Raw genomic sequence first — 230686 nt, 5'->3', positions numbered from 1 at the left:
TCAGTTCCGAGTTATACGGCTGCAGGAACTCGGCGGTCAGTTCCATGAAACGCGCGCGCGTCGCGATCATTTGTATCAGCGGGTCGGATTGCGCCAGGCCGTCATCGTTGTTCGCGTACAGCAACAGTTGCGCCCAGCGCGCTATCTGTCGCGTCCCCACGGAGAGCGTCGCCTCGCGCAGCGAACTGACCGGCCGCGCCAGACCGTGCCCGCCGCTGTTGGCGAAGCGCAGGAGCTGGATGGTCAGCTTCGGGATGCGCTTGAGTTCGCTTTCGATCTGACGGATGCCCGGGTCACGGCTCAGCAGGCCCAACAGACTCACCAGCGGTCCCCGTTCCGTGACGAGACGCCGCGACGAGAGGATTTCCGGCCGCGCGAAGTAATAGCCCTGGAACAGGTCGAAACCCAGGCGGCGGGCCAGCGCGTAATCGTCGGCCGTTTCGACCTTCTCGGCCAGCGCGGTGCACCCGGACATCTTCACCATGGCCAGGATGTCGGGAAGTTCCGAGCGCAGGCACTTCGTGAAATCGATCTTGGCGATGTCCACGTACGAGAGATTGTCGAGCGCCGCGGTGCTCGCGAGCGCCATGTCGTCGAAGGCGAGCCGGAACCCCTGCGCGCGCAATTCGCTGCAGCGCTGCAGCAGATCGTCTTCCAGCAGCACCGTCTCGAGTATCTCCAGCACGAACAGATGCGGCGGCAGCATCGAAAGTACGTCGCTGAAAAGGATATCGCGGTTGACATTGATGTAACCGATGTCGGAGCCCAGCACCGTGCCGAGCCCGAACTCGCCCAGCATCGTCGCGATCACGTGCGAGGTCGCCTGACTGTCGTCGGCAATCGTCGCGGCATTCACCGGGCTATCGCGATACAGAAGTTCGTAGCCGGCAAGCATGCCACTGCGGTCGACGATCGGCTGACGCCCAAGGTAGACGTTCGCCGCATCGCTGGCAGCGTCCGGACCAATGTTCGTCATAGGGGTTTTTCGCATGCGGTTCTTTTCTTCTTCGGCCAGAAATACGTGCGGCTCCAGCGCCAGGCTTGCTTCGTAACAGTGCAGTTCTTCCATCTCGATCACCGCGGATATTCCTCGCACACAATACCCGAACCCTATAGGGCACGGGTAGCAAAAAGCCGTGTAAACACATTAATCATTCGTTTGTTTGGTCTTATTTACCGATTTTCTCGAGTTTTTCCTAAAGCATTGAAAGACGCCGCCGTAAAACAGGTTCTCCGTCGCTTTTACCGAAATTTTGTGGCGAAAAAGCAGCAAGTAGCAAAATTTGCGGGTACTTTTTGCTCCTCGATTGATGTTTATCGGCACGAATCCGAAAAAATTTCTTCATTTTTGTTTTTGATTTTTCGTGGCGCTGCCCGTCGGGAGGCCATAGAGGATCAAGCTGGGCGGGGGATGAGAGGAGGAATCGGAAAAAATGTCAGATTTTGTCCGACATGGGGACGAGGGATGCCTTACGGAAAACCTGCCTGTCGTTCCGATATGCGGCGAATTCCAGCTTCGCGACAATGCATTCGAGGTCAGCGTCTGTACGGAGCGACCCACAACCCAGTCAACTAGCCGGCCCGTCTGAGGGGCATCTCCATGAGCATCAGCCACACCACACTTGATGAACTGCGGGAAGTCAATCTTTCCTATCTGATGCTCTGCCAACGCCTGCTGCGCGATGACCGGCCGATGGGGATGTTCAGACTGGGCGTTTCCGAACAGGTCGCGGACGTGCTGGTCAGCCTGACGCTGGCGCAGACGGTGCGGCTGGCGTCGTCCAACCAGCTGCTGTGCCGCTTCCGTTTCGACGACCACGCGATCCTGTCGACGTTGACGCATGTCTCGAAGAACGTCGAGACCGCATCGTCGCATGCCGCCATTCTGCTCGCCGGGCAGCCGGCCGAACAACTCGGTTAACATTTTCTTATATTGAGTCTGCCATGGCAAGCCGAAGCGTTGTGCTGGAAGCGCGTGAAATCACCCTGGCGATCGAACTGATCGAACTCGGTGGACGTCTGCAGGTGCTGGAAGCGGAAGTGGGCCTGAGCCGCGAGCGGCTCATCAAGCTCTACAAGGAAGTGCGGGGCGTCTCGCCGCCCAAGGGCATGCTGCCTTTTTCGACCGACTGGTTCATGACCTGGTAGCCGAACATTCATTCGTCGCTGTTCTACAATACCTACCGCTTCATGGTCGACGAAGCCAAGTGCCCGCCGATCCAGGCAACCATTCGCGCCTATCGTCTGTATCTCGAACATGTGGGCATGCAGAGCGGCGAAGCCGTGCTGGGCCTGACCCGCGCCTGGACGCTGCTGCGTTTCTTCGATAGCGGCATGCTGCAGTCGGCGCCTTGCAGCCGCTGCGGCGGTCACTTCGTGACGCATGCGCACGAGCCGCGCAACGGCATGGTGTGCGGGCTGTGCCAGCCGCCTTCGCGTGCCGGCAAGACCCGCGCGAACAGCGTGTCGAAAAACGCCGCGGCCGAAGCCATCCGCGTCGCGTCGCTGCCGGACGCGTCGGGTGCGGACGAACCGGTCGACGAAGACGCTCTCGAATCGATGGTCTAGCGAGGCCGTCGCCCTGGACGCGCGCACGACGCCCCGTAGTGTCATGACGCCAGGCCCGCACCACTGCATTTCATCGGCGCCGTTCGCGCGCCGCTGCATTTCCCCCTCTTTCCCTCGTGCGCGGCGCGGCGCCGGCCGGCGCTTTCCGCGCGGCTTCGTGCCGTGCCTCGTGCCGTGCGTTGCGTCCGGCGACGTTTCAAATATTTATCGTTTTTCCCCTTCAGAAACCGTGACCCGGACCGTTAATTCGATGGAACGACAGGAGATACGGGAATGAAGCGCGAGGCGGTCCTCATCGGTAAAGAATCGGAGTGCGGCACGTGCTGATTTTCGTGGGCTACGTCGTGGTGCTGCTGTCCGTATTCGGCGGCTATGTGATGGTGGGCGGTCACCTCGCCGCGCTGTTGCAGCCGGTCGAGTTCCTGATGATCGGTGGCGCGGGACTGGGTGCCTTTCTCGTCGGCAACAACGCGAAATCGATCCGGGCGACCGCGAAGGTTCTGCCGTCCCTGTTGCAGGCGAACCGCTACAACAAGGTGCTGTACATGGACTTGATGGCCGTGATGTACCTGTTGCTGGCGAAGGCGCGCAAGGATGGCGTGATGCGGCTCGAGGACGATATCGAGCGCCCCGAGGACAGCAACCTGTTCCGCGCGTATCCCCGCATCCTGCAGGACCCGTTGATTCTGGATTTCGTCATCGATTATTTTCGTTTGATGGTGAGCGGCAGCATGAACGCATTCGAACTGGAAAATCTGATGGACGAGGAGATCGAGACGCATCACTGCGAGGGCGAAGTGCCCGCGCATTGCCTGACCCGGGTCGCCGACGCGCTGCCGGCGTTCGGCATCGTCGCGGCGGTGATGGGCGTGGTGCACACGATGGCCTCGGCCGGGTTGCCGCCGGCGCAACTCGGCGCGCTGCTGGCGCAGGCGCTGGTCGGCACCTTCCTCGGCATCCTGCTCGCCTACGGTTTCATCGCGCCGCTCGCCTCGCTGGTGGAGCAGCGGGTGGACGAGTCCACGAAGGTATTGCAATGCATCAAGGTGGCGATCCTGGCGAATCTGAACGGTTATGCGCCGTCGGTGGCGGTTGAGTTCAGTCGCAAGGTGCTGTTCCTCAGCGAGCGGCCGACTTTCGCCGAACTCGAATCGCACGTCAAGGATGTGAAGGGGCGCTGAACGCGACCTTTCATCACACTCCAGCCGAATGGCCCCAGAGGAACCGCCCATGACCCCGAAACACGACAGACCCATCGTCATCCGCCGCGGCGGACCGGTCCGTCAGAAGCCGCACGGTGGTTCGTGGAAGCTCGCGTACGCGGATTTCATGACGGCGATGATGGCGTTCTTCCTGCTGATGTGGCTGCTGGGCGCGGTCAACCCGACGCAGTTGTCGGGTATCGCCGATTACTTCAGGCAGCCGCTGAAGACCGCCATGCTGGGCGGCGCGAAGAGCAGCGACGGGTCCACCATCCTGCCGGGCGGGGGCAGTGACCTGAGCCGCGTCGATGGCGAGCGTCGCCTGTCGCACGAGCGTCTGCAGATCGTGCCGCCGCAGACGCCGAGTCCGACGACGCCGGCAAGCAGCAAGGCCGCGCAGGACGCGCCGCAGGATCAGGCCCGGGGTCAGGACAGAGAGCGGGATGGGAAGCGGGATGGGGAGCGGGACCGCAGCGAGGACGCCCGGCTGCGCGATCTGCAGGCGCATATCGAGGACGCGCTGTCGCGCAACGCCGCGCTCAAGCCGTACCGTGCGCAGATCATGCTCGACGTGACGCGCTTCGGCCTGCGCATCCAGATCGTGGATACGCAGAACCGGCCGATGTTCGCCACGGCGAAGACCAGCGTCGAGCCGTATATGCGCGACATTCTGCGCCAGCTCGGCAATTCGCTGAATGATGTACCGAACCGTATCGTGCTGGAAGGCCATACCGACGCGCAGACCTATGCCGGCGGAGAAGCGGGATACGGCAACTGGGAGTTGTCGAGCGAGCGCGCGAATGCATCGCGACGCGAGCTGGTGGCCGGCGGCATGAGCGACGGCAAGGTGCTGCGCGTGATGGGCCTGGCTGCCACCAGTCCGTTCAATCCGGCCGATGCGTTCGATCCGCGCAACCGGCGCATCAGCATCATCGTCCTGAACCGGCGCACCGAGGCGCAGCTCGGCACGGACCATGTGCGCGCGGCGACGGTGAACGATCGTGGCGATGGCGCCCAGGCGGTATCGGACGCCGCGCTGCAAGGTCTTGCCGGAGGGCGCGATTGATGGCCCCGGAAAAAGGTTTCAAGCGAATCCAGGAAACGGCTGCCGAAAGGCCCGTCGAAGGTTAATCCACCATGAACAGTGAGAAGAAAACGATGACACCGAGCGTGCTGGCGGTCGACGATTCGGTCGCGATGCGACACATCCTTGAGGCGACGCTCAACGCGGGCGGCTATGCGACGACGCTGGCCACGGATGGCCGCGACGCGCTGGCGAAGGCGCTGGCGGCGGTCGCCGCCGAGCGTCGTTTCGATCTGATCCTGACCGATCAGAACATGCCGGGTCTGAATGGCCTCGAACTGATCCGCGCGCTGCGCGAGTTGTCGCCCTACGTCGACACGCCGATCCTGTTGCTGACGACCGAAGACAGCGACGCATTCAAAGAGGCGGCGCGTGACGCCGGCGCGAGCGGCTGGTTGCTCAAACCGCTCGATCCCGGTGTGCTCACCGACGTCCTCACGAGTGTTCGCGAGGCGATGCAAGCCTGACGCTGCCAACAAACGACGGTCGGACGATGGGTCCGACCGACAACCGAATTTTTGCCCCACCGGGATGACCCACGGTTATGTCGCTCGATATCACCCAGTTCTACGAGACTTTCTTCGACGAGGCCGACGAGCTGCTCGCCGAAATGGAGCGCCTGCTGCTTGCGCTCGATGTACAGCAGCCCGATTCGGAGCAGCTCAACGCGATTTTCCGCGCTGCGCACTCCATCAAGGGCGGTGCCGCGACGTTCGGCTTCAGCGTCCTGACGGACACCACGCACGTTCTGGAGTCCGTTCTGGATCAGGCGCGCAATGGCGAGCTGACCTTGCGCACCGACATGATCGACGTCTTCCTGGAAGCCAAGGACGTGCTGGAGAAGCAGCTCCGGGCGTATCGGGACTCGGCGGGATCGGTGGAACCGGACCGGCAACTCGGCGCGGCGCTGGCGGACAAGCTCAAGGCCGTTAGCCAGGCAACCGCGCCGATCGCCGCCGCGGCGACCGTCGCCGCGGCCACCGCGGTGACCACGGCCACGACCACCGCCGCGCCCGGCGCCGCCGCGCAGCACGAGCAGAACGCCCGCGCGGCGCAGGCGGCGCAGGACGCCCAGGATGAACGGGACGCGTTGAACGATCCCGACGGCCCGCCGAACCGCGTGGTCCGTCAGTTGCAGGAAATCGCCGGCGTCGTGCCCGCTGCCCTTGCGGCCCCTGCGGCGCCGGCCGCCGCCGCGCCGACGGGTTCCGCCCTGAAGATCAAATTGATCGACGTGAGCGAAAGCGACGCGGTCCTGCTGGTCGAGGAACTGGGCAATCTGGGCAAGGTCGTCGGGCGCGAACAGGCCGGCAATCTGCTGACGGTCTGGCTCGAAAGCGACTGCGCGCCCGATGTGATCGTCGCGGTGTGCTGCTTCGTGATCAACGAAGAGCAGATCGAAATCGTGGCCGGCGCCGGCACGCCGCCCGCCAGTGCGCAGCCGGCGGCAGCGCCCGAGGTCGCCCCGGTGGCGGCCCCCGCCAGCATGATCCCCAGTGCGGCGCAGGATGCGCCGGGCAGCGCGCTCGCGGTGCCCGCGGCGGCTGCGGCGCCCGCGCCCCAGGCGGCGCGCAATGCGCCGGTCGCGGCGGCGGCGCCTGCGGCGGGACACGAAGCCGGCTCGATCCGCGTCGGCATCGACAAGGTCGACAGCCTGATCAATCTCGTCGGCGAACTCGTCATCACGCAGGCGATGCTGGCGCAGACCGCGTCGAAGTTCGACCCCGTGCTGCACGACCGCCTGTTCAACGGCTTGTCGCTGCTCGAGCGCAATGCGCGCGACTTGCAGGAAGCGGTGATGTCGATCCGCATGATGCCGATGGACTACGTGTTCAGCCGCTTCCCGCGGCTGGTCCGGGACCTGGCATCGAAGCTCGGCAAGAAGGTCGACCTCGTCACGGTCGGCCAGGCGACGGAGCTCGACAAGAGCCTGATCGAACGCATCATCGATCCATTGACCCACCTGGTGCGCAACAGCCTCGACCACGGCATCGAAACGCCCGAAGTGCGTCAGGCGGCCGGCAAGGAAGCGGCTGGGCAACTGGTGCTGTCGGCCGAGCACCTGGGCGGCAATATCGTCATCGAAGTCTCCGACGACGGCGCCGGCCTGAACCGCGAGCGCATTCTCGCGAAGGCCATGAAGCAGGGCATGGCGGTCAGCGATGCGATGAGCGACGACGAAGTCGCGCAACTGATTTTCATGCCGGGCTTCTCGACCGCCGATCAGGTCACGGACATCTCCGGACGCGGCGTCGGCATGGATGTGGTGAAACGCAACATCCAGGACATGGGCGGCCATGTGGAAGTGCAGTCGCGCAGCGGCGCGGGCACGACGACGCGCATTCTGCTGCCGTTGACGCTCGCGATCCTCGACGGCATGTCCGTCAAGGTGGGCGCGGAGACGTTCATCGTGCCGCTGAATTCCGTGATGGAATCCCTGCAGCCGAGCAACGACGAGCTGTTCACGATTGCCGGCGGGCAGGACGACGGCCGGGTGATCCGCGTGCGCGGCGAATATCTGCCGATCGTGGCGCTGCACAAGGTGTTCGGCGTGGTGGATGCGCGTACCGATCCGACCAAGGCGATCGTCATCATCCTGCAGGCGGAAGGGCGCCGCTTCGCGCTGCTGGTCGACGAGTTGCTGGGCCAGCACCAGGTGGTCGTGAAGAATCTCGAAACCAACTACCGGAAAGTCTTCGGCATTTCGGCCGCGACGATCCTCGGCGACGGCAGCGTCGCGCTCATTATCGACGTGCCGGCTCTGAACCGTTCGAGCCGCGATGATCTGTGTGGCCTGAAGGAGGCACCTGCCGCCGCCGGCCAACCTGCACACTCCGCTTAGATTTTTACTGGACCTTTAACAACATGACTGAGCTCATCAAATCCACGCGCGGCACGGCCAACCTGTCGTTGATCGAAAACACCCAGGGCGAAGGCGCCGCCAACGAATTTCTCGCCTTCACGCTGGGCGGCGAAGAGTACGGCATCGACATCCTCAAGGTGCAGGAAATCCGCGGCTACGAAGCGGTGACCCGGATCGCCAACACGCCGGACTTCATCAAGGGCGTGATCAATCTGCGCGGCGTGATCGTGCCGATCGTGGACATGCGCATCAAGTTCGCGCTGGGTACCGTGCAATACGATCACCAGACCGTCGTGATCATCCTGAACGTCGCGCAGCGCGTCGTCGGCATGGTGGTGGATGGGGTGTCCGACGTGCTGACCCTGACGGCCGCGCAGATCAAGCCGGCGCCGGAGTTCGGTTCGGTGCTGAACACCGAATACCTCACGGGCCTGGGGACGGTCGACGAGCGCCTGCTGATCCTGATGGATATCGAGCGTCTGATGACCAGCGATGAAATGGCCCTCGTCGAGCGCCTGGCCGCCTGACGTTCCCGCACGACGCGATCTTCCGCAACCAATAAAACGATATGAACAAGTTGACGATCCGGGCGACATTGACTTCGATAGTCGCCATCTTTGTGATCATGCTGGTGGGCGGCAGCGCGGTGGGTTTCTTTGCGGTTCGATCGGGCAACGCCGCCTTGCAGCAGATGACGCAGAGCGAAGTGAAGGCGGCGCGTCTCTTGTCCGAGAGCGGCGAAGCGTTGTTGCAGGCCCATGTCGCGCTGGTGCGCGCGAATATGCTGTATGCGAGCGACGTGACGGCGGATGCGAAGACGGCGCTGGGCAGCGGTCGTGAACTGCTCGACCGTTCCAGCGCGGTCTGGGCCCAGTATGTCGCGTTGCAGACCGCCGCGCATCGCGACGGCGGTGTCGCAGCGGCGAGCCAGGCGCGCGACGCGGTGCTGGATCAGGCGTTCAAACCGGAACTGGCGGCACTCTCCAACCTCGATCTGTCGACCTACGGTCTGCTGGTCACGCAAACGATGCCTGCGCTGCTGGCCGGCTATGAACACGCGATCGATGTCCTCAAGGTGGCCCAGCAGCATCACGCCGACGCCCTGATGAGCGACGCGCGCCAGCGCCTCGTCGTCCTGAATGCAATGATCGCCGCGGCGCTCGTGATCGCGCTGTTGTTCGCCACGTACGCCCTCTGGGTGCTGCGTCGGGAAGTCATCCTGCCGCTGGGCGAGGCCGCCGGCCATTTTCATCGCATCGCCGCGGGCGACCTGTCGAACGTCGTCGTGGTGCGCTCGAAAAACGAGATCGGCACGGTGTTCGAGGCGATCAACGCGATGCAGCGCGGCATGTCCGGCACGTTGCGCTCGATACGTGAGAGCGCCGGCCTGATCGACGTCGGCGCGCGGGAAATCGCCACCGGCAACACGGACCTGTCCTCCCGCACCGAAGAACAGGCGTCTTCGTTGCAGCAAACCGCGTCGAGCATGGCGCATTTGACGGAGACGGTCCGGCAGAACACCGACAACGCCCGTCAGGCCCGGCAACTCGCGGCGAACGCGTCGGACATCGCCTCGCGCGGCGGCGAGGTGGTGGGCGAGGTGGTGACGACGATGCAGGCGATCGCCGGCAGCTCGGACAAGATCGTCGACATCATCGCCGTCATCGAGGGCATCGCGTTCCAGACGAACATCCTGGCCCTGAACGCGGCGGTGGAAGCCGCGCGGGCCGGCGAGGAAGGCCGCGGTTTCGCGGTCGTCGCCAACGAGGTGCGCAGTCTCGCGCAGCGCAGCGCCGGCGCGGCGAAGGAAATCAAGAGCCTGATCGACGACTCCGCGCAGAAGGTGCATAGCGGCTCCGCGCTGGTGTCGCGCGCCGGCGACACGATGGAGGAGATCGTGCAGGCGGTACGGCGCGTCACCGACATCATGGGCGAGATCAGCGCGGCGTCCGAGGAACAGAAGGGCGGCATCGAGCAGGTGAACCAGGCCGTCACGCAGATGGACCAGGTCACGCAGCAGAACGCGGCCCTGGTGGAGGAAGCGGCGGCGGCGGCGGCCTCGCTCGAAGTGCAGACGCATCAGTTGCGTGGCGTGCTCGACGGATACCGCCTGGACACGAACGATGGCGTCACGCACCGGGCCGCGGCGCCTGCCGTGACGACCGGCCGGGCGGCGCGCGCGTCGGCGGCGCTGTCCACCATGCCGCTGCCGTCGAAAGTGGCGTCGAAGGTGCGCACGCAGGCAACGGCGGCGCGGCACGCGGTGTCTCCGGCGGGTGCGAAGGCGATGCCCGCGGTGAAGGCGGTGACAAAGGCCGTGGCGGCACGCAAGCCGGCGCTGCCTGCCGTGCCGGGTAAGACGATGGTGACGGCGCGGCCGGTGTCGGCCAGCCGGGCGGTGACGGTAGCGGCCGGGCGGGCGATCGTGCCGGTGGCGAAGATGAAGACTGCCGCCGCCGATGGCGAGTGGGAAACGTTCTGAGCAAGGAACGTTGCAAACCGTTCCCATCCCGTTTCAAGCCGTTTCAAGCCGTTTCAAATCGTTTTGACGATGTGACGCGAGGCGCGCGGCGCGCCTCGCGCTGACGGACCAACACTCTGGTCGATTGTTTTTTCAACGTGGTTTCCGGCGTACAGGACAGTGATGCGTGCTCCCGTTATTTCATCAGCCAAAGGCAGTTCTTCGGGTCATGACGCCGAAGCAGCCCGGGACTTTCCGTTCACCGCGGAAGATTTCAGCCGGATACGTACGTTGATCTATCGCGAGGCCGGCATCTCTTTGTCCGACCAGAAGCGCGATATGGTCTACAACCGTCTCGCGCGCCGCCTGCGCGGCACCGGCATCAGGACGTTCTCGGAATATCTGGACGGACTGGAACGCAGCCAGGATCCGCAGGAGTGGGAGGCGTTCACGAACGCGTTGACCACCAATCTGACGGCGTTCTTCCGCGAGTCGCATCATTTCCCGATTTTGTCGCAGCATATCGCGGCGTTGAGCCAGCCGGCGTCGGTATGGTGCTGCGCGAGCTCGACCGGCGAGGAACCCTATTCGATCGCGATGACGCTGGCCGAACTGGGCGCGAAGCAGTCCGGCGCGCGCGTGGTGGCCAGCGACATCGACACGCAGGCGCTCGCCGCCGCATCCGAGGGCGTCTATCCGGCGGATGGCGTGAAGAACATCCCGAACGCCCAGTTGCAGCGCTTTTTCCTGCGCGGCACCGGCAGCCGGGCCGGGCGCGTGCGCGTCAACGACGCGCTGCGGGCGATGGTTTCGTTCGAACATGTGAACCTGATTTCGCCGCCCTGGCCCGCGATCCAGCGCGCCGCGCCGTTCGACGTGATCTTCTGCCGCAACGTCATGATCTATTTCGACAAGCCGACGCAGGCGAAGATTCTCGAATCGTTCGCCCCGCTGCTCAAGCCGGGCGGACTGCTGTTCGCCGGGCATTCGGAGAATTTTTCGTACATGACCAATGCGTTCCGCTTGCGCGGCCAGACGGTGTACGAGCGCGTCGCCGAGGGCGCTGGCGCCGGCAAGAGCGCGGACCGAAGTGCCGCGAGCGCGGCTGGCCGGCTGGTGGGGAGCCTGGGATGAAAGGCCTGCCGCACGCGAATCATTTCTATCAGGACACGGACTTCGGCAAGCCGGGCGTCAAGTTGCTGATGAACGAGTTCTACGTGACCTCCGAGGACATGGTGCTGAACACGGTGCTGGGTTCCTGCGTGTCGGCCTGCATACGCGACCCCGGTACCGGCATCGGCGGCATGAACCATTTCATGCTGCCGGACGAGAGCGGCGACCCGTCGCGCGATTCGTCCGACGCGATGCGCTATGGCGCCTATGCGATGGAAGTGCTGATCAACGAGTTGATCAAGGGCGGCGCGCGGCGCTCGGGCCTCGAAGCCAAGGTCTTCGGCGGCGCGGCGGTGCTCAAGCGCATGCATACGCTCAATATCGGCGAGGACAATTCGCGGTTCGTGCGGCGCTACCTCGCGCTGGAGAACATCCGCATCGTCGCCGAGGATCTGGAAGGAGAACATCCGCGCAAGGTCTGCTTCATGCCGGCCACGGGCCGGGTCATGGTGCGCAAGCTGCCCCTGGACGTGCGCGTGGCCGATCCGCAGGCGCGCAGTGCGTCGATCGCGCTGGAGCAGCGGGAACGGGCGATGGCGGAGCAGATGCGCTCGCTCGGCGCACGGCACGCGGAACGGGCGTCGGGAACCGTCGAAGTGTTCGGCCGGGGCGACGCCCAGACGCGCAACGCCGCCGTGCTGGCCCGTCCGGCCGCCGTGGCGCCGCGAGTCGAACTGTTCATACGGCGCCCCGCGGCGCCGGGTGCCAAGCCTTCGGGCAAACCGGGTACCGCCGCGCCGGCCGCGGCGAAGCCCTTTCACGAGACGATGTGATGTCGACCCCCAAGATTCGCGTACTGTGCATCGATGATTCGGCACTGGTCCGCAGTTTGATGACGGAAATCATTTCCAGCCAGCCCGACATGATGGTGTGCGCGACCGCGCCCGATCCGTTGGTCGCGCGCGAACTGATCAAGCAGCACAACCCGGATGTGCTGACGCTCGATGTCGAAATGCCGCGCATGGACGGTCTCGACTTCCTCGAACGCCTGATGCGGCTGCGGCCGATGCCGGTGGTCATGGTGTCGTCCCTGACCGAACGCGGCTCGGAAATCACGATGCGGGCGCTCGAACTGGGCGCGGTGGATTTCGTCTCGAAGCCGAAGGTCGGCATCCGCGACGGTCTGCTCGATTACACGAACATCATCGCCGACAAGATCCGCGCCGCGGCCCGCGCGAAGATCCGTCCGCTCGCGGCCCGGCCTGCGGCCAGTGGCGCGGCCCCGGGCGCCGCCGGCGTGGCGCCGTTGCGCAACACGCTGGTGTCCACCGAAAAACTGATCGCGATCGGCGCGTCCACGGGCGGCACCGAAGCCATCAAGGAAGTCCTGCTGCCGCTGCCTCCGGATTCCCCGGCGGTGCTGATCACCCAGCACATGCCGGCGGGTTTCACGCGGTCGTTCGCCAAACGTCTGGATTCGTTGTGCCGGATTTCCGTCAAGGAGGCGGAGCACGGCGAACGTCTGCTGCCGGGCCATGCGTATATCGCGCCGGGCGACCATCATCTGCTGCTCTCGCGCAGCGGGGCGAACTACATCGCGGTGTTGAGCGACGCGGAACCGGTGAACCGGCATCGCCCCTCGGTCGACGTGCTGTTCAATTCGGTGGCCAGCTGCGCCGGGAAGAACGCGATCGGCGTGATCCTGACGGGCATGGGCCGCGACGGCGCGGTGGGGCTCGGGGCGATGCGCCGGGCCGGTGCCTATACGTTCGCGCAGGACGAGGCCAGTTGCGTCGTCTATGGGATGCCGCGCGAGGCGGTGGCGCTCGGCGCGGCCTGCGAGGTGGTCGGCGTGATGGCGATGGCCGAGCATGTGATGGGAAAACTCATGTCGATGGGCGAACGTGCACATCGGGTGTAAAGATTCCGACTGGCGGGCCGTTAGACACAGTAGTGGATGTACAAGCGGTCGCGCCGGACCCGATACCGGAGGCGATACCGAATTCAAGACCGGATTTCAGGACACAGAGAAAGAAACATGGACAGCTCGATGAAGATACTGGTGGTGGACGACTTTCCGACGATCCGGCGGATTGTCCGGAACCTGCTCAAGGAGTTGGGATTCACCAATGTCGACGAGGCGGAAGACGGGGCGATGGGACTGGCGAAGCTGAAGGGCGGTTCCTACGAATTCGTCATATCGGACTGGAACATGCCGAACATGGACGGCCTGCAGATGCTGCAGGCGATCCGCGCCGATGCCGCGTTGTCGCACCTGCCGGTATTGATGGTGACGGCCGAGGCGAAGAAGGAAAACATCATCGCCGCCGCGGCGGCGGGCGCCAGCGGGTATGTCGTGAAGCCCTTCACTGCGGCCACGCTCGATGAAAAGATCTCGAAGATTCGGGAAAAGATGGCCAAGGCAGGGGCGTGACATGACACATATCGATTCGAGCGTAGATCTGGACGAGCTGTTTGGCGCGCCGCCAGCGAAAGGCGAGGTCATGGCGCCGGCCGCGCCGGCCCCGGCGGCGGAGCCCGCGAAGGCGCCCGCCGCGTCGGTGGCCGCGTCGGTGGCCGTGATGGCGGCGCCCGTCGCGCATGTGGACGATGCGTCCGGGCACGATGGTGCCGCGGGCGCGGAATCGTCCGACGCCGCGGAACGCATGACCGCGCGCATCGGCGGGCTGATGCGCATGCTGCGCGACAGCATGCGCGAACTGGGCCTGGACAAGCAGGTCGAGCAGGCCGCGGAAGTCATCCCGGACGCCCGCGACCGTCTGCGCTACATCGCGACGATGACCGAGCAGGCGGCGGAACGCGCGCTGAATGCGACCGATGTCGCCATGCCGCTCGCCGACCAGCTCGGCAAGGACGCCGGCGCCCTCGACCGCCGCTGGCAGGAATGGTACGACGCGCCGCAGGATACGCAGGTGGCGCGCGCGCTGGTGGTCGAGACGCGCGGTTTCCTGCAACTGGTGCCGGCGCAATCCACGGCCATCAACCAGCAGTTGATGGAAATCATGCTCGCGCAGGATTTCCAGGATCTGACGGGGCAGGTGATCAAGAAGGTGATGGACATGGTCCATCACATCGAACAACAACTGCTGGCAGTGCTGCTGGAGAACATCTCGCCGGAACGCCGCGCGGAACTGATCTCGATGGTGGGCGGCGGGCCGAAGCCGGAAGGTCCGGGTTCGCTGCTCAACGGTCCGCAGGTCAATACCGAGGGCCGTACGGACATCGTCACCGACCAGACGCAGGTCGACGATCTGCTGACGGAACTCGGCTTCTAGGTGCGCCTCGCCGGCGGCTCCCGGCCACCGGCAGCCCACCGCCCGCGGCCGGCGACGGCCCGGCGCCATTGCTTCCGGGCGTTCGCGGGCGTCCGCTTGTTGCACCAACGCGACATTCCAGGCGGCGCGCGTCCGATTGCGCGGTCCGTCAGCCGTCATCGGCGGGCATTCTCCGCCCGCCGGACGGCCCATTCCCCCGCCCTGGCGGGGCGTGCCGCCCATTTCCGGCAAGCGCGCCCGCATGTTGTCGCCCGATCGGGCGATATAACCCCTTTTTTCCTCCCTTATCCAACGATGGTCGGTAGACGATACCGACAATAATCCATTTCGTCGGGTCGTACCTTTCTTCCGGAAAGCGACGTCACCCCGAGTGGAGAATTCCCAAAGTGGCTGAGGATAGCGATCTCGAAAAGACAGAATCTGCCTCTCCCCGGCGCCTGGAACAGGCGCGCGAGGATGGGCAGATTGCGCGTTCGCGCGAACTGTCGACGTTCGCTATGCTCGCGGTGGGGTTTGGTGGCGTGTATGTGCTCGGCGGTTCCCTGTTCGGGCAATTTCTGCAGATCTTCCGTCACGCGCTGACGTTCGACCACGTGATCGGTTTCGACGCGTCGATCGCCATGAAGCGCGCCGGCGAATCCGGCGTGCTGGCCGCCACCGCGGTCGGCCCCCTGCTGATCGCGCTGTCCCTCGTCGCGCTGGTGTCGCCGCTGGCGCTGGGCGGCTGGCTGCTGACCACCAAGCCGCTGATGCCGAACTTCGGCCGTCTCAACCCGATCTCGGGCATCGCCAAGATGTTCTCGATGCAGAGCCTGGCGCAGCTGGGCATGGGCATCGCCAAGTGCGTGCTGGTCGGCGTGGTGGCCACCGAGGTCGCGCTGCACTACAAGACGCAGGTCATCGGCCTGCTGGTCGAGCCGGTCGGCGTCGCCTTGCCGCATGCGGCGCAGATGATCGGCATGGTATGCGCCGCCACGGTCGGCTCGATGCTGCTGCTGGTGCTCGCCGACGTGCCGTACCAGCTCTGGCAGCACGCCAAGAAACTGCGCATGACCAAGGAAGAGGTCAAGCGCGAGTACAAGGAAAACGAAGGCGATCCGCACATCAAGGGCAAGATCCGCCAGCAGCAGCGCGAGATGTCGCGCCGCCGGATGATGTCGCAGGTCGCAACGGCGGACGTCATCATCACCAACCCGACGCACTTCGCCGTCGCGCTGCGCTACGCCGACGACCAGATGCGCGCGCCGGTCGTCGTCGCCAAGGGCGCCGACCACGTCGCGGCCCGGATCCGCGAACTCGCGGCCGAGCACCGCGTGCCGGTCCTCGAAGCGCCGCCGCTGGCACGGGCGCTGTACCATCATGTCGAATTGAATCGCGAAATCCCCGGCGGCCTGTACGGCGCCGTCGCGGAAGTGCTGGCCTGGGTGTTCCAGCTGCGCCGCTGGAACGCCGCCGGCGGCGACCGTCCGGAAGCGCCGCGCGATGTCGCGGTGCCGGCCGACCTCGCCGTCTCGCTCGAAACCTTGAACCGCGCTGGCGCACAGGATGACGTCACCGATGTCACCGCATCGGCTGACGCCGCCGAGGCCACCGTGCGCCTGAACGGGCCGCGTGCCGGCACCGACGCGGGAGACGCAGCATGAGCTCGCGCCTGGGTACCATGCTCGGCATGCCCGGTCTGGGCAGCACGGCCAACATGCGCGGCCTGTCGGGCCCGATCCTGATCATCATGATCCTCGGGATGATGATCCTGCCGCTGCCGGCGTTCATCCTGGATCTGCTGTTCACCTTCAACATCGCGCTGTCGGTGATGGTGCTGCTGGTCAGCCTCTACACCCAGAAGCCGCTCGATTTCTCCGCCTTCCCGAGCGTTCTGCTGTTCTCGACGCTGCTGCGCCTGTCGCTGAACGTCGCCTCCACGCGCATCGTGCTGATGGAAGGCCATACCGGCCCGGACGCGGCCGGCAAGGTGATCGAATCGTTCGGTCATTTCCTGGTGGGCGGCAACTACGCGGTCGGCATCGTCGTGTTCGTCATCCTCGTCATCATCAACTTCATGGTGATCACGAAGGGCGCGGGGCGTATCGCCGAAGTGTCGGCGCGCTTCACGCTCGACGCGATGCCGGGCAAGCAGATGGCCATCGACGCCGATCTGAACGCCGGCCTCATCAACGAAACCGATGCCCGCAAGCGCCGCATCGCGGTCGCCCAGGAAGCCGAGTTCTACGGCTCGATGGACGGTGCGTCCAAGTTCGTGCGCGGCGATGCGGTCGCGGGCCTGCTGATCCTGGTCATCAACATCGTCGGCGGCCTGATCATCGGCGTCGTGCAGCACGACATGGCGGTGGGCGCGGCGGCCACCAACTACACGCTGCTGACCATCGGCGACGGTCTGGTCGGCCAGATCCCGGCGCTGGTGATCTCGACCGCGGCCGGCGTCATCGTCTCGCGCGTGGCCACCGAGGAAGACGTCGGCACGCAGATCACCGGGCAACTCTTCGATAACCCGAAAGTACTGGCGATCACCGGCGGCATCATCGGCGGCATGGGACTGATCCCGGGCATGCCGCACTTCGCCTTCCTGTTGCTGGGCGGCGGACTGATCTTCCTGGCGCGCCGCATCACGCAGAAGGCCGTCGCGAAAGCCGCCGCCGCCGCCGCGCCGAAGCCCCTGCTCGAAGCGCCGGTGTCCGCCGATTCGGCCGAAGCCAGCTGGGACGACGTGCAGCTGGTCGACCCGCTCGGTCTGGAAATCGGCTATCGCCTGATTCCGCTGGTGGATGCCTCGCAGGAAGGCGAACTGCTCAAGCGCATCAAGGGCATCCGCAAGAAGTTCGCGCAGGAGATCGGTTTCCTGGCGCCGGTGGTGCATATCCGCGACAACCTCGAACTGCGCCCGAACGCGTACCGCATCGCCCTCAACGGCGTCGAAGTGGGCGTGGGCGATGCGTTCCCGGGGCAGTGGCTGGCGATCAACCCGGGCCAGGTCAGCGGGCCGCTGCAAGGTTCGCCGACGCGCGACCCGGCCTTCGGCCTGCCGGCGGTGTGGATCGACATCGGCATGCGCGAGCAGGCGCAACTGCTGGGTTACACGGTGGTGGACGCGGGCACGGTGGTCGCCACGCACCTGAACCACGTCGTCACCTCGCACGCCGCCGAACTGCTGAGCCGTCAGGAAGTGCAGCAGTTGCTCGACCGCATCGGCCGCGACGCGCCGAAGCTGATCGAGGACCTGGTGCCGAAGGTGATCTCGCTGACGTCGCTGCAGAAGGTACTGCAGGCGCTGCTGGACGAAGGCGTGCCGATCCGCGACATGCGCACCATTCTCGACGTGCTCGCCGAGCACGCGCCGAAGATCAACGACCCGTACGAACTGACCGCGTTGACGCGCCTGGCCCTGGGCCGCGCGATCACGCAGCAGGTCGCGCCGGGCACTACCGAGATGTCGGTCATGGGACTCGACCCGATGCTCGAGCGCGTGCTGTCGCAGGCGCTCGCCAACGGCAGCCAGGGCGGTCTCGAACCGGGTCTCGCGGCCACCCTGCTGCAGCAGACGCAGCAGGCGATCGAACATCAGCAGAACCAGGGTTTCCCGCCGGTCCTGCTGGTTCAGCACGGTTTGCGCGCGTTGTTGGCGCGCTTCCTGAGACGCAGCATGCCGCAATTGAAGGTCCTGAGCTATGCGGAAGTTCCTGATACCCGCACCGTCAGAGTCACGACCACCATCGGAGGTCAGATTTGAAAGTCCGTAAATTCTTCGCGCCGTCATCTCGAGAGGCGTTGCGCCTGGTTCGCGAGGCATTGGGCGCCGATGCCGTGGTGCTGTCGAACCGCGTGGTCGACGGTGGAGTGGAACTGGTCGCGCTGACCGAGGAAACGTTGACGGATATCGTCGACGAGCGTCAGGCACCGGCAGCGATGCCTGCGGCCCACGCGTCGGCGCCGGCCGCCGAAGCGCGCGTCGTGCCGTCGTGGCGTGACGCCGTGCCCGCGCGGGCCGCCCGTCCGGCGCCGTCGTTTCCGCAGACGCAGCCGCCAGCGGGACGTCGTGATCGCACGATCGCGCCTCCCGGCGTGCTCGCCGCGGCGAATATCGGCGAGGACGGCGCCTCGGCGCTGGCGTATGTGCATCGCGGCAACCCGGCGCCGCAGGCGCGCGCGAACGTGGCGCCGGCCTACCGGACGGCGCCCGCGGCACCTGCGCCCTCGCCGTATGACGACGTCGCCGCCTACGATGCGGATGACGAAGGCGACGATGTCTACGGAAATGGCGCAGCGCACGACCGCGACGACGGCCACTACCGCGCGCACGCCGGCGCGGCGGTGAATCCGCGCGATGTGCAGGAAGAAACGGGCGCCGTCTGGACGCCGTCGGCGCTGGCCGCGCCGCGCCAGGCGCCGGGTGCGGCGTCGCTGGCGTCTGCGGCGGCCGCGCCGATTGCCGCCCCCGCCGCGGTGCCGGTGACCGTGCCCCCGGCGGCCGGCATGCGCGCGAACGGCGCGAGCGCCTCTATCGCGGCCAGCCGTCTTGCCGCGGCGAACGTGCCGGCCGCCCCGGCCGCCCCGGCCCCCGCGGCGCCCCCCGCATCGGCGCGTTCGATCTTCGCCCGCATGTTCTCGCGGCCGTCGTTCCGCGAGCGCGTCGCGAACGCCGACGATCAGGCAGCGATCCCGGCGCGCCGCGAGCAGGCCACGGCTCCGGCGCTCTCGCAGGCCGACGAAGCGTCGGTGCTGGGTCTGGTGCGCGCCGAGCGCCGCGAGTCGCCGCAGAACGCCGGCGTGCTGGGCCTGGGCCGCGCCGAGCGCACGGACGATGACGCTTTCGTCGCGGCGCCGCGCGAAGCGCGCCGCGAGAGCGGCATGACGCCGTCGGCGGCCGCCGCCCGCGGACTCGGTTCGGCGACCGGCCCGATCGTCACGCGCCCGAGCGTCGCTCAGGAAGAACAGATGCTGGCCCGCGTCGCCGCCACGGCACCCGTGGCCCCCGTCGTCGCCACGCCCCCGGCGGCGCCGGCGCCCGTGATCGAGCCGGTGATCGAGCACGTCGTGGCGCCGGTCGCCGCGCCCGTCGTTCCGGTTGCCGCGATGGCGCCGGAAGTGGCGGTGCCGGTCGCGCCGATCGTGCCGGAAGTGGTCGCGCCGATCGTGCCGGAAGCGCTGTCGGCAGTCCAGACCGCCGCGCCGGCCGTGGCGCCCGCCACGATCCCCGCGCCGCAGGTCGTATCGCCCACCGCCCCCCTCGCCGTCGCGTCGCCGGATTCGGTGGACGCGCAGCGCAGCGTCGAATCGCGTACTGGAGCCGCCGACGTGGAAAACACCGCACCGAGTTTTGCCCCCTCGTCGTACGGCTCGCAAACGCGCGTCCGGACGAATGCCGGCATGACCCCCATGGGTCTGACGCTGCCCTTCGTCGGTGCCGCCAGTGCCCCGGCACCGGTCGTGGCGGCCGCGCCGGTCGAAGTGGTGGCGCCGGTGGCGCCGGTTGCCGCGGCGGCCCCGGTCGAAGTGGCCGCCCCGGTTGCAGTCACCGCACCGGTCGAAACGGTCGCGCCGGACGCCCCCGCGTTCACGGCCGCCGAAGTCCCCGCGCTCGACCTGTCGAGCGCGCCGATTCCGGCGGAAGTGGAAAAGGCCGTGACGCAGCCCGCGACGCCGGCACCCAGCAGCCCGCGCGCCGTTGCCGGTGAAGTGCTCTCCGAAATGCGCACGCTGTGCGGCACGCTCGGCGAGCAGCTCGCGGCGCTGGGCGAAGTCGAGCGCGAGCGCCGCGACCCGACGCGCATCGCGATGACGCGCACGTTGCTGGCCTGCGGCTTCTCCGCGCAACTGGTGCGCCTGCTGCTCGCGAAAATGCCGTCGGTCGACAACGCGGAACAGGGCATGTCCTGGGTCAAGGCCACCTTCGAGCGCAACCTGCCGGTGCTGGACAACGAGGATTCGCTGATGGAGCAAGGCGGCGTGTTCGCGCTGATGGGCCCGACCGGCGTGGGCAAGACGACCACCACCGCGAAGCTCGCCGCACGCGCGGTCATGCGCCACGGCGCCGATCGCGTCGCGCTGCTGACCACGGACTCCTACCGGATCGGCGCGCATGAGCAACTGCGCATCTACGGCCGGATCCTCGGCGTCGCGGTGCATGCCGTCAAGGACGCCGCCGATCTGTCGCTGGTGCTCTCCGAACTGCGCAACAAGCACATGGTCCTGATCGACACGATCGGCATGAGCCAGCGCGACCGGGCCGTATCCGAGCAGGTCTCGATGCTGTGCCGCACGCATCTGCCGGTGAAGCGCCTGCTGCTGCTCAACGCCACCAGCCATGGCGACACGCTGAACGAAGTGGTGCGTGCCTACGGTGCGCACGGCGAGGCGAACGGCGAAAGCCTGAGCGGCTGCATCATCACGAAGGTCGACGAATCGAACGGCATCGGCGCGGCGCTCGACACGGTGATGCGCCACCGCCTGCCGGTGCATTACGTGTCCAACGGCCAGAAGGTGCCGGAAGACCTGCGCGTCGCACGTCGCGGTTTCCTGATCGAGAACGCCTTCAGCGAACGGCAACAGGCTTCGCCCTTCCAGCCCGACGAAGACGATATCGCGCTGATGTTCGGCGCCGACGCGCACATCGCGTCATCCGCCATGACCGCTCAATCCGGTGGGGTGCATTTTGGATAAGTTCGTGACCGACCAGGCGGAAGGACTGCGCCGTTTGCTGGCCCGGCGGCCGTTGCGGGTCGTGGCGATGCTGGGCGCGAAGCAGGGCGCGGGCGCCACCACCGCGGTGATCAATCTCGCGGCGGCACTCTGCCACCATGGCAAGCGCGCGCTGGTGATCGACGAGCACGCGGTGCCCGCCGCGGGCCAGTCGACCCTGGCCGATGTCGTCGCCGGCCGGGTATCGCTCGAAAGCGCCTTCTCTTCGCTCGACGAAAGCCATGGCGCGGCGGTGCTGGCGGCCCCGCGCGGATCGCTCGCACGCGTTCCGGGCGAGGAACAACTGGCCGCGCTCGACGGCGGGGCGGATCTGGTGCTGATCGACGCACGCGTCGACGAGGACGGCGCCTTCTCGCCACTGGCCGCGCTGGCGCACGATCTGGTCGTCGTGATGGATGCGGATGCGGCATCGTTGACCAGCGCGTACGCATTGATCAAACGGTTGCACCTGTCGCATGCGAACAAGCAGTTCCGCCTGCTGTTCAACCGTGTCGCGCAGCCGAGCGATGCGCAGAACGTCTATCAGAATCTTTCCGGTGTGGCGACGCGCTACCTGGGCGTATCGCTGACGCCCGCCGGTGTGATCTCGCGCGATCGGGAGCGTATCGCCCGCGCGGCGTCGCTGGGCGTGAGCGTGGTGTCGGCCTTTCCGGCGGCGCCGGCGGCGATCGACTACCGGCGCATCGCTGCGGACATGCTGCACTGGCCCTGGCGGCCGATCGCCGCGCGCGCCGCGGCCGCGGAATCGGTCACCGACCGGCTGGGCCTGCGCCCGTCCGCGATGACGGATGCCGACCCCCGGATGGCGGGCAACCGGAATCGTGAATTGAGCCGTGAACTGCTTCATGAAGCGGGTGATGAGATGGAACGTCAAAAGAGCAAGGGCACCGTGTTCCCTTTATATGAAAAAGCCTTGTCGCGACAAGGCTATCCCGCGCACGCCGTCTGAGAGGACCCCACGATGTACACAGCAGACGGAAAGATGACGCAAAAAGACCTGGCCACCCGTTACGCGCCGCTGGTGCGCCGCATCGCCCTGCATATCGTGGCGAAGCTGCCGTCGAGCGTCGAGCTCGACGACCTGATCCAGGCGGGAATGATCGGCCTGCTCGACGCGGCCAACCGCTACAAGGGCGAGTTGGGCGCGCAGTTCGAGACCTATGCGAGCCAGCGGATTCGCGGCGCGATCCTCGACCAGTTGCGCGACAACGACTGGCTGCCGCGCAGTCTGCGGCGCTCGTCGCGCCAGGTGGAGCGGGCGGTGCATGAAGTCGAGCAGCGCGTCGGGCGCTCGCCGAGCGAATCGGAGATCGCCGCGCACCTCGAATTGCCGCTGGGCGAATACCAGGACATGCTGCAGGAACTGCATGGCAGCCAGTTGTTCTACTACGAGGACTTCGAACGCGAAGGCGGCGACGAGTCCTTCCTGGACCGCCATTGCGTCGATCGCTCGGACCCGCTGGCGTCGTTGATGGAAGGCGCTTTTCGGGAGGCCTTGATCGGCGCGATCGACCGCCTGCCGGAACGCGAGAAGCTGCTGCTGAGCCTGTATTACGAACAGGGCCTGAACCTGCGCGAAATCGGTGCGGTGATGGACGTCAGCGAATCGCGGGTCTGCCAGCTGCACAGTCAGGCCGTGACGCGTCTGCGCGCGAAGCTGCGCGAGTTCGTCCCCACGCCGGCGTGATCATGTGGCGCGGCCGAACGTTTCGAGACAGAAATCGACGAAGCTGCGCAGTTTGGGCCCCTTGAAACGGTCCGCCGGGTATACCAGGTGCATCGGCCGCGTGGGCAGGCGATAGGCGTCCATCAGCGCCACGAGCCGGCCGTGCGCCAGGTCCTCCGCGACCAGCGCGTTGGGCAGCATGGCCACGCCCAGCCCGCTCAATGCCGCGCGCCGTAATGCCTGCGCGTTGTTGACGCTCACGCGACCGCTTACGTCCACGCACCGTTCTTCGCCTGCCGGACCCTGCATCCGCCATTGCCGCTCGGTCCAGCGCCATTCGGTCCCGGCCGGATAGGTAAACGCAAGACAATCGTGCGTGGCGAGATCGAGCGGACCGGCCGGCGCGCCGCGTCGCGTCAGATAGGCCGGGGCCGCGCATATGGTCAGCCCGTAGTCCATCAGCGGACGCGCCACCAGGCTGGATGTCGCCAGCGTTCCCAGACGGATCGCGGCATCGAAGCCTTCCTCCACCAGGTCGACGATCCGGTCCGTCAGCACGACGTCCAGCCGGATCGCAGGGTGGCGCGACAGGTAGTCGTCGAGGCGCGACATCAGGTATTCGGCGCCGAAGGCGGGCGGTGCGGTGATACGCAGCGTGCCCTGCGGCGTGGCGTGCGTCGTCTCCGCCATGCGCTCGGCGTCGTTCACGAGTCCCAGAATCTCCACGCAGCGCTGGTAGTAGGCGGCGCCGAATTCCGTGAGCCCCTGACGTCGCGTGGTGCGACGCAACAGGCTGACACCGAGACGTTTTTCGAGCCAGCGCAGGTGATTGCCGACCATCGTGGTCGAGATGTCGCTCCGCTCCGCGGCCGCGGTCATGCTGCCGCTGTCGACCACGCGCACGAACACGGTCATCGCCTCGTATAGATCCATTGTGAACTCCCGGTGCAAGGTCCTTCCAGTGCGTCGCCGTTTATCCCGGCGAGCTTGTCAAAGATACTGGAATCCTCATCAAAGGAGAGAGAAATGGATAACGCGACAATGGATCTGGTGGAAGCGAAACGGCAGGGGAACCCCGGGGTGACGTCACCCCTGATGCGCACCTACGCGCCGCTGCCGGTGACGTTCGTCCGGGGCGAAGGCGCGCGGCTGTGGGACGCCGCCGGGCGTGAGTATCTGGACGCGGTCGCGGGCGTCGGCGTCAACGCGGTCGGCCATGCCCACCCCCGCGTCATCGAAGCGATTCGCGAACAGGCGGGTCTCGTGCTGCATACGTCGAATCTCTACGAGCAGGTCTGGCAGCAGCGTCTCGCCGAACGCCTGACCACGTTGTCCGGCATGCGGGCGGCCTTTTTCGCGAACTCCGGCGCCGAGGCGAACGAGGCCGCGCTCAAGCTCGCGCGTCTGCACGCGGCCCGGCGCGGGATCGCCCAGCCGCTCGTCGTGGTCATGGAAAACGCCTTTCACGGACGCACGTTCGCGACTCTGTCGGCCAGCGACAGCCCCGCCGTGCAGGCCGGTTTCGCGCCGCTGGTCGACGGCTTCCTGCGCGTGCCGTTCGGCGACATCGACGCGTTGCGCACGCGCACCGCAACGTGTGCGGACCGGGTCGTCGCGGTTCTGGTCGAACCGGTACAGGGCGAAGGCGGGGTGCAGATTCCGCCCGACGGTTATCTCCGGGCGCTGCGCGCGGTATGCGACCGGCACGACTGGCTGTTGATGCTCGACGAGGTGCAGACCGGCCTCGGGCGCACCGGCAAGTGGTTCGCGTTTCAGCATGAGGGGATCGTTCCGGACGTGCTGACCCTGGCGAAGGCGCTGGGCGGCGGCATGCCGATCGGCGCCTGTCTTGCCGCCGGGGCGGCGGCGGAGTTGTTTGCGCCAGGCAGCCACGGCTCGACGTTCGGCGGCAATCCGCTCGCGTGCCGGGTGGCCTGCACGGTGCTCGACATCATCGAGGACGCGGCGCTGGTGGACAACGCGGCGCGGCAGGGGGCGGCGCTGCTCGCGGGTCTGCGTGCGGCGTTGGCCGATGTCGACGGCGTGGAGGACATCCGCGGCAAAGGCCTGATGATCGGCATCGACATGACGGCACCGTGCGCGTATCTGCCGGTCGCCGCCTTGCGGACGCAGGGCCTGCTGATCAACGTGACGCGTGCCCGCACGGTCCGGCTGCTGCCGCCGCTCCTTCTCGACAATGGACAAACCCGGCGCGTCGTGCGGGCGCTTCGTTCGATGCTGGTCGACACGCGCTAGGAAAGAGTCCGCGCCGCGCCGCTAACCCATGCTGCGGCGGCTCAACGCGAAATTGCGCAGCGCGAGCTTCGACTCGATCGGCAACTGGGCGAATTCCAGTCCGTATTCGTAGCCGGTCTGTTTGTCGTTGTCGTCCAGCAGCGGCTTCACGTTGCGAACCGTGCTGGCCGCCTCGATGCAGATCGTGGACGAATGCATGTCGAGATAGAACCTGACCGAGATCGTGTCGCCCAGGGTCGCGATCGCGGTCGGGGTGGCCAGGGCCATGCCCAGATCGCTGAGGTCGTTGGCGAGGCCGAGTCCGCTTGCCGCGGGTCCGTCGGGGCGGGGCGCGCCTGAAAAAATCGCGGGAATGCGAATCTTGATGCGCTCGGCCCGGCGCTCGCGCAGACGCCGGATGATGCGGGGCTTCGACAAAATGACATAGGGCGTCGGCGAAGGGCAGACGGCCTCGACATTGCACACGAACAGATAGACGGCCCGTGCCGAAACGGCCACCACTTCGACGATATCGCGGGGCTCCAGCGCGAGGCGGCCGGCGCTGGACGCAGGCACGGTGATGAAGATCAACTCGCCCGGCGTGATGCCGATCACCCGGCTGGCATACGGCGACATTGCACTGCCGATGCCGCTTTTCACGCCCAGCCGGGAGCCGATCGCCAAACCCATATTGGTCAGCGTGAGGTCCTGCGCGCCTGCATTTTCTTCGTATCTTTCCTGGACCTGCGCAAAGCCCTGTGTCACCACCTCGCGCTGCGGCTCGAATTTCTCGAACAGGAAGTCGCGATCGGCGGCATTCGGCAGGACCGCGCCCACGTCCAGCAGCAGGCTTCCATCGATATGCACTATTCGCCACGCCAGCGGACGACCCACCGGTACGTCGGCAGGTTCCAAAGGTCCCGACTGCTCGACGATCTCCGGCGTGTCGTCGACGGGCGCCTGGGCGTCGTCGCTTTCGTCGCTTTCGTCTCTTTCCAGCCCCTCGAGTTCGGGGCAATCGGCGAAAGAGCGGGGTCGAACCGGTTTCTTCGCCAGGAGCACGGGTTCCCTGAGCGGGCGGACCGTGACGATTTCGAGATTGTTGCCGCCGAGGGAAGACCCGGCGGACGGATTGATGGACAGTACCTTCACAGCCGACACTCTCAGGAAGATGTCAGATTACCGGAGTTCCGGAATGGCGCGCGTGCGTCGGGCGGGGATCGTCCCCCCGTGACGCGCAACCCAGGGCTGGCGCCAAGGCGCCGCACGCTTCAACCGGCGTTCAGAAACGCCCGTCCGCGCCGTAGACCGCCGGCGCCTTGCCGTGTGCGCCGCGGATCGCGTCGAGCGCGCTCTTGTTATAGGTCATGCGCGTGCGCACCAGCCGGCCATTGGTTTCGTTGGTGCGCCGCGCCGTCTTCGCAAGTGCGACGACGTTGGACCAGCGTGCGCCCACCTCGGGAGAACGGGCGACCGTGTCCGCCATGTCGGCCAGCCGGTTGCCGCTCAGCCAGGCGCTGCGCGCCCTGCCCAGCGTCTGCAGTCGCCCGTACAGTTCGCTCTTGCGCGCGACGATCGCCGGCAACGCGCTGACGTCGGCACTGCGCGACAGCGTGTGCTGCTCTTCGTCGAGCGCGACGACGAACGCTTCGAGCGTGCCGCATTCGTCGTCGAGCAGGGTGAGCAGCGCGGGAAAGTCGGGCGGCGGCGCGGAAATCGTTGCGGAAGTCGTCATGGCAGGGCGTGGATTTGGAGATTAGAAGAGTTCCTGCGCCGAACTGAGCATGCCGTCGGCGATCCGCGCGGGGTCGACGTTGTACGAACCGTCGGCGATCGACGCCCGCAGCGCCGCGACGCGCGCCATGTCGATATCGCCGCTCGGGTCGCTCGCCGAGGCCCGCAGTTGCGAGGAAAACGGCGATAGATGCACGTTGCCGCTGCCCGACATGCCGGACAGTGGCGAGGAAACAACGGTGGCGGCGGCCCAGGAGCTGCCGTTCGCCGGATTGCTGCCCGACAGCATGGTGCCCGTGAGCGTATTGCCTTGCGTGCCGGCAGAGGAGGCGCCGGCCTTCTGCATCGCAGAGGCCGGGAGATTCGGTATGGAAGAGTTGTCAAGTTTCACAGCATTTCCCCAGGGGATGTACTTCCTTTAACGGCGGCCCTGGGTCGAACTTTAACAAATATCGCATCTTTTACCGACGCACCAGCGGCGGCGCCGGCCACGTGGGCCGGTGAAGGGGGCGGAGGGCGCCGTTACATGGACACCTCGACGGACGTATCCGCTTGCGCGATGCCGCTGATGACGGTGCCGGACGCGGTGCGTACCCGCACCGACTGGCCGACCGCGGCGTTCGCCAGCGCGCTGCCTTCCGACGACACCGCGAAGCCGTCGCCGCGGGCGACGACCCGCACCTGCTGGCCGTAGCGGATCGCCAGCGCTGCGTGCACCATGTCCGAGCGCAGCGGAAAACCGGCGGTGACGGCGTTGTTGGTGATGGCGCCCACTACCTGGCTCGGGTTCGTGACGAGGGTGGCCGGCAGCGCCGTCAGGTCGCCATGACGCGGTTCGAGATCCTGCGCGCCGATCGTGTCGCCGACGTTCAGGGTGCGCGCGGCGACGAAGTAATCGCCGATCACGCCGATGCGCGCCTGCAGATAGATCGTCCAGGGCCGCTCGCCATTGCAGCGCACGCCGACCATCGCGCGTCCCCAGAGCCGTACGCCCGGCGGCACGAAGGGTTCGAGCGCGCCGCAGGTCGTCAGCCCGCGCGGCGCGGCCGACACCAGGCTGATCGTGACCTTGCCCGGCAGACCCTCGGTCTGCTGCACCAGGAAACTCAACGCCGCGTCCTTCACCAGTTCGAAATTCTGTCCGCCGTCGGCCAGCAGCCCGCCGGGCTCCGCCCCCACGCCGGCGCCATTCGCGGCCAGGGCCGGCTGCATGCCGAGGCACGGCAGTGCCACGAGCAGCACCGGCGCCAGCGAGCACGCCACGATCCGCCGTGCCGCCCGCATGCCACGATGTGCCAGCCCATGCAGCGAGCGCAGGGCGTTCGCCGCCCTGTGCGTCGTGCGATCGGCCCGGGGGGCGATCGTGCTGTCGGTCCGAACCACGGCCATGGGGAACTCCGGTTTTTCCAATAGAACGCATTCTAGGCAGCGCCCGTCGCATTGCATCGGGCGAATTGAACGACCAACACCCTCTTGTTTCCTCATTTGCCGATTCGGCTCGCGCGTAGCATCTCATCCATGGCTGGAAAGGCTTACCCAGCGTGCATGTGCAACGGAGCGGGCGATGGACAAACTCGATGCGGAATTCAATTTCGGACGGCAGGCGCTGGATCTGCGCGCGTACCGGCAGCAACTGGCGTCCGAAAACATCGCGAACGTCGACACGCCGAACTACAAGGCGCGCGACGTCGATTTCGCCAGCTCGCTGAACCGCGCGCTCGGCAGTCAGGGCGCCGCGGGCGGGACGACGCTCTCCAGCGCGGATGCGCGCGGCGGCAGCAGTTACGTGGGCGGCAGTCTGCCGATGACGGCGACGCATGCGGGACATCTCGCGGGCGTCGCCGGCTCCGCCGCCGCCGCGATGGCGTCGGGCGCCGTGTACGGCACGCCGCAGTATCGCGTCCCGAACCAGCCCAGCCTCGACGGCAACACCGTCGAACTCGATTCGGAGCGCGTCAACTTCGCCGACAACGCGCTGCATTACGAAACCGGGCTGACGGTCATCAATCAGCAGGTCAAGACGATGCTCGCGGCGGTATCGGGCGGTTCCTGAGAACGGGCCGGCGACGCAGCCCGGTTCCGGGCCGGTGGTATCGCCGTGACGATGCAGGACGTACTAATGGAGAAGGAGCGGTGCGATGTCTTCGATGATGAGTATCTTCCAGGTGGCCGGTTCGGCGATGAACGCCGAATCCCAGCGTCTGAACACGACCGCCAGCAACCTGGCGAACGTCGACAGCGTCGCCGGTCCGGACGGCAAGCCCTACGTGGCGAAGCAGGTGGTGTTCGCCGTCGCGCCGCTCAACGCGCGGCAGCCGGGGGGAACGGGGCAGGTGGGGCCGTCGGCGATCGGCGGCGTCAAGGTGACCGGCGTCATCGACGACCCGTCGCCGATGAAGATGGTGTACGACCCGACCAACCAGGCGGCGAACGGCGACGGCTACGTGACGATGCCGAACGTGGACCCGGTGCGCGAGATGGTCAACATGATCTCGGCGTCGAAGTCCTACCAGGCCAACGTCGAATCGATGAACACGGCGAAGAGTCTGATGCTCAAGACGCTGACCCTCGGACAATGAAGTTTAGGAGCTTGACGGATGGACACGATCAGCAGCAGTAGTGCGGTGACGAACAGCGCGGTGCCCAAGGCGGTGCTCAATGCCGTCAACGGCCGGTCCGCCGGCCGCAGCGCCGAGGATCAGGCCGGCGCCGCCGCCGCGGCCGGCGCGGTCGCCGCCGCCGGCGCGCCGGGCGCCGCCCCCGAGGCGGGTGCCGCGGGCCTGGGCGAAGCGCTGGGCGGCGCGGCGGGCGCGTTGTCGAAGTCGACCGGCGCGCCGGGCTCGACGAAGAGCGCGGCCGACATGCAGTCGACCTTCATGAAGCTGCTGACCACGGAAATGAAGAACCAGGACCCGACGAACCCGATGGACAGCTCGCAGATGACCTCGCAGCTGGCGCAGATCAATACGGTGTCGGGCATCGCCGGACTGAACACGACGCTCAGCTCGCTGGCCACGCAACTGAACGCGACGCAGCAGGTCTCGGCCAGCGCGCTGATCGGCAAGAGCGTGCTGGCGAACGGCAACGGCATCCAGGTGGCCGCGGGCAAGGCGAGCGCCTTCGGCATGCAATTGACGGCGCCCGCCTCGGCGGTAAAGGTCACGGTCGTCGACGCGGGCGGCCATCCGGTGCGCTCGATGGCGCTGGAGTCGAAGGAAACCGGCATGACGCCATTGAGCTGGGACGGCAAGGACGATACCGGCAAGACCGTGGCGGACGGCTCGTACACCTTCAAGGTCTCGGCGTCGAACGGGGCGGACCCGGTCAGCGCGACGGCGCTGTCCCAGTCGAAGGTCAACAGCATCGTGCAGCAGCCGAACGGCACCGCCGGTCTCATGCTCGGCAACGGCGCAACGACGAGTCTGTCCAGCGTCGCGCAAATTCTCTAACGTCTTTCACGTTCGTCAGGAAACACCACCATGGCATATTCCCAGGCACTGAGCGGTCTGTCGGCCGCGTCGAGCGATCTCGACGTGATCGGCAACAATATTTCGAACGCCAACACCGTCGGCTACAAGCAAAGCGGCGCACAGTTCGCCGCCCTGTACGCGACGGCGATGCATACCAGCATGAACAACGGTCCCGGCATCGGCACCAGCGTGTCGAAGATCACCGAAAAATTCACGCAGGGTACCATCAGCGAAACCGGCCAGACGCTCGACATGGCGATCAACGGCAACGGTTTCTTCCAGACGGCGAACGCCGCGGGCGCGAAGAGCTATACGCGCAACGGCCAGTTCTCGCTCGACGCGGGCGGCAAGATCGTCAACGCGCAGGGCCTGAACCTGATGGGCTATGCGGCGGATGCGAAGGGCGTGCTGAATACGTCCGCGCCGGTGCCTTTGTCGATTCCGAGCGGCTCGATTCCGCCGTCGATGTCGACCAAGGTCAACAGCGAGGCCAACCTGAACGCCAGCAGCAAGCCGCCCGCGGAAAAGCCGTTCAACGCGAGCAACACCGCGACGTACAACAATGCGACCACCGCGCAGATCTTCGATTCGCTCGGCAACGCGCACACGCTGAACATGTATTACGTCAAGGAGCCGGCCACCAACGGCCAGCCGTCGAGCTGGAACGTCTATGGCAGCATGGACGGCGCGCCGGTGGGCTATTCCGCGGGCTCCGCCCCCAAGACGATCGCGCAATTGTCGTTCGACCAGAGCGGCAAGGTGGTCGGCAACGGCCTGTCGAACATCACGCTGTCGATGCCCAAGGGCGCGACCGCGTCGCAGCCGATCAAGCTCGACCTGTCGAAGACCACCCAGTTCGGCAGCGATTTCGCCGCCACCTCGGTGACCAGCGACGGCTGCTCGGCGGGGTCGCTGTCGTCGTTCTCGATCGACAATTCCGGCAAGCTGATGGGCACCTACTCGAACGGGCAGAGCGCGACGCTCGGCCAGGTGTCGCTGGCGAGCTTCGCCAACGAGGGCGGCCTGGTGAACCTGGGCAACAACGTCTTCGCCGAAAGCGCGTCGTCCGGGCAGCCGCAGGTGGGCGTGGCGGGCACCGGTGCGCTGGGCAATCTGAAGTCGGGTGCGACCGAAGCCTCGAACGTCGATCTGACGTCGTCGCTGGTCGACCTGATCACGGCGCAGCGGTACTACCAGGCGAACGCGCAGACCATCAAGACGCAGCAGTCGGTCGACCAGACCCTGATGAATCTGTGACGCGTCCGTGACGTTTTGCAGGCCCCTGAATCCATCACATAGGGCGCGCGGCGCGCGCCCGAGCGGAGCGGCGAAGAGGACATGGACAAGCTGATCTATACGGCGATGAGCGGGGCCTCACAGGCGCTCGATCAACAGGCGAGCATCGCCAACAACCTGGCCAACGCCTCGACGGCGGGCTTTCGCGCGCAGTTGTCGTCGTACCGCTCGGTGCCGCTGGAAACCGCGACGAGCGGCGGCGCCACCACGCGGACCTTCGCGCTGACCAGCAACCCGGGCACGGATTTCACTCCGGGTCCGATCGACCGCACCGGCAATCCGCTGGACGTCGCGATCCAGGGCGACGGCTGGATCGCGGTGCAGACCACCAACGGCGACGAAGCCTATACCCGCGCCGGCAATCTGCACGTGGACCAGAGCGGTCAGCTGGTGAACGGTCAGGGGCAGCAGATCATGGGCAAGGGCGGCCCGATCGCGATTCCGCCGGGCGCGAAGCTCGATATCGCGAACGACGGCACGATTTCGTCGTTCAGCGGCGCCGGCAACACGGCGACGGTGGTCGACACGATCAAGCTGGTGAAGCCGTCGAACGTCGCGTTGAAGCGCGGCGACGACGGCCTGTTCCGGACCGCGGACGGCAGCGCGCTGAGCGCCGACGCGACCGTGCAGGTCGCCCCCGGTTCGCTCGAGGGCAGCAATGTGAATACCGTGCAGGCGATGGTGGCCATGATCGATAACGCGAGAAGCTTCCAGATGCACATGAAGATGCTCGACATGGCGTCGACGAATGAACAGTCGGCGAACCAACTGCTGAATTTCAGCGGCTGAAGTTAGGTATCGGACGCGCGGCGTCCCCGCAACATCCGATGCAAGCAGTCCCGCAACAAGCCGGCGCCAGACGCCGCCAAGATTCGACACCGTATCACTCGCGACCACCACGACGCCATGAATCGCTCTCTGTATATCGCCGCCACCGGCATGAATGCCCAGCAGTCGCAGATGGACACCATCTCGAACAACCTGGCCAACGTCAACACGACCGGCTTCAAGGGTTCGCGTGCGGTGTTCAGCGACCTGCTCTATCAGACGGTGCGCCAGCCGGGCGCCGCGTCCAGCCAGGACACGACGTTGCCGTCCGGCCTGCAAATGGGTACCGGCGTGCACCAGGTGGCCAGCGAGCGCCTATACACGCAGGGCAACATGCAGCAAACCGGCAACTCGAAGGACATCGCGATCAATGGCCAGGGTTTCTTCCAGGTGCAGATGCCGGACGGCACGACGGCGTACACCCGCGACGGCTCCTTCCAGACCAACCAGAACGGCCAGCTGGTGACCGCCGCGGGCTACCCGGTGCTGCCGGCGGTGACGATTCCGCAGAATTCGACGTCGTTCACGGTGTCCAACGACGGCGTGGTGTCGGTGACGCAGCAGGGTTCGGCGGCGACGGTCCAGGTCGGCCAGGTGCAGCTCGCGCAATTCATCAATCCGACCGGGCTGGAAGCGTTGGGCAACAATCTGTTCGCCGAGACGCAGTCCTCGGGCGCGGTCAACACCACCGCCCCGGGCGTGAACGGCGCGGGAACGCTGAACCAGGGCTATGTGGAGGCGTCGAACGTCAACGTCGTGGAGGAGCTGGTCAACATGATCCAGACGCAGCGCGCCTACGAGATCAACAGCAAGGCGGTGCAGACGTCGGATCAGATGCTGCAGACGCTCAGCCAGTTGAGCGTCTGATTCCGGCATGAGCAATCACGTGTCCACGTCCACCGTTCCCTCCCGGCGCGCGCGCGGCGCGCGCCCGTCCGTCCTGGCGCGCCTCGTGCGGCGCTCGCTGCCCGTGCGTCTGGCGCGGCTGCTGGTGCACGGCCTGCCCACTTCCGTGTCCGGCTCGGTCTGGGCGGGGTCGCTGATCGCGGCCGCGCTGCTGCTGGTCCTCTCGACGGTGCCCGCGCATGCCGAGCGCGTGCGCGATCTGGCCTCGATCCAGGGCGTGCGCGACAATCCGCTGATCGGCTATGGCCTGATCGTCGGCCTCGACGGTACGGGCGACCAGACCACGCAGACGCCGTTCACCGTGCAAAGCTTGTCGAGCATGCTGTCGCAACTCGGCGTCACGCTGCCGAGCGGCAGCGGCATGCAGCTGAAAAACGTCGCCGCGGTGATGGTGACCGCCGCCTTGCCGTCCTTCGTGCGTCCGGGGCAGGCGATCGACATCACCGTCTCCTCGCTCGGCAACGCGAAGAGCCTGCGCGGCGGCACCTTGCTGATGACGCCGCTCAAGGGCGCGGACGGCCAGGTCTACGCGATCGCCCAGGGCAATCTGCTGATCGGCGGCGCCGGCGCCAGCGCGAACGGCAGTTCGGTGCAGATCAATCATCTGTCGGTGGGGCGGATCAGCGGTGGCGCGATCGTCGAGCGCGCCGTGCCGACCAATCTCGCGGCCGACGGCATCGTGCGGCTCGAGCTCAACGATACGAGCTTCGACAACGTCATGCGCATCACCAACGCCGTGAACACGCGCTTCGGGCAAGGCACGGCGAGCGCGCTCGACGGGCGCACCGTCGCGCTGCGTCCGCCGCTCGACCCCAACCAGCAGGTCGCCTTCCTGGCCGGCATCGAGGATGTCGACGTCACGCCGCAGATCGGCAACGCGAAGGTGGTGCTCAACGCCCGCACGGGTTCGATCGTGATGAACCGGATGGTGACGTTGCAGGTCTGCGCCGTCGCGCACGGCAACCTGTCGGTGATCGTCAACACCACGCCCTCGGTCAGCCAGCCAAATGCGTTGAGCAGCGGCGGCACGACCACCACCACGCAACAGTCGACCATCCAGGTCAAGCAGGAACCGGGCGCGTTGCGGGTGATCGGCCCGGGTGCCTCGCTGGCCGAGGTGGTCAAGGGATTGAACGCATTGGGCGCGACGCCGGGCGATCTGATGTCGATTTTGCAGGCGATGAAAGCGGCGGGCGCGCTCAACGCGGATTTGGAGATTATCTGATGAACGATATGAAAACGGCGGGCATGGGCGGCATGGGCGGGGCTGCCTCGGACCTGACGCAGCGTTTCTCGCTCGACACCCAGGGGTTCGACGCCTTGCGGCGCACCGCGCGGGACGACCCGAACGCCGCGGCGAAAACGGTCGCCAAGCAGATCGACGCGTCCTTCCTGCAGATGATGCTCAAGAGCATGCGCGACGCGACGCCGTCCGAAGGCGTGCTCGACAGCCAGGACGGCAAGACCTATACCTCGATGCTCGACGGTCAACTGTCGCAGCAGCTCTCGGGCAAGGGCATGGGCCTGGCCGACAGCCTGTTGAAGCAACTCGGCGGCGCGGATCGCCTCGGCGGCCATGGCGGCGCGGGAGCGGGCGGCCTGGCGGGTGCGGCGGGTGCGGCGGGTGCGGCGGACGCCGGACGCGGCGGCATCGGCGGTGCGTCGGCGAACGCGGCCGCCGACGGGTCCACGGGCGGCACGGGAGACGGCCTGGGAAACGTATTGGGCGGAATGGGAAAGCGAGCGGGTGACATCGCCGGCAACGCCGCGAACGGCCTGGATGGCCGCGCGCAGGCATATGGCGATGTCTCCGGCACGGCTTCTCTGCGTTCCGCCAATCCTTATTCGTTGAGCGCCGTGGCACCGCTGCGCGGCAACAGCAAGTCCGACCACGTCAACGCCTTTATCGAAAAACTGTCGCCGGCGGCCCAGGCCGCCAGCCGGGCGACCGGCATTCCGGCGCATTTCATTCTGTCGCAGGTCGCGCTCGAATCCGGCTGGGGCAAGAGCGAGATCCGCGGCGCGGGCGGCAGCCACAGCCATAACGTGCTGGGCGTGAAGGCGGGAAGCGACTGGAACGGCCCGACCGTGACGGCGACCACCACCGAATACGTCCACGGCCAGCCGCACCGGGTCCAGGAGACCTTCCGTTCGTACGGCTCGTACCAGGAAGCGCTCGAGGATTACGCGAAGGTCCTGAAGGGCAACAGCCGGTATCAGCCGGCGCTGCGCGCCTCCAATACCGCGAGCGGTTTCGCGAACGGCATGCAGAAGGCGGGTTACGCCACCGACCCGCACTATGCGAAGAAACTCCTGGCCATCATCAAGCAGATGGTTTGACTCAAGTTATCGCCGGTCCTGCCGTTATCACCGATAACGTCGGTGTATAGGCCCCAGGGGTGAGAAGGATCGAGCGATGAGCAATTCACTTTTCAATGTCGGACTGAGCGGTCTCAACTCCGCCCAGTACGGGCTGACGACCACGGGACACAACATCGGCAATGCGTCGACGCCGGGTTACAACCGCGAGTCGGTGATCCTCAAGCCGGCGTCGGGCCAGTTCACGTCGAGCGGCTATATCGGCACCGGCGTGCAGACCGATACGATCAAGCGCGCGTACAGCGCGTCGCTGAGCGCGTCGCTGAACGCCGCGCAGTCCACCGGCGCGGCGCTGGGCACCTTCACGACCGAGGCGAAATCGCTCAACGCGGTGGTGGGCGACCCGTCGGGCGGCATCGCGACCAACCTCACCGGCTTTTTCTCCGCCGCGCAGAGCCTGTCGGCGAACCCGTCGGATACCGCGGCGCGCACGTCGATGATGGGGGCGGCGAACGCGTTGACCGAACAGATCAACGCCGCCACCGGGCAGATGGACGCGGCCCGCGGCAACGTCAACACGCAAATCGCCGCCACGGTCGAGGACATCAACACCGCCGCGAAGACGATCGCCACGCTGAACAAGCAGATTACCGCGGCCGGAGCGGCGGGGCAGCCGCCGAATTCCCTCCTCGACGCGCGCGACAAGCAGGTCAGCGATCTGAGCAATCTCGTCAACGTCAAGGTCATGACGCAGCCCGACGGTTCCTACAATGTCATCACGGGGACCGGCCAGCCGCTGGTCATCGGCTCGCAGACCTTCGACCTCGCGGCCAAGCCGTCGCCGGCGGACCCATCGGAATTGACCATCGCCTACGACGGCGCCGGGCATGGCAATCCGGACGCCGCGCCCGGCTATCTCGCCGAAGGGGCGATCACCGGCGGCAAGCTCGGCGGTCTGCTGCGTTTCCGCTCGGAAATGCTCGACCCCGCGCAGAGTCGGCTCGGCACGATCGCCGCGGCCTTCGCCGGGGGCGTCAACAAGCAGAACGCGGCCGGGCTCGACCTGACCGGCAAGCCGGGCGGCAAGCTTTTCGAGCTGGGGACCCCGGAGGTCTCCGCCGCCCGGGAAAACACCGGCAGCGGAGCGGTCACCGCGCGTTTCGCCGACACCGCCGCGCTGACCGGCGACCGCTACGAGCTGTCGTTCGACGGACAGCAATACAGCGTGAACAACCAGACGACCGGCGCCAGGACGGCCGTCACCAAATGGCCGGCGACGGTCGACGGCGTGGAGTACGACCTGCGCGGCAAAATGGCGGCCGGCGACCGGTTCGGCTCGACCCCCACGCGCGGCGTCGGCGCCGCGCTGGCGATGGCCACCACGCAGGGCAGCGCGATCGCCGCGGCGACGCCGCTGGTGGCCGGATCGGCGGCGGGCAACGCCGGCACCGGCACGGTGGCGGTGAGCGACATCGATGCCGCGTACGCGAGCCATCCGCTGAACGCCACCGTGACGCTGAAGTATGCGAACGCACCCGCGGCGGCGGGCGCCGCCGGCGCCAACGGCGCGAGCGCGGGCGGCCCCGCGTTGCGGGGTTTTCCGGCCGACCAGGATGTCACGATCACGACGCCGGCCGGCGGCAGCAAGACCTATGCGGCGCCCGCCGACGGCGTGCCTTTCGTGCCGGGCGCCACCGTCAAGTTCGGCGGTGTGTCGTTGACGCTGGGCGGCGCGCCGAAAGTGGGCGACACGTTCAGCGTCGCGCACAACGGCGCGCTCAGCGGCGACGGCAGCAACGCGCTGAAGCTGGGCAATCTGCAGAACGCGAAGCTGGTCGCCTCGGGCACGCTGACGCAGGGGTACGCGGACTATATCGATCAGGTCGGCACGCAGGCCTCGCAGGCGACGGTGGCCAGCGCCACGCAGACGACGCTGATCGGCCAGCTCACGGCGCAACAGCAATCGGTGTCCGGCGTGAACCTCGACGAGGAAGCCGCCAATCTGATGCAGTACCAGCAGATGTACCAAGCCAACAGCAAGGTGATCCAGACGGCCGGCACGCTGTTCGATACGATCCTCGAGCTGGTCAAATAAGAGACAAGGCCATGCGCATCGCGACCAGCACGCTCTACAACACCAATGTCGACACCATCGGCGGCCAGCAGGCGTCGCTCGTCGACCTGCAGGGTCAGCTTTCCACCGGCAAGCGCATCAACACGGCGGCCGACGATCCGCGCGGCGCGGCGCAGACGGTGCGCTTGAGCCAGTCGAACAACAAGCTCACGCAGTACACCGGCAATCTGTCGGCCGCGAAAACCGCGCTGCAACTGGAGGACAGCACGCTGGGCAACGTCACGACGTTGATCCAGCAGGCGCAGTCGCTGGTGGTCTCGGTCGGCAACGCCACGCTCGACTACAACGCCGGTTCGGCGCTGGCGACCAAGATCGAATCGATCCGCGACCAGATGCTCGAGGCGGCCAACGCTACCGACGGGCAGGGCAACCATGTCTTCGGCGGTTTCGAGACCGCGAGCGCGCCGTTTTCGCTCGACGCGCAGGGGCAGGGGGTCTACACCGGCAGCCCGGGGCAGCGCAGCGTGCAGGTCAGCGACGGCCGGACGATGCCGGTGGGCGACGTCGGCAGCAAGCTGTTTCAGGGGGTGTCGGCGGGTGCGGCGCGGGTCGTCGCGGCGGCGGCGGGCAACACGGGTTCGGCGGTGCATGGCGCGACATCGACGGTGGACTCGCACGATCCCGCCTTCGGCGACAGCTTCGCCATCGCCTTCAAGGTCGCCGGCAATGGCGCCACCACGTATTCGGTTCACGACACGACGTCGAACACCGAGGTGCTCAAGGATCAGCCGTACAAGGAAGGCACCGGCATCAGGTTCGCCGGCCAGAGCGTCACGGTCTCCGGCGCGCCGGCGAATGGCGACGCGATCACCGTCGGCTCCGCGCAATCGGCGGGCACGGACCTGTTCCGCACCTTGACGGATGTCGCCAACGCGGTGCGGGCCGGGCAGCCCGGCTCGGTCGGCAACGCGAAGATCACGAATGCGATGACGACCGCCGAGATCAAGCTCGGCAATTCGCTGGACAACATTCTGACCGCGCAGGCGTCGGTGGGCGCGCGCGAGCAGGAGGCGGACACGCTGAGCGGCCAGCACACCGATACCGGGTTGCGGTATCAGTCGCAATTGTCCGATATCACCGGCTCGGATTTCGTCTCGGCGTACAGCCAGTTCTCGCAGGTGCAGAACTCGCTGCAGGCGGCGGAAAAGACCTTCATGCAGGTGCAGAACCTGTCGTTGTTCGATCAGATCAAGTAAGGTCCGGGCACGTTGCCGAATCTCGCGGGACGGCCCGACGCGTGATCGAGGCAATGACGCTGTCCTGAAGCCTCGCGGCAGGCATTGCTTTGGCGATGCGCGCCGCGAGGCTTTTCGTCGTGCGGCGCCGCGCGCGCTTTCCCTGTATCAGACCAGTCTACTGTCTGTCCGAGACTGACATCCACATAATCCGTCCTCGAAACACCCGGCATGGCATGCCGAAACATTCATATGTTTTGCATACCTAAATTAAATATTTCGATTGCCGCGAAAAGGCGATGGCAGCCGAGGGGCGGGCGCATTTTCGAGGCATACGAGACAAAAGGACGTCACGGTCATGATTCGTCACAAAAATGGTATGAGGAAAGCAGTCGACGCCGCATCGCACGGACGAAAAAGCGGTGTTCCGGTCGCGCTGATGTCGTTGCTGGCGGCATCGGCGTTTGCCGCGAATCCCGCCCATGCGGCGGAGGGTCTGTCGCTGAACGACCATCTGGTCGATCGTGTGGGAAGCGCGGAGGAAGCGCAGGCGATTCTGGAAAAAATCAATGCGACCCATGCGTCCCACAGCGACGCGGACCGGCTGACCGGCGCGCTGGTCGCCGCGGAGAAGAATGCCGAGGATATCGGATTGATCGCCGCGCTCGTCAAGGAAGCCGATATCGAGAAGCGGTTCCAGGGAGTCGACGCGAGTGCGCGCGAACAAGGCGCGCAGCTTGACGGTTTGCATGCGAAGCTCGTCAATCTTCAGGAAGACACGGACTCCTTCATGAGCGATTCCATCATCCAGCACGTGCAGGGCGCCTCCAGTGCCGAAGGCGCACTCGCACTGGGCGACCGGGCGAATGCCGCCGGCGCGGGCAGCACCACGCTGGGTGTCGATGCGCACGCGAAGGCGGCGAACTCGGTGGCGCTTGGCGCGGGTTCCGTGGCGGATCGCGAGAACACCGTCTCCGTCGGCAGTCAGGACGTGCAGCGCACGGTCTCGAACGTGGCGGCCGGCGTGGCAGCCCACGATGCGGTCAACGTGCAGCAATTGAACACCCATCTCACGCAGTCGAAGCAGGAGTCCGTCGCGGCGGCCAAGCGGTATACCGATCAGCAAGTCGGCGAGATCCGCGGCGATATCGGTCAGATCCGCGGCGAGATGCGCCAGATGGACCGCGCGTTCCGCAAGGGCATCGCTTCGGTGGCCGCGTTGCAGATGACCACGCCGTATGCGCCGGGCCGTGTCGCGGTGAATGCCGGCACCGCGATGTATCGCGGTCAGGCCGCGGCCGCCGTCGGCGTGTCGTATTGGAACACGGCCGGCGACTTCAACGTCAACGCGGGTGTGTCCACGGCCGGTGGCAACAGCACCGTCGTGCGCGCGGGCGTCGGCTACCTGTTCTGATGCGCGGGTGTGTCCTCCGCGCTCCGCGGGGGACGCCAGGGCCCCGTGACGCTTGCCCCGTCACGGGGCTTTTGCCGTCGGGAAGGCGGCCATGTCAGACCGATGCCGGCGGCCGCTTGATCGCCGCGGAGGTGGCGCGGCGTGTTTTCACCACCGGTAATCCACGCCGGCGAACACTTGCCGTCCATAACCGAACGCACACCATTCACCGTAATAACACGACGCCACGTAGCGCCTGTTGAACAGGTTCTGCGCATTCACGTAGATGTCCGACCCCTTGAGTTTCGGCCAGGCGCGGCCCAGGTCGTAGCGCATCGTCGCGTCCGCCAGGAAGAAGCTCCGCACCTTGAAGCTGTTGTCGGTGCTGTACGTGGTCCCGGTGTAGCGCCCGCCCGCGCCGATCGACAAGCCCGCCAACGGCATGCCGTCGAAACGATAATTCGCCCAGACGGATGCCTGGTTCTCGGGTACGGCGGGCAGGAATTTGCCTTGCAGCCCCGTGTTGTCGCGCGTGTATCTGGTATTCGTGTACGCGTACGCGGCGGTGACGTCGAGCGCACGCGTCGGGCTTACCTTGGCGGACAACTCGACGCCGCGCGAACGGGCCTGACCCGATTGCGCCTGGTAATTCGGGTTGTTGGCGTCGGTGGTCAGCAAGTTGTTGCGCGTGAGATCGAAGAGCGCGGCGGTGAACAGGGCGCTCGTGTTCTTCGGTTGGTACTTGACGCCCACTTCGTACTGATGCGCGCGTTCCGGATCGAACGGCTTGCCGCTCGCATCGGTGCCCGCCTGCGGGACGAAGGACTGCGTGACGCTGACATACGGCGCGATGCCCGAATCGAATACATAGGTCAGCCCGGCCCGCCCGGTGAAGGCGCGATCCGACTGGTTCGACGTCGTCCCGAACGCCTCGGCGGTGGTATGGGTCGTCGCCCAATCCTCGCGGCCGCCGAGCGTCAGGAGGACCTTGCCGAAATGCATCTGGTCCTGTAGATAGACGCCATATTGCGACGCCCGAATCCGCGTCATCGCGAGGTCGGGCGGCGTGATCGCCTGCGCGTTGTCCGGTGCGAAGAGATCCAGCGATGGCGCGGTGCCAAAGCCTACGTTGTACCCGCTGCCGACATGTTGATAATCGAAGCCGGCGAGCAGGGTGTGATCGAGCGGACCGGTGGCGAAGTTGCCTTCGATCGAATTGTCGATGCTGTAGGTGTTCATCGTATCGTTCGATTCGGCGGTGCCGCGGTCGAGCGTGCGCATGTCGGCCTCCAGCCCGGAATCGTAGACGCTTTCGTACTCCTGTCCCAGATGCAGCCAGCGCGCGTTGGAGCGCACGGTCCAGGTGGGCGTCAGGCGTTTCTCGAATTGCCAGCCCAGCGATGTCTGCGTGCGTTGGAACTTCTCGAAATTGACGTCGCCGTCGTAGAAGTTGCCGGGCAGCTTGCCGAACGGATTATTGAGAACGGTGCCGTACGGCGGCACGGCGCCATACGAGGTGCTGCGCGGATCGCGCTGGTAGAGCGCGAGCAGCGTGAGCGTCGTATCGCGGTCGGGCCGCCACGTGAAGGACGGCGCGATCGCCAGGCGTTCGTTGCGGGTGGTGGCGACCTGTCCGTCCTCGGTGCGGGCGATGCCGGTAACGCGATACAGATAACGGGGATCGTCGCCGATCGGTCCCGAGAAATCGAATTTGGCTTGTTTGTGCCCGTAATTGCCGAATTCGATGCCGATCTCGTGCTGGGGTTCGACGGTGGGCAGCCGGCTTTCCTGGTTGAGGATGCCGCCCGCCGAAGCCTGCCCGTACAGGACGGAGACGGGTCCGCGCAATACCTCGATGCGCTCCATCAGATACGGGTCGATCTGCGGCGTGCCGTAATAATTGTTGGTCAACAGTTTCAGGCCGTTCCAATACGTATCCGCCGAAAAGCCGCGTACGGTCAATAGATCGTAGCGGGTGGCGATGCCGCCCCGCGTTTCGGGCGTCACGCCGGCTTCGTAGCGCACGGCCGCGTTGAGCGTCTGCGCGTTTTGCTGATCCATTTGCTCGCGCGTGACCACGGAAACGGATTGCGGTGTTTCGAGCAGCGACGTCTTTGTTTTCGTCGCGCCGAGACTGTCGCGCGCGACCACGCCCTTCACCGTTCCATAAGGCCCGCCATCGCTTTGCCCGGTCACCGTGACCGCGGACAGGGCGCCCACCGTGCTCGGCGTGCTGCTGGAGGCGCGGCTTTGCCGGGTCGACGCGGTGTCGCCGGCACGCTCGTCGGCCGACGTATCCGTAGCCGCCGCCGCGTGGGCGGGCGGACCCGCGATGAAGCTGGAAAACGTCATCACCCCCGCGGAGAGCAACGCGGCGCGAACGGTGCGCGGCCCCCGGCGAGCGCAGCGGGGCGACCGCGCGGTGGCGGCGAACGTGGCGTGCGGCGTGGTGGAAGGGAAGGGGGGATGTTATGCCATGGCGCGTTCTCTTGAGCAAACAAATGAATTCCGCTTCGGAGAAGGCCCATGCCATCGCAATACCGGAATCTCAGGCCGAATCTCAGGCCAATAAGGACTGCGAATCGATAGGGGGCGCCGGTTCGCCGAACGGGGAAACCGGGTCGATCCAGGGGAACGGAATCATGGCGGGCGGCTCGCCCGCAAGGGAGTTCCAGGCGGATCCTTCTCCAGACGCTGTAATTTTATAATACGAATGGTAACGATTCGTATTTATACAGTAATTCAATTGTAATGACCAGCGCTTCCGGCTGCATGCTCGACCCGGAAGCGCTCCGCTGCATGGCAGTGCGCTACACCGCGATCATGTCCCGCACCCCATTCGCGGCCATGTCCCCGCCCGCGCCCCGTGCGACGATCTCGCCGCGCTGCATCACCCAGTAGTGATCCGCCAATGCCTGGGCGAACTCGTAGTACTGCTCGACCAGCAGTATCGTCATGCCGAATTCGTCGACCAGACGCCGCAGGGTACGGCCGATCTCGGTGATGATCGACGGCTGGATGCCTTCGGTCGGTTCGTCGAGGATGAGCAGTCGCGGCTCGCCCATCAGCGCGCGGCCGATCGCCAGCTGCTGTTGCTGGCCGCCGGAGAGATCGCCGCCGCGCCGGTGCTTCATGTCGGCGAGCACGGGGAACAGCGCATAGATGCGCTCCGGTACCGCGGCGGGGATCTTGCGCGATGCCGCGCCGATCAGCAGGTTTTCCTCCACCGTGAGCCGCGGGAAAATATCGCGCCCCTGCGGCACGTAGCCCAGGCCGCGCGCGACCCGCGCCGGAGTGGACAGGCGCTCGAGCGATGCGCCGCGCCAGCGGATCGTACCGGTGCGTACCGGCGTCACGCCCATCAGGCAGCGCAGCAGGGTCGACTTGCCCACGCCGTTGCGCCCGAGCAGGACGGTGAGCCGGCCTTCCGGCACCGTCATCGCGACGTCGCGCAGGATGTGGCTGCCGCCGTAATATTGGTTCAGCGATTCGACTTCGAGCATGCTGTTTTCTCTTGTTTGCCGGACGCCATGCGTGACTTCAACGCCCGAGATACGATTCGATCACGCGTTCGTCGCGCTTCACCTGGTCCAGCGTGCCTTCGGCGAGCACGGCGCCTTCGGCCATGACGGTGACCCGGCCGGTCTCGCCCGCCAGCGCGGCGACGAAATCCATGTCGTGCTCGACCACCATCATCGAGCACTGGCCGCGCAGGCTGTTGAGCAGGCGCGCGAGTTCCATCGTTTCGTCGTCGGTGATGCCGGCGGCGGGTTCGTCGAGCAGCAGCAGTTGCGGCTGCTGCATGAGCAGCATGCCGATCTCCAGCCGTTGTTTCTGACCGTGCGAGAGCTCGCCCGCGAGACGGTAGGCGGCGTCCTCCAGACGGATGGTTTCCAGCACCTCCTCGATGCGCGCCTGCGCCGGGGCGTCGAGCCGGGCCCGCAGCGCGGCGAACCAGCGTTTGTCCGATTTCATCGCCAGTTCCAGATTCTCCCAGACCGGATGCTGCTCGAAGACGGTGGGTTTCTGGAATTTGCGGCCGACGCCGGCGCGCGCGATCGCCGCTTCGTCGAGCCGGCGCAGGTCGAGCGTCTGGCCGAGGAATACCTTGCCGGACTGCGCGCGGGTCTTGCCGGTGATGACGTCCATCATCGTCGTCTTGCCCGCGCCGTTGGGGCCGATCATGCAACGCAGTTCGCCCGCGTCGATCGACAGCGACAAGGCGTTGAGCGCGCGAAAGCCGTCGAAGCTGACGGTGACGTCTTCGAGATAGAGGATCGGACCGTGCGAAACGTCGATGGCGTCGGGACGCACCACATGCCCGAGTCCCGACGTCAAATGCTGGCCGGCGCCGCTGGCGACGCCAGGCGCGGGGGAGGCGGCCCCGGCGGCCGCGGCCCGGGGGGATTTCAGCGGATTCATGAGGTCCTCCGGCGACGCCGCGCGAGCAGGCCGACGATGCCTTGCGGCAGCAACAGGGGCACGACGACGAAGATCGCGCCGAGAAAGAACAGCCAGTACTCGGGGAAATAGTTCGTGAAGACGCTCTTCGCGCCGTTCACCGCGAGCGCGCCGACGATCGGGCCGATCAGCGTACCGCGGCCGCCCACGGCCACCCAGATCGCCATCTCGATCGAGTTGCCGGGCGACATCTCGCTGGGGTTGATGATGCCGACCTGCGGCACGTACAGCGCGCCGGCGATGCCGCACAGCACCGCCGACACCGTCCAGACGAAGAGCTTATAGCCGAGCGGGCTGTAGCCCAGGAACATGAGGCGCGACTCGCCGTCGCGAATCGCGGTGACCACGCGTCCCAGGCGCGAGGTGACGATCACGCGCAACAGCAGGAAGGCGAGCACCAGCACCGCGAAGGTCAGCACGAAGAGGGTGACGCGCGTCTGGTCGCTGGCGATCGGAAACCCCGCGATGCGCTTGAAGTCGGTGAAACCATTGTTGCCGCCGAAGCCGGTCTCGTTGCGGAAGAACAGCAGCATCGCCGCGTACGTCAGCGCCTGCGTGATGATCGACAGGTACACGCCCTTGACCCGCGAGCGGAACGTGAAGAAGCCGAACACCCAGGCGATCACCGCTGGTGCCACGATCATCACCACGAGCGCGAACAACAGATGCTGGGTGCCGGTCCAGTACCAGGGCAGCGTGTGCCAGTCGAGAAACACCATGAAATCGGGCAGGTCGCTGCCGTACTTGCCCTCGTGCCCGATCTGGCGCATCAGGTACATGCCGATCGCGTAGCCGCCCAGGGCGAAGAACAGCCCGTGGCCGAGGCTGAGGATGCCGCAGTAGCCCCAGACCAGATCCAGCGCAAGCGCGGCGATCGCATAGCACATCAGCTTGCCGGCCAGCGTGATCGCATAGATCGACAGATGCCAGGTGCTGTCGGCGGGAAGCGCCAGCGCGCTCAGCGGCACCAGTACGCCGATGATGACGATCAGCGCGAGCAGACCGACCCAGGCGCGCGGCGACAGAAGCGCCGGCCGGGGCGGCAGGCCGAGCCGGAAGCGCCCGGCGGCCGCGCCCGGCGCGCGGGCGGCGTGCGGGACGCCCGGACCGGGAAGGGGAGGAATCGAGGAAAGTGACATTCAGTGCTCCGCGCTGCGGCCCTTCAGGGCGAACAGCCCCTGGGGACGTTTCTGGATGAAGAGGACGACGAGCAGCAGCACGACGATCTTCGCGAGCACGGCGCCCCAGAAGGGTTCGATCGCCTTGCTGATCACGCCCAGGCCGAACGCGCCGATCACGGTGCCGGCGAGCTGCCCAACGCCGCCCAGCACCACGGACATGAAGGAGTCGATGATGTAGCTCTGCCCGAGGTCCGGGCCGACGTTGCCGATCTGCGCGAGCGCGCAGCCGCCCAGCCCGGCGATGCCGGCGCCGAAGGCGAACGCATAGCTGTCCACGCGCCCGGTGCGTACCCCCACGCAGGCCGCCATCCGGCGGTTCTGCGTGACCGCGCGGATGAACAGGCCCAGGCGGGTGCGGTTCAGCACGCCCCAGGCGAGCACGATCACGGCGACGGAAAAGGCCAGGATGGACAGCCGGTTGTACGGCAGCGTCAAGCCGGGCAGGACGGCGATGCCGCCGCTCATCCACGACGGGTTCTCGACCTGCACGTTCTGCGCGCCGAACAGCATGCGCGTCGCCTGGATCAACAGCAGGCTCACGCCGAAGGTGGTCAGCAGCGTTTCCAGCGGGCGGCCGTACAGATGGCGGATGATCAGGCGTTCGATGACGATGCCCACCAGCGCGGCGGCCAGGAAGGCGGCGGGGATGGCCGCGAGCGGATACCAGTCGAAGGCGCCCGGCAGATGTTGGCGAAACAGGTTCTGCACGATCCAGGTCGCGTAGGCGCCGATCATCAGGAATTCGCCGTGCGCCATGTTGATCACGCCGATCAGCCCATAGGTGATGGCCAGCCCGAGCGCGGCGAGCAGCAGCACGCTGCCCAGGCTCAGCCCGGCGAACAGCGTGCCGACGATTTCGTTGCGGCGTTGTATCGCGGCGAGCGCCTGGATGCCTTGCGCGGCGGCGGCGCGCACGCGGGGGTCGGTGTCGGCGTAGACGCCGCTGGCATCGCGCAGCGTCAGGGGCCGCAGCAGTTCGAGACTGCTGATGCGCCCGGTGGCGGTGATCAGCCCGACCGCCTTGAGGCGGCGCGCCGGATCGGCGTCGTGCAACGCGGTCAGCGCCCACAAGGTTTCCAGGCGCGCGCGCAGTGCGGGATCCTTTTCGCGGGCCAGCGCCGTGTCGATCCGGGGGGCGGCGGCGGGATCGGGGCTGCGCAGCAGCGCGTCGATGGCGGCGCCGCGCACGGTCTTGTCGGGAGAGTCGATGCCGTTCGCGGAGGCGGCCGCGGCCACCTGCCGCCGCAGCACGTTCGACAGGGTCAGCGGCTGGGCCTGCGCGGCGACATCGGCGGCCACGGGCCGATCGTTCAGCGCGTCGTGGTAGGTGTCGCCATGGGCGATGAGGACGACGCCGGCGCTGGTGCCGGTACTGGCGACCGAAACGGTGTCGTCGGCGAGCGCCTGCAGCAGCCGCGCGGCGGCCGTGTCGCCGGTGGCGGCCTGGGCGGCGATCGTCTGGATCGCCTGCGCTTTCGCGTCGAAATCGTCGCTGGCGAGCGGGGCGAGGTCGGCGCGGGTCAACGCCTGCGCGGCGCGCGTGCCGCCGCACAGCAGAACGGCGCTCAGCAGCAGGATGGGTAGAAAAAGCGGCGACTTCATGGGCGGTTCTCCGCGAGGGTCAGGGGCAAACACGCCGGGATGCGCCGCGGCGAAACGCACCGCGGCGACGCACGCCGCCACGGGAGAGGCGATGGCGCGCGGATCTGGCTGACGCGAGACGCGACGCCGCCCGCACGAAACGCGGCGGCGTCACCCGCGTCAGACGAAGCGGCGCAGCAGATCGGCGACCGGCGTGGCCTGGGCGACCACATCCGGCTTGTGCTCGTTGCCCGGGATATACGGGCTCCAGGGCTGCGCGCGGATCGTCGTCTTGGTGCGCCAGACGACGTTGAACTGCCCGTCCGCGCGGACCTCGCCGATCATCACCGGCTTGTGCAGATGGTGATTGCCGTCCATTTCCAGCGTGAAGCCCGAGGGCGCGGCGAACGTCTGGCCGATCATCGCCGGGCGCACCTTGTCGACCGAGGTGCTGCGCGCCTTCTCCACCGCCTGCTTCCACATATGGATGCCGACATAGGTGGCTTCCATCGGGTCGTTCGTCACGCGCTTCGTGCCGCCCGGCAGATTGTTTTTCTGCACCCACGCCGCCCACTGCTTCTTGAACTTGTCGTTGGTCGGGTTTTTCAGCGACATGAAGTAGTTCCACGCGGCGAGGTTGCCCACCAGCGGGCGCGTGTCGATGCCGCGCAGTTCCTCCTCGCCCACCGAGAAGGCCACCACCGGCACGTCCGTCGCCTTCAGGCCCTGGTTGCCCAGTTCCTTGTAAAAGGGCACGTTCGAATCGCCGTTCACGGTCGAGATCACGCAGGTCTTGCCGCCCTGCGCGAAGGTCTTGATGTTGGCGACGATGGTCTGGTAGTCGCTATGCCCGAACGGCGTGTAGACCTCCTGGATGTCGCTGTCCTGCACGCCCTTCGAATGCAGGAAGGAACGCAGGATCTTGTTCGTCGTGCGCGGGTAGACGTAATCGGTACCCAGCAGGAAGAACCGCTTCGCACCGCCGCCTTCCGCGCTCATCAGGTATTCGGTCGCCGGCAAGGCCTGCTGGTTCGGCGCCGCGCCCGTGTAGAACACGTTGCGCGACATTTCCTCGCCTTCGTACTGCACGGGATAGAACAGCAGGCCGTTCAGTTCCTCGAACACCGGCAGCACCGATTTGCGCGACACCGACGTCCAGCAGCCGAAGGTCACCGCGCACTTGTCCTGCGAGATCAGCTGGCGCGCCTTTTCCGCGAACAGCGGCCAGTTCGACGCCGGGTCGACGACCACCGGCTGCAGCTGGCGCCCAAGCACGCCGCCGCTCTTGTTGATCTCGTCGATCGTCATCAGGGCGACGTCCTTGAGCGACGTCTCGGAAATCGCCATCGTGCCCGACAGCGAGTGCAGGACGCCGACCTTGATCGGTCCCGTGTCCGCCCCCTGCGCGAGCGCCGCCGGAATCCTGCCCGCCACGCTCGCGGCCCCCGCCGCCGTTGCCATCTTCAAAAACGCGCGCTTGTCCATAGTTGTCCTTATTGCCCATCCAAGTGGTTGATCGTTTCGGTCGAAAACGAGGGTCGTGCCGCCTCCTGCGGGCCGCTGCCGCCGGCCCCTCCTGCGTGCTGCCTGCTGCGGTGCTGCGTCAGTCGTGCCGGTTCTGGTCTCCTTTCGCATCGGCGTAACGGTCGCGGGCCATCTGCAAGGTGTACAGCGTGATGCGCTTGACTTCGGCCTGGCTCCGGGCGATGTGCTCGCAGATCAACGCCTGCGCGGTGGCCGCGTCGTCATGCCCGATCGCGTCGAGAATCGCCGCATGTTCGCGATAGGTTGCGTCGATGCGCAACGGCTTGGTGAAATCCAGGCGCCGGATGATGCGGATACGCTCGGTGACCTCCTGATGGATGCGCATCATTTCGTTGTTGCCGACCGCGGCGATCAGGCTGGCGTGGAACGCCTCGTCGAGCGCGGCCACCCGATGCGTCCGGCCCGCCCGCGCGTCGTCCGCGTCCGCGTCCGCGGCGCAGGCGTGCGGCGGCGCCGACCAGATCGCGCGCACCGCGTCGAGCCGCGGACTCAGCCCGTCGGCGACGATCCGGCGAATCGCCGAGGTTTCCATCATGACGCGCACCTCGTACAGGTCCTCGAAGAATTTGAAGTCGAATTCCCGCACCTGCCAGCCGCTGCGGAAGTTCACGTCGACGTAGCCTTCGCGCTGCAGCCAGAACAGGGCCTGGCGCACCGGCGTGCGGCTGACCTGCATCCGCGCGGCGATGTCGCCCTCGCTGAAGCGGTCGCCCGGCAGCAGCCGGAAGTCGAAGATGTCGGCCTTCAACTGCGCGTAGATCTGCGCCGCGAGATTGTTCGCGCTGCGCGACGCACGCGCCGGCTGCTGGATGCCGAGTCGGGCGATGTCGCTCATGCGCGCGCCGGATCGATACCCGGAACCGCGTCGGCCGCGAGCGGGCGCAGGGACACCAGGGGCTCGCCGACGTTGACGGTCGTGCCTTGCCGGCAATGCACCGCGCCCACCACGCCGTCGCGCGGCGCGACGATGGGAAACTCCATCTTCATCGCCTCGACGATCAATAGCGTGTCGCCGCTCTTTACCTGCGCGCCGGCATCGACCAGCAGCTTCCAGACATTGCCCGCGATGTCGGAGGCGACGGGGTCGCCGTCGGCGCCGTCCGCCGCCTGCTTGCCCGCGCCATCCGCCGATGCCGCACCGGCGCCCGGGGCGGATGCCGAGGCGGCCTCGGCATCCGCCTCGGCCGCCCAGTGCGCGACCTCGACCGCATAGGCCGCCGCCTGCCTGGCGCGAAACTCCGCCATGTCCGGCGCGATGCGCGCCAGGAACGCGTTGTACTCGCCGAGATCGAAAATCTCCTCCTCGATGCGCACGGTCGCGCGGCCGGCGCGGAAATCGTCGCGCAGCCGATCGAGTTCCGCCTCGGTGACCGAGTAGAAGCGCACCTGGTCGAAGAAGCGCAGCAGCCAGGGTTTGCCGTCGACGAAAGCCGCGTTCTTCAGGAACTTGTTCCAGATCGGCACCGTGCGGCCGACCAGTTGATAGCCGCCGGGCGAATCCATGCCGTAGATGCACATGTAGACGCCGCCGATACCCACCGTGCCCTCGGCGGTGTAGGTGCGCGCCGGGTTGTATTTGGACGTCAGCAGCCGGTGCCGGGGATCGACGGGCACGGCGCACGGCGCACCCAGATAGACGTCGCCCAGCCCCAGCACCATGTAGCTCGTCTCGAAGATCGTGTCGCGCACCACATCGTTCGAATCGAGACCGTTGATGCGGCGGATGAATTCGGTGTTGCGCGGCAGCCAGGGCGCGGTATCGCGCACCGATTGACGGTAACGGGCGACCGCGTCGAGCGTCGCCGAATCTTCGTAGGCCATCGGCAGATGCACGACGCGGCTCGGCACGCGCATCGTTTCGATGCCGCTCAGCGCGGCGTCGGCGTGCGCCAGCGCCTCCACCAGCGCCCGCTGCGCGATGATCCGGCTGTCGTAGCGCACCTGCACCGAGCGCACGCCCGGCGACAGCTCCAGCACGCCTTCGATGCGGGCGGCCTGCAGCGCTTCCATCAATGCGTGGATGCGAAAGCGCAGGTTCAGGTCGAGGATGTTCTCGCCGTATTCCACCAGGATGTATTTGTCGCCCGCCTGGCGGAACACCGCCTTGGGCCGCGCGGCGGTGGCATCGAACCGGTGCAGGATCGGCGTGCCGCGCACCGTGTCCGCATGGCTCGGGACGCCGGCCGTCGGGCTGGCGATCGTCGTCACCGGCGTGGTCAGCACCGCCACCACTTCGGCGGGCGCGTCGTCCCATTGTTCGATCCACGCGTCCTGTGCTTTTTCGAGGACGAGCGCCTGTGCGAAATCGATGCACCGGAAGCGGATGCGGTCGCCCGGGCGGACCTGGCCGACTTTCCAGAGTTCGGCCTTGGCGATCGTCGCCGCGCAGACGAAGCCGCCCAGGCTCGGGCCGTCGCGCGTCAGGATCACGGGCATGTCGCCGGTGAAGTTGATGCTGCCGATCGCGTATTCGCAGTCGTGGATGTTCGACGGGTGCAGGCCCGCTTCGCCGCCGTCGGAGCGGGCCCACTCGGGCTTCGGGCCGTTGAGGCGGATGCCCAGGCGGTTGGAGTTGTAGTGGACTTCCCACGCGGTCGAGAAAAACAGATCGATCGAGGCGGGCGTGAAGAAGTCGGGTGCGCCGTGCGGGCCGTACAGCACGCCGATGTCCCATTCGCGGCCATAGGCCGGGATCATCGCGTGCGGCAGGGCGGCCGGGACGCAGACGGCGGGGGTCGGCATGCTTGCGGGCGCGTCCGCCGACGCCAGCGTCGACGGTGCGACCGTCAGCAGATCGCGTGCGCGCAGCGTGCGGCCCGCATGGCCGCCGAACTGGCCGAGCGCGAAGGTGGCGCGGCTGCCGAGATAGAGCGGCAGGTCGAATCCATGCCGCACGGCGAGATAGGTACGGCAGCCGTTGGTGGTCTTGCCCAGGCGCAGCGTCTGCCCGGCGCGCACCGGCAGCGGCGTCCAGAACGCGGCCGGCGCGCCGTCGAGCGTGGCATCCGAGGCCGCGCCGGTCAACGCCACCACCGCGTCGCAGTGAAAACGCAGCGTCGGACCGAGCACCGTGGCCTCGATGCCGGCGGCGTCGGCGGGGTTGCCGACGATGCGGTTGCCCAGCCGGAAGGCCCAGTCGTCCATCGGCCCCGATGGCGGCACGCCGATGTCCCAGTAGCCGACGCGTCCCGGATAATCCTGGACCGTCGAGTAGGTGCCGCCTTCGACGATCTCGATCACGTTCGGGCGGTAGACGAAGCCGTCCAGCGCCTTGGTCGACACCTGGCCGCTCTGGAACGCCTCGCCGGCCACCACTTGCCGCAGGTAGTCGAGATTCGTCGCGATGCCGGACAACCGCGTCTGCGCCAGCGCGCGGGTCATCGCCGCGATCGCCGCGTCGCGGTCCGCGGCGTGCACGATCAGCTTGGCGAGCATCGGGTCGTAGTTCGGCGAGACCTCGGTGCCGGTCTCGATCCAGCCGTCGACGCGCACGTCGTCGGGGAAGGCGACTTCGGTGAGCGTGCCGGGACTGGGCGCGAACTGGTGCAGCGGGTCCTCGGCGTAGAGGCGCACCTCGATCGCCGCGCCTTGCGAGACGATGCCGGCGTCTTCCTGCGCCAGGCAGGCCGGCGGCTCGCCCGCGGCGGTGCGCACCATCCATTCGACCAGATCGATGCCGGTCACGGCCTCGGTGATCGCGTGCTCGACCTGAAGACGGGCGTTGACCTCGAGGAAATAGAAGGCGTCCTGCGCGGCGTCGTAGATGAATTCCACGGTGCCGGCCGAACGGTAGGACACCGAGCGGCCCAGTTCACGGGCGGCCGCCAGCAGACGTGTCCGCGTGGCGGCGGGCAGATGCGGTGCGGGTGTTTCCTCGACGACTTTCTGGTTGCGGCGCTGCAGCGAGCAGTCGCGCTCGCCCAGCGCGACGACGCCGCCCTGGCCGTTGCCGAAGATCTGCACCTCGACGTGGCGGGCGTCGGCGACGAAGCGCTCGACGAAGACGCCTGCGTTCGCGAAAAAGGCCTGCCCCAGGCGTTGTACCGATTCGAACGCGGCGCGCAGTTCGGCGGCGTCGTTGCAGCGCGTGAGGCCGATGCCGCCGCCGCCCGCGGTGCTTTTGAGCATGACGGGATAACCGATGCCGGCGGCGGCGGCGAGCGCCGCGTCGGCATCGCTCAGGAGTCCTGAGCCGGGCGTGAGCGGTACCCCGGCCGCCGCGGCGAGTTCGCGTGCCGCGTGTTTCAGGCCGAACTGATCCATCTGCTCCGGCGTCGGGCCGATGAAGGCCAGCCCGGCAGCCTCGCAGCGCCGCGCGAAATCGGCATTCTCCGACAGAAAGCCATAGCCGGGGATGATCGCCTGCGCGCCGCTTTCGCGGGCCGCGGCGATGATCGCGTCGGCGCGCAGATAACTGTCCGCGGCGGATTGCCCGCCCAGACCGATGGCGACATCGGCGGCGCGCACGTGCGGGCTGTTGCGGTCGGCATCGGAATACACCGCGACGCAGCGGATGCCGAGTCGTTTGAGGGTGCGAGCGATGCGGCAGGCGATTTCGCCGCGGTTGGCGATCAGGACGGTATCGAACATGGCGCGGGCTGGGTCAAAGGGGTTTCGGGGCGCCGGGGGCGGCAGCGGCGGCGGTGGCACGGGCGGCGCGATCGGTGATATACGCGCGCCAGCCGCCGAACGCGGTGACGTCGGTCGCGGCCGGGAGGTCGGCGGGTTCGCAGATGAAGCCCTTGACCTGGCGGCCGTCGGCGAGCGTCAGCGTGCCGATGCCCAGGGGCGCGGGCACGCCGGCGACGAAGCCGCCGAATGCCGTGCCGGGCACGTCCCACAGCTCGACGACGATGGGGGCGCCGGTTTCGGCGGGCGCGACGCGCAACAGGCCCGGCTTGGGCGGCGTCGTGTTGGCGAGCGCGAACAACCGGTAGTGCGCGGCGGTCGTGGTTTCCTCGACGAAGCGTGCGTCGCGGCTGGTGAGTTCGTGGTTCAGCGGCATGCCGCGCAGGTGCGCACCGACCACGGCGACGCGGATCGTGGCGCGCGCCTCCTCGGCCGCGAGGCGCGCCTGCTCGAAAGCCGATTGCGTGTCGGTGGCAGGCAGGGGCAGGCCGGTTGCACCCCGCGGCAGACCGGTGCCGGCGTGGAAACGGGCGGCGTAGTGCGCGAGCGCGCCCTCGCGCCAGGTGCCGCCGATGAGCGTGATGCCGAACGGCAGCCCGTCGGGGCGCAGACTCGCCGGCACGGAGACCGCGCTCCAGTCCAGCAGATTCACATAGTTCGTATACGTGCCCAGACGGCTGTTCAGCAGAATCGGCTCGGCCTGCATCGCCGCGATCGTATAGTGCGTCGGCGCCGTGGGTACCACCAGCGCGTCGACACTACCGAGCAGGGCGTCGGCCTGCCGTTTCAGGTCCGCGAGGCGGTACACGCCGTCGAAGGCGTCGGCGGCGCTGAACTGGCGGGCCTTGAAGATCACTTCGCGCACGACGGGATCGATCGCGTCCGGATGCGACTCGGCGAATTGCCGGATCGCCGCGTAGCGTTCCGCCACCCAGGGGCCGTCATAGAGCAGCGCGCTGACCTGTTCGAGAATCGCGAAATCGAGCGGCACGAGTTGCGCGCCGCTGGCTTCGAGGGCGGCCAGAGCCTGCCGGAACGCGTCCGCGGCGAGGGCGTCGCCGAAGAATTCCGGTGCGTCGGGAATGCCCAGGCGGGGGCGCTCGGGCAGCCGCGCGGCCAGCACCGGCATGGGCGCCGCGCGCGACAGGCCGTCCTCGGCATCGAAGCCGGCCGCGATGGCGTACACCTCGGCGGCATCTTCCATCGACGTCGCGAAGATGCTGACGCAGTCCAGCGTCCGGCAGGCGGGCACGACGCCGCGCCCGCTCAGCGCGCCGCGCGTGGGCTTGAGTCCGACGATGTTGTTCAGGCCGGCGGGCACGCGGCCGGAACCCGCCGTGTCGGTGCCCAGCGAAAAGGGCACCAGGCCACGCGCCACCACCGTGGCGGAACCGGAACTCGAACCGCCGGACACATAGGCCGGGTCGAAGGTATTGACCGGCACGCCGTAGGGCGTGCGCGTGCCGTTGAGACCGGTGGCGAATTGGTCGAGGTTGGTTTTGCCGACGACTATCGCGCCCGCGTCGCTCAGGCGCTGGATCAGCGTGGCGTCGCGCGACGGCGCGTACGCGAACGCCGGGCAACCGGCGGTCGTCGTCAAACCCATGACGTCGATATTGTCCTTCGCGGCGAAGGGCACGCCATAGAGGGGGAGGACGGACGGCGCGCGTCCCGCCAGCCGCTCGTCCAGACGCGCAAGCTGCGCATCCAGCGCGGCCTCGTCGATGAGCGAGATCCAGGAGGAATCGTTCTCGGGCAGGCTGGCGAGCAGCGCGCGCAGCAGATCCCGCGGTTGCGCGCCGTTTGCATAGGCCGCGCGCCAGTCGTGGAGCGTCCATCCGTGCATGCGTGTTTCCTCTTGTGTACAAGTGCGTATCCCAACGTAATACAAGTTGTGTGCCAGGCGAGGGCGCGTGTGTGGGCCCGACGGCGCATGGGCGACGATCGTGCCGCCCGCCGGGCGCGCGGCCGTCGGCGGTGCATGTCGCCCTGTTCGGGGGCGTCGCGCCCCGTAGCAGTGCGCATGGCGATGATTCATCGCGCCGGCGGCGTCGCGTGCTCGCGTCGACGGGGGCGAAGCGCCGGAAAATGACCTGACCTGCGCGCGGTTATCGTGAGCATTCCTGAATCAAAGCGGACTAACGCTGCCGACGATGGCCGTCGCGCGCGCTGCGCTCAACCTTCGAGTCTCTCTATGCCGCTTGCTACCGTGCATCGCAACGTCTCTCCGCCTGGCGTTTCGGCTCGGGCCGAAGGGGGGCGGGCGCGGCGCGCGACCCTGCCCACCGCCCGCCGGGTCGGGGGGAGCGCCGCACCCGTCTGGCTGGCGGGGGTCGTGATCGCGATGGGCTGGCCGGCACCCGGCGTCGCGCAGGTCGGGAATGCGCCGCTCTCGGGCCTGCCGCTTGCTGCGCCGCTGGCGGCGCCGCCGCCCAGCGTCGCGCCGCGGGAGGGGCCGGCGGTGCCGGTGCCGGAGTCGACGCCCGTGGCGCCGATCGTGGCGCCGATCGTGGCGCCGATCGTGGCGCCGATCGTGGCGCCACCCGTTGCGCCGCCCGTTGCGTCGATCGTGGTGCCGCCCGTTGCGCCGATCGTGGTGCCGGCGCCTGACGCTGTGCCGCCATTGCCTTCGTCGCGGGTGCCCACCACGCCGGTGCCCTCGTCGCAGACCGCCTCGCCGGGGCCTGCATGGCCGCCGGGCGAGGTGTCGGCGGTGGGAGGCGGCAGTCCCATCTGGACGCCGGGCGGTCCCGTGGAGGGGCCGGCGGCCGCCCTGGCCGTCGCGCTTCCCGTCATGCCGCCCGTCGCCCTGCCCGTCGCCCTGCCCGTCGCGCCGATAGCGGTCCCGGCGCCCGACGCCGTGCTGGCGCTGCCCTCGTCACGGGTTCCCACCACGCCGATGCCGCCGGCGGATGCCGTTTCGCCGCGGCTCGCCTGGCCGTCGGGCAGGACGCCGTCCGCGGCTGGAGACGGCGGCCGCATCTGGATCTCCGGCAGTGACGCCGTCGTGGTGGCCGGGGAACTGGACGTCGGCGCGGCACCCCGGGCGATTCCGGGTCGGATCCTGATCGAGTCGAGCGATCTCGCGGTGACCACGCTTCCTGGACCCGCGGCGATCGCCGCTCGGGCGGCCATCGCGATGACGGGCGCGATCGATGCGACGACGCTATCGCGCGCGCTGGAGACCGGCGACGTGACGATCATCGCGCACGCGCGGGCCACCGAGGGGCGCGGCAACATCACAGTGCGCGCGCCGGTCGGCTGGCGTGCGGATACGGCCCTGACGCTGCGCGCCGCCGGCACGGTGGATTTTCACAACGCCGTGACCGCGCTGGGCCACGCCGCGTCGGTGCATATCGGCACGCGCGCCGGCACCTATCCGCGCTTCCACGGCGGCCTCGTGTCGTTCTACGGCGCCGGGGCGGCTTTGTCGATCAACGACAAATCGTACTCGCTGCTGCAACACCCGGAAGAGCTGCGCGACATCGGCGACCGCCCGGGAGCGTATTTCGCGCTGGCGGGCGGTATGGATCTGCGCGGCGTGGCCTTCCACGCCATCGGTCCGGAATTCGGCGCCCGGCTCAGGCACTTCGAGGGGTTGGGACATCGGATCACCGCCGCGCGCATCGTCGAACCCGGCGGTCGCGGTGTCGGTCTGTTCAGCCGCCTGGATAACGGTGCCGTGGTTTCCAATCTGAACGTGCACCAGGCACTGGTCTCGGGAGCGGGCGACGTGGGTACGATCGCCGGCGAGATGCATGGGCAAAGCCGGCTTATCCGCGTGCAGGTGACCGATTCGGTCGCGATATCGACCTCGCGCGTCGTCGATACGCCGCAGGCGACCGGCGGCCTCGTGGGCGTGCTCGGCGAGCAGGCGCATATCGTCGCGTCGTCGGTGTCGGGCATGCGCGTGGAAGGCTATCGGGACGTCGGCGGCATCGCGGGGCGGATGGAAGGCGATGCCCATGCGCTGCAGGTCAATGCCGATGGCATCCTGCGGGGCGGCTGGAACACGGGCGGCGTGGCCGGCGCGCTCGCGCAGCGCGCCCGGATCGTCGACGGGCACTGGAACGGCAGCATATCGAGCGTACTGGGCGAAAGCCGGCATGGCGCGGGGGGGGTGGTGGGCCGGCAAAGCGGGGGGCTCGTCGACGGCGCGAGCGCAGCGGGCCGGGTGACGGGCATGCACTGCGTCGGCGGCGCCGTTGGCGAGATGACGGGCCATGCGACCCTGCGCGGCGTCACCGTGAGCAATCATGTCCAGGGACAGGATCGCATCGGCGGCCTGGTGGGCGCGACGCGACCGGGCAGCAAGGTGATCGATAGCGTCATGTCGGGCGTGGTCGTGGGAGAGCGCCTGGTAGGCACGCTGGTGGGAGACCTCTCCGGCGGCGTGTTGCTGCGCTCCCGCGCGGACGCGCCGAGGCCTGGCGGGGAGGCGCCTCTCGTGGGCCGTCTGGGGGCGAACCCCGTCGCGCAGGCCACGTTGTTGCGTCCCGGGGCGGCCGTCGAGGCGGCGCGGCGGGAAGTGTCGGGCGACTTCAGCGCACTGGATGGCGCGTTCCCCGACGCGCCGAGGCGGTCTTTGACGCAGAGTGTTCTCGCGTTGCTGACGCAACCCCGCGAACGAGCGATCAATGCCCTGTATTCGCCGCGCTTGCAGGGCGTCGAAGCGGCGCCGGCGGCCTTCGCGCCGGAAAGTGGTTCGCTACAGGATCTGCGCGCGGATCTGCGCGGCCCATGGTTGGCGCGCGGGGCGGACGTTGCCTCGGTGGCGCGCCTGCGGTCGATCCCGGTGATCGACCGGTCCCGGTTCATGAATACGCGGGTCGCGCCGCTCCCGCGCGCGGTGCCGCATGCCAGCGCGGTGGTGAGCCGGGGCGAGACCCCGACGCTCGGCGCGGTGCCCGTTCCCCACACCGCGCCGGCCTGGTACCCGGCGCCGGTCGCGAACGCGGCGTCGGTGCGCAGGGCGGCGGCGGGCGTGGTGCTGGCGTCGAGCACCGCGTCCCTCCCCGACGTTGCGCCGGTCGCGGACGAGGCGCCGATTCCGGGCGCGGTGTCGGCGAGTGCCGTGCCGCAGGCGAACGAGGTGCCGGCACGAAGTGCGGCGCCGCTGCCCGACGCGGACCCCGCCCCGCATGCGGCGCCGCATTCCGGTGTCCTGCCGAGCTTGGTCGCGCCGCCGCCGGACATCCATCCCTGGCGCGCGACGGCGTCTGTGCGCCCGCTTTCCGCGACGCGTGCCTTGCCTGCGATTCGCTGCATCGACCATTGGCCCAGGCCCGCGCCGCTTCACCCGAACGCGACGACCATGGCAGCGGCGCGGCGCACGGCCGATGCCACGAGAGCGGTTCCAGCGCCGGCGCGTCACGGGGTCACGATATCGCGGTCGGCCGAGGCGCCCGTGCGTCGCATCGCCGACACCGCGAGGCCGGGGCCGACGTCCGCGCGTCTCGCGCTCGACACGCCCAGGCCCGCTGCGGCACCGATACGTGGCAGGGTGGACTCACCCAGGCCGGCCGCGGCACCGATACGTGCCAGGGCGGGTTCGCCCAGGCCGGTCGAGGCACCGATACGCGTAACGGTGGACGCGGCCGGATCGGCCGAGATGCCGGCGCGGCGCGTGATCGACGCATCGAGGTCCACGGAGACGCCGGGGCGTCGTCTGAGCCATGCCCTGACGGGATTCGGGCGCGGGGCGTCCGGCATGGCGCCGGCGTCGCCGCCTGCGGTGGCCCTGCCGCCCCTGCATCGCGGCAGCGGGCCGTTTCCCTGACGCCGGGTGTGCCGGCGCGACCGTCGTCAGTGATGATAGCCCTGCTGGATCCGGTCCAGCGTATCCTGGCCGAGGTCGAACAGATGCATCAGAAAGGGCGTCGCGTTCGGCAGCACCAGATCGATCACCAGAAAGCCGGTGATCAGCGTGATCGCGAAGCCCACCTGGTAAATGCCGATCTGCGGCGCGGCGCGGTTCAGGATGCCGAGCGCGAGATTCGCGATCAACAGCGCCGCCACCACGGGCAGCGACAGCATCAGGCCGGCCCAGAACACCAGCGTGCCCCAGTCCGCCAGCAGATGCCAGTGCGCGCCGTCGACCAGCAGCCCGGGGCGATCGGCGACGATCGGCATCGTCTGGAACGTTCCCGCGAGCGTGGCGATCAGGCGCAGGTGACCGTCGACCGCGAGGAACACCAGCGTCGCGATGATCTGCAGAAAGCGCGCGAGCGCGAGCGTCGAGCCGTCCGAACCCGGCGCGATGAGCTGCGCGAACGACAGCCCCATCTGCAGGCCCGCGAACTCGCCGGCGCTCTCGACCGCGGCGAACACGACCCGCATCGTCAGGCCCATCGACGCGCCGATCAGCATCTGTTCGCCGAGCAGCCAGAGCCCCGCGCCGCTGCCGACATTGACGGCGGGCAGGGCGCCGAGGGTGGGTGCCACCAGCACCGACAACAGCGCCGCGAGGCCGACCTTGACGCGCGCCGGAATGGCGCGCTCGCTCAGCACGGGGGCGGTGGTGATCAGGGCGAGGAAGCGGGCGAAGGGCCAGACGAACAGGCCAAGCCAGGTTTCGAGCTGGGCGGAGGTGAGCGAGAGCATCGGCGGCGGGCGTTCAGGACGGCGCCGGCATCAGCCGATCATGCCCGGGATCCCGTTGAGCATCTGGCGCATGTAGTCGAGCATCAGGTTCAACATCCACGGCCCGGCGACGATCAGCGCGACGAAGACGGCGATCAGCTTGGGGATGAACGACAGCGTCGATTCGTTGATCTGGGTGGCGGCCTGGAACAGGCTCACCACCAGGCCCACGGCGAGCGCGACCAGCAGCAGCGGGGCCGAGAGCATCAGCGCGACCTGCATCGCCTGGTGCGCGATCGTCATGACGGTTTCCGGAGTCATCGAATGGCGTCCTACGTCAGAAAGCTTTGCGCGAGCGAACCGATCAGCAGTTGCCAGCCATCGGCGAGCACGAACAGCATCAGTTTGAACGGCAGCGAAATAGTGGCGGGCGAGACCATCATCATGCCCATCGACATCAGCACGCTGGCCACTACCAGATCGATGATCAGGAAAGGGATGAAGATCGTGAAGCCGATCTGGAAGCCGGTCTTGATCTCGCTGGTGGCGAAGGCGGGCAGCAACAGGCGCAGCGGCACGTCCTCGGGGCCGTTCATCGGCGGCGCCTTGGCGATCTTCGCGAACAGGGCGAGATCGGATTCGCGCGTCTGGCGCAGCATGAAATGCTTGAAGGGTTCGACGCCGCGCTGCAACGCGTCGTCGAAGCCGATGCGGTTTTCCGAGAAAGGCTTGTAGGCGTCCTGGTAGGCCGTGTTCAGCACCGGCGACATCACGAAGAAGGTGACGAACAGGGCGAGCCCCACCAGCACCTGGTTCGGCGGCGTCGACGCGGTGCCGATCGCCTGGCGCAGCAGCGACAGCACGATGATGATCCGCGTGAAGCTGGTCATCATCAGCAGCATGGCCGGCAGGAACGACAGCATCGTCAGCGTCAGCAGCGTCTGCACCGACAGCGAATAGGTCGTGCCGCCGTTCGGGCCGGCGGCGGTGTTCAGCGCGGGCAGCGCCGCCGTCTGCGCCCAGGTGTCGGGGGCGAGCAGCAGCAGCGTCGCGCCGAGCAGGATGCCGAGCGCCGCCAGCGGCGCCGCGCGTGACGGCTGCGGCCGTCGTGCCGGGGACGATGCGGCGCGGGCGCGCACGATGGAATACGGAAGCGGCAGCATCGTCAATCCTTGCCCGGCACGTTGAATTTGGCGCGTAACTGCCGCGCGAACGCGGCCTGGAACGACGGCGTCGCGCCGGCCGGCGCGGCCGCGTCCACGGTACCCTGCGCGGGCAGGGTGTGCAGCGAGCGGACATTGCCCGGCGCCACGCCCAACACCAGCCAGGTATCCGCGACCTCCACCACCACGACGCGCTCGCGGGTGCCGAGCGAGGCGCTGCCCACCACCTTGACCAGACCGCCCTGGCGCGTCGGCTTGATGCCCAGGCGCCGCGCCAGCCAGCCGCAGGCGAACACCGCGCCGATCACCACGATCAGGCCGAAAACGGCCTGGAAGATGCCGCCGACGCCGAGCGCCGGCACGGCGCTGCCGAGAACCGGCACGGCCGACGCCGCATGCGCGAAGGTGGCCGTGCTCATCGGTTCAGTTTCCGGATGCGTTCGGACGGCGTGATCACGTCGGTGAGCCGGATGCCGAATTTGTCGTTGACCACCACCACTTCGCCCTGGGCGATCAGGCAGCCGTTGACCAGCACGTCCATCGGTTCGCCGGCCAGGCCGTCGAGTTCGACGACGGAGCCCTGCGCGAGCTGCAGCAGGCTCTTGATCGCGATCTTGGTGCGGCCGAGTTCCACCGTCAGCTGGACCGGGATGTCGAGGATCATCTCGATGTCGTTCGGCTTGTCGTTGCCGTTGCCGCCGACCAGCGGCTGGAACACGCCGCCGCCCGAGGGTTTCAGCGGCGCGCTTTCCTGCTCGGCGAGCGCGCTGGCCCAGTCGTCCATACCGTCGATGCTTTCACTCATTTCCGCTCTCTTGGCCGTCCCGGGCCGAATCGCTGGCGCGGACCATCCGCGCCACACGCAATGCATACTGGCCGTTGAAGATGCCGTACGTGCATTCCATCACCGGCACGCCGTCGACCTTCGCGACCACTTCCTCCGGCATGTCGAACGGAATCACGTCGCCGACGCGCATCTCCAGAAGCTGGCGAAAGTTGCTGCGGATCTCCGCGAGATTGACGCAGATGTCGACGTCCGCCGACTGCACCTGCTGGGACAGCAGGCGCACCCAGCGCTTGTCGACCTCGAGCGCCTCGCCCTGCAAGGGGCTGCTGAGCAGGTCGCGCAGCGGCTCGATCATCGAGTAGGGGGTGCAGATGTGCAACTGACCGCCGCCGGCGCCGAACTCGATCGTGAAGGTGGTGGTGACCACCACCTCGTTCGGCGTCGCGACGTTCGCGAACTGGGTGTGCAGCTCGGCGCGCACGTACTGGAATTCGACCGGGTAGACCGGCTTCCACGACGCGCCGTAGTGTTCCAGCACCAGGTTCAGGATCTTGAGGATGATGCGTTGTTCGGTGGGTGTGAAATCGCGCCCTTCCACCCGCATGTGAAACCGGCCGTCGCCGCCGAACAGGGTGTCGACGATATGGAAGATCAGCTGCGGGTCGCAGATGAACAGCGCCGTGCCGCGCAACGGCTTGATGTGCACCAGATTCAGATTGGTGGGCACCGGCAGGTTGCGCATGAACTCGCCGTATTTCTGCACCTTGACCGGGCCGACCGAGATTTCGGCGCTGCGACGCATGAAGTTGAACAGGCCGCCGCGCAACAGCCGCGCGAAGCGCTCGTTGATGATTTCGAGCGTCGGCATCCGGCCGCGGACGATGCGTTCCTGCGTCGCGATGTCGTAGTCGCGGATGCCCGCGCTGTCGACGCCGACGGGCGCGGCGTCGGTCTCGCCGTTGACGCCCTTGAGTAGCGCGTCGACTTCCTCTTGTGAGAGAAACTCTTCGGTCGACATGCCGTTACTGGATCACGAAGTCGGTGAACAGGACGCCATTGACTTTCGCGTGGCTGCCGTCCTTGACGAAGGGTTGCTCGACCGTCTTCATGATTTCGTCCGACAGTTTGTTCTTGCCCGCCACCGTCGACAGATCCTCCGCGTGCTTGGACGACAGCAACAGCAGGATGCGGCTGCGGATCTCGGGAAGATAGGTGGTCAGGTTCTTCGTCGCTTCCTCGTCTTCCACCTTCAGCGTCAGGCCGAGATGCAGATAGTGGGCGTCGCCGTCGTCGGTCGCCAGATTGACCGTGAAGGCGTCAAGCGGGAAGAACACCGGCGGCAAAACCTTCGCGGGCGCGCTGCCGTGGCTCGCCGATTTGAAGAAGTAGAAGGCGGCGCCGCCGCCGCCCAGCAACAGCACGATGATGACCACCAGCAAAATCAGCAGGAGCGGACTCTTCTTGCCTTCCGCCTTCTCCGCCTTGCCGCCCGCGCCCTTGGCTGCAGCTGCACTCATTTTCAAGATCCTCGTATCGCCTGGGTTGTGCCGGGTAACGCCTTTTCCTAAGGCTGAATCATGCCCGAGGCACGCGCCGACGATCGATGGAACAGACAGGACAATGGTCGCCAGTTCAAGGCTTTGGGCGCAGAACCCCGGCGCCCCGTGCCGATGCCGTGTCGGCCCGCCCGAAGCGCGTCGGGGCGGGGGCGGGAGGACGTCGCTATCATCCGCCGCGGCGCTGCATCGACGCGTGGCGGATGAGCCGTCGTCGCATGCCGGGTCGCCGCGCTCTCCCCTTCTCCTCGACGACACGCACATGACGCCACCATTTCGCAGGGCCGCGATTATCCGTCACATCGCCGGCCGCATCGCCACCATGGGTTTGCTGCTCGGCTGCGCCGCCGCCCGGGCCCAGGACGCGGCGTTGCTCGCACCCGACACGCTGGCGTCGCCGGCCTACGACGACGACACGACGATCGAGATGGTCGAGCCGCCGCGCGCGGCAACCACGGCGCCGCGCCTGGACGGTGCGTCTGACGCCACGCGCATCCGGATCGATGCGGTGGACCTGGACGAGGGGCCGCAGGCAAGCGACGCGCGCACCGCCGCGACCTTGCGCGCGGCGGTGGCGCACTTTCGCGCCACGCTGCTTGCCGCGCCGCTGCCGCAGAGCGCGATCCTCGATGCGGCGGAAACGCTGGAGGCGGCCTATGCACGCGCGGGTTTCGTGCTGGTGCGGGTGGTGGTGCCCGAGCAGGCGCTCGACGCGGGCGCGCGCCTGCGCGTGATCGTCGTGGACGCGTATCTCATGGCCGTGGATACGAGCGCGGTGCCGCAGGCGGTGCGGGCGCACGTGGCGGCGGTTCTCGCGCCCCTGGTAGGCCGCCGGGGGGTGCGCTACGCCGAAATCGAGCGGCAACTGCTGCTGGCGGGCGATGCCTCGGGCGTGACGTTGCAGTCGCAACTGGTCGCGGGCGCGCTCTCGGAGTCGAGCATGCTGGTGGTGGCGGCGCAGTACCGTCCGGTGACGGCGGCCATCAGTGCGGACACGCACGCGAGCACGGCGATCGGTGGCTGGAGCGCCGGTCTCGAACTCGACCTGCATTCCCTCGCGCATCGTGGCGAAACCGTCTATTTCCGTGCGCGCGGGTACCCCGGGCCGCATCGACACGGCATTCTCGGCGCCGAACCGCGCAACCGACTGCTCGCCGGCGGCATCGTGATGCCCCTCGGCAATCACGGCCTGAGCGCGGGTTTCGAGGCGATCGCGGTGCGTGCCGCCCCGCAGACGAACGCGCCGTATGGCTTCCTCAGCGAATACGACCGCTACTCGATGCGGTTGCGCTACGCGCTGCGTCGTTCGCAGGAAAGCAATATCGGGCTGGAGGCGGCGTTCGACCTGCAACGCGACCACACCGACCTGCGCTACGCGGGCCGGCGCATCGTTTGGTCGCGGGACCGGCTGCGGGTACTGCGCCTGGGAAGCACGGCGTCCTGGCGGGTGTCCGCGCACGGTCAGCTGCACGGCGGCGTCACCACCTCGTTCGGTCTGAACACACTGGGCGCCCGCGCCCGGCCGCCAGCGGGTGCGGATGACGTGCCCCTGTCGCGCATGGGTGCCGATGCGGGCTTTCGCAAGCTGGTGCTCTCCGCGGGCTATTCCCAGTGGCTGGGGCCGCATCTGGGCGTCGAGGTCCAGGCCCGCGCGCAGACCGGCTTCAACCAGCCGATGGCCGCGTCCGAGGGGATGAGCCTCGGCGGCCCCGGCGCGCTCTCGCCGTTCGAGCCCAGCGCGCTCTTCGGCGATACGGGCGCGCTCGTGCGCGGCGAGGTCTTTTCGCGCTGGCAGTTGCCGACCCGTTTCGGCACGACCTCGGCCAGTCCCTATGCGTTTGCCGCGCTCGGCTCCGTGGCGCTCGCGCAGCCCACCGCGGTGCAGCGCGGCAGCGTCACGGCGCGCGCAATGGGCGCCGGCGTGCGTTTCGCCGCCGCGCCGCGGCACGCGGCGCGCAGCCTGTCGCTGGCGCTGGAATATGGCGTCGGACATCGCAACGACGGCCAGCCCGGAGAAAACCGGTTCGACGTCTCCGCGCGTCTGCATTTCTGAGACGGTGGTCACGCGAAATCATCGGTGGCGCGCCGTACCTGCGTGCGCCGACGCCGGGCACCGTGCCTTAGCCTGATGTCCATGCTCACCGCGCGGCCGTCCTTCTTCGTTTCCAGGAGTTGTCATGTCACTCAGTTTGCGGTCGTCATTCCGATGGGCGGGCATCCCGCTGCCCGCCTCGCGGCCTCCCGTGCCGTGCCGCTTGCGCCGCGCCCCCCACGCCGTGCGGGCCTGGGTGTTCGGCGCGTGGCTGGTCTGCGGCCCCGCGCACGCGCTTGCGCCGTTCGCGCTTCCCGAGGGCGAACACGTGAGGGAAGGCGCGGTCGCCATCACACGCGACCCGGGCGGCATGCGGCTGGACCAGACCAGCGAGCACGCGATCATCGATTGGCGGTCGTTCGATATCGGGCGGCGCACCACGGTGCAGGTACGGCAAAACTCGCCGCAATCGATGCTGCTGAACCGGGTGACCGGCATGACCGTGAGCGAACTCGCGGGCGGTCTCGCGGCCGACGGCCGCATCTATCTCGTGAACCCGAACGGCATCACGATCACCCCGCAGGGAACGGTCGATGCGGCCGCTTTCGTGGCGTCGACGCTCGATATCGGGAACGCCGCGTTTCTTTCGGGCGCGACCCGTTTCGGCGTCACGCGCCCCGCGTTCGGCACGCTGATGCATGCGGGACGGATCACCGCGAAGGAGGGGGGGCTGGTGGCGCTGCTCGGCCATCGGATCGAGCAAAGCGGGGCGATCATGGCGCCGCGGGGTCGGGTCGGCCTGGGCGCGGGCGCGCGAGCCACGATCACGACCGACGGCGATACGTTGCTGGTCATGACGCCGGCCGCCGAGCGTCGCGAGTCGGAACGCGCCGCCATCCTCCTGTCCGGGACCATCGACGCGGACGGTGGTCTGGTGCAGATCTCGGCGCCCCTGAGCACCGTGCTGCGTCCGGCAACCGACGAAGCGGTGAATCTGAGCGGCATGACGCGTGCGCGCACGCACGCCGCGCGACCCGGAAAAATCCTCATCGAAGGGGAGGGCGGCACTGTCCGATTGTCAGGAATGCTGAATGCAAGCGGCAGCGCCGTCAGCGGTGCCGGCAGCGACGCCGAGATTGCCGGGCACGTGGTGGGGGGCACCGTCGAGGTGAACGGGTTGCGGGTGATGGCGCAGGGGGGAGACATCGATGTCAGCGGCGAGCGGGGCGGCGGCTGCGTGGCGCTCACGGCGCGGCCCCTGGGAGGGAATGGACATGCGCGTTCGGACGACGACCGCGTGCATGACCCGTTGCTCTTCGTCGACGACACGACAACGCTCAACGCCAGCGCGACCCGGCACGGGCCGGGCGGCGAACTCAAACTCCTGTCCGCCGGCAAGGTGGTGTTCCTGGGCCGCGCGCAGGCGCGGGGCGCCGCGTCGGAAACAACGCAGACGCCCCACGCCGCGGCATCGGCGTCCGGGCAATGAGTGGCGTGTTCATCGATCGCGGGCGCAGCCTGGCGTGCGTGCGATGTTTCTTTCCATTTTCTCTTCGGAAGGCACCATGATCCTGATTCCATTGGCCTCACTACGGTATTTGTCGGGGATGCTTCGCCGGACGCGAGGCCGGCGTCTCCCCCTGCTCGGCGCTTTGCTGCTGTGCGATGTAGCGCGGGCGGTAGCGCCCGACGCGTTGCCCGTCGACGGGCTGATCCGTGAAGGCGGGATCGCGATCACGCGCGATGCGTGCGGCATGGAGATCCGGCAAACCGGGGAACGGGCGATCGTCGACTGGCGGTCTTTCGACGTGGGCCGCGACGCGTCGTTGCGCATTGCGCAGCCCTCGGCCGCGGCGATGCTTCTCAACCGCGTGCGGGGCGAAACCGGCAGCACCATCGCGGGCCAATTGCACGCGAACGGGCGGGTCTACCTGGTGAATCCGAACGGCATTCGCATCTCGTCCGGGGGGACGGTGCACGCGGCCGGGTTCGTCGCCGCCACGCTCGACATCGCCAATCACGATTTCATGAGCGGCAACCTGCACTTTGGTGCGCTGGGGCAGCCCAGCACCGGTACCGTGATCCATGACGGCAGGATTGCCATCGCGCCGGGCGGTTTCGCCGCCTTGCTCGGGCACCGCATCGTACAGACCGGGACGACACGCGCGCTGTTGGGCCAGACCGGCCTGGGCGTGGGCCAGGCGATCAGGCTGCTGCCCGGACAGGACACCTTTTTGGAAGTCACGCTCCTGGGAGAGCACTCGCCGGCCGACAGCGGTGATCTCATGGACCGACGGGTGGGTATCGTCATGACGGGCGTCATCGAAGCCGACGGCGGGCTCGTGCAGATCGTCGCGCCGATGGCGACGGCGCACGGCCGGCGCCCGCTGGAGGCAGTCAATCTCGCCGGGGTCGTGCGGGCGCGGAACGCCTTCGCGCGCAATGGGACCATTCGGGTCGATGGCGACGGCGGGATCGTGCGCCTGTCGGGACGGCTGGATGCAAGCAGCAATGAAATGCACGGCACGCTCCACCCGGGCGGGACGGTCGAAATCGATGGCCAGCAAGTGATGATGGAAGACGAGGGCATCGATGTCAGCGGCGCGCTGGGTGGGGGACGCATACGGATCGCAGCCCGCCGGGCGGCGAGCGGGGACGGCGCTAGCGTCCGCGACGGGTCGCCCGGCCCGGGAGGAGAGGCCGGCGTCGACCCCATGGTGTTCGTCGGCGCCTGGGCACGCATCAACGCCAGCGCGACCTACCGGGGCGACGCCGGCGATGTGGCGCTCGTGTCGGATGGCAGAGTCGTCTTTCTCGGGCGCGGGCAGGCACTTGGCGCCGCCTCCGCGCCAGGGCCGAGCCGGCTGACGGTGGTCGCGGAAACCGCAGTACACGACACCGCGCACCGGGGCACCGGCGCGACAACGTCGCATGCTCCGGCCCTTGCCAACTGGCAACCGTCGCCGAGGGTAGAAGAGCTGCCGTCGTTGCGTTGGACGCCGTCGCCCATCGCCGCCCCGGCTTGGAGTGACGACACGTAAGGCCGTGGTCCCGGTGGCCGGTGCGATGTCGTGCCGGTTCCCTTTCTTTCCGTTGTTTTTCGTAAGGTGCCGCGATCGTGATTCCCCCGGCTTTACCGCTACAGATGTCGGCGCCATCCGCCATGGTATTTCGCGCGGCACCGTTCCCGGCGCGGCGCGCGTGCCCGCCTCGCCGGTTCGGGCGCCGCGCGGCGTGGTGGGCGCGGTTTCAGTTGCTGTGCGCTTTGCTGTTGTGCGATGCGGCGCAGGCGCTCACGCATGACGCGCTGCCCAGCGGCGCGCAGGTTCGCGCAGGGGACGTCGACATCACGTCCGATGCGCGCGGCATGCGGATCCGGCAGGTCAGCGAACACGCAATCGTCGACTGGCGGTCTTTCGATATTGGCCGCGACGCTTCGGTGCGCATCTTTCAGCACACCAATGCGGCACTCCTCAACCGCGTGCGGGGCGATACGCCGAGCGCCATCGCGGGCGAACTGAGCGCGACCTCGATCGTGCATCTGGTGAATCCCAACGGCATCCATATCGCGGCCACCGGCTCGGTGAGCGCGGCGGGCTTCGTCGCCGCCACGCTCGACATGACCGACGCGGACTTTTTGCGCCGCGAGCTCCGTTTCGGAACGCCGACGCGGAGCGGCACCGGTACGGTCAGCCTGGACGGCACGATCACGACCGAGCCGGGCGGCTTCGCCGCGCTGCTCGGCCACCGGGTCGAACAGCGGGGAATGATCCGCACGCCATTGGGGCAGACGGGGTTGGGCGCGGGACGGGTCATCAGGCTCACGCCGGGGGACGACACGTTTCTGGAAGTCACGCTCGCGCGCGTTCTGGCCGACGCCGGCGCGCCGGGGAACCGAAATCGGGCGGCCATCGTGATGTCGGGCACCGTCGAGGCGGACGGCGGGCTCGTGCAGATCGACGCGCCCATGCCGCGCGCCCGGGCTGCCGCGGAAGCGGTCAATCTCGGCGGCGTCGTGCGGACGCGGAACGCGATGGCGCGTACCGGCGCCATTCTGGTTCATGGGAAAGGTGGCATCGTGCGTCTGGCGGGAAGGCTGGACGCGAGCAGCAATGACATGCGCGGCACGCGCGGAACGGGCGGAATCGTTGAACTCAACGGCCTGCAGGTGTCGATGGAGGAAGGCAGCATCGATGTCAGCGGGGAACTGGGCGGTGGCTGCGCGTGGGTGGTCGCGCACCGGGCGGAAGGTGAGGACGGGGAGGGCGGGGAGAGGGGTATTCGCGCCGCTGGCCGCATCCCGGTACCGGGGCGGGACGACAACGCCGACCCCCTGCTGTTCATCGACGCCGGGTCACGCATCCATGTCGAAGCGACGTACCAGGGCGAGGACGGCGACGCGCGACTCGTGTCCGCCGGCAGGATGGTCGTTCTGGCGCACGGGCACGCGTACGACGCTCCCGCGGCCGCCACGGCGAACCGGTTGAGAATCGTCGCGCGGACGGCCGCATCGAACGCCATGTCGTCCGACACGCCGCGCAGGCTGGTGCCGGCGGCGCTCTCGCCACCGATGTTGCGGTCGAGTTCACCGCCCGCCGCGCCGTCCGTCGCGCGGGGCGCGGCCGAATTGCCGCACCTCGACCTTGACGCGCTGGCGCAAGCGAGCGCGCCGATGTTGCCGCGCGCCGATTCGCGATCGGCGCTGCGCGTCTCGGTGCCCGAACCCGCCAGTTGGCAATCTTCGCTGCAATCATCGATGCAATCGTCACCGGCCGTTTCGTCCCCGTCGCCCGCGGGCTGGCACGCATCGCCTGGCGCGTTGGCGCCGCAGCGCGCGAGATGGCACTCCTCGCCCGATGCGTCCGCGCCGTCACGCGCCAGCGCCCGGGTGTCGCCGGCGGTGTCCGAGCCGCTGCCCACAAGAGGGCAGGCGTCGTCGCCGGCGCTATCCGAATCGCAGCTTTCGAGCTGGCAGCCGTCACCCATCGCGTTGCAATCGATGTCACCGCACGGGACGCCGTCGCCCACGGCCTCCGTGCAGCGGCAAGCCATCTCGCGCGCCCGAACGGCACACGGACATCGACCGGACGAAGCGGTTTCGTGGATGCCGTCGCGCGGGCGGACGTGGAGCGGCAGCGGGATGCCGCCGCCGGGCCGGGGTTCCTGACGCTTGCGAACGCTGCCATTGCCCTCGTTTTTGCCATCGCCGTCCCACGAATGGGCTGTACGGCTGGGACATGGCGTGGCACTGCCCGTATCCACGCCGGTCCATGGTGTGGTTCGTATCGTCGCCTGAACGGCCTTGGCTCCCGCCCTGGTTCCCTCACTCCGCTTCTGGATGTCATCATGCCATCGCGTTTGTCCTCGTGGTCACTGTCGCGCCCCTCACCGCCGCTCGCGATGGTCGCGATGCCGCGCGTGGCGTCCCATGCGCGGCGCGCCTGGCGGGGGCGGTGCGCGCGCATGTTGCCGCACGCCTGGCTGCTGTGGGGGCTGCTGATTTCCGGCACGGCCCAGGCGCTGGCGCCCGACGCGGTGCCGCTGGGGCCGCGCCTGCGGCAGGGGGACGCCGCCGTCGCCCGCGATGCGTTCGGGCTGCATATTGTCCAGATGGGCGATCACGTCATCATCGACTGGCAGTCCTTCGACATCGGCCGGCGGGCCGCGGTGCACGTCATGCAAACCTCCAGCGAGGCGACGCTGCTGAACCGCGTGACCGGCGCGACGGCGAGCGAGATCGCCGGCAACCTCACCGCAAGCGGGCGGGTGTTCCTGATCAACCCGAACGGCATCGGTTTCGCTTCGAGCGGCACCGTCGACGCGGCGGCGTTCGTGGCGTCCACACTCGATATCGCGGACCGGGATTTCATGGCGGGCGCGTTCCGGTTCGACGCCGCGGCGGCACCCGCCGCGGGCGTGATCGTGCAGGAGGGCGAGATCACCATCGATCCCGGCGGATTCGCGGTGTTGTTGGGCCGGCGGATCGAGCATAGCGGCGTGATCCGCACGCCGCTGGGGCAGACGGGGCTGGCGGCGGGCGATGGCGCGGCGCTCACGCCCGGCAGCGCCGAGTTCCTGCGCGTGACGCGGCCGGCCGCTGTTTCCGAACCCGGTCTCGCGGCCATTCATGCGTCCGGCATCATCGAGGCGCGTGGCGGTCTGGCGCTGTTGTCCGCGCCCGCGCGCGGCGCGGAGACCTCGGTGAATCTCAGCGGTTCCGTTCTGAGCGGGTGGGTTGCCTCGCGGGCGGGGCGCATCGTGATCGACGGCGACCGGGGCGTCGTCCGGGTGGCCGGCGTACTGGACGCGAGCAGCGGCGTGGCCGGCGATGGGCGCGAGCCGGGTGGAACGGTGGACATCGTGGCCCGGCGCGTGGTGATGGACGCTCCGACCATCGACGTGCGCGGCACGCGGGGCGGTGGCCGCGTGCGGCTCGCCGTCGATGCCATGGAGGGCGCGGACACCGTCAGGTGTTTCCCGCACACGCGGCTGCGCTTCGTCGGAAATGGGGCCGGGAGGGCAGCGCCGCTGTCGCCGGTGCTTCCGGCAGCGGCGATGTTGCCCGCGTCGTCCTCATCGCCCTCGGTTTCCCCATCTCCCGCGCCGGGGTCTTCACGGCCCGCGCCGGCGACCTGACGATCGATGGTATCGCCGTACCGCCTATGGCACGCCCTTCGCCAGTCCCGGGAAGACCTTCGGTTTCCTTTTCATTTCCATACGTTGCCATGCCATTCAGTCTGTGTTCGTCACCAACGGCGCTCGCGCGCGCCTGCCTGTTATGCATTCTTTTCGCCTCGAAGGCAGCCCCGGCAGTGGCGCCCGATGCAATGCCGCAAGGCGAGGTCGTCCGGCAAGGTCATGTCGACGTAACGCGGGATGAACGGGAAGTGCATATCGTGCAGGTCAGCGAGCGCGCGATCATCGACTGGCGATCTTTCGACATCGGCGCCCAGGCCTCGGTGCATGTCCTGCAGCCCACGACCGAGATGGTCCTGCTCAATCGCGTGACCGGTCGGACGACGAGCGAGCTTGCAGGGGGCCTTTACGCGGGGGGCCACGTCTATCTCATCAATCCGAACGGCATCCGCATCGCGCCGGGCGGGTCGGTCGACGCGGCGTCGTTCGTGGCGTCCACGCTGGACATCGGCGACCGCGATTTCGAGAACGGCGTGCTGCGTTTCGGTTCGGCGGAGCGGGGCGCGATGGGAACGATCGTACACGATGGCAGGATCGGTATCGATCCGGGCGGCTTCGTCGCACTGCTGGGTTTCCGGATCGAGCAGCGGGGAGAGATTCACGCGCCGCTGAGTCAGGTGGGACTGGGTGCCGGAACGAGCGCGGCGCTCGCACCCGGGCGTGACGACTTCCTCACGATGGCGCAGGCCGCCGGCATGCGACCGGTGGATGTCGAGGCAGACGGGACCGCCGGGAGCGTCGCGCCGCCCGCGATCGTCATGGCCGGGGACATCGAGGCCCGCGGCGGACAGGTGCAACTGAATGCGCCCATCGCCACCCGGACGCAGCACGCGACGGACGCAGCGATGGCGATCAGCGGCACGATCCGCGCGCCGCGGCATGGGCGCAGAAGCGGCACGATCCGCCTTGACGGCATCGGAGGCGTGGTGCGCCTGTCGGGGCTGCTGGAAGCGTCCAACAACGGATCCGACGTTGCGATGCTGCCGGGCGGAACGGTGTCGGTGCACGGTTCGCGAGTCGTCGTCGAGCGCATGGGTATCAATGTGAGCGGCGCGGCGGGCGGCGGGCGTGTCGTTCTCTCGACCGGCGCGCGGGAGCGCCCGACGGGCGGCTCGCCGGCGGCCGAAGCGGCTGGCGAGCCGTCGATATTGATCGACGGCCCCGCATTGATCAACGCCAACGCGACGCAACGGGGCCATGGCGGCGATATCGGCGTCCTGGCGGACGGGCCCGTGGTCATCCTCGGCAGGATGCAGGCAAGCAGCGTCGTGCGATCCATGGTGACCGACGCGAGTGCCCCGGACGGCGCCTCGCTGCCTTATTGTCAGCGGATCTCGTTTCACGCCGGGCGGGCACTGTCGCCGCTCGAACTGCCGCGCGCCCATCCGTTGGCGATGCCCGTCGCACGGCCCGCGGCACGGTTGTTCGCACGGCAGGGAATGCCGGCGGGAGCCAGCGTGCCCGCGGCGTCGCTTCCCGACTCGACGCCCAACTCGACGCCCAACTCGCCCCTGCCGTATTCCTTCGCGTCGCGGCTCGCTTCGCCTCTCAGGATCCCCGAGGCCGGGCCGCATGCGGCGGCTGCCGCGGCCTTTCCCGAAGAGCGGGTGCCGAGGCTTGTCTGGAGTCCCGACTCGAGCCAGGGCCCGAGTCCCGACCCGAGCTCCGGCCCGAGTCCCGAACCCGGCCCGGGCATGGCGCCCTGGCGATAGGTCAGGACAGACAATCGGCGTGGTTGCGCAGCGCGCGCCGGGCAAAGTAGGCGAACGTCACCGCGTCGCGTTTTTTGGTCGAAACCCAGTCATGCGCCTCCCGTGCCAATGCTTCGGGCAGGGGCTGGATGGTGCCCGCCGCCATGGCGATCAATTGCAACTTGGCGGCGCGCTCCATGAGATAGGCCAGCATGCACGCCTCCTCAATGGTCTTGCCCACCACCAGCTGGCCGTGATGGGCCAGCAAAATCGCCCGTTTCTGCCCCAACGCCGCCGAAATGATCGCGCCTTCCTCGTTGCCGACCGGGATGCCGGGCCATTTCGGCAGGAATGCGCAATCGTCGTACAGCGGACTCGTATCCATGTGCGCGATCGCCAGGGGGACCTCCAGCATCGAGAGCGCCGCGGCATACGTCGGATGCGTGTGAATGATGCAGTTCACCTCCGGCCTCGCGCGGTAGATCCAGGAATGGAAACGATTCGCGGGATTGGGAATGCCATTCCCCGCGACGACATTCAGATCCTCGTCCACCGTGATCAGATTGCTTTCCGAGATCTCGTCGAATCCCAGACCCAGCTGCTGCGTATAATACGTGCCGCTGGTCGGTGCGCGGCACGTAATCTGACCCGCCAATCCCGAATCGTGACCGCCGTCGAAGAGAATCCGGCAGCTCAACGCGAGCTTCTCGCGGGCGGTCCAGGACGCATCCCCGATCGCTTTCTCCAGGCGTTCCTGTGCGATGGAGACAAGTTCGGACTTGGACAATTCCAGGGTTTCGGCCATGGTGTGCACTCGGTTTGAAAAGTGGAAAGAGGAAAGTCAGTACGGCGCGACCGCCTCGAATAGTAGATATATTCCATTTTAATGGATATCGCGATGCCGTGCCGATGGCGGTGTCGAGCGCGGCGTGTCGGTTTTCACAAGGGCGGGACGTCACGCCCCGATTCATCCTCGAATGGAAACGAAGCATGACGACAAAGCGGCATCTGAACAACGACGAGGCGGGCGTCGACACCGTCGCGAATGCGACGGACGAGGTCGACGAAATCCGACTCCGCATGGGGCGAGAGCTCAAGAAACACCGCTCGCGCAAGGGCATGTCCCTGGACAATCTGGCCGAGATGTCGGGCGTGAGCCGGGCGATGATCTCGAAGATCGAACGGGGGCAGTCTTCGCCGTCGACCACGATCCTGTCGAAACTGGTCGACGCCCTCGACATATCGGTCTCTACGTTGATGTCCCGGCAAAGCGAGCGTCAGGATATCGTGGTGATTCGTCATCCGCAGCAACATGTCCTGACCGACCCGGTGACGGGTTTTTCACGCCGCTGCCTGTCGCCGCTCCTGCCCGGCCGGGGCCTGGACTGGTTGCTCGCCGAATTGCCCGCCGGTTCGAACACGGGGGAACTGACCGCCCATTCGCTGCCGATAGAGGAATACATCTACGTCCTCAAGGGCTCGCTGGTCGTGACCGTCGCCGACGAGATCACGACGCTCGGCGCATCGGATTCGATGTATTACCGCGCCGACGTGCCGCACCGGTTCTCCAATGTGTCGCGGGCGAGTTGCCAGTACTTCATCGTGATCAGCCCCCTGCGTGGCTAGCGCCAGTCGCCGGAGCCGGTAACGGCGTCGACATTCTACTTTTGCAAATCGCCTTTGGCTGTTTCGGGTGCGAGCCATGCGCAGAGCAGCGTCACGCAGGCCACGGCGATCAGCAGGACCGACACCGGCCAGGTCGCGCCGCCCGCCCAGCTCATCAGCACCGCGGCGGCAAGGGGCGTGAAGCCTCCCGAAATCGCGCCGCCCAGCTGGAACCCCAGCGAAGCGCCACTGTAGCGTAGCTTCGTGCCGAAAAGTTCCGATAGCCAGGCAGCCTCGGGGCCGAACATGATTCCCTGGCCCAGGCTGACCGCGAGGGCGATCGTGATCGCGATGATCGTCGGATCGCGCGTGTCGAGCAGGCGGAACTCGGGAAAGGCGAAGAGAATCGAGAACAGGCAACCGGCGAAGAACATCGCGCGCCGGCCATACAGATCGGATAGCCATCCGAAAAAGGGAATGGTGAAAAGCTCGACGCCGGCCGCGAGCAGCAGCCCGTTCAGTATCACGGTTTTCGGCAGGCCGAGGTGTCCCGTGACGTAGCTGATGGTCACGATCGTCGCCACGCTGACGAACGCGATCTCCGAGCACTTCAATCCCACCGCGAGGAAGAACGTGCGGCGGTGGTGGCTGAAAATCTCCAGCAAAGGCATCCTGATCGCCGGCTCGCGCTTCGTGGCGTTTTCGAAAACCGGGCTTTCGGAGAGCTTCAGGCGAATGAAAAGTCCCGCTCCCACGAAGAAGATGCTGATGAGAAAAGGTATCCGCCAGCCCCATTTCAGGAAAGCATCCTGCGGCAGACCGGATACGATGCCGAATATCACCGTCGAGACGATCACGCCCACGGGATACCCCAGTTGCACCAGGCTGCCGAACAGGCCGCGTCGCCCCGCCGGGGCGAACTCGACCGCCATCAGTATCGATCCGCCCCATTCGCCGCCGATTCCCAGCCCCTGGAGGAAGCGCAGCAGGATCAGCAGCGCGGGTGCCCACATGCCGATTTGCGCGTAGGTCGGCAGGCATCCAATCAGGAACGTGCCGAATCCCATGATGAGCAGCGTCAGCGACAGCATGGCCTTCCTGCCGGTGCGGTCCCCGAAATGCCCGAAAATCGCACCCCCCAGCGGACGCGCGACATAGCCGACCGCATAGGTGCCGAATGCCGCGATGGTGCCCGTCAGCGGGTTCGCCGATGGAAAGAACAACTTGTTGAAGACCAGCGCCGATGCGATTCCATAAGCGACGAAGTCGTACCATTCGAAGATGGAACCGATGACGCTGGCGATCAGAACGCGCCGGCGTTCCTGCGCGAGCGTTCGCGTGTCGCCCGATATAGACAAGAAACCCGAAGACGCCATTTTCGATCCGATGAGAAAAGATGCGTTAAATTTCTCCTAAAGTAGAGCAAAGGTTATGCCAGTGGAAATGGAATGCCGGCGGCGGTTGCGTTCTTGGGTGCAGGCCGCCGGAAGACGGAGACCCGATCGGCGCGGGGGGGGCCGTGATCGGTCCGAGGGTGGTTTGCACGACGTCGGGCACGCGGCCCGCCGATGGTGCGGGATGCACTTCATTGGCGTTTGCCGCGCTGTCGCGCACCGTTCCGGATCGATGGCGACGTGCATGCCGCCCGTGCGCAGACGCGGCGGCGCCGCGTCGCAGCCATATCACGCGAACGTGTCGATCTTCGACAGCGTGCCCGTGCCGGCGACCGGCGTGTTCGCCCAGCCGTACACCCGGGCGGCCGGGACGGCCGCGGCCGCCCGGGTGCCGTCGATGCCGGGGCCGGCATCGCGGTAGGCGCCCGGATTCCCCTGACGCCCGGGGTTGCCGCGCGAGGGATCGCCGCCGGTGGCCGCGCCGCCATTCCACGCGCTCGGCGTGCTGTCGGGCGGCGGACTTTGCGTGACGTTGGCCTGCGCCAGCGATAGACCCCCTTCGGCGAAACGTTCGCGCAACTGCGGGAGCGCCGCGGCGATCGCGTCGCGCACCTGGGGGTCGTGCGATGAAAACGTCGCCTGCGCGTCGTTGCCCTGGAGATTCAGGCTGACACGGATGGGGCCGAGATTCGGCGGATTCAGATGCAGCTCCGCGAGACCGGCGTTGCCACGCGCCATCATGACGACGTTTTGACTGAAGGCCTGGGACCAGCGGGCATCCACGAACGGCGTGTCGATCCAGCCGGTCTGCGGCGCGGGCGCACTGGCCTGCGGTTGGGCCTGCGCCAGCGATGACGGATCGGCCGGGGCGGGGAGCGGACCGGGAAGCGCCGTCGCCGCCGGATTCAGCGCGTTGGCCGGGTCGTTGTTCGCCAGCGCCGCGGGGGCGTTCTGGGTCTGGCTGGCATTCACGCCGGCGTCGGCGCCCGGCGTGGCCGCGAGATTCGATCCCGCGCCCGTATCGTCGCCGGCCCGGTGCAGGGCGACGCCGAAACCCGTCGCATCCGCACCGCCGCGCCGGGTCGCCATCGCACCGGTATCCGTCCCGGCCGTGGCAGGTGCGTTCGACAGGGCGGCCGCGCCGCCGCCGTCCGGCATGCCGGGGCCCGCCCCGGCGAGCGTTTGCGCCCCGGCGGCACGGCCGCTGCCGAACGCCGCCGTTGCCCCGAACGCCGTCGTTGCCCCGAACGGCGCGGCCGCCGCGGCCGCCGCGGCCGACGTACCTGCCGTGCCGGACGCGTCGCTCGTGGCATCGTTCCCGGTGCCGTCGGCGGCACCCAGCCCTGCGCCGCTTGCGGTCATGAGCGTCCCGTTCGCGCCCCCGATGCCCGTAAGACCGCTGCCCGGCGTGGCGCCGTCCGCCGCCGCGCCGGCCGCGGCATCGGCGGTGGACGGCGCCGCGGCGGCTTGCTGGAGCGCCGCGGCGCTGGCGGCCTGCTGGGCCGCCTGCTGCTGTGCCTGCGAAGGGTCGGCGAGGCCGGCGTGCTGCGTGTCCGTGGTGCCGTCCGCGCTACCGTCGCCGTCCGCCGCGACGTCGCCCGGACGTTTCGCGCCCTGGGCGGCGCTGGCGAGCGTGGCGGTGGCGCCGTTCCCGGCGGCATCCTGCGCGTCGGCATTGCGTTGCGCGACGCGATCCTGCTGCGCGACGGCGGCATCGGCCGCGGCGCGCGTCGTGGCCGCCGCGTCGGCGGCCGCCGTGGCCGTCCCCGCGCGCTCGGCGGTGTCGGTGGCTTTCGCGGTGCGCTCGGTGCCGGATGCGCGCGCGGCGTCGTCTTCGCGCGCCGTTTGCTGCGCGTCGGCGGTGGCTGCCGCGGTGGTCCGGGCCGCGTCCGCGGCATCCGCCGAATGCATCGCGCTCGCGGCGTCTTGCTGCGCCGCCGCCGCGGCCGTCGCGGATTGCGCGGTGGCGTCCGGCGTCGAGCGCCGCGCGTCGGCCGATGCCTGGGCACGGGCCTGCGCCTGCATCCTGGTCTGATTCGCCGTCCACGCGCTATCGTGGGCGATACGGTTCTGGGTACGGGCCGCCTGGTCGAGGCTGGCTTTCGCGCGTGCGGCCGTGTCCGCATGGGTTTGCGCCGTGGCGGCGCTCGTACGGTCGGCATCGGCGGCGCGCCGTTGCGCGGCGAGCGCATCCTGGAAACGCGTGCCGGCATCGGTGATCGCCGTGTTCTGGTCGAGTGCCGACGGTACGGGCCGGGTGGCCTGCACGGTGGCAGCGGCATTCGCGGAAACAGCGTCGGGTCGCATGGAACGGTCCTTCAAGTGGATGCGGGTGTCAGTGGTGCTGCGGACAACGGATGTTTCGGAAAACGGGTCTGTCGCGGCGCCGGTCCGTCAGGCGAGCGCCATCACGGGCGCACGGCGCCTCAGGCGGCGGCGCGATCGCGCGCGCGCCGCGCGGCGAATTCGTCGGACGCGCGTTGTTCGCTTTTCGCTTCGCGCTGGCGCTGCGCGTCGACGGCGCGCTTTTCCAGCGCCTCGTACGAACTCAGTTTCTGTTTCTTGACCTGCCATTGCCGCCGCGCCCCTTCCAGCGCCTGGTCCAGCGCGACGACCTGCGCCTGCTGCTGGTGAATCGCCGTGCCCAGCGTGCCCAGGAAAGCGTCGAAATTGCGCCGTTCGAGCATCGTCATGCCTTCCCGAGACGCCGCCGCGAGCCGGTTCTCGTACTCGCCCCGGTAGCCGTCGAGATCCTGCCGCTTGCCCAGCATGTCGTCGCGCCGCCGCTGCAGCGCGCCCAATGCCCGGCTCGCCTCGTCGACGTCCTTCTGGGCGAGTTCGATCAGGGTCGTATAGGGAAGTCGTTTGCTCATCGCGGGTTCCGTTGGCGGGTTCAGGTGCCGAGCAGCGCGTCGAGCTGCGCGACCGCCGTGTCGTGTCCGCAACGTTCGCGCACGCGCTGTTGCAGAAAGCCTTCCATGCGCGGGTACAGCGCGATGGTGCGGTCCAGCATCGGATCGCGCCCCGACTGGTAGGCACCGACGTTGATCAGGTCGCGGTTGCGCTGGTAGCGGGAGAGCATCTGCTTGAACATGCGGATGCGGTCGAATTCGTCGTCGCTGACCAGCGCGGACATCACGCGGCTGATGGAGGCCTCGATATCGATCGCCGGATAATGGCCGGCCTCGGCGAGCGTGCGCGACAGGACGATGTGCCCGTCGAGGATCGCCCGCGCGGAATCGGCGATCGGATCCTGCTGGTCGTCGCCCTCGGTCAGCACCGTGTAGAAGGCGGTGATCGAGCCGCCGCCGACCGGGCCGTTGCCGGTGCGCTCCACCAGCGCCGGCAGCTTCGCGAACACCGACGGCGGATAGCCCTTGGTCGCCGGCGCCTCGCCGATCGCCAGGCCGATCTCGCGCTGCGCCATCGCGTAACGGGTCAGCGAGTCCATGATCAGCAGCACGTCGAGCCCGAGCTCGCGGAAATGCTCGGCCAGCGATGTCGCGTATGCCGCGCCCTGGAGACGCAGCAGGGGCGAGACGTCGGCCGGCGCGGCCACCACGACCGCGCGCGCACGTCCTTCCTCGCCGAGAATCTCCTCGATGAATTCCTTGACTTCGCGCCCCCGCTCGCCGATCAGCCCGACGACGATGACCTGCGCGCTGGTGAACCGGGCCATCATCCCGAGCAGCATCGATTTACCCACGCCGGAGCCGGCGAACAGTCCCATGCGCTGGCCGCGCCCCACGGTCAGCAGCGCATTGATCGCGCGCACGCCCACGTCCAGCACGGTGTGGATCGGTTCGCGATCCAGGGGGTTGATCACCGGCGAGGACAGCGACGCGGTGGCCTCGTTGTTCAGCGGACCCAGCCCGTCGAGCGGCACGCCCTGGGCGTCGACCACGCGCCCGAGCATCGCCATGCCGACGGGCAGGCGTTTCGCGTTGAGCGTGGCGCCGATGATCGGCGCGCTTTCGACGGGATAGACGCGCGCGTTGGGCGCGAGCCCGGAAAGATCGCTGGTCGGCATCAGGTACAGACGGTCGCCGTTGAAGCCGACCACTTCGGCCTCCGCGTGCGCCGTGGCGCTCATCCCCGGCAGTTCGATCAGGCAACTCGCGCCGATCGGCAGCGTGAGGCCGGTGGCTTCCAGCACCAGGCCGGCGGCGCGGGTGATGCGCCCGCAGGCGCGCAGCGGCATCGCCTGCGCACTGCGCCGGCTCGCCGCGTCGAGCGTGGCGCGCCAGCGTCCCAGGTGCGCATCGCGTGGCGTGGCGGCAACGGTGTCGTCCATGAGTGTCCTTGATGGTGGCTGCATCACCAGCCGTTTTCCCGGCCCAGCGCGGCGGTGACGCGGGTCCAGCGGGTGGCGAGCGTGGCATCGATCTCGCCGCTGCCGGCCCGGGCGCGGCAGCCGCCGCGGGCGAGCGCCGCGTCGCCGCGCACCGACCAGCCCGCGGACGCCAGCTCGCCCGCGAGATACGCATCGAGCAGCGGCAGGTCCGCCGGATTGACCAGCAGGATCGGCGCGCCGACCAGCGGCGGCTCGGCGCTCAGCACCTCGCGCACCGCCCCGAGCAGCACCGTCGGGTCCGTCTGCACGGTCTGCCGGATCACGCTGCGCGCGATATCGAGCGCAAGCGTCATCAGCGATTCCGACATCTCCGCGTCGAGCGCGTCGGCCGCCGCGGTGAAAGCCGTGACCAGCGCGGCCAGTTGCTCGGCGTGCGCGCGCGCATCGGCGAGGCCGCTGTCGAAGCCCTCCGCGCGGCCCGCCTCGTAGCCGTCGGCGTGGCCCGCGCCGGTGCCCTCGGCATAGCCCGCCGCATAGCCTTCTTCCTGCGCGGCGACGCGTGCCGTCTCGACCGGATCGACCACGTCCGGCAGCGGCGGATCGAACGACGCCATCTCCCAGCGCTGGTAGGCGCTCAGCCGTTCCTTCGGAATCAGGCGCTCAGACATACGCGTCTTCCGCCTTGCCACCGAGGGCGATCGTGCCGGCATCCGCCAGTTTCTTGACCACCTGCAGGATCTTCTTCTGCTGCGTTTCGACATCGGCGACGCGCACCGGTCCGCGCGTCTCGAAATCCTCGCGGAACAGATCCGCGGCGCGCTGCGACATGTTCTTCAGGAACTTCTCGCGCAATTCGGTCGGCGCGCCCTTGAGCGAGATGATCAGCGTCTCGGACTCGACTTCCTTGAGGATGGTCTGCAGGCCGCGGTCGTCGATCTCCAGCAGGTTCTCGAACAGGAACATCTGGTCGACGATCTTCTGCGCGAGGTCGGTGTCGTAGCGCTTGACGTTCTCGATCACCGATTCCTCGTTCACGCCGGCCATGAAGTTGAGGATCTCGGCCGCGGTCTTGACGCCGCCCAACGGGCTGCGCTTGATGTTCTCGCTGCCGGAGAGGAGTTTGGTCAGCACGTCGTTGAGTTCGCGCAGGGCCGCCGGCTGGATGCCGTCGAGCGTGGCGATGCGCAGCACCACGTCGTTGCGCAGCCGCTCCGTGAAGCATTCCAGTACTTCCGAAGCCTGGTCGCGGTCCAGGTGCACGAGGATGGTCGCGACGATCTGCGGATGTTCGTTGCGGATCAGTTCGGCCACCGCGGCCGAGTCCATCCACTTCAGGCCCTCGATGCCGCTGGTGTCGCCGCCCTCGAGGATCCGTTCGATCAGGCCCGACGCCTTGTCGTTGCCGAGCGCCTTGGTCAGCACCGCGCGGATATAGGCACCCGAATCCAGGCTCAGCGCCGTGTGCTGCTGCGCTTCCTCGACGAAGTCGCCCAGCACTTTCTCGATCTCGGTGCGCGACACTGCCTTCAACTGGGCCATGGCCGCGCCCAGGCGTTGTACCTCGCGCGGTGCGAGATAGCGGAAGACCTCGGCGGCTTCATCCTCGCCGAGCGACATGAGCAGTACCGCGCTGCGTTGGAGTCCTTCAGCGTTCATCGCTTATCCAGCTCTTGACGACGGTGGCAACCACCTTCGGGTCCTGTTGGGCAATCTGGCGCGCGAACTGCAAATCGCGGTCATGCGCGTTGACTTTTTGCTCGAGCGACGGGGCGGCGGCGGTCTCGCCGTCCGCGAGCGCCGCGGGCTTGCCGGCGTCGGCGCTGACGTCGGCGACCACTTCCGGCGCGGGCGGCGGCTCCGGACGCAGCAGCTTGCGGATCGACGGGCGCAGCACGCCGAAGAACAGGTAGAGACCGACGATGCCGATCAGCGCGTACTTGCCGCCCTGTTTCGCGAGTTCGATCATCTCCGGCTGCTTCCACAGCGGCAGGACCGGCGCGTTGACCGCGTCCGGGCCCTGGAACGCACTGTTCACCACGTTGACGGTGTCGCCGCGCTTGGCGTCGAAACCCATCGCGTCCTTCACCAGCGCCTCGGTCTGCGCGAGTTGCTCGGCGCTCACCGGTTGCATCGTGATCTTGCCCTTCGCGTCCACGGACTGGTGGAAGTTGACCACCACGGCCGCCGTCAGCCGGCGCACGCCGCCCATCGGCTGGGCGGTATGGCGGATCGTCCGGTCCAGCTCGTAGTTGATCGTCGCGTCCTTGTGCGTGCTGCCCGACAGCGAGGTGACGGAAGCGGCCGCACCGCTCGCCGCGTCGCCCGGTTTGGCCTTGTCGTTCGGCCCGACGTTCGTGATCGGGGCGTTCGGGTTGGCCGGCGGTTCGTTCGACAACGCGCCCGGCACGCCGCCCGCGCCGCCGCCGCCACTGCTGCTGTCGCGCGATTCGCTGGTCTGCTGGCTGCGCACCGCGGCGTCCTTGGGCCCGGGGTTCGGCTGATAGGTCTCGGCGGTCTGCTCGACCTGCGCGAAATCGATGTCGGCGCTGACCTGGGCGTGCGCGTTGCCGGGGCCGTAGATCGGGTCGAGGATGGCCTCGATGCGGCGCCGCGTGTTCTGCTCGATCTGCTGCATGTACTTCAGCTGGCTCGCATCCAGACCGGCGGCCGTGGATTGCGAGGTCAGCAGGTCGCCGTTCTGGTCGACCACCGAAATGTTGCCCACCGGCATGTCGGGAACGGCGGTGGCGACCAGGTGCACGATCGCGCTGACCTGGCCGTCGCTGAGCGAGCGGCCCGGGTAGAGATCGAGCAGCACCGATGCCGACGGTTTCTGCTGATCGCGCACGAACACCGAGGATTTGGGAATCGCCAGATGCACCCGCGCCGACTGCACCGACGACACCGCGCCGATGGTCTGGGCGAGTTCGCCTTCGAGCGAACGCTGGTAATTGATCTGCTCGGCGAACTGGCTGATGCCGAACTTCTGGTTGTCCATCAGCTCGAAACCCACCGAGCCGCCCTTGGGCAGGCCCTGCTGGGCGAGCCGCAGCCGCGCTTCGTGGACCGACTCGGCCGGCACCAGGATCGCGCCGCCGCCTTCGGCGAACTTGTACGGCACGTTCATCTGCTGCAGCGCCGTAATGATGGCGCCGCCGTCGCGGTCGGACAGATTGCTGAACAGCACCTTGTAGTCGGGTGCGCGGCTCCACATGAACAGGACGATCAGCGCCGCCACCGCCGCTGCCGCCGCGAGCATGAGGGGCAGGCGCGGGTTCGCCCGCAGGCGCTCGGCGAGCGGGACCTTGACGTCGACCGTCTGGCCAGGGCGCGTCGAGGCCGCAAGCGTGGTCGCCTGCAACGATCCCTGCTGCGCGGTGGCCGGCGGGGTGCTCATCGTGTCCTGGCGCCGACGTCGAGCGTCGGCTGCAGCAGCATGTGGCGGGGCGGGTGCGAAGCCATGGGAACCGGGGTCGAGTGGTCGGGCAGTGGGGCGTCTGTGCCGGACGTCCCGTGCCGGTATGGCGGGGACCGTTCGGAAACAGCGGCATGGTGCGGATTATTGCGTGCCGCGTGCTTTCCGTATCGGTCGATAAGCGGGGCTTTTACGCGTCAATTGGAACGATCGCCGCGCGCGGGCGTGCCGTACGATGTCGTTCATGGGCCAGATGCTCGCCCGGCGGTTCCCGCCCCCGGGATTCGCGGGCCCCCTGCGGGCCCACACCCCTCTAAAGGCGTTTTCGCCGGGAGAGAACGACGCATGAACACACCGGTTTCCGCCATGTCGGGGACGCTCGACCAACTGCGCTCGCTGGCCGCCCAGGCCGCCGGCAAGCCGGCAGCGGCAACGGCCGATGCCGCGTCGGCGGCGGACGGCGACAGTTTCGCCAGCATGCTGAAGGCGTCGCTCGACAAGGTCAGCACGAGCCAGACCCATGCGCTGAGCCAGGCGCACGCCTTCGAGTCCGGCTCCTCCGATGCCAGCCTCAGCGATGTCATGATCGATATGCAGAAGGCGAACATCCAGTTCCAGACCGCGGTCCAGGTGCGCAACAAGCTGGTCAGCGCCTACAACGACATCATGCAGATGCAGGTCTAGACCCGTCGACGTGCGCCTTCAGAAAAACGCGGCATGCGCCGTCGCGCTCGCGCCCGGCTAGCTGCGCGGCCCCGGATAGGCGCCTGGCGGTGGCGGCGGCCCGCCGGTGCGGGATTCGAGGCTGTACAGCCAGCCGAGCAGTTCCGCGACGGCCTGGTACAGTGCCGGCGGTATCTCCCGGTCGAGCGCGACGTGCGCGAGCATCGCGACCATTTCCGGGGCGTCGTGCACATAGAGCCCCTCGGCGCGGGCCCGCTCGATGATCGAGTCGGCGATCAACCCGTATCCCTTGGCCACCACCTTCGGCGCGCCGCTGCCCGATTTGTCGTAGGACAGGGCGATGGCGGTACGGCGCGGATCCGGGCCCGACTCCGACCGCAGCGCTTCTTCGATGTCGCTCGGGCGGACGCTCATGATGCACGCTGCCGGCTGGCGTCCGGCGTTTCCCTGACCGCCAGGCTTTTCAGTTCCAGGCCCGTGCCGGCGAGACGCCGGCGCAGGTCGTCGCTGTCGTGCAGCAGCGACGCGGCGCTGTCCGGTTGCGCTTTCAGACGTGCGACGAGGCGCGAGCCCGCGAGCTGCAGATCCGCGTCCACGGTGCCGAGATGCGGCAGGTTCAGGCTGACCTGCATGCGCCAGGAGGGCTCCGCCGGTTCTCCCGAATTCCAGGCGGCGCCATCCTCGCGGCGTTCGTCGCGACGTTCGATCTCCCAATCCATCCGCGTTCCGGGCCAGGCCTCGCCGCTCCAGCGCAGCACCGGGTTCTGCAACAATTCCATCTGCTGGCGCACGGTCGATACGATGTCCGGATGAATCGCGTCGACGAGCCGCGCCGCGCTGTCGGCGGCGTGGTCCGCCATGCCAACGGCGCCATCGCCCGTGCCGGCGCGGCCGAACGGGCCCGGAGACGCGGCCGGCGGGGACTCGCCGCCGACAAATTCCAGACCATTGGCGCGCGCATAGTGCAGCGCGTTCTGCAGGGCGTTTTGCAGGACGGGCGGCAACGCGTTGTGCAGCGCGTGATTCAGCGCCTGCGGCAGGAATTCCAGAGTCGCGGACGGCCCATCATCCTGCGCGTCGTCGGCCTGCCCTGGCGCCGCGGGGCCGTCCAGCGGTGCGAGATGCGATTGCGGCTCGCGGTCGAGGTCGGTGATCGGCCGCTGGCCGCCGGCCCATTGCGCGAGGTGCGATTCGTAGAAAAGGCCGCTGTTCTCCAGGGTCTGTTGCAGCGCGCGGGCGAGCAGGGCGGTGAATGCACTGCTGGCAACGGGCGCGGCGCCCGCCGCCGGCGTGGCGTTCGCACTCTGCGGCGCACCGACGACGATCAACGCCGGACGGGCGCCCGCGCCGCTGCCGGACGTGCCGCCCGCCGTATTCTGGACCGCGGCGGCGGCATCGCGCGGCGGCACCGGACACAACGGCTTGCTGGCCTGGATCAACGGCAATTCGCCGGGCAGGCGCGAGAGGGCGTCCAGCACTCGCGCATCGACGCTGACCGTCGCCTGCGTCGATGCCGCGGGCAGCGCGCGCGGCGCCGCCGCAAAGGCGTTCGAATCGGGCGAGCCGTTCAGGGTGTTGGGTTGTTGCGAGATGCTGCCGCCATCGGCGCCGGCCGTGCGCGCACCCGATCCCGCTCCGATACCCGACAACATCGTGTCGAGCCGCAGCGGCATCAGGTTCATTCCAATCTTGTCGAGCGCGTTCATGTGGCGGCCTCTCCAGTGAGTGGCGCGGGGCGGCCTCGCGGGCAGGGGAATGCGCCGCGCAGCCGGCGCATCCCGCGCGCAGCTATTCCATTGCCACGCCGTAGGCGCCTTGCAGCGCGCGGGTCTGCCGGCCGCTCGCCAGCAAGGCCGACAGGCGGGCGAGGCGGGGATCGACACGGGCGCGGATCTTCGCGTCGTCGTCGAGAATCCGGCGGATGACGTCGAGCTTGCGCGCCCGCTGGGGTTCGGTAAGCGGCAGGTCGACATCGCTGGGCCGCAGCAGTTCGACCAGTGCGACATAGGCCTCCTGCATCGACAGCAATCCCTCCCAGTTTTCCTGAACGGCGGCTTCACGCATCTGCTGCGTGATCGAAGCGATGGCCTCGTAACGCTCGATCAGCTGTTCGAAACCGCTCATCTTACGCTCCCACCGCTTGTGCGGTCATCGCCGATGCTGCCGGGTTCGCCGCCGGCGCACTGCGCCACACGTCCTCGAGCGCCTTGAGCATTCGGTCGACTTCGTCGAACAGCGGCTCGTCGTTGCGCAGATTCGCGCGGGTCAGCATCTCGAGCATCGCGTCGTAATGACCGGCCAGCCGCTCGGCCACCTGGCCGCCGTTGTCCATGTCCAGACTTTCCTTGAGGCCGCCGCCGATGATCATGACGGCCTTGGAAACGGCCGCGCCTTTTTCCGCCATGCGGCCGGCCCGCATATGCATGCGGCACTGCACGATGGCGGTGCGGCTGGCCTCGAACATCATGATCGCCAGCCGCTGGGGACTGGCGCCGAAGGTGGCGGTCTGCGCACCCACGCGCGCGTAGGCATTGGCACCGAACTGGCTGGGTGAAAACATCCTTTTCTCCTTCAAATTCCCGGACTGCACTTGCGTTGCCGCGGCGGTGCCGCGGGTGTCGTAACGTGGTTCTGACGCGATTCCATCGTGAATCTGTCTTGGATCTGTCTTGGATCTGTCAACTCTTCGACGTGTTGTTGAACTGCGCATTCAACACCGTCGACGCGGTTTTCATCTTCGTCGACAGCGTGTTCAACGCGGAAAACTGCGTCTGGTAATTCGCCTGCACCTGCGAGAGGTGCGACTGGAAACTGGTAATCTGCTTGCCGATCGACGCCACGCGCGTATCCAGCGTCTTCGTCGCATTGGCGATCGCGCCGGTGGTGCCGGTCGCATTGTCGATATAACCGGACAATTGCGCCGCGAAACCCACCGAATAGGACACGCTGCCGCGCGGACCGGTCCCGTCGCCGCCCACCTGCACGGACAACCCTGCCACCGCCGTGCCGGGCTGGCCGAGCAGCGTCTGGCCGGAACCCGTGCCGGCGAAACCGCCGATCGAGCCTTTGACGTCGAGGCCCGCACTGCCCTTGACGGACGTGTCGCCGAACAGCGTTTGCGCGCCGTTGCCCGCCACGCTCACGCGCGAACCGGCTCCGTAGGAAGTCGACGTCAGGCTCAGGGTGCCCTGATCGTCCGCGGCGACATTCACGCTCGCGCCACTGGCGGTAAACGCGGCATTGCCGTTGATCGCGTTCTGCAGCGCCGCAGCGGCGTCGCCGGCGCTCGCATAGGCTTTTTGCGGCAGCGCGATGTTCTGCGTCGTGCCGTCCACCGTGACCGTGAGGCTCAGCGGACCGATCGAAGCTTTTTCGAGATCCGCGGCGGCGGTGCCGGTGAGGGCGCCCTGCGTCGCGGCCTGGGTGACGCGGATGTCGTATTTGCCGGCCTGCGTGCCGCTGCCCGCATTCAGATAGGTGACGCCGTTGTCGGTCGTGGTGCCGTTCGTGCCGAACAGCGAGGCCACGCCCGTCAGGTTGTTTTGCAGCGCCGACTGCAGCGTCGGCTCGTCCACCGCCAGCGTGCCGTCGTTGCTGAAGCCGATGCCGACGTCGGCAAGCGTGTTCAGTCCGCTGCCGCCGTCGATCGAACCCGTGACGATGCGCTGCAGCGCGCTCTTGATGTCGCGCGTCGTGGAATCGCCCAGCAGGATGCCGTTCTTCGACGAATCGTTCGCGTCGTAATTGGTCAGACTCGACAACGAGTTGGCCAGCGTGTTGTACGCGTCGACGAAGCCGCCGACGTTCGATTCGACGGTCGACGTATCGTTGACCACCGACAGCGTCGTCGCGCCCACCTTGCTCAGCGCCAGCGTGAAGCCGCTGAGCGCGGATGAGACCGTGTTCGACGGGCTGTTCAGCGAAATGCCGTTGACCGAAAGCTGCGCATCCTGCGCGGCCGTGGTCTGCTTCATCGCCTGCGTGCCCGCCGGATCGAAACCGAGCAGGGCGCCGACGGCATCGTCGCCTTTCGCGGTGACCTGCATCGCCTGCGCGGCGCCGGTGGCCGAATTCGTCAGCACCAGCCGGTAGGGCGAGGCGCCGCCGTCGTTGACGATCGATGCGGTGACGCCGATCGCGGCGCCGTTGATCGCATCGCGGATGCCGCCCAGCGTGTTGTTGCTGCTGTTGATCTTGATCGTCTTGCTGGTGCCGCCCGGCGTGAAGGTCGTGCCGTCGGCGTAGTGACCTTCTGCATCGGCCGTGCCGCCCGTGGTGGTGCTCGCGCCGCTATCGTCCTTGGACGTGGTCGCGCCTACGGTGCCCAGATTGATCGTCAGCGTGGTGTCCGCGCCCGAACCGATCGCGGTGCTCACGCTTTTCTGACCCTCGGAGACGAGGGTCTGGGCCTGCGCCAGCTGACTGACGTTGACCGTGTAGTTGCCGGGTTGCGCGCCGGTGAAGACCTTGGCGGTCGCGACGCCGCTATCGCTCGACGTGGCGGCCAGGGCCTTGAAGTTCGCCGCGAGCGTCAGCGTGTTGAGCGACGACTGAAACGTGGAGAGGTCGGACTTGAGCTGCGCGTAGGCCGAAATCTCGGTCTGCACGCTGCCTTGCTGATGCTGGTAGTTCGTCAGCGGAATGCTGGCGACCTTCATCAATCCCGTGAGCATGCTGCCGAGCGAGAGCGAGCTGCCGCCCACGTTCATCGACGAGATGATCGACGCCGCGCTGTCCTGCGCCGATTTGGAATTTGCCGCATTGCCGGCGTTCGCGCCGTCAGTGCCGTTGTTGCTGCCGCCGCTGCCGTTGTTGCTATTGTTGCCAACGTTGCCGTTGTTGCTGCCATTGCCACCCGCGGCGGGGGTCTTGCTTCCGTTGGCCGCCGCTGCGCTGCCGCCTGCATTCGCCGAAACGGCGGATGCGGGCTTGTTCGCGCTGCTGACCGAGGAAATCGTGACCATTGCTGTCGGATTCGTAGGGTGTGCCGGATGCGGTTTGTGGCGGATGCGGCGTGAGCCGCATCCTGTTTCATCCGGCGCGCGACGCGCGCCGGATGGCCATCATCCGCCGTGATGCGCCTTAGCCCGTGACGAGCTTCAGGATCTGGTTCGGGATCTGGTTCGCCTTGCTGACCATCGCGACACCCGATTGCTGCAACACGTCCGCGGTCGACAGCGTCGAGGCCACCGACGCGTAGTCGGCATCGGTGATCGACGACTGCGCCGACTTCGCGTTCTGCGTGATCGCGTTCAGGTTCGAGATCGTCGAGTCGAAGCGGTTCTGGATCGCGCCGACGGCACCCTGCAGCGTGCTTACCGTCGCCAGCGCCGAGTCGAGCGACTGGAGCGCCGCCGTCGACGACGCCGCGGTCTTCAGCGACAGGCTGGCCAGCGTGGTTTGCGTGTTCAGGCTGATCGTCGCCGACTTGCCGTTGCCGGCCACGGTGTTGCCGTTCGGCGCTTCGGTGTACAGATTCGCGTCGCCCGCGCCGCTCAGCTTGATTTCCTTCGACGACGACAGCGACATCGTGCCCTGCAGCACCGTGGCCTTGCCGCCCGCGCCGGTCGCGCCGTTCGTTTCGACGGCCGAGTCGGCCGTGAACTGCGTGGTGCTTGCCGGGTCGGCGACGTTGCTCGAACCGCCTTGCAGCAACTTGTAATCGCCGCTGCCGCCTTCGGTGGTCTTCGACGTTTGCGAGATCGTGATGTTGCGGCCGTCGGTGGACGACAGCTTCAGGCTGCCGCCATCGTCGAGCGATGCGGAGACGCCCGTCGTGCCCGCCACCGAGTTGATCTGGTTCACCAGGTCGCCGGTCGACACCGACGTACCCTTGGCGACGGTCATGCCGCTATCACCGAAAATCGACGTGCCGTTGATCTTCAGGTTGACGACGTTGTCGGCGGATGCGGACGGCTTTTCGTTCGCGGTCGTGAAGGTCTGGACGTTGGTCGCCGTGGCGGTCAGGCCCGAGATGTTCGCGCCGTTGATCGCGGCCACTGCGGCGAAGGCGCTGTTCGCGTCCTGGCCGGCTTCCGCACCCGCGACCGCCTGGCCGATCGTCTTGGCCGGGCCATCGCCCAGCTGGATCGACAGGGCCTTCGAGGCGCTGGCGTTCGACAGGCCGTCGCCGGCGGCTGCCACGACACCCTTGTTGATGCTGGCGAGGCTGAACGTCTGCGCCGCGGTCTGACCGATCTGCGACGTGCGCACGCCCTGGCTCAGGTTGACCGTCGTCGACTGGCCTGCGTTCGCGCCGGTCTGGAACGTTGCCGAACCGAAGCTGCCGTCGAGCAGGGTTTGACCGTTGTACTGCGTTTGCGTGGCGATCGTGTTGACCTGCGACAGGAGCTGCTGCGCCTGCTGGTTCAGCGACGCGCGGTCCGACGCGGAATACGTGGAGTTCGCCGACTGTACGGCGAGGGTCCGGATCTGCTGCAGGTTCGACGTGATCTGCGAGAACGCGGAGTCCGCCGTCTGCGCCAGGGCGATACCGTCGTTCGCGTTCGAGATGGCCTGCGTGTTGCCGTTGATCTGCGACTGCATGCGGCCCGAGATCGCCAGTGCGGCGGAGTTGTCCGCGGCGCTGGAAACCTTCTTGCCGGAAGACAGTTGGTTGATCGCGGTCGAGTACGTCGACGAGGCCTTGTTCAGGTTGTTCTGCGCTACCAGCGATGCGGTGTTGTTGCTAATGATCTGGGCCATGAGGCGCTCCTATATCCAAAATTGGTGCTTTCCGGCGGGATCGCCGCAACGGGAGGCAGTACCGGTATCACTGAGCCGATCGCCGCCGTTGTAATGGTTATCGGAACGGATCCGGAAAGCTTGAGGGTTTGCTTCAAAAACTTTCCGGGAAGGCCCGAAAACTGCTATGGAGGATGCCTGCGTCGCAGGGGGAGCGGCCTCTGGAAGCACTCCTTGCGATGGGTGCCACCGTCAGCCGATGCAATGGATCATAGCGGCTGCCGGCGGGGGGCAATTGGTCGAACAGGGGGGGAGGAACAGTCTATTTAACGCGGCATGGCGACGAATGGCGCGGGGGCGGACAGCGGCGCGCGGCGCGCGCCGTGCGAAATGCGCCGCTCAGGCCGCGTTGCTGTGGTTGGCGCCCAGGTCCACCAGTTGATTGCGCATCACGTAATAGGTCAACTCGGCGTTGTTCGCCAGGCCCAGCTTTTCCAGCAGGCGCGACCGGTACACGCTGACGGTCTTGACGGACAGCGACAGCACGTTGGCGACGTCGGTGAGCCGCTTGCCGGAGCCGAGCATGCACAGGGTCTGGTATTCGCGGTTCGACAGCTTCTCGTGGGGAAGCTGGTCGACGTCGGTCGAAACGTAGTCCGCCAGGGCTTCGGCGAGCGAAGCGCTGACGTATTTTCGCCCCGCCGCGATCTGACTCATCGCGGTGGCGAGTTCCGCGGCGCTCGCGGTTTTCGACAAGTAGCCCGACGCGCCGGCCTTCAGCGCCCGCACCGCGTACTGATCCTCGCGATACATCGAGAACATCAGCACCGGCACCGTGGGCACGCGCCGCTTGATGCGGCGCAGCACCTCGACACCGCTCATGTCGGGCAGCGAGATGTCGAGCAGGACCATCGTCCATTCGCCGCGTTCGATGTGCGCGAGCGCTTCCGCACCGGTCGCGGCTTCCACCGCCTCGGTGAACAAACCCCGGGAAACGAGCAACTGGGCAATTCCTTGCCTGATCGCGGCGTGGTCGTCGACCAATAGTATTCTTGACATCCCTGACTCCCCGTGGAGTATTTCCAAACGTTTTTTTTACCAGCTTGTTTTTTTGCCCATACAACGGTGGCAAATGTCGTTACGGCGTGTCATGCGGTCCGGCGCGACCCGGTCGCCCGACGCGGCCGGACGTACGGGGCGTGCGTGCGGCGCAGGGCAGCGAGGCCCGCAGTTCGACCCCGTCGCCGGGCCGGCTCGTGATCGCGAACCGGCCGCCCAGGGCGTCGCAGCGTTCGCGCATGCCCGCCAGCCCCAGCCCGTGCGACGCGTATGCATCCCGCCTGGCGCCGCGCAGGGCGGATGCACTGGCGCTGCGGGCCGCCTGCGAAGTCTTGACCCTGTCCGGATCCATGCCGCGGCCGTTGTCGCGGACCACGAGCGTCGCGCCGGAGGGCGTGACGCTCAGACGGACGGTGACGATGCTGGCCCGTGCATGCCGGGCGACATTGTTCAGCGCCTCCTGCGTGATGCGTAACAACGCCAGCGCGCTGGCATCGTCGAGCGGCCCCAGCGCCGGGTCCGCATGATAGTCGAAGGATGCGCTCAGGCCGACGCGTTCCGCGAACGAGGAGATCCATGCGCGCATCGTGTCGCCCAGCTCACCCCGGCCGGGCAGGACGCCGCGCTGCTGTATCAAACGGTGACTCGCCGCGAAAGCCGCATCGAGCGCGCTGTCGGCCGCCGCGAGCGCGGCGGCGCACGTGGCCGCCGCGTTGTCGGGTACCGATGTCGCGACCCGGGCCAGCGCATAGCGCAGGGCGGTCAGTTCGGCGCCGAGTTCGTCATGGATCTCGCGGGCCAGCAGGCGCCGTTCGGCATCGCGCGCCGCCACGCACGCAGCGCTCAGCGTGACGGCGGCGCGGTTGCGACGGCCGGCGTCACGGTGGCCGGCAACCCGGTGGCCGGCGTCCCGATGACCGGCGTCCCGGAAGTATGTCGGCGCATGTCCGTCCCCGGCGGGGCGGACCCTGAAGCCGGTGGTTTTTTCAGAAGACAAAATCGCTGACGCCAGTCAAGGTGCGAAGCATGAAAAACGGGTAATTGGCATCGATGCCAGGTGTAGCGACACGCATCGGTTTCTCCGTCCGTCAGTGACTCCGTGTAGGACAATTCCCGGGTTTTTCCACGGGACCTGTCCAAACCCGAAATGATCATAGCCGAATTTTAAGACAAACTCGGTAAGGGCGAGGCGCATTCATAATTGTTGTGTCTCTCCTACAACCCTTAATACAAACGATCGTGTGAAACGGGAGTCCAGCCGTCGTGCGGCTGCCGTTCCGCGAATGCCCGGACCGGCGACGCGCGTATGCGATTTGTCGCTTTTTACGAAGCGTTTCAGCGAGAATATCCTACATTTTTAGCGCCAAAACGCATTTAATGCCGACGCGCGTAGTGCGTCCGGATTTTGCGGGCGATTCAGAAAAAATGAATAAGCGGCGTTTTATCTCGCAATTTGACGCAATGTCGCGCGGACTCCGCGCCGACAATGGGCGAATTTCATTCATTTGCACGCCTATGTCACCGGACCTGTGCGGTTTGCCGTTTCCGCTTCCCGACGCCCGGGCCGGGGCCGCGCCTTTCGTCGCATTCTGCGAGGCGATGGCGGCGGCATCGGACGATGCGGGAAGCGACGGCGCCACGCGAAGCCTGCCCGATGGCTTCTCACTGCGAACCCTGGCGACCTTGCGCCGTCTCGCCCACGAGCGGGCAGCGCAGGGGCACGCCGACGAGGCATTCGGCCTTTTCAAGACCGTGACGGCGTGTCTTGCGCCGGGCGATGCGCTGGCGCTCATCCGCGTCGAGCATGCGTTCACTCTCGCGCACTTCGCGCTGCACGAGCAGGCGCTCGCGGTGTTCGATGCGGCCATCGCGGTGACCGCGGCGCGGAACTGGCGCATGGCGGCGCTGGCGGGCAAGGCCATGTGCCTGGTGGCGGTGACGCGTTCCGAGGACGCCCTGGCCTTGCTGGACCGGCATGCCGACCTGCCGCGAGCGGAACGGCATGCCGGCGCGCTCGCGCTGTGGGGCCTCGCGCGTACCCGTGTCTTTCTGGGGCTGCACCGTCCGCTGGACGCGATGGACGCCGTCACAGAGGTGCTGCAACGGGCGCCGTGGGACACCGCCGCGCTGCTGGCGAAGGCCACCATCCTGCTGCGTCTGCAGCGGCCCCTGCAGGCGGTGGGAGAACTGGAACAGGTGTTCGCGCAGGATCCGGACGATGCCGCGGCGCTCGTGCTGTTTGGACAGGCGCTGGCGGCGCTGGGCGAGTTCGCCTTCGCCGTCGATCGCTTCGAACGCGCGCTGCAGGTCGCCCCGCGTTATGCCCCGGCGTATCGCTACATGGCGAGTGCGCTGTGCATGCAGCGCATGGACGACGCGGCGCTGGTCTGTTTGCGTGCCGCGCGGGCGCTGCGGCCGGACTGGCCGCTGGCCTGGCTCGACGAGGCGGGAATACGGCTGCGCCGCGGTGAACTGGCACGGGGCTTCGACGCCTACGAGTGGCGCGACAGCGCGCGTTTCGCCGCGCGGCAGGGCGAACACTACTGGAACGGCGACGAGGCGATCGACACGCGTTCGATCCTGGTGCTGGCCGAACAGGGGTTGGGCGACACATTGCAGTTCGTGCGCTATCTGCCGCGCCTGGCCGCGCTCGCCCGCGACGTGGTGGTGGAGGTTCAGCCGCCGCTGCTGCGACTGGTCGCGGCGCAGGCCGCGCGCTGGGGCGTGCGAGTGATCCAGCAAGGCGATCCGCGCCCGCAGACCGACCGTTTCACGCTCTTGATGTCATTGCCGCATGCATTGCGTACGCGACTGGACACCATTCCCGCCGAGATTCCGTATCTGGCGGCGTCTTCCGCTGCCCCGGCTCGGGCGCCGGCCAAGGGCCGGGACGTGCCCACGGCCGCCGTTCCGGCCCGGCCCCCGTTGCGCGTGGGGATCGTGCCGTCGGGCAATCCCCATTTCGCCGACGACGCGCTGCGCTCGATGCCGCTCGCGGTGCTCGCGCCGGTCCTGAGCGTCCCGGGCGTCGAGACGGTGCTGTTGCAGCCCGTGGTGCGCGATGCCGATCGGCAGTGGGCGGCGAAGCATGCGCCGGAACTGCGCATGCCGCCGCTCGACGGGGATTTTCTCGACACCGCCGCATGCGTCGCCGCGCTCGATCTGGTGATCTCGGTGGATACGGCGGTGGCGCACCTGGCCGGCGCGCTCGGGCGACCGGTCTGGATCCTGCTGCCCTACCTGTCCGACTGGCGCTGGATGAGCGAGCGCCGCGACAGCCCCTGGTATCCGACCGCGACGTTGTTCCGGCAGGCCGTCCCGCGCGACTGGCGCGGCGTGGTCGACGCAACGCGCGACGCGCTGGTCGCCCTGGTCGCCCTTGTGGAGGCACGCAGCGGCGCATGCGCTGCCTGACTCCGCCGAACCCTGGCACGGGCCCGTGACAGCGCCCGATGCCCGCCGCCCCTCAGTCCGCTGCGTTGGGATCGGCGGCCCGTCCGTCGGTCAGCAGGCCCGTCGGCGCGCGCGTCTCGCCGTCCGCGGGCGGATCGCTCCGCCGCGCCCGCCTGACCGCCACCAGCACATAGACGGCGTTGAGCGCCAACCAAGCCGTTACCGCTACCCAGAGTCGCATGAGGTCCTCTTCCCCGTCGAGATTGCATGTCGGCTCGGCTGAACCCTTCGGCGGAGGCGACATCCTAGCAAGTCTGAGTAACCGCGACTGTCGGAAAAGTCCTTTACTTCGCGTCGCCGGACGCTTTTTGATCTTCGGACCGACGGGGCTTGTTTTTCAGCAACAGCGCAACGAGGCTGGTCCACCCGGTTTGATGTGCGGCGCCCAATCCGCGGCCGTTGTCGCCATGGAAGTACTCGTGGAACAGCACCAGATCCGCCGAGCGGGGATCGACGGCGAGCAGCGGGTATGCCGCCATGACGGGCCGCAAACCATTCCTGTCCTTGCGAAACAGCGCGCACAGCCGCTCCGACAGCGCATCGGCGATTTCGCTCAACGACAGCATGGTGCCGGACCCGGTGGGGTATTCGACGCGGAACTCGTCGCCGTAATAGCGGTGGAATTCCTGCAGCGATTCGATCAGCAGATAGTTCACCGGCATCCAGATCGGGCCGCGCCAGTTCGAGTTGCCGCCGAAGGTGCGTGACACGGACTCCGCGGGCGTGTACTCGATGCCGAAGCTCTCGCCGTTGTGATCGAGCTTGAAGGGAGAGTGCTCGTGGTAGCGCGACAGGGATCGCACGCCATAGTCGGAGAGGAACTCGGCCTCGTCCAGCATGCGCGTGAGCAGGCGTTTCATCCGGTGGCCGCGCAGCAGGGACAACAGCATCGTATTGCCCTTGCCGGGCTCGTACCAGCGCGAAACCAGTTGCGCGAGGTCGGGCCGGTGGCGCAGGAACCAGCGCAGGCGTTCCTCGAGCCGCGGCAGCTTGCCCACCGCGGCGCTGTCGAGCACATGCACGGCGAACAAGGGGCTGAGGCCGACGATCGAGCGCACTTTCAACGGCACGGACGTGCCGTCGGGCAGCTTCAGCGCATCGTAGAAGAACTCGTCCTGCTCGTCCCACAGGCTTGCGCCAGCCTCGTCGGCGCCATTGATCGCGCCCGAGATGTAGAGGAAATGCTCGAAGAACTTCACGGAAATATCGACGTACGCTTCATTGTCCGCCGCCAGTTCCAGGCCGATGCTCATCAGGTCGAGCGCGTAGGCCGCCATCCACGCGGTGCCGTCCGACTGGTCGATGCGCCCGCCAGTGGGCAGCGGCGCGGAGCGGTCGAAGATCTGGATGTTGTCCAGCCCCAGGAAGCCGCCCTGGAACAGATTGCGGCCCTCGGCGTCCTTGCGGTTGACCCACCAGCCGAAGTTCAGCAGCAGCTTGTGAAAGGCCCGTTCGAGAAACACCCGGTCGAACTTGCCGGTGAGTTTGGCGTCCATCTGATAGACCTGCCATACCGCCCACGCATGCACCGGGGGGTTCGCGTCGCCGAACGCCCACTCGTAGGCCGGCAATTGCCCGTTCGGGTGCATGAAGCGGTCCTGCGTCAGCAGGATCAACTGCTTCTTCGCGAAGTCCGGGTCGATCAGCGCGAAAGCGACCGCCTGGAAGGCGAGGTCCCAGGACGCGTACCACGGGTACTCCCAGGTATCGGGCATCGAGATGATGTCGGCGTTCGACAGATGCCGCCAGTCCGCGTTGCGCCCGTGCAGCCGGGAGGCCGGCGGCGTGGGTTGCGCGGCATCGCCGTTCAGCCAGCGCTTGACGTCGAAATGATAGAACTGCTTCGACCAGAGCATGCCGGCCATCGCCTGGCGCTGTATCAGGCGCGCGTCGTCGTCGTCGAGATCCTGCTGCAGCGCGGTGTAGTATTCGTCGGCTTCGGCGCGCCGTTTCACGAAGACCGCATCGAAATCCTCTGCGGCCTGGGCGTCCTGGCTGACACGGCGCAGGCGCATGCCGATCGTGCGCCGCCCGCCGCCCGCCATTTCCAGGCGCCAGTGCGCGCCCGCCTTGCTGCCCTTGTCGCGCCGGATCGCCTCCGGCCTGCCGTCCACCAGGTAGTCGTTGAAGCCGTCCTTGTAGGGGCCATCGCCCTTGGAGCCGAAGAGCCGTTCGATGTTGGTTTCGTTCTCGCAGAACAGCCATTCCTGCGGCGCGTCGCCCTGGGCGCTCCAGCGATATTGATGCGGCAGTTCCGGGTTGCGCGCGACCACGGCGCCGTCGGTGAGCCGCAATTCCGGCTTGCTGCGGCTGGTGTCCCAGGACCAGGTGTTGCGGGCCCAGAATTGCGGCAGCAGATGCAACAGCGCCGGGTGCGGACTGCGATTTTCCACCGTTACCCGCATCAGCAGATCGTCCGAGCCCGCTTTCGCGTATTCGATCGTCACGTCGAAGTAGGCCTCGTCGTCGAACACGCCGGTGTCGAGAATTTCGTATTCGGGGAGTTCGTTCGAGCGGCGACGGTTCTCGTCGACCAGATCCGCGTAGGGAAAGGCGGCCTGCGGATACTTGTAGAGCATGCGCATGTACGAGTGGGTCGGCGTGCCGTCGAGGAAGAAATACAGTTCCTTGACGTCCTCGCCGTGGTTGCCCTGCTCGTTGGTCAGGCCGAACAGCCGTTCCTTCAGGATGTGATCCTTGCCGTTCCACAGACCCAGGCTCAGGCACCAGTTCAGGTGCTCGTCCCCGAAACCGGCAATGCCATCCTCGCCCCAGCGGTACGCGCGGCTGCGCGCATGCTCGTGCGGGAAGCTGTCCCAGGCGGTGCCGCCCGGGCTGTAGTCCTCGCGTACGGTGCCCCATTGCCGCTCGCTGAGATACGGCCCCCAACGGCGCCAGGGACCGGGAGACGCCGCATGCAGACGGCGGCCTTCGGCCGTATCGAGGACGTTTTGCGAAGGCACGGACATCTTTTCTCCTGAAGGTCGCCGGTTCCGGCAAGTTTCATCTGCGACGTCGCAGCCCGACGTCACGGCACGGTTTCAAAGCGGGGTTTCAAAGCAAGGTTTCAATACGTAGCCGCTCGGCGAGCGACCATGCCTGAAACGGCGCGCCACGCGGGGTGTGGGGCGCATCGCCGTCGGCGATCTCCGACAGGTGTCCGAGTCCCGCCTCGCGCAGATGCGCGTCCAGCGGCGCGACGAACCGCGCGCGTGCCTCGGCGCGCGCCGCCTCGGCGTTCGCGCCACGGGCATGCACGCGCAGCCACGCCTCGATGAACGGCCCCGCCAGCCAGAGCCACGCGGTGCCCTGATGATAGGCACTGTCGCGGGACTCGGGAGGACCCGTGTAGCGGCCGATGTAGCGAGGGTCCGCGCAGGCCAGCGTGCGCAATCCCAGCGGCGTCCAGAGTTCGCGTTCGACCACGGCCACCACCGCGCGCGCGGTGGCGTCGTCGACGACCTGGAAAGGCAGGCCGCCCACCGCCAGGATCTGGTTCGGCCGCACGCTGCGGTCGACCGTGCCGGCCACGCCGTCGACATCCACCACATCGTGCAGCGCGCCGCTCGCCGGATCGACGAAACGGCCGGCGAATGCGGCCTGGGCGCGCTCGGCGAGCGGCTGCCAGCGCGGGTTCCACGTCGCGCCGATGCGCAGCGCATTGATCCAGAGCGCCTGGATCTCCACGGGCTTGCCGATGCGCGGCGTGACCGGTGTGAGGCCGACGCGCGCGTCCATCCAGGTCAGTTGCGAACCGGGTTCCCCGGCATGCAGCAGACCGTCCGCGCCGGCGCCGATGCCAAAGCGCGTGCCGCCGTGGTAGCCGTCGAGGATGCGCTCCGCGGCGCCTTGCAGGATGTCGCGGGTCGCGGGCGTCGCGTGACCCGTGAGGAGATAGGCATGCAGCGCGACGATGAACCAGAGCGAGGCATCCACCGAATTGTATTCGGGGGTGCTGCCTTCGTCGGGAAAGCGGTTCGGCAGCATGCCCTCGCTGACCGTCGTCGCCCATTCGCGCAGGATCGCCGCGGCCTGGTTTTCGCGGCCGGTCGCCAGCGCGAGACCGCGCAGCGAAATGAAGGTGTCGCGTCCCCAGTCGGTGAACCAGGGAAAGCCGGCGAGGAGGGTGGCGCCCTGCCCGCGTTCGGCGAAATACTGGCCGGCCGCGTTGGACAGTGCGCCGATCGCGGCACCGCGCGCCGTCACGGCAGCCGCCGCGCGGCGCTGCCGCTCCCCCCGTCGGTCCCGTTCCGCGCCAGCCACGCGCCGGGCGACGTGGACGTCGCGGCTGTCGCCGGCGCGCAGGATCAGCAAAGCCGCGCACGAGGCGGTCTGCTCCCCGGCGGCATCGCGCGACGGATCGGCGGCGGGATCGCAGTCGAGGTCGAACGAGAATATGCCGGGCGACGCCAGATCCTCCACGGCATCGAGACCGCGCTCGCGTTCGTCGTCGTAGAGAAACCGTTCGAACCATTCCGGCGCGTGCCGATAGACGCCGTTGCTCAGTGCCGATACCGCCGGCCGATGCGCATAGGGACGCCAGCTGATCCGGCCGTTCGCGCCGGCCGGCGTGAAGTCGAATGCGTCGTTGCGCCGGTGTAGCGCATGGTAATCCCGCACCGACAGCAGGGGCCGCACGAACAGACGTCCGGACCGCGCGGAATTGCGGTACCCGTCACCCGCAGGCCCGGCATCGTCGGCACCGGGTGTGTCCGGGAGGGCGCGCACCGCGTCGGCGGCCGTCCCTGCCGCTGCGCCTGCCGCCGGTACGAGCCACCAGCGCAGGATGACATCGCCGCTGTCGCCGGCGGCGAAGATGTCGTGCAGCAGGTGCATTCCGCCCGGCAGCGCGAAGCGCCACGTCGGCCAGGGATCGGTATGGAAACCGACGATGCGCTGCGTGCCGTCCGGATGGAGGGTGTCGGGAGCGTAATGGTGAGTGGACAGGGCGACGGCCCCGTCGGGCCCCTCCCACCAGGCCTCGACACCGTTGACGAGCACCATGCGCCCGCTGGGAGGGGCGCTCGCGTGCAGCAACAGCGCGTGATACCGGCGCGAGCGTATGCCGTTCGCAGGGCCCGAGGCGAAGCCGCCCAGACCGTCCGCCTCCAGCCACTCTCCTGCATGGCGAGCCGTCTTCATGCATCCCTCCATTCTGTCGCGACGGGAGTCACCGTCGCACGGTCGGACAGATACTATACCGGCGCGCGGCGATTCGGTCCCGCCACGTGCATCGCCGCGCTGGTGCCATGGGGCCGGGAGTAGGCACGGGATCTACGCCCGGCCCGACGGTTGCTCTCGCGCCAGACTGTGCGAAGGCATGCGGAATGGAATGCACGCCGTCGTTCCGCTCAGCCCGCTTCGCCCACCGCGTCGGGCGATGGCAGTTCGCCCTGCGCGTCGCGCGCCGGCACGGGGACCTTGGGCTTGTCCGATTTGCCGGACTCGGCAGCGGGCTCGTCGCCCGGCTTCGACGCGTCGGGAAACGTCGTCGCATCGGGCTTTTCGGCCGTACCGGTCGCCACGGGCGTCTGCGGCGCGCCGGATGCCTGCCCGGTGGGCGCGGGGTTGGGCGAACGGGCGTCGTTCTCGTCGCCGCTCAGTCCGGGGCTGAGGGTCGCGCGTTCCAGCGCCTGGGAATCTTTCGAGGATGCATTCATGCGTGGGCTCCGGTCGGATCGGTGACGGGGTTCCATCACCAGGGACACTTGCGACCACGCAAACCGCATGCCACCCGGACCGGACGACCGCTCGTTCGCCACCTCAGGCCGTCGGCGCCGCCTGCCCATTGCCACCACTCGCGCCCGGGGCCCGAAACCGGTAGAAACCAACGTCGATCGCACCCGCGGCGAAACCCCCTTCGCAATATTTCAGGTAATACTCCCACAGCCGCTTGAAGCGGTCGTCGAAGCCCTGGGCGGTCAGCACAGGCCATTCCTTGAGGAAGCGCCGGTGCCACTCGGCGAGCGTGCGCGCGTAGCTCGCACCGAAGTGCTGCTCGCTTTCGACGCCCAGGCCCGCCTCGCATGCCAGCGAGCGCAGGCGGCTGGGTGGCGGCAGCATGCCGCCGGGAAAAACATAGCGCTGGATGAAATCGACGTCGCGGCGATAGGCCGCGAAGCGGCTTTCGGCAATCGTGATGACCTGTAGCAACGCCCGGCCGCCGGGCGCGAGGCGCGCCGCCAACTGCGTGAAGTAGGTGGTCCAGTACGCTTCGCCGACCGCTTCGAACATTTCGATCGACACGATCCGGTCGAAGGACCCCTCGATGTCCCGGTAATCCTGGAGACGGATGTCGACCTGCGCCTGGCGCCCGGCATCGGCGACGCGCTGCGCGGCCAGCGCCTGTTGCGCCGGCGACAGCGTGATCGCGACGACGTCGCACCCCGCTTCGGCCAGACGCAGCGCGAGGGCGCCCCAGCCGCAACCGATTTCCAGCACACGTTCGCCGCCACGCAGATCGAGCTGCGCGACGATCGCATCGAGCTTGCACGCCTGGGCTTCTTCGAGCGTATCCGTCGCGTGCCGATAGAGCGCCGACGAATAGACCATTCCCGCGTCCAGCCAGCGTTCGTAGAACGCGTTGCCCAGGTCGTAGTGCGCGACGATATTGCGGCGGCTGCCCGCGCGCGTGTTCGCGCGGCGCCAGTGGCCGATCCGATCGCCGATGCGCCGCGCGAGGCTGCCGGCCATGGTGGCGTCGAGCGCATCGCGGTTGTGCGCCGCCAGGGCGATCAGCGCGGCGACGTCGGGGCTGCTCCAGTCGCCCGCCAGGTAGCTTTCCGCGAAGCCGATGTCGCCGTGCCGCAGCAGACGCGGGAGCATGCGCCAGCGATGGATCGTCAGCGTCGCGTGGCTGGCGGCGGCGGGATGGGGCCGGGCGTCGTCCGACGTCCGCACCAGCGTCGCGCCGGACGGCGTGACGATCGTCAGGCGTCCCACCGTCCAGCGCGCGAGCAGCTTGCGCAACAGCAACAGGCAGACCCTTTCGATCCCGGATCTGGCCATGTCGCCGCGGATCTCGATGGCGCCGGGCGCCGTGGGTTTGGACCTGAACCAATACACTATTGCACCTCCTTCGAATCGGATGAGGAAAAGCGGGATGAAGAAAAGCGGGATGAAGCAAAGCGGGATGAAGCAAAGCGGTCGTGCGGCCGCGCGATGTCCGCGAGGCGGACGACGGTCAGCGCGTCTCCCGGCGGCGGACAAGGACGAAAGCCGCTGCCCTTGTACCACAATTGCAGCGCCTCCCAGTGAATGCCCACCACGACCTTGAGCGTCAACAACGGATGCGTGACGAACAGGCGCAGGAGGGCGCCGTCGGTCAATCCGCGGCGCTGCGCGCCATAGGCGGCGCTGAGGATGGCTTGCGGCGGCGCGGCGGCGACGGCGGGTCCGGGATCGTCGAACGCATCGATCAGCACCGACAACCGGGCGTCCGGGCGCACCACACGGAAGCGATAGGTCATATCGCGACCAAGGAAGGGCGAGACGTGGAAGCGTTTGCGACACGATTGCTCGATCGCGCGCGGCGCGCGGTCGGGTACGGATGTGCCCGGCGCCGCACCCGGCGCATCCGGCGCCACCGGGATCACGTAGGTATGCCGTTGCCCGAACGTATTGCTGACCTCGTAGACCAGCGCCGCGAGCGTGCCGTCGCGGGCGTAGCAGTAGTAGACCGACAGCGGATTGAACACATAGCCGAGCACGCGCGGCATGCACAGCAGTTCGACGCGTCCTCCCGCGAGGTCGACGTCGGCGCGCTCGAGCAGGCGGTCGATCTGCACGCGCAGCGGGACCGCGCTGCGCTCGCCGTGGTCCCGGTCATGAAAACTGTACAGATTGAAGCGGTTGCGCGAAAACAGCCGGGTCTGCCGCACGGCATCGTCGAGACGATCGAGATCGAGCAGCATCGAGAAGATCCGATAGCGCAGGCGGTGCGCACGCGGCGCGCGACGCTGGTGGGAAACACTGCCCACGTAGAGCACGGCCGCCGGTTTCGGCGGCGCGTCCGGGCCGGGAGCTGACGCCGCCGGGCCGGGCGGCCTGCGCATCGCGGCGGGGCCGGTCGTCATGCGGACTCGGCGGCTGCGAGCGGCCGGCGTCCGGCGGCCCCTGCAACGGGATGGACGTGAATGCGGGACGAGGGCGTGGCGAGCGTCCAGGGACGACGCACGTTCCCCAGTTGCTCGGCCACCGCGAGCCCTGCCTGCAGGCCGTCTTCGTGAAATCCCGCGCCGAAGTACGCGCCGCAGAACCAGGTGCGATGCTGGCCCTGCAGTTCCCACAGCCGGTGTTGCGCGTGCAGCGTGTCGCCGTTGAAGATCGGATGGGTATAGTCCGTCTCGTAATAGCGGCGCGCGGCGTCGGGCTCGCGCCCCGGGTTGAGCGTCACGAATAGCGGCAGGCGCGCGTCCAGGTGCTGGAGGCGGTTCATCCAGTAGGTCAGACACAAGGTTTCGGTGCGCGCGTCCTCGCCGGCACCGTTCGGGCGCATGGCGCCTTGCTCGAACGCCGACCGGCGGCCGAGGTAATTCCAGCTCGACCAGACCTTGCGCCGTTGCGGCATCAGCGCCGTATCGCCATGCAGGACCGCGCGATTCCGCGAATAGCGGAAAGCGCCCAGCAACGCGCGCTCCGCCGCGGTGGGTTCGTCGAGCAGCGCCAGCGCCTCGTCCGCATGCGTGGCGATCACGACCGCATCGAATGTTTCGCTGCTGCCATCTGCGCAGCGTATGCGCACGCCCGCGCCTGCATCGGCACCCGCATGCGCCGCATCCGAACCCTCCGTCCCATGCATGCGCGGGCCGCGCCGCGAGACCGACACCGCCGCCGGCTTGACGGCGATGCGCGCGCCGAATTCCGCCGTCAGCTTTTTGACGTATTCGGTACTGCCGCCGCTGACCGTGCGCCACTGCGGCCGCGTACCCAGCGTCAGCAGACCGTGATTCTGACAAAACCGCACGAAGGCCTCGGCGGGATGGTCCAGCAGGCGATGGGCCGGCGCCGACCAGATCGCGGCGGCCATCGGCATGAGATGGTCGTCGCGAAAGGCGGCGCCGTAGCCACGCGCGGCGAGCCAGTCGCCGATGCTGGCGCCATCGAAGCGGCCGAGATGGCGCGGTGCCTCGCGATAGAAGCGCACCAGATCGCGCAGCATCGACCAGAAGCGCGGCTGCACCAGGTTGCGCCGTTGCGCGAATAGCGTGTCGAGGCCGTCGCCGGCGTACTCCAGCGCGCCATCGTCCAGGGAGATTCCCAACGACATGTCGGTGGCGCGCGTCGCCACCCCGAGATGTTCGAACAGCGCCGTGAGATTCGGATAGCACGCCTCGTTGTAGACGATGAAGCCGGTATCGACACGCGCTTCCACCCCGTGCGCCGAGACCTGCACCGTATTGCTGTGACCTCCGAACCGCGTGGCCTTCTCGAAAACGGTGACGGTGTGCCGGTGCGACAGCAGCCACGCGGCCGCCATGCCGGAAATGCCGCTGCCCAGCACCGCGATGCGCTGCGGTGCCGGGGCATCGGGGCCACTCACCGATGGCGTGGCGAACGTCGGGTACGGCGCCTGCATCCCCATCTCCTGAATCGGTCGCTTTGCTACGGTTGCACTGCGGAACCGCAGCGCTGAACCGGACTAATCAAACGTATGTACGATGTACGTGCGGGCGGGGAAACGCTTCTTCGAGGAGGTCTCGAATATAATCGTTCGCGCTGCCCGCATTACACGCTCCGCGCGTATGTACCGAACCGCCTCTCCACCGTCGCTGTATATAAGAATATACGAAGGGCGGGTTCGATCGGATCACCCGTCGCGGCGTCGACGAATCCACGCGTGCGGTGATCCAGCGCATCCTGCACCACGTACAAAGATCAAGAAGATGAAAGTCGTGCGATTACAGCTTGGATGTCACACCGCAGCTTTCGGATCGGACGGTCGGCGACCGGGTGCACCGTGGTGGGCCGGGGAGAGACGGCACGAGGTGCCCCTCGTCGTATCCATCGGTGCCCCGCGATGAGCGACGCCTACCGCGACCCGGCCTACCGCGACCCGGCCTACCGCGACTCGGCCGAGCGCGGCCCGGCCGAGCGCGGCCCGGCCGAGCGGCTGCATCACGCGCAGTTGCTGCAGCGTATCGGACAGCAGGCGGACCGCGCGGCATTTGGCGAATTGTTCGCCCATTTCGCACCCCGGCTGAAGGGCTTTCTGATTCATGCGGGGGCGTCGCCGGAGCAGGCGGACGATCTGAGCCAGGAAGCGATGCTGCTGGTATGGCGCAAGGCGGCGCAGTTCGACGCATCGAAGGCGGGAGCGGCCACCTGGATCTATACGATCGCGCGCAATCTGCGGATCGATGCCGCGCGACGGCGCGTGATCCAGACGGTCGCCGACGATTCGTCCGACGTGATGGCAGGCGGACGGGACGATGCCGACGACGGCGCGAACGGCGCCGAGATGAGCGCCGAGACGCGCGCGGCGGCGCAGCAGCGGGCGGACCACGTGCAGCGTGCGCTGGGCGAGCTGCCGGACGAGCAATCGCGGGTGATCTTGATGGCGTTTTACCATGGCAAGGCACATGCCGACGTGGCGCGGGAACTGGATCTGCCTCTGGGCACGGTGAAATCGCGCTTGCGGCTGGCGGCGCAGAAGTTACGGACTTTATTGGGAGAGTGGTCGGAATGAGCATTGAGATCCCACAGGCGACGCGGCGTTGGACCCCGTTGCCCGTGCCGTTGCCGGTTCCGCGGCGCGCGCGGGCCCCCGGCCCGCGCGGCCCGACGGGCTGGCCGCGATGATCGTTCACCATCCTCAGGACGATACGCTGTTGCGCTTCTGCACGGGCGATCTCCCGCCGGGCCCGGCGCTCGTCGTCGCGTCGCATGTTTCGCAGTGCCCGGCGTGCCGGCATACGCTGCGGTTGCTGGAAAACGTTGGCGGAGCGCTGCTTGCCGACGCGGAACCGGTGGCCTGCGGTGTCGATCGGACATCCGCCGTGGCGGCGCTGCTCGCCGATCCCGAAAGCGCGGCGCGGCGCATGGAAGCGCGCGCCGCGAGCGGCGCCGGGAACCGTTTGCCGAGCGCGTGGGAACCGATGGCGGGCGTCACCACGGGGGCGCTGCCGCCGCTGCCGGCCGGCATGGCGGTGCCTGCGCCCCTCGCGGCCTTCCCGGTTACCGCCTGGCGCCCGGTCTCGCCAGGTATCCGATGGGCCAGGATCTCGTTCCCCGGCGACCCCGATTCGAAAGTGCTGCTGCTGCGCGCCCAGCCCGGCGCGGCGCTGCCGCTGCACACCCATACCGGTCCCGAATATACCTATGTGCTGCATGGGTCCCTCAGCGGCGAAGGGGCGGTTCTGCATCCTGGCGATCTAGTCGAATCCGAGCCATCGCTGCGTCACCAGCCCGAGGTCGTATCGAACGGCGAGTGCATCTGCATGCTGGCGGTCGAGGGGCGGCTGGTGATGAGCACGCTGCTGGCGCGGATCGCGCAAAGGATCATCGGCTTATGAGCAGCGCGATCGAATTCCTGTCCCGTCCGCCGCGCCGGCTGCTGGCGGTCCTGACGCTGCTGCTGTGTCCGTGGTTCGGTGGCTGCGTGGCGACGCTGAACCGGGCCGCCACGGGCAGCGACGTGACGGTCGCACACGATCTGGCCTATGGCGACGACGCCCGGCAGCGGCTGGATGTCTACCGCCCGGTCGCGCCCGGCGCCGATGCCGATGCCGATGCCGATGCCGACGGCGGCACCGTTGCGCCGGATGGCGCTTCCGCGAAGCGCGGCTTGCCGGTCGTGGTCTTCCTGTATGGCGGCAGCTGGCAGTCCGGTAGCAAGGAAGCCTATCCATTCGTCGGTGCCGCACTGGCGCGCCGGGGCTATGTGACCTTTGTGCCCGATTACCGGATCTATCCGCAGGTGACGTATCCCGCCTTCGTCCAGGATGCCGCGCGCGCGGTCGCCTATGCCCGGGCGCATGCGGCCCGGTATGGCGGAGACCCCTCGCGCATCGTGCTCATCGGCCATTCCGCCGGTGCCTACCTGGTCGCGATGCTCGCGCTGGACAAACGCTGGCTGGCCGCCGTCGGCATGGACCCGCAACGGGACCTGCGCGGGGTCGTGGGACTCGCCGGGCCGTACGACTTTCTGCCGCTGCACGACGACGCATTGAAGGCGATTTTCACGACGCCCGCCGGCTTGGCGGATACCCAGCCGATCACGCATGTCGACGGCGCGTCGCCGCCGATGCTGCTGCTGGCCGGACGCAACGACAAAACCGTCGACCCCGGCAACACGCTACGGCTCGCGGCCGCGTTGCGGGCGCACGGCGCGCCGGTCGAGGACATTCTGTACGCGCATGCGGCGCATCCGCTAATCATCGGCGCCTTCGCGCCGATGCTGCGTTTCCTCTCGCCCAGCTTCGCCGATACGACGCGTTTCGTCGACGCTCGGGTGAAACCGTGAACGGGCCGCTGGTGGCGGGCATGGCGTTGACGTCGTGGGTCGCGATGGCCACGGTCATGGCGCTGGCGTGGCGCGTGGCGCTGCGCACCGGCAACGCGGGATGGATCGATGTGTTCTGGACCTTCGGACTCGGCGTGATCGGCGTGGCCGCGGTAGGCGTGCTGTTGTCGCCGTGGCTGCCGGCGGCGTCGTCCTTCGCGCCGGTCGCGCCGCGTGCGTTGCTGGCGGCCGCATTGCTTGCCGCCTGGTCCCTGCGGCTCGGTGCGCACATCCTCGGACGCACGCGCCGCAACGACGACGATCCGCGTTACGCGCAACTGCGCGAGGAATGGGGCGCGCGCTATGCGTCGCGCCTGTTCCTGTTCCTCCAGGTGCAGGCGCTGGCCGGCGTGCCGCTGCTGCTCGCCGTGGTCGTCGCGGCAGGGCGCCCCGGCCCGTTCGGCGACGTGCAGGATGGCCTGGCGCTGGCCGTCTGCCTGGTGGCGGTCGCCGGCGAGGCGTTATCCGACCGCGCGTTGCGCCGCTTCGCGCGCGCGCCGCACCGTCGCGAGGCCGTTTGCGAGACGGGACCCTGGCGCTGGTCGCGGCATCCGAACTATTTCTTCGAATGGCTGGGCTGGTGCGCCTGGCCCGTGCTCGCGCTGCATGCGGGTCATCCATGGGGATGCATCACGCTGCTCGCGCCATTGCTGATGTACGTCCTGCTGGTGCATGTATCGGGCATCCCGCCGCTCGAGGCGCATATGGCGCGTTCGCGCGGCGCGGCCTGGCGGGACTACGCGGCGCGCACGCCGGCGTTTTTTCCCTGGCCGCCGCGTTCCGCGCGTCGGCCGCCCGCCTGAACGGGCGAGCGGGAGCGGGCCTCGCGAGCCGCCCGAAGGTTGCGCCGGATCTGTAGCGATTTCACTTTACGAGGCTTGTGGCCATGAATCCGATAGCACCGATGATCCGGATGGCGGAACGTCTGCCGCTGACCGACCCGATGACCTTGTCGGGTATCCAGTTCCTGGTCGGCAAGACCGCGCGACGGCTCGCGCAGGGCGGGGCGGCCGCGGATTTCGCCTTCATCCAGGCGATGCAGCGGTTTCCGATCGCGGTGCATACCGAGGACGCGAACCGGCAGCATTACGAACTGCCGCCGGCGTTCTTCGCGCTGATGCTGGGTGAACGGCGTAAATATTCGTGCTGCCTGTATGGCGAAGAGGAGGCGCTGGCGTGTGCTCCCGAGGTCGCGTCGATCAGCCTCGACGACGCCGAGCGGGCGGCGCTGCGGGCCACCTGCGCGCATGCGGCGCTCGCGGACGGACAGCGGATTCTCGAACTGGGCTGCGGCTGGGGTTCGTTGACCCTATGGATGGCGCAGCAGTACCCGGGCGCGCGGATTACCGCGGTGTCGAATTCCCAGGCGCAGCGCGCGTATATCGAAGACCGTTGCCGCGCCGACGGCCTGGACAACGTCCAGGTGGTGACGGCGGACATGAACGATTTCGCCGTGGCGTCCGACGCGCCGCGTTTCGACCGCGTGGTCTCGGTCGAGATGTTCGAGCACATGGCGAACTGGCAACTGCTGCTCGCACGGGTGCGCGACTGGTTGCTGCCCGACGGCAAGCTGTTCCTGCACGTCTTCACGCACCGCGGCGCGCCCTACCGGTTCGATCACAATGACCCGAGCGACTGGATCGCCCAGCACTTCTTCACCGGTGGCCTGATGCCCAGCGAGCGCATGATCGAACAGTTCGGCGATCTGTTCACGCTCGAACAGGAGTGGCGCTGGAACGGCACCCATTACGCGCGCACGGCGGGCGACTGGCTGCGCAACTTCGACCGGCACGGGTCCGAGATCGACGCCATCCTGGCGACGGTGTACGGCCGGGATGCGCGGCTGTGGAAGCGGCGCTGGCGCTTGTTCCTGTTGTCGACGATCGGCCTCTTCGGCCATCGGCAGGGCGCCGACTGGGGCGTGAGCCACTACAGCCTGCGGCCGTTCCCGGGAATCAACCGGCGCTTCTAGAACGCGTCCCCGAACAACCGCGCCAGCACCCGCGCCGCGCTCGCCTCCACTTTGACGTCCAGCAAGGCGTCCGCGCGCGTGCGGCCGATATTGATCGCCGCGATCGGCAGGCCCCGTTCCGCGGCGCCCAGCGCGAAACGGTAGCCGGAGTACACCATCAGCGACGAGCCGACGACGAGCATGCCGTCGGATGCGTCCAGCGCCGCGAACGCCCGGTCGACCCGCTCGCGCGGCACCGGCTCGCCGAAGAACACCACGTCCGGTTTCAGCATGCCGCCGCAACCGGCATGGGTCGGCACGACGAAGTCGGCGAACGCCGCGTCTTCCAGGTCCGCGTCGCCGTCCGGCCCGAGGCGCGCGTCGAGCCCGATCCATGCCGGGTTGCACCGTTCCAGGTCGGCCTGCATCGCGTCGCGCCCGAACCGCGCATCGCACGCCAGGCAGCGCACCCGGTCGAGCCGCCCGTGCAGATCGATCACATTGCGGCTGCCGGCGGCCTCGTGCAGGCCGTCGACGTTCTGCGTCACCAGCAGGGACGGGCGCGAGCGGTCGCCGTCGTGCCCGGCCGAACCGTGCTCCCAGTGCGCGAGCGCCGCGTGCGCCGCGTTCGGACGGGCGCGGCCAAACCCCCGCCAGCCGATCATGCCGCGCGCCCAATAGCGGTTGCGCATCAGCGTATCGGTGGTGAACGCCTGATAGGTCGTCGGCATCGGGCGCTTCCAGTCGCCGTTGGCATCGCGGTAATCCTCGATGCCCGACTCCGTGCTGCACCCGGCGCCGGTGAGCACGAACAGCCGCGGATGCCGGTCGACGAAGTCGGCCAGGCGATCCAGCGCGGCCGCTTCCTGTGCCGCTTCCCGCGCCGCTTCGTGGGGCGCTGCTTCGTGTGCCGCTTCGTGTGACGCTTCGTGTGACGCTTCGTGCACGGGTTCAGCCATTGCGCATCTGCGCCTGGGCGATGCTGCTGTTCGGCGGTACGCTGTAGGTCAGCCAGACATTGCCGCCGATGGTCGAGCCCCGGCCGATGGTGATCCGGCCGAGCACGGTCGCGCCGGCATAGATGACGACGCCGTCCTCGACCACCGGATGCCGCAGGTTGCCCTTGATGAGCACGCCTGCTTCGTCCGCGGGAAAGCGCTTCGCGCCGAGCGTCACATGCTGGTACAGCCGGACGTGTTCGCCGATCACGGCCGTCTCGCCGATCACCACGCCGGTACCGTGATCGATGAAGAAGCTGCCGCCGATGCTGGCCCCCGGATGGATGTCGATGCCCGTCATCGAGTGAGATATGTCCGAAATCAGCCGCGAGACGAAGCGCGCGCCCAGATGCCAGAGCGCATGGGCCAGGCGGTGATAGATAATCGCGATGGTGCCCGGGTAGCAGAGCAGCACCTCGGAAATGCTGGTGGCCGCCGGATCGCCCTCGAAGGCCGCGCGCAGGTCGCTGACGAGCAGCGCGCGGATGGGCACCAGCTGGGCGGCGAACGCGCGGACGATCTGGTCCGCGCGCTGGCGCGGCGTCGGGCCATCCAGTTCGTCCTCGGCGCCGAACAGCAGGCCGCGCCGCACCTGTTCGCCCAGCGCGCGCAAGGCATGGCTGAGGGTGCTGCCGACGAAATGGTCGATGTCCTCGTCGGTCAGGTCCGGGCGCCCGTAGTGGGTTGGAAACAACGCCGCGCACAATTCATCGAGGATCGCGCCGATCGCCTTGCGCGACGGCAGTTCCCGGATGCGTCCGCGATGACGCACGTTGTGCGTGACTTCACGCGAGCGGCGCAGGCCCGACACGACGTCGTCGAGATGCCATGTCGGCGTCCCGGATGCACCGGATACGTCGGATGCATCGCGCGCGTCCGGTTTTTCGTCGGCGGGACGCAGGGCGGGGAAGGGAGGGGACATTTTCATCGGGCGTGTTCCTGTGCGTCGTCCTGTTCCCATCGATTCTAACGCGGGACCCCGCACACCGCCGGCCGGCGTGCGCGAAGCGAGGTCATGCACGGCGCGCGCGAGGCGAGGTCAGGTGGTTTTTTCGCCCGTGCGTCAGATCGACGCATTGGCGTACGCAAAGAAGAACGTAAAGCGTGGCGGATAACGGAATCTTACTTTATATTTATCAGCTGCTTACAGCCGTGTAGGGCTTGACCGACAGACGCGGTCGGGGCTTGCTGCGGCACCCGGTCGCGTCGTCCTGCGGCAGGGGTTGGACGATGATGTCGTCTGTCGCCCGTCACGGCGTCAAGCAGTCAAATCAAGGTTTTTGCTCGCGCACGAGCTTTCTAACTAGGGTTTGCGCCGGTGGTCGATGCAGCATGTCGAACGGACCCGGAACGGACCCTAAGGACCCATCATGCCTGTGAATTTCAGTGCAATCGATCTGGCGCGTTTCCAGTTCGCCTTTACGGTTTCCTTCCACATCATCTTTCCCGCCCTCAGCATCGGTCTCGCGAGTTTTCTCGCGGTGCTCGAAGGCGCCTGGCTCAAAACCAAGAATCCCATCTACAAGGACATGTTCATGTTCTGGTCGAAGGTGTTCGCCGTCGGCTTCGGCATGGGCGTCGTGTCCGGCGTGGTGATGAGTTATCAGTTCGGCACCAACTGGGGCGGGTTTTCGAATTACGCCGGCCCGGTGACGGGGCCGTTGCTTGCCTATGAAGTACTGACCGCGTTCTTCCTGGAAGCGGGTTTTCTCGGCGTGATGCTGTTCGGCTGGCATCGCGTCGGCCCGAAGGCGCACTTCGGCGCGACCCTGATGGTGGCGATCGGCACGCTGATCTCCACGTTCTGGATCCTCGCCTCGAACAGCTGGATGCAGACGCCGCAGGGCTACGCGATCGTCGGCGGCAAGATCGTGCCGCAGGACTGGTTCAAGATCGTCTTCAACCCGTCCTTCCCGTATCGCCTGGGTCATATGGCGATGGCGGCCTTCATCGCCGGCGCTTTCGTGGTTGCCGCGACGGGTGCCTGGCACCTGCTCAAGGGACGCCGTGACCCGGCGATCCGCAAATCGCTGTCGATGGCCCTGTGGATCCTGCTGATCCTCACGCCGATCCAGGCGTTCGTCGGCGACGCGCACGGCCTGAACACCCGCAAGTATCAGCCCGCGAAGATCGCGGCGATCGAAGGGATCTGGGACACGGAGCAGGGCGCCGCGCTGAACCTGTTCGGCATTCCCGACATGGACGCCGAGATCACCAAGTACCGCATTTCCGTGCCGCATCTGGGCAGCCTGATCCTTACGCACGAATGGAACGGCGAGATTCGCGGCCTGAAGAGTTTTCCGAAGGCCGACCGGCCGAACTCGACGCTGATCTTCTGGACCTTCCGTGTGATGGCCGGACTCGGCATGCTGATGATCCTGATGTCGCTGGTCGGCCTGGCGCTGCGCAAGGGCGGCAAACTCTATGAATCGCGCTGGTTCCAGCGCTGGGTGCTCTTCATGGGCCCGGCGGGTTTCGTCGCCTTGCTCGCGGGCTGGATCACGACCGAGGCCGGACGGCAGCCCTGGGTGGTGTACGGCGTGATGCGCACGGTCGACGCGGCCTCGCCGAACAGCGCGCAGGCGGTCGGCATTTCGCTGATGATCTTCATGATCGTATACTTCCTGGTCTTCGGCACGGGCATCTACTACATCCTGAAGCTGATCCGCACCGGGCCGGCCTTCCCGGAAACGCCCGACGAGCGCAAGTCTCACCAATGGGGCGACGACGGCCATGGCGACCCGGCGCAGACCGCGCGCCGGCCGCTGTCGGGGTCGAGCGAATCCATCGAATCACACTGACCGCGCAAGCCGAGGAAAAAAAATGGATATCTCCTTCATCTGGGCGGCGATCATCGCGGTCGGTGTCTTCATGTATGTGGTGCTGGACGGGTTCGACCTGGGCATCGGCATCCTGTTTCCGTTCTTTCCCGAACATCACGACCGCGACGTGATGATGAACACCGTCGCGCCGGTCTGGGACGGCAACGAGACCTGGCTGGTGCTCGGTGGGGCGGGGCTGTTCGCCGCATTTCCGCTGGCATACGCGTCGATCCTGTCGGCGCTGTACCTGCCGCTGATCATGATGCTGATCTGCCTGATCTTTCGCGGCGTCGCGTTCGAACTGCGCGCGAAATCGCGTCGCACGCGCGCGCTGTGGGACCTCGCCTTCATGCTCGGTTCGGCCGGCGCGACGTTCTGCCAGGGCGTGGCGCTGGGCGGGTACATTTCCGGGATCAAGGTGGGGCCGACCGGCTTCGTCGGCGGCGCGCTGGACTGGTTCACGCCGTTCAGTCTGTTCTGCGGACTGGGGCTGCTCGCCGCGTACTCGGTGCTGGGCGCGGGCTGGTTGATTGCCAAGACCGAAGGCGAGCTGCAGCGCCGGATGTACCGGCTGATGTGGCCGTTGACGGTGGGCATGCTGGCCGCCATCGCCATCGTCAGCCTGTGGACGCCGCTGGGCGACGCCGCGATCGCGCACCGCTGGTTCTCGATGCCGACGCTGCTGTACCTGATTCCGGTACCCGTCCTTACGCTGCTGTGCGCCGCCGGCGTGCGTTACGGGGTGCGCAAGCGCTTCGACCGGATGCCGTTTATCATGGCGCTGGCGCTGGTGGCGCTGTGTTACGTCGGTTTCATCTGCAGTCTCTGGCCGAACATCATTCCGCCGTCGGTCAGCATCTGGGACGCTTCGTCGCCGCATTCCAGCCAGATGTTCTCGCTGGTCGGCGTGGCCATCGTGCTGCCGATCATCCTGATCTACACGACCATGGGCTACTGGATCTTCCGCGGCAAGGTACGCCACGACGATCCCGGCTATCATTGAGGAGACGTCATGTTCAAGGCTTTCAAGGATAGCGTTCCCGAAAACGGCCCCCGCGCCGCCGACGGTCGGGCACCGCGCGCGCGCCATCCGATGCTGTGGTTCGTGACATTGTATGGCGGCGGCATTCTCGTCACCACGGCGGTGGCGGCCGTGCTGCACGTGCTGGTGTTCGCCGCTTCCTGACTGCGTGTCTTTCCCGGGCGCGCTCCCCTTCTGACGCGAGGTTCGCTGCATGGCCCGTTATGTCGTTGCGTATCTGGTGGCCGCGGTCGTTTTCCTGGGCTGCGACTTCATCTACCTGCGTTTCGCGGGCGCGCCGATGTACCGGCAGGCGCTCGGCGATCAGCTTGCCGACCCGATGCGGATCGGCCCCGGCATCCTCTTCTATCTCATCTTCATCGCGGGGCTGGTGTTTTTCGCGGTCGCGCCGGCCTTCGCGACCGGGGACTGGAAGACGGCGCTCCTGCGGGGCGCGGCATTGGGGTTCGTCGCCTACGCAACGTACGAGTTGACGAACCACGCGACGCTGGCGCGCTGGACGCCGCGCCTGGTGGTGGTCGATATGACATGGGGAACGGTGCTGAGCGGGGTCGCGGCCGCGCTCTCCTATGCGCTGACGGTGCGCTGGACGCGGTAGCGAATCGGCGCCGCGGCCGGAAGGACCCGACACGCGATCCAAGGCTGACGGCCGCGCCAGGCCGTCCTTCGGTCCGCTACAGCGCGCGCGCTATTTCCGCGCCGATTTCGAATGAATGCAGCCGCGCGGCGTGATCGTAGATCTGCCCCGCGAACATGAATTCGTCGGCCTGGGTACGCGCCAGCAAGGCGCCGAGCGCGTCGCGCACCCGTGCGGGCGAGCCCACCGCGCTGCACGACAGCGCACGCTCCACGTTCGCCCGTTCGCTGTCGTGCCAGATACCCGCCATGCTGTCCACCGGCGGGCGCAGCGGTCCCGGCGTATTGCGGCGCAGCGCGAGGAACTGCTGCTGCGCCGAGGTCATCAGACGCTGCCCGGCCTCGTCGGTATCCGCGGCGAACAGGTTGACGCCGACCATCGCATGCGGCTTCGACAGCGTGGGCGACGCTTCGAAATGGTGCCGGTACGTCGCCAGCGCGGCGTCGAGCAGATCCGGCGCGAAATGCGAGGCGAAGGCGAAGGGCATCCCCAGCGCGGCGGCCAGGCGTGCGCTGAACAGGCTCGAACCCAGCAACCAGATCGGCACCTTGGTGCCCACGCCCGGAATCGCCTGCACCTGCTGTCCGGGCGTAGCGTCGTCGAAATAATCGCGCAGTTCGATCACGTCCTGCGGAAACGATTCTGCGCTGTCCTGCAGCGTGCGGCGCAGGGCCCGCGCGGTGAGCTGGTCGGAGCCGGGCGCGCGCCCCAGGCCCAGTTCGATTCGACCGGGAAACAGCGTGGCGAGCGTGCCGAATTGTTCGGCGATGACGAGGGGGGCATGGTTCGGCAGCATGATGCCGCCGGAGCCGACCTTGATGGTTTTCGTCGCCGCGGCCACCTGGCCGATCAGGATCGAGGTCGCGGAACTGGCGATGCCGGGCATGTTGTGATGCTCGGCCAGCCAGTAGCGCTGGAAACCCCAGCCCTCGGCGTGACGGGCGAGATCGACCGTATTGCGAAACGATTGCGCGGCGTCGCTGCCCTGGAGGATCGGCGAGAGGTCGAGGAGCGAATACTGGGTCATGGCGGGGAAGGGGATACGCGCGGGGCGCGCTCCACACTCCTATCGGTCAAAACACCATGATAGTCTCAACCCGGATTTCTGGTCGGCGGCGTCGAGTCGCCCTGCCGCGCGAAGGCCTATTGCCGGCGCGCATCCGGCATCCCTGCCGCGTTCGCCCAGCGTCCGCGTGCCGGCGTCCGGCGGCGCATCTAGCGTCCGTTGATCAGGCAGCGCGCGATGAAATTTTCCGCCTGGCTGCGCGAACCGGCCTCGGAGAACCCCTCGCTGAGCGACTTCTGCTTCACCGAGCTGGCGTCCTGCAGGCAGTTCCCGGAGCCGTGGGAGACCAACGCGCGGTTGGCGACGAGAAACGCCAGCAGCAAAAAGATGACGACGAACAGCAACCGCCCGGACATTCCTCTGCGCATGGCTTTCTCTCCCTGTATGCAGGAAGGGTAGACCGAAGCGGCAGGCGCCGAAGCTAGGAATTACCCGTGCATGGGGTAAAATCCGGGGGAATGGCAAACCTTTTACGGTAGACGACACGATGGTGAAGAAGTCCCGGGCGTCCGCGGCGCCCCTCCCGCCCGCCGGCGGTGGCGCACCGTCCGCGCCGCTTGCGGAAAAGCACGAGATCCGTCCCGGTCAGTCGATCGAACTGCTCAAGGAACTGCACATCCTCACGCGCGACGGCAAGCTGAACCAGGACAGCCGACGCAAGCTCAAGCAGGTCTATCACCTCTATCAATTCATCGAGCCGCTCCTGTCGGACGTGCGCGCGCGCCAGGGCAGCGTCTCGCTGGTCGATCATGGCGCCGGCAAGTCCTATCTCGGCTTCATCCTGTACGACCTGTTCTTCAAGGATCTGGCGGACGCGTCGCATATCTACGGTATCGAGACGCGCGAGGAACTGGTCGAGAAGTCCGTCGCGCTGGCGGCCCGACTGGATTTCGCACGCATGTCGTTCCTGAACCTGTCGGTGGCCGAATCCACCCTGTCCACACGGCTGCCGGAAACCGTCGACGTGGTCACCGCGCTGCACGCGTGCAACACGGCCACGGACGATGCGATCGATTTCGCACTGCGCAAGCACGCGCAGTACATCGTCGTGGTGCCCTGCTGCCAGGCGGAAGTGGCGTCCGTGCTGCGCAGGAACAAAGGGCAGGCGCTTGCCGCCAATGTCCTGAGCGAGATCTGGCGTCATCCGATCCACACCCGGGAATTCGCCAGTCAGATCACCAATGTGCTGCGCTGTCTCCAACTCGAGGCGCACGGCTATCAGGTCAGCGTCACCGAACTGGTCGGCTGGGAGCATTCGATGAAGAACGAACTCATCATCGCGCACTACAGGGATCTGCCGCGCGGCAAACCGACGCAACGGCTGGCGGCGCTGCTCGACACGATCGGGCTGGACGAAATGCGCGAGCGCTTCTATGCCGAGTCGCCCGCCATCTAGCGATTTTTGGCCGGTTACGATGTGGTGCGCGCGCCGGCGATTCCGCGAGGGCGCGGCGTTGCCGGTGGAGCGCGGATGACGACAGCTTATCAACTCTTCGACGCAGGCGACACGCTGCTCGCATGCGGCCGCGTGTTTCCGTCCCTGCAGATCGCCTACACGACCTATGGCACCCTGAACGCGGCGCGCGACAACGTCATCGTCTTTCCGACGTCGTTCGGCGCGCAGCATCCCGACCTCGAATGGTTGATCGGCGCGGGCGCGCCCTTCGACCCGGCGCGCTGGTTCATCGTCATTCCGAATCTTTTCGGCAACGGCTTGTCCTCGTCGCCATCGAATTCGACGCCGCGCCTGAGCCCGGCCGACTATCCGTTCGTCAGCTATCACGATGCGATCCATGCGCAGCATCGGCTCATGGTCGAGCATCTGGGCGTGCGGCGCATCGCGCTGGTGTATGGGTGGTCCATGGGCGGCATGCAGGCCTATCACTGGGCCGTCCTGTATCCGGATCTGATGGATCGCGTCGCGGTGGTCTGCGGAAGTGCCCGCTGCTCTCCCTACAACCACGTTTTCCTCGAGGGCGCGCGCGCCGCGCTGACGGCCGACCCGGCGTTCAGGGACGGCCATTTCGTCGCGCCGCCCGAACGCGGCTACCGGGCGATGGGGCGCGTGTACGCCGGCTGGGCGATGTCCCACGGCTTCTACCGCGACGAATTGTGGCGCGAGGCCGGATACGCGTCGCTCGAAGCCTTCCTCGTGGGCGCCTGGGACGCGAACTTCACACGCCGCAATGCGAACGATCTGCTCGCGCAACTGGCGACCTGGCAGCGCGGCGACGTCGGCGCGGCCCCGCAGTTCGGCGGCGACCTCGCGCGCGCGCTGGCGGCCGTTCGCGCGCATGTGCTGCTGATGCCGGGCGAGACCGACAGTTATTTTCAGGTGGACGACAACCGCCACGAACTGCCGCTGCTCGTCAATGCGCGCAGCGCGGAACTGCGGCCGATTCCGTCGCTATGGGGCCATCGCGCCGGCAATCCCGAGAAGATTCCGCGCGACCGCGCGTGGCTGGAGGCGGCGATCAAGGGGTTTCTGGACCGTCCCGCTTAGGCGCCTGCGCGACCCGCTAGGCCTTCGATTGGGCGAACAGCCAATCCCTGGCGGCGCGGATGTAGAAGAATTTCCGGGCGGAACCCATGTGGTCGACCCCGTCGAACGTCAGGAACGTGATGTTGCCGTTTCGTCCGAGGTAACCGTCGACCGCTTCGGTGAGCTGGCGTTGGTCGTCCACGGGGAATATCAGCGCGGGATCGAGACGCTCCGCGGGGCGCGTCACCCTGGCACCCGCCTGTTCCCAGACCGGGACACACTTTTCATTCCACGGCGTGGCCTTGTTGTCGTCCGATCCGGTGATGATCAGCAGCTTTTGATCCGCGAGCGTGACGACATCGGCAGGGCGCTGCTGGCCCGCGATGATCAGTCCCGCCGCGAAGGTCTTCGGATGCTTCGCCATCAGCCACAGCGAACTCATCGCGCCCATGGACCAACCCGTGCAGTAGACCCGCTTCGGATCGATCTTCAGCACTTTGTCCATCCGGTCCGCGAGATTCGGATTGCCGTAGTTCCACGTGTTCGTGAGCAGGGATTCCACGAGACGATGGGTATTTTCCACATCGCTCGTATGTTCCCAATAATCGTTCATGGTCGTGCGTTCATAGCGCGGCGTGATGACGACGCATTCGTGCCGGTCCTGCTCTTCCGGGAAGGCCCAGATGCTGGCGATGCACTGCTCGGTCAGGGTCTGGGCGCACGTACCGTCGTAACTGGTTCCGGAGTGGGTGATCGCGAGCACGAGCGGATAGGCCTTGTTCTCGCCCCCCGGCGCGAGGAACGACTTCGGCAGATAAATGCTGTATTCGAGCCAGGCCGAGCGCGTGTCGTCCCACCACCAGTGATTCTGCTCCCAGGCATCGACGCCGCGCGTCACCACGTCGTTGCCGCGCGGCCCCACATTGCTCCACGCGGTTTTACTTGCCGGATACACCTTGCCCGCGGTGGTTCGGACGCTTTTTTTCTGGGTGAGCGAAACCTTGTCGCTGTCCGCGGTCGGCAGGCTGAGGTCCGGATCGTGCGCGAATTCGGCGATCACGTACCGGCCCGTGGCGCTGTCGCGAGCGGGCCGCAATGCGGGCAGGGCGCTGGTATAGACCGCTGCGATGGCCCGCGGTCTGGCAACGGCGGTCGTGGCGTTTTTGTCCGGTTCCTGGGGCATGCCGGGAAAGAATCCCCTGGCCGCCGGGACGACGCCCGCACCATAGGTATCGAGGCTCACGCTGACGGGATCGATATTCGCGTCGTATTCCACCGCGATACCGTAGACTTTCTGACCGCCGCCGGTCACCTCGCAGAGCGCATGAATGCGTTGCAGGCCGGGCGTTTTGCGCGCGTGGCCGCCGGGACCATCCTGTCCATCCGGGGAGGGAGGGGAGGCCGCGGCGAATCCGTTCCGGCCCTGGGCCTGCGCGTCCCGGGATCCGACGCCGATGGCGGAAACGGCGCTCGCAAAAACCGTCCCGGCGATCATGAAGTCTCTTCTCGATACATCGGCCATACGTTGCCTCTGAAATTCAAATGATCGGGACGACGCACGTCGGCTGTGAATGCACTGCGTCGTCCTGGTTTTTTCGATGGGTGGTACTGGTTATCCGGCGGTGTCGCCTTCCTGCATGCGCTTCAATGTGTCGACGATGCCGTCGGCGACGGTCTCGGCGGCGCCTTGCGCGTAAGGCGAACTCCGCGCCTCGTAGGTGAAGCGATCGTAACTCTGCGCGTCCGGCAGATACTTGGCCGCGCCGTCGACCATCGTCGCGACCAGGGTATCGGCATACGGCGAACCCGCGCGGATTCTCGTCCCCACGCTCGCCGCGAGTTCCGGCGCCATGCCCACCAGTGCGATATCGCCCAATCGAATCACCACGATCGGCACCTTTGCCGCGGCGCCATGCCGGTAGGTAAAAGCCGGGACCGGCCCCGTCGGCGCGTTGCGCGGCGAAAAATCGAGCCCATTCACCGGAATGCTGTCCCGCGCGATGGTCACTTGCGCCCCGGCTTGCGTGCGGATGCCATCGGCGATGTTTGCGATGTCGGTGCCCAGCCGCTCGCCCAGCAGGTCGAGCACCGCGAAGCCGGCCTCGTGAATATCCACGCGGCCGACGCTGCCGTCATGGTGGACCACGTGCCGGTTGGCCTGCAAATAGGGCGATTGATCGCCGGCCGCGCCCACGAGGAACAAGGCAACCGCGCCCGGATGGCGCGCTTCCACGTAACGCGCGGCGGCCCCGGCAAGATCGGCGGAAATCAGCTTGCCGCCCGCCGCGAGTTGCGAACCGTCCATGACCGAGGGTTGTACCGCCACGTTCATCAGAATGGCCAACGGCTTGCCGTCGCGGCCGTCGATGCGCACGACGCCGAGCGTGGGATCGGCGAATCCCGCATCGTTTGCGCCCAGCCACCAGCCGTGCGGCGTGGCCACGTCGCGATTGACGCCGATCGGACTTTTTCCCGAGCCAAAGCCCGATCGCGCCGGCACCAGCCCGGACACCGCCTGCGCGGCGGCCGAGCGGATTGCCGTATCGAAGGCGCGCTGCATGATGGCGGTGCGCGCGGTGTCCGTGCCGGGCGGAACGTGGGCACCCGTGAATACGTGCGGCGTCGCGAACGAGTGCGACGCGCAGACGATCGCCTGATCGGCCGGCACGCCCGCCAGCTCCGTCAGCACGGCTTTCATCGACGTGATCATGTCCTCCGCGATCGACGTCAAATCGACCACGACGATGCCGATCCGCGTGGCGCCATCGTCGAGCAGGAGTACGCGCACCGCCAGCGGGTCGTGGGAACCGGTGAAACCGTCGACCGGATACAGGCTGGCGGGAAACACGACGTCGGCACGGCCGGCGCCGGCCTGCAGGCGCGGGGCGGTTTTTCCGATCGCGCCTTTGGAGATGGCCGGCGATGTCAGGGCGGCGGCACCGACACTCAGTGCCGAGAACAGAAAGTTTCTTCGAGATCGCATCGGGTTGTCATCAAGCAGTTTTCGCGTCGAACCGCGTGGCGGCAGCCGTCATGGTACCGCGATTCGACGCCGCGACAGGGTCGGCCGGGAGGCCCGAAAGATTACCGATTGCGACTGCAAGGCGGCCGCGCGCCGGCAGCGGGCGCCGTCCGGAGACCGTTCACTGGCGCTTCACCGGCGCCAGAGGCCGGAATCCGGGCACACCAGCGCCGGTTCGCCGTTCAGCAGGATTCCTTCTTCATCCGCGGAGGCGGGCAGGGGCGAGAGGCGTGAGATAAGGTCGAACACGATCCCGAGGGCGCTGCCCAGATCGGCATCCTCGACGGGAAGCTCCCAGCTCAGGAACAGTTGCGTGGCGTCCCGGCCGGACGCGAAGTCGGCCATGTCGAACGCGTCGCCGCCCCGACGAACGACGCCATGCGGCTGACCCGTATCGAAAATCAGCGCCGTTCCCCGGGTCAGTGGAATACGTCGACCCATGGCGGGAAAATGCACGTCCAGGCCCTTGTCCTCGCTCAAGAAGAGATTGCAGAAGGCCTTGTCGCCGTAGTGCGCGCCATCGTGGTGGTAGCGCGCGCCGCGACACGCCATCAATGCCATCTCGCTGCCGTCGAGGATGCCCGGCAGTCCCAGTGCATGGGTCCACTCGCGCATCGCCTGCACGCAGCGCGGGTAGTCCTGCCAGCGGGCGCGCGTGCGTGCCAGCGGCATGGGCTCGACGTCGCCAGGATCCAGGAACAACCGCGATGCGATCTCCCTGTCCCAATCGGCGACGATGCGAGGCGGCGGCACCGGGACGTCGAGCACGGCGGAAAGGACGGTGTCGCTCACGCTCCGGCTGCGGATCCGGTCGCCGCTACGAAAATGGGATGTCAGGCAATCTTCAATGGCGCGCGGCGGTGGCGTAAGGCTCATGGGACGACATCATTTCGAGATGTAGCGCTGGTGGGTTAGAACGCGCGAAACAGGTCGTCGATCGGGTAGGGCAGCGCCAGTTCTGGCATGTCCTGCCGCGTGAAATACCGGATCGACTTCGTTTCCGCGTCGGGCGGAATGCCGGAACCGCCGATGATCCGGCATTGAAACAACGTGGCGACGTATTCCACCCGATCGCCGCTGGGATAGGTGTACCGGAAATCCCGCCCGCCTAAGACACCGAGGATGGCATGAATGCGGATCGCGTAACCGGTTTCCTCCATGACTTCCCGGGCGATGGCTTCCTGGGGGCTCTCGCCGAGTTCGATGCCCCCGGCTGGCAGACTCCACGGCTCGCCGGACGATTTTTCCTGCAGCAGCAGTCTGCCGTCGGCGTCGTGAATCACGGCACCGACCGACGGGCTGAGTATCAGGTCCTTGCCTACCAGCGTTCGTAACCAGCCGAGGTAGCTCATATCGCGCAAAATGCCTCCTTGCCCATCGCGGTAATCTGTCGGTTTCCTGCCGCAACCATTGCGGTGCGGTATCTTCCATCCGATGTAACGATTCTATCCGCTCGAACCGCTTCCCGGCGCAGGCAACCTTGTGAATAATGCAGTCACCCGATCCCGGACACTTCAACGGAATTCATCATGAAAGCATTGCGATTCGAGCGGCATGGCGAGCCGGACGTCCTGTTCACCGCGGATCTGCCGTCGCCCGCCGCCTCGGCCGATACCGCCATCGTCAAGGTGCTCGCCGCGTCGATCAATCCGAGTGATGTGAAGAACGTCGCGGGCCGGATGACCCAGACCACGCTGCCGCGCACGCCCGGACGGGACTATTCCGGCGTGGTGGTCGCCGGTCCGACGCAATGGCTCGGTGCCGACGTGTGGGGCTCCGGCGATACCGGCTTCACGCGCGATGGGACGCATGCGGAACAACTGGCCGTGCCCGTCGCGAGTCTGCGGCGCAAACCGCGCACGCTATCGCACGAAGAGGCCGCATCGATCGGCGTCAATTTCGTCACGGCCTGGTGCGGCATCGTCGAGGCCGCCCAGGTCACCGCGCGCGACACCGTGGCGATCATCGGACTGGGCGGTGTCGGCGGGGCGGCGGCGCAGATCGCGCGGCGCCTCGGCGCGAAAGTCATCGGCGTGACGCGCGGCACGCCATCCCATCCGGCCGTCGACACGATGCTGGACAGCCGCGCCGGCGACGTCGTCGAACGGCTGCACGCGCTGACGGAGGGCGGTGCCACGGTGGTGTTCGATACGGTCGGCGGATCGATGTTCGACACCGCGCTGGGCATGCTCGGCCTGCGCGGGCGTCTCATCGAAATTTCCGCCACCGACCGTCGCCAGGTCACATTCGACCTCGCCGATTTCTATCACAACGAAAGCCGCCTGATCGGCGTGGATACCTTGAAACGCGATCCGAGTGCGGCCGCCACGATTCTCGAAGCGTTGCGGCCCGGTTTCGAGGATGGCAGCTATCGGCCGCCGGTCATCGCCGCGCGCTACGCGCTGGCCGAGGCCGCACGTGCGTACCGCGCGGTGCTGACGGGCACCGCCGGTCGCGTCGTGTTGACGCCATGAAGCAGGGCGCGCGCGCTTTTGCCGCTTTCCGCGCCGTCCTGTTCGCGATTTTCCTGGGCGCGTTGGCCGCCCTCGCACCGATCTCCATCGACATGGCCTTGCCCGCGCTGGTCGAGATCGGCGCCAGCCTGCATGCCACCAGCAGCCAGACCGGACTGACGCTGAGCCTGTTCATGGCGGGTTTCGCGATCGGACCGCTCTTCTATGGTCCCTTGTCCGATGCCCGGGGCCGCAAGCCGACCCTGTTGCTGGGCCTGGCGCTGTTCACGGGCGGCGGCCTGCTTGCGATGCTGGCCCCCGGCATCGGCGTACTGCTGGTCGCGCGGCTCATCCAGGGGCTCGGCGCCGGTGCCGGAATGACCATCGCGCTGGCGATCGTGCGCGACCGGTTCGATGGCGCGGCGATGCAGCAAAGAATCGCCGCGATCACCGTCGTCGCCAACGTGGCGCCGATCGTCGCGCCGTCGGTCGGCGTGGCGCTGCTGGCGAGCGTTCACTGGCGCGGCCTCTACGGGTTGATGGCCGGTTGCGGTTTGCTGACCGCGCTCGTGGCCGGGATCGGTCTGCGCGAAACCGTACGGGGCCCAAAAACGCGGTTTTCGGTGGCGCGCCTTGCAGACGACTATGCCACGGTATCCCGGCACCGCGATGTCGTGCGGTCGGTCCTGCTCAACGGCCTGGGTTTTGGCTGGATGTTCGCGTATGTCGCGGGTTCGCCGCTCGTAATGGAGAAGCTGCTGCATGTGAGCCCGGCGGTCTATGCGGGGATGTTCGCCCTCACCGGCGCCGGTATCGTGGCGGGCGCGTCCTGCAACGCCTTCATCGTCGGCCGCGGTGTCGCCAGCCCGCGCGTATTGGCGGTGGCCGTCGTGCTGGCCATGTTGTCGACCGCCGCATTGCTCGGGCTCGGGGCGTTCGGCCGGGTTTCTCTCGGGAGCGTGATGCCGTTGTTGATCGCCAGCACGTTCAGCTTTGGCTTGGCCGCGCCAAGCGCCACACGCGGCGCGCTCGACCCTTTGCCGGCTCTTGCCGGCGTCACCGGCGGCCTGCTGACCTCGGTTCAGATGCTGATCGGCGCGGCGTCGAGTTCGCTCGTGGCGCTGCTGTTTCCGCGGCTGGGAATCATGGCGATGAGCGGCGTGATGACCGGGTGTGCCGTTCTCGCCGTGCTGGTCTTGCTGTGCATGCCGCCGGCGCGCGGCATTGGCCCGACCCGGGGCAGGGCGGACGCACGGTGACCGCACACGCGCGCCATGCGACGCCGGACGCCATCGGCCGGCTGCTGCGCCCGCGGACCGTGGCGATCGTCGGCGCGTCGGCGACGCCCGGCGCCCTGGGCGCGTCGGTGCTCGAAAATCTGTGCGGCATGGGATTTTCGGGGCAACTTCATCTTGTCAATCCGAACCGCGACGAGATCGACGGGAGGCCCTGCCTGCGCGCGATCGGCGCGCTGCCCGAGGGCGTCGACGTCGCGGTGCTGGCGATCCCGGCGGCAGGCGTGCTGGACGCGCTCCGGCAACTCGCGCAACGCAAGGCGGGCGCGGCCATCATCTTCTCTTCCGGTTTCGCCGAAAGCGGCACCGCCGGCCTGGCGCTGCAGCGCGAGTTGGCGCGCGTGGCGTTCGAGAGCGGGATGCTCATTGTCGGACCGAACTGTCTGGGACTGATCAATTTCGTCGATGGCATCGCGTTGAGCTTTGTCGCGAGCCCGCCGGCACGTAAGACGCACGGCGAGCGGATCGGCATCGTTTCGCAAAGCGGCGCGCTGGCCGCGGTGCTGGGCGTGACCCTGACCAGTCGGGAACTCGCGCTCTCGTATTCGGTCTCGACGGGTAACGAGGCGGCGACCGGCGTCGAGGATTATCTCGAATTCATGCTGACCGATCCGCCTACCCGCGTGATCGCCCTGGTGGTCGAGCAGTTTCGTCAGCCGGCCCGTTTTCTCGACGTGGCGCGGCGCGCCCGGCGGGCCGGCAAGACCATCGTGCTGCTGCATCCGGGGCAAAGCGATCGCGCGCGCGCGGCGGCGGCAACCCACACGGGCGCCATCGCGAGCGATTATCGACTCATGCGCACGATGGTCGAGCACGCCGGGGTGGTGGTCGCCGAGACGCTGGAGGAATGGGGCGATATCGTTGAAATCGCGGCCCGTTGCGCGCCGGTCGCCGCCGGCGGAACCGCCGTCATCACCGAATCGGGCGCGTTCAAGGCCCTGGCGCTGGATGTATGCGAACGCATCGGACTGGATCTCCCGCCGATGAGCGCGGACAGCAACCCGGCTGTCCGCGATGCGCTGCCGGCCTTCGTGCCGGTCGGCAATCCGCTCGATCTGACCGCGCAGGTGTTGGTCGACCCGGGCCTGTATGGCCGCACGCTCGCGGCGCTGCGCGACGACGTGCGCGTGGCGGCCGTCGTCTTCGTCATCATCCAGACCGACGAAACCACGGCCGCGGCGAAGTTCCCTTTCATCATCGAGGCGGTGCGGGCGCACCCGCCAGGCCAGTTGCTTCTCTTTGCGGGGCTCGACGACGGCGCGGTCGTGCCATCTCGCCATATCCGGGCATTGCGCAGGCTGGGCGTGCCGTATTATCCCTCTCCCGAGCGCGCCTTTCGCGCGCTGGCACGGTTGAGCGCGCGTGCTGCGCATGGCGGGGTGGCAACCGTGCCGGTCGAGCCGACGGTCGTTCCGCTCCCCGCGGCGGGCGGGGTCCTGACGGAACATCGCGGCAAGCGCATGCTTGCCGCGCTGGGTATCGCCGTGCCCGATGGACGTTTCGTGACGTGTTGCGCGGATGCGCAGACAGCGGCACGGGATATCGGCTTTCCGGTGGTGCTGAAGGCGCAGTCGGCCGACCTTTCCCATAAAAGCGATGCCGGCGGCGTGGTGCTGAATCTGGCCGATGCCGATGCCCTCGCACAGGGCTGGCAGCAACTGCACACCCATATCGCGAGCCATCGGCCCGGGCTGATTCTGGACGGCGTGCTCGTCGAACGGGCGGTCGCGCCGGGGCTGGAACTGATCGTCGGCGCCCGCAACGATCCGGAATGGGGCGCGGTCCTGCTTGTGGGATTCGGCGGCGTTCAGGCGGAAATCTTCCAGGATGTCCGCCTGCTGCCGCCAGACCTGCCGCGCGACATCATCATGCGTGACATCCTGCGCCTGAAAGGCGCCGCGCTGCTGCGCGGCTTCCGGGGCGGACCGGTGCCGGACGTCGCGGCGGTCGCCGACGTTCTCGTGTGCCTGGGGCAGGTGCTTGCCGGCAATCCCCGGATTCGGGAGATCGATGTCAACCCGCTGCGGGTGTATCCCGAGGGCGCGGTCGCGCTGGACGCGCTGCTGGTCGTGCAGCCGGATGCCCCTGCGTGCGATACCTGTTTCGCCAGTGGCGGAACCGCTATTTGATCAGATCGTCCAGACGCTCATCGTCGATGCCGGCGGGTTCCAGATGCGCGGTCACATCCGCCGCCTGAAACAGCCGGCGTACCGCACGCTCCGCGTTGTCGCCGATTTCATGGCCCTCCTGCACGGTCAGCGCCCCGTCCACCTCCAGGTGAAACTCGACGAATACCCGGTCGCCGCCGTCCCGCGTGCGGATATCGTGCACGTCCTTTACGCCGTCGCAGCCGCAGACCGCGTCTTCGATCCGGGAGCGTTCCGTGACGTCCAGTTCGCGGTCGAGCAGTTGCACCAGCGCATGCGCGGCCATTCCGCGCGCGTTCCACACCATGTACAGGGAGATCGCCAATGCTCCGATGGAATCCGCCCGCGCCCAGCCGAAGAAGCGTTCGAACAGAAGCGCCACGAGCACCGCGACGTTGACGGCGACATCCGTCACGTAGTGCGCCCGGTCGGCGGCGATGGCCGTCGAACCGGTCCGCTTCACGACGAGCGTCTGCATGGCGACCAGACCGGCGGCGGCGACCGAACTGCCCACGATCACCCAGATGCCGAAACCGGTCTGGTTCAACGGCTGCGGAATCACCAGACGGTGTGTTGCCTCGATGCCAAGCCCGAGCGCGGCGCCGGCCAGCAGCAATGCCTGGACGAACGCCGCGACCGCCTCGGCCTTGCCATGGCCATAGCGATGCCCGCTGTCGACCGGCCGCGCGGCGTAGCGCACGCCCGCGAAGGTCACGGAGGATGCGACCACGTCCACCAGGCCATCCGCCGCGGAAGTCAGCATCGAAATCGAATCGGTGGCGAGCCAGGCCCAGACCTTGAGTACCACCAGCCCGAGCGCGGCCGCGAGCGCCACGATCGACGCCATGCGCCGCAGCGTTTCATCAGACATCCGTTCAGACATTGCTTCAACCCTTGTACCGTGTTTTTCAAGAAGCCGGCTTCCTGGCGGAACGCGCACCCCTGCTGGCGGGCAGGGGTCCCGCCGGCACCCGCGCACATGATCTTACGCGAACGGCATCGGCGGCGGGCCGCAACCGCATACCGACCTTTTGCCGCGTGGGGTTATGACATGGATCGAATGCGGCCCGGATCGCATGCAACGACGACCGAACCTTACGAAATCCTGCAATTGGCTTACACGATGACACGGAACGTTACCTGACATTCCTGCCATCCGGGCGGTATTGGGGGCCGCTGGTCGCCGGTACGTGCCGATGCGATGCATACAAACGGCGCACCGGCGCGGTAACGTCTTGTATCAACGTACCGTTCGGCAACTGATACGATCGATGCGTCGGCTGAGGCAATAGCCCTTATCCCCGTGTAGCTCACGAAATGGAGATCGATTCGATGAAAAAACTCGCAGCGTTGGCGGTAGTGGGCGTCTTGACGGCAAGCCTGGGCGGTTGCTGGTGGGGCCCGCCGGGCGGTGGCGGTGGTGGTGGTGGCGGCGGTGGCGGCCACGGTGATGGCGGTGGCGGTGGGCGCCCCGGCGGCGGCCCGCAAGGTGCCGTGACGGTACCGCAAGCGTCGCAACTGGGCTAGGCCCTGGGCCTGGAAGGCCTCCCTACCTCCGGGCAGGGAGGCCTTCGACGTTTACGCTGCCGTGCGGCTCCGCGCATCCCGCCGTTTCACTTTTTCGATATCCCGAAATGCCGCGGCCGGATGGCTCGCGGGGAGCAGCGGCCCCGCGCCGAACAGTTTCTCGCGCAGCGTGCCGGGCGCATACGCGTGGCGGTAGACGCCGCGCCGTTGCAATTCCGGCACCAGATGCCGGACGACGTCCTCGAACGTTTCATGCGCGACGGCATACGCCAGATTGAAACCATCCACGTCGGTTTCGTCGATCCAGCTCTGGAGAATATCGGCGACGGTGGCCGCGGATCCGACGAAGACGGGACCCAGCCCGCCGATGCCGCCCCAGCGGGCCAGTTCCTCGATCGTCCACGACCTGCCGCCGCCTGCCAGATGTTCGATCGCCGAGACGATTGCGTTGGTATCCACTTTTTTCACCAAATCGGTCGGCGCGTATTGTCCGAAGTCGACGCCGGTCCACCCGGACATGAAGACCAGGGAACCATCGTACGAGGTATAGCGCTGATATTCCTCGAACTTCGCCTGGGCTTTCGCATCGGTTTCGGCGACGATCACGGTGACCAGATTGTAGATCAGGACTTTCGCCGGATCGCGTCCTGCGGCGGCGGCCTGGCGCCGCACATCGCCGACATACTCCTTCAGCACCGGTTTCGACGGCGCGGCGACGAATACGCACTCGGCGTGCCGTGCGGCGAACGCCTTGCCGGGGCCCGAGGCGCCTGCCTGGAACAGCACGGGCGTGCGTTGTGGCGACGGCTCGCAGAGGTGATGACCGGGCACGTCGAAGTAGGTGCCGCGATGACCGATTTCATGAACCTTTTCCGGGCGGGTGAAGACGCCCCGATCCTTGTCCCGGACGATCGCGTCGGCCTCCCAGCTGCCTTCGAACAATTTGTACAGCACCTCGACATATTCGGCCGCGACTTTATAGCGGTTCGCGTGCTGGCGCAGGCCGCCTTCGCCGATGTTCTTCGCACCGCTTTCCAGATACGAGGTCACGACGTTCCAGGCAAGCCGGCCCCGGGTGTGATGGTCGGCGGTGGAGAGGCGGCGCGCGAAGGTGTAGGGGTGTTCGAACGTCGTCGACGCGGTGATGCCGATGCCCAGATGCTCGGTCACCATCGCGATGGGCGCGGCGAGCTGCAAGGGGTCGTTGACGGGGATCTGCGCGGCCTGCTGCAACGCATGATGGTTGCTGCCTTTGTAGACATCGTAGTAACCGATCACGTCGGCGATGAAGATACTGTCGAACAGGCCCTTCTCAAGGATCTTCGCGAGGTCCGTCCAGTAGGCGAGGTCCTTGTATTCGGCCGACCGGTCGCGCGGGTGCGACCACAGGCCCGGCGACTGATGCCCGACGCAGTTCATCTCGAAGGCATTGAAACGAATGGTTTTATGCATGCCGGATTCCTTGTTCGTCACGCTTTCGCGGGTGTCGCGCCGATCTGCCAGACGGTATTCGGCGCCGTGCCGTTGATCGCCCGGTCGCCGACGATGCGGGATTTGTAGACGATGGGATTGTGCGACGACACGGTCCGCGCGTTGCGCCAGTGCCGGTCGAACGCCTTGCCCGCGCCGACGGCCGACGCGCCCAATGCGTCGAACAGATGGGTGGCCGCGCGCAGCACCAGCTCGGTCACCGCGATCTGGCCTTTCGCGGATGCAATTTCGGCATCGGCATTCGCGAGGTTTTCGGCGGCATGCCGATCTTGCGTCGGACTGTGCGTCGAGTCCTGGGCCGGGTCCCGCGCACCATGGCCCGGCGCGAAATGCGCGTCGAACGCCCGCTGCAGCGGCTCGGCCGCGGCCAGCGCGATGGCCTGCGCCGCGAACGCCCACGCGGCGATCTCGCCTACCACCTGTTGAATCTGCGCGTCGTCGCCGACCTTGCGCGCATTGCCATGGCTGTAGACCCGGGTCCGCTCGCGTACCGCCCGCGCCGCATCGCGTTCCACCGCGCGGCCGATACCGGCCAGGGTGGCGAGATGAAACACCTGGTAGAACGCGGTCTGGTATTTGAACCGGCGTTCGAATGGAATGATCTGCGAATCGGCGATTCGCACATCGTCGAACACGGTGGTTCCGCTGCCGGTGGTTTTCTGACCGAAACCGTCCCAGTCGTCTTCGATCGTGACGCCCGCGGCGCGCGTGTCGACCGCCACGATCACGTCGCCGCCCTCGGCAGGGTCGGCATGCCGGGCGTAGACGTCGATCCAGTCGGCGAAGATGGTCCCGGTGCTGTAGTACTTGCGGCCGCTCAACGTCCAGCCCTCCGGGGTGCGCGTCAGCTGCGTCGCCACCTGGCCGAGCGCGACGTCGCCGGTTTCGGTCCATGCGCCGCCGACGATGTCGCCGAGCACGAAACGTGCGATCCACGCGTCGCGGTCCGGCCCCGGCGGTGCGTTCAACCAGTCCTCGACGAAGCCGAAGTGCGCCCGCAGGATCTGCGGCAGATTCGAATCCGCCGCCCCCAGTTCGATCAGAAGACGGAACAGCTGCGTCAGCGTGACGCCCGCGCCACCCTGTTCGACAGGAATGCGAATCGATCCGAATCCCGCTTCGGATAAACGGCGCACCGCGTCGTAGGGCAGGGCGCGGGTACGGTCGCGCTCGACGGCGCCCGCGGCGATATCGTCGAATATCGGCTTGAAACGCGCGGCGAGGCGGGCGTCGTCGACGCTGTCTGAAAAAACGAAATCGTGTCGGCTCATGAATGAAATCCCGTTGCGATGCAGGCCGGTGGAGGATGTTCGAGAGCGACAGTATAGGGAGACCTGCAAGGCGCGCTTATACCGATTCATCCGATGGATAGCGCGTCAAGGGGAATGCGGCCGGCGTGCGGGGCCGCGATGGGAGCACACACGCGGGCGCCCGCCCGCGCGCTCGCGCTGGCGGAATATGCATCGCACAATTTATCGATTGGAGCGCGACGGAGACACAGGGTAGTTTGTCGTCAATATCCCAACTTCATGGCGGAGGTGTCTCTTGAGCATTACCGGTTTGGACCCCTCTCTCGCGACCTCTGCGCCGATTCGTTCCGCCAGCGATGTCTCGCGACTGATCAATATCAGCGACAACCGCAACAGCCATGCGCGCATCGTCGTGCTCCTGGCCTTGGGAGGCGTGTTTCTCGACGCCTACGACCTGACGACCCTGTCCTATGGCATTCAGGACGTCAATCGCGAGTTCCATCTCAGCCCCTCGCTGAGCGGCCTGGTCACGTCGTCGATCATGGTCGGAACCATCCTCGGCAGCCTCGTCGGCGGCTGGCTCACCGACAAGATCGGCCGCTACCAGGTCTTCATGGCGGATATGCTGTTCTTCGTGGTCGCCGCGATCGCGGCCGGGCTCGCGCCGAACGTGTGGGTGTTGATCGCGGCCCGCTTCGTGATGGGGCTGGGCGTGGGGATCGACCTTCCCGTAGCGATGGCTTTCCTATCGGAATTCTCGAAATTCAGCGGCAAAGGCAACAAGGCGTCGCGGCTCGCCGCGTGGTGCCCGATCTGGTACGCGGCCTCGTCCGTCTGCTTTTTGATCGTGTTCGGCCTGTACTTCCTGTTGCCTGCCGCGCATCAGCAATGGCTGTGGCGCGCATCGCTGATCTTCGGCGCGGTGCCGGCCCTGGTCATCATCGCAGTGCGCAGCAAATTCATGAATGAATCGCCGATGTGGGCCGCGAACCAGGGCAATCTGACGGACGCCGTGCGGATATTGAAGGAATCCTACGGCATCCAGGCGCATACCGATCCGGATCACGTCGCCGACGCCTGGCGGCGCAGTCAGCCAGCGACGCCGAGTTTCACCGTGCTGTTCCGCAAGCCTTACCTGCAACGCACGCTGGCGGCCAGCGCGATGAACCTGTTCATTCCGTTCGAATACACCGCGATCGCGTTTTTCCTGCCGACGATCCTGTCGCAGTTTCTGGGTGCGGGGGTGTTCCAGACGATCGCCGCATCGCTTGCGTTGAACGTGCTGTTCGCGCTGACGGGCGGGCTGCTCGGCATGCGGCTCGCCTACCGATATGCCTCGCGCCATGTCGCGATCGCGGGTTTCGCGCTGCAGTTCGTCGCGTTGGTGGTATTGGCGCTGCTCGGCCATCCGCACGCGGCGCTGGGCATCGGCGCGGCGATCCTGATGCTGGGTACCTGGCTGTTCGCCGAAGGGTTCGGCCCGGGCGCGCAGATGATGATCTATCCCGCGCTGGCTTACCCGACGGCGATCCGTGGCACCGGCGTCGGTTTCGGCCGCGCGCTGGCGGGTTTCGGGCAGGCGATCGCGCTGTTCGTCCTGCCGGTGCTCAACGCCCGCTTCGGCACCAATATGTTCTGGATCGTGGCGATCGCGCCGGTGGTGCCGGTCATCGCCTTGCTGCTGATCGGGTACGAACCGACGCTTCACGATATCGACGATGACACGGTGGATGCCGCCGTGTAGTGAATAACGCTCACGGCGTGGACGACCGGCGTCATGCATCTGCCTGCGGGGGCGTGCTGGTCGTATCTGGCAGAAGTGACGGGCACCGTCGCCGCGGTGCCCTGTGCCCAACGCGCCCGGTAGGCGCGCTTCGGCTCAGGCGATCCGCGCCTCGGTCGCGGCGTCGAACAGCACCGCCTTGGACACGTCGAACCAGAGCGGCACGTCGTGGCCGAGCGAGGTCACCGCGCCCGGATGCACGCGGCTGATGACACGCGCGCCGTTCAGCTGGAAGAACAGCAGCGTGTCCGGGCCGGTGGGTTCGAGCACGTCGGGGCGGATCGCGATCGACTGCATCAGGCCGGTATGGCCGGTTTCGCGATCGGTGATCTGCTCCGGGCGCAGGCCGAGAATCACCTCGCGCCCGATCTGCCCATGCAGCGTGCCGGCCTCGAACGGCAGGTTCAACACGCTGCGTTGCCCACGATGCTCGACCTCGACGCCCACCCCCGAGTTGAACGCCGCGCCGATCACCGCCCCCGGCGCCGCCGCCTGCGACGTCGTGGAGGCGCTGCCTACCGCCGATACCAGCTTGCCGCGGATGAAGTTCATCGGCGGCGAACCGATGAAGCCGGCGACGAAGAGGTTGCTCGGGCTGTCGTAGATCTGTTGCGGCGAGCCGTATTGCTGGACCACGCCGTCCTTCATCACCGCGATCCGGTCGCCGAGCGTCATCGCCTCGATCTGGTCGTGCGTGACGTAGACGATCGTCGTGCCCAGGCGCTGATGCAGCAACTTGATTTCCGAGCGCATCTCGATGCGCAGTTTCGCATCGAGATTCGACAACGGTTCGTCGAACAGGAACATCGCCGGGTCGCGCGCCAGCGCGCGGCCCATCGCCACCCGCTGCCGCTGACCGCCGGAGAGCTGACCGGGCTTGCGGTCGAGCAGATGCGACATCTGCAGCATCTCGGACACGCGCTCGACGATCTGCGTTTGTTCCGCCTTCGGCACCTTGCGGATGTTGAGCCCGAAGGAAATGTTCTGCCGCACCGTCATCGACGGGTAGAGCGCGTACGATTGAAACACCATCGCGATGTCGCGGTCTTTCGGCGAGAGGTCGTTGACCTTCTTGCCGCCGATCAGGATCTCCCCGGAGGAGACCGTCTCGAGCCCGGCGATCATGTTCAGCAGCGTCGACTTGCCGCAGCCGGAGCCGCCGACCAGGATCAGGAACTGACCGTCCTCGACGTCGATGTCGACGCCCTTGAGCACCTCGACGCCGTTCGTGTAGGTCTTGCGTACATTGCGTATCGTCAGACTGGCCATGCTGTGAAATCCTTGAATGCGTTTTTGTGACACATCAGCCGCTGCGTGACACATTGAATGAGGGATTAGCCCTTGACCGCGCCTGCCGTCAGGCCGCGTACGAAATAGCGTCCGGCCACGATATACACCAGCAGCGTCGGCAGCGCGGCGATGATCGCCCCGGCCATGTCGACGTTGTATTCCTTGACGCCGGTCGACGTGTTCACCAGATTGTTCAGCGCGACGGTGATCGGCATGGAATCCGTGCCGGCGAATACCACGCCGAACAGGAAGTCGTTCCAGATCTGCGTGAACTGCCAGATCAGGCAGACCATGAAGATCGGCAGGGAGATCGGCAGCAGGATGCGCACGAAGATCGTGAAGAATCCCGCGCCGTCGATCCGCGCGGCCTTGATCAGTTCACCCGGCACGCCCACGTAGAAATTGCGGAAGAACATCGTCGTGAAGGCGATGCCGTAGATCACGTGCACCAGCACCAGGCCGGTGGTCGTGTTCGCGAGGTCCAGCCGGCCCAGCATCGTCGCCATGGGCAGCAAAATCGCCTGGAACGGGATGAAGCAGCCGACCAGCAGCATCGTGAACAGCGCGTCGACGCCGCGAAAACGCCAGTGCGTGAGCACATAGCCGTTGAACGCGCCGATGATCGACGAGAGCAGCACGGCGGGAATCGCCATGCGCACCGAGTTCATGAAGTACGGCTGCATGCCGTCGCAGCGCACGCCGGTGCAGGCGCCGCTCCAGGCCTTGACCCAGGGCGCGAAGCTCAGCGACGTGGGCGGCGTCAGGAGGTTGCCGTTGCGCAGCGTGTCGATGTCCTTGAACGAGGTCGACACCATCACGTAAAGCGGGAACAGGAAATACACCGCCATCGCCAGCAGCAGGATATAGATCAGCACGCGGCCGACGCTCAGCTTAGATGCCATTGCGGGTGCTCCTCGACTCCATATACATCAGCGGCACGAGTACCGCGATCACCGTGACCAGCATCATCATCGACGACGCGGCACCGACGCCGAGCTGGCCCCGGTTGAAGGAATAGGTGTACATAAACATCGCCGGCAGGGACGACGACGTGCCCGGGCCGCCCGCGGTGAGCGCGACCACGAGATCGAAGGTCTTGATCGTCAGGTGACTGAGAATCAGCAGGACCGAGAAAAACACCGGCCGCATGCCGGGAATCACGATCTTCCAGTAGATGGTCGGCAGGCTCGCGCCGTCGACCTGCGCCGCCTTGAAGATTTCCGCGTCGACGCCGCGCAGTCCGGCCAGGAACAGCGCCATGCAGAAGCCGGTGGACTGCCACACCGCGGCGATCACGACGCAGAAGATCGCCTTGTCCGGGTTGACCAGCCAGTCAAAGGTGACGCTGGTCCAGCCCCAGTCGTGCAGCGTCTTCTCGATGCCCAGGCCGGGGTTCAGGATCCACTGCCAGGCCGTGCCGGTGACGATGAAGGACAGCGCCATCGGGTACAGGAAGATCGCGCGCAGCGCGCCCTCCGCGCGGATGCGCTGATCGAGCAGGATCGCCACGAACAGGCCGAGCACGACGCAGATGGCGATGAACGGGATGCCGAACCAGGCAAGGTTCGCGGCCGACGTCCACCACACGTCGTTGGCGAACAGTTGCCGATAGCGGTCCAGCCCGGCGAAGGTGTAGTTGGGCAGCAGCCGCGATTTCGTCAGCGACAGATAGCCGGTGATCAGTATGAAACCGTAGACGAAGACGAGGCTGAGCACGACGCTGGGCGCCAGGACCAGCTTTGGCAACCAGCGGTCTGCCGCGCCCGAGAACGATGACGCGGTCTTCTGGCGCCGGACCGGGTTGACGGATGTTGTCACTCTCGACTCCTTGGACCCCGCGCCGCGCCGAACGGCACGTGACGGGGTCTCTTTCAAAGAAAGAGCCGGGGGGAGGTGCGCGTCCAGGAGGACACCGCACATCCGGCCGGCTCGGCAGGGTAAAGCGTCAGGCGGTTACTTCGTCTTCGCGGCGCGTGCCAGATCGGCTGCGGCGGACTTCGAATCCTGGGTCGAATTCATGAAGTGGGTGACGACATCGGTCATCGCGCCGGCGGTGGCATCCAGTTGCGCCATGCCGTGTGCCAGCGACGGCACGAAGGCGCCGCCCTTGATCGCGACCTTTTCGTCGGCGATCGACTTGCGCGCGCACTCGTCGAACTTCGATTCGTCGGTGCCCAGACGAACCGGGATCGAGCCCTTGTAGAGGCTGAACTGGCGCTGGAAGTCCGGCGTCATGATCGTGCTCGCCAGGGCCAGTTGACCCTTCAGCGCGGCCGGATCCTTCTGCTTGAAGAACACGAAGGAGTCGACGTTGAACGTGAACGACGTCGCGGTTCCGGGGGCCGGAATGCACAGATAATCCTTGCCCGCCACCTTGTTCGCGTTCGCGAACTCGCCCTTCGCCCAGTCGCCCATGAACTGGAAGCCGGCCTGGCCGTTGATCACCATCGCGGTCGCCAGGTTCCAGTCGCGGCCCGAGTAGCCCTTGTCGAAATAGGTGGTGATCTTGCGCACCGTATCGAAGACCTGGACCATCTGCGGCGAATTCAGCGTCTTCGGATCGAGGTCGACGATCGCCTTCTTGTAGAACGCCGGACCTTGCGAGAGCACGACCGTTTCCCAGATCGTCAGATCCTGCCACGGCTGGCCGCCGGCGGCGATGGCGACTTGTCCGGCCGCCTTGATCTTGTCGGCCACCGCGAAGAATTCGGGCCAGGTGGTGGGCGGCTGCGCGCCGACTTTCTTCAGCAGGTCGGCGTTGACCCACAGCCAGTTGACGCGGTGCACCGAGAACGGCGCGGCCACGTAATGGCCGTCATGCTTGATGATCTTGTCGATTTCCGGCGGCAGCACCTGGGCCCAGCCCTTGGCTGCCGGATCGATCTCCTGCAGCAGGTCCTGCTCGGCCCATTCCTGGATCGCCGGCCCCTTGATCTGCGCGGCGCTGGGCGCGTTGCCCGAGATCACGCGGGTCTTGAGGGCGGTCATCGCGTTGGCGCCGGCGCCGCCGGCCACCGCGACATCCTTCCACTGATAGCCTTCCTTCTCCATGTCCTGCTTGAGCACGCCGACGGCCTTCGACTCGCCGCCCGAGGTCCACCAGTGCAGGACTTCGAGCGATTGGGCGGCCTGCGCGGCGCTGGCGCCGGACAGCAGGCCGACCGTGGTCAGGGCGACGATAGATGCGCGGATTTTCATTACCACTCTCCTCCAACGTTGGACGAAGACCCGTGGCCGGGCCCTCTTTAGAAATCTCTTTTTGCCGTCGCGGCCACGGCGAATCAACCGTGACACGTGCGGATTTCTCTTTTGCGCGCCCGGCCCGGTGTCAGGGTAAACCCTTGTTCGGTAACCGAAATGGACGCCAGGCTTAACGCTCTGGCCGATTGTAGTTAAACTACATCCTTGTGTCAAAGAGACCTAAACAAACCTTTGTGAAAGGCTAAAATCGTCGGGTGCAGGGCGCGATTCAGCGCTTTTAATAAGGGTGAATACGGATAGTCGAATACCGAAGATTCTGTTTTTCGAATTTTGGCGAACGGCGCGATCGACCTGACATCCGACTACATCCGCGTTGTCGCGGCAAAAAAAAATAATCGGTCTGGCCGGATCCGTCGGCTTTCCCTCCCATTCGCGCCGACGCTTCGTCCCGCATACTTTCGCATACCGGCACGCCCGATCATGGATACACAAGTGAGACTCCCGGCGAACGTTTCGGCCGGATTGACGGCGGACGTCGGCAATGAATCGGAGACGTTCGCCGACGGCCCACGGTTGCTTGCCGATATCGGCGGCACGCATGCGCGTTTCGCGATGGAGCACGCCTCGCATCGTTTATCCGAAATCAGGGTGTATCCCTGCAACGGCTTCGAAACCGTGGAAGCGGCCATTGCCCGCTACCTCGCGGAGATTGCGGAAAGCGCGCGCGGCGTCGGCGTGCCGATCGCGCATGCGGCGATCGCCATCGCCAATCCGGTGGATGGCGATACCGTCAGGATGACCAATTTTTCCTGGCAGTTTTCGATCGAGGCGACGCGCCGGCGGTTCGGTTTCGAGACGCTGCTGGTCGTCAACGACTTCACCGCGCTGGCGATGGCGCTGCCGCGCCTGCGCGAACGGGAGCGCCGCCCGGTGGGGCGGGCCGTGGGTACGAAGGGGCGCGCCGATCACGTGATCGGGGTGATCGGCGCGGGCACGGGCCTGGGCGCCTCGGCGCTGATCCGCACGCGGGATCGCTGGATCGCGCTCGGCAGCGAGGCCGGGCACGCCAGCTTCGCGCCGGCGGACGATCGCGAATTGCGCGTGCTGGAATTCGCGAAACGGCAATGGGCGCATGTGTCGTTCGAGCGCATCGCCGGCGGCCCCGGCATCGCGTTGATCCACCAGGCGCTGACGCGCGGCCCGCGTGCGCGGGGCACCGCGCCGCCGGACGTCGCCGAAATCGTGCAGCGCGCGCATGCCGGCGAGCGCGCGGCGCTGGAAACCATCGACTGTTTCTGCGCCGTGCTCGGGACCTTCGCCGGCAACGTCGCCTTGTCCTTCGGCGCCCTGGGCGGTCTGTACGTGGGCGGGGGCGTGGTGCCGCGGCTGGGCGCGCTGTTCGAGCGCTCGTCGTTTCGCACGCGCTTCGAGGCGAAAGGCCGTTTCAACGATTATCTGGCGCAGATCCCCACCTTTCTCATCGATGCCGAGCATCCGTCCTTTCTGGGCGTTTCCGCGATTCTCTCCGAGCATCTCGCCGAAGGGCGCGGCGGCCAGGTGGCGTTCTTCGCGCGGATCCGCGAATCGCTCGACCGGCTCAGCCCCGCGGAGCGCCGGGTCGCGGACCTGAGTCTGCTGCATCCACGCTCGGTGATGAGCGACCCGGTCGCGCGCATCGCCGAGCGCGCCGGCGTCAGCCAGCCGACGGTGATCCGCTTCTGCCGTTCGATGGGGTGCGAGGGGCTGTCGGACTTCAAGCTCAAGCTCGCCACCCAGATCAAGGGCACCGTGCCGGTGGCGCACAGTCAGGTGCGTCTGGGCGACCCGGCCAGCGAGTTCGGCGCAAAAGTGCTCGACAACACCGTGTCGGCGATCCTGCAATTGCGCGAGCGCCTGAACTTCGCCCAGGTCGAGAAGGCGATTCGCGGCCTGCTGGCGGCGCGCCGGATCGAGATCTACGGACAGGGCAGCTCGGCAGTGGTCGCGCACGACGCGCATTACAAGTTCCTGCGCCTGGGCGTGTCGACCATCGCCTATAGCGACCTGCACCTGCAGACCGCGTCGGTGCCGCTGCTGGGCGCGGGCGACGTGATCATCGTGATCTCGCGTTCCGGGCGGCTGCCGGGCCTGCTGCCCTTGCTCGAACGCGCGAGCGACGCGGGCGTGCTGGTGATCGGCATCACGTCGCGCCATTCGCCGCTGGCGCGCAAGGCCAGCGTCGTGCTCGAAACGGATCCGATCGAGCTCGGCGACAACCAGCTGCCGATGATGTCGCGCGTGCTGCACCTGCTGATCATCGACGTGCTCGCGGTGGGCGTCGCGATGCGGCGCGCGCCCGGCGAACGGCTGGAAAACGGGCAACTGCTCGACTGGCTCAGTCATGGCAGCGCGGGTTCTTCCCCCGGGGCCGACTGACGAAAAACGCGGTGCGTTTTCATGGGGATATCGGCGCGTGCTAACGGTCGAGATAAGGCTCCAGGATCTGCTCGAGCCACGCGACGAAAACGCGCACGCGGCGCGAAAGGTTTTGCCGGTGCGCGACGACAACGAATACCGACAACGGCTCCGGCAGCAAATCCGGAAGGACTTCGATGAGCTCGCCGGTCAGGAGGAAGGCCCTCAGGCTCGGAAGCCCGGCCTGTATCAGCCCCAACCCGGCCAGTCCCGCGCCATGGTACGTCTGCACGTTGTTGACGCAGAGCGAGCCGGGAAGCGCGAGCATCGCATAGCCGGCGCCGTCCGGATATTCCCAGCCTGGCGGCCGGTTGCCCAATGTCGGGGTGTAGTGAACCATGCGATGGCCCTGCGCCAGCAGGTCGGCGAGCGTGTGCGGTACGCCATACCGCGCAAGGTAGGCAGGACTCGCCGCATTGACCATCCGCAAGGATCCGAGCTTTCGCGCAACCAGCGTTTCATCGGCGATTCCGCCGATTCGGAGCACGCAATCCATCCCCGCCTGAATCAGATCGACGCGCCGGTCGGTGCTGGAGATTTCCAGTTCGACTCCCGGATAGTTTTGCATGAACGCCGGCAAGGCGGGCACGATGGTGGAGCGAGCGAATTCGGTCGGCAGGTCGACCCGGAGACGGCCGCGTAGAGGCACCTCGTTTCCTGCGAACATCGAACCGAGATCCTCGGCGTCGGCGAGCAACGCGCATGCACGGGCATGGAAGCTTCGTCCATCCTCCGTCAACCGGACCGTTCGCGTCGAGCGGTGCAACAGTCGTGCGCCCATCTGTGTCTCGATTTGACGAATGACCTTCGACGCTCTGCCTTTCTGGATGCCCAGGCTCTCCGCGGCGCGGGTGAAACTGCCCATTTCCGCGACGCGAACAAAGATCGCCAGCGCATCGAGATTTTGCATTGTTATTTACCAGGGTAACAATGAGTTTTTATTGGAATACTTTATAGCAAAAGCTGTGTAGCGCATAGTCGGCATCCCGGAAGCCGGAAGGGCCGGTCTCGCGAAACCTGGAAAATGCGATGCGTTACAACCGATCAGTAGTACTTTTCATCGAGGATTTGTCATGAACCACCGTATTTTGGAGACGAAAGGTGTCGTCATATTCCATTCGGGCTACGGCCACACCCAGCGCATGGCCGATGCCGTGGCGGACGGCGCGAAAGCGCGCCTGCTGCAAATCGATGCCGACGGTGATTTGTCGGACCAGGCGTGGGCGGACATCGATGCGGCGCCATACATCATTCTCGGCTCGCCCACCTATATGGGCGGCCCAAGCTGGCAATTCAAGAAGTTCGCCGATGCTTCGTCCAGGCCCTGGTTCGCCGACGCATGGAAAGACAAGGTTTTCGGAGGCTTCACCAACAGCGCCAGTATCAACGGGGACAAGCTGGCGACATTGCAGTATTTCTCCCTGCTTGCCGCACAGCATCGCGGGGTTTGGGTGGGCATGGGGATGAAGTCGTCCAATACGAAGGCTTCCCGGCGAGATGACATCAATCGTATGGGTTCTTTTCTGGGCCCGATGGCGCAGACGCCGGCGGATGCCGCTCCCGAAGAAATGTCGTCGGGAGACCTGGAAACCGCACGCCTCTATGGCGTGCGTGTCTCTGAGATAGCCGCCAGGATGTCCTGATGCCCGCCTTTGGCGGCGGCCGTCCGAGCGACGGTTCCGTGATCTGACGGGCGCCGGAGGCACCCTGGGGCGCGCCGAGCGCCGTGATGCCGTCGGGTGACGCGATCGGGCCCACCGCCCCGACTTCAGTTAACATACGGGGACCATGACCGCCGGATCCCGCCGCATCGCCCATCTCGATATGGACGCGTTCTACGCGTCCGTCGAACTGTTGCGTTACCCGGAGTTGCGCGGGCAGGCGGTGGTGATCGGCGGCGGGCGGGCCGCGGCGCCCGAGACGCTCCCCGACGGCAGCCGCCGTTTCGCGCGGTTGCGCGATTATGCGGGACGCGGCGTCGTCACCACCTCGACCTACGAGGCGCGCGCGCTCGGCGTGTTTTCCGCGATGGGCATGATGAAAGCCGCACAGCTCGCGCCCGACGCGGTGCTGCTGCCGACGGACTTCGATTCCTATCGCCATTATTCGCGTCTTTTCAAGACGGCGGTCGCGGCTTTCACCGCGCAGATCGAGGATCGCGGCATCGATGAAATCTATATCGATCTCACCGAGATCGCCGGCGCGTCCCCGGACATCGCCGCCCGCATCAAACGGGCGGTCCACGCGGCGACCGGCCTGACCTGCTCGATCTGCGTCGCGCCGAACAAGCTGCTGGCGAAAATCGGCTCGGAACTCGACAAGCCGGACGGCCTCACGTTGTTGACGCCCGCGGACATCCCGTTGCGCATCTGGCCGCTGTCGGTGCGCAAGGTCAACGGCATCGGGCCGAAGGCGAGCGAGAAGCTGGCCGGGCTCGGCATCCTGACGGTGGGCGACCTGGCGGCCGCGGACGCCGGCCTGCTGCAGACGCATTTCGGGCGGTCCTATTCCGGTTGGCTGGTGGAGGCCGCGCAGGGACGGGACGACCGGCCGGTGGTGGTCAGCTCGGAACCGAAATCGATGAGCCGGGAGACGACGTTCGAGCGCGATCTGCATCCGAAAGGGGACCGTCCCGCGTTGTCCGCGGCCTTCACGGCATTGTGCGTCAGGCTTGCCGACGATCTGCGGCGCAAAGGCTATGTCGGGCAGACGATCGGTCTCAAATTACGTTTCGACGACTTCCGGACGGTGACCCGCGACGTGACCTTGCTTGCTCCGATCGGAGACGCGGCCGGTATCCGGCACGCGGCCACCGAATGTTTGAAGCGGATTCCCCTGACGCGCCGCCTGCGCTTGCTCGGTGTGCGGGCCAGCAGTCTGACGCGGGCGGACGAGGCGCATGCCGGTCATCGGCCGGTGCAGGGCGAACTGTCGTTCGCACCGGGCGCGGGCGACGCGGACGGCGCGGACGGCGCCGGTGACGCGGGTGAGGCGGGTCATGCGGATGGTGCCGGCGATGCCGTCCTGCCCGGCGATCCCGACTGACGGGGCGGCCGCGGCGGTTCCCCCTCCCTGGCGGCCGTCGCCCGGTCAGTACCTGCCCAAAAATCTTACTTTCCGCCGTTCAACAACCGCCGCGACGCCGCGACGATCGCATTCGCCATCGTCGGCTGAGCGACGTCCACCGTCGTGAAGTGGTTCGGCGGGCACGCGATATCGTACGTCACCGCGTCGCCCGCCGCCTGGCTTTTATGAATATAGGACAGGATGGACGCCAGCCGGTCGCTGTTTTCGGTCAGGAAGTATTGCGGCACGCCGAGGGGCACGAGGTCGACCGGGGAGGTTTCGGCATAGCGTTGCTGCCATTGCGCATCGGTGTCCGCGCCGAGCAATGTCGGGATGATCCTGCGTCCTCGCGGCAATGCGGCGAACGCTGCGAGATCGGGCGTGCCATCGAGCGAGACCACTCCCCGCAACGGCAGCGGATCCGCATCGTAGAGCGGCGAGTCGGCCTTTAGGTTGTGCCGTGCCGCCAGCCAGAGCGCGTAATGCCCACCGGAGGAATGTCCCACCGTGATGACGCGCTGGAGATCGATCGGGTACTGCCGGGCCAGTACGCGAACGAAATCGGCCGCCGCGGCGACGGACTTGAAAGAGCCCGGCCATTCGCCGCCGCTGCCGATGCGGCTGTATTCGATGTTCCAGGTGGCGATGCCGGCGTCGGCGAGCCGTTTCGCGAGCGGTGCCGTGTAGTCGGCATTCACCGATGCCAGCCACGCGCCGCCGTGCACGACGATCGCCAGCGGAAAGGGCCCGGCGCCGCGGGGCAGCCGCAAGTCCCCATATTGATCGAGGCCTTTGCCATAATAGATTCGCGTGACGCCATCCATCGACGCCGCGCCCAGCACCTGCAATCGGTAGAACGACGCGACTTCCTCGTCGCGCATGGCGGCGGGCGCGGGATTTTCACATTGCGCGTTCGACTTCGTCAGAAACGCGTCGGCGGCCATGGCGCCATGCATCGTGCCCAGGAGGATGGCGCTGCCCGACAATATCTTCTTCCACATGGTGCTTTCCTTGAGAGCGTCGCGTAACTGACATGACGTGTCGCGCGGCGCCTCCGCGCCGCACGCCGTCATGCCATCGCCATGGCGATGAGCAGCCGGGCGATGACGCCGTCGCCGTCGGCCAGGGCGTCCAGAATCGTAAAATGGTCGTGCGGTAGCGGCAGCACGTCGCAGGGGATGCCGGCCGCGTCCAGGGCTTGCGCATAGTGAGACGATTGCCGTTCGAACTCGTCGGTTTCCTGCGTGCCGTATACCACCACATGCGGGACGTCGGACGCCTGGACGTGCAACTGCGGACTCAGCGCGGTTTCTTCGCTTTCGCTGAGGGCGAGCATCGGACCGAAGACGGTGGGCGCGAGCGGACGCAGATCGAACAGTCCGCTGATCGGAATCGCGGCCTTGATCGGATGCGCGGGCAAGCCGTATTCGCTTTCCCATGGCGTTTGCATCAACATCGCGACCGCATGTCCCCCCGCCGAGTGGCCGGCGACGACGATCCGGCTGGCATCCACGCCATGTTCGCCCGCATGCGCCCAGAAATGCGCGAATGCCGCGCGATGCTGTCGCACGATTTCCGCGACGGTGACCGCCGGCCGCAGTGCGTAGTTCTCCACCACCACGACGAAGCCTTTGTCGGTCAGACCCTTCGCGACGTAACTCCATTCCTTGCTCGTCGTCGCTTTCCAGTATCCCCCATGCACGAAGAACAGCGCCGGTGCCAACGCGCCGCCCTGCGCATCGGCCGGCGACGTGGCGGGCAGAAAGACGTCATAGGTTTCGGACAGGGTCGGGCCGTAGCGGATATCGAGCGCATTGCTGACGGTGGCGCGCGCATCGGCGCTCGCCTTGACGATCCGGTCGACGAATGCGCCGAAGTCGGGAATGGTGGCTTCGATGTCGTATTGCGCGTTCAATGCGTCGCGGGAGGGATAGCCGAAAAAGTCAGGGGTAAGCACGATGCTGCTTCCTTTTCTGGAGGGAGGGGGACTGCATGTTCGTCGGGTCCGAGCGGTTATCGTGAACAGGGGCCATGACGATCACAGGTCCAGGACGAGGGTCGCGCTGCACGATCGGCCGACGCAAATCATCATCGATCGGTTCGCGGCCTTCTCGGCGTCGCTGAGGACATCGTCGCGGTGGTCGGGCCGGCCGCCGAGCACCCGGGTCTCGCAGGTGCCGCAATAGCCGCTGGAACAGGAAAAGGTCAGGTCGCGCCGGACCTGTCGCACGACTTCCAGGATCGACGCGTCGGGTCCCACCTGCAGGGTCACCCCGCTACGTTGCAGCACGACCTGGAACGCGCTGTCCGGGTCGCACGGCGCGTCGTCGGCGCTGCCTGGCGACGTGCCGCCGGCGCCATCGGCCCGCGCCTCGTTTTGCGCGAGCACCGGCGCGAGCGCGGCGGGCAGGGCAGGCCGGCCGAAGCGTTCGAGATGGAGCGCATGGCGCCCGGCGCAGGCGCGCTCGACGGCCTGCATCAGCCGTTCCGGGCCGCAGCAGTAGACCGCGCTGCCCGATGGCGCGGCGGCCAATGTCGCGTCGGCATCGAAATGCCCGCCTTCGTCGCGGGCGACGATGTGTACCGTGGCGCGTGACGGGGCGCCGGCACCGTTATCCGTGCGGCGGGCGTTCGCGGCGGTGCGTTCGATGCCGCCGAGAAAGGCCATCGCGGCCCGGGATCGTCCGAGGTAATGCATTTCCCAGGACGCGCCCGCAGCCGCCACTGCGCGCAGCATCGGCCACAAAGGGGTGATGCCGATCCCGCCCGCGATGAAAACCACGTGCGGTGCCGGCTCGCAGACGAAGGTGTTGCGCGGGCCGATGACCGCCACCTGCCTGCCGACCCACTGCGTGTCGTGGATCTCGTTGGAGCCGCCACGACCGTCGACATCGCGCAGGACCGCGATGTCGTAGCGGGTACGGTCGGCGGGATCGCCGCACAGGGAGTAGGAGCGTACCGCTCCCGAGGGGAGCAGCAGATCGATGTGCGCGCCCGGCGTCCAGGCGGGCAGGATGCCCGGCGCATCTTCCCGCGTGGCCGCCGTCGCACCGGCAGGCGTGCGCGCCGGATCGTTCGCCTCGGCTACGTCATGAAGGACGGCATTGCGCGGGTCCACCAGCGTCAAACCGACGATGCGCTCGGCGAGATAGCGGACCTCGCGTACCAAAAGGGAAAGCGTCGCGGTCATCAAATCAGGAAAGTGGGATTGTGGCGCGCGCGGTCCGCATCGAGCAGACACACGAGTTTGCGGTCGATCCTGATCGCACCGTCCTGCTCGACCAGGACATGTCCCATCCATCCCGCGAGCGTCTGCATCGGATGCCCGCCGCGAATTTCGTGCAGCACGAACTGCGAGCGGATCTTGATCTCGGCCGGATTCGCCGAGGGGACGCGCACGAATCCCGCGCTGATGTGGGTGGTCTGCGACACGGGCAATTGCGCGGAGGCGACGCCGGTACGCAGCCAGACGATCCGGTCGCCCATCCGGCGGCGGTCGTCGAAGGCGATCGTCACGTTTTTCCGGGGATCGATCGTGCCCGGGTCGCGCGAGGGCTTGCCGGCCGGTACCCAATACACGCATTCCTTCGTATACAACCGGTACCACGCTTCGAATGCCTGACGATCGAGCAGCCAGTTTTCGTGCAGTATCACCGCCTCGTAGGCGTCGCGCTCGCTGGCGTCGAGCGGTTTGCCCCGCTGGTCCCATTCGCGGAAATCGTGGCGCAGTTTGGCGTAGTAGGCATCGTCGATGTAATGCGAATGCAGACTGTCGGCAAGGATGTCGTTCAACGACAGGGTTTCCGCGGTGTTCGGTTGCGGGGACGGTGTGCCGCTCATGTTCTCTCCTCGCGCTGTCATGCGTCGTCGCCCGCGCACAGGCCGGCGGGCGCCGCGCCGATTCGTGCCGGCTGGCCGTTCATCAAGGTTTTCCACTGCTTCCAGAAAGCGCGAATCGGCAGTTCGCTGCTGACGACGCTGGTCGGCAGGCCCTCCGGCGTCATGCCCTCCCTGCCGGTATCCAGATGCCGGCCGGTGTGCACCCATTCCATTTCGGCGATGCGCAAGCCTTCCTGACAGGCTTCGAAGTTCGCCAGATCGTCCGGTTCGCCGAACGCGGGAAAATCCTCCTGCAGGCGCATCCGCAGCGCGGTGATTTCCGGCGGCAGGTCGTCCGCTTCCAGCGAGGTCGCATACCACGACAGTTCGCTGTGGTCGACGTCGAACGGCTCGATGACCTGCAATTGATTGCCGATGATCAGCAGATTCGGGAAGATGTTCAGGTTCATCCCCGAACCCATCACCATGTCGAGGGCGGCGTCCGCCCCGGCGTCGCCCAACCGCGCGCGCAATGTCGACTCGTAGGCGTTTTCACCGGGCATGGGCGCGGCCTGGGGCCAATACGCGGTGATTTCGGCGCGTTGGTCGAGGAAGGTGTTGCCGTTGCCCAGATCGGTGACGGTCTGCAGCCCGGCGTCGACGTCACCCGACACCCACTGCATGTCCACGCCGCCGCCGTAGCGGTCCTTGCGCATGCGCAGCAGCGACAAATGGGAGAAGCCGGGGTGATAGCCGTCGGCCGAATTGTCGTACACCAGCTTCCAGTTACCGTTGCAGCGCAGCTTCGTCGCACCGTGCCGTACGACGAGCTTCGCGCCCGGCCAGCGATCCAGCCACTGATCCAGGTGCGCGGCTGCCTGACCGAGATGCGTCTTCAGGTCGGGCAATGCCTGGTTGAAGGTGCCGAACACGAAGCCGCGATAGGTTTCGACGCGCAGCTTGCCCAGACCAAGTTCGCCTTTGTCGAAGCCGGGGCCGTAACCGGCGACGATCGGCACGCCGACCAGTTCGCCGGTATTGGCGAAAGTCCAGTTGTGGTAGGGGCAGGTAAAGCGCCGGGCGTTGCCGCTGTCGTGCCGGCATACGGTCGCGCCGCGATGCGTGCAGCGGTTCAGAACGGCGTGCAGCGTGCCGTCCGCGGCGCGCGTGACGACGATCGGTCGCAGGCCGAGCCGCTTGCGGACATAGTCGTTCGGATTCGGAATTTCGCTTTCGTGCGCGAGGAAGGTCCAGGTCTGACCGAAGACCGTGTTCATCTCCGCCTCGAAAATGGCACGGTCGGTGTACAGGGAGCGGTGTACCCGGTGCTCCTGCACAAGTGCGGCATAGGCGTCGCCGCAGGTGCCGGTGCGCGCGTCGTGCAGCGCGTGGTGACGTGAGTCGTGAGGCGTGTCCACAGCATATCTCCAGGGCAATGCGGGTCCGTGCGTGATTGGGGGTCGGGACGGTGTTCAATAGCGGGTGAAGTACTCGCGGTGTTCCCAGTCGGTGACGCGATCGGGGTCATCCGCCCAATCGGGTTCCGCCGCGAGGAACCGGTTCACTTCGTTCTGCTTCAGGCCCAGGTACCAGTCGATGAACTGATCGCCGAACGCCCGCCGGTAGAACGTGCCGTCGCGCAGATGCCGCATCGCGTCCATCAGCGTTTTCGGCAGGAGGGGGCGGTCCACGGCGGTGTAGGGGCTGGCTTCCAGCGGGCCGGGGCCGATGGCGTTCCGAATGCCATCGAGACCTGCCGCGATCTGACACGCCAGGTACAGATACGGGTTCGCCGCAGGCTCGCCGATACGGTTCTCGACATGCGAGGACGGGTCGCCCGGGCCGCCTTGTACCCGGCACATCGCGGCGCGGTTGTCATACCCCCAGGTGACGCGATCGGGCGCGAGGGAGTTCGGTTTGCGGCGCTTGTAGCCGTTGACGGTAGGGGTGCAAAAGACGCTCGCTTCCACCGCATGCGCCAGCAGGCCGCCCACGAAGTGTTCGCCGAGCGGGGACAGCAGCGTCGCGGCGTGCGCGGGGGCGGCGAAGGCATTGTTGCCGTCGGCATCGGTGACGCTCTGGTGCAGATGCCAGCCGCTGGCGCAAAAGTTGTCGAGACCGGGGCGCGCCATGAACGTGGCATGCAATCCCATGCGTGCGGTCACCTGTTTGACCATCGAGCGGAACAGCGTCATCGTGTCCGCCGCCGCCAAGGCGGATTGGGGCTCGAAGGTGAACTCCAGTTGCCCCGGCCCCATCTCGTCTTCCATGGTGCGCAACGGCAGACCGAGCGCTTCGCAATGCCGCGCCAGTACGTTGAGCAGGCCGTCGATCTGGTCCTGATGCTCTTCCGACTGATACGCATAGCCGCGGCCGATGGCTTCGACGCTCGGCGGGGTGGGGGGAATGCCCAGATTGCCGAGATCGTGCGGCGCGAGGTGATGTTGCGTGACGCGCGTGACGTAGAACTCGACCTCGAGGCCGGCGACGTAATCGAAGCCGGCCGCCTTCAATTCGGCGGTGGTCTTTTTCAGGATGTGGCGCGCGTCGAAAGGCACCGGCCGGCCGTCGTTGAAATACATGTCCCCTTGAATCCAGCCGCAGTCCTCGGCCCACGGGAGCACCTGGAACGTCAGCGGGTCGGGGACGAGGATCACATCGGGAAAGCCCGCCATTTCGCTCAGGCCCACGCCGCCGTCCTCGGTGAACGGGTTGTAGGCGATGCCTTCGGCGGAATCGAAATTGAACTGCGCGGACGTGAAGTCCAGGCCGTTCTTCATCACCGAACGGAACATGCCGGGCAATACGGTTTTGCTGCGCAGCTTGCCCTGGGGATCCGCCACGCTGACGCGAATGGTGCGCAACTTTCGTTCGCCGACGGCGGCCGCGACCTGCGCGGCGGCCTCCGTCTGGGCGGCGCTCCAAAGATGATGCTTCGCAATGAAACCGGGGACGTCGGGCATGTCTGGTCCTTAAAGGCGTGTGTTCCGTGGGCGGTCCCGTCGCCCGCCGCGGCAAGGGCGCGGGGCAACGGGCGGCGCGCTGCAAGCGCATCGAAATGGATGTTATTTTTGTTACGATAAAAAATCAATTCGAAAAAAAAAATACTTTTCGAGTCGATTCTTCGCTGCCGATGGCGATGTGTCCGGAGAGGGCATGCCGATATTTTTTCGTTTGTGTTTTATTTTTTACGTAAATATTATCAATTCGGAAATTTTGTTACGTTTGGCATGACGAGGCCTGGTCGCTGTCGCGCGACGTGCCCTTCCCGATCTCTACCTGATACCCACCGATATGAAGACACCGATGCAAACGCGCTTCACCGTTCTCTCCTGCGTGGCGTTGGGCGTGATGTCGTTCGCGCCGCGCGGCCACGCCCAAAGCAGCGTCACGTTGTATGGCGTCGTCGATGCGGGCCTTGCATACAACAACAATGCCGCGGGGTCCAAGCTCTATTCACAGGCGAGCGGCTCGCTGCAGTCGGACCGGTGGGGATTGCGGGGAACGGAGGATCTGGGCGGCGGCTTGAGCGCGCTCTTCGCGCTGGAGGACGGGTTCTCCATCTCCAACGGCAAGATCGCCAACGGCGGCGCGCTGTTCGGCAAGCGCGCCTATGTCGGCTTGTCGTCGCATGAGGCCGGCACCGTGACGCTCGGGCGGCAGTACGACTCGGTGCTGGACTTCGTTTCGCGATTCAGCGTCTCCGACGATTGGGCGACCGGCTATGGCTCCCATCCCGGCGATCTGGACAATCTGAACAACAATTCGAGCGAAAACAACGCGATCAAATTCCTGAGCGCGGACTATCGCGGGTTTTCGTTCGGTGGCACCTACGCATTCGGCAACCAGGCGGGTCAGTTCGGCCGCAATGCCGAATGGTCGGCGGGTGCCGGCTACAGCCATGGTCCGTTCGCGGTGGGCGCGGCGTACGTCAACGCGCGCGACCCGAACTACTCGTTCTACGGCAATCTGCCGTCGTCGAGCACCACCAGCTCGAATATGACCAGCCTGATCAACGCGGGCTACGCGTCCGCGAAGACGCTGCAAATCGTCGTTGCGGGCGCGTCGTATCAACTCGGCAGGCTGACCCTCGGGGGCACCTACAGCAATACCCAATATCAGGATGTCGGCAGCGAGGCCGGAATCGCCGCGCCGGGAGGCCAGGGTACGGCCCGTTTCAACAACGTCGAGGTCAATGCAAAATACCAGTTCACGCCGGCGTTTCGCATGGGGATCACCTACGACTGGACGAAGGGCTCGGGCATCAACGACGCGACCTATGAGCAGGCCGGATGGGGTGTCGATTACGTATTGTCGCTGCGCACGGATCTTTACGCGGTCGGGTTATATCAACATGCATCGGGCACGGACTCCACCGGGCAGGCGGCGCGCGCGAACATCTATGCGATGACGCCCTCGTCGACCGCCAATCAGGTCGCGGTGCTGATCGGCATGCGCCACAAGTTCTGACGCAACGGCCATCGAAAGCTTGCCATAGTGAACCGGACGCCGCGCGGGCCGGGGACGGGCGCCGCACGCGGCAATTAAATCGTGGTCGCCCGGTGCGGCGCGGTAAAATGCAGGTTCCGTTTTCCTGGAACCTGGCGATCTATGGCGGCTTCTCAAGGCCAGCACGGCGACGAAACCGTTGCGCAGCGCATTCGCGGTGTCAGAAACCGCGTCGCACCGGCGGAGCTGGCGGTCATCAACTGTCTGCTGGAAAACTATCCGATGGCCGGGCTGATGCCCGTCGCGCAACTGGCGGGCAACGCGAGCGTCAGCGCACCTACCGTGCTGCGTCTGGTCGGCAAGCTCGGTTTTCCCGGCTATGCCGCGTTCCAGAAGGCGCTGCGTGACGAAGTGAGTACCCGGCTGTTTTCCCCGGTCGACGTGTATCCCGAGGCCCGTGCCGAGGGTGGGGCCGGTACCAACGCGTTGACCCGCGCGCAGTCGGTTTTCCTGGAGGGGATCCAGGCGACGTTCGCGCATCTGGACGCCGCCGAACTGGAGCGCGTGATCGGTCTGCTCGCCGATCCGCAGCGTCAGATCGTCCTGCTGGGTGGCCGTTTCAGCGCGGTGCTGGCGACTCACCTTGGTGCCTATCTGACGATGCTGCGGCCGGGTGTGCAGGTGGTCGGCCCCCATTCGGGCGCACGGATTCCGGCGATGATCGATGTCAACAAACGGACCGTGGCGGTCGTGTTCGACTACCGGCGGTACCAGAAAACGACCATCGATTGGGGTTTGGAAGCGGCGCGCCGCGGCGCGCATATCGTATTGATCACGGATCAGTATCTGTCGCCGCTGGCCACGCATGCCGGTTCGCTGTTGACGAACAGCGCGACCGGTCTGGCGCCGTTCGATTCGATGACGTCCGGTTTTGCGCTGGTCGAGTTGATGATCTCGCTGCTGGCGCAAAAGCTCGGGCGGACCGCGCGCACGCGTCTCGCCGATTTCGAAGCGTTGCAACGCCAGAAAGAAGATCACGGGTGAGGGGCGCGCGGTGTCGCCCGCCGGTCTCAGTCCGTCAGCGCCACGAGCGGCAGATCGAGAAAGCGCGCCAGCGTGGTTGCGACGAACACATGGTCCTGGCGTTGCGGCAGACCGGATACCGCGATGCTGCCGACGAGCAGCGGCGCGGCACCCGCGGCGGCGGCCAGACGCACCGGAAAACCGCCCCCCTGCGTGGCGAACTCGGCGCCGCTGAGTCCGTATTTATCCTCGATGCTCGCCCGATCGCGCTGCAGCGCCAGGCCGATCGCATAGGAACTCCTGCCGAAATGCGCGGCGGTGTTGCCCTTGCGGCGTACCCAGTCGGCATTGATCGCGGCGGTGCCCGGCGTGGGTGCGTGGAACAGGATCTGACGTCCGGCACGGATTTCGATCGTCAGCGCCGCGCCGGCGTCCAGCGCGGCCTGACGCAGCGTGCCGCCCAGGCGCCAGGCGACGTCCGTGTCGAAGCGGGCGAAAACGAGATCCCGTTCCTGGGCGCTGAGAATGCCGAGGTCGGCGGCGATATCGCTCATGGGAAAATTCCAAAAAAGTGAGGCCCGTGGGAATACCCGGCGCGGCGCATGACGCCCGCTAGCCCGGCGCGTGGCAGGGTTGTTCGACGCGGGCGGCCAGGCTGGCACGGCCGGCGTCGAGCAGCGCGACGACGGCAAGCGCGCTGGGCAGGTCGACCGCGGCGACCGGCATCGCATCGGCGTCCCGACCCGCTTCCCGGTTTGCTTCACGATCTGCATACCGCGGCTGCAACGCATCGCGCACCGATGCGTAGAAGGCCGGGTAATCGCCCGATGGCGAAGGGTAGGGCAGGGTCTTGCCGTCGGCATGCCGGCGCAGCGCGCCGACGATCGGGTCATGGCCCCAGCCGCTACCGGGCTGTCCGGGCCGCTGCCCCGCGCGCAACGCGTCTTCCTGCCCGTCGGTACCGAATTTCGAATAGCTCGCGAGCGTGCCCTGCACGATGAAGCGCGGCGTGGGCAGGCCGGCGCTGGCATTGACGCGCAGGATCGCGCGTTTGTCGGCGTAGCGCAAAATCGCGGTGAAATAGTCGTCGGTCTGCGCGCCCTCGCGCAGCGGTTGCGCATCGAGATAGATCGCCTGCGGCATGCCGAAAAGCTGCAGTGCCTGATCGACGAGATGCGGGCCGAGATCGTTCCACAGCCCGCCGCCTTCGCCGGCGCGTTCGCGCCAGCGGTCGCGCGGTTCCGGCCGGAAATACGGGAACGCAGATTCGAAGACGCTGATCCTGCCCAATTCGCCGCTGCGTACCAGTTGCCGGACCGCGAGGAAATCGGCATCCCAGCGCCGGTTGTGGAACACCGTCAGCAGCAAACGGCGTTCGGCGGCGACGGCGGCCAGTTGTTCGGCCTCGGCGAGCGTGAGGGTGAACGGTTTGTCGACCACCACGTGCCGGCCCTGCCGCAGCGCGGCGAGCGCCAGCGGAAAGTGCGTCGCGTTCGGCGTCGGAATGATCACCAGATCGATGTCCGCGCGGGCGAGCAGCGCCTCGGGCGTCGCCTCGACCGCCACGTCGGGCAAGTCCGCGTGGACTTTCGCGGCGTCGCGGCTCGAGACGGCGACCAGGCGCAGGCCGGGCGTCGTACCGATCAATGGGGCGTGGAAGGTCTTGCTGGCGCTGCCATAGCCGATCAGGCCCACGCGAATGCCATCTCGGGCCGCTGTGCGGGCCTCGTCGGCGCGAGCGGCGCCCGCCGTGCCATCGTCGTGCGTCATCGAATCGTTTCCTCTGAGGACAGCGTTGCGGTGCTTTCGACACCGGTCGGGCGCGACGACCACCACGACGACAGCATCGAACCCGAAAGATTGTGCCATACGGAGAACAGCGCGCCCGGCAGGGCGGCCATCGGGCCGAAATACAGCTTGCCCAGCGTGGCGGCGAGACCGGAGTTCTGCATGCCGATCTCGAACGCGAGCGTGCGGCAGATGGTCTTGTCGAAGCCCAGCAGGCGGCCGCCCCAATAGCCGCTGAGCAGGCCGATGCCGTTGTGCAGGATCACGCCGATCACTGTGAGCATTCCCACGGTGGCGATCGTCGCCTGGGTGCCGGCGACGATCGCGCCGATGATCAGCAGGATCGCGACCATCGACACCAGCGGCAGCATCGGCTCGACACGGCGCACGGCGCGCGTGAACAGCGTATTGATCAACAGGCCCAGCGCCACCGGCACCGCGACGATCTGCACGATGCTGAGCATCATCGCGCCCACCGCGACGTGGATGGCCGCGTCGGTATAGAGCCGGGTGAGGAACGGCGTGGCCACCACGCCCACCACGGTCGACAGCGCGCTGATCGTGATCGACAGCGCGACGTCGCCGCGCGCCAGATAGACCATGACGGTGGACGCGGTGCCGCTCGCGACGCTGCCGACCAGGATCATCCCGGTGGCGAGTTCGGGCGGCATGCGCAGCGCCTTCGCCACGAGCCACGCCGCGGCGGGCATCACCAGGTAATGCAGGATGACGCCGACCAGCACCGGCGCCGGACGGACCAGCACGCGGCGGAAGTCCCCGAGCGAGAGGGTCACGCCCATGCCGAACATGACCAGCATCAACAGCGCGGGCACATGGGGCAGCATGCCGAGCAGGCTGGCGGGCCGTACATAGGCGAGCAGCGAGATCAGGACCGCCCACAGGGGGAACAGGCGGGTGAAGCGGGGTATCAGGGTCATGGGGGCAGGGTCGGGGCCGGAGTCGGGGCGGGCGGTGCGGCATGCGCGGCGGACAGGGCAGCGAAGGGCTCGGGAGGCCAGATTATAGAGTAACGCCGCACGGGGGAGGGCGGCGGATGTGCGGGCGGCCGGCCCGCCGGTGCGCCGGGTTGACCTGCCCGCGGGCGCTAAAGATCGCCCCGCGTATGCCGTAAATCACTGATGGACGCGGCTCAAGCAGATCGTGCTCCATCAAATCACCCCGTCGCGCAGAGGTAAACGTGAAAGCTAGAGATCTGAAAATCAGCGCGCGCCTGGCGCTCGCGTTCGGCTTCGTCGTCGCATTGATGGTGTTGACCGCCATTCTCGGCATCATCAATCTGAATTTCAGCACCGACAAGATGAACCTCATCGTCAACGGTCGCTATCCCCTGATTTCCCTGAGCAACGACATCAAGAGCAACGGCTACAAGGCCAACGCGGTCCTGAGCAACCTGCTGAACGTCACCTCCCCGGAACAGAAACAGCGTTACATGACGGAATACGCGGCGATTCGCAGCATGAACGCCGCGGCGTACACGAAGCTGCAGGGCCTGATCAGCACCCCGGAAGGCAGGGATCTCCTGGACCAGCAGATCCAGGCGCGAACCCAATACGGTGTCGCGGTCAAGCGCTTCTTCGCCGATCTGGAAGCGGGACGGCAGCAGGACGCGGTCGCCGAGTACCAGGGCGATGTGGCGCGTCTGCAGAGTGTCTACTACGTGCTGGTCGACAAGATGGTCGAACACCAGGCGAGCGTGATGACCAACGATGTCGCCAACGCCTCGGAAAACGCCGCGCATGCGGAGATCGAAATGGCGGCGCTTTCGGTCCTGGCGGTGCTGATGTCCATCGTGACGGGCATTTTCATCACCCGGACGATCGTCGCGCCCATCAATCAGGCGGTCGATCTGGCGGAGGCGGTCGCGCGGGGCAATCTGGCGCAGGACGTGACGATCGAGGGCAAGGACGAAGTCAGCCGCTTGCTGCGAGCCTTGAAAAACATGATCGGCAATCTGCACGCCATCGTCGGACAGGTGCGCTCCGGCACGGACACCATCGCCACCGCCGCCCGGGAGATCGCGGGCGGCAGCCGCGATCTGGCGGGTCGCACGGAACAGCAGGCCAGTTCGCTGGGACAGACCGTTTCCGCGATGGAGCAGTTGACGTCGACCGTGAAACTGAACGCCGACAACGCGCGTCAGGCGAACGAACTGGCGCTGTCGGCCAGCACCGTGGCGACGCGCGGCGGCGGTGCGGTCGACCATGCCGTCGATATGATGAACGCGATCAACCAGTCGTCGGCCAAGATCGTGGAAATCATTTCGCTGATCGACGGCATCGCTTTTCAAACGAATATTCTCGCCCTCAACGCGGCGGTCGAGGCCGCCCGCGCCGGCGAGCACGGCCGCGGCTTCGCGGTCGTCGCGACCGAAGTGCGCAACCTCGCGCAACGCAGCGCCGGCGCGGCGAAGGAAATCAAGGAACTGATCAACGATTCCGTCGGTCAGGTGAGCCTCGGCAAGCAAAGCGTGGAGGAAGCCGGCGCGATCATCCGCGACGTGATGTCGAGCATCCGGCAAGTGACCGATATCGTCTCGGGCATCAGCGTGTCGACGCGGGAGCAAAGCGACGGCATCGGACAGATCAATGGCGCGGTGATGCAGGTGGACCGGGTAACGCAGGAGAATTCGGCCCTCGTCGAGGAAAGCTCGGCTGCGGCGCATGCGCTGCAGGAGCAGGCCGGACAACTGACCGAAATGGTGCGCGCTTTCCGTCTGGAGCGCTGAAGGTTCGGCCGCTGCCGACGGCAACGATTCACTCTTTTCCCCTGGATCCTACAAGGTCATGACACTTCATTCGTCCGATGATGCACTGCGCCCCCGTGCGCAAGACGGTTTCTCCCACCCGTCCCGCCTGTCGGACAAGGCGAGCGGACGCCTCGCACGTGTCGCGAACTTCATCGCGGCGTATCGCGAGCACGGCTACCGGGTCGCCCGGATCGATCCGCTGAATCTCGTCGCCGCCGTGGCGGTGGACGAATTGACACCGCAATGGCATGGTCTGTCGTCCGCCGCGCTCTTTCCGGGCGATGCCGCCGAGCTGGATCCCGTGGCCGGCATCGCGGGCCTGCATCGACGCCTGCAGGATGTCTATTGCGGCCCGGTCGGGCTGGACGCGAGCGGCGTGCGCGACGCCGCGCGCCGGGACTGGCTGTTCAACAGCATGGAATCGGGTCAGGCCCTGGCGCGCCCCTCGCCGGCGGATCAGGTAGGCCTGCTGCGGCGCCTGCTGGCCGCGGAGGAATGGGAGCGGGTCGTACAGCGCACCTTCCCGCAGGCGAAGCGTTTTTCGCTCGAAGGCTGCGAAAGCATGCTGCCGCTCATGGATACGCTCATCGAAATGGCCGCCCTGCACGGCATCGGCAAGGCGTTCGTCGGCATGCCGCATCGGGGCCGCCTGAATACGCTGGTCAATCTGATGGGCTATCCGCCCGAGCGGATGATGGCCTACCTGGACACGACATCCGCCAGTGCCGTCGCGCAGCAGGATCTGCCCTATCATTTCGGCGGTCTGTCGGCCAAGGAGACGTCGTACGGAAAGGTCATGCTGTTCCTGGCGCACAATCCGTCGCATCTGCAAAGCGTGCACCCGGTGGTGAGCGGCATGAGCCGCGCCGTGTCGGACGACGATGGCGCGAGCGGTTCGTCCTGCGTGCCGATCGTCATTCACGGCGATGCGGCCTTCGCCGGGCAGGGCGTGGTGATGGAAACGCTGAATCTGACCCAGGCGAACGGTTATTCGCTCGGCGGCACGATCCACATCGTGGTCAACAACCAGATCGGTTTCACCACGCCCAACCCGCTGCAACCGCAGACGCACCGCTATTGCACGGACATCGCGCGCATGATCGATGCGCCGGTCTTCCACGTCAACGCGGACCATCCCGAAGACGTCATGGCGGTGGCGCGGGTGGCCTTCGACTACCGGATGGCGTTCGGCGTGGATGTCGTCATCGACCTCGTCGGCTATCGGCGCCTGGGCCATGCGGAGCAGGATATTCCGTCGGTGACGCAGGCGGCCTTGCATGCGGTGATCGACCGGCATCCCACCGTGACGGCGCTGTATGGGGACCAGATGGTCGCCACCGATGTGGTCTCGACCGCGACCCTGGGCGAATTGCGCGCCCGCGCGGCGACGTCGTTTCACGAGGATGCCCGCGCCGACTGGCAGTTCCCGCCCCCGGCCGTGCCATCCTTTGCGGATGACGCCCGGGCAGGCGCGCCACTGTCGCTGGTGCGTTTGCGCGAGCTGGTCCGGGCGATGACCGCCGTGCCCGCCGGCCAGCGTTTTCACGACGTCATTCACCGCCTGATCGGTCAATGGCGCGATGCCGTGGCGCGGGAAGAGGGCATCGCGAACTGGTGCCTCGCCGAAAATCTCGCCTATGCGTCGTTGCTCTCCGATGGGCATGGCGTCCGGATCTCCGGCATGGACGTGGGCCGTGGCACGTTCATGCACCGGCACGCGGTCTGGCACGCGAGCGAGCCTTCGCCGGATTACGCCGACCGGTTCGTGCCGCTGAGGCGGGTCGCGCAACCCGGCACGCCGTTCGATGTCGTCAATTCGCCGCTGAGCGAGGAAGCGGTGCTGGGCTTCGAGTACGGCTACAGCACGCAGAGCCGCCGCGACCTCGTGATCTGGGAAGCGCAATACGGCGATTTCGTGAATGGCGCGCAGATCATGATCGACCAGTACATCGTGTCCGGCGAGGCGAAGTGGGGGTATCAATCGGCGTTGGTCATCCTGCTGCCGCACGGTCACGAAGGCGTGGGGCCGGAACATTCGAGCGGCTATCTGAGCCGGTTCCTGCAGTTGTGCGCGCAGGACAATATCCGTGTCGCGTTTCCCAGCAACGCGGCGCAATGGTTCCATCTGCTGCGCCGGCAGGCGCTGAGTCCGCAACGCAAGCCGTTGGTCGTCATGACGCCGAAGGCCCAGCTCTACGCGAACCCGGGGTCGCATTCGGTCATGAGCGAACTCATCGACGGCGCGTTCCAGCCCGTCCTGGCCGACGACGCGAAGCGCGATCCGAATAGGGTGACGCGCGTGGTGCTGTGCAGCGGCAAGGTGTTCTACGCGCTGCAGGCGGCACGCGACGCCGCGGACACGGGCACTGGCACGCGCGCCGACATGAACACGGTGGCGCTGTTGCGCCTCGAATTGCTCTACCCGTTTCCGAAGGCGGCGCTGGCGGCCGCGCTGGCGCCGTTCGTCAATCTGGCGGAAATCGTCTGGGTGCAGGAGGAGGATGCGAACCAGGGTGCCTGGCAATTCGTCCGCGATCATCTGGACGAAGCGTGCGGTGAGGCGGTCGCGCTGCGCAAGGCATGCCCGGCCGCGACGCCTTCCGGCGCGCGGTCGTCCGCGAAGATGCAGCAGCGGGATCAGGACGATCTGATCGCGGCGGCGCTGGGCGAACGGCGCTGACGGCGTACCTGGCGGTGCACTCAACCGCCGGGCAAGGTCGCGCCCTGGGCCATCGTTGCCTGGATATGCGCCTGAATACCGTCGCGATGGTTCCCGGGCAACCCTTCCGCGGCGTGAATAAGCGCGTCGGCTGCCTCCGCACGGTCGTCGTTCGATTCAAACGCGAGGATGGAGGAAGCGAACATGTTCTTCAGCAACTCCTCCTGGCGCGTTGGGGAAGGGTCGCGCTGCTCGACCAATCGGAGCATATACGACAATGTGGCCGGCACGCGATCCCTCCCCATGTCGACGACACACCGCGCGAGGTTCTTCAATATCTGGTCTTGTACACCGTCGCGCAGATCCTCCGGCAAATCGTTCGCGGCATGGATGAGTGAATCGCTTCTGTCCAGTAGTTCATCCGGATGGAACAAGGAGAGGGCGGGCGTGATCAGCTTCAGCAAGTCGCCCCGCAACGCCGGTGACGGACCCGTCCTTTCCATCATCTCGAGCATATCGGTGAAGGCCTGCGGCATATCATCCTGCGACAGCTCGGGAACGTTGCCGGCCAGCGCTTTCCAAAGTGCGGGTTGCGACGCCGGGGGCGCGTTCTCGATCATCTCCGCAATACTATGATGCGCCGCTCCCGCCTCGCCGGAATCATGACCAATGAACGCCGATTTGGCCGCCAACACCGCGAGGACGGGTAGTTTTTCCTCGTCGGGAAGGGTTCTGAGCAGAGACGCGATCTCGAGGAATACGGTGAAATCCTGGAAAGAATCCGCGTTGGGGCCGCCCAGGGGCCGCGCCAGGTCGACCAGCTTCGCGGCCACCGCCGCTCTCGGCTCGGCTTGCTGATAAGCCGGCAATCTCGCAATCGCATTGGGCTGGCCCTGGGGATGTCCCGGTGTCGGCGCGTCGTCGGGCGTGTCCGCGTACAGGGGTGCCAGGTCGCGGGCTCTACCCGCGCGCTCTGCGCGATCCACCAGCCGCGCGCTATCCAGCTCAGGCGATACGAACGCGTTCATCTCCTTTGACGTACGCGCCAGGGCCACCGTCGACCGACCTTTCACGTACGATGTGATGGAGCCTAGCAGCTCATGCGGCAGGGTGGTGGGCGAACGTCGCTTCGAGTCGGCTTTCGATGCGGGTGACGGCGACCGCTTCGTCGAGAGGTCGAGTGTGCTGCTCATCGTTCGCCCTCTGGACGATGCGGTAGCGGACGGCTGCGCCGGGTGCCTGTCCTGCATTGGGTCCGGATCGGCAGGAACGGGGCGCGGCGACGATGCATTCAGTCGGTCCATGACGTCATCTCCAAATCGCCCAGTTTGAGTGCGAGTGCAAACGGCGAAGCGCGGATCACGAAGAAATGTATCGAATCACGTAGTTCCGGGAAACGGCTCCGCCGGATATGCCGCAGCGTCCACGGGCCGGCCGGCGCCGCTTGCCCGCACGACGGAATGGCGCGAAAGTGATACTAAACGGGGGTGAACTTGAGTTGCGCGATGGGCGTCACCTTGTCCGCGCGAACCAGACCGTATTTCGTTTTCGGCCCCAGCCATTTGTCGAAAATCTGTTGCATCTCGCCGTTCTTGTCCATATCGACGAGCGCCGCGTTCACCGCGTCTTTCAAGGCGGGCTGGCCTTGCGGCAAACCCACGGCGATCGGTTCGATCAGCATGGGTTCCTTGAGGATGGCGACGGCGCCGTCCGTATCCTTGACTTGCGACTGTATCTGCCGTGCGGTCATCTGATTCGTGACGAAACCTTGCACCTTGTTCTGCTCGAGCGCGGTGAACGCCGAACTGGTGTCGTGGAACGTCACGGCTTTGCCGTCCTTGATCGACAGCGGAATCGACTGTGCGGACGTGGAGCCGTCGGTCGCGCTGAAACGCTGACCGGCCAGATCGGCCAGCGTCTTGTTCGCATTGTCTTTCTTGACGACCAGCACTTCCTTGGTCGAATAATAGGCGTCGCTGAAATCGATCTGCGAGGCGCGCGTCTTGGTGTAGGCCAGGTTGGCGATCACCATGTCGACGCGGCCCAGCTTCAACTGCGGCACGCGCGCTTCGACCGACAGCGGCTGCAGCGCCGCTTTGACGTTCAGACGCTTGGCCAACGCGCGACACAGGTCGACGTCCATGCCGACGAGTTCCCGGGATTGCGGATCCGGGTAGGAGAAGGGCTCGACATTCGAATAGACCCCGCAACTGACGGCGCCTTTCTGCCTGATGTCGCTGAGTTGATCCGCGGATGCCGCAGCGCTGGTGAGCAGCAAGACTGCTGCGATCATCCATACCGGCTTCATTTCGGCTGACTTCATCGATGAGACTCCCTATTGGCGATGGTGGGATTAGTGGTTTCGGAGATCCGACAGAAAACGCCGGGCGCGTGGGTGCTGCGGGTTGGAAAAGAACGCTTCGGGCGCCGCGGTTTCCAGCAGCTTGCCTTCGTCCATGAACCAGATCTGATCCGCGACCTCGCGCGCGAAATTCATTTCGTGCGTGACGCACATCATGGTCATGCCCTCGCTGGCCAGACCCTTCATCACGGCCAGCACCTCGCCCACCATTTCGGGATCGAGGGCGCTGGTGGGTTCGTCGAACAACATGGCGGGCGGATCCATCGCCAGCGCGCGCGCGATGGCGACGCGCTGTTGCTGTCCGCCGGAAAGCTGGGCCGGGAATGCATCCGCCTTGCCGCCCAAACCCACGCGTTCGAGCAGCCGCATGGCATTGTCGCGCGCCGCGGCGCGTTTCTCGCGCTTCACCCGAACCGGCGACAGGACGATGTTCTCGAGTACGGAGAGATGCGGAAAGAGGTTGAACTGCTGAAAGACGAAACCCACCGCGCTGCGATAGGCGTTGATTTCGATTTTCGCGTCGTGGATATTCTTGCCGTCGAAATGGATCTTGCCCCGGTCGATCTCCTCGAGCCGGTTCACGGTGCGGATGAGCGTGGATTTTCCCGAGCCCGAGGGGCCGCAGACCACCACGACTTCGCCTTTGTCGACCTTGCCATTGATATCGACCAGCGCATGGTATTCCCCATACCATTTGTTCACATTGACGAATCCAATCATATCGGTGACCTCCGTGCGGCGCGGCAGCTGCCTGTGGTTTCAGTTGTCGGCGATCGCCGCGGTGTTGCGAAGCCTGGACGATCCGGCAGCCGGTTCGAGACCCGTGGCCCTGGCGCGGCGGCGACCATCGCGCCTTTTCGTGATGCGTTTTTCGAGATATTGCGCGAGCTGGGTGAGCGCGTAGCAGAGTGCGAAATAACTCATCGCCAGGATCAGATATACCGCGAAGGGCCTGGTCATCAGCCGGTTGTTGATCTGATCGGCGGCAAAGGAAATTTCCTGCACGTTGATGATGTAGCCCAGCGACGTTTCCTTGATCGTCGATACCCATTGCGTCACCATGCTGGGCACGACGTTGTACAGCGCCTGCGGCAGGATGATGAGCCGCATCGTCTTCAGATAGCTCAGGCCCAGCGCGCGGGCTCCCTCGACCTGTCCCCGGGGCAGCGCCTGAATGCCGGAGCGAATGATCTCGCCGAGGTAGGCGGCATCGTAGACCACCAGGGCGCAGAGCATGGTGACGAAACCGGTGACCGGGAATCCGGTGAACACGGGCACCAGGAAATACAGCCAGAAGACGATCATCAGCAACGGAATGCCGCGGATCGTGTAGACGTAGCCCGTGGCCGCGGCCCGCACGAGCGGAAAGGAGCTGACGCGGGCCATGGCCACCAGCACACCCAGCGGAAAAGCGATCACGAGCGCGCTGATCGAGAGCAGGATCGTCAACACGATGCCGCCGACCGGCCCGTGAGGATACTGGCCGATGAGCAGCAATTCCCAGTTGTCGTGGAGAATTTGCCACATGATCAGCGCGCTCCCGCGAGGCGGACCCGCTGTTCGAGCATGGCGCCGGCGCCCATGACGAGCAAGGAGATGGCGAGATACAGGACGGTGGCCACGAAGTAGGTCTCGAACGACAGGAAGGTCTCGTTCTCGATCGCGCGGGACGTATAGGTCAGTTCCGCCGCCCCGATCGCCATTGCCAGGCTCGTGTTCTTGAACAACAGCACCGTGTGGTTGATCATCGATGGAATCGCGTTGCGCAGCGCCTGCGGCAGGATGACGAAGCGCATCGAGCGCGCGAAGTTGAGGCCGAGCGCGCGGCTTGCCTCGAACTGGCCGGCGGGAATGGAGCGCAGGCCGCTGCGAATGTCTTCGCAGAGATAGGCCCCGCTGCAGCAGCCGATCGCGATCACGGAAAAGATGGCCTGCCCGTTATAGTCGTTCAGCAGATTCTGCATGCCGGTCGGCAGGATGGTGGAAATGCCGAAATACCAGAAAAGCACCTGCACGAGCATGGGAACGTTGCGATGGTAGGCAACGAATCCGGCGACCGCCGCGGCGGCGATGCGGTTTCGCGTCAGTCTCAGGCAGGCGAGCGCGACGCCGAGCAACATCGCCAGCAGCCATGCCGCCAGGGCGATCTCCAGCGTCAGGAGCAGGCCCTGCGCAAAGCGCGTCCCGTCGCTGCCCTGCAATACGGCGCCCACGTCGAAATGAAGTTTCATCTGAAAAAAATCCTGTAGGCGATGGGCCGTTGCGTGTTCTTGCCGCACGATTGATGGACAGACCGATGCTAGCGCGCGAAAAATACGTGTTGTAGATGGCTTTCGTCTGGCGCGATAAGTTTCGTCGATGAATGCTTCTTCGCGGAAAACAACCCTAAATAATCTTAAAATAGGCGAACGGGTGGTCTTCGGTGACGTTGCGGGAACGTCATGGTGCGGCGTGGCGGCAGCGGCGCACGAGAGCGGGGCGCAGGACCCTGTCGAGCGGTCCTGGGATGCCGGGAGGCGAGCGGCGTGCCGCGAAGACGCCGCCCGCTTCGCCTCGGGAGGGAGGCGAGGGACCCGTCGCGCGGTCGCTGCGTATCAGTCGTCCCGCTTGACCGTGGTCAGCCCGCCCGGTACCTGCAAGGTCGGCAGTATTTCCATGTTGCTGATATTGACCGCGAGTGGTGCGGCGATCGCGAACGCGATCGCGTCGGCGATATCGCCGGGCAAGGGCAGTTCGAAGCCATCGATGAACTGCCTGCGCGCGGCTTCGACGTCGCCCGACACATGGCCGAAGATGTCGGTCGCGACCCGGCCCGGACAGATTTCGGTGATGCGCACGCGCCGGCCGGTCGCGTCGACGCGCAACTGGCGCGACAGGGCGTGGATCGCGGCCTTGGTCGCGTGATAGATCGAGTTCCCGCCGAAGTTGTAGATCGCCGCGATCGACGAAATATTGACGATATGCCCGCGGTCCCGTGCGACCATTCCCGGCATCGTCAGGCGTACGATATGCAGCACCGCCTGCAGATTGACCTCGACCTGCACGTCGATGTCGTCCACCTGGGCATCGAGGATCGACCCCTTGCGCGAGACGCCGGCGTTGTTCACGACGACGTCGAAGGGAACCTCCTGCGTCAGCGCGGTCATGGCGGTCAGGTCGCACACATCCAGCGCGTGGGGAATGCAGCCGGTACGCGCCGCGAGATCCTTCAGCAGGTCCGCGCTGCGGGCGACGGCGTGGACCTCGAGGCCTTCCCGGCAAAAACGCTCGACGATCGCCGCGCCGATGCCGGTGGAGGCGCCGGTCACGAGGGCGGTGTGATAATCGGAAAAGGGCATGCGAACTCCTGAAAAAATCGATTGAGACGCGGCCTGGGTGCCGCGTGGCATGCGGACCCAAGCCGCAAGGCGGCCGCGAGGCCGTGTCAGAAAAGCGCCGACAGCGGCGCCACCTCGCCGCCGTGGGATTCGATGCTCCGGCGGACCGCCCTGGCGAGATCGACCGCCCCCGGGGTATCGCCGTGCACCAGGATCTGTTGCACGTCGATGGCGAGACGCTGGCCATCGATCGTGGTCACCGTGCCGTCCGCGATCAACTGTTCGACGCGAGCGAGGACGGCCGCGGGCGACTCGATGACGGCGCCCGCCTTTTTACGCGATACGAGCGTGCCGTCGTTCTCGTAGGCGCGATCGGCGAGAAAGGCATTGGCGACGCGCAGCCCGCATTCCCGGGCGGCGACTTCGATCTGCGTGTCGGTGGTGGCGCAGATCGTGATCGACGGATCGAAGGCGGCGACCGCCTGCACCATCGGGGCGGCGAGTTGATAGTCCACGGCGGACATATTGCCGAGCGCGCCATGGAAGCTCAGATGTCCGACGCGCGTACCGGCAACCTTGGCGATGGCGGCCAGCGCGCCCAGTTGATACAGCACATAGCGCGACAGCTCCGCCGGGTCGGCCTGCATCTGCCGCCTGCCGAATCCCAGGAGGTCCGGAAAACCCACATGCGCGCCGACATCGATGCCGCGGTGCGCCGCGGCGCGCACGACGCGGTCCATGATGACGGGGTCGCCCGCATGATAGCCGCAGGCCACGTTGGCGGAGGTGATGACATCCAGCAGCGCTTCGTCGTCGCCCATTTTCCATGGACCATACCCTTCCCCGAGATCGGCGTTCAGGTCGATTTTCATGATGTTTCTCCCCTGTGCGCTTGCGCTTCCTGCGCTTCCTGCGCTTCCCGCGGCGCGTTGGCGCTGATTTCGAAAAGTGCCTGTCCGTAGCCCACGACCGTGCCGGGCGTGGCGATGCACCGGCTCAGCGCGCCGTCGGCGGGCATGGTCACGGGCAGATAGAGCGGGCCGGCCTGCAACAAGCCGATCATCTCTCCCGCGCGCAGGCGTACGCCGCCGTCCGGCGCAATACGCGTCGCCGCGAACGCTTCCCGATCGGGATGATCGCTCAGAAAAATGCCGGGCGACGTGGCCCGCACGGTGACCCGCATCGTGTCCGCCGTGGGCGTCGTCGAATGCACGGCGGCGGGGGCGCCGTACGCCGGCAGCGCTTGCGCGCGGTCAGGGGCGTGCGCCGGAGGCGCGGCCGTGCGGTGGCGTGCCGGCATCGACAATCGCAAATGGAAATCCGCTTCCTGCCATTCGACTTCCGCCACGTCGCCGTGCCCGAGGCACGCGATCAGCCGTTCCAGGTGCATTACGTCCATGCCGTCCCGCTCGTGGCGCTCGATGTTGGGAATCTCATTGGGTCTCGTGTCCGGTTCAGGATTGCGGGTATTCGCGATGCAGCGCGACCGCCAGGCGCACCTGTGCGATGTACTGCGCGAGCGCCTCGCCGGCCGCGACGGCTTCCGCGAACGTGGTCTGCACGAAGCGCAGGGTCGCGCCGATCGGTGCCTGGGCGACGCGCCATAAATCCGCCTCGATGACGGTGCCGACCTTGGGGTAGCCGCCGGACGGCTGCGCGTCGCTCAACTGAATGATGGGCTGTCCGCTGTGCGGCACCTGTATCACGCCGGGCACGATGCCGTGCGAGCGTTTCTCGATGGCGCGCGTGGGGACCAGTCCCGGTCCTTCGAGACGGTAGCCGTAGCGGTTGCTCTGGGGCGTGACCAGCCAGTCGGCATTCCAGAAACCCGCGAGCGACGCGTCCGTGTAGAGCGCGTATTCGGCCGCGGGCAGGACCCGCAGCGTGACGATCTGTCCCCCCGGCCCCGCGACGCACGGCTGCCCCGGTGCCGCGTCCTGCCCGGACGCACCGCAGGGCAGCGCCATGTCGGGAGACATCACGCCGAATCGCGGTTTCCCGGCGTCGGCGCCGGCCTGTTCGGGGTGCAATGGCGCGCTCGCCAGACGGTCGCCCCTGCGCAGCGCGCGTCCCGCCAGACCGCCGAATGCCCCGCGCAGCTGCGTGCTGCGCGAACCCAGGACGAGCGGCACGTCGATGCCGCCCGCGAGCTGCAGGTAGCGTCGCGCGCCCCGCGCGGGTTGTCGGATCGTCAGGATCTGTCCCGCGCGCGCATGCGTCAGCCACATCGGCAGCACGGGCGTGTCGCCGAGCGTCGCCGTGCCCGGGGCACCGCTCAGTACGAAGTCGCTGTCGGCGTCGAAGCGGACGCGAAACGGAAATACCGGGATCTCGATGCCGGCCGCGTTCTCGTCGTTGCCGAGCATGATGTTCGCGATGCTCAGCGCGACGCGGTCCATCGCGCCGGAATGACCCACCCCGAAGCGAAGCGATCCCCGACGCCCTTGATCCTGCACGGTGGCGAGGCCGGCATTCGAAAGGATTTCGATCATGGCTGCGCGCCTCCATCGCGGGGGTAGATCACATCCGCGATGTCAAAGCGGACCATGTCGCCCGGCGCGAGCCGCGCGGGCGGGGTGTGCGCGGCGTCGAAAAAATCGGGCAGGGTCGAGCCGATCGTGTTCCAGCCGCTCGGTCCGGCGGACGCGGACACGCCGGTTTGCGCGCCGCCGATCGACACGGCGCCTGCGGGCAACTGGACCACCGGGACCTTGCGGCGCGGCGTCGCGATGGTGGGATCCATGCCGCCGAGATAGCAATAGCCGGGATGGCTGCCCAGGGCGTACACGGTGTACAGCGGTGCGGCGTGGCGCCGGACGATGTCATCGACCGCCAGGCCCGTATGCGTCACGACATCGTCGAGATGCGGGCCGCCTTCGCCGCCATAGACGACCGGCAAAACCAGCGTCTTTCCGGAAATCGTCCATTCCTGCGACGCGTCCCAGGCGTCGCGCAGACGTTGAAAAATGCCGGAGATATCGCGCGGCGGCCGGGAAAACGTGACCATCAGGTTGGCCATGCCGGGCACGGCTTCCTCGACGTTGGCCCAGGCTTGCACGGTTCGCGCGAGCGACCATATCCGCCGCTGGGTCGCGAGATCCATCGCGCCCGGCGCCTCGAACAGCACCGCGAGCGTGCCGAGCAGGCTTACCTCCAGCGGGTGGTCGTCCTGCGGATTCGACGCTGGCCGCGTGAATCGGTCCATCGCGGTCATGTTGCGCTCCTTTGCCTCAACCATTTTTCCAGATAGTGAATATCCACGCCGCCCGCGATGAAACCCGCATCGCGCAGCAAGGCCTGGTGCAATGGCAGATTGGTTTTCACGCCGCCGACCTGCAGGCCGTCGAGGGCGACGCGCATTTTCGCGAGCGCTTCGTCCCGATCCTTCCCGCGCGCGATGATCTTGCCGATCATCGAGTCGTAATAGGGCGCGACGCGCGCGCCGGCATGCATGTGCGAGTCCACGCGAATGCCTTGTCCTCCCGGCGCGATCCACGTTTCGACGCGCCCCGGCGAGGGCAGAAAGGTGAAGGGATCCTCGGCATTGATGCGGCATTCGAACGCATGCCCCGTGCACGACACGTCCTCCTGGGTCATCCCCAGCGGCAAGCCCTGGGCGATGCGGATCTGTGCCTTGACGATGTCGATGCCCGCCGTTTCCTCGGTCACCGGGTGCTCGACCTGGAGTCGGGTATTCATTTCAATGAAAAAGAACTCGCCGTTTTCGTAGAGGAATTCGAAGGTTCCCGCGCCGCGATAGTCGATCCGACGGCACGCTTCCACGCAGCGCTCGCCGACCGCCTTCAATTGCCGGGCATCGATTCCCGGGGCCGGTGCTTCCTCCAGGATTTTTTGATGCCGGCGCTGCATCGAGCAGTCGCGCGAGCCGAGCCATAGCGCCGTGCCGTGCGCGTCGCACAGCACCTGGATCTCGATGTGACGGGGTTGCTGCAGGAATTTCTCGATATAGAGTTCGGGCTTTCCGAACGCCCGCCGCGCCTCTTCGCGCGTCACCGCGACGGCATCCAGCAGGTCGGCCTCGCGCTCGACCACGCGCATGCCGCGTCCGCCGCCGCCGCCCGCCGCCTTCACGATCACCGGGAAACCGATGGCGCGCGCGGCCGCGAGCGTCTCCCCGGTATCGTCGGACAGCGACGTATCGGGCCCCGGCACGCACGGCACGCCCGCCGCCAGCATCGCCCGCTTGGCGGCCACTTTGTCGCCCATTGTCCGGATGGCGTCCGGTGCCGGACCGATGAAGCGCATGCCCATGTCCTGCACCCGTTGCGCGAACTGCGCGTTCTCGGAAAGAAATCCGTAACCGGGATGGATCGCCTGCGCGTGCGTGGCCCGGGCGGCGAACAGGAGGGCGGATTGATTCAGATAACTCAGCGACGGCGCGGCCGGGCCGATGCAGACCGCTTCGTCCGCGAACGCGACATGCATCGCATCCGCGTCGGCTTCGGAATAGACCGCGACCGTCTTTACGTCGAGTTCGCGGCAGGCGCGCATGACGCGCAGCGCGATTTCCCCGCGATTGGCGACGAGAACCCTGTCGAAGGTCATGACGTCACCCGGAACAGCGGCGCGCCCGGCGCGACTTCGCGGCCGCTGTGCGTCAGGATCTCGGTGACGATGCCGGCCTGTTCGGCTTCGATCACGTTGAAGGTTTTCATCGCCTCGATGGTGCACAGGGTGTCGCCTTCGGCGATCCGGTCGCCCACTTTCACGAAAGGCGGATCCAGGGGCGACGGGGCGAGATGCACCACGCCGAAAAGCGGCGCGGCGATGACGTCGACCCGGTCGCCGGCTGGCGCCGCATGCTCGGCGGCCCCGGTGGCCTCGTCGGCCCCGGCCGACATGGTGGGACCGGACGCATCGTTCGCGGGGTGCACGCCGGTGTCGTCGCCCTTCGATGGCACGCCGTCCGGGAAACGGGCGCGCGGGTGCGCCGCGGCGTCGCCGGCCGGGACATTCGCCGGCGGGCCGTCATGGCCCGCCGCGGCGTGGGCAAACCGCGTGAGACGAATCCTGCTCATGCCCTCGGTCAATTCGAGCTCGCCGACATTCGAATTGCGCATGATTCCCACCAGCGCTTCTATCTTCTCTAGATGCATCTCGGACCGTTTGATGTGGCGGAAACTGTCCAGACTGTATCGCTTGAAAATAGTTGGACCAAGACGGAATATGTGGGGCTTGATAAGGCGCGCTTATGGCGCGGTCGCGGGGGACCGCTTTCGACTGACGGGAATGCGTCAATCGATGGGCGCGAGGGGCGCGCCTTGCTGCGTGGCCGCGACGATTTCCAGCAGGAGTTCCTTTACCGCGTTCGCGGGTTCCGATAACGGCAGCCTGTCGGAAAGGCAAAGCGACAACGGGATCGTGATGCCGGGCGAAACGATGCGATGCACCGTCGCCTCGCAGCTTGCCGCCACGACGTTGGCGGTGGATTCCGGGAGAATGGTGGCGCCCACGCCCGCACCCACCGCGGCCGAAAGGGTCGTGGCCGATTCGATTTCCGCGACCACCCGTGGCGCCTGCTGCATGCGCGCGAAGCCGTCGTCGACGTACTTGCGCAGGTAATTGTAGGGGCGCGGCAGCAAGAGGGGAATCTCGCGCAGCGCGGCCACGCTGACCGTGGGGCCGTCGATCCGCATGATCCGCGGCGCGACCAGACACAGTTCCTCGTTCGCCAGCAACTGGAACGTCAGCCCGTTCGCGGGCCGGTCGCCGTACAGCACGGCCATGTCCATGCGGCCGTTCATGATCAACTCGCTGAGCGTCGTGCCGAAATTCTCGTTGATGTAGAGCAGGATGTCCGGGTGGACGGAGCGGACGGTGCGCAGCAGGGGCAGCGACAGCGCCGATGCGCCGGTTCCGGGCGCGAGGCCGACGGAGACCTGTCCCGTCAGGCTGTGCCCCGCGCTCTTGACGTCCGCCTGCGCCATCTCGAACTGCCGCAGGATCGCCTGCGCGTGACGGTAGAGCGCCACGCCGGCTTCCGTCGGCATCACGCCGCGCTTCGTGCGAACGAGCAGTTGCTGCTGGAATTCCTCCTCGAGCGTGATCAACTGCTGACTCAACGCGGGTTGGGCGATGTGCAGCATCTCGGCGGCCTGCGTGAGGCTGCCGGCGTCCACGATCTTGACGAAATACTTCAGGCGCCGGAGATTCATGGCGATCTTTTAACGGGTGTATGAGAAGCCATACTAGGTCAAAACAATTGGATGAGGCAAGTTTCCGCGCGCGGCCGAGCCCTTCCGGGCGCGGGAATGCCCGCGGCGAGGACCGCGTGGTTGCGCGCGGCATGCGCCGCGCCCGGCCCGCGACATAAGGAAAGCTTCTCTTGCCAGACGAAATCGGTCTTTGCCGGCGGTTTTCGGTTTTTGTACCGTGCCAGCACGTCTATCTCGATCAAGGATCAGCAAGTGAGCCCGTCACGCATCGCCTCGCGCATTCTCCGCGTCAAGCCCTCGCCCAGCAGCGCCGCCGCCGATCGGGCCGCCGCGTTGCGGCGCGCCGGCAAGAAAATCGTGAATCTGGTGGTGGGCGAACCGGACTTCGACACGCCGCGGCATATCCGGGAAGCGGCGTGCGCCGCGATCGAGCGCGGCGAAACCCGCTATACGCAAAATGCGGGTACGCCGGCATTGCGCCAGGCCATCGCCGACAAGCTGTCCCGTGAAAACGCCTTGCGCTACGATCCGAAGCAGATCGTGGTGACCTGCGGTGCCAAGCACGCGATTTTCAACGCGCTGTCGGTCACGGTCGAGCCGGGCGACGAAGTGCTGATCCCCGCGCCGTATTGGGTATCGTATCCCGATATGGTGATCGCCTGCGAGGGAACGCCCGTCGTCCTGCCCTGCGCCGAGTCGAACGATTTCAAGCTCGACGCGGCGACGCTGCGCGCCGCGCTGACGCCCCGTTCGCGCTGGCTGTTGCTGAATTCCCCCACCAATCCCACCGGCGCCACCTACACGCGCGAGGATCTGCGCGCGCTCGCGGATGTCCTGCTCGATTTCCCGGACGTGCTCGTTCTCACGGACGACATCTACGAACACATTTCCTATACGGACGGTCCGCTCGTCCACCTGGGCGCCGTCGAACCGGCGCTGCTGCCGCGCCTCGTGATCGTCAACGGCGTCTCGAAAACCTATGCGATGACGGGCTGGCGTATCGGTTATGCCGCGGGTCCGGAGGACATCATCGGCGCGATGGAAACGCTGCAGTCGCAATCCACCAGCAATGCCTGCTCGGTCAGCCAGGCGGCGGCCCTCGCGGCGCTGGAGGGAGATCAGACCTTCGTGCGGGAAGCCGTGCTGACCTACCGGAGCCGGCGCGACCGTGCCGTCGAACGCATCAATGCGACGCCTGGCTTGAGTTGCAGGGCCCCCGGCGGGGCTTTTTACCTCTTCGTCAATTGCCAGGGCGCCATCGATCGCACCACGGCCGGCGGGCGCTTTCTGGCGAACGACACGGACGTGGTCATGTATCTCCTGGAAGAGAAGGGCGTCGCGGTGATCGCGGGCGCGGCGTATGGAACGCCCGGCTATTTTCGCATGTCGATCGCGACGTCGATCGACGTCATCGAGGAAGGCATCCGCCTGATGGGAGAGGCTTTTTCCGATCTGCGCTAGCGGCATGGCGTGCGTGGCCCGCGCGAGGTGGCGGGTGCATCGGGTGCATCGGGTGCATACGGCGGGCACCTGGCGCCGTGTTTCCGTGCGTCGTCGACTCGATAAGGCATCCATAAGAAAACCCTATTTCCACAGAGGAAAAGAATCTTGGCCGTTATTTTATGGTCACCTTAATTTAGGCCACACCCGTCTTTCAACCTTCGAAAAAAGAGAAAATCGATGAAGCCGTTCGTCTCCGCCGTGCTTTCCGGTGCCGTCGCCACCGCCGCCGCCGCCGTCCCGATGTCCAGCTATGCGCAGTCGAGCGTCACCCTGTATGGCGTGATCGACGAGGCCATTCGATTCGATACGCACCAGAGCGCGAGCGGCGCCAAGCTTTTCACGATGGGCAGCGGCGGCGAGTTGTCCGGTAGTCGCTGGGGTCTGCAGGGCACGGAGGATCTGGGCAGCGGCATGCAGGCGGTCTTCCAGCTCGAGGGCGGCTTCACGCCGAACACGGGCGCGTTCCAGCAGTCGACGCCCTCCGGCGCCACCCGCCTGTTCGGCCGTACGGCGATGGTCGGCCTGAGCACGAATGCCGGCACGATCGCGCTGGGACGGCAGTACACGCTGGTCCACGAAATGGCCTACACGCACGATATCTATGCGCTGTCCAATTACACCGGCACGACCGGTTTCCAAGGGGCCGGGGAGACGGGCGGCGGTCGGCTGGACAACACCGTGCGCTACACCTCGCCGACGCTGTACGGCTTTACGGCGCGCGGCGCCTACACGTTCGGTGGCGTCGCGGGCGATACGCACCGCAATGCCTCGCCGGCGGTGAGCCTGTCGTTCGACCAGGGCCCGCTGTCGGTGGGCGCCGCCTACCAGGTGATCAACGATATCGGTGGCTTGACGCCGTCGACGTCCGCCTACGGCAGTACGTATTTCGGCGTGACGATTCCCGACAGTTCCCAGAAAGTCTTCACCGTTGGCGCCGTCTACAAGCTCACCGGCAAGGCCACGCTGTACGCCTCCTATATCTACGATCACGTCTATCCCGCGGACTATCGCAACGACTCCTTTTCCACGGCGCTGGCCTATTCCTTCTCGCCATCCTTTCGCGTGTTGCTGCCGGTCTATATCGATGTCGTGAAGCATGCGAATGCGGAGGGGACCCGCATCACCACGGGGCCGACCTTCGATTACCTGCTGTCGAAACGCACGGACGTGTACCTCGGGATCGACTACAACCATTTGACCGGCGCCTGGGTCACGCTCGCGGCCGCATCCGGTGCGAACCAGCCGTTCTACGGTCACAACTCGCTGTTCGAGACGACGATTGGCCTGCGACACAAATTCTAACCTCCCGTTTCGCGATGCCTTGTGCGCGATGCTCGGCATCGCCACCGTGCTGATGCTCTCGGCGCTGGATCAAACGGTCATCGGCAACGCCTTGCCGAGCATCACCGCGGATCTGCAGGGCTTCGATCTGTACGCATGGGTTGCCACCGGCTATCTGCTGGCCTCGGTGGTGACGATTCCGATTTTCGGCCGCTTGGGCGATGCGTACGGGCGCAAGCCCTTCGTGATGCTCGCCGCAGCCGTATTCACGGTGGCCTCGGCCGCCTGCGCGGCGGCGCCGACCATGCTGGTCCTCGTGCTGGCCCGGGCGGCGCAGGGTATCGGCGGCGGCATGATGATCGGTACCGCGTTCGCGTGCATCCCGGAATTGTTTCCGGATACCGTGCGCCGCCTGCGGTGGCAAATGCTGTTGAGCGCGATGTTCAGCATCGTCAACGCGTTCGGTCCCACGCTCGGTGGGATATTGACGCAGTATTACGGGTGGCGTTCGGTGTTCTACCTGAACCTGCCCCTCGGCGTGCTGGCGCTGTGGCTGGTGTGGCGTTTTCTGCCGCGCTTTCGCCCGCCGCGCGACGGCCGGTCGAAAGTCGACTGGTTGGGCGCCGCGCTGATCGCCATCGTGTTGAGCACGCTGCAGGTCGCGGTGCAATCGATGTCCCGCGCCGGCCTGGACCTGGCGGCGGGCGCGCTGCTCGCGCTATGCCTCGCCGCTTGCGTCGCGTTGGTGGCATGGGAGCGTATCGCGGTCGCCCCGTTGCTGCCCGCGATGCTGTTCCAGGATGCGAAACTGCGGACCTTGTTCGTTCTGGCGGTCCTCGCCGGGGCGATCATGTTCATTCTGCTTTTCTACATGCCCGTGCTGTTTCAGGGCGTGTATGGCTATTCCCCCAAGGACGCGGGCCTGCTGATCACGCCGCTGGTGCTTTGCATCACGCTCGGGGCGATCGTCAACGGGCGCATCGTCACGCGCGTCAAGCGGCCGAGCCGGCTGGTGCGATTCGGCTTCGCGATGTTGCTGCTCGCCTCGCTCGGGTTGTTGACGGCGGGCGGCCGCGCGCCGTTCGCGGTGCTCCTGGCGCTGATGTTCATCGCGGGCGTCGGCTTCGGCTTCATCTATCTCAATCTCACCGTATTCACCCAGGCGCTCGCGCCGCGCAGTCATGTCGGCATCGCCACCGCCATGTCCCAGTCGCTGCGTCTGGTGGGCGGGATGCTCGGCACCGCGGCCGTGGCGGCCATCGTCGGCGCTTTCTATGCACGGGGCGTGGACCATGCGTTTCGCGCGCGGGGCTGGGGCGCCGCCACGCGGTTTTTTGCCGACCCGAAGGTATTGTTTCCCGGCGCGGGTGCGACGTCTGCCGCCCCCCAGGCCCCTGCCGGACTCGGCGCGGCTGCCGATCATGCCGTGCTGGCGTCGCCCCCGTCCGGCGCCATGCTGGCGCTCGCCCGGGACGCCTTGTCGCATGCGCTCTGGCTGGGGTTCGTCCTGACCGCGTTGCTCGCCTTGTTGGGCCTGTGGCAGGTGGGGCGGCTCGCGTCCTTCTCGCTGAACGCGGCGCCGGCGCGGGCACCGAACGGCGACTGACGAGCCGGTGCCCGCGCGGGTCGACCACCGAAGGGCTGCCGGGCAGCGGCTAGACGCCGGGCCCGGCGGGCGATGCGTCACCGGCGCCATCGACGGCATCGACAGCATCGACGGCATCGACGGCATCGACGGCATCGACGGCATCGACGGCATCGACGGCATAGGCCGTCAGCGCCCCATGGCGTTCGATCAGCCGCATCGCGTTGTTGCGCGTGGGCGCATCGATCCAGCGGTCTTCCGGTGTCGCGGCGTCCTGCCGCGCGTATCGATCGACGCAATCCCGCGCATCGGCCAGCGCCTGCGCGGAGGGCGTCAGCGACGCATTGACCGCGGCCACGTGTTCGACGAAGACCACGCATTTGGAGGGGAATCCCAATTGCGTGGACAGATCGAGGTCGGCCGCCAATATGTCGCGTGCGCGATAGGTACAGGGCAGATCGATCGGAATGCAGCCGGCGGCCACGCACTCGATCAGGAACCGCCCGCGCGCGTGCAGGAGTTCCGCGGCACCCGGCGTGCGTCGCGCGCCCAGGTTGGCGGCCAGGTCCTCGACCGCCAGCATGCAGCAACGAATACGCGCGCTCGCGGCCAGCATGGCGCCCAGGCAGACCAGACCCTTCGCCGATTCGATCGTCGGCACGATCTCGGTCGATCCGTGCTCCAGACCGTGCGCGCTTTCATGTTCGCTCAGCGCGGCATCGAGCGCGACCATTTGCGCCGCGGTTTCGCTGTGCGGCAAAAAGACCGCATGCGGCGCGCCCGCCATGATGCCGTGCAGATCGGCGTGGCCGTCGTGTTCCAGCTTGTTGATCCGCACCGCCCCGATCAAGCCGAGACGCCGGGTGTCGCGCAGCAGCGCGACGATGCGCGCGCGCGCGGGCACGCGGTCGCCCGGCGCGGTCATCTCCTCCAGGTCGGCGATGACGGCGTCGGCGCCGCTTTGCAATGCAAGCGCGTGCCGGTCGGCATCGTTGCCGGGTACGAACAGCCAGGCGCGTCGGAGCGACGGCGGGCGCATGGCATCGGGTCGTTTCATCGACAATGCTCCTGAAAATACATCAGAGGGTGGCCGGACCCAGCCATTTTTTCTCGATCTTGTCGATGCTGCCGTCCTTGCGTGCATCGTCCAGCGCGGCATTCAACCGGTCCCGCAACGGCGCCTCGCCCTTGTTGACCGCGATGTGCATGGGCGAGTCGAGCAGGCGCAGCTTTTCGTCCATCGATGTCTGCGGGTGCTGGGCGCGCACGCGCGTGGCGACATCGCCGCCCAACGAAATCAACTGCGTCTGGCCGCTGAGGAAGGCGGAGATCGCGCCGCTCTGGTCGTCGAAGCGCTTGATGGTGACCGTGGCCGGCGCGACCTTCGTCAGGCTGACGTCCTCGTTCGTGCCGCCCGCCGTCGCCACGGACTTGCCGGCGAGATCGGCCGCCTGTTTCACCTCGAGCGTCTTCGGCCCGAACACGGCGATGTAGTAGGGGGCATAGGCATGGGTGAAATCGAGCACCTTGTCGCGCGCGGGCGTTTGACCCACCGACATCAGCAGGTCCACTTTGTGATCGGTGAGATAGGCGATGCGGTTGGTGCCGGTCACGGGCACCAGTTCGACGCGCGCGCCGAGCTTCGCGGCCAGTACCGCGGCCAGATCGATATCCAGACCGCGCGGCTGCATGTCGGTGCCGATCGAGCCGAACGGCGGGTAATCCTGGAATACGCCGATCCTGACGACTTTCGTCTGTGCGATCCGGTCCAGGGAATCGGCGTGCGCCAGGGACGACATCGCGGGCGCCAGCGCGATCAGGGCCAGGCAGGACAGCATCGAGCGAACGGTTTTCATGGTGCGATCCTTGAGGAAATATCAAACGGGCAGCGACGCGCCGGCACGGGCGAGCAAGGCGTGCAGCAGCACGTCGGCGCCGCGCGTGACGTCGTGCGGCAAGGCGTCCTCGGCTTCATTGTGGCTGAGGCCGTCCACGCAGGGGATGAAGATCATCGCGCTCGGGCAATGGCGGGCGAGATGGATGGCGTCGTGGCCCGCGCCGCTGATGATGCGCTGATGGGGATAGCCGAGCAGCTCGACGGCCCGGGCGACGGCGGCGACGCATTCGGTATCGAAGGGCGTGGCGGGGCTGACCCAGTGCCGGGAAATGTCCACCGTCAGGCCGCGCTGCTGCGCGATCGCCTCGAAGCGCTCGCGCAGCAGGGTTTCCATCGCCTCGATGCGGGCATCGTCGGGATGGCGCAGGTCGACCGTGAAGGACAGATCGGCGGCGATGGTGTTGCGCGACGCGTTGCGAATCGATACCTCGCCGATCGTCACCAGCCCCTGCGGCGCGAACTCCTTGGAGATCGTCTCCAGCGCGAGGGCCATTTCCGCGCTGCCGAACAGGGCGTCGCGGCGAAACGGCATCGGCGTGGTGCCGGCGTGCGCGGCCTGGCCGCGCACGCGGACATCGAGCCAGCAGATCGCCTGGCCGCCCGTCACGATGCCGATCGGCACGCCGTTTTTTTCCAGTATCGGACCCTGTTCGATATGCGCTTCGAAATACGCATCGAAAACGATGCCGGGCACCGCGCGTTCTCCCACGCAGGCGATCGCCTGCAAGGCGGCGGCCACGGAACAGCCCGAGGCGTCCTCGGCGGCGAGCGCCCGTTCGAGCGGCATCGCGCCGGTGAATGCGGCGGAGCCGAGCATGGCCGGCGTGAAGCGTGCGCCTTCCTCGTTGGTCCAGACGACGATCTCGATCGGTTTCTGCGTCTGGATGCCGGCATCGTTCATCGTTCGCACGGCCTCGAGCGCGGCGAGCACGCCGTAGACGCCATCGAAACGCCCGCCTTCGGGCTGGGTGTCGAGGTGGCTGCCCGTGGCCACGGGACGCGCCGCTGGGTCCGTGCCCGCGCGGCGCGCGAAAAGATTGCCGACGGCGTCGCTGCTCAGCGTCAGCCCGGCCTCCGTGCACCAGCGCGAGAACAGCGCGCGCCCGGCCGCATCTTCCTCGGTGAGCGCGAGACGTCGCACGCCGCCGGCGGCCGTACCGCCGATTTTCGCCATGTCCATCAGGCTCGACCAAAGTCGTTCGCTATCGATCTTCAACATTGCCCGCTCCCGGCGTGGTGATGCGCATGTGGATGTGTGTCTGGCCTCCTTTATCGGCAATTCAAAATTATGCGTCCAATTTCTAATACTTATTCTGAGTATAATTTCCATGAATATTGAGAAAGTGCCGAAGGATTTGCCGAGACGCGCGATGAACAAGGAACGCCCCGACACCTACCTGAGCGACCGGCTCGACTGGAACCTGCTGCGCACCTTCCTCGCGATCGTGCGCGAGGGAAGCGTCAGCCGCGCCGCCACCCATCTGCATTTGACGCAGCCCGCGGTGAGTCAGGCGCTCAAACGGCTCGAGGAGGCGCTGGGCATGCGGCTGATGGACCGCCACGGCCCGCGCATCGAAGTCACGCAGGCGGGCGTGGAGGTGCGGCGGATCGCCGAGGACGTGTACGGCATGATGTCGCGGCTGTCGCTCGCGCGCACCGACGGCGGCGAGCAGGATATTTCCGGACTGGTGCGCGTGTCGACCGTGAGCGGCATCGACTTTCCCGCGTACGACGCGTTTCTCGCGGAATTTCACCGCAGCCATCCGCGCATCGAACTCGAAAGCCAGGAGAAGCGCAGCGCCGATGTCGTGAACAGTCTGCAGCAGAAAGCCGCCACGCTCGGCCTCACGCCGCGCCGCGCCTTGCCGCGGAAGGTCGAAAGCCGTCTGTTTCTGCGGCAGCGCTATGCGCTGTTCTGCGGGCGGCATCACCCGCTTTTCGGCCGCGAAGACCTGCGCATGGCCGATCTGATCAGCGAGAAATTCGTGTCCTTCACCGGCGACAAGGTCGGCGATCACCTGTCGCCGCTGACGTTTTTCCGCGACGAAATGGGGTTTACCGAGCGGGTGATCGGGTCGTCATCGAGCATGGGCGAGGTCAAACGATTCATCTTCGCCGGTCTGGGGATCGGCTGTCTGCCGGAGCACGCGTTGCGCGAGGATGTCGCGCTCGGCCGCTTTCAGCGCCTGCCGCCGGAAGACGGCGTGGCGGATCTCGATATTCACCTGCTGTGGTCGGCCGACCGCAAGTTCAGCGCCGCGGAGCGGGCGTTTCTGGATGCGTTGCACCGCTTCATCGACACGCAGGATGCGTCCGCCGCGCCCTGATCGACGGCGCCGGCGGCCGGCTTCAATACCCGCGCGCGATATCGACGCGGTGATGCAGCGGCTCGCCGCCGACCAGGCGCCGCACGTTCAACGCGACTTGCAGACCGATGGTTTCCGGGCTCGCCACCGATGCCATGTGCGGCGTGACGATCAGGTCGGGCGCATCCCAGAGCGGATCGTCGGCGGCGAGCGGCTCGTTCGGAAACACGTCGACGATGGCGCCGCCGATCTGCTTGCGCCGCAATGCGTCGAGCAGATCGCCCGGCACCAGATGCTCGCCGCGTCCGACATGGATCAGCTTGGCGCCGGGTTGCATCATCGCGAAAAGTCGCGCGTCGAGCAGACCGCGGGTTTCGTCGGTCAGCGGCAACAGGCAGACAAGGATATCGGTGCCCTGGAGAAAGGCGGGCAGGGCGTCCGCGCCGCTGAAGGTATCGATGCCCGGCAGATCCTTCGGCCGTTTCGACCAGCCGCGCACCGCGAAGCCGGCGCGATGCAGATCGAGGCCCACGCGCGTGCCGATTTCGCCCAGACCCATGACGCCGATCGTGCGCGTGGCGGGCGCTCGCTGGTCGTAACGCAACCATACCCGGTCGCGCTGGTTCGCCATGACCTGGTCGAGCTGCCGGTGAAAATGCAGCGCGCCCCACATGACGAATTCGCTCATGCCGCGCGCGTGCTGCGGATCCACCACGCGGCACAGCGGCACATCGGGCAGGCGCGGGTCGGCGAGAATATTGTCCACGCCCGCGGCGATGCTGTGGATCAGACGCACGCGGGGCAGGGCGGCCACCGCCCCCACCGGCGGATTCCAGCACACGGCGACTTCCGCGTCGAGCGCGTCGTGGCTGCCATGCATCGTCACGTCGAGTTCCGGCGCCGCGCGACGGATCATCGGCGCGAGATGCGCCATGTCGTAGTCGCGGCTGATGAGCACGAGTTTGGTCATTCGCGGTAATCCGAATGCGGGTCCTCGATCAGGCGCAACGCCGCGCGCCAGGCCATATCCATGATTTCCGCGGATTCCTCGCGACTGAACTGGCTTGCGGTCAGCTCGCACACATGCGGGGGCGGAATGCGCAAGGGCGTACCGCCCGCGAGCGCCTGGATCTGGGCCTGGCACGCCCGCTCCAGAAAGTAGATTTCGTGGAATGCCTCGGCCACCGTGCGGCCCGCCGCGAGCAGGCCGTGGTTGCGCAGGATCATGGCCTTGTGCGAGCCGAGATCCTTGACGAGCCGATCGCGTTCGCCCAGATCGAGCGCGATGCCTTCGTAGTCGTGATAGCCGAGCTTGCCGTAGAACTTGAGCGCATGCTGGCTGATCGGCAGCAAGCCGTGCTCCTGCGCGGCCACCCCGGTGCCCGCGGCGGTATGCGTGTGAATCACGAAGCGGAGATCGTGGCGCGCCATGTGAATCGCGGAGTGAATCGTGAAACCCGCGGCGTTGACCCGGAAGCGCGCGGGATCGTCCCCGGCACGTTCGTCGACGACCTGGCCGAGATGATCGATCTTGACGAGGTCGGAGGCGCGCATTTCATGAAACAGCACGCCGTAACGGTTGATCAGGAAAGTGGGAACGTCGCCCGGCAGACGCGCGGTGATGTGCGTGTCGATCATGTCCGTCATGCGGAAATGGGCGGCCAGCCGGTACAGGGCGGCGAGTTCGGCGCGGGTCTGCTGTTCGCCGCCGTGCGGGGAGGATGCAGCGCTTTCGCTCAGGTTCTGGGTCATGATCAATCGCTCGAAGGGTTCAGGGTCAGCACGTCGCGCGCCGCTTCGCCCGCGTTCAGTCGGGCAAGAAGCGCGGGTTCCGCGCGGTCGGAGGCCAGGGCCAGGTCGACCACCGCGGCGGCGGTCGAGGCATCCATGAAAAGCACGCCGTTGTCGTCGGCGACGACGATATCGCCGGGATTCACCACCACCCCGCCGCACGTCACCGGCACCCCCGGCAGATTGCCGGGCGCGCCCAGCCGCTTGGTCGTGAGCAGGCTCGTGCCGCGCGCGAACACCGGCAGGCCCAACGCCCGCAGTTCCAGCAGATCGGTCACCACGCCATCGACGATGATCGCTTTCGCGCCCGCGTTCAGCGCCGCGCACGCGGTCACGGCGCCCACGGGCGCATGCGCGTGGTCGCCGCATGGATCGATCACGAGCACATCGCCGGCGTTCAGCGCGGCGAGCGCCCGGTTCACCGCGAACGCGTCCGGCGTGACCAGCTTCAGCGTCACGGCGCGGCCGACGATCTTCACGTTCGGTACCATCGCGCGGATTGCCGGTTGCGCGAAACCGCGTTCCAGAAAGTGCCCGAGCGTCGGAAAACTGACGGCATCGAGGCGTTCGAAGAGCGGAGATTCCATGGGGGTCGATGTCATGGCGTATCAGGAAAGCGTCGCGGCGGAGGGGGCTGCGGAGGGGGCTGCCGGGGTCGCCGCGGGAGTGCCGGATTCCGCATTCGAATGGGCCTCCCTGCCGAGCGTTTCCGCGAGCAGCAGCAGCGCGCCCGCCGACAGCGCCGCCGAGCCGATCATGTACCACGCGACCGAAGAGCCCTTGCCCGTGGCGGAAAGCAGGGCCGTGGTGATGACCGGCGTTGCCGCGCTGCCGAGCAAACCGGAGAGCATGTAGCTGATCGACAGCCCCGAATAGCGCACCTTCGTGCCGAACAGTTCCGCGAGGAAGGTTGCGATCGGGCCATAGTTCGCGGCGAACGCGGTCATCATCAGGAGATAGCCGAGCAGCGCGAAGGGCAACGCACGCGTGTCCAGCAGCCAGAACAGCGGAAACGCGAACAGCGCCTCCGCGACGATGCCGCCGATGATGACGGGTTTGCGTCCGACCACATCGGAAAGACGGCCGAACAGCGGGAGCAGCACGACGCAGACCGCGCAGGAGATCAGCGCCAGGGCGAGCATGGCGTTGCGGGTGAATCCCAGCGTCTGCGTGCCGTATGTCAGCCCGAACGCGACGATCAGGTTGAACGAGGTGCCGGTCGACATCGTCGCCACGCCCCCGAGGAGCACCTGTTTCCAGTTGCGGGTCAGTACCTCGGCGAGCGGCAGCCTGACCTGCGCGGCGGCTTCCTTGACCGCGGCGAACGACGGGGTCTCCGACGTGTTCATGCGGATATACAGGCCGACGCCGACGAGCAGCGCGCTGGCGAGAAAGGGAATGCGCCATCCCCAGGACAGCAAGGCGTCGTTCGGCAGCACCGCGTTGCAGCCCAGGAAGGCGAGGTTGGCGATCAGGGTGCCGGCGGGCACGCCGATCTGCACCCACGAGCCGTAGAGACCGCGCCGGTTGACGGGTGCGTGTTCGACCGCCATCAGCACCGCGCCGCCCCATTCGCCGCCCAGCGCCAGGCCCTGCACGATCCGCAGGCCGAGCAGGAGGATGGGCGCCCAGACGCCGATCGCTGAAAAATCGGGCAGCAGGCCGATCGCGAACGTCGCCACGCCCATGGTGAGCAGCGAAACGAGCAGCATCGATTTGCGCCCCAGCCGGTCGCCGAAGTGACCGAACAGCGCGGCGCCGGCGATGCGTGCGAGATAGGCCGAGGCGAAGGTGCCGAACGCCAGCAAGGTGCCGATCAGCGGCACGAAGCCGGGAAAGAAGACCTTGTTGAAGACCAGCGCGGACGCGGTGGCGAAGACGAACAGGTCATACCACTCGACCGTCGTGCCGATGACGCTCGCGGCGGCGATCTTTTTCATGCTGGGCGATGCGGGCGTGGCCGACATGAGACGGTGCTCCGGAAAAGAGGGCGGTGGAGGGTGGGGGCGGGTGACGCGTTGCCGTACCCCATGACGCCTTTATCGGAAGCCAAAAAGAATAAGTAAAAGTGCGATATCTAATATTGGTTATAAGTTTGAGTGATGTTCCGGGTGTCGCCCCGCGGCCGGCGGGGTCGCGACGCCGCCGGCGCGACCCCGCTCCCTTCAGTGACTGATCATCCAGGGCCGCCCGCCTGCCGCCCGCGGCGCGGCCGGCGCTTCCGCCGCCCGCGGAAATTTCACCGGCCCGCAGCAGCCGCACCCGCTGCCGTGCGCCGATGAGCGGCGCGGTTCGTGCGCGGCGCGCTCGTTCGTCGCGTGCGCGCCGCGCGCCGCGGCGCTCAGCGACGCGAGCCCCGGCGCGGCGATGATGATGCGCGCCGCATCCTGCGTGCAGGACGGGCAGGCGAAGGCCGCGTCGCGCGCGGCGATGGGCCGCAGCGCGGCGAAGACGCCGCAGCGGGGGCAGTCGTAGTCGTAGGTCGGCATATCAGGTCAGATCCGGCGACAGCGGCATGTCCACGCCGCCCATGTTCCGCTTGATCGGCCCGGCGGCGTTCGGACTGATGTCGAAGTCGAAGATCTGGGTCGGCAGCCACAGCGTCGCGCAGGCGTTCGGGATGTCGACCACGCCGCTGACGTGCCCCTGCACCGGTGCCGTGCCCAGGATCGAATGCGCCTGCGCGCCCGAATAGCCGAATTTCTTCATGTATTCGATCGCGTTCAAACAGGCCTGCCGGTAGGCGACATTGACGTCGAGATAATGCTGCTGCCCGGCCTCGTCGACCGAAATGCCCTCGAAGATCAGGTAGTCGTTGTAGTTCGGCGTCATCGGGCTGGGCTTGAACACCGGGTTCCTGATGCCGTACGCCGCCATGCCGCCCTTGATCAGGCTCACGCGCATATGCACCCAGCCGGCCATTTCGATCGCCCCGCAAAAGGTGATCTCGCCATCGCCCTGACTGAAGTGCAGATCGCCCACGGACAGACCCGCGCCGTCCACGTAGACCGGAAAGAAGATCTTCGCGCCGCGTGACAGATCCTTGATGTCGCAGTTGCCGCCATGCTCGCGCGGCGGCACGGTGCGCGCGCCGGTGGCCGCCGCCGCGTCGCGCGCGGCGCCGGTCAGCTTGCCCATGTGCGCGGTGGGGGCGAACGGCGCGTTGGCGAGTGGCGGCACCCGCTCGGGCTGCGTGGCGATGAAGTCGATTTCCCGGGTGTTCCAGGTTTCGAGCAGGGCGGGATCGGGCATGCAGCCGATCAGGCCGGGATGGATCAGGCCGGCGAAGCGCACGCCGGGAATATGCCGCGACTTCGTGAACATGCCCTCGAAGTCCCAGATGCTTTTCTGCGCATACGGAAAGTGTTCGGTGAGAAAGCCGCCGCCGTTCTTTTTCGAGAAAAAGCCGTTGAAGCCCCACTGGCTCTCGGCCTTGGTGCCGATGTCGAGCAGATCGACCACCAGCAGGTCGCCCGGCTGCGCGCCGTGCACGCCGACCGGGCCGGACAGGAAGTGGACGATCGACAGATCGATGTCGCGCACGTCGTCCGCCGAATCGTTGTTCTTGATGAAGCCGCCGGTCCAGTCGTAGGTCTCCAGGACGAAGTCGTCGCCCGGCTTGACCCAGCAGGCCATCGGAATGTCGGGATGCCAGCGGTTGTGGACGTTTTCGTTGTCGAACGCGGACTGGTCGAGGTCGACCTTGATCAGGGTATCGGGCATGGACGTGCTCCTTGGCGAAAAAAGGATAAAAAACGCGGCGCGGACGGCTGAACCGCGACGGACTGCGCTCAGACGGACAAAAACTGCTTGATGCGGGCGGCGTCGATCGCGTCGCGCGTGCTTTCGTGCACGAAGCGTCCGCCCTCGATGACGATCAGCCGGTCGGCGACGTCCATCGCGAAGCTCAGCACCTGCTCGGAGACGATGATCGTGATGCCGCGCAGGCGCCGGATTTCGTTCAGCGCCCGCGCGATGTCCTTGATGATCGACGGCTGGATGCCTTCGGTGGGTTCGTCCAGCAGCAGCACCTTGGGTTCCGTGACCAGCGCGCGCGCGATCGCGAGTTGCTGTTGCTGGCCGCCCGACAGATTGCCGCCCTTGCGGTGCCGCATTTCGAAAAGCACCGGAAACAGCGTGTAGATTTCGTCGGGGATGGCGCGGGAACGGGATTTCTCCAGGCCGGTGCGGATGTTCTCCTCGACGCTCAGCGACGAGAAGATTTGCCGGCCTTGCGGCACGTAGGCAAGGCCGCGCGCGACGCGTCGAAAACTCTCAATGCCGACGAGGCTGTCCCCCCCGAGCGTGAGACTGCCGCTCCTGACGGGCAGCACGCCGATCAGTGACTTGAACAACGTGCTCTTGCCCATGCCGTTGCGGCCCATGATGGCGATGGTTTCGTTGGGCCGGGCGCTGAAACTCAGGCCGTGCAGCACCTCGCTTTGGCCGTAGCTGACGAAAAGGTCCTTGACGTCGAACATGTGCGCGTCTCCGGTGGATGTGCAGAACGCCTTAGTGGCCGAGGTAGACGTCGATGACGCGCGGATCGTTCTGCACCGCGTCCATCTGGCCTTCGGCGAGGATCTTGCCCTGGTGCAGCACGGTGACCTTGTGGGCGATGCGCTGCACGAACTCCATGTCGTGCTCGATGACGATCATCGAGCGGTCCCGGCAGATCTTCGTGAGCAGCTCGGCGGTGATTTCCCGCTCGCGCACGCTCATGCCGGCGATGGGTTCGTCGAGCATCAGCAGCTCCGGGTCCTGCATCAGCAGCATGCCGATTTCGAGCCACTGCTTCTGTCCGTGCGAGAGCAGGCCGGCCTCGCTCATCAACAGCGCGGCCAGGCCGATTTCCTCCGCGACCTGCTCGATGCGTTCGCGCACGTCGGGCGTACAGCGAAACGCCAGCGCGCCGAACACGCCGCGTCCGCGCGGAAACGAGACCTCGAGGTTCTTGAAGACGCTCAGGTTTTCGTAGATCGACGGCGTCTGGAACTTGCGGCCGATGCCGGCGCGCACGATCTTGAATTCGGGCAGCACGGTCATCTCCTGGTTCTTGAACTTGATCGAACCGTGCGTCGGCGCGGTGCGCCCGCATATCAGGTCGAGCAGGGTCGTCTTGCCGGCGCCGTTCGGGCCGATCACGACCCGCAGTTCGCCGCGGTCCAGGTAGAGGTTCAGCGTGTCGATCGCCTTGAAGCCGTCGAACGATACGCTCAGATCCTCGATGGCCAGCAGAAAGTCGGTATTGCTCATTGCGGGCTCCTGTCCACGGGTAGGGTCGCTTCGCGCTCGCCCCGCGCGCGCAACCAGCGCGACAGGCGCGGCGTGGCATGGCTTTCATACAGACCCGCGAGGCCGTTCGGAAAACCCATCACGACGCCGATGAAGAGGGCCGCCATCAACAGCGGCCACAGGTTCGGGAAACTCTCCGAAAGAAAGGAGCGGCCAAAGCTGACGAGCAGGGTGCCGTACACGGCGCCCACCAGCGACATCCGGCCGCCCACCGCCGCGTAGATCACCATCTCCACCGACGGCACGATGCCGATCAGGGAGGGCGACATGAAACCCACCTGCAGCGTGAAGAGCGCACCGCCGATGGCCGCGAGCAGGGCGGCCAGGCAGTAGGTGAAGACCTTGAACATGGCGACGTCGTAGCCGGAGAAGCGCACCCGGTCTTCCTTGTCGCGCATCGCCAGCAACAGCGTGCCGAGCTTGCTGGTCTGGATCAGACGGCAGGCGAAGATCGCGCCGAGCAGCAGGATCGCGGAGACGAAATACAGAATCACCTTCGCGGAATTGCTCTGGATGTCCCAGCCGAGCATCGTTTTCAGGTTGGTGATGCCGTTGATGCCGCCGGTGAAACCCTGCTGACCGACGATCAGCACCGACAGGATCAACGTGATGGCCTGCGTGATGATCGCGAAATACACGCCGCCGACGCGCCGTTTGAACATCGCGAAGCCGATCACGAAAGCGAGCGCGGTAGGCACGATCAGCACCGCGGCGAGGGCAAAGGGCAGATGCCGGAACGGTTGCCAGAACCAGGGCAGCGCGGTGATCTGGTTCCAGTCCATGAAATCCGGGATGCCGGGCGTGGACTGGATGCGGGTACTGACGGGGTCCGATGCCTCGAGCTTGAGGAACATCGCCATGCAATAGCCGCCGAGGCCGAAGAACACGCCCTGTCCGAGGCTGAGCACCCCGGCGTAGCCCCAGGCCATGACCAGCCCGACGGCGACGAAGGCATAGCATAAATACATGCCCAATTGATTCAGCCGGAAAATGTCGAGCAGCAGCGGCAGCAGGACCAGCAGGACGATGGCCAGCAGGAACAGGCTGGTGTAGCCGCGCCAGCCGCGAAACCGGAATGGCCGCGCGGTGGGCGCTTGCTGGGGCGAATCGATGACGCGATCCATGGATCGGCTCCGGGAGAGACGCGGGTTCGGGTGGCGGCTGCGGATGAAACGCAACGGGTGGAGCGGGTTCGGTTTTCAGCTACGCCGCACCTTCGACGGGAACAGGCCCTGCGGCCGCAGCATGAGGATCACCACCACGGCGAGCAGCGTCAGCACGCGCGCCGAGGAACCGGTGAGAAAGAATTCGGCGACCGACTGGGTCTGCGCGATGCCGAAGGCCGAGACGACGGTGCCCAGCAGATTGGCCGCGCCGCCGAACGTCACCACGAGGAAGGCGTCGACGATGTAGAGCGAACCGCTGGTCGGACCGGTCGAGCCGATCGTCGTGAAAGCCGCGCCCGCGACGCCCGCCATGCCGCAGCCAATGGCGAAGGTGAGCCGGTCGGTGCGATTCGTGTCGATGCCGGCGGCGTTCGCCATCGTGCGGTTGTTGACGGTGGCGCGTACGCGCAGTCCCCAGCGCGAGCGCAGCAGCGCCAGCAACACCCCGACGGTGAGCAGGATCGCCAGGCACATCACGAACAGCCCGTTGATCGGAATATCGAGACCCGACTTCACGCTCCAGGCGCCCATCAGCCAGTCCGGCAGCGTCGGACTGACTTCCTTCGGGCCGAAGGACGAGCGGAACATCTGCTGCATCGCCAGGCTCAGGCCCCAGGTGGCGAGCAGGGTATCGAGCTGGCGCTTGTAGAGATGCCGGATCAGCACCCACTCGACCACCCAGCCGAACGCGAACGCGACGGCGAACGCGGCGACGATCGCCAGCGGCAGGTAGGCCGCGACCGCGTGCGGCCCGAGGCTTTCGGCGAACTTCGACAGCACGTAGACGGTGTAGCTGCCGATCGTCATGAATTCGCCGTGCGCCATGTTGATGACGCCCATCTGCCCGAAGATGATCGCCAGTCCCAGCCCCATCAGCAGCAGGACGCTGAACAGGCTCAGGCCGGCGAAGCCCTGCATCATCGTGATATTCAGGATATCGCTCGCGCTCATGGCGGCATGCCTCGGTCGACGTGGGTGGGAAAAGCGCTGGCGCGCGGGTTTGCCCGCGCGCACGGATCACTGATAGCCCTTGGGGAAGGGGTTCGGCTCGATCAGTTGCGGCGATTCGGCGACCACCTTGAACTGGCCGTCCGCCTGGGCCTGGCCGATCCGGGTGCGGCTCCACAAGTGGTGGTTCGGGTGGATCTTCACGTAGCCTTCCGGCGCGGTCTTCAGTTCGATGCCCGGGGAGGCGGCGACGACCTTGTCGACATCGAAGCTGCCGGCCTTCTCGCAGGCGGCCTTCCACAGCCAGGGGCCGAGGTAGGCCGCCTGGGTCACGTCGCCGATCACCGATTTCGGCCCGTACTTGGCCTTGAAGGCGGCGACGAATTTCCTGTTGTTCTCGTTGTCGAGCGACTCGAAATATTTCATCGACGAGTAGAACCCGGCGAAATTCTCGCCGCCGATGCCCAGCACCTCGTCCTCGGTCACCGAGATGGTCAGCAGGAACTGCTTCTCCGGCGTGATGCCGGACGCTTTCAACTGCTTGTAGAACGCGACGTTCGAGCCGCCGACGACGCTCGCGAAGATGCAGTCCGGCCTGGCGATCTTGATCTTGTTGATCAGCGAATTGAAGTTGGTCTGACCGAGCGGGTAGTATTCCTCGCCGACCACCTTCTCGTGCAGATGCGCCTCGATATGCTTGCGGGCGATCTTGTTCGACGTGCGCGGCCAGATATAGTCGGAGCCGACCAGGAAATAGGTCTTGGACTTCTTCGTTTCCGACGCCCAGTTCAGGCCCCACAGGATCTGCTGGGTGGCCTCCTGACCGGTGTAGAAGACATTCTTCGACTGTTCCAGCCCTTCGTAGAAGGTCGGGTAATAGAGCAGGCCGTTGTCGCGCTCGAAAACCGGCAGCACGGCCTTGCGCGAGGCGGACGTCCAGCAGCCGAACACCGCCGCGACGTGGTCGCTTTCCAGGAGTTTCTTGGCTTTCTCGGCGAAGGTCGGCCAGTCCGAGGCCCCGTCTTCCTGGATGATCTGGATCTGGCGCCCGAGCACGCCGCCGGCGGCGTTGATCTCGGCGATCGCCAGCCGCTCGGCCTGGATCGAGCCGGTCTCGGAAATCGCCATGGTGCCGGTGGACGAATGCAGCTGACCCACGGTGACGGTCTTGTCGGTGACCGCCAGTTTCGTCGTGTTGACCTGCGACGTCGGCGGCGTCTGGCCGAAGGCGAAACGCGGCGCGCCCAGCACCGACAGCGCCGGGCTGGCGGCCAGGCCCATCAGCAATCTGCGCCGCTGGCGCGAGAACGGCGTGGCCTCGCCTGCGGCGCCGACGCCGGCCGCGTTGCCGCTTTCGCTGTCTGCGGCGCCGGCGTCCGGCAGGTCGTTCTGGTCGTCGTGGGGCATGGGGTGTCTCCTGGGGTCGGGTGAGGTTCGTCGCCGGCAAAATTTAAGCAGCCGAAACATCCGCGGCAATACGCGCTTTGACGTACATGCGGTGTTTATTTGCCGGGCTAGAATCGCCGCATGGACTCCGCCCCCCCTTCCAGCCGTGCCGCCCGCGCCCTGCATGCCGCCCCCGACGCGGCCGGCGCGACGATGCCCGCCATCGGTACCCAGCGCATCGTCAAGGTCCGGCGCGACTACAACGCGTGGGTCGCCGACGAGACGCTCGAGGACTACGCCCTGCGTTTCACGCCACGGCTGTTTCGCAAATGGAGCGAGTTCCGCGTCGCGAACACCGCGCTGGGCGCGATTTCCTTTCTGGCGCTGGAGGCCATCGGCGGCTCGCTGGCGTTGAATTTCGGTTTTCTGAACAGCGTGCTGGCGATCGGCGCGGTGTCGCTGCTGATCTTCCTCACCGGCTTGCCGATCAGCTATCACGCGGCGAATTCCGGCGTCGACATGGATCTGCTCACGCGCGGCGCCGGCTTCGGCTACCTCGGCTCGACGGTGACGTCGCTGATCTATGCCGGCTTTACCTTCATCTTCTTCGCGCTCGAAGCGGCCATCATGGCGCTGGCATTGCAGATGTACTGTCACATGCCGCTGGCGCTCGGCTATCTGCTGTGCTCGCTGGCGATCGTGCCGCTCGTGACCTTCGGCATCACCCTGATCAACCGTCTGCAAAGCTGGACCCAGCCGTTGTGGGTCGTGCTGCTGGTCGCCCCCTACCTGGCCATCGCGATCCGCGAACCGCGCCTGTTCGCCGAATGGACCACGTTCGCCGGCACCGGCGCGAGCGGCCGGGAGTTCAGCCTGGTGGCATTCGGCGCCGCGTGCACGGTGGTTTTCGCCCTGGTCGTGCAGATCGGCGAACAGGTGGACTTCCTGCGCTTTCTGCCGCCGCGTACGCCCCGCAACCGCGTACGCTGGTGGTGCGCGATGTTGCTGGCCGGCCCCGGATGGATCGTGCCCGGCGCGCTGAAAATGCTGGGCGGCGCCTTTCTGACGTTCCTCGCGCTGCAGCACGAGATCGACACGACGCATGCCGTCGAGCCCACGCAGATGTACCTGGTGGCCTTCCGTTACGTGTTCGCCTCGCCGCAGATGGCGCTGGGCGCGACGACGCTGTTCGTGCTGGTGTCGCAATTGAAGATCAACGTGACGAATGCGTATGCCGGGTCGCTCGCCTGGTCGAATTTTTTCGCGCGGCTCACGCACAGTCATCCCGGGCGCGTCGTCTGGCTGGTCTTCAATGTGCTCATCGCGCTGCTGCTGGTGGAACTGGGCGTGTTCGGCGCGCTGACCAAGGTGCTGACGCTGTATTCGAACGTCGCGATCGCCTGGATCGGCGCGCTGGTGGGCGATCTGGTGATCAGCAAGCCGCTGGGATACAGCCCGCGCGAAATCGAATTCAAGCGCGCGCACCTGTTCGATGTCAATCCGGTGGGCGTGGGCGCGATGGCCATCGCCACGGCCTGCGCCGCCTTGTCGCGCGCGGGTTGTCTGGGCGCCGTCTGCGAGGCCCTGACGCCGTTCGTCGCGCTGTTCGTGGCGTTCGTCTGCGCGCCGGCGATCGCCATCGCCACGCACGGCCGTTTCTACGTCGCGCGCGACAGTGCGTCCCTGCCGGGCGGCGCGACGCTGCGCTGCGTGATCTGCGAGAACCGCTTCGAGCGGGAGGACATGGCGCACTGCCCGGCGTATGCCGGCGCGATCTGCTCGCTGTGCTGTTCGCTCGACTCGCGTTGCGGCGACGTCTGCAAGCCGCACGCGCGGCTCGGCGCGCAGGTGGCCGCGGTGCTGGCGCGCACCTTCCCGTGGCTGACGCTCACGCCGCGGATCCGGCGCATCGGACTGTACGTCGCATCGCTGTCGGTGGCGCTGACGGTGCTCGGCGGCGCGCTCTACCTGGTGTACTACCAGAGCGCGACGACCTTGTCGCTGACCGATCCGTTCGCCTTCGCGGTGCTCGCGCGCGGGTATGTGAAAGTGTTCTTCGCGCTGGCGCTGGTGTCGTGCATCGGCGTCTGGTGGCTGGTGCTGGCCCGCGAAACCCGTACGGTGAGCCTCGAAGAGACGCGCCGGCAGACCACGCTGCTGCTGCAGGAAATCGCCGCGCATGGCGTCACCGATGCGCGCCTGCAGCAGGCCAGCGCGGCGGCGGATGCCGCGAACCGCGCGAAAAGCCGCTACGTCACCGGGCTGAGCCACGAACTGCGCACGCCGCTGAACAGCATTCTCGGCTACGCGCAGCTATTGCTGCGCACCGGTGGCGCCGATGGCGGGCAGGGCGGCGATATCGGGCAGCGCGACGCGATCGCCACCATCTACCGCAGCGGCGAACACCTGCTGGCGCTGGTCGACGGTCTGCTCGACATCGCGCGCATCGAGGCGGGCAAGCTGCAGCTCGACGTCGCGGAGGTGGCGCTGCCCGAGATGGTGACGCAACTGAGCGCGATGATGCGTCCGCATGCCACGGAAAAGGGCCTCGCGTTCAGCGTGCTCACGCAGGGCTGTCTGCCCCGGATAGTGCGGGCCGACGACAAGCGCGTGCGGCAGATCCTGATCAACCTGCTCAGCAACGCGGTGCGCTTCACCGCGCACGGCACCGTCACCCTGCGCATCCGTTATGCATGGGGGCTGGCGCGCTTCGAGATCGAGGATACCGGCGCGGGCATCCCGGACGAACAACTGCAAAACATCTTCCTGCCTTTCGAGCGCGGCGCGTCGGCGGGGCGCAACGACAACGGCACGGGCCTGGGTCTCACGATCTGCACCCTGCTCACCGAGATGATGGGCGGCACGCTCGACGTGAAAAGCGAGGTGGGCCGGGGCACCTGTTTCGTGCTGCAACTCTTCCTGCCCGAGGTGCACGATCCGCACCGGCGCGCCGCGCACCCGCACGACGTGCTGGGCTATCACGGGCCGCGCAAGACGGTGCTGGTCGTCGACGACCTGACCGAGCAGCGGCAACTGATCGCGCGGATGCTGACGCCGCTCGGTTTTTCCGTCATGGAGGCCGCGGGCGGCCCGCAGGCGCTGCAACTGCTGGCGCTGCAGGCGGTGGACCTGATCATCGTGGATGTGTCGATGCCGGTGATGGACGGGTTCGAGGCCAGCCGTCTGATCCGACAGAACCGGCTGAGCGCCGCGCCCATCCTGGTGCTGTCGGCCAATGCCTTCGACGGCGACCGCAGCCGCGGCGCGGCGGCGGGGTGCGACGACTACCTCGCGAAGCCGGTGCGCGTGCCGCTGCTGCTCGAGAAAATCGCGTCGCTGTTGCGGCTCGAATGGCGCACCGACGCGCGTGATCCGGTCCCCGCCTCGGCCCTGTCGAGCGCGACGGGCGGCAACGTGCCGGACGGTCCGGCCCGCGCTCGCGTGGCGGGCGACGCCGCCATGCCGGAAACGAGCCGGACATCCGCTCCCGCCCCCCCGGCGCCGCTGCCCGAGGCGCTTCTCGCGGACCTGCGCCGGCACCTCGATCTCGGCTATATGCAGGGTTTCATCGCCTGTCTCGACGCGGCGCGGCGCGCCACGCCCGAACTCGGCCCGACGCTCGCGCCGCTGCGGGAAGCCGCCGGCCGCTTCAGGCTGGCGGATCTCGAAGCGCTGCTGCTTCCTCCCGCGCAGGCCCGCCATGATGCCGCCTGAACCGCCGCGCCCGCCAGCGGGGCGCGGCACGACGCCGCCCGGATCGCCATGCCCGCCACCGGTGCGTGTCGTGCTTCCGCCGGAACAGCAGGTTTCGCTGCCGCCGGGCCAGCCGGTCGTGCTGATCGTCGACGATACGCCGGACAACCTCGCCTTGCTGTCGCGTGCGCTGGACAGCGCGGGCTATGCGGTGCTGGTCGCGCGCGATGGCGGTTCGGCGCTGGAGCGCATGGCGCGCATCCTGCCGGACGTGATCCTGCTCGATGCGATCATGCCGGGCATGGACGGTTTCGAAACCTGCGAGCGCATCAAGGCGAACGCCGCGTACCGGCACGTCCCGGTCATCTTCATGACGGCGTTGATGGAGACCGAGCATGTCGTCAACGGTTTTCGCGTGGGGGGCATCGACTACGTGACCAAACCGATCCGACCCGACGAAGTCGTCGCACGGGTGACCGCGCACGTGCGCCGCGCGGCGAGCCAGCGGCACGCGGACCTCGTGCTCGAACTCAGTTCGCGGGCGGCGGTCATCGCGACCCGGCATGGCGAGATCCAGTGGCATAGCGCGCAAGCGCCGGCGCAACTGGCGCACTTCTTTCCGGATATCGGGGCCGCGGGCCGGGCAGGGGGCGCGGCCCCTGCGCCCGGCGAGCCGGCGCCGCTCGCGCGCCTGCCCGATCCGCTGCGCGACTGGCTCGCCCGCCACGAGGGCGCATTGCGGGGTGAAATACGGGGTGAAGTACGGGAGAAACTGGGGGAAAGGCCCGCGGAGGAGCCGGTGGAATTCACGCGCATCCTGCCCGATGGCGACCGGCTGGTCGCGCGGATCGCGGGCGCGGCCAGCCGGGGCAGCTGGATCCTGATCTTCGAGGAGCATGCGGACCGGCGCGATATCGCCGGCCTGGAGGCGCGCTTCGGCCTGACGCATCGCGAAGCGGAAGTGTTGCTGTGGCTCTCGCGGGGCAAGACCAACCGCGATATCGGTCAGATCCTGAAAATGATGCCGCGCACCGTCAACAAACATCTGGAGCGGGTGTTCGTCAAGCTGGGGGTGGAAACGCGTACGGCCGCGGCCGCCGCCGCATTCCACGTCGCGCGCTGGACGCGTTGACGGCGCGGCGTGTCACGGCACGGCGTTTCCTTACCCCCCCTCGTTCGCCTGCGCGACGGCCAGCCGGATGGCGGCGTTGCGGGCAGTCGCGCGCTGCCAGTCGAGCCAGGCGGTGCGCAGCCGCCTGGAGGACACCAGTTGCGCGAAGCCGAGCCGTTCGGCCAGCAGTTCATCCGGCTCTCCCGCCTCGAACAGGGTCGCCGCGTAGGCGTTGCGCAGCGTCTGCGGGCTGATGCGCGCGGTACGTACCCCCAGCAGGCCGGCGCGCGCGACGAGTTCGTCGATGGCGCGCAGGACGGTGGCCTTGTGCATCGGCTTGCCGCCCCGGCCCGCCGGGAACACGAGGTCACCGCCGACCTCGGCCAGCGCGCGCGCCGCGAACCAGCGCTCGACGATGTGCAGCGCCAGCGGCGGGACCGGCACGTAACGCGAGTAGCGGGGGTCCGCCGCTTCCACCAGCACGCGCGCGTCGCCGGTCAGCACGCAGCGCCACGTCAGGGTTTCGGCCTCGCTCAGCTTGAGCCCGCAGCCCAGCATCAGCGCCGCGAGCGCCCGGTCGCGCACATCGCGCCAGTGCATCGGCTGGCGCGGATCGGCGCGGCCCTTGCCGGCCGGCGCGTGCGCGGCGTCTTTCCCGTCCGCCGCGTCCGCCATCGCGGTGACGTCCTCCTCGACCGCGCGCGCGAGTTCGCGCCACAGCCGGTCGCGCTCGCCGTCGGAAAGGAAGCCGGTCGGCGCGTTCGAACGCGTGTCGGTCCAGGGTGCGTCCACCGAACGCGCGACCGGGCGGGCCGGATTGCCTGCCGTGGCGGCTTCCTGAAACATATCGTCGAACACCCGCTCCATGATGCGCAGATAGCGGGCGCGCTGTTGCCGCTTGACGTCGAGCGTGCCGACGAACTCGTCGATCAGCGACGGCTCGGTACTCATCAGGGTCTTGCCGCGTTCCCCCAGCCAGTCCAGGAAGTGGTTGAACTGCGCGCGGTAGACATCGGCCGACGAACCGCGAAAATGGCGCGACGCAAGCCAGGCGTCGAACGTCCTGCGGGGGTCCACCGCCCAATCCGCCGATGACTGATTGAAGAGGTCCGAATGCATGCGGGGGGCTTCCTGAGGTAGTCTGTCGGGTATCACCGCATGTTAACCCATGCGCCTGATTGAATCCGGGCCATTCCACCGGCCCCACACCGGGAACACGCTTTTGTCCACGACATCCATTCTGCTGCTGGAAGGTATCCATACCACCGCGTCCGATCTGCTCGACGACGCCAGGCTCGACGTGCGCCGCCATGCCTCCGCGCTGCTCGGCGAGGAACTGCACCGCACGCTCGACGGCGCCGAACTGCTCGGCATCCGCTCGGCCACGCATCTGGTCGCCGCGGACTTCGCCTCGCAGAAGCAGTTGCTGTCCGTCGGCTGCTTCTGCATCGGCACCTCGCAGGTCGACCTGAAGGCCGCGTCCGCCGCGGGCGTGCCGGTGTTCAACGCGCCGTTCTCCAACACCCGCTCGGTCGCCGAGCTGGTGGTCGCCGAGGCGGTGCTGTTGATGCGCCGCGTGCCGGAGAAGACCGCGCTCGCGCACGCGGGCGTCTGGGCGAAGGGCGCGGCGGGGGCGTTCGAGGCACGCGGCAAGACGATCGCGGTGATCGGCTATGGCAATATCGGCTCGCAGGTGGGCGTTTTGGCGGAGTCGTTCGGCATGCGGGTCGTCTATTACGACGTGCAGGCGAAACTGGGGCTGGGCGTGGCGCGTGCGGCGGCAACGCTCGCCGACGCGGTGTCCAGTGCCGACGCGGTCACGCTGCACGTGCCCGCCACGGGCGCCACCACCGGCATGATCGGCGCCGCGCTGCTGCGCAAATTCAAGAAGGGGGCGGTGCTGATCAACGCCTCGCGCGGCAAGGTCGTCGATATCGATGCGTTGAAGGCGGCGCTCGACGAAGGACATCTCGGCGGCGCGGCGATCGACGTCTTCCCCACGGAGCCGGCCAACAACCAGTTGCCGTTCGAAAGCGTGCTGCGCGGCGCGCGCAACGTCATCCTGACGCCGCACATCGGCGGCAGCACGCAGGAGGCGCAGGAAAACATCGGCATCGAGGTGGCGGCCAAGCTCGTCAGCTATCTGCGCACCGGCGCGACGACCGGCGCGGTGAACTTCCCGGAAATCGCGCCGGGTCCGCTGGTGGGCAAATGCCGCGTGCTCAACATCCACGGCAACGCGCCCGGCGCGCTCGCGCGCCTGAACACCGTATTCGCGACCAATGGCGCGAACATCCTGGCGCAGCAACTGCAAACGCGTGGCGAAATGGGTTACGTGATCACGGACCTGGACCGCTCGCCGTCGTCGGCGGCGCTGGAGGAGCTGGGGCTGGACCCGCATTTCATTCGTACGCGCGTGATTTGCGACGACGGCACGCAGGGGGATGTCGAGGACGGCGAGCAGGCGCACTGAATCGCATCAAAGTGTAAATTCGTCGCACGACTGCGCCGGATCTCGGTAAATTCTGCGAAGTGGCAAGCGCGCCCCGCCGTGTGGAGGGCCGAAACGCCTGCTCGCGCGGCATGGAACGACCTTTGCATGAGAGGGCGCGCGAAATGAAAGGATCAATGGAGACGGATGAATGACTGAACGCTTGCAGCGCCCCTCGCGCCTTCCCTGGATTGGTGCCGCGCTGGTCGCGGGTACGGCCCTGGCGGGCGCCGCGGCCTGGAACCGGCGCCAGGCGGAGCGGGCCGAACGCCGCGCGCCGGCCTCCGGCCGCTTCGTCGAGGTCGAGGGCGCGCGATTGCATTACCTTGAAAAAGGCGAGGGCCCGGCCGTGGTCCTGTTGCACGGCAACGGCACGCAGGCGACCGATTTCGTCGCCAGCGGCCTGTTCGACCTGCTGGCGCGCCGGCATCGCGTGATCGCCTTCGATCGCCCCGGTTTCGGCTACAGCAGCCGGCCGGCCGGCCGCGTGTGGACCCCGTCCGCGCAGGCGACGATACTGCGCGCCGCATTCGATGTGCTGGATATCGACGACGCCGTGGTCGTGGGCCATTCGCTCGGCGCCTCCGTGGCGATGGCGCTGGCCATCGAATCGCCGGAAGCGGTGCGCGCCCTGGTGCTGTTGGGCGGTTACTTTTATCCGACGCCGCGCGTCGAGACGCTGTTCGGGCTGCAGGCGCTACCGCTCGTCGGACCGGTGCTGAACAATACCGTCGTGCCGCTGGCGACGCGTCTGCTGTCGCGCCTGATGAACCGGCGCATGTTCTCGCCGCACGCGGTGGCGCCGAAATTCGAAGCCCTGGTGCCGCGCGGCATGCGCGCGCGCCCCTCGCAGGTGGGCGCGACCGCGGCCGACGGCGGCATGATGGTGCCGGCGGCGTTCAAGATGCGGCGCCGCTATTGGGAGGTGATGCAGCCGACCACGATCTTCACCGGCGACGCCGACCGGGTCGTCGATCCCGGTCGCCAGTCGATGCGTCTGCACCGCGAGATGGCGCACAGCGACCTGCGGATCCTGCCGCGCGTCGGGCATATGCTGCATTACGCCGCGGGCCGCAAGATCGCCGCCGTCGTCGCGCAGTACGCCACGCCCGAATAACCCGCCGTCGACGCGGTCCTACTTTTTTCGAGAGCAATCCATGCAGGAAAAACCTCCCTCGACGCCGCCCGCGGGCGCGGTCGCGCCGTCCTCCGGTCCGGATCAACAGGCGATCGATTTCGCCCACGAAGTCTTCGAATGCGCCCGCCGCGGCGATGCCGTGATGCTGGGGCGCCTGATCGACAAGGGTCTGCCGCCGAACCTCTGCAACGACAAGGGCGACAGTCTGGTCATGCTCGCCAGCTATCACGGGCATGCCGAGGCGGTACGCGTGCTGCTGAGCAAGCAGGCCGACCCGAACCTGAGCAACGACAACGGCCAGTTGCCGATCGCCGGGGCTGCATTCAAGGGTTATCGCGATGTGATCGAGGTCTTGCTGGCGAACGGTGCCGACGTCGACGGCGCGTCGGCCGACGGCCGCACCGCGCTGATGATGGCCGCCATGTTCAATCGCACCGAGATCGTCGACCTGCTGATCGCGCACGGCGCCAACCCCGATGCGACCGATGCCAATGGCGTCACCGCGCTCGACGCGGCAAAGCGCATGGGCGCACCCGCGACCGAAGCGCAACTCGCCGCCCGGTTGACCGGCGCTGTCCGGACGGACGGCTCGGCCGACGGACCGACCGACGGCGCAGCGCGCACGGACCCGGCATGATCCAGGGCATCATCTTCGACAGCGATGGCACGCTGGTCGACAGCGAAACGCTTTCCGCGCAGGTCGTCGTCGAACTGCTGGGGGAGCGCGGCATCGAGATGGGCTACGAGGAAGCGCTGCAACGTTTCCGCGGCTCGGAGTTCGCGAAATTCGCCGGCCTGCTTGCCGCCGACAGGGGGCTGACGGGAATCCCGCAATTCACCGTCGAATTTCGCGAGCGCAGCCGGACCCGCTATGCGCAGGAACTGCTGCCGATGCCCGGCGCGCTGGAACTCGTCAGCACGCTGACGCTGCCGAAATGCGTTGCGTCGAACGGGCCGCGCGACAAGCTCGACACCTGCCTGAGCGCCGCCGGGCTCGCGCCGTATTTCGACGGTTTGGTGTTCAGCGCCTACGAGGTCGGCAGCTGGAAGCCCGCGCCGGGGTTGATCCTGCACGCGGCACGGGCGATCGGCGTCGCACCGCGGGATTGCCTGCTGGTGGAGGACAGCGTCGCGGGCATCGAGGCGGGGCTGGCGGCCGGCGTGCAGATCGTCGGCTACCGGCTGGAGCCGGACGTGCTGGCGCGGCTGAGCCAGCCGGTGCGGGTGATCCAGGATCTGCTCGACGTGCGCGGTCTCATCGCCGCCTGACCGCGGCTTCCCGAGGCCGGGCGCCCCTGCCCGGTCAGGGCGCGGTGACGGCAGGCAGGCTGGGCTCGGGAAGCACCGGGAGCGCCGGCAGCGGCCCGCTGACGATCCCGCCGTTGCTCACGGGCCGGCTGCGGATCACGGTTTTCAGATAGTGATCGACCAGGAGGAAGAAGCGGTCGTAGAAAGGACCCGCGGGAATCGTCTGGCTCGACACCTTCACCATCGAATCGTTGCTCGAACGGATCGGCAACGAGACGGACCCCAACACGCTCAAACCGACGCTCGCCGACGTATCGCTCTTTTTCAGCGCGTAATTGTCCTGGATGGCGTTCACGTACACCACGCTGGTGCCGCCCGACGCTTCGCCAGGCGTACAGACGATGTGAAAGGCGACCGAGACGTGCATGTCGCTGCTCGGCTGGAACTCCTTGTTCGCATCGACCGAATCGGGCGTGGTCAGCTTGGTCGTGTATCCCTGACTGAGCATCGCGCGGCGCGCGGCCTCGCAGGCGTCGACTTCACCGACGTTGAAATGTCGCGCGTACGGGCTGATGTCCGCGGTGGAGAGTTCGGGCTGGAACGGGGCATCCTTCGCGGTGCTCCCGCACCCCTGCAGCACGGCGAACGCACCCGCGAAAAGGCAGAGGGCGGGATGAAGGCGGTATTTCGAAAAAATAAACATGGCGGGACGGGCTTGTAGCGGAGACAGGCGGGGCGCGACGGGCTGCCCTGCGGCCATTGTAGCGGGTCTGCACCCCGCGCGCCCGTACATGACATGCAATAGCGCATCGCCATCCTCCCAGAATTCACCCTACAAAATTCCATAGTAAAGTACAGCCTTCGCAACTGGATAGCCGGTCGCATTTTGCCTTTACTTTACTGATTGTCTACCGGTGATGAATTCAATGCAGACCAACACGTCCCCCGTGCATTTGATCGGCCCCCGGCTGCGCATGATGACCACTGCGCTCACGCCGCTCGAAAACAATCTCGTGCGTACCATTCTCGATCCCGGCTTTCTCGATACCACACCGTTGAAGGACGTGGCCGAGCGTGTCGGCATGTCGGAGGCGATGGTCGTCAAAACGGCGAAAAAGCTGGGCTTCACCGGATTCCGCGAGTTGCGTCGGTCGGTGGCCGCGTACAACCGTCTGCCCGTGAACGAGATGCACAAGGAGCTGCTTCCTACCGACAGCGCCGGCGAGATCGTGACCAAGGTATTCCACACGGCGATCAAGGCACTCGAAGAAACGCTGGCGATTCTCGATCTGAAAGCGTTCGAACGCGCCGTCACGCTGCTGGCGGGCGCGCGCCAGCGCGATTTCTACGGACTCGGCGGATCGGCGCAGATCGCCCGCGACGCCGTGCACAAGTTCCTGCGCATCGGCATCCGGGCAACCGCGTACGACGATACGCACCTGATGCTGATGTCGGCGTCCCTGCTCTCCGGACAGGACGTCGTTCTCGTCGTTTCGCATTCGGGCCAGACGGCGGGCCTGATCGAGGCGGCAAAGGCCGCTCAGGCAAGCGGCGCGGCGATCATCGCCCTCACCAACTACCCGGATTCGCCGCTCGCCGGGCTCGCCGACGCGGTCCTGTATTCAACCGCGCAGGGTTCACCGCTGATGGGCGAGAACGCCGCGGCCCGTATCGCGCAACTGAACATCATCGACGCCCTTTTCGTCGCGGTGGCGCAGCACGATTACGCCACCGCGGAAGACAATCTTGCCCGCACCATGGGCATCGTGGCACACAAGCGGCGCTAGACCCCCTGTCGCGGGATCCGCGTAAACCCCTCGTACTTTACTATTGACACTTCAATGGTGAAGTAAAGACAATGCGGTTACGCCTTCCCTCACGACAGGAGCCACCATGAAATTCGCCGCACGCTTGAACTCTTTCGGTACCCGCCCCGAGATGCAATGGTCCGGCCTGACCGGCAAACCGAGCGTTCTGCAACTCTTACAGCGTGCTGCCACCGTCAAGGGACTTACGCACGTCGACCTGAATTTTCCGAACCATTTCCGCGATGCGGATGCCCGCACGCGGGCGGCGCAGCTGGCGGACGTCGGCCTCAAACTCAATGGGTTCGCGATGCGCTATTACAGCGAGCCGGAGTTCAAGGCCGGCGCGCTGACGCACCCGGACGCCGCGGTGCGCCAGGCCGCGATCGACCTCGCCAAGCGCGGGCTGGACGCGCTGCGTGAGTGCGGTGCGTCGCTCATGACCTTCTGGCCGGGGCAGGACGGTTTCGAGTATCCGTTCCACGCGAACTACGCGAAATTATGGGACCTGCAGGTCGATGGCATCCGCCAGCTCGCGGAATATGCCCCGGACATCACGTTCAGTCTGGAGTACAAGCCGGACGAGCCGCGTGCGTTCTCCGTGCTGAACAACGCCGGCACGACGCTGCTCGCCATCAAGGAACTGGGCCTGAAAAACCTGGCGATGACGCTGGATTTCGGTCATGTTCTTTACGCTCACGAGCAGCCCGCCTGCACGGCGGCCCTGGTCAACAAGCACTGCCGTCTCGCCGGGCTTCACCTCAACGATGCGTACGGGCACCGCGACGACGGCCTGATGGTCGGCTCCGTCAATACGATCCGCACGATCGAGTTGCTCACGCAACTGGTGCGGGATGGCTACGACGGCGTCTACTACTTCGATACCTTTCCGGATGCCATCGGACTCGATCCTGTCCTTGAAACCGAAACGAATATCCGCACCGTGCGCGCGATGATGAAGGTCGCCGAAAAGCTCGCGGCGGATGCGGAACTGACCGCGGCGAATGACCGGCAGGACGCGCTCGCCTCGCAACGGATCGTCCAGACGGCCCTGTTCGGCAACCTCTGGACGGCGTGAGTCGAGCGGGGCGCGCAGCGTCCCGCGACCCTCGATGCTATAGATCGGCACCCATCAAAATCAACAGGCCGTGCAGGAGACAGAAGATGAAAAAGCATTGGAGAATCGTCGCGTCGCTTTTGATATGCCAGGCCGTCCAGTCGGCAGGCGCCGCGGCGCCGAAGCCGCTGGATCCCGATCGCGAACCCGACCGCATCGAGTGGTCGCAACTGACGGACAAGCTCGGGCCGGTTCCGAAACCCAAACCCGGAACGAAAATCGGCGGCGTCGCCAAGACGCTGACGAACGAGTACTGGCGATTGCTCGGGGAAGGATACAAGACCGGGGCGGCGAAGTTCGGCGTGACGGCGGACTTGCAGGCGGCCCAGAGCGAAGGCGATCAGCTCGGGCAACTCGCGATGGCCGAGAACATGTTGACGCGGGGCTATACGGTGCTGTTGCTGTCGCCGCAAACGGACGCCAACCTGCAGCCGGTGCTCGCCGAGGCCGCCAAGGCGAACGTGCCCGTCATCAACGTCAACGATGCGGTGATTCCGCGGGCCGAACACTACATCGGCACCGTGCAGCGCGACAACGGCGTGCGCGCCGCGCGATGGTTCATCCAGAACCGGCCGGCGGGCGGGAAGGTCGCGGTGATCGAGGGCATGGCGGGGGTCTATGCCGCGGTTCAGCGGACCGACGGCTTCAAATCGACGATCGCGAAGGAATCGGGCAAATTCACCGTGGTCGCGAGCGTTCCCGGAAACTGGGATCGGCAGATTTCCTACGACGCGGCGTCCACGATCCTGCAGCAGCATCCCGATCTGGTCGGCTTCTATTGCAACAACGACACGATGGCGCTGGGCGTCGTGGAAGCGGTCAAGGCCGCGGGCAAGCTGAAGCAGGTCGCGGTGATCGGCACGGACGGCACGAGCGACGCGTACAAGTCGATCCAGGCGGGCGATCTGACGGGGACGGTGGATTCCTTCCCGGTTCTGACCGGCCAGGTCGCCGTCGAGACGGCGCTGCGCATCATCGGCGGGCAGAAAGTGCCGCGCGTCGTCGCGACGCCGCAGGCACTCGTCAGCAAACAGAACTACGCACGATACAAGGCCGACGAGGCGTCGCAGCGCAAGGCCCTGATCGAGGACAGCGCGCACAAGTAGACGCCCGCACGATACGTGTCGGGCCGCCGGCCCGACAAAGGTCCCGTCAGGCAAAGGTAAATCGGATGACGACTTCTTATGCGCTGGAACTGAGCCACATCGATAAGCATTATCCCGCGGTCAAGGCGCTTACCGATGTCCATTTGCGTGTCGAAGCAGGCGAGGTGCACGCGCTCGTGGGCGAGAACGGCGCGGGCAAAAGCACGCTGCTCAAGGTGATCTCGGGCGTGATCCGTCCCGACGGCGGCGAGATACGCCTCGCGGGGCGCCTGGTATCGCTCAACTCGCCCAAGGACGCAAAGCGGGCCGGAATCGCCATGATTCATCAGGAGTTGCAACTTATTCCCGAGCTGGACGTCGTGCAGAACATGTTCCTCGGCGCGCCGCGTACCCGCTTCGGTGCCTTGCTCGATCGGGCCGCCATGACGAAACGCGCCCGCGCCGTGCTGCATCCGCTCGATCCCACGATTCCCCTGACGGCCAGGATCCGCGAATTGAGCGTGGCGCAAAAGCAGATGGTGGAGATCGCCCGGGCGCTGCTGGCCGATGCGCGTGTCATCGCGATGGACGAGCCGACGTCGAGCCTCACGCCGGCGGAGTTCGACAAACTGTCGGAGATCATTCGCCGGCTTTCCCGGCAAGGCGTCGCGATCATCTATGTCTCGCACAAGCTCGACGAACTGTTCGCCGTATGCAGCCGCGCAACCGTCTTGCGGGATGGCAAATTCATCGACGAGATGGATCTGAACGGCGTGACGGAGCAGCAGTTGGTGCACAAGATGGTGGGGCGCGAGCTGGCGGCCTGGCCCAAGCGCGAATACAGCGGCGCCGAGACCGTGCTCTCGGCGCAGGGTCTTTCATGGGGCAGGCGGGTACGAGACGTGTCGCTCGTCCTCAAGCGCGGCGAAATCCTGGGTATCGCGGGCCTCGTCGGCGCGGGTCGAACCGAACTGGTGAAGCTTTTTGCCGGCGTCGAGCGCGCGGACAAAGGCGAAATCCGCAAGAACGGCCAGCTTCTCAAACTCCGTTCGGCGCGTGACGCCATCAAGGCCGGCATCGTGCTGGTGCCCGAGGAGCGCAAGATCGAGGGCATCGTACCGATGCAGTCCCTGTTCTCGAATATCTGCCTTCCGGTGCTGGGCAAGTGGACGCGCGGGGGCTTCATTCGCCGTGCGGCGTTGCACAAGCGGTCGATGGCGCTCGCGAAACAGGTCAATCTCCGGCCATTGCAGCTTTCCCGCCCCATTCGCCTCCTGAGTGGCGGCAACCAGCAGAAGGCGATCATCTGCCGCTGGCTCAACTCGGGCGCCGACGTGCTGATATTCGACGAGCCGACTCGGGGTGTCGACGTAGGCGCGAAACAGGAAATCTATCAGCTGATCGAGCGGATCGCCCACGAGGGGCGCAGCATCGTCATCGTGTCGTCCGAGCTCGACGAAGTGATGCGGCTGTCGGACCGGATCCTGGTCATGCAATCCGGACGCCTGTCCGGCGAGCTGCACAGCGCGGACTTCTCCGAAGCGGCCATCATGACCCTGGCGATCCCGCGCGATCCCGCTACGCAAACTTCTTAATGGAATCACCATGAACACGCGAACCCTGACGAATGTGTCGCTGCCTTTCTCCGTGCGCGATCTTGGAACCCTGATCGGGCTGGTGCTGATATTCGCCGCTTTTTCATTCGTGGCGCCGTCGTTTCTGACGCCGCAGAACATCATCAATATCTTTCAGCAGAGCAGCATCAACGCCTGCGTTGCCATCGGCATGACGATCGTCATCATCAGCGGCGGCATCGATCTGTCGGTGGGTCCGGTCGCCGCGCTTTCCGCCGTCGTCGCCGGGACCCTGATGCTCAAGGGCGTGCCGCCTGCCGTCGGCTTCATCGCCGGCATCGGCGTGGGCATCGTATGCGGAACGCTCAACGGCGTGATCGTTGCGTACTGCGGACTGCAGCCCTTCATCGTGACGCTGGGTACGCTGAGCATCTATCGCGCGGTCGCGTTGATCTTCACGGGCGGCAACGCCGTTCTCGGCATCCCGGATGACTTTCGCAGCGGGTTGTCCGCGACCGTTTTCGGCCTGCCGATGTCGGTCGTTCTGGTGGTCGTCGTGGCGCTGTGCGCATGGCTGATGCTGCGCAAGACGCCCATCGGCGAATACCTTTTCGCGGTGGGGGGCAACGAGGAGGCGTCGCGCGTGGCGGGCGTGCCGGTGGAGCGCGCGAAGATCGTCGCCTATGCGATCAGCGGCGCACTGGCTTCGCTTGGCGCGATGATCGTCGTCGCCCGGCTCGGCGCGGCCGAACCGATTCTCGGCAACCTCTGGGAACTCGAGGCCATCGCGGCCGCGGCGATCGGCGGCGCGTCGCTGCTGGGCGGCAAAGGCGGCATCGTCGGGACGCTGCTCGGCGCGATCATCCTGGGCGGCATGCGCAATGGACTCACGCTAATGAACGTGCAGGCGTTTTACCAGTTGCTGGCCACCGGCGTGGTCATTCTGCTGGCGATGATGGTGGACCGTTTGACGAGGGGCCGGCGCTAGGCCGGCGCGAAAGGATAGGAAAAGGCACGAGAGGGCACGAGAGGGCACGAGAGGGCACGAGAGGGCACGAGAGGGCACCCGCGGTGCCACAGCCATCGGACGTTCAAGGACGGACAACATCGTCGAGGTATCGTATGCGCGAATCGGTTGCAGTACTGGGCAGCATTCATATGGATCTTCTGGTGGGCGCGCCGCGCCTGCCAACGCTCGGCGAAACACTGATGGGCGAGAACTGGTACCAGACGCCCGGTGGCAAGGGTCTCAACCAGGCGGTCTCCTGCGCCCGCGCCGGCGTGCACGTGGCGATGTACGGCGCGGTGGGTCACGACGGTTTCGGCGACACGCTCCTCGACTATATGAAAAGCCAGCATGTTTCCACGCATCATGTGACCCGCGTGCGCGATGCGCGTTCGGGTATCAGCATCGTCGTGCGCACGCCCGACGATTACGGTGCGGTCGTCTCTTCCCAGGTCAATGCCGCCCTGAGCCGCGGGAGCGTCGCGCACTGGGCGCAGCGGCTCGCGCATACGGACATGCTGGTTCTGCAGAACGAGATACCGGAGGAGGTCAACGTCGCCGCCGCATTGCTGGTCAGACGCGCGGGCGGTCAGGTCGTGCTCAATGCCGCTCCGGCTCGAACGCTGTCGAGGGAACTCTCCGATCAGTTGACGCTGCTCGTCGTCAATGCCGTCGAGGCATCCATGATGGGCACGGGCGAGGTGCATGATCTGGACGCGGCCGCGCGTGCGTGCGCCCAGCTCCAGGCCATGCTCGGCTGTGCGGTCGTCGTGACGGCGGGGCCGCACGGCGCCGCGTGGATGCTGGGCAGCGGCGAGTGTGGAAACGTCGCCGGCATCAAGGTCGACGTCATTACCTCCCACGGCGCGGGGGATGCCTTCATCGGGCATCTGGTGGCGGAGCTTTCGCGCGAGCGGTGTCTGGGAGACGCGGTGGAGGTGGCGAACCGGCAGGCGGCGTTGTTCGTCTCGACGCCGCGCCCGCAGGAACATCGGGAACTGGCCTGACAGCCCGGCGAGGACGCGGCCGGGCCCCGGCCCGGCTGCTGGCGGGGTGCGTCCGGTTCGGGGTACGCGCCCACGCGCCCGACTAACCGCGCTGCCTTTGCCTGCCCCACCAGACGCGCAGCGCCCCGACCCCGGCCACCCCGATGAGCGTCGCGCCCCAGATCGAGAGCGTGACGAACTGACTCAGATCGATCATGCTCGCCGCCGTGGAGATGAGTTGCAGGATCACCAGGGCGAGCACGAGCCCGCTGACCCGGCCAAAGCCACCGGTCGGACTGACGCCGCCGAGCACCGCCGCGAGGATGGTCACGAGCAGATAACTTTCGCCATAAGCCGCGTTCGCGGAGTCGAAACGGGCCATCATCACCAGTCCCGCGAGCGCGGAAAGCAGCGACGATAACAGGTAGACCCTGCGCAGTACGCCTTTGGTATCGACGCCGGAATAACGCGTGGCGTTTTCGTTGGAACCGATCATGGCGATGCGCACGCCAAGCGGGCTGCGGGTGAGCATGACGCTGACCGGTATCGCGACCACCACGAACAACAGGAGCGCGGCGGGCACGCCCAGCACCAGACCGTGACCGAGAAAGCGGACCGATTCGGGAAAACCGGAGATGACGCCGCCATGCGTCATACCGACGGCGACGCCCTTCACGAGCGTCATGCTTCCCAGGGTCGCCAGGATGGGCGAGACGCGCAGACGGGCGATCAGCCAGCCGTTGAGCGTGCCGACGAGCGCGGCGACAGCGAGGCCTGCCATCAACGCGGCGAGCAGCCAGGGGACCGAGGCAAGCATGCCGCTGCCGGGCGTTATTCGGGTGCATACCCATGCCATCGCCAGAGCGCTCAGATTCGCGGTGGCGATGATCGACAGATCCAGGCCACCCGACAGCAGCGGTATGAGCATGGCCAGCGAGAGCAAACCGAGTTCGGGCAGTTGAAACGCCATCGCGCGCATGCTGCCCGCATTGAAGAGTTGCGGTCCCGCGATGCTGCCGAAAAGAATCGAGATCGCGATGAGCAGCCCAAGCAACCCGAAGTTGGTGGGTCCGACCGTGGACCGGATGGCGGCGATGCCGGACGCGAGCGGCGTCGCCGCGGGCACGGCCGCGGCGTCGTGCTTCGAATGGAACGGGTTCATGCGGTGGCCTCCGTGAGAGCGGTTTTGCGTCGCGCATGTTGCCGGGCCATGGTGACCACCGCGAGAAGAATGACGATGCCGGTGCACAGTCCCGACCAGTAGGACGAAACGCCCAGGAGAGCCAGGCCATTCTGCAGAACCGCAAGGAGCACGACGCCGAGCGCGGTGCCGGGCACGCTGCCGATCCCCCCGTTCAAACTCGCACCGCCGAGCACCACGGCGGCCAGCACGTCCAACTCCCGGCCGACCAGCGCCGACGGCGAGACCGACTGGACATATTGGGCGTGCGCCAGCGACGCGAGCCCCGCCACCGTTCCCATGAAGCCGTAGACGATCAGGTTGAGCTGGAAGACCTTGAATCCGACGCGGCGCGCGGCCTCCGGATTGCCGCCCATCGCGACGATCTGACGGCCCACGCTGGAGCGGCTCATCATCCACCAGGTGAACGCCAACACGCCCACCAGTACGATGATCTGGAAATTCAGCGCCTGTGGCACGCCATGCGCGTCCGTGTAGAGCACCCACTGCAAGCCGTTGCCGAACCAGTCGGGCAGCGCGTAGATGTCCTGTCCCTTGGTGACGCTCATCAACAGGCCGTAAAAAAGACTCTGGGTCGCGATGGTAACGATGATGCTCGACAGCCGCAGCGTACTGACCAGCACCGCGTTCACCCATCCCAGCAGCGCGCCGGTCGCCATGCATACGAAGATGAGGCCGGTCCATCCCACCATGCCATGGTTGGCCAGCGTCAGGCCGATGTATTGCGTGATCGATGCGACGGCGGCAAAGGAGATGTCGACGCCGCCGGCCACGAGCACGACCAGCAACCCTGTTGCCAGGATGCCGGTGAAAGCGGTGGAAGCGACGAGGTCCATCACATTCTGCATCGTCGCGAAGCGGGGCGTCGTGATGGTCAGAATGACGCTCAACAGGATGAGCACGCCCAGGAGGCGCATTTCCGGAATGCCGCGCAGATGACGCCAGCGTTCAGCCATGAACTGCCTCCTCGAGGGTTTCGACACGGGTATCGAAAGCGATATGTTCGGACACGATGCGGCCCTGCCGCATCACGACGATTCGATCGCTGTGAAAAAGCACTTCGGGTATCTCGTCCGAGATCATGATGACGGCCATTCCCTGCGCGGCCAGTTCCCTGATGACTTCGTAGATGCCGTCCTTCGCCCCAATGTCGACGCCGACCGTCGGACTGTCGAGTATCAGCACGCCTGGCTCGGTGGCCAGCCATTTGGCGAGGACGACGCGCTGCTGATTGCCGCCGGAAAGCGTCGATACCGCGTTATCGGCGTCGCGCGTCTTGATGCGAAGCCGTTCGATGCCGCGTTTCACGGCGGCATCGCGCCGCCGGCTGCTGATCAGCCCGAGCCCGTTCGTCAGGCTGTCGAGAACCGATACGATGATGTTCGCGCCAATCGACTGCTCGACGACGAGGCCAAGGCTCAGCCGATCCTCGGCGAGATAGGCGATGCCGTGCCGGATGGCGTCCCGGTTGTGGGCGAGATGCACGGCATGGCCGTCGACGCGGATTTCGCCGCGATCGGGCCGGGTCATGCCGAACAGCGACAGCGCGAGTTCGGTACGCCCGGCGCCCAGCAAGCCGGTCACGCCCAGGATCTCGCCGGCGCGCACCTGCAGCGTGATGTCCTCGTATTCGCCGGCGCGACTCAATCCCTGCGTCGACAGGGCGACCGGCGCGCGGCTGTGGTCCACCCGGCGCGGGCGATAGCCGTATGCCTGTCCGGTCATCAGGGTCGTGAGCCGTTCGTCGTTCATTTCCGCTGCCGGGAAACAGCCTTGGGAAACGCCGTCCCGCAAAACGGTCACCTGCTCGGCCACCTCCATGACTTCGTCGAGCCGGTGGCTCACGAAAAGCACGGCGATGCCGCGCTCCTGAAGTTGCCGGGTCAATGCCAGCAGGGCATCGACCTCGTGCCGCGTGAGCGACGCGGTGGGTTCGTCCATCACGACGATGCGTGCCTGGGCAGCCATCGCCCGGCAAATGGCCACGAGCTGACGCTGGGCGATGCCGAGTTCCGCTACCCGCATCCGCGGATCGAGCGCGATGCCCAACTGCGTCATCGCCTGGCGCGCGGTCTCGCGCATGCCGTTGCGGTTGACGCGATGCCAGCGGCCGGCATGCTGCCCGATGGCGATGTTTTCCGCCACCGTGAGATTCGGGAAAAGGGACAGATCCTGGTAGATGACCTGCACGCCCAGACGGGTGCTGATGGCGGGCGTGAGGTGGGTCTCGGTTTGGCCGTCGATCGTGATGCGGCTCTGCGCATCGGGTTGTTCCACACCCGCGATGATCTTGATCAGCGTGGACTTTCCCGAGCCGTTTTGCCCGCAAAGACAGTGCACTTCGCCGCGTTGCAGGGTCAGGCTGACGGACGACAGCGCCTGCACCCCGCCGTAGCGCTTGGATATCCCGTCCAGCTGAATGAGCGGCGTTTCGCGTTTCGAGCCCGGCGGTTCGCCCGCGGGCGCCATGACGTCGGCAGAGGCGTGCGGGCGCATGGCGATCACAACCCCTGCTTGACGAGACCGTCGATGGTCGACTTGTTGATGGTCAGGATGCGATCGAGCATCACGACACGATTGGTCGTGTCGACCGCGGCCTTGCCGAGCCCCGGCACCTCCATGCCGGATTCGAATGGGGTGCCCGCCAGCGTCATGTGCGCGACCGCCACCATCGCATATCCGGCATCGTGCGGGCTCCAGAGAAACCCTTCGCGGATCACGCCTGCTTCGATCAGCGGCTTTGCCTGCGAAGGGATCACCGTGCCGACCAGCGCGACCTGCTTTTGGAGTCTGCGTTGGCGCAGCACGTTGCCCACGCCGATGGGCCCGTTCGAGCCCATCGAGACGATGCCGCGGATGTCGGGGTAGGTCTGGAGAATTTCCTGTGCCACGCGCGTCGACTGGTCGATGAGATCGGCGCCAGGGAACCGGTCCGCCACCTGGTGCATCTTGGGGAAGTGCGCCTTCTGATAGGCCAGGGCGGCATCCGCCCATTGGTTGTGGCCCGTCGTGGTCAGGGTGCCCACCAGAATCGCGTAACCCCCTTCGCCACCCATCTCGCGCGCCAGCGACTTCATCTGCGCCTCGCCGTACGCCTGCGCGCTCATCAGTTCGACATCCCACGTCTTGCCTTGTTGCGTGGCGCCTTCCTGGGTGATGACCACGATGCCCGCCTTGCGCGCGAGCTGGACGACCTGTTCCGTGACGCGGGTATCCAGCGGCACGAGGCCGATGATGTCGACCTTGCGGGCAATCAGATCTTCCATCAGCTTGACCTGCTGCGCCGGGTCCGGGGTCGCGGGTCCGGTCATGGAAGACTTGATGGCGTACTTGGCGGCGGCTTCGGTAAGCCCTTGGTTGAGAATATTGAACCAGGGCACGCCTGCTTCCTTGACCACCGTCACCATGGTAAGGGTCCCGGCGGCCCGGCCGGGCATGGGGATGTTCCACAGACTGCCACCAAGCAGCGTGCCGCCCAGCACCGAGAGACATTGTCGACGATTCATGAGTTTTCCTAATCTGGCGAGATGTTTGGAGAGATCGCAGCGCTGGCATGTGTCGACATGGCCGGCCGCGGTGACGGCGCGATGAGGTCTTTCAGGGGGCAGGCCGATCGAAACGGGATCGACATTATCTATTCGCGACTTTACTATTGAAATTTTTTTAGTGAAGTGGGAGAAACCCTTGGAACAGTGTATGCGGAAATACAAGTGAGAATGAAATAATCTATCGTCGATATGATCGTAAAACTTTACTATCGAGATGATTTTAGTGAAAATATCCCGACCTTGGGCATGGGCCTCGGGATACTCGTCAAGGCGGCGCCATGCATTCGTTCGACGTTTCCCTCAGCCCGGATCAGTTCGGGGCCACCCGCCGATGCCTGATCGATAGCGACGTCTTCGGCGTCGAGCTGTTTCGCTATGCCACGGGGGTTCCGGCGGTACGTCTGAAAAACGCGCGCGGCTTTCTGGAGGTGCTGCCCTACTGCGGGCAGATGATCTGGAGCGCGCGGTTCGACGGCGTGGATCTCGCAATGGGCAGCCCTTTTCGCGCGCCGCGTCCGACAAGGGATCTGCTCGCCACCTATGGATGCTTTCTCTACCATTCCGGCATTCTGCGCAATGGCAATCCCGGCCCGGACGACGACCATGCACTGCACGGGGAAATGCCGTGCGCACCGATGGAAAAAGCGAAGGTGAGCATGGGTGCCGACGATGGCGGCCCCTACCTTGAATTGACGAGCGAGTGCGAATATCTGCGCGGGTTCGGAGATCACTACCTGGCCAGGCCCGCCGTGCGTCTGCGCCCCGAATCAGCGTGTTTCGAGGTGCGCATGGCGGTGCGCAACCTGGGACGGGAGCCCATGGATCTGATGTACATGTGTCATGCGAATTTTGCATTTCATCCGGACGCGCGCCTGATCCAGCCGGCCGCGTTCGATGCATCGCATACGGCGATACGGGCGTCGGTGCCGGCGATCGTCGAGGCGAGCCCGGAGTATCTGCAACGACTCGCGGCGTTGGGACGGGACCCGTCGGCAACCGAGACATTGGACCGGCTCCGGCTCTTCGATCCGGAAGTGGTCTTCTATCTCAGGCAATTGCGCGAGAGCAGCGACGGGCTGACCCGCTTCATGATGCGGCGCGCCGACGGTTCGGCATCCTGCGTGCGTTACCGCCAGCGCGAGTTTCCCCATGCCATCCGCTGGCTGTTGAACAACAGCCGGGCGCAGGTGGCGGGTTTCGCGATGCCCGCGACGTGTGAGGTGGAGGGGTATGCGGCCGAACGGAAAAAGGGAAATGTCCGTCAGCTCGCCGGCGGCGCGACGGCGGAATTTTCCGTTGAACTGGGCCATCTGACGCAGGTCGAAGCGGCTGCCGAAGAACGCATGCTCCGCGACGGCCGACGTTCCGATGCAGAGGGTGTGTCGCGCTAGGCCTCGGACCGTTTGTCAGGCCGCCTTCTCGCTTTGTTCGATATGCAGGATGTCGGCGAAGTCGCTGATGTCGCGTTGCAGCGTCTGCACGGTAAACGGCAGAACGCCGAGTTTCGCGGACAGCGGGGCGGGCGGTTGGTCGAGTACCGCGGTGAGGCGCGCGATGGCGCCATCGATCTCCCGCACCGCCCCGGTCGAGCCGCCATGCGACATGGCCTGCGCGAGGCCGTCGAGCGCGCGGCGCAGGGTGTGCTCCAGATGGTCGACCGCGCTGTCCAGTTCCGGCCAGCGGGCCTCGTCGGGCCAGTCGCGCGTTGCGCGCCCGACGAAGATCACGTCGCTATGGATGCGTCGCAACGCGCGCAGTTCGATCCCGGATTCGAGATGACGCCCGCCCGGCTCGCGACGCGCTTCGAGCGCCGTGCGTTCCGCCGCGGCGATCGCCGCCCGAACCTGATCGTGCAGGAGGTTGACGCGGTCCTGACGGAAACGACCGCGCTCGGTCAGGAACACTTCGAGCAGGTCGGCGAGCGGTCCGAGTGCCCGCGCGCATTGCCGGCGGATCGAGCGATGGGCGTGCGACGGCAGGACGATCAGCGAGACGGCGACCCCCACCACCGTGCCGAGCGAGATCTCCAGCACGCGATATACCGCACCCAGCCAGAAAGGATGAAAGCCGGTGCCCGCGAGGGTTACGATCACCGCGGTGATCGGCGCGATCCGATAGGCGGGACGCGCGGCGGTGACGAACGCCAGCGGCGTCACCGCCAGCAGCAACAGCACGCCCTCCGGGATGTTGAACGGGTGCAGGATGCCGACCAGCGCGCCGACCAGCGCCCCCATCACGGTGCCGATCAGGCGGTCGATGCCGGCATTCACGGTACCGCCGACACTGGCCTGTATCACCACCAGCGCGGTGACGACCGACCAGAAACTTTGCGCGAGGCCCAGATACTCGGCGATCGCGTACGAACCGAACGCGCCGATCAGGAGACGGGCGACGAAGCGCCCATGCAGGCGGACGATCTTGACGATGGCGGCGCACAGGGCGCCCAGTCCGGGTAACTTCATATGGACCGCGATGCGGCTCCTCGATGACGATCCGGTCATTGTAGCGTCATTGACACCGGGCTTCGCTGGCGCGGGCTGGCTCAGGTTCGCGCCGCCGCGCGCAGCGCCGCGTCGAGGCGCGCCGCCGCGGCGCCGTCCGCGGGCAGGCCGAAGCGCAGGCTCGGCAGGCCGCCCGCACTCGTCGCGGGCGCGTCGAACAGACGCGTCCAGATGCCCTGTCCGGCCAGCCGGGCATGCCACCCGGCGGCGTCGGGGTGCGGCGCCCAGGCGAACAGCGGTGCGACGCGCGCCGCCAGCCCGTGCCGCGCCAGTTGTTGTCGGAGTGCCCTGCTGTCCACGCTGAGACGGGCGCGCGTCGCCGCATGCCACGCGGCGTCCTCCAGCGCCTGGCGCACCGCGTGCCGTGCCGGCCCCCCGACGCTCCATGCGCCCAGTTCGAGGCGCAGATGTTCGAGCAAGGCGCGCGGGCCCAGCGCGAAGCCGGCACGGATGCCCGCCAGCCCGAAGAATTTGCCGATCGAGCGCAGCACGAGGAGGCCGGGCGCGCCGCAGGCGGATGCCACGCTTGCTTCGGGCGTGGCGTCGATGAAGGCTTCGTCGACGATCAGCAGGCCGCCCCGCGCCGCCAGCGCCGTGCGCCAGTGCAGCAGCGTGGCGACCGGGATCCGGTGCGTCGTCGGGTTGTTGGGATTGACCACCACCAGGTAATCGATGTCCGGCGGCAGGGAGGCCGGATCCTCGCCATCGAGCGGGAAGGGCAACGGCGCGGCGGCGTCCGGAGGCGGCAATGGCGCGCTGCGGTAGTGAAAACGGCGCACCGCGTGGCCGGCCCGCGCGAAGGCGGGTGCGTACTCGCCATACGTCAGGTCTGCGATGGCGACGCGGCCGGGCGGCAGCAGGAACGGGAGCGTGCGGATCGCCGCCTGGCTACCGGCCAGCGGCAGGGCCGACTCCGCCGCGAAATGCCGGGCGGCGATTTCGGCGAGTCCGTCGTCGTCGTCGGGCAGCCGCTGCCAGACATCCGGGGGCGGCATCGTCACCGGATAGGGGCAGGGATTGATGCCGGTCGAGAGATCGAGCCAGCGTTCGCGGGGAATGCCGAAGCGCTGAGCCGCGCCGCGCAGGTCGCCGCCATGATGCACGGCCGCCGCCGGCGCGCCGGTCAGTGAGCGATGCACAGCGCGAGCACTCCGGCGATGGTGCTGATCGTCAGCCAGCTCCAGGTGGTCGCGCGCACCAGCCGCAGCGCGCGCGCGACGTCGCCCGCCGCCGGCGCCGCGCCGCACCCCAGCACGGGTCGTTCCTCGATGACGCCGTGATAGCGCGCCGCGCCGCCGAGCCGCACGCGCAGGCTGCCGGCACCGGCGGCCATCACCGGTCCGGCGTTGGGGCTGTCCCAGTTACGCGCCTGGGTCCGCCAGCAATGCCAGGCATCGGCGCGATGCCCCAGCAGCGCGTAGCTGGCGGCGGTGAGGCGCGCGGGGGCCCAGTTGGCGAGATCGTCGATTTTCGCGGCGGCCCAGCCGAAGTGCAGGAAGCGTTCGCTGCGGTAGCCCCACATCGCGTCGAGCGTGTTGACGAGCCGGAACGCCAGCGCGCCGGGGCCGCCGCCGAGCGCGAACCAGAAGAGCGCGGCGAAGACCGCATCGCTGCCGTTCTCCAGCGCCGATTCGACCGCCGCGCGCGCCACGGCGCCCGCATCGGCGTCCGACAGGTCCCGCGACACGACGCGCGCCGCCAGGTCGCGCGCGCCCGGCAGATCGCCGCGCGCCAGCGCCTGTCCGACCGGCGCGATATGCAGCTCGAGGCTCTTGCCGCCCAGCGCGAACCAGAGCATCGCGACCTGCGCGAGCCATTGCGCCCAGCCGGGCAGACAGGCCAGCAGCGCCCAGGCGAGCGCCACCGGGGGCAGGACCGCCAGCGTCCAGGCAAGACCGCCGAGCCGTCGCGCGGCGCGTGCCGACGCCGGGCGCGCGGGGGTCTCGCCCGGCGCGGACGGTCCGCGGGTGGGAGCGCGGGGATTGAGCCGCCGTTCGAGCGCGTTTGCCATGCGGCCGAAACCCACCAGGGGATGCGCCCGTTTCGGCTCGCCCAGCCATCGGTCCACCAGTACGCCCGCGAGCAGCGCGGCGGCGGTCGCGGCGATGCCGGCGCCGATGCCGATGCCGATGCCGATGCCGATGCCGAAGGGCAGGCCAACGCTCATGGCCTGGCCGACGCGGTCGGCGTCGCTCCCAGCGGCAGCCAGCGCGCCAGCAGGTCCAGATCGAGATGCGCCTCGACCGCGTCGGTCAGGCGTTCGAGATCCGTTGCGCGGCGTTGCGCGAGGTCGACCGCGCCGGTGGCCGCGGCGTGTCCTGGCGACGCCCACGCCAGGAGCGCGCGGCTCGCCTCGGGACGATCGAACAAGCCATGCAGATAGCTGGCGAAGATCTGGCCATCTTCGGACATCGCGCCGTCCAGACGACCATCGTCGAGTTGCACCGTGGCGCGCGCGAGTGCCGGCCCGGTGGTGACGCCCATATGGATCTCGTAGCCGCTGACGGCCGCCCGCGCGCCGAGCAGCAGCTGTCCCTGCACGACCCGGAGCTGCTTGTCGGGATGCAGGGTGGTCTCGAAGTCGAGCAGGCCAAGCCCGTCGCTGCTGCCCGCGAGGCCTTCCAGGCCCAGTGGATCGTGGATGCGCCGTCCGAGGATCTGCAACCCGCCGCAGATGCCGATCAATTTGCCGCCATAGCGCAGATGGCGCAGGATGGCACGGTCCCAGCCGTGCTGCCGAAGCCATTGCAGGTCCGCGCGCACGCTTTTGCTGCCGGGCAGCACGATCAGGTCGGCGGGCGGCACCGCGTGTCCGGCGCCGACGAAACGGAAATCGACATGCTCATTGAGGCGCAGCGCGTCCATATCGGTGGCGTTCGAGATGCGGCCGAACGCGGGGGCGATGATCCGCAGGGCGTCCGGCGTCGCGCTCCCGGCGGTCGACGGCAAGGCATCCTCGGCGTCGAGGAACAGGCCGTGCAGATAGGGCAGCACGCCGAGGACCGGTTTGCCGGTACGCGCTTCGAGCCAGCGCAAACCCGGTTCGAGCAAGGCCGGATCGCCGCGGAAACGGTTGATGACGAAGCCGACGATGCGGGCCTGTTCCGACGGCGCGAGCACGTCGACGGTACCCACCAGATGCGCGAACACGCCGCCGCGGTCGATATCCGCCACCAGAATCACCGGACAGTCCACCCGCTCGGCGAATCCCATGTTGGCGATATCGCCCTCGCGCAGGTTGATTTCCGCCGGGCTGCCCGCGCCCTCGACGAGGACGGCTTGATAGCCGGCACGCAGCCGGTCATACGATTCGAGCACCGCCAGCATCGCCTGCGGTTTGTAGCGGTGATAGCCGCGCGCGTCGAGATCGCGCACCGCCTTGCCGTGGATGATCACCTGCGAGGCGCGGTCCGAACTGGGTTTGAGCAGTACCGGATTGAGGTCGGTGTGCGCGGGGATGCCGCATGCATAGGCCTGCAATGCCTGCGCCCGGCCGATTTCGCCGCCGTCGATCGTCACCGCGCTGTTCAGCGCCATGTTCTGCGGTTTGAACGGGGCAACGCGGACGCCGCGCCGGGCCAGCAGGCGGCACAGCGCGGCGACCAGCGTGGTCTTGCCGGCATCGGACGTCGTGCCCTGGATCATCAGGGCGCGGGCGAGGGGCGGCAGCGTGGGATCGTTCGGCACGGCGCAGAGTCACAGATTCGCGAAAGGGAAAGAAGGTCGCGCCGCACGCGAGGGCGAGCGGCAGCGGAGCATCATGTTAGCAGACCTGCCGGGGGCCGCCGGGGGCAGACGAGCCGCCGACGGACAGGCGCAACCGTCGCGGCGAATGTAGGAATGGCGCGCGATGCGCTGTCCGATTATCGCGAAAAATTGCAAAATCCCCGCAAATTACGGAAATCGCGCGGTTGCAGCGCTCCACTTTTGCGCGTGCGTGCCGTTGTCCGGGAGTAGGAGAGGCAGCGTTCCGTCGGTGCCCGCGCCCGGCGCACGCGCTACGCGCGCCGGACCGCCGGACCGCCGGACCGCCGGAACGCCGCCCCCAGATCCCTTACGGATATTCCGCATGATGCTCATCGATTCGCTTCGCCTGTTCGCCCGCCTCCTGAGACGGCCCCTCGTGGCGCCGTCCATGGCGCCTTCGCAACGCCGGGACCTCGCTCCCGACGTTTCCCATGTTGCGGCCTGCCTCCCTGGGCGGCTGGGCGAGGTGGAGGCGCTCGAGCGGCGGGTCGCGGAATTGTCGAGCGCGCTGGCGACGGGCGCCCGGCGCGCCGGCGCGGCCGATCTCCTGGCGCGGCAGACGGCGGAGTTGAGCGTGAGCGGGGCGCGCGCCATCGACGCGACCGTGGCGACGATCGGCCGTGCCAAAGACGAGGTGAAATCCCTTGCCGAATTGTTGACGCTGATCGACGGCATCACGTCGCGCATGCAGTCGCTGGCGTCGCATGCCAAGGCCGAAGCGGCCTGGGCCGGCGGGCAGGACGCGGCCTTGGCCAGACTGGCGGACGATGCCGGTTGCCTTGCCCGGGACGGTGCGGGCACCGCTCAGGCGGCGCGGCGGCACATTACCGCTTCGGTCGAGCAGGTGGAGACCGGCATGGCGCATGCCGCCGAGGCTGCGATGACGTTCGGGGACGTGGTCCGCTCGCTCGAGCAAGTGCGCCACACCCTCGCGGGCACGGCCGATGTCCCGCTGACCGCGACCGGAATCGCGCCGCGCGCTGGCGGGACGATCCGGTAGTGGGTAATCTGTCGGGCGATGGCGCGTCTTTCTCGCACGCGCCGGCACCCGGATGACAGAAAACCCCATGAAACTCGTTGTCGGCATTACCGGCGCCACAGGCGCTCCCGTGGCGGTCAAGCTCGTCGAATTCCTGCGCGACGTCGGCGTGGAAATCCATCTGGTGGTTTCGCCCTGGGCGCGCACGACCCTCGGCGTGGAGAGCGGCGTCGGCATGGACGAACTGCAGGCGCTGGCCGACCACGTTCACGACCATCGCAATCTGGCCGCCTCGATTTCGAGCGGCTCCTTCCGGCATGACGGCATGGTGATCGTGCCGTGCAGCATGAAGACGCTCGCCGCGATCCGCATCGGCCTGGCGGACAATCTGATCACGCGCGGCGCCGACGTCACGCTCAAGGAACGCCGCAAGCTGGTGCTGGCGGTGCGCGAGGCGCCGCTGAATTCGATTCACCTCGAAAACATGCTGTACCTGTCGAATCTGGGTGCGGTGATCTTTCCGTTGACGCCGGCCTATTACCATCGGCCGCAGTCGGTCGAGGAGATCAACGAACAACTCGCCGCGCGTCTGCTCGATCAGTTCGGACTGGATCACCCGGCCAGCCGGCGCTGGCGCGACGACGGCGCGGCGGCCGAATGAAGCGGATGAGTGATGTTGACGGACAAACTGTAGGGGACAAGGACGCGCAAAAGGAACACACTGCGCAATGACGGAACAGCCGACTTCTCGGCTGCCGTGTCCGGAGCGAGACGATGGCCAAGGGTCAAGTGCGGAGCAACCGCGAAACGAAGAAACCGAAGCAGACCAAGAAGCTGACTGCGCCGACGACGGGTACCGGCATCGTGGTGAGCCCGAAGGCCGCCACCGGCAAGACCAAGTAGGGAACGCGCGTAATGGACGCATGTAGCGGACGCGTGTAACGGACGCGTGTAACGGACGCGTGTAACGGACGCGTCGGGCGGGCACCCGCAACGGGTGCGCGCCTCGTCCGGGCGACAGGCGTTCCTGCCGGCATGCCCGGCATGAAGGCGCGCTCGATGGCCGCAGCGCGTTCGCGCGGGCACGGGCATAATTGCGGACCGCCATTTTCGCCGCGTCGCCCGCGCGCCTCTCCCCAGCATGCACACCCCGTCTTTTCCGACCCACCCGCAAATCGCCGATCTGGATGGGGCCGGCCACATCGGTTTCGTCGAAGCCGGGGCGGGGCCGCAGCCTCCGCTGTTGCTGGTGCACGGTTCGCTCTGCGATTATCGCTACTGGCACCCGCAGATCGCGGCGCTCGCCGCACGTGGGCGCGTGGTCGTCGTCAGCCTGCCGTTCTATTTTCCGGTCGCGCGTCAGCCGGCCGCCACCCGGTTCAGCGTCGATGCCCATGCGGATGCCCTGCATGCACTGATCGTGGCGCGAGGCTGGACGGGTGCGACGCTGGTCGGGCATTCGCGCGGCGGCTCGGTGTGTTTTCAGTTCGCCAACCGGTATCCGGAGGCGCTCGGCGCGCTGGTGCTGGCGGATCCGGGCGGCCAGATCGTCGATCACCGGCTGGACGGCAGTGGCCTCGACGCGGCTGCCGGCGCGCCTTCCGCCGCCGGCGCAGTGTCACCGGACGGGCGCGGCGCGATGTACGACTCGGCGGATCCGCGCATGGTCGCCACGCGTCTGATCGAGCAGGGGCAGGTGGAGGCAGGGCTGGAACTGTTCGTCGACACCGTCAGCCGGCCGGGCTTCTGGCGGCGCAGCGGCGCGGCGTTCCAGGCAATGGCGCGCGACAACGCGCACACGTTGAGCGCGCAGATGCGGGATGCGTTGCCGACCTATACCCGGGACGCGGCGCAGCGCATCGCGGTGCCGACGCTCCTGCTCAACGGCGAGAAAAGTCCGGCGGTGTTCCTCAGCGCGGGAACCGCGCTCGAACGCTGGATTCCCGATGTGCGCCGCGTGACGATGAAAGGCGCGTCGCACGGCATGAACCTGTCGCACGCGGCGGAGTTCAATAGCCTGGTGCAGGGGTTTGTCGATCGCCTTCCGACGTCGACGACGCACGGTTGAGACGCGCCGCGTCCGGCGTGCCCGCGCCTAATCTTCCCGCAGGCGTGCCGCCTCGTTCGCCTCCCGCGCCAGCGCCACGCACCGCTCGGCCAGCACGCGGGTCGGGTCGACCAGCGCCACATGCGTGTCGCCGATCGGAAAATGCCTGTCGTGCTCCAGCAGCAGCGGCAATTCCGTGCAGCCCAGGATCAGCACCTCGGCGCCCGCGCGGGCGAGATGCGACGCCGCCGCCAGCAGGTTCACGACGCACTCGCCTTCGAGAAACCCCGCCTTGACGCCGCGCTCGCCGTAGATCGCCGCCATGACGCGGTCCTGATGCGGGGTGTCGGGCAGCAGCAGCGTCAGGCCGCGCCGCGCCGCGGCATCGCGATACACGCCGCTGGCGATCGTGCCGCTGGTGGCCAGCAAACCGACCTGCACCGCGCGCCCGGGCGCCCGGCCACCGAATTCCCCGACGATATGGTCGATGGTCTCGTCGAGCAGGCTGACGATCGGGACCGGCAGTCGCGCCTGCAGTACCGCGGCATAGGCATGCGCCGTGTTGCACGGAATCGCGATCAACCCTGCGCCGTTTTCCACCAGCGACAGACAAGCCGCGTACAGGGCCACGGCCGGATCCGCGGGACTGCGGCCGAGCAGATGCGCGGTGCGGTCGGGAATATGCGGATTCTGTTCGAGGACCACCCGGAGATGATCCTGGTCGCGCGCGGCGGGCGTCGCCGTCACCAGCTTGTCGAGGAAATCGACGGTGGCGGCGGGGCCGACGCCGCCCGCCACGCCGATCTTGAACGGTCGCGGCGCGGCCGTGAGCGGCAGGGTCAGGCGCTGCGCCGTGTCGTGATCGTCGCGCTTCCGGGCGCGCACCGGCAGCGGCAATTCGGCCGCCAGCGACGCGACGAGGGTATCCGACGTTCCCGCCGGCAGCAGGATGACGGCAGCGCCGCGCGTGGCGAGACGACGCGCGGCATCGAACAGTGCCAGCGCGGCCGCGCTGTCTCGAAGCGCGGCCGCGACAGTCGACGGGGTGGCGTTGGCATCTTCCACCGTGCCGCCGGCATCCGCTTCGTGGGTTCGCTGCACATGCGGCGCGACGTTCGCCGTTTCGTACAGGACCTCGACTCGCGCAGGGAAGAGCGCGATCTCGATCGCGTCCGCCAGCGAGGCATCCCGCGTCGAAGGCGCCGCGAGCACGACACCCATGGCATGGGGCCGGGGCGTACCCGGTGCGTCACGGTCCTGTTTTTCAAGCGTCTGCATCGTTTCCTCGCCGATTCGGCTAGCGCAGCATGGCGGACATTGCCGACAGGCAGTTGAGCATGCGTACCGCGTCCTCGACGCACGCGGCGTCGAAGTGCAACGTCACGCCGTCCTCGCGCACCAGCGTCGGCCACTGACAGAACAGGTCGGCAAGCGCGGGCGTCTGGACCTGCAGGCGGCAACGTCGCGCCGTGCGGCCTGCGCCCGGCGTGGACGCCGCCGTCCGCGCCTCGCCGCGCCGGGCCGCCAGCGCCGCGGTGGCGAGACCCGCGGCCTCGCGGATCGCGCGGCAGGCGGCGTCCGGCGTCAGCGACGTGCCGCTGTGGCAGCCGGCGGCGACCTTCGTGCGTACGTGCCGCGCGAGCGCGAAGCGTTCCCGGGTTTCCGCTTCCAGCACATCGTCGCCGGTGAGCAGCACGACCTGCGCGCCGTATTCCTCGGCGAGCGCGCCATACAGCCCGGCCTCGCCGACTTCGTCGTGGTCGAGCCAGACGCGCGCGAAGGCGAAACTGTTGATCGTGTGCGCCAGTACGCCGCGACTCTGCGCACGGCCATGATAGCCGAGCATGAATACGCCGTCGCACGGGGCATCGATACCGGCCATCATGCCGAGGTAACGGGGCTTGCCGAGGATGATCTGCGCCCGCGCATCCAGCAGATCCGGCAGCAGGTTGCGAAAGCCGCCGTGCGAATCGTTGACCACGACCTGCGTCGCGCCGCCGTCGAACGCGCCCTCGATGGCGGCGTTCGCTTCGGCCGTCATCCAGCGGCGCGCGCGCTCGTATTCGGGGTTGCCCTGGCGTGTCTGCTCGGGATGGAAAACGCCGGCGACGCCTTCGATATCGGCGGAAATAAGAAGGTTCATAGGAGTTCGCGCCAGTCCGGCGCCAGTTCGGTAAGGGCCTGACGGCGGTGTCCGTCGCGGCCTGTCACGCTCCGCGCGGACCAGAGCGCGTGGACGATGGCCTGCTCGACGGCTTCGGCCGTCGCGATGAAAAAGGGATCGAGCGCCGCCGGATGGATCAGCGCCGGCAGCGCATGGCGCGTCGGTGGCGCGTGCGACACCGTGTAGGCCGTCGAAAAGGCGAGTGCGATGTCGCCGCTGCCGTGTCCGTAGACCGAGCCGGTGCGCGCCAGTCCCGCGGCGGCGCGAGCGGCGATGCGCCGCAACTGGCGGTTATCGAGCGGTGCATCGGTGGCGATCACCATGATGATCGAGCCTTTTTCCGCTGGATCCGATGCCGATGTCGATGTCGACGATGCCGGTGTCGACGCCGCCGTCACGGGCGCCGCCGCGGCGAGACGCGCCGCGAGTTGCCGGCCCAACGGCGCGCCGCCCACCGTCAGCATCGGCAACCGGCCGAAGTTGGCCAGCACGAAGGCGCCGACGACGAAGCGCTCGCCGTCGATCGCGACCTGGCGCGACGCGGAGCCGATACCGCCCTTCAGATCGAAGCACGACATGCCGCGTCCCGCGCCGACGCTGCCCTGTGCGAACGTGGGTGCGGCGGCGTCGTGCGCGAGCCGGTAGTCCGCGCCGCGCACTGCCATCGCCTGCAGGTCGTTCAGGTAGCCGTCGTTGCATTCGAACACGAGCGGGTTCACCGTCGGCCACGATCGACCGATTTCCGGATTGCGCTCGCAGGCATGGCGGGTCTGCGCCTCGGCCAGCGCGCCGATGGCGAATGTATTCGTCAGCGCGATCGGTGTTTCGATCAGGCCGAGTTCGTCGAGTTGCAGCAGGCCGAGGCTCTTGCCGAAGCCGTTGATGACGGCGGCGGCGGCCGGTACCTTGGCGCGGAACGGGTCGCCAGGGTGCGGCCGGATCACGGTGACGCCGGTCTGGATGCCGCCGGCGTCGCGCGTATGGTGACCGACGGTGACGCCGGCCACATCGGCGATGGTCCCGAGCGGCCCGGCGGGCAGCGTACCGATGCGCGGCGCGTCGAATGTCCGCGATCCATGACCTGCCGCCGTTTCTGCTTGCGACGTCCGTTCCGCTCCCGGCGCCCCGCGCACCCCCATCGCGTCGGCCATGGGCGCCGTCATTTCTTCGCGAGCTTCGGGTCGAGCGCGTCGCGCAGGCCGTCGCCCAGCAGGTTGAACGCCAGCACCGTCAGAAAGATCGCGAGGCTGGGAAAGAGGGCCGTGTGCGGCGCGGTCATCATGTCGGCGCGCGCGTCGTTGAGCATCGCGCCCCACTCGGGCGTCGGCGGTTGCGCGCCCAGCCCGAGAAAGGACAGGCTCGCCGCCGTGATGATCGAGGTGCCGATGCGCATCGTGAAATACACGACGATCGACGACACCGTGCCCGGCAGGATGTGCCGGAAAATGATCTGCGCATCGGACGCGCCGATGCTGCGCGCCGCTTCCACGTAGGTCAGGTGCTTGAGCGTCAGGGTGTTGCCGCGCACCAGCCGCGCGAAGGCGGGCACGCTGAACACGGCGACCGCGCAGATCACGTTGACCATGCCGTTGCCGAGGATCGCCACCACGGCGATCGCGAGCAGGATGCCCGGGAACGCGAACAGCACGTCGGCCACGCGCATCGTGATGCGGTCCCACCAGCCTTCGTAATAGCCGGCCAGCAGACCGGCCACGGTGCCGATCACCGCGCCGATCGTCACCGACAGGATGCCGGCCGCGAGCGACAGGCGCGAGCCCACCAGCAGGCGGCTGAACACATCGCGCCCGAGCGAATCGACGCCGAACCAGTGGTGCGCCGACGGCGCGGCGTTGAGCGCGTCGTAATCGAAATAGTTTTCCGCGTCATACGGCGCGAGATAGGGCGCGAGCACCGCGACGATCACCAGGAGGACGATGAACACGCCGGCGAGGAGAGCGATCGGCTGCTGGCGGAAACGCCGCCAGAATTCCGCGCCCGGCGTGCGCACCACCATCGCCGCGGCCGACATGCCCGGGCCCTGCGCGGCGGCGGGCGCGTCGATGCGCGTCTGCACGTCGGCGGGGGACAGCGCCGCGGCGCGCGCGATCTCTCCGGCTTCGGTGCGGACCGGATTCAGATCGTGATCGACGGGCGTGCCCGGGTCATTCGTGGAAGGATTCATCTGCGTCTCACTTGAAACGAATGGTCGGATTGATGACCGCGTAGAGCACGTCGACAACCAGATTGATAAAGAGAAACTCGACCGAGAACAGCAGGACTTCGGCCTGCAGGATCGGGTAGTCGCGCATCGCCACCGCGTCGACCAGCAGGCGGCCGAGGCCCGGCCAGTTGAAAACCGTCTCGACGACGATCGAGCCGCCGAGCAGGAAGCCGAACTGCAACCCCATCATGGTCACCACCGGCACCAGCGCGTTGCGCAGGCAATGCTTGGCGACCACGCGCCATTCGCTCAGGCCCTTGGCGCGCGCCGTGCGCACATAGTCCTCGTGAAAGACGTCGACGAAGGCGCTGCGGGTGAAGCGCGCGAGCACCGCCGCCACCGCCGCGCCGAGGGTGATCGACGGCAGCACGTAGCTGCGCCAGCTGCCGTCGCCGATCACCGGAAACCAGCCGAGCTTCACCGAGAACAGCTGCATCAGCAGCATGCCGAGCGCGAACGCCGGAAACGAGATGCCGGACACCGCCAGCGTCATGCCGAGCCGGTCCGGCCAGCGGTTGCGCCACACCGCCGAGATCACGCCGATGACCATGCCGAAGACCACCGCCCATGCGAGGCTTGCGAGCGTGAGCAGCAGCGTCGGCATGAAGCGGTCGCCGATCTCCTGGCTGACCGGGCGCTTGGTGCGCGTGGACGTGCCGAAATCGCCGGTCAGCGCGTGCGAGACGAAGTGCGCGAACTGGCGGGGCAGCGGCTGGTCGAGACCGAGGTCGTGGCGCACCAGCGCGACCGTGGCCGCGTCGGCGTCGGGACCCGCCGCGAGCCGCGCGGGGTCGCCCGGAAGCAGATGGACGAAGAGGAACACCAGCACCCCGACGAGCACCAGGGTGAAGAGCAGACCGACGAGCCGTTTGGCGACAAAGTTCAACATCTGGAGAAAGTCATCCGGGGGTGCGTGGCGCGTGAAGCAAAGACGTGAAGCAGCGGCATGCGGCGGAGCCCGCGAGCGGGCCCCGCGCCGGCCTTTACTGTTTCAGCGCGATGTCGTTGAAATAGAAGGAGCCGTCGGGCATCACGTAGGCGCCGGTCAGACGCTTCGAGCGCGCGTAGACGACCTTCTCGGTGACCAGGAAGATCCAGGGCGCGTCGTTCCAGATGCGCTTTTGCGCGTCGGCGTAGAACGCGCCTTTCTTGGTCGGGTCGGTGGTCTTCAGCGCGTCGGTGAGGTCGGTGTCGACCGCGTCGTTCTTGTAGTACGCGGTGTTCATCAACTTCGGCGGAAAGGAGATCGACGCAAACAGCGGCGTGAGGCCCCAGTTCGCCTCGCCGGTCGACGAAGACCAGCCCGAGTAATACATGCGTACCGGCGCGGTGTCGGGGTTCTGCGCGCTCTCGACGCGTTCGACGCGCTGGCCGGCTTCCAAGGTTTGCACTTGAACCTTGACGCCGACCTGTGCCAGCTGCTGCTGTACGAACTGAATGGCCTTGACGGCTGTGGTGTAGGTATAGGCGGACCAGAGCGTGGCTTCGAAGCCGTTCGGATATCCCGCTTCCTTCAACAACGCGCGCGCCTTTGCCGGGTCATAGGGCCAGGGCCCCTGCTTGGTCGCGTTTTCCAGGCCTTCCGGCATGACGCCGACTGCCGGGGTAGCGTATCCGGAGAAGGCCACCTTCACCAGCGCATCCTTGTTGACCGCGTAGTTCAGCGCCTCGCGTACCTTCAGGTTGTCGAACGGTTTCTGATGCGTGTTGAGGCTGACATACCGGGCGATGATCGATGGCGCGGCGATGACGTCGACTTTCTGATTGGCCTTGAGGGCCGAAGCCTGCTCATACGGAATTTGATACGCGAAGTCCGCTTCGCCCGTCTGCATCAGCGCGGCGCGCGTGTTGTTGTCGATCACCGGCTTCCAGATGATGCCGTCGACCTTCGGATAGCCGGTGTGCCAGTAACCTGCGAACTTCTTCACGCTCAGGTCGTCGGACTGCTTCCACGACACCAGCTCGAACGGGCCCGTGCCCACCGGGTGGAAGGCGATGTCCTTGCCCCATTTCTTCAGCGCGGTCGGCGAGATGATCACGGCCGACGGGTGCGCGAGCGTGTTGATGAATGCCGAGAACGG

At 67.0% G+C, this 230686-nt stretch carries 197 protein-coding genes and 1 pseudogene (2 of these 198 cut by a window edge); 85 read left to right on the top strand and 113 right to left on the bottom strand.

The window, feature by feature from the left end:
- Nucleotides 1–1069 carry the 5' portion of an EAL and HDOD domain-containing protein gene (locus OVY01_RS02030; protein ID WP_267847637.1) on the bottom strand. 287 nt of this gene lie to the left of the window's left edge, so 1069 of the gene's 1356 nt are visible here — the first part of the coding sequence; its start codon is at nucleotides 1067–1069; its stop codon lies off the left edge, out of view.
- 531 nt (nucleotides 1070–1600) lie between these two features.
- Here OVY01_RS02030 and flhD point away from each other — a divergent pair.
- The 18 genes and pseudogenes from flhD to OVY01_RS01935 all read left to right on the top strand — a co-directional run bounded on the left by flhD (nucleotide 1601) and on the right by OVY01_RS01935 (nucleotide 22985).
- Nucleotides 1601–1921, top strand: coding sequence for a flagellar transcriptional regulator FlhD (gene flhD, locus OVY01_RS02025; protein ID WP_267845257.1), 321 nt, complete (start codon nucleotides 1601–1603; stop codon nucleotides 1919–1921).
- 23 nt (nucleotides 1922–1944) lie between these two features.
- Nucleotides 1945–2568 (top strand): annotated as a pseudogene (gene flhC / locus OVY01_RS02020) (flagellar transcriptional regulator FlhC).
- Nucleotides 2569–2888: 320 nt separating this feature from the next.
- A complete protein-coding gene (gene motA, locus OVY01_RS02015; protein WP_267845255.1) occupies nucleotides 2889–3749 on the top strand; it encodes a flagellar motor stator protein MotA in 861 nt (286 codons plus the stop codon).
- 49 nt (nucleotides 3750–3798) lie between these two features.
- Nucleotides 3799–4836: a flagellar motor protein MotB gene (gene motB, locus OVY01_RS02010; RefSeq protein WP_267845253.1), complete on the top strand. Its 1038-nt coding sequence runs from the start codon at nucleotides 3799–3801 to the stop codon at nucleotides 4834–4836.
- A 92-nt stretch (nucleotides 4837–4928) separates the two neighbouring features.
- Entirely contained in the window at nucleotides 4929–5321 is a 393-nt protein-coding gene (locus OVY01_RS02005) for a response regulator (protein ID WP_267845251.1), read from the top strand.
- Nucleotides 5322–5398: 77 nt separating this feature from the next.
- Nucleotides 5399–7696: a chemotaxis protein CheW gene (locus OVY01_RS02000; protein ID WP_267845250.1), complete on the top strand. Its 2298-nt coding sequence runs from the start codon at nucleotides 5399–5401 to the stop codon at nucleotides 7694–7696.
- A 23-nt stretch (nucleotides 7697–7719) separates the two neighbouring features.
- Nucleotides 7720–8244: a chemotaxis protein CheW gene (locus tag OVY01_RS01995; protein ID WP_267845248.1), complete on the top strand. Its 525-nt coding sequence runs from the start codon at nucleotides 7720–7722 to the stop codon at nucleotides 8242–8244.
- A gap of 41 nt (nucleotides 8245–8285) precedes the next feature.
- Nucleotides 8286–10199, top strand: coding sequence for a methyl-accepting chemotaxis protein (locus OVY01_RS01985; RefSeq protein ID WP_284700729.1), 1914 nt, complete (start codon nucleotides 8286–8288; stop codon nucleotides 10197–10199).
- 162 nt (nucleotides 10200–10361) lie between these two features.
- Nucleotides 10362–11312, top strand: a complete 951-nt coding sequence (locus OVY01_RS01980) for a CheR family methyltransferase (RefSeq protein WP_267845247.1) — start codon at nucleotides 10362–10364, stop codon at nucleotides 11310–11312.
- On the top strand, nucleotides 11309–12124 hold the full coding sequence (gene cheD, locus OVY01_RS01975; protein ID WP_267845245.1) for a chemoreceptor glutamine deamidase CheD: 816 nt from the start codon (nucleotides 11309–11311) through the stop codon (nucleotides 12122–12124). Before OVY01_RS01980 ends, cheD begins: the two co-directional genes overlap by 4 nt.
- The gene (locus OVY01_RS01970; RefSeq protein WP_267845243.1) at nucleotides 12124–13212 is read left to right on the top strand and encodes a protein-glutamate methylesterase/protein-glutamine glutaminase; all 1089 of its coding nucleotides are present in this window, start codon (nucleotides 12124–12126) and stop codon (nucleotides 13210–13212) included. The genes cheD and OVY01_RS01970 overlap by 1 nt, the downstream gene beginning before the upstream one ends.
- Nucleotides 13213–13329: 117 nt before the next feature.
- Nucleotides 13330–13725: a chemotaxis response regulator CheY gene (gene cheY / locus OVY01_RS01965; RefSeq protein WP_267845241.1), complete on the top strand. Its 396-nt coding sequence runs from the start codon at nucleotides 13330–13332 to the stop codon at nucleotides 13723–13725.
- Between the two features lie 148 nt (nucleotides 13726–13873).
- Nucleotides 13874–14587 (top strand): protein phosphatase CheZ, encoded by a 714-nt coding sequence (gene cheZ, locus OVY01_RS01960; protein WP_267847636.1) that lies wholly within the window; start codon nucleotides 13874–13876, stop codon nucleotides 14585–14587.
- Between the two features lie 386 nt (nucleotides 14588–14973).
- The gene (gene flhB / locus OVY01_RS01955; protein WP_267845239.1) at nucleotides 14974–16230 is read left to right on the top strand and encodes a flagellar biosynthesis protein FlhB; all 1257 of its coding nucleotides are present in this window, start codon (nucleotides 14974–14976) and stop codon (nucleotides 16228–16230) included.
- On the top strand, nucleotides 16227–18329 hold the full coding sequence (gene flhA, locus OVY01_RS01950; RefSeq protein ID WP_267845238.1) for a flagellar biosynthesis protein FlhA: 2103 nt from the start codon (nucleotides 16227–16229) through the stop codon (nucleotides 18327–18329). Before flhB ends, flhA begins: the two co-directional genes overlap by 4 nt.
- Complete coding sequence (gene flhF / locus OVY01_RS01945) at nucleotides 18326–21259, top strand: flagellar biosynthesis GTPase FlhF (protein ID WP_267845236.1); 2934 nt, start codon at nucleotides 18326–18328, stop codon at nucleotides 21257–21259. Before flhA ends, flhF begins: the two co-directional genes overlap by 4 nt.
- A 4-nt stretch (nucleotides 21260–21263) precedes the next feature.
- Nucleotides 21264–22247: a MinD/ParA family ATP-binding protein gene (locus tag OVY01_RS01940; RefSeq protein WP_267845235.1), complete on the top strand. Its 984-nt coding sequence runs from the start codon at nucleotides 21264–21266 to the stop codon at nucleotides 22245–22247.
- 12 nt (nucleotides 22248–22259) lie between these two features.
- Nucleotides 22260–22985 carry an RNA polymerase sigma factor FliA gene (locus OVY01_RS01935; RefSeq protein ID WP_267845233.1) on the top strand — a complete coding sequence of 242 codons (726 nt, stop codon included), beginning with the start codon at nucleotides 22260–22262 and terminating at the stop codon, nucleotides 22983–22985.
- Here OVY01_RS01935 and OVY01_RS01930 read toward each other — a convergent pair whose 3' ends face one another.
- Entirely contained in the window at nucleotides 22986–23897 is a 912-nt protein-coding gene (locus OVY01_RS01930; RefSeq protein ID WP_267845231.1) for a LysR family transcriptional regulator, read from the bottom strand.
- 93 nt (nucleotides 23898–23990) lie between these two features.
- On the opposite strand from OVY01_RS01930, the gene OVY01_RS01925 reads away from it, so the two are divergent.
- The gene (locus OVY01_RS01925; RefSeq protein ID WP_267845230.1) at nucleotides 23991–25220 is read left to right on the top strand and encodes an aspartate aminotransferase family protein; all 1230 of its coding nucleotides are present in this window, start codon (nucleotides 23991–23993) and stop codon (nucleotides 25218–25220) included.
- A 21-nt stretch (nucleotides 25221–25241) separates the two neighbouring features.
- On the opposite strand, the gene OVY01_RS01920 is transcribed toward OVY01_RS01925, so the two are convergent.
- From OVY01_RS01920 to flgA, 4 genes are all read right to left on the bottom strand, one after another.
- Nucleotides 25242–26351 carry a flagellar brake protein gene (locus OVY01_RS01920; protein ID WP_267845229.1) on the bottom strand — a complete coding sequence of 370 codons (1110 nt, stop codon included), beginning with the start codon at nucleotides 26349–26351 and terminating at the stop codon, nucleotides 25242–25244.
- 130 nt (nucleotides 26352–26481) lie between these two features.
- Nucleotides 26482–26934 (bottom strand): flagella synthesis protein FlgN, encoded by a 453-nt coding sequence (locus tag OVY01_RS01915; protein WP_267845227.1) that lies wholly within the window; start codon nucleotides 26932–26934, stop codon nucleotides 26482–26484.
- Nucleotides 26935–26955: 21 nt separating this feature from the next.
- Nucleotides 26956–27324, bottom strand: coding sequence for a flagellar biosynthesis anti-sigma factor FlgM (flgM, locus tag OVY01_RS01910; protein ID WP_267845225.1), 369 nt, complete (start codon nucleotides 27322–27324; stop codon nucleotides 26956–26958).
- Nucleotides 27325–27455: 131 nt separating this feature from the next.
- Nucleotides 27456–28322 carry a flagellar basal body P-ring formation chaperone FlgA gene (gene flgA, locus OVY01_RS01905; protein WP_267845223.1) on the bottom strand — a complete coding sequence of 289 codons (867 nt, stop codon included), beginning with the start codon at nucleotides 28320–28322 and terminating at the stop codon, nucleotides 27456–27458.
- Nucleotides 28323–28497: 175 nt separating this feature from the next.
- On the opposite strand from flgA, the gene flgB reads away from it, so the two are divergent.
- From flgB to OVY01_RS01850, 11 genes are all read left to right on the top strand, one after another.
- Nucleotides 28498–28986 (top strand): flagellar basal body rod protein FlgB, encoded by a 489-nt coding sequence (gene flgB / locus OVY01_RS01900; protein ID WP_267845222.1) that lies wholly within the window; start codon nucleotides 28498–28500, stop codon nucleotides 28984–28986.
- Nucleotides 28987–29071: 85 nt separating this feature from the next.
- On the top strand, nucleotides 29072–29512 hold the full coding sequence (gene flgC, locus OVY01_RS01895; protein WP_267845220.1) for a flagellar basal body rod protein FlgC: 441 nt from the start codon (nucleotides 29072–29074) through the stop codon (nucleotides 29510–29512).
- 18 nt (nucleotides 29513–29530) lie between these two features.
- Nucleotides 29531–30382: a flagellar hook assembly protein FlgD gene (locus OVY01_RS01890; protein ID WP_267845218.1), complete on the top strand. Its 852-nt coding sequence runs from the start codon at nucleotides 29531–29533 to the stop codon at nucleotides 30380–30382.
- Between the two features lie 30 nt (nucleotides 30383–30412).
- Nucleotides 30413–31660, top strand: coding sequence for a flagellar hook protein FlgE (flgE, locus tag OVY01_RS01885; protein WP_267845217.1), 1248 nt, complete (start codon nucleotides 30413–30415; stop codon nucleotides 31658–31660).
- 81 nt (nucleotides 31661–31741) lie between these two features.
- Nucleotides 31742–32488 carry a flagellar basal-body rod protein FlgF gene (flgF, locus tag OVY01_RS01880; RefSeq protein WP_267845216.1) on the top strand — a complete coding sequence of 249 codons (747 nt, stop codon included), beginning with the start codon at nucleotides 31742–31744 and terminating at the stop codon, nucleotides 32486–32488.
- 117 nt (nucleotides 32489–32605) lie between these two features.
- On the top strand, nucleotides 32606–33394 hold the full coding sequence (flgG, locus tag OVY01_RS01875; protein WP_267845214.1) for a flagellar basal-body rod protein FlgG: 789 nt from the start codon (nucleotides 32606–32608) through the stop codon (nucleotides 33392–33394).
- Between the two features lie 7 nt (nucleotides 33395–33401).
- Nucleotides 33402–34658, top strand: coding sequence for a flagellar basal body P-ring protein FlgI (locus OVY01_RS01870; protein ID WP_267845213.1), 1257 nt, complete (start codon nucleotides 33402–33404; stop codon nucleotides 34656–34658).
- Nucleotides 34658–35773, top strand: a complete 1116-nt coding sequence (gene flgJ / locus OVY01_RS01865; protein WP_267845212.1) for a flagellar assembly peptidoglycan hydrolase FlgJ — start codon at nucleotides 34658–34660, stop codon at nucleotides 35771–35773. Before OVY01_RS01870 ends, flgJ begins: the two co-directional genes overlap by 1 nt.
- Nucleotides 35774–35849: 76 nt before the next feature.
- The gene (flgK, locus tag OVY01_RS01860) at nucleotides 35850–37847 is read left to right on the top strand and encodes a flagellar hook-associated protein FlgK (protein WP_267845210.1); all 1998 of its coding nucleotides are present in this window, start codon (nucleotides 35850–35852) and stop codon (nucleotides 37845–37847) included.
- 11 nt (nucleotides 37848–37858) lie between these two features.
- On the top strand, nucleotides 37859–39082 hold the full coding sequence (flgL, locus tag OVY01_RS01855; protein ID WP_267845209.1) for a flagellar hook-associated protein FlgL: 1224 nt from the start codon (nucleotides 37859–37861) through the stop codon (nucleotides 39080–39082).
- A gap of 358 nt (nucleotides 39083–39440) precedes the next feature.
- The gene (locus OVY01_RS01850) at nucleotides 39441–40475 is read left to right on the top strand and encodes a YadA family autotransporter adhesin (RefSeq protein WP_267845208.1); all 1035 of its coding nucleotides are present in this window, start codon (nucleotides 39441–39443) and stop codon (nucleotides 40473–40475) included.
- Between the two features lie 147 nt (nucleotides 40476–40622).
- On the opposite strand, the gene OVY01_RS01845 is transcribed toward OVY01_RS01850, so the two are convergent.
- From OVY01_RS01845 to atzF, 9 genes are all read right to left on the bottom strand, one after another.
- Complete coding sequence (locus OVY01_RS01845; RefSeq protein ID WP_267845207.1) at nucleotides 40623–42806, bottom strand: TonB-dependent siderophore receptor; 2184 nt, start codon at nucleotides 42804–42806, stop codon at nucleotides 40623–40625.
- Nucleotides 42807–43264: 458 nt separating this feature from the next.
- Nucleotides 43265–43957, bottom strand: a complete 693-nt coding sequence (gene urtE, locus OVY01_RS01840; RefSeq protein ID WP_267845205.1) for an urea ABC transporter ATP-binding subunit UrtE — start codon at nucleotides 43955–43957, stop codon at nucleotides 43265–43267.
- 37 nt (nucleotides 43958–43994) lie between these two features.
- Nucleotides 43995–44876: an urea ABC transporter ATP-binding protein UrtD gene (gene urtD / locus OVY01_RS01835; RefSeq protein WP_267845203.1), complete on the bottom strand. Its 882-nt coding sequence runs from the start codon at nucleotides 44874–44876 to the stop codon at nucleotides 43995–43997.
- On the bottom strand, nucleotides 44873–46054 hold the full coding sequence (urtC, locus tag OVY01_RS01830) for an urea ABC transporter permease subunit UrtC (RefSeq protein ID WP_267845201.1): 1182 nt from the start codon (nucleotides 46052–46054) through the stop codon (nucleotides 44873–44875). The genes urtD (OVY01_RS01835) and urtC (OVY01_RS01830) overlap by 4 nt, the downstream gene beginning before the upstream one ends.
- Nucleotides 46055–47698 carry an urea ABC transporter permease subunit UrtB gene (urtB, locus tag OVY01_RS01825; RefSeq protein WP_267845200.1) on the bottom strand — a complete coding sequence of 548 codons (1644 nt, stop codon included), beginning with the start codon at nucleotides 47696–47698 and terminating at the stop codon, nucleotides 46055–46057. It abuts the gene before it with no gap.
- Nucleotides 47699–47857: 159 nt separating this feature from the next.
- Nucleotides 47858–49162: an urea ABC transporter substrate-binding protein gene (gene urtA, locus OVY01_RS01820; protein WP_267845198.1), complete on the bottom strand. Its 1305-nt coding sequence runs from the start codon at nucleotides 49160–49162 to the stop codon at nucleotides 47858–47860.
- A gap of 118 nt (nucleotides 49163–49280) precedes the next feature.
- Nucleotides 49281–50057, bottom strand: a complete 777-nt coding sequence (locus OVY01_RS01815) for a GntR family transcriptional regulator (RefSeq protein ID WP_267845196.1) — start codon at nucleotides 50055–50057, stop codon at nucleotides 49281–49283.
- Nucleotides 50054–53812, bottom strand: a complete 3759-nt coding sequence (gene uca / locus OVY01_RS01810) for an urea carboxylase (RefSeq protein ID WP_267845194.1) — start codon at nucleotides 53810–53812, stop codon at nucleotides 50054–50056. The genes OVY01_RS01815 and uca overlap by 4 nt, the downstream gene beginning before the upstream one ends.
- 13 nt (nucleotides 53813–53825) lie before the next feature.
- Entirely contained in the window at nucleotides 53826–55697 is a 1872-nt protein-coding gene (gene atzF, locus OVY01_RS01805) for an allophanate hydrolase (RefSeq protein WP_267845193.1), read from the bottom strand.
- 348 nt (nucleotides 55698–56045) lie between these two features.
- Here atzF and OVY01_RS01800 point away from each other — a divergent pair, with 348 nt between their 5' ends.
- Entirely contained in the window at nucleotides 56046–59630 is a 3585-nt protein-coding gene (locus OVY01_RS01800; RefSeq protein WP_267845191.1) for a hypothetical protein, read from the top strand.
- Nucleotides 59631–59656: 26 nt separating this feature from the next.
- Here OVY01_RS01800 and fliR read toward each other — a convergent pair whose 3' ends face one another.
- Genes fliR through fliL form a run of 7 tightly spaced genes read right to left on the bottom strand, consistent with a single transcriptional unit; the run spans nucleotide 59657 to nucleotide 63900 of the window.
- Complete coding sequence (fliR, locus tag OVY01_RS01795) at nucleotides 59657–60454, bottom strand: flagellar biosynthetic protein FliR (protein ID WP_267845189.1); 798 nt, start codon at nucleotides 60452–60454, stop codon at nucleotides 59657–59659.
- 30 nt (nucleotides 60455–60484) lie between these two features.
- Nucleotides 60485–60754, bottom strand: coding sequence for a flagellar biosynthesis protein FliQ (gene fliQ, locus OVY01_RS01790; protein WP_267845188.1), 270 nt, complete (start codon nucleotides 60752–60754; stop codon nucleotides 60485–60487).
- 11 nt (nucleotides 60755–60765) lie between these two features.
- Complete coding sequence (gene fliP / locus OVY01_RS01785; protein ID WP_267845187.1) at nucleotides 60766–61596, bottom strand: flagellar type III secretion system pore protein FliP; 831 nt, start codon at nucleotides 61594–61596, stop codon at nucleotides 60766–60768.
- Between the two features lie 2 nt (nucleotides 61597–61598).
- Nucleotides 61599–62015, bottom strand: a complete 417-nt coding sequence (gene fliO, locus OVY01_RS01780; RefSeq protein ID WP_267845185.1) for a flagellar biosynthetic protein FliO — start codon at nucleotides 62013–62015, stop codon at nucleotides 61599–61601.
- Nucleotides 62012–62401, bottom strand: a complete 390-nt coding sequence (gene fliN, locus OVY01_RS01775; RefSeq protein ID WP_267845183.1) for a flagellar motor switch protein FliN — start codon at nucleotides 62399–62401, stop codon at nucleotides 62012–62014. Before fliN ends, fliO begins: the two co-directional genes overlap by 4 nt.
- Entirely contained in the window at nucleotides 62394–63401 is a 1008-nt protein-coding gene (fliM, locus tag OVY01_RS01770; RefSeq protein ID WP_267845182.1) for a flagellar motor switch protein FliM, read from the bottom strand. The genes fliN and fliM overlap by 8 nt, the downstream gene beginning before the upstream one ends.
- A 4-nt stretch (nucleotides 63402–63405) precedes the next feature.
- Entirely contained in the window at nucleotides 63406–63900 is a 495-nt protein-coding gene (fliL, locus tag OVY01_RS01765) for a flagellar basal body-associated protein FliL (RefSeq protein ID WP_267845180.1), read from the bottom strand.
- A 301-nt stretch (nucleotides 63901–64201) separates the two neighbouring features.
- Between fliL and OVY01_RS01760 the strand changes: the two genes are divergently transcribed.
- The 6 genes from OVY01_RS01760 to OVY01_RS01735 all read left to right on the top strand — a co-directional run bounded on the left by OVY01_RS01760 (nucleotide 64202) and on the right by OVY01_RS01735 (nucleotide 74379).
- Nucleotides 64202–65992 (top strand): ShlB/FhaC/HecB family hemolysin secretion/activation protein, encoded by a 1791-nt coding sequence (locus tag OVY01_RS01760; RefSeq protein WP_267845178.1) that lies wholly within the window; start codon nucleotides 64202–64204, stop codon nucleotides 65990–65992.
- Nucleotides 65993–66116: 124 nt separating this feature from the next.
- Nucleotides 66117–67460, top strand: a complete 1344-nt coding sequence (locus tag OVY01_RS01755; RefSeq protein ID WP_267845176.1) for a two-partner secretion domain-containing protein — start codon at nucleotides 66117–66119, stop codon at nucleotides 67458–67460.
- Nucleotides 67461–67536: 76 nt separating this feature from the next.
- Nucleotides 67537–69012, top strand: coding sequence for a two-partner secretion domain-containing protein (locus tag OVY01_RS01750; RefSeq protein ID WP_267845174.1), 1476 nt, complete (start codon nucleotides 67537–67539; stop codon nucleotides 69010–69012).
- A gap of 104 nt (nucleotides 69013–69116) precedes the next feature.
- Entirely contained in the window at nucleotides 69117–71138 is a 2022-nt protein-coding gene (locus tag OVY01_RS01745; RefSeq protein ID WP_267845172.1) for a two-partner secretion domain-containing protein, read from the top strand.
- A gap of 179 nt (nucleotides 71139–71317) precedes the next feature.
- A complete protein-coding gene (locus tag OVY01_RS01740) occupies nucleotides 71318–72607 on the top strand; it encodes a two-partner secretion domain-containing protein (protein WP_267845171.1) in 1290 nt (429 codons plus the stop codon).
- A gap of 89 nt (nucleotides 72608–72696) precedes the next feature.
- Complete coding sequence (locus tag OVY01_RS01735) at nucleotides 72697–74379, top strand: two-partner secretion domain-containing protein (protein WP_267845169.1); 1683 nt, start codon at nucleotides 72697–72699, stop codon at nucleotides 74377–74379.
- A 1-nt stretch (nucleotide 74380) separates the two neighbouring features.
- On the opposite strand, the gene OVY01_RS01730 is transcribed toward OVY01_RS01735, so the two are convergent.
- Complete coding sequence (locus OVY01_RS01730) at nucleotides 74381–75163, bottom strand: aldolase (protein WP_267845167.1); 783 nt, start codon at nucleotides 75161–75163, stop codon at nucleotides 74381–74383.
- A gap of 185 nt (nucleotides 75164–75348) precedes the next feature.
- Here OVY01_RS01730 and OVY01_RS01725 point away from each other — a divergent pair, with 185 nt between their 5' ends.
- Nucleotides 75349–75984 carry a helix-turn-helix domain-containing protein gene (locus OVY01_RS01725; RefSeq protein ID WP_267845165.1) on the top strand — a complete coding sequence of 212 codons (636 nt, stop codon included), beginning with the start codon at nucleotides 75349–75351 and terminating at the stop codon, nucleotides 75982–75984.
- 35 nt (nucleotides 75985–76019) lie between these two features.
- On the opposite strand, the gene OVY01_RS01720 is transcribed toward OVY01_RS01725, so the two are convergent.
- The 7 genes from OVY01_RS01720 to fliF form a co-directional block, all read right to left on the bottom strand.
- Nucleotides 76020–77339 (bottom strand): MFS transporter, encoded by a 1320-nt coding sequence (locus tag OVY01_RS01720; RefSeq protein WP_267845163.1) that lies wholly within the window; start codon nucleotides 77337–77339, stop codon nucleotides 76020–76022.
- 306 nt (nucleotides 77340–77645) lie between these two features.
- Nucleotides 77646–79664 carry a flagellar hook-length control protein FliK gene (locus OVY01_RS01715; protein WP_267845161.1) on the bottom strand — a complete coding sequence of 673 codons (2019 nt, stop codon included), beginning with the start codon at nucleotides 79662–79664 and terminating at the stop codon, nucleotides 77646–77648.
- A gap of 119 nt (nucleotides 79665–79783) precedes the next feature.
- Nucleotides 79784–80230 (bottom strand): flagellar export protein FliJ, encoded by a 447-nt coding sequence (fliJ, locus tag OVY01_RS01710; RefSeq protein ID WP_267845159.1) that lies wholly within the window; start codon nucleotides 80228–80230, stop codon nucleotides 79784–79786.
- 20 nt (nucleotides 80231–80250) lie between these two features.
- Nucleotides 80251–81771 carry a flagellar protein export ATPase FliI gene (gene fliI, locus OVY01_RS01705; protein ID WP_432422213.1) on the bottom strand — a complete coding sequence of 507 codons (1521 nt, stop codon included), beginning with the start codon at nucleotides 81769–81771 and terminating at the stop codon, nucleotides 80251–80253.
- Nucleotides 81675–82319, bottom strand: a complete 645-nt coding sequence (fliH, locus tag OVY01_RS01700) for a flagellar assembly protein FliH (protein WP_267845155.1) — start codon at nucleotides 82317–82319, stop codon at nucleotides 81675–81677. Before fliH ends, fliI begins: the two co-directional genes overlap by 97 nt.
- Nucleotides 82312–83307, bottom strand: coding sequence for a flagellar motor switch protein FliG (gene fliG / locus OVY01_RS01695; protein WP_267845154.1), 996 nt, complete (start codon nucleotides 83305–83307; stop codon nucleotides 82312–82314). Before fliG ends, fliH begins: the two co-directional genes overlap by 8 nt.
- Nucleotides 83297–85048 (bottom strand): flagellar basal-body MS-ring/collar protein FliF, encoded by a 1752-nt coding sequence (gene fliF, locus OVY01_RS01690; RefSeq protein WP_267845153.1) that lies wholly within the window; start codon nucleotides 85046–85048, stop codon nucleotides 83297–83299. Before fliF ends, fliG begins: the two co-directional genes overlap by 11 nt.
- A 363-nt stretch (nucleotides 85049–85411) precedes the next feature.
- Between fliF and fliE the strand changes: the two genes are divergently transcribed.
- Nucleotides 85412–85750 (top strand): flagellar hook-basal body complex protein FliE, encoded by a 339-nt coding sequence (gene fliE, locus OVY01_RS01685; RefSeq protein WP_267845151.1) that lies wholly within the window; start codon nucleotides 85412–85414, stop codon nucleotides 85748–85750.
- A gap of 57 nt (nucleotides 85751–85807) precedes the next feature.
- Here the strand turns inward: fliE and OVY01_RS01680 are convergent, their stop codons facing one another.
- The 5 genes from OVY01_RS01680 to fliD form a co-directional block, all read right to left on the bottom strand.
- The gene (locus OVY01_RS01680; RefSeq protein ID WP_267845150.1) at nucleotides 85808–86164 is read right to left on the bottom strand and encodes an EscU/YscU/HrcU family type III secretion system export apparatus switch protein; all 357 of its coding nucleotides are present in this window, start codon (nucleotides 86162–86164) and stop codon (nucleotides 85808–85810) included.
- Entirely contained in the window at nucleotides 86161–87456 is a 1296-nt protein-coding gene (gene fliK, locus OVY01_RS01675; RefSeq protein ID WP_267845149.1) for a flagellar hook-length control protein FliK, read from the bottom strand. Before fliK ends, OVY01_RS01680 begins: the two co-directional genes overlap by 4 nt.
- A gap of 82 nt (nucleotides 87457–87538) precedes the next feature.
- Nucleotides 87539–87874 (bottom strand): flagellar protein FliT, encoded by a 336-nt coding sequence (locus tag OVY01_RS01670; protein ID WP_267845148.1) that lies wholly within the window; start codon nucleotides 87872–87874, stop codon nucleotides 87539–87541.
- Nucleotide 87875: 1 nt separating this feature from the next.
- Nucleotides 87876–88310, bottom strand: coding sequence for a flagellar export chaperone FliS (fliS, locus tag OVY01_RS01665; protein ID WP_267845147.1), 435 nt, complete (start codon nucleotides 88308–88310; stop codon nucleotides 87876–87878).
- 118 nt (nucleotides 88311–88428) lie between these two features.
- Entirely contained in the window at nucleotides 88429–90423 is a 1995-nt protein-coding gene (fliD, locus tag OVY01_RS01660) for a flagellar filament capping protein FliD (protein WP_267845145.1), read from the bottom strand.
- Between fliD and OVY01_RS01655 the strand changes: the two genes are divergently transcribed.
- Complete coding sequence (locus OVY01_RS01655) at nucleotides 90422–90826, top strand: hypothetical protein (RefSeq protein WP_267845143.1); 405 nt, start codon at nucleotides 90422–90424, stop codon at nucleotides 90824–90826. The genes fliD and OVY01_RS01655 overlap by 2 nt on opposite strands.
- A gap of 6 nt (nucleotides 90827–90832) precedes the next feature.
- On the opposite strand, the gene OVY01_RS01650 is transcribed toward OVY01_RS01655, so the two are convergent.
- The 3 genes from OVY01_RS01650 to OVY01_RS01640 all read right to left on the bottom strand — a co-directional run bounded on the left by OVY01_RS01650 (nucleotide 90833) and on the right by OVY01_RS01640 (nucleotide 94490).
- Nucleotides 90833–92455, bottom strand: a complete 1623-nt coding sequence (locus tag OVY01_RS01650) for a flagellin N-terminal helical domain-containing protein (RefSeq protein ID WP_267845141.1) — start codon at nucleotides 92453–92455, stop codon at nucleotides 90833–90835.
- A gap of 378 nt (nucleotides 92456–92833) precedes the next feature.
- Nucleotides 92834–93493 (bottom strand): response regulator, encoded by a 660-nt coding sequence (locus tag OVY01_RS01645; RefSeq protein ID WP_267845140.1) that lies wholly within the window; start codon nucleotides 93491–93493, stop codon nucleotides 92834–92836.
- Nucleotides 93494–93572: 79 nt separating this feature from the next.
- A complete protein-coding gene (locus OVY01_RS01640; RefSeq protein ID WP_267845139.1) occupies nucleotides 93573–94490 on the bottom strand; it encodes a sensor histidine kinase in 918 nt (305 codons plus the stop codon).
- A 518-nt stretch (nucleotides 94491–95008) separates the two neighbouring features.
- On the opposite strand from OVY01_RS01640, the gene OVY01_RS01635 reads away from it, so the two are divergent.
- The gene (locus OVY01_RS01635) at nucleotides 95009–96907 is read left to right on the top strand and encodes a tetratricopeptide repeat protein (RefSeq protein WP_267845138.1); all 1899 of its coding nucleotides are present in this window, start codon (nucleotides 95009–95011) and stop codon (nucleotides 96905–96907) included.
- 52 nt (nucleotides 96908–96959) lie between these two features.
- Here the strand turns inward: OVY01_RS01635 and OVY01_RS01630 are convergent, their stop codons facing one another.
- The 7 genes from OVY01_RS01630 to OVY01_RS01600 all read right to left on the bottom strand — a co-directional run bounded on the left by OVY01_RS01630 (nucleotide 96960) and on the right by OVY01_RS01600 (nucleotide 106523).
- The gene (locus OVY01_RS01630; RefSeq protein ID WP_267845137.1) at nucleotides 96960–97127 is read right to left on the bottom strand and encodes a hypothetical protein; all 168 of its coding nucleotides are present in this window, start codon (nucleotides 97125–97127) and stop codon (nucleotides 96960–96962) included.
- Nucleotides 97128–97230: 103 nt separating this feature from the next.
- A complete protein-coding gene (locus OVY01_RS01625; RefSeq protein WP_267845134.1) occupies nucleotides 97231–99915 on the bottom strand; it encodes an MGH1-like glycoside hydrolase domain-containing protein in 2685 nt (894 codons plus the stop codon).
- A gap of 85 nt (nucleotides 99916–100000) precedes the next feature.
- Nucleotides 100001–102088, bottom strand: coding sequence for an amylo-alpha-1,6-glucosidase (locus OVY01_RS01620; protein ID WP_267845132.1), 2088 nt, complete (start codon nucleotides 102086–102088; stop codon nucleotides 100001–100003).
- Between the two features lie 209 nt (nucleotides 102089–102297).
- Entirely contained in the window at nucleotides 102298–102606 is a 309-nt protein-coding gene (locus tag OVY01_RS01615) for a hypothetical protein (RefSeq protein ID WP_267845130.1), read from the bottom strand.
- Nucleotides 102607–102709: 103 nt separating this feature from the next.
- Nucleotides 102710–104011, bottom strand: a complete 1302-nt coding sequence (locus tag OVY01_RS01610) for a class I SAM-dependent methyltransferase (RefSeq protein WP_267845128.1) — start codon at nucleotides 104009–104011, stop codon at nucleotides 102710–102712.
- Nucleotides 104011–105021 (bottom strand): DUF1365 domain-containing protein, encoded by a 1011-nt coding sequence (locus OVY01_RS01605; RefSeq protein ID WP_267845126.1) that lies wholly within the window; start codon nucleotides 105019–105021, stop codon nucleotides 104011–104013. Before OVY01_RS01605 ends, OVY01_RS01610 begins: the two co-directional genes overlap by 1 nt.
- Nucleotides 105018–106523, bottom strand: a complete 1506-nt coding sequence (locus tag OVY01_RS01600) for an NAD(P)/FAD-dependent oxidoreductase (RefSeq protein ID WP_267845125.1) — start codon at nucleotides 106521–106523, stop codon at nucleotides 105018–105020. The genes OVY01_RS01605 and OVY01_RS01600 overlap by 4 nt, the downstream gene beginning before the upstream one ends.
- Nucleotides 106524–106964: 441 nt before the next feature.
- Here OVY01_RS01600 and OVY01_RS01595 point away from each other — a divergent pair, with 441 nt between their 5' ends.
- From OVY01_RS01595 to OVY01_RS01575, 5 genes are all read left to right on the top strand, one after another.
- Complete coding sequence (locus tag OVY01_RS01595; RefSeq protein ID WP_267845123.1) at nucleotides 106965–107633, top strand: sigma-70 family RNA polymerase sigma factor; 669 nt, start codon at nucleotides 106965–106967, stop codon at nucleotides 107631–107633.
- 28 nt (nucleotides 107634–107661) lie between these two features.
- On the top strand, nucleotides 107662–108459 hold the full coding sequence (locus OVY01_RS01590; protein ID WP_267845121.1) for a cupin domain-containing protein: 798 nt from the start codon (nucleotides 107662–107664) through the stop codon (nucleotides 108457–108459).
- Nucleotides 108456–109409 carry an alpha/beta hydrolase gene (locus tag OVY01_RS01585; RefSeq protein WP_267845120.1) on the top strand — a complete coding sequence of 318 codons (954 nt, stop codon included), beginning with the start codon at nucleotides 108456–108458 and terminating at the stop codon, nucleotides 109407–109409. The genes OVY01_RS01590 and OVY01_RS01585 overlap by 4 nt, the downstream gene beginning before the upstream one ends.
- A 56-nt stretch (nucleotides 109410–109465) precedes the next feature.
- Nucleotides 109466–110251 carry a DUF1295 domain-containing protein gene (locus tag OVY01_RS01580; RefSeq protein ID WP_284700774.1) on the top strand — a complete coding sequence of 262 codons (786 nt, stop codon included), beginning with the start codon at nucleotides 109466–109468 and terminating at the stop codon, nucleotides 110249–110251.
- An 83-nt stretch (nucleotides 110252–110334) separates the two neighbouring features.
- Nucleotides 110335–111420 (top strand): SAM-dependent methyltransferase, encoded by a 1086-nt coding sequence (locus OVY01_RS01575; RefSeq protein WP_267845118.1) that lies wholly within the window; start codon nucleotides 110335–110337, stop codon nucleotides 111418–111420.
- Here the strand turns inward: OVY01_RS01575 and OVY01_RS01570 are convergent.
- Together OVY01_RS01570 and epsC are read right to left on the bottom strand one after the other, a co-directional pair.
- Entirely contained in the window at nucleotides 111417–112358 is a 942-nt protein-coding gene (locus OVY01_RS01570) for an NAD-dependent protein deacetylase (protein ID WP_267845116.1), read from the bottom strand. The two genes, OVY01_RS01575 and OVY01_RS01570, sit on opposite strands and share 4 nt — an antisense overlap.
- Nucleotides 112351–113325: a serine O-acetyltransferase EpsC gene (gene epsC / locus OVY01_RS01565; RefSeq protein WP_267845115.1), complete on the bottom strand. Its 975-nt coding sequence runs from the start codon at nucleotides 113323–113325 to the stop codon at nucleotides 112351–112353. Before epsC ends, OVY01_RS01570 begins: the two co-directional genes overlap by 8 nt.
- 442 nt (nucleotides 113326–113767) lie before the next feature.
- On the opposite strand from epsC, the gene OVY01_RS01560 reads away from it, so the two are divergent.
- The 4 genes from OVY01_RS01560 to OVY01_RS01545 are packed head-to-tail and all read left to right on the top strand — an operon-like array spanning nucleotide 113768 to nucleotide 116859.
- The gene (locus OVY01_RS01560; protein ID WP_267845114.1) at nucleotides 113768–115198 is read left to right on the top strand and encodes a cytochrome ubiquinol oxidase subunit I; all 1431 of its coding nucleotides are present in this window, start codon (nucleotides 113768–113770) and stop codon (nucleotides 115196–115198) included.
- Nucleotides 115199–115220: 22 nt separating this feature from the next.
- Nucleotides 115221–116222: a cytochrome d ubiquinol oxidase subunit II gene (gene cydB, locus OVY01_RS01555; RefSeq protein ID WP_267845113.1), complete on the top strand. Its 1002-nt coding sequence runs from the start codon at nucleotides 115221–115223 to the stop codon at nucleotides 116220–116222.
- Nucleotides 116223–116231: 9 nt separating this feature from the next.
- Nucleotides 116232–116405, top strand: coding sequence for a hypothetical protein (locus OVY01_RS01550; RefSeq protein WP_267845111.1), 174 nt, complete (start codon nucleotides 116232–116234; stop codon nucleotides 116403–116405).
- Nucleotides 116406–116454: 49 nt separating this feature from the next.
- Nucleotides 116455–116859, top strand: coding sequence for a DUF2177 family protein (locus OVY01_RS01545; protein ID WP_267845109.1), 405 nt, complete (start codon nucleotides 116455–116457; stop codon nucleotides 116857–116859).
- 76 nt (nucleotides 116860–116935) lie between these two features.
- On the opposite strand, the gene OVY01_RS01540 is transcribed toward OVY01_RS01545, so the two are convergent.
- Entirely contained in the window at nucleotides 116936–117925 is a 990-nt protein-coding gene (locus OVY01_RS01540; protein WP_267845108.1) for an LLM class flavin-dependent oxidoreductase, read from the bottom strand.
- A gap of 188 nt (nucleotides 117926–118113) precedes the next feature.
- Nucleotides 118114–118332 (bottom strand): hypothetical protein, encoded by a 219-nt coding sequence (locus OVY01_RS01535; protein WP_267845106.1) that lies wholly within the window; start codon nucleotides 118330–118332, stop codon nucleotides 118114–118116.
- A 119-nt stretch (nucleotides 118333–118451) separates the two neighbouring features.
- Between OVY01_RS01535 and OVY01_RS01530 the strand changes: the two genes are divergently transcribed.
- The gene (locus tag OVY01_RS01530; protein ID WP_267845105.1) at nucleotides 118452–119360 is read left to right on the top strand and encodes a class I SAM-dependent methyltransferase; all 909 of its coding nucleotides are present in this window, start codon (nucleotides 118452–118454) and stop codon (nucleotides 119358–119360) included.
- A 75-nt stretch (nucleotides 119361–119435) separates the two neighbouring features.
- Entirely contained in the window at nucleotides 119436–120467 is a 1032-nt protein-coding gene (locus OVY01_RS01525; protein WP_267845104.1) for an alpha/beta fold hydrolase, read from the top strand.
- A gap of 16 nt (nucleotides 120468–120483) precedes the next feature.
- Here the strand turns inward: OVY01_RS01525 and OVY01_RS01520 are convergent, their stop codons facing one another.
- The 4 genes from OVY01_RS01520 to OVY01_RS01505 all read right to left on the bottom strand — a co-directional run bounded on the left by OVY01_RS01520 (nucleotide 120484) and on the right by OVY01_RS01505 (nucleotide 124820).
- On the bottom strand, nucleotides 120484–121968 hold the full coding sequence (locus OVY01_RS01520; RefSeq protein WP_267845102.1) for an alpha/beta hydrolase-fold protein: 1485 nt from the start codon (nucleotides 121966–121968) through the stop codon (nucleotides 120484–120486).
- A 90-nt stretch (nucleotides 121969–122058) separates the two neighbouring features.
- Nucleotides 122059–123429: a hypothetical protein gene (locus OVY01_RS01515; protein ID WP_267845100.1), complete on the bottom strand. Its 1371-nt coding sequence runs from the start codon at nucleotides 123427–123429 to the stop codon at nucleotides 122059–122061.
- A 171-nt stretch (nucleotides 123430–123600) separates the two neighbouring features.
- Nucleotides 123601–124344 carry a 2OG-Fe(II) oxygenase family protein gene (locus OVY01_RS01510; RefSeq protein WP_267845098.1) on the bottom strand — a complete coding sequence of 248 codons (744 nt, stop codon included), beginning with the start codon at nucleotides 124342–124344 and terminating at the stop codon, nucleotides 123601–123603.
- A gap of 35 nt (nucleotides 124345–124379) precedes the next feature.
- Nucleotides 124380–124820 carry an NUDIX domain-containing protein gene (locus OVY01_RS01505; RefSeq protein ID WP_267847635.1) on the bottom strand — a complete coding sequence of 147 codons (441 nt, stop codon included), beginning with the start codon at nucleotides 124818–124820 and terminating at the stop codon, nucleotides 124380–124382.
- A 177-nt stretch (nucleotides 124821–124997) separates the two neighbouring features.
- On the opposite strand from OVY01_RS01505, the gene OVY01_RS01500 reads away from it, so the two are divergent.
- From OVY01_RS01500 to OVY01_RS01490, 3 genes are read left to right on the top strand one after another with little or no spacing between them, the layout of a single operon-like run.
- Nucleotides 124998–125942: a quinone oxidoreductase family protein gene (locus OVY01_RS01500; protein WP_267845096.1), complete on the top strand. Its 945-nt coding sequence runs from the start codon at nucleotides 124998–125000 to the stop codon at nucleotides 125940–125942.
- Entirely contained in the window at nucleotides 125939–127180 is a 1242-nt protein-coding gene (locus OVY01_RS01495) for a multidrug effflux MFS transporter (protein WP_267845095.1), read from the top strand. Before OVY01_RS01500 ends, OVY01_RS01495 begins: the two co-directional genes overlap by 4 nt.
- Nucleotides 127177–129345, top strand: a complete 2169-nt coding sequence (locus tag OVY01_RS01490) for an acetate--CoA ligase family protein (RefSeq protein ID WP_267845094.1) — start codon at nucleotides 127177–127179, stop codon at nucleotides 129343–129345. The genes OVY01_RS01495 and OVY01_RS01490 overlap by 4 nt, the downstream gene beginning before the upstream one ends.
- On the opposite strand, the gene OVY01_RS01485 is transcribed toward OVY01_RS01490, so the two are convergent.
- Nucleotides 129338–130234, bottom strand: coding sequence for a cation diffusion facilitator family transporter (locus OVY01_RS01485; protein ID WP_267845093.1), 897 nt, complete (start codon nucleotides 130232–130234; stop codon nucleotides 129338–129340). The two genes, OVY01_RS01490 and OVY01_RS01485, sit on opposite strands and share 8 nt — an antisense overlap.
- Before the next feature lie 461 nt (nucleotides 130235–130695).
- Between OVY01_RS01485 and OVY01_RS01480 the strand changes: the two genes are divergently transcribed.
- The gene (locus tag OVY01_RS01480; RefSeq protein ID WP_267845091.1) at nucleotides 130696–130890 is read left to right on the top strand and encodes a hypothetical protein; all 195 of its coding nucleotides are present in this window, start codon (nucleotides 130696–130698) and stop codon (nucleotides 130888–130890) included.
- A gap of 51 nt (nucleotides 130891–130941) precedes the next feature.
- Here the strand turns inward: OVY01_RS01480 and OVY01_RS01475 are convergent, their stop codons facing one another.
- A complete protein-coding gene (locus tag OVY01_RS01475; RefSeq protein ID WP_267845089.1) occupies nucleotides 130942–132342 on the bottom strand; it encodes an LLM class flavin-dependent oxidoreductase in 1401 nt (466 codons plus the stop codon).
- A 17-nt stretch (nucleotides 132343–132359) separates the two neighbouring features.
- Entirely contained in the window at nucleotides 132360–133652 is a 1293-nt protein-coding gene (locus tag OVY01_RS01470) for an acyl-CoA dehydrogenase family protein (RefSeq protein WP_267845087.1), read from the bottom strand.
- A 280-nt stretch (nucleotides 133653–133932) separates the two neighbouring features.
- Between OVY01_RS01470 and OVY01_RS01465 the strand changes: the two genes are divergently transcribed.
- Nucleotides 133933–135375 carry an MFS transporter gene (locus OVY01_RS01465; protein ID WP_267847634.1) on the top strand — a complete coding sequence of 481 codons (1443 nt, stop codon included), beginning with the start codon at nucleotides 133933–133935 and terminating at the stop codon, nucleotides 135373–135375.
- A 135-nt stretch (nucleotides 135376–135510) separates the two neighbouring features.
- Here the strand turns inward: OVY01_RS01465 and OVY01_RS01460 are convergent, their stop codons facing one another.
- The 4 genes from OVY01_RS01460 to OVY01_RS01445 form a co-directional block, all read right to left on the bottom strand.
- Complete coding sequence (locus OVY01_RS01460) at nucleotides 135511–136683, bottom strand: ABC transporter ATP-binding protein (protein WP_267845085.1); 1173 nt, start codon at nucleotides 136681–136683, stop codon at nucleotides 135511–135513.
- A gap of 65 nt (nucleotides 136684–136748) precedes the next feature.
- Nucleotides 136749–137606 (bottom strand): carbohydrate ABC transporter permease, encoded by an 858-nt coding sequence (locus OVY01_RS01455; RefSeq protein WP_267845084.1) that lies wholly within the window; start codon nucleotides 137604–137606, stop codon nucleotides 136749–136751.
- A complete protein-coding gene (locus OVY01_RS01450; protein ID WP_267845082.1) occupies nucleotides 137596–138522 on the bottom strand; it encodes a carbohydrate ABC transporter permease in 927 nt (308 codons plus the stop codon). The genes OVY01_RS01455 and OVY01_RS01450 overlap by 11 nt, the downstream gene beginning before the upstream one ends.
- Before the next feature lie 135 nt (nucleotides 138523–138657).
- A complete protein-coding gene (locus OVY01_RS01445) occupies nucleotides 138658–139902 on the bottom strand; it encodes an ABC transporter substrate-binding protein (RefSeq protein ID WP_267845080.1) in 1245 nt (414 codons plus the stop codon).
- Between the two features lie 483 nt (nucleotides 139903–140385).
- Between OVY01_RS01445 and glk the strand changes: the two genes are divergently transcribed.
- A complete protein-coding gene (gene glk / locus OVY01_RS01440; protein WP_267845078.1) occupies nucleotides 140386–142320 on the top strand; it encodes a glucokinase in 1935 nt (644 codons plus the stop codon).
- A 40-nt stretch (nucleotides 142321–142360) separates the two neighbouring features.
- Here glk and OVY01_RS01435 read toward each other — a convergent pair whose 3' ends face one another.
- Entirely contained in the window at nucleotides 142361–143269 is a 909-nt protein-coding gene (locus tag OVY01_RS01435; protein WP_267845077.1) for a LysR family transcriptional regulator, read from the bottom strand.
- A gap of 163 nt (nucleotides 143270–143432) precedes the next feature.
- Between OVY01_RS01435 and OVY01_RS01430 the strand changes: the two genes are divergently transcribed.
- Both OVY01_RS01430 and dinB read left to right on the top strand, forming a co-directional pair.
- The gene (locus OVY01_RS01430) at nucleotides 143433–144002 is read left to right on the top strand and encodes a flavodoxin family protein (RefSeq protein ID WP_267845075.1); all 570 of its coding nucleotides are present in this window, start codon (nucleotides 143433–143435) and stop codon (nucleotides 144000–144002) included.
- A 145-nt stretch (nucleotides 144003–144147) separates the two neighbouring features.
- A complete protein-coding gene (gene dinB, locus OVY01_RS01425) occupies nucleotides 144148–145404 on the top strand; it encodes a DNA polymerase IV (protein ID WP_267845073.1) in 1257 nt (418 codons plus the stop codon).
- A 65-nt stretch (nucleotides 145405–145469) separates the two neighbouring features.
- On the opposite strand, the gene OVY01_RS01420 is transcribed toward dinB, so the two are convergent.
- From OVY01_RS01420 to OVY01_RS01395, 6 genes are all read right to left on the bottom strand, one after another.
- Nucleotides 145470–146426, bottom strand: coding sequence for an alpha/beta hydrolase family protein (locus tag OVY01_RS01420; RefSeq protein WP_267845071.1), 957 nt, complete (start codon nucleotides 146424–146426; stop codon nucleotides 145470–145472).
- A gap of 68 nt (nucleotides 146427–146494) precedes the next feature.
- On the bottom strand, nucleotides 146495–147382 hold the full coding sequence (locus OVY01_RS01415; protein ID WP_267845070.1) for an alpha/beta hydrolase: 888 nt from the start codon (nucleotides 147380–147382) through the stop codon (nucleotides 146495–146497).
- 81 nt (nucleotides 147383–147463) lie between these two features.
- A complete protein-coding gene (locus OVY01_RS01410) occupies nucleotides 147464–148615 on the bottom strand; it encodes a PDR/VanB family oxidoreductase (RefSeq protein WP_267845069.1) in 1152 nt (383 codons plus the stop codon).
- The gene (locus tag OVY01_RS01405; RefSeq protein WP_267845068.1) at nucleotides 148615–149265 is read right to left on the bottom strand and encodes an aromatic-ring-hydroxylating dioxygenase subunit beta; all 651 of its coding nucleotides are present in this window, start codon (nucleotides 149263–149265) and stop codon (nucleotides 148615–148617) included. Before OVY01_RS01405 ends, OVY01_RS01410 begins: the two co-directional genes overlap by 1 nt.
- Before the next feature lie 17 nt (nucleotides 149266–149282).
- Complete coding sequence (locus OVY01_RS01400; RefSeq protein WP_267845067.1) at nucleotides 149283–150662, bottom strand: aromatic ring-hydroxylating oxygenase subunit alpha; 1380 nt, start codon at nucleotides 150660–150662, stop codon at nucleotides 149283–149285.
- A gap of 54 nt (nucleotides 150663–150716) precedes the next feature.
- Nucleotides 150717–152207: a glutamine synthetase family protein gene (locus OVY01_RS01395; protein WP_267845065.1), complete on the bottom strand. Its 1491-nt coding sequence runs from the start codon at nucleotides 152205–152207 to the stop codon at nucleotides 150717–150719.
- 331 nt (nucleotides 152208–152538) lie between these two features.
- On the opposite strand from OVY01_RS01395, the gene OVY01_RS01390 reads away from it, so the two are divergent.
- Nucleotides 152539–153714, top strand: coding sequence for a porin (locus tag OVY01_RS01390; RefSeq protein WP_267845064.1), 1176 nt, complete (start codon nucleotides 152539–152541; stop codon nucleotides 153712–153714).
- Nucleotides 153715–153855: 141 nt separating this feature from the next.
- On the top strand, nucleotides 153856–154737 hold the full coding sequence (locus OVY01_RS01385; protein WP_267845063.1) for a MurR/RpiR family transcriptional regulator: 882 nt from the start codon (nucleotides 153856–153858) through the stop codon (nucleotides 154735–154737).
- Nucleotides 154738–154763: 26 nt separating this feature from the next.
- On the opposite strand, the gene OVY01_RS01380 is transcribed toward OVY01_RS01385, so the two are convergent.
- Genes OVY01_RS01380 through panS form a run of 3 tightly spaced genes read right to left on the bottom strand, consistent with a single transcriptional unit; the run spans nucleotide 154764 to nucleotide 157436 of the window.
- Entirely contained in the window at nucleotides 154764–155270 is a 507-nt protein-coding gene (locus tag OVY01_RS01380) for a heme-degrading domain-containing protein (RefSeq protein WP_267845061.1), read from the bottom strand.
- 58 nt (nucleotides 155271–155328) lie between these two features.
- Complete coding sequence (locus tag OVY01_RS01375; protein ID WP_267845060.1) at nucleotides 155329–156486, bottom strand: oxidoreductase; 1158 nt, start codon at nucleotides 156484–156486, stop codon at nucleotides 155329–155331.
- Nucleotides 156483–157436, bottom strand: coding sequence for a ketopantoate/pantoate/pantothenate transporter PanS (gene panS, locus OVY01_RS01370; protein WP_267847633.1), 954 nt, complete (start codon nucleotides 157434–157436; stop codon nucleotides 156483–156485). The genes OVY01_RS01375 and panS overlap by 4 nt, the downstream gene beginning before the upstream one ends.
- A 266-nt stretch (nucleotides 157437–157702) precedes the next feature.
- Here panS and OVY01_RS01365 point away from each other — a divergent pair, with 266 nt between their 5' ends.
- Both OVY01_RS01365 and OVY01_RS01360 read left to right on the top strand, forming a co-directional pair.
- Nucleotides 157703–159250 carry a methyl-accepting chemotaxis protein gene (locus tag OVY01_RS01365; RefSeq protein WP_267845059.1) on the top strand — a complete coding sequence of 516 codons (1548 nt, stop codon included), beginning with the start codon at nucleotides 157703–157705 and terminating at the stop codon, nucleotides 159248–159250.
- 58 nt (nucleotides 159251–159308) lie between these two features.
- Nucleotides 159309–161951: a 2-oxoglutarate dehydrogenase E1 component gene (locus tag OVY01_RS01360; protein ID WP_267845057.1), complete on the top strand. Its 2643-nt coding sequence runs from the start codon at nucleotides 159309–159311 to the stop codon at nucleotides 161949–161951.
- Between the two features lie 20 nt (nucleotides 161952–161971).
- Here the strand turns inward: OVY01_RS01360 and OVY01_RS01355 are convergent, their stop codons facing one another.
- The 13 genes from OVY01_RS01355 to nac form a co-directional block, all read right to left on the bottom strand.
- Entirely contained in the window at nucleotides 161972–163123 is a 1152-nt protein-coding gene (locus OVY01_RS01355) for an F-box protein (RefSeq protein ID WP_267845055.1), read from the bottom strand.
- A 284-nt stretch (nucleotides 163124–163407) separates the two neighbouring features.
- Nucleotides 163408–164253: a transporter substrate-binding domain-containing protein gene (locus OVY01_RS01350; protein ID WP_267845053.1), complete on the bottom strand. Its 846-nt coding sequence runs from the start codon at nucleotides 164251–164253 to the stop codon at nucleotides 163408–163410.
- Nucleotides 164254–164283: 30 nt separating this feature from the next.
- Nucleotides 164284–165012, bottom strand: a complete 729-nt coding sequence (locus tag OVY01_RS01345; RefSeq protein ID WP_267845051.1) for an amino acid ABC transporter ATP-binding protein — start codon at nucleotides 165010–165012, stop codon at nucleotides 164284–164286.
- Between the two features lie 39 nt (nucleotides 165013–165051).
- The gene (locus OVY01_RS01340; protein ID WP_267845049.1) at nucleotides 165052–165819 is read right to left on the bottom strand and encodes an amino acid ABC transporter permease; all 768 of its coding nucleotides are present in this window, start codon (nucleotides 165817–165819) and stop codon (nucleotides 165052–165054) included.
- A gap of 2 nt (nucleotides 165820–165821) precedes the next feature.
- A complete protein-coding gene (locus tag OVY01_RS01335; protein ID WP_267845047.1) occupies nucleotides 165822–166523 on the bottom strand; it encodes an amino acid ABC transporter permease in 702 nt (233 codons plus the stop codon).
- A 363-nt stretch (nucleotides 166524–166886) separates the two neighbouring features.
- Nucleotides 166887–167630: an SDR family oxidoreductase gene (locus tag OVY01_RS01330; RefSeq protein ID WP_267845045.1), complete on the bottom strand. Its 744-nt coding sequence runs from the start codon at nucleotides 167628–167630 to the stop codon at nucleotides 166887–166889.
- 86 nt (nucleotides 167631–167716) lie between these two features.
- Nucleotides 167717–168481 carry a LamB/YcsF family protein gene (locus tag OVY01_RS01325; RefSeq protein WP_267845043.1) on the bottom strand — a complete coding sequence of 255 codons (765 nt, stop codon included), beginning with the start codon at nucleotides 168479–168481 and terminating at the stop codon, nucleotides 167717–167719.
- Nucleotides 168478–169008 (bottom strand): acetyl-CoA carboxylase biotin carboxyl carrier protein, encoded by a 531-nt coding sequence (locus OVY01_RS01320; protein ID WP_267845042.1) that lies wholly within the window; start codon nucleotides 169006–169008, stop codon nucleotides 168478–168480. The genes OVY01_RS01325 and OVY01_RS01320 overlap by 4 nt, the downstream gene beginning before the upstream one ends.
- Before the next feature lie 55 nt (nucleotides 169009–169063).
- Complete coding sequence (locus OVY01_RS01315) at nucleotides 169064–170101, bottom strand: 5-oxoprolinase subunit C family protein (protein ID WP_267845040.1); 1038 nt, start codon at nucleotides 170099–170101, stop codon at nucleotides 169064–169066.
- Nucleotides 170098–170814, bottom strand: a complete 717-nt coding sequence (gene pxpB, locus OVY01_RS01310; protein WP_267847632.1) for a 5-oxoprolinase subunit PxpB — start codon at nucleotides 170812–170814, stop codon at nucleotides 170098–170100. The genes OVY01_RS01315 and pxpB overlap by 4 nt, the downstream gene beginning before the upstream one ends.
- Before the next feature lie 5 nt (nucleotides 170815–170819).
- A complete protein-coding gene (gene accC, locus OVY01_RS01305) occupies nucleotides 170820–172175 on the bottom strand; it encodes an acetyl-CoA carboxylase biotin carboxylase subunit (RefSeq protein WP_267845039.1) in 1356 nt (451 codons plus the stop codon).
- Entirely contained in the window at nucleotides 172172–172726 is a 555-nt protein-coding gene (locus OVY01_RS01300) for an acetyl-CoA carboxylase biotin carboxyl carrier protein (RefSeq protein ID WP_267845038.1), read from the bottom strand. Before OVY01_RS01300 ends, accC begins: the two co-directional genes overlap by 4 nt.
- A gap of 138 nt (nucleotides 172727–172864) precedes the next feature.
- Complete coding sequence (gene nac / locus OVY01_RS01295) at nucleotides 172865–173785, bottom strand: nitrogen assimilation transcriptional regulator NAC (RefSeq protein WP_267845036.1); 921 nt, start codon at nucleotides 173783–173785, stop codon at nucleotides 172865–172867.
- Nucleotides 173786–174037: 252 nt separating this feature from the next.
- Between nac and OVY01_RS01290 the strand changes: the two genes are divergently transcribed.
- From OVY01_RS01290 to OVY01_RS01280, 3 genes are all read left to right on the top strand, one after another.
- A complete protein-coding gene (locus OVY01_RS01290) occupies nucleotides 174038–175246 on the top strand; it encodes an aspartate transaminase (protein ID WP_267845034.1) in 1209 nt (402 codons plus the stop codon).
- Nucleotides 175247–175465: 219 nt separating this feature from the next.
- Entirely contained in the window at nucleotides 175466–176590 is a 1125-nt protein-coding gene (locus tag OVY01_RS01285) for a porin (RefSeq protein WP_267845032.1), read from the top strand.
- Nucleotides 176591–176618: 28 nt separating this feature from the next.
- A complete protein-coding gene (locus OVY01_RS01280; RefSeq protein WP_267847631.1) occupies nucleotides 176619–178175 on the top strand; it encodes an MFS transporter in 1557 nt (518 codons plus the stop codon).
- A 49-nt stretch (nucleotides 178176–178224) separates the two neighbouring features.
- On the opposite strand, the gene OVY01_RS01275 is transcribed toward OVY01_RS01280, so the two are convergent.
- The 3 genes from OVY01_RS01275 to OVY01_RS01265 are packed head-to-tail and all read right to left on the bottom strand — an operon-like array spanning nucleotide 178225 to nucleotide 181270.
- Nucleotides 178225–179211 (bottom strand): HpcH/HpaI aldolase/citrate lyase family protein, encoded by a 987-nt coding sequence (locus OVY01_RS01275; protein ID WP_267845031.1) that lies wholly within the window; start codon nucleotides 179209–179211, stop codon nucleotides 178225–178227.
- Between the two features lie 22 nt (nucleotides 179212–179233).
- Nucleotides 179234–180010, bottom strand: a complete 777-nt coding sequence (locus OVY01_RS01270; RefSeq protein WP_267845030.1) for a transporter substrate-binding domain-containing protein — start codon at nucleotides 180008–180010, stop codon at nucleotides 179234–179236.
- A gap of 21 nt (nucleotides 180011–180031) precedes the next feature.
- Complete coding sequence (locus tag OVY01_RS01265) at nucleotides 180032–181270, bottom strand: Zn-dependent hydrolase (protein WP_267845028.1); 1239 nt, start codon at nucleotides 181268–181270, stop codon at nucleotides 180032–180034.
- A 151-nt stretch (nucleotides 181271–181421) separates the two neighbouring features.
- On the opposite strand from OVY01_RS01265, the gene OVY01_RS01260 reads away from it, so the two are divergent.
- Nucleotides 181422–182378, top strand: a complete 957-nt coding sequence (locus OVY01_RS01260) for a LysR family transcriptional regulator (RefSeq protein WP_267847630.1) — start codon at nucleotides 181422–181424, stop codon at nucleotides 182376–182378.
- Nucleotides 182379–182400: 22 nt separating this feature from the next.
- Here OVY01_RS01260 and OVY01_RS01255 read toward each other — a convergent pair whose 3' ends face one another.
- From OVY01_RS01255 to urtA (OVY01_RS01205), 11 genes are all read right to left on the bottom strand, one after another.
- Entirely contained in the window at nucleotides 182401–183327 is a 927-nt protein-coding gene (locus OVY01_RS01255; RefSeq protein WP_267845027.1) for a 2-hydroxyacid dehydrogenase, read from the bottom strand.
- The gene (locus tag OVY01_RS01250; protein ID WP_267845025.1) at nucleotides 183324–184109 is read right to left on the bottom strand and encodes a class II aldolase/adducin family protein; all 786 of its coding nucleotides are present in this window, start codon (nucleotides 184107–184109) and stop codon (nucleotides 183324–183326) included. The genes OVY01_RS01255 and OVY01_RS01250 overlap by 4 nt, the downstream gene beginning before the upstream one ends.
- 2 nt (nucleotides 184110–184111) lie before the next feature.
- Nucleotides 184112–184750 (bottom strand): RraA family protein, encoded by a 639-nt coding sequence (locus tag OVY01_RS01245; RefSeq protein WP_267845024.1) that lies wholly within the window; start codon nucleotides 184748–184750, stop codon nucleotides 184112–184114.
- 6 nt (nucleotides 184751–184756) lie between these two features.
- Complete coding sequence (locus tag OVY01_RS01240; RefSeq protein ID WP_267845023.1) at nucleotides 184757–186115, bottom strand: MFS transporter; 1359 nt, start codon at nucleotides 186113–186115, stop codon at nucleotides 184757–184759.
- A 198-nt stretch (nucleotides 186116–186313) separates the two neighbouring features.
- Nucleotides 186314–186637, bottom strand: a complete 324-nt coding sequence (locus OVY01_RS01235; RefSeq protein WP_267845022.1) for an FmdB family zinc ribbon protein — start codon at nucleotides 186635–186637, stop codon at nucleotides 186314–186316.
- 1 nt (nucleotide 186638) lies between these two features.
- The gene (gene fmdA, locus OVY01_RS01230) at nucleotides 186639–187871 is read right to left on the bottom strand and encodes a formamidase (RefSeq protein ID WP_267845020.1); all 1233 of its coding nucleotides are present in this window, start codon (nucleotides 187869–187871) and stop codon (nucleotides 186639–186641) included.
- Between the two features lie 68 nt (nucleotides 187872–187939).
- Complete coding sequence (gene urtE / locus OVY01_RS01225; RefSeq protein ID WP_267845019.1) at nucleotides 187940–188629, bottom strand: urea ABC transporter ATP-binding subunit UrtE; 690 nt, start codon at nucleotides 188627–188629, stop codon at nucleotides 187940–187942.
- A gap of 31 nt (nucleotides 188630–188660) precedes the next feature.
- Nucleotides 188661–189404 (bottom strand): urea ABC transporter ATP-binding protein UrtD, encoded by a 744-nt coding sequence (gene urtD / locus OVY01_RS01220; protein WP_267845018.1) that lies wholly within the window; start codon nucleotides 189402–189404, stop codon nucleotides 188661–188663.
- Nucleotides 189401–190567, bottom strand: coding sequence for an urea ABC transporter permease subunit UrtC (gene urtC / locus OVY01_RS01215; RefSeq protein ID WP_267845016.1), 1167 nt, complete (start codon nucleotides 190565–190567; stop codon nucleotides 189401–189403). The genes urtD (OVY01_RS01220) and urtC (OVY01_RS01215) overlap by 4 nt, the downstream gene beginning before the upstream one ends.
- Nucleotides 190568–190642: 75 nt before the next feature.
- Entirely contained in the window at nucleotides 190643–191560 is a 918-nt protein-coding gene (gene urtB / locus OVY01_RS01210; RefSeq protein ID WP_267845014.1) for an urea ABC transporter permease subunit UrtB, read from the bottom strand.
- Nucleotides 191561–191626: 66 nt separating this feature from the next.
- On the bottom strand, nucleotides 191627–192838 hold the full coding sequence (urtA, locus tag OVY01_RS01205) for an urea ABC transporter substrate-binding protein (protein ID WP_267847629.1): 1212 nt from the start codon (nucleotides 192836–192838) through the stop codon (nucleotides 191627–191629).
- Nucleotides 192839–193156: 318 nt separating this feature from the next.
- Here urtA (OVY01_RS01205) and OVY01_RS01200 point away from each other — a divergent pair, with 318 nt between their 5' ends.
- Nucleotides 193157–196657 carry a hybrid sensor histidine kinase/response regulator gene (locus OVY01_RS01200; protein ID WP_267847628.1) on the top strand — a complete coding sequence of 1167 codons (3501 nt, stop codon included), beginning with the start codon at nucleotides 193157–193159 and terminating at the stop codon, nucleotides 196655–196657.
- A 70-nt stretch (nucleotides 196658–196727) separates the two neighbouring features.
- On the top strand, nucleotides 196728–197768 hold the full coding sequence (locus OVY01_RS01195) for a response regulator (RefSeq protein WP_267845013.1): 1041 nt from the start codon (nucleotides 196728–196730) through the stop codon (nucleotides 197766–197768).
- Between the two features lie 30 nt (nucleotides 197769–197798).
- Here the strand turns inward: OVY01_RS01195 and OVY01_RS01190 are convergent, their stop codons facing one another.
- Nucleotides 197799–198866: a tyrosine-type recombinase/integrase gene (locus OVY01_RS01190; RefSeq protein ID WP_267845011.1), complete on the bottom strand. Its 1068-nt coding sequence runs from the start codon at nucleotides 198864–198866 to the stop codon at nucleotides 197799–197801.
- Nucleotides 198867–198915: 49 nt separating this feature from the next.
- Here OVY01_RS01190 and serA point away from each other — a divergent pair, with 49 nt between their 5' ends.
- The 4 genes from serA (at nucleotide 198916) to OVY01_RS01170 (ending at nucleotide 202645) form a co-directional block, all read left to right on the top strand.
- Nucleotides 198916–200220 carry a phosphoglycerate dehydrogenase gene (gene serA, locus OVY01_RS01185; protein ID WP_267845010.1) on the top strand — a complete coding sequence of 435 codons (1305 nt, stop codon included), beginning with the start codon at nucleotides 198916–198918 and terminating at the stop codon, nucleotides 200218–200220.
- A gap of 169 nt (nucleotides 200221–200389) precedes the next feature.
- Nucleotides 200390–201355, top strand: a complete 966-nt coding sequence (locus OVY01_RS01180; RefSeq protein ID WP_267845008.1) for an alpha/beta fold hydrolase — start codon at nucleotides 200390–200392, stop codon at nucleotides 201353–201355.
- Nucleotides 201356–201395: 40 nt separating this feature from the next.
- A complete protein-coding gene (locus OVY01_RS01175) occupies nucleotides 201396–202013 on the top strand; it encodes an ankyrin repeat domain-containing protein (protein WP_267845006.1) in 618 nt (205 codons plus the stop codon).
- A complete protein-coding gene (locus tag OVY01_RS01170; RefSeq protein ID WP_267845005.1) occupies nucleotides 202010–202645 on the top strand; it encodes an HAD family hydrolase in 636 nt (211 codons plus the stop codon). The genes OVY01_RS01175 and OVY01_RS01170 overlap by 4 nt, the downstream gene beginning before the upstream one ends.
- 34 nt (nucleotides 202646–202679) lie before the next feature.
- On the opposite strand, the gene OVY01_RS01165 is transcribed toward OVY01_RS01170, so the two are convergent.
- Complete coding sequence (locus OVY01_RS01165; RefSeq protein WP_349293477.1) at nucleotides 202680–203327, bottom strand: DUF2242 domain-containing protein; 648 nt, start codon at nucleotides 203325–203327, stop codon at nucleotides 202680–202682.
- 223 nt (nucleotides 203328–203550) lie between these two features.
- Between OVY01_RS01165 and OVY01_RS01160 the strand changes: the two genes are divergently transcribed.
- The 6 genes from OVY01_RS01160 (at nucleotide 203551) to OVY01_RS01135 (ending at nucleotide 210218) form a co-directional block, all read left to right on the top strand.
- Entirely contained in the window at nucleotides 203551–204411 is an 861-nt protein-coding gene (locus OVY01_RS01160; protein WP_267845004.1) for a MurR/RpiR family transcriptional regulator, read from the top strand.
- Between the two features lie 106 nt (nucleotides 204412–204517).
- On the top strand, nucleotides 204518–205507 hold the full coding sequence (locus OVY01_RS01155) for a sugar phosphate isomerase/epimerase family protein (protein ID WP_267845002.1): 990 nt from the start codon (nucleotides 204518–204520) through the stop codon (nucleotides 205505–205507).
- 86 nt (nucleotides 205508–205593) lie between these two features.
- The gene (locus OVY01_RS01150; RefSeq protein ID WP_267845000.1) at nucleotides 205594–206652 is read left to right on the top strand and encodes a sugar ABC transporter substrate-binding protein; all 1059 of its coding nucleotides are present in this window, start codon (nucleotides 205594–205596) and stop codon (nucleotides 206650–206652) included.
- A 65-nt stretch (nucleotides 206653–206717) separates the two neighbouring features.
- Entirely contained in the window at nucleotides 206718–208226 is a 1509-nt protein-coding gene (locus OVY01_RS01145) for a sugar ABC transporter ATP-binding protein (RefSeq protein WP_267844999.1), read from the top strand.
- 10 nt (nucleotides 208227–208236) lie between these two features.
- A complete protein-coding gene (locus tag OVY01_RS01140) occupies nucleotides 208237–209193 on the top strand; it encodes an ABC transporter permease (RefSeq protein ID WP_267844998.1) in 957 nt (318 codons plus the stop codon).
- A gap of 134 nt (nucleotides 209194–209327) precedes the next feature.
- Nucleotides 209328–210218, top strand: a complete 891-nt coding sequence (locus OVY01_RS01135) for a ribokinase (protein ID WP_267844997.1) — start codon at nucleotides 209328–209330, stop codon at nucleotides 210216–210218.
- Between the two features lie 82 nt (nucleotides 210219–210300).
- On the opposite strand, the gene OVY01_RS01130 is transcribed toward OVY01_RS01135, so the two are convergent.
- Genes OVY01_RS01130 through OVY01_RS01115 form a run of 4 tightly spaced genes read right to left on the bottom strand, consistent with a single transcriptional unit; the run spans nucleotide 210301 to nucleotide 214904 of the window.
- On the bottom strand, nucleotides 210301–211359 hold the full coding sequence (locus tag OVY01_RS01130) for an ABC transporter permease (protein ID WP_267844996.1): 1059 nt from the start codon (nucleotides 211357–211359) through the stop codon (nucleotides 210301–210303).
- Nucleotides 211356–212354, bottom strand: a complete 999-nt coding sequence (locus OVY01_RS01125) for an ABC transporter permease (RefSeq protein WP_267844995.1) — start codon at nucleotides 212352–212354, stop codon at nucleotides 211356–211358. Before OVY01_RS01125 ends, OVY01_RS01130 begins: the two co-directional genes overlap by 4 nt.
- On the bottom strand, nucleotides 212347–213894 hold the full coding sequence (locus OVY01_RS01120; protein WP_267847627.1) for a sugar ABC transporter ATP-binding protein: 1548 nt from the start codon (nucleotides 213892–213894) through the stop codon (nucleotides 212347–212349). The genes OVY01_RS01125 and OVY01_RS01120 overlap by 8 nt, the downstream gene beginning before the upstream one ends.
- Before the next feature lie 5 nt (nucleotides 213895–213899).
- A complete protein-coding gene (locus OVY01_RS01115; RefSeq protein WP_267844993.1) occupies nucleotides 213900–214904 on the bottom strand; it encodes an autoinducer 2 ABC transporter substrate-binding protein in 1005 nt (334 codons plus the stop codon).
- Between the two features lie 320 nt (nucleotides 214905–215224).
- Here OVY01_RS01115 and OVY01_RS01110 point away from each other — a divergent pair, with 320 nt between their 5' ends.
- Nucleotides 215225–216337 carry a DUF4432 family protein gene (locus tag OVY01_RS01110; protein ID WP_267844992.1) on the top strand — a complete coding sequence of 371 codons (1113 nt, stop codon included), beginning with the start codon at nucleotides 215225–215227 and terminating at the stop codon, nucleotides 216335–216337.
- Nucleotides 216338–216352: 15 nt separating this feature from the next.
- Here the strand turns inward: OVY01_RS01110 and OVY01_RS01105 are convergent, their stop codons facing one another.
- The 4 genes from OVY01_RS01105 to OVY01_RS01090 all read right to left on the bottom strand — a co-directional run bounded on the left by OVY01_RS01105 (nucleotide 216353) and on the right by OVY01_RS01090 (nucleotide 221092).
- On the bottom strand, nucleotides 216353–217408 hold the full coding sequence (locus OVY01_RS01105; protein ID WP_267844991.1) for an FUSC family protein: 1056 nt from the start codon (nucleotides 217406–217408) through the stop codon (nucleotides 216353–216355).
- An 80-nt stretch (nucleotides 217409–217488) separates the two neighbouring features.
- Nucleotides 217489–218586, bottom strand: a complete 1098-nt coding sequence (gene cobD, locus OVY01_RS01100; RefSeq protein ID WP_267844989.1) for a threonine-phosphate decarboxylase CobD — start codon at nucleotides 218584–218586, stop codon at nucleotides 217489–217491.
- Nucleotides 218571–219614: a CobD/CbiB family cobalamin biosynthesis protein gene (locus tag OVY01_RS01095; protein ID WP_267844987.1), complete on the bottom strand. Its 1044-nt coding sequence runs from the start codon at nucleotides 219612–219614 to the stop codon at nucleotides 218571–218573. The genes cobD and OVY01_RS01095 overlap by 16 nt, the downstream gene beginning before the upstream one ends.
- Nucleotides 219611–221092 carry a cobyric acid synthase gene (locus OVY01_RS01090; protein ID WP_267847626.1) on the bottom strand — a complete coding sequence of 494 codons (1482 nt, stop codon included), beginning with the start codon at nucleotides 221090–221092 and terminating at the stop codon, nucleotides 219611–219613. The genes OVY01_RS01095 and OVY01_RS01090 overlap by 4 nt, the downstream gene beginning before the upstream one ends.
- Nucleotides 221093–221516: 424 nt before the next feature.
- Between OVY01_RS01090 and OVY01_RS01085 the strand changes: the two genes are divergently transcribed.
- The 4 genes from OVY01_RS01085 (at nucleotide 221517) to OVY01_RS01070 (ending at nucleotide 224241) form a co-directional block, all read left to right on the top strand.
- Nucleotides 221517–222194: a methyl-accepting chemotaxis protein gene (locus tag OVY01_RS01085; RefSeq protein WP_267844985.1), complete on the top strand. Its 678-nt coding sequence runs from the start codon at nucleotides 221517–221519 to the stop codon at nucleotides 222192–222194.
- Nucleotides 222195–222261: 67 nt separating this feature from the next.
- On the top strand, nucleotides 222262–222834 hold the full coding sequence (locus OVY01_RS01080) for a UbiX family flavin prenyltransferase (protein ID WP_267844983.1): 573 nt from the start codon (nucleotides 222262–222264) through the stop codon (nucleotides 222832–222834).
- A gap of 113 nt (nucleotides 222835–222947) precedes the next feature.
- Complete coding sequence (locus OVY01_RS01075) at nucleotides 222948–223076, top strand: hypothetical protein (RefSeq protein ID WP_267844982.1); 129 nt, start codon at nucleotides 222948–222950, stop codon at nucleotides 223074–223076.
- A gap of 238 nt (nucleotides 223077–223314) precedes the next feature.
- The gene (locus OVY01_RS01070) at nucleotides 223315–224241 is read left to right on the top strand and encodes an alpha/beta fold hydrolase (RefSeq protein ID WP_267844980.1); all 927 of its coding nucleotides are present in this window, start codon (nucleotides 223315–223317) and stop codon (nucleotides 224239–224241) included.
- Nucleotides 224242–224268: 27 nt separating this feature from the next.
- On the opposite strand, the gene cuyB is transcribed toward OVY01_RS01070, so the two are convergent.
- The 6 genes from cuyB to gsiB form a co-directional block, all read right to left on the bottom strand.
- Entirely contained in the window at nucleotides 224269–225498 is a 1230-nt protein-coding gene (gene cuyB / locus OVY01_RS01065; protein WP_267844978.1) for a cysteate racemase, read from the bottom strand.
- Nucleotides 225499–225517: 19 nt separating this feature from the next.
- The gene (locus tag OVY01_RS01060) at nucleotides 225518–226363 is read right to left on the bottom strand and encodes a M55 family metallopeptidase (protein WP_267844976.1); all 846 of its coding nucleotides are present in this window, start codon (nucleotides 226361–226363) and stop codon (nucleotides 225518–225520) included.
- The gene (locus tag OVY01_RS01055; RefSeq protein ID WP_267844975.1) at nucleotides 226360–227547 is read right to left on the bottom strand and encodes a P1 family peptidase; all 1188 of its coding nucleotides are present in this window, start codon (nucleotides 227545–227547) and stop codon (nucleotides 226360–226362) included. Before OVY01_RS01055 ends, OVY01_RS01060 begins: the two co-directional genes overlap by 4 nt.
- A complete protein-coding gene (gene gsiD / locus OVY01_RS01050) occupies nucleotides 227544–228413 on the bottom strand; it encodes a glutathione ABC transporter permease GsiD (RefSeq protein WP_267847625.1) in 870 nt (289 codons plus the stop codon). The genes OVY01_RS01055 and gsiD overlap by 4 nt, the downstream gene beginning before the upstream one ends.
- A 160-nt stretch (nucleotides 228414–228573) precedes the next feature.
- Nucleotides 228574–229494 (bottom strand): glutathione ABC transporter permease GsiC, encoded by a 921-nt coding sequence (gene gsiC, locus OVY01_RS01045; RefSeq protein WP_267844974.1) that lies wholly within the window; start codon nucleotides 229492–229494, stop codon nucleotides 228574–228576.
- A 94-nt stretch (nucleotides 229495–229588) separates the two neighbouring features.
- Nucleotides 229589–230686, bottom strand: the 3' portion of a protein-coding gene (gene gsiB, locus OVY01_RS01040; RefSeq protein ID WP_267844973.1) for a glutathione ABC transporter substrate-binding protein GsiB. The gene runs 528 nt beyond the window's last position; the window shows 1098 of its 1626 coding nt (coding positions 529–1626); the start codon falls outside the window, past its right edge — the gene reads right to left on this strand; the stop codon is at nucleotides 229589–229591.

The sequence above is a fragment of the Robbsia betulipollinis genome (assembly GCF_026624755.1).
Taxonomy (GTDB): Bacteria; Pseudomonadota; Gammaproteobacteria; order Burkholderiales; family Burkholderiaceae; genus Robbsia; species Robbsia betulipollinis.
The sequence above is the reverse complement of the archived record's forward strand: the minus strand, read 5'-3'. Positions and strand labels throughout refer to the sequence as shown.

Excerpts from the sequence above, each read along its gene's own strand:
- cuyB (WP_267844978.1), bottom strand. The coding sequence starts at position 225,498 with ATGCAGACGCTTGAAAAACAGGACCGTGACGCACCGGGTACGCCCCGG.
- OVY01_RS01530 (WP_267845105.1), top strand. The coding sequence starts at position 118,452 with ATGGTGAAGAAGTCCCGGGCGTCCGCGGCGCCCCTCCCGCCCGCCGGC.
- OVY01_RS01480 (WP_267845091.1), top strand. The coding sequence starts at position 130,696 with ATGAAAAAACTCGCAGCGTTGGCGGTAGTGGGCGTCTTGACGGCAAGC.
- OVY01_RS01355 (WP_267845055.1), bottom strand. The coding sequence starts at position 163,123 with ATGAGCAGCACACTCGACCTCTCGACGAAGCGGTCGCCGTCACCCGCA.
- OVY01_RS01970 (WP_267845243.1), top strand. The coding sequence starts at position 12,124 with ATGTCGACCCCCAAGATTCGCGTACTGTGCATCGATGATTCGGCACTG.
- OVY01_RS01340 (WP_267845049.1), bottom strand. The coding sequence starts at position 165,819 with ATGTGGCAAATTCTCCACGACAACTGGGAATTGCTGCTCATCGGCCAG.
- OVY01_RS01980 (WP_267845247.1), top strand. The coding sequence starts at position 10,362 with ATGCGTGCTCCCGTTATTTCATCAGCCAAAGGCAGTTCTTCGGGTCAT.
- OVY01_RS01560 (WP_267845114.1), top strand. The coding sequence starts at position 113,768 with ATGCCTGTGAATTTCAGTGCAATCGATCTGGCGCGTTTCCAGTTCGCC.
- OVY01_RS01280 (WP_267847631.1), top strand. The coding sequence starts at position 176,619 with ATGCTCGGCATCGCCACCGTGCTGATGCTCTCGGCGCTGGATCAAACG.
- OVY01_RS01145 (WP_267844999.1), top strand. The coding sequence starts at position 206,718 with ATGACGACTTCTTATGCGCTGGAACTGAGCCACATCGATAAGCATTAT.
- OVY01_RS01125 (WP_267844995.1), bottom strand. The coding sequence starts at position 212,354 with ATGGCTGAACGCTGGCGTCATCTGCGCGGCATTCCGGAAATGCGCCTC.
- OVY01_RS01420 (WP_267845071.1), bottom strand. The coding sequence starts at position 146,426 with ATGTGGAAGAAGATATTGTCGGGCAGCGCCATCCTCCTGGGCACGATG.
- OVY01_RS01160 (WP_267845004.1), top strand. The coding sequence starts at position 203,551 with ATGCAGACCAACACGTCCCCCGTGCATTTGATCGGCCCCCGGCTGCGC.
- OVY01_RS01380 (WP_267845061.1), bottom strand. The coding sequence starts at position 155,270 with ATGAGCGATATCGCCGCCGACCTCGGCATTCTCAGCGCCCAGGAACGG.
- OVY01_RS01325 (WP_267845043.1), bottom strand. The coding sequence starts at position 168,481 with ATGAAAATCGACCTGAACGCCGATCTCGGGGAAGGGTATGGTCCATGG.
- epsC (WP_267845115.1), bottom strand. The coding sequence starts at position 113,325 with ATGAAAATGTCCCCTCCCTTCCCCGCCCTGCGTCCCGCCGACGAAAAA.
- flgK (WP_267845210.1), top strand. The coding sequence starts at position 35,850 with ATGAGCAATTCACTTTTCAATGTCGGACTGAGCGGTCTCAACTCCGCC.
- urtE (WP_267845205.1), bottom strand. The coding sequence starts at position 43,957 with ATGCTCGAAGTCGAATCGCTGAACCAATATTACGGCGGCAGCCACATC.
- OVY01_RS01570 (WP_267845116.1), bottom strand. The coding sequence starts at position 112,358 with ATGGCTGAACCCGTGCACGAAGCGTCACACGAAGCGTCACACGAAGCG.
- OVY01_RS01545 (WP_267845109.1), top strand. The coding sequence starts at position 116,455 with ATGGCCCGTTATGTCGTTGCGTATCTGGTGGCCGCGGTCGTTTTCCTG.
- OVY01_RS01730 (WP_267845167.1), bottom strand. The coding sequence starts at position 75,163 with ATGGCCGAAACCCTGGAATTGTCCAAGTCCGAACTTGTCTCCATCGCA.
- OVY01_RS01115 (WP_267844993.1), bottom strand. The coding sequence starts at position 214,904 with ATGAATCGTCGACAATGTCTCTCGGTGCTGGGCGGCACGCTGCTTGGT.
- OVY01_RS01755 (WP_267845176.1), top strand. The coding sequence starts at position 66,117 with ATGTCACTCAGTTTGCGGTCGTCATTCCGATGGGCGGGCATCCCGCTG.
- fliL (WP_267845180.1), bottom strand. The coding sequence starts at position 63,900 with ATGAGTGCAGCTGCAGCCAAGGGCGCGGGCGGCAAGGCGGAGAAGGCG.
- OVY01_RS01385 (WP_267845063.1), top strand. The coding sequence starts at position 153,856 with ATGGCGGCTTCTCAAGGCCAGCACGGCGACGAAACCGTTGCGCAGCGC.
- OVY01_RS01760 (WP_267845178.1), top strand. The coding sequence starts at position 64,202 with ATGACGCCACCATTTCGCAGGGCCGCGATTATCCGTCACATCGCCGGC.
- OVY01_RS01580 (WP_284700774.1), top strand. The coding sequence starts at position 109,466 with ATGGCGCTGGCGTGGCGCGTGGCGCTGCGCACCGGCAACGCGGGATGG.
- OVY01_RS01455 (WP_267845084.1), bottom strand. The coding sequence starts at position 137,606 with ATGGCATCTAAGCTGAGCGTCGGCCGCGTGCTGATCTATATCCTGCTG.
- OVY01_RS01135 (WP_267844997.1), top strand. The coding sequence starts at position 209,328 with ATGCGCGAATCGGTTGCAGTACTGGGCAGCATTCATATGGATCTTCTG.
- OVY01_RS01350 (WP_267845053.1), bottom strand. The coding sequence starts at position 164,253 with ATGAAGTCAGCCGAAATGAAGCCGGTATGGATGATCGCAGCAGTCTTG.
- motB (WP_267845253.1), top strand. The coding sequence starts at position 3,799 with ATGACCCCGAAACACGACAGACCCATCGTCATCCGCCGCGGCGGACCG.
- urtC (WP_267845201.1), bottom strand. The coding sequence starts at position 46,054 with ATGTCACTTTCCTCGATTCCTCCCCTTCCCGGTCCGGGCGTCCCGCAC.
- OVY01_RS01435 (WP_267845077.1), bottom strand. The coding sequence starts at position 143,269 with ATGCAAAATCTCGATGCGCTGGCGATCTTTGTTCGCGTCGCGGAAATG.
- fliR (WP_267845189.1), bottom strand. The coding sequence starts at position 60,454 with ATGCTCTCGCTCACCTCCGCCCAGCTCGAAACCTGGCTTGGCCTGTTC.
- fliG (WP_267845154.1), bottom strand. The coding sequence starts at position 83,307 with ATGAACGCTGAAGGACTCCAACGCAGCGCGGTACTGCTCATGTCGCTC.
- OVY01_RS02005 (WP_267845251.1), top strand. The coding sequence starts at position 4,929 with ATGACACCGAGCGTGCTGGCGGTCGACGATTCGGTCGCGATGCGACAC.
- atzF (WP_267845193.1), bottom strand. The coding sequence starts at position 55,697 with ATGCACGGATGGACGCTCCACGACTGGCGCGCGGCCTATGCAAACGGC.
- flgA (WP_267845223.1), bottom strand. The coding sequence starts at position 28,322 with ATGGCCGTGGTTCGGACCGACAGCACGATCGCCCCCCGGGCCGATCGC.
- fliH (WP_267845155.1), bottom strand. The coding sequence starts at position 82,319 with ATGTCTGAGCGCCTGATTCCGAAGGAACGGCTGAGCGCCTACCAGCGC.
- OVY01_RS01445 (WP_267845080.1), bottom strand. The coding sequence starts at position 139,902 with ATGAAAATCCGCGCATCTATCGTCGCCCTGACCACGGTCGGCCTGCTG.
- OVY01_RS01375 (WP_267845060.1), bottom strand. The coding sequence starts at position 156,486 with ATGACGCACGACGATGGCACGGCGGGCGCCGCTCGCGCCGACGAGGCC.
- OVY01_RS01130 (WP_267844996.1), bottom strand. The coding sequence starts at position 211,359 with ATGAACCCGTTCCATTCGAAGCACGACGCCGCGGCCGTGCCCGCGGCG.
- OVY01_RS01585 (WP_267845120.1), top strand. The coding sequence starts at position 108,456 with ATGAGCAGCGCGATCGAATTCCTGTCCCGTCCGCCGCGCCGGCTGCTG.
- flhD (WP_267845257.1), top strand. The coding sequence starts at position 1,601 with ATGAGCATCAGCCACACCACACTTGATGAACTGCGGGAAGTCAATCTT.
- fliN (WP_267845183.1), bottom strand. The coding sequence starts at position 62,401 with ATGAGTGAAAGCATCGACGGTATGGACGACTGGGCCAGCGCGCTCGCC.
- OVY01_RS01520 (WP_267845102.1), bottom strand. The coding sequence starts at position 121,968 with ATGGCCGATGTATCGAGAAGAGACTTCATGATCGCCGGGACGGTTTTT.
- urtD (WP_267845203.1), bottom strand. The coding sequence starts at position 44,876 with ATGAATCCGCTGAAATCCCCCCGGGCCGCGGCCGCCGGGGCCGCCTCC.
- OVY01_RS01120 (WP_267847627.1), bottom strand. The coding sequence starts at position 213,894 with ATGCGCCCGCACGCCTCTGCCGACGTCATGGCGCCCGCGGGCGAACCG.
- OVY01_RS01110 (WP_267844992.1), top strand. The coding sequence starts at position 215,225 with ATGCATTCGTTCGACGTTTCCCTCAGCCCGGATCAGTTCGGGGCCACC.
- dinB (WP_267845073.1), top strand. The coding sequence starts at position 144,148 with ATGACCGCCGGATCCCGCCGCATCGCCCATCTCGATATGGACGCGTTC.
- flhA (WP_267845238.1), top strand. The coding sequence starts at position 16,227 with ATGAGCTCGCGCCTGGGTACCATGCTCGGCATGCCCGGTCTGGGCAGC.
- OVY01_RS01070 (WP_267844980.1), top strand. The coding sequence starts at position 223,315 with ATGCACACCCCGTCTTTTCCGACCCACCCGCAAATCGCCGATCTGGAT.
- OVY01_RS01615 (WP_267845130.1), bottom strand. The coding sequence starts at position 102,606 with ATGAATGCATCCTCGAAAGATTCCCAGGCGCTGGAACGCGCGACCCTC.
- uca (WP_267845194.1), bottom strand. The coding sequence starts at position 53,812 with ATGTTCGATACCGTCCTGATCGCCAACCGCGGCGAAATCGCCTGCCGC.
- cheY (WP_267845241.1), top strand. The coding sequence starts at position 13,330 with ATGGACAGCTCGATGAAGATACTGGTGGTGGACGACTTTCCGACGATC.
- OVY01_RS01725 (WP_267845165.1), top strand. The coding sequence starts at position 75,349 with ATGACGACAAAGCGGCATCTGAACAACGACGAGGCGGGCGTCGACACC.
- OVY01_RS01845 (WP_267845207.1), bottom strand. The coding sequence starts at position 42,806 with ATGACGTTTTCCAGCTTCATCGCGGGTCCGCCCGCCCACGCGGCGGCG.
- fliO (WP_267845185.1), bottom strand. The coding sequence starts at position 62,015 with ATGAGCACGGCCACCTTCGCGCATGCGGCGTCGGCCGTGCCGGTTCTC.
- OVY01_RS01085 (WP_267844985.1), top strand. The coding sequence starts at position 221,517 with ATGATGCTCATCGATTCGCTTCGCCTGTTCGCCCGCCTCCTGAGACGG.
- glk (WP_267845078.1), top strand. The coding sequence starts at position 140,386 with ATGGATACACAAGTGAGACTCCCGGCGAACGTTTCGGCCGGATTGACG.
- OVY01_RS01255 (WP_267845027.1), bottom strand. The coding sequence starts at position 183,327 with ATGACCAAACTCGTGCTCATCAGCCGCGACTACGACATGGCGCATCTC.
- OVY01_RS01390 (WP_267845064.1), top strand. The coding sequence starts at position 152,539 with ATGAAGACACCGATGCAAACGCGCTTCACCGTTCTCTCCTGCGTGGCG.
- OVY01_RS01870 (WP_267845213.1), top strand. The coding sequence starts at position 33,402 with ATGAGCAATCACGTGTCCACGTCCACCGTTCCCTCCCGGCGCGCGCGC.
- OVY01_RS01165 (WP_349293477.1), bottom strand. The coding sequence starts at position 203,327 with ATGTTTATTTTTTCGAAATACCGCCTTCATCCCGCCCTCTGCCTTTTC.
- OVY01_RS01080 (WP_267844983.1), top strand. The coding sequence starts at position 222,262 with ATGAAACTCGTTGTCGGCATTACCGGCGCCACAGGCGCTCCCGTGGCG.
- OVY01_RS01260 (WP_267847630.1), top strand. The coding sequence starts at position 181,422 with ATGAACAAGGAACGCCCCGACACCTACCTGAGCGACCGGCTCGACTGG.
- urtC (WP_267845016.1), bottom strand. The coding sequence starts at position 190,567 with ATGGATCGCGTCATCGATTCGCCCCAGCAAGCGCCCACCGCGCGGCCA.
- OVY01_RS01345 (WP_267845051.1), bottom strand. The coding sequence starts at position 165,012 with ATGATTGGATTCGTCAATGTGAACAAATGGTATGGGGAATACCATGCG.
- cheZ (WP_267847636.1), top strand. The coding sequence starts at position 13,874 with ATGGCGGCGCCCGTCGCGCATGTGGACGATGCGTCCGGGCACGATGGT.
- OVY01_RS01935 (WP_267845233.1), top strand. The coding sequence starts at position 22,260 with ATGTACACAGCAGACGGAAAGATGACGCAAAAAGACCTGGCCACCCGT.
- OVY01_RS01505 (WP_267847635.1), bottom strand. The coding sequence starts at position 124,820 with ATGAGCTACCTCGGCTGGTTACGAACGCTGGTAGGCAAGGACCTGATA.
- OVY01_RS01105 (WP_267844991.1), bottom strand. The coding sequence starts at position 217,408 with ATGAAGTTACCCGGACTGGGCGCCCTGTGCGCCGCCATCGTCAAGATC.
- flgF (WP_267845216.1), top strand. The coding sequence starts at position 31,742 with ATGGACAAGCTGATCTATACGGCGATGAGCGGGGCCTCACAGGCGCTC.
- fliP (WP_267845187.1), bottom strand. The coding sequence starts at position 61,596 with ATGCTGCCGCTTCCGTATTCCATCGTGCGCGCCCGCGCCGCATCGTCC.
- gsiD (WP_267847625.1), bottom strand. The coding sequence starts at position 228,413 with ATGTCGGCCGCGGCGATGGTGGTGCGCACGCCGGGCGCGGAATTCTGG.
- OVY01_RS01315 (WP_267845040.1), bottom strand. The coding sequence starts at position 170,101 with ATGATCGAAATCCTTTCGAATGCCGGCCTCGCCACCGTGCAGGATCAA.
- cheD (WP_267845245.1), top strand. The coding sequence starts at position 11,309 with ATGAAAGGCCTGCCGCACGCGAATCATTTCTATCAGGACACGGACTTC.
- fmdA (WP_267845020.1), bottom strand. The coding sequence starts at position 187,871 with ATGCCCGATACCCTGATCAAGGTCGACCTCGACCAGTCCGCGTTCGAC.
- OVY01_RS01055 (WP_267844975.1), bottom strand. The coding sequence starts at position 227,547 with ATGACGGCGCCCATGGCCGACGCGATGGGGGTGCGCGGGGCGCCGGGA.
- OVY01_RS01270 (WP_267845030.1), bottom strand. The coding sequence starts at position 180,010 with ATGAAAACCGTTCGCTCGATGCTGTCCTGCCTGGCCCTGATCGCGCTG.
- OVY01_RS01075 (WP_267844982.1), top strand. The coding sequence starts at position 222,948 with ATGGCCAAGGGTCAAGTGCGGAGCAACCGCGAAACGAAGAAACCGAAG.
- OVY01_RS01245 (WP_267845024.1), bottom strand. The coding sequence starts at position 184,750 with ATGACATCGACCCCCATGGAATCTCCGCTCTTCGAACGCCTCGATGCC.
- OVY01_RS01600 (WP_267845125.1), bottom strand. The coding sequence starts at position 106,523 with ATGCAGGCGCCGTACCCGACGTTCGCCACGCCATCGGTGAGTGGCCCC.
- OVY01_RS01800 (WP_267845191.1), top strand. The coding sequence starts at position 56,046 with ATGCCGCTTGCTACCGTGCATCGCAACGTCTCTCCGCCTGGCGTTTCG.
- OVY01_RS01605 (WP_267845126.1), bottom strand. The coding sequence starts at position 105,021 with ATGACGACCGGCCCCGCCGCGATGCGCAGGCCGCCCGGCCCGGCGGCG.
- OVY01_RS01430 (WP_267845075.1), top strand. The coding sequence starts at position 143,433 with ATGAACCACCGTATTTTGGAGACGAAAGGTGTCGTCATATTCCATTCG.
- OVY01_RS01265 (WP_267845028.1), bottom strand. The coding sequence starts at position 181,270 with ATGTTGAAGATCGATAGCGAACGACTTTGGTCGAGCCTGATGGACATG.
- OVY01_RS01745 (WP_267845172.1), top strand. The coding sequence starts at position 69,117 with ATGTCGGCGCCATCCGCCATGGTATTTCGCGCGGCACCGTTCCCGGCG.
- fliM (WP_267845182.1), bottom strand. The coding sequence starts at position 63,401 with ATGTCGACCGAAGAGTTTCTCTCACAAGAGGAAGTCGACGCGCTACTC.
- OVY01_RS01200 (WP_267847628.1), top strand. The coding sequence starts at position 193,157 with ATGCCCGCCATCGGTACCCAGCGCATCGTCAAGGTCCGGCGCGACTAC.
- OVY01_RS01995 (WP_267845248.1), top strand. The coding sequence starts at position 7,720 with ATGACTGAGCTCATCAAATCCACGCGCGGCACGGCCAACCTGTCGTTG.
- flgE (WP_267845217.1), top strand. The coding sequence starts at position 30,413 with ATGGCATATTCCCAGGCACTGAGCGGTCTGTCGGCCGCGTCGAGCGAT.
- flgL (WP_267845209.1), top strand. The coding sequence starts at position 37,859 with ATGCGCATCGCGACCAGCACGCTCTACAACACCAATGTCGACACCATC.
- OVY01_RS01335 (WP_267845047.1), bottom strand. The coding sequence starts at position 166,523 with ATGAAACTTCATTTCGACGTGGGCGCCGTATTGCAGGGCAGCGACGGG.
- urtD (WP_267845018.1), bottom strand. The coding sequence starts at position 189,404 with ATGAGCAATACCGACTTTCTGCTGGCCATCGAGGATCTGAGCGTATCG.
- OVY01_RS01650 (WP_267845141.1), bottom strand. The coding sequence starts at position 92,455 with ATGGCCCAGATCATTAGCAACAACACCGCATCGCTGGTAGCGCAGAAC.
- OVY01_RS01320 (WP_267845042.1), bottom strand. The coding sequence starts at position 169,008 with ATGGACGTAATGCACCTGGAACGGCTGATCGCGTGCCTCGGGCACGGC.
- OVY01_RS01915 (WP_267845227.1), bottom strand. The coding sequence starts at position 26,934 with ATGACGACTTCCGCAACGATTTCCGCGCCGCCGCCCGACTTTCCCGCG.
- OVY01_RS01475 (WP_267845089.1), bottom strand. The coding sequence starts at position 132,342 with ATGCATAAAACCATTCGTTTCAATGCCTTCGAGATGAACTGCGTCGGG.
- OVY01_RS01095 (WP_267844987.1), bottom strand. The coding sequence starts at position 219,614 with ATGAGCGTTGGCCTGCCCTTCGGCATCGGCATCGGCATCGGCATCGGC.
- OVY01_RS01140 (WP_267844998.1), top strand. The coding sequence starts at position 208,237 with ATGAACACGCGAACCCTGACGAATGTGTCGCTGCCTTTCTCCGTGCGC.
- OVY01_RS01360 (WP_267845057.1), top strand. The coding sequence starts at position 159,309 with ATGACACTTCATTCGTCCGATGATGCACTGCGCCCCCGTGCGCAAGAC.
- OVY01_RS01170 (WP_267845005.1), top strand. The coding sequence starts at position 202,010 with ATGATCCAGGGCATCATCTTCGACAGCGATGGCACGCTGGTCGACAGC.
- pxpB (WP_267847632.1), bottom strand. The coding sequence starts at position 170,814 with ATGGACCGATTCACGCGGCCAGCGTCGAATCCGCAGGACGACCACCCG.
- OVY01_RS01180 (WP_267845008.1), top strand. The coding sequence starts at position 200,390 with ATGACTGAACGCTTGCAGCGCCCCTCGCGCCTTCCCTGGATTGGTGCC.
- flgB (WP_267845222.1), top strand. The coding sequence starts at position 28,498 with ATGGACAAACTCGATGCGGAATTCAATTTCGGACGGCAGGCGCTGGAT.
- OVY01_RS01150 (WP_267845000.1), top strand. The coding sequence starts at position 205,594 with ATGAAAAAGCATTGGAGAATCGTCGCGTCGCTTTTGATATGCCAGGCC.
- urtB (WP_267845200.1), bottom strand. The coding sequence starts at position 47,698 with ATGAAGTCGCCGCTTTTTCTACCCATCCTGCTGCTGAGCGCCGTTCTG.
- flgG (WP_267845214.1), top strand. The coding sequence starts at position 32,606 with ATGAATCGCTCTCTGTATATCGCCGCCACCGGCATGAATGCCCAGCAG.
- OVY01_RS01155 (WP_267845002.1), top strand. The coding sequence starts at position 204,518 with ATGAAATTCGCCGCACGCTTGAACTCTTTCGGTACCCGCCCCGAGATG.
- urtB (WP_267845014.1), bottom strand. The coding sequence starts at position 191,560 with ATGAGCGCGAGCGATATCCTGAATATCACGATGATGCAGGGCTTCGCC.
- OVY01_RS01535 (WP_267845106.1), bottom strand. The coding sequence starts at position 118,332 with ATGCGCAGAGGAATGTCCGGGCGGTTGCTGTTCGTCGTCATCTTTTTG.
- fliJ (WP_267845159.1), bottom strand. The coding sequence starts at position 80,230 with ATGAGCAAACGACTTCCCTATACGACCCTGATCGAACTCGCCCAGAAG.
- OVY01_RS01985 (WP_284700729.1), top strand. The coding sequence starts at position 8,286 with ATGAACAAGTTGACGATCCGGGCGACATTGACTTCGATAGTCGCCATC.
- OVY01_RS01540 (WP_267845108.1), bottom strand. The coding sequence starts at position 117,925 with ATGACCCAGTATTCGCTCCTCGACCTCTCGCCGATCCTCCAGGGCAGC.
- OVY01_RS01525 (WP_267845104.1), top strand. The coding sequence starts at position 119,436 with ATGACGACAGCTTATCAACTCTTCGACGCAGGCGACACGCTGCTCGCA.
- OVY01_RS01235 (WP_267845022.1), bottom strand. The coding sequence starts at position 186,637 with ATGCCGACCTACGACTACGACTGCCCCCGCTGCGGCGTCTTCGCCGCG.
- OVY01_RS01500 (WP_267845096.1), top strand. The coding sequence starts at position 124,998 with ATGAAAGCATTGCGATTCGAGCGGCATGGCGAGCCGGACGTCCTGTTC.
- fliE (WP_267845151.1), top strand. The coding sequence starts at position 85,412 with ATGAACACACCGGTTTCCGCCATGTCGGGGACGCTCGACCAACTGCGC.
- OVY01_RS01300 (WP_267845038.1), bottom strand. The coding sequence starts at position 172,726 with ATGCATCTAGAGAAGATAGAAGCGCTGGTGGGAATCATGCGCAATTCG.
- OVY01_RS01670 (WP_267845148.1), bottom strand. The coding sequence starts at position 87,874 with ATGAGCGGTTTCGAACAGCTGATCGAGCGTTACGAGGCCATCGCTTCG.
- urtA (WP_267847629.1), bottom strand. The coding sequence starts at position 192,838 with ATGGGCCTGGCCGCCAGCCCGGCGCTGTCGGTGCTGGGCGCGCCGCGT.
- fliQ (WP_267845188.1), bottom strand. The coding sequence starts at position 60,754 with ATGACTCCGGAAACCGTCATGACGATCGCGCACCAGGCGATGCAGGTC.
- OVY01_RS01485 (WP_267845093.1), bottom strand. The coding sequence starts at position 130,234 with ATGTCTGATGAAACGCTGCGGCGCATGGCGTCGATCGTGGCGCTCGCG.
- OVY01_RS01750 (WP_267845174.1), top strand. The coding sequence starts at position 67,537 with ATGATCCTGATTCCATTGGCCTCACTACGGTATTTGTCGGGGATGCTT.
- fliD (WP_267845145.1), bottom strand. The coding sequence starts at position 90,423 with ATGCTCACGGGATTGATGAAGGTCGCCAGCATTCCGCTGACGAACTAC.
- OVY01_RS01405 (WP_267845068.1), bottom strand. The coding sequence starts at position 149,265 with ATGAGCGGCACACCGTCCCCGCAACCGAACACCGCGGAAACCCTGTCG.
- OVY01_RS01925 (WP_267845230.1), top strand. The coding sequence starts at position 23,991 with ATGGATAACGCGACAATGGATCTGGTGGAAGCGAAACGGCAGGGGAAC.
- serA (WP_267845010.1), top strand. The coding sequence starts at position 198,916 with ATGCGCCTGATTGAATCCGGGCCATTCCACCGGCCCCACACCGGGAAC.
- OVY01_RS01330 (WP_267845045.1), bottom strand. The coding sequence starts at position 167,630 with ATGCCCTTTTCCGATTATCACACCGCCCTCGTGACCGGCGCCTCCACC.
- fliS (WP_267845147.1), bottom strand. The coding sequence starts at position 88,310 with ATGTTTTCACCCAGCCAGTTCGGTGCCAATGCCTACGCGCGCGTGGGT.
- OVY01_RS01250 (WP_267845025.1), bottom strand. The coding sequence starts at position 184,109 with ATGACCCAGAACCTGAGCGAAAGCGCTGCATCCTCCCCGCACGGCGGC.
- accC (WP_267845039.1), bottom strand. The coding sequence starts at position 172,175 with ATGACCTTCGACAGGGTTCTCGTCGCCAATCGCGGGGAAATCGCGCTG.
- OVY01_RS01575 (WP_267845118.1), top strand. The coding sequence starts at position 110,335 with ATGAATCCGATAGCACCGATGATCCGGATGGCGGAACGTCTGCCGCTG.
- OVY01_RS01395 (WP_267845065.1), bottom strand. The coding sequence starts at position 152,207 with ATGCCCGACGTCCCCGGTTTCATTGCGAAGCATCATCTTTGGAGCGCC.
- OVY01_RS01470 (WP_267845087.1), bottom strand. The coding sequence starts at position 133,652 with ATGAGCCGACACGATTTCGTTTTTTCAGACAGCGTCGACGACGCCCGC.
- OVY01_RS02000 (WP_267845250.1), top strand. The coding sequence starts at position 5,399 with ATGTCGCTCGATATCACCCAGTTCTACGAGACTTTCTTCGACGAGGCC.
- OVY01_RS01630 (WP_267845137.1), bottom strand. The coding sequence starts at position 97,127 with ATGCGACTCTGGGTAGCGGTAACGGCTTGGTTGGCGCTCAACGCCGTC.
- OVY01_RS01550 (WP_267845111.1), top strand. The coding sequence starts at position 116,232 with ATGTTCAAGGCTTTCAAGGATAGCGTTCCCGAAAACGGCCCCCGCGCC.
- OVY01_RS01060 (WP_267844976.1), bottom strand. The coding sequence starts at position 226,363 with ATGAACCTTCTTATTTCCGCCGATATCGAAGGCGTCGCCGGCGTTTTC.
- OVY01_RS01510 (WP_267845098.1), bottom strand. The coding sequence starts at position 124,344 with ATGAGCCTTACGCCACCGCCGCGCGCCATTGAAGATTGCCTGACATCC.
- OVY01_RS01890 (WP_267845218.1), top strand. The coding sequence starts at position 29,531 with ATGGACACGATCAGCAGCAGTAGTGCGGTGACGAACAGCGCGGTGCCC.
- OVY01_RS01720 (WP_267845163.1), bottom strand. The coding sequence starts at position 77,339 with ATGGCGTCTTCGGGTTTCTTGTCTATATCGGGCGACACGCGAACGCTC.
- OVY01_RS01285 (WP_267845032.1), top strand. The coding sequence starts at position 175,466 with ATGAAGCCGTTCGTCTCCGCCGTGCTTTCCGGTGCCGTCGCCACCGCC.
- OVY01_RS01240 (WP_267845023.1), bottom strand. The coding sequence starts at position 186,115 with ATGTCGGCCACGCCCGCATCGCCCAGCATGAAAAAGATCGCCGCCGCG.
- OVY01_RS01460 (WP_267845085.1), bottom strand. The coding sequence starts at position 136,683 with ATGGCCAGTCTGACGATACGCAATGTACGCAAGACCTACACGAACGGC.
- OVY01_RS01495 (WP_267845095.1), top strand. The coding sequence starts at position 125,939 with ATGAAGCAGGGCGCGCGCGCTTTTGCCGCTTTCCGCGCCGTCCTGTTC.
- nac (WP_267845036.1), bottom strand. The coding sequence starts at position 173,785 with ATGAATCTCCGGCGCCTGAAGTATTTCGTCAAGATCGTGGACGCCGGC.
- gsiC (WP_267844974.1), bottom strand. The coding sequence starts at position 229,494 with ATGTTGAACTTTGTCGCCAAACGGCTCGTCGGTCTGCTCTTCACCCTG.
- OVY01_RS01680 (WP_267845150.1), bottom strand. The coding sequence starts at position 86,164 with ATGAGCGTCCGCCCGAGCGACATCGAAGAAGCGCTGCGGTCGGAGTCG.
- OVY01_RS01715 (WP_267845161.1), bottom strand. The coding sequence starts at position 79,664 with ATGCGACCCGACGCTGTTTCCGCGAATGCCGCTGCCACCGTGCAGGCC.
- urtE (WP_267845019.1), bottom strand. The coding sequence starts at position 188,629 with ATGTTCGACGTCAAGGACCTTTTCGTCAGCTACGGCCAAAGCGAGGTG.
- OVY01_RS01410 (WP_267845069.1), bottom strand. The coding sequence starts at position 148,615 with ATGACCGCGACGCTTTCCCTTTTGGTACGCGAGGTCCGCTATCTCGCC.
- fliK (WP_267845149.1), bottom strand. The coding sequence starts at position 87,456 with ATGAACGCGCTCGACAAGATTGGAATGAACCTGATGCCGCTGCGGCTC.
- flgJ (WP_267845212.1), top strand. The coding sequence starts at position 34,658 with ATGAACGATATGAAAACGGCGGGCATGGGCGGCATGGGCGGGGCTGCC.
- fliF (WP_267845153.1), bottom strand. The coding sequence starts at position 85,048 with ATGAGCACCCCGCCGGCCACCGCGCAGCAGGGATCGTTGCAGGCGACC.
- OVY01_RS01190 (WP_267845011.1), bottom strand. The coding sequence starts at position 198,866 with ATGCATTCGGACCTCTTCAATCAGTCATCGGCGGATTGGGCGGTGGAC.
- OVY01_RS01515 (WP_267845100.1), bottom strand. The coding sequence starts at position 123,429 with ATGCGATCTCGAAGAAACTTTCTGTTCTCGGCACTGAGTGTCGGTGCC.
- cydB (WP_267845113.1), top strand. The coding sequence starts at position 115,221 with ATGGATATCTCCTTCATCTGGGCGGCGATCATCGCGGTCGGTGTCTTC.
- OVY01_RS01595 (WP_267845123.1), top strand. The coding sequence starts at position 106,965 with ATGAGCGACGCCTACCGCGACCCGGCCTACCGCGACCCGGCCTACCGC.
- flgC (WP_267845220.1), top strand. The coding sequence starts at position 29,072 with ATGTCTTCGATGATGAGTATCTTCCAGGTGGCCGGTTCGGCGATGAAC.
- OVY01_RS01645 (WP_267845140.1), bottom strand. The coding sequence starts at position 93,493 with ATGTCAAGAATACTATTGGTCGACGACCACGCCGCGATCAGGCAAGGA.
- OVY01_RS01655 (WP_267845143.1), top strand. The coding sequence starts at position 90,422 with ATGCTGCCGAGCGAGAGCGAGCTGCCGCCCACGTTCATCGACGAGATG.
- OVY01_RS01625 (WP_267845134.1), bottom strand. The coding sequence starts at position 99,915 with ATGTCCGTGCCTTCGCAAAACGTCCTCGATACGGCCGAAGGCCGCCGT.
- OVY01_RS01850 (WP_267845208.1), top strand. The coding sequence starts at position 39,441 with ATGAGGAAAGCAGTCGACGCCGCATCGCACGGACGAAAAAGCGGTGTT.
- OVY01_RS01930 (WP_267845231.1), bottom strand. The coding sequence starts at position 23,897 with ATGGATCTATACGAGGCGATGACCGTGTTCGTGCGCGTGGTCGACAGC.
- OVY01_RS01815 (WP_267845196.1), bottom strand. The coding sequence starts at position 50,057 with ATGAGCGACATCGCCCGACTCGGCATCCAGCAGCCGGCGCGTGCGTCG.
- OVY01_RS01740 (WP_267845171.1), top strand. The coding sequence starts at position 71,318 with ATGCCATCGCGTTTGTCCTCGTGGTCACTGTCGCGCCCCTCACCGCCG.
- OVY01_RS01635 (WP_267845138.1), top strand. The coding sequence starts at position 95,009 with ATGTCACCGGACCTGTGCGGTTTGCCGTTTCCGCTTCCCGACGCCCGG.
- OVY01_RS01175 (WP_267845006.1), top strand. The coding sequence starts at position 201,396 with ATGCAGGAAAAACCTCCCTCGACGCCGCCCGCGGGCGCGGTCGCGCCG.
- OVY01_RS01620 (WP_267845132.1), bottom strand. The coding sequence starts at position 102,088 with ATGAAGACGGCTCGCCATGCAGGAGAGTGGCTGGAGGCGGACGGTCTG.
- OVY01_RS01090 (WP_267847626.1), bottom strand. The coding sequence starts at position 221,092 with ATGATCCAGGGCACGACGTCCGATGCCGGCAAGACCACGCTGGTCGCC.
- urtA (WP_267845198.1), bottom strand. The coding sequence starts at position 49,162 with ATGGACAAGCGCGCGTTTTTGAAGATGGCAACGGCGGCGGGGGCCGCG.
- OVY01_RS01275 (WP_267845031.1), bottom strand. The coding sequence starts at position 179,211 with ATGAAACGACCCGATGCCATGCGCCCGCCGTCGCTCCGACGCGCCTGG.
- OVY01_RS01735 (WP_267845169.1), top strand. The coding sequence starts at position 72,697 with ATGCCATTCAGTCTGTGTTCGTCACCAACGGCGCTCGCGCGCGCCTGC.